The organism is Paenarthrobacter sp. NPDC090522 (assembly GCF_044769225.1).
In the GTDB taxonomy this organism is placed as follows: Bacteria; Actinomycetota; Actinomycetes; order Actinomycetales; family Micrococcaceae; genus Arthrobacter.
The window spans coordinates 1-161,726 of record NZ_JBIVXL010000010.1 but is presented as its reverse complement, the minus strand read 5'-3'; the positions used below and the strand labels follow the sequence as shown (position 1 = coordinate 161,726).

The 161,726-nt window shown below is 63.5% G+C and carries 160 protein-coding genes; 93 read left to right on the top strand and 67 right to left on the bottom strand.

Annotated features, from left to right (window positions below; genetic code table 11):
- Window positions 1–424: 424 nt before the first annotated feature.
- A complete protein-coding gene (locus ACIQT2_RS15030; RefSeq protein WP_402947862.1) occupies window positions 425–1,201 on the top strand; it encodes a DUF5134 domain-containing protein in 777 nt (258 codons plus the stop codon).
- Window positions 1,202–1,281: 80 nt separating this feature from the next.
- Window positions 1,282–2,166 carry a phosphogluconate dehydrogenase (NAD(+)-dependent, decarboxylating) gene (gene gnd / locus ACIQT2_RS15025; protein ID WP_402947859.1) on the top strand — a complete coding sequence of 295 codons (885 nt, stop codon included), beginning with the start codon at window positions 1,282–1,284 and terminating at the stop codon, window positions 2,164–2,166.
- A 99-nt stretch (window positions 2,167–2,265) separates the two neighbouring features.
- Here the strand turns inward: gnd and ACIQT2_RS15020 are convergent, their stop codons facing one another.
- Window positions 2,266–3,540 carry a LuxR C-terminal-related transcriptional regulator gene (locus tag ACIQT2_RS15020; RefSeq protein WP_397326468.1) on the bottom strand — a complete coding sequence of 425 codons (1,275 nt, stop codon included), beginning with the start codon at window positions 3,538–3,540 and terminating at the stop codon, window positions 2,266–2,268.
- Between the two features lie 201 nt (window positions 3,541–3,741).
- Between ACIQT2_RS15020 and tkt the strand changes: the two genes are divergently transcribed.
- From tkt to ACIQT2_RS14965, 11 genes are all read left to right on the top strand, one after another.
- Window positions 3,742–5,904: a transketolase gene (tkt, locus tag ACIQT2_RS15015; RefSeq protein WP_402947856.1), complete on the top strand. Its 2,163-nt coding sequence runs from the start codon at window positions 3,742–3,744 to the stop codon at window positions 5,902–5,904.
- A gap of 93 nt (window positions 5,905–5,997) precedes the next feature.
- Complete coding sequence (gene tal / locus ACIQT2_RS15010) at window positions 5,998–7,119, top strand: transaldolase (protein WP_402947853.1); 1,122 nt, start codon at window positions 5,998–6,000, stop codon at window positions 7,117–7,119.
- Window positions 7,120–7,240: 121 nt separating this feature from the next.
- On the top strand, window positions 7,241–7,948 hold the full coding sequence (gene rpe, locus ACIQT2_RS15005) for a ribulose-phosphate 3-epimerase (protein ID WP_397326471.1): 708 nt from the start codon (window positions 7,241–7,243) through the stop codon (window positions 7,946–7,948).
- A gap of 9 nt (window positions 7,949–7,957) precedes the next feature.
- Window positions 7,958–8,431 carry a ribose-5-phosphate isomerase gene (locus tag ACIQT2_RS15000; RefSeq protein ID WP_402947850.1) on the top strand — a complete coding sequence of 158 codons (474 nt, stop codon included), beginning with the start codon at window positions 7,958–7,960 and terminating at the stop codon, window positions 8,429–8,431.
- A 33-nt stretch (window positions 8,432–8,464) separates the two neighbouring features.
- Window positions 8,465–9,487: a class II fructose-bisphosphate aldolase gene (fbaA, locus tag ACIQT2_RS14995; protein ID WP_402947847.1), complete on the top strand. Its 1,023-nt coding sequence runs from the start codon at window positions 8,465–8,467 to the stop codon at window positions 9,485–9,487.
- Window positions 9,488–9,638: 151 nt separating this feature from the next.
- Window positions 9,639–10,199, top strand: coding sequence for a hypothetical protein (locus ACIQT2_RS14990; RefSeq protein ID WP_402947844.1), 561 nt, complete (start codon window positions 9,639–9,641; stop codon window positions 10,197–10,199).
- 100 nt (window positions 10,200–10,299) lie between these two features.
- Window positions 10,300–11,031, top strand: a complete 732-nt coding sequence (locus ACIQT2_RS14985; RefSeq protein ID WP_402947841.1) for a YcnI family protein — start codon at window positions 10,300–10,302, stop codon at window positions 11,029–11,031.
- A 316-nt stretch (window positions 11,032–11,347) separates the two neighbouring features.
- The gene (locus ACIQT2_RS14980; protein WP_402947838.1) at window positions 11,348–12,811 is read left to right on the top strand and encodes a PepSY-associated TM helix domain-containing protein; all 1,464 of its coding nucleotides are present in this window, start codon (window positions 11,348–11,350) and stop codon (window positions 12,809–12,811) included.
- A gap of 106 nt (window positions 12,812–12,917) precedes the next feature.
- Entirely contained in the window at window positions 12,918–13,280 is a 363-nt protein-coding gene (locus ACIQT2_RS14975) for a cupin domain-containing protein (protein ID WP_387439283.1), read from the top strand.
- A 296-nt stretch (window positions 13,281–13,576) separates the two neighbouring features.
- A complete protein-coding gene (locus ACIQT2_RS14970) occupies window positions 13,577–14,104 on the top strand; it encodes an RNA polymerase sigma factor (RefSeq protein ID WP_402947835.1) in 528 nt (175 codons plus the stop codon).
- The gene (locus tag ACIQT2_RS14965) at window positions 14,101–14,793 is read left to right on the top strand and encodes a hypothetical protein (protein ID WP_402947832.1); all 693 of its coding nucleotides are present in this window, start codon (window positions 14,101–14,103) and stop codon (window positions 14,791–14,793) included. Before ACIQT2_RS14970 ends, ACIQT2_RS14965 begins: the two co-directional genes overlap by 4 nt.
- Before the next feature lie 135 nt (window positions 14,794–14,928).
- Here ACIQT2_RS14965 and treS read toward each other — a convergent pair whose 3' ends face one another.
- Complete coding sequence (gene treS / locus ACIQT2_RS14960; RefSeq protein ID WP_402947830.1) at window positions 14,929–17,262, bottom strand: maltose alpha-D-glucosyltransferase; 2,334 nt, start codon at window positions 17,260–17,262, stop codon at window positions 14,929–14,931.
- A 571-nt stretch (window positions 17,263–17,833) separates the two neighbouring features.
- Here treS and ACIQT2_RS14955 point away from each other — a divergent pair.
- From ACIQT2_RS14955 to ACIQT2_RS14945, 3 genes are all read left to right on the top strand, one after another.
- On the top strand, window positions 17,834–18,190 hold the full coding sequence (locus tag ACIQT2_RS14955) for a hypothetical protein (RefSeq protein WP_400332668.1): 357 nt from the start codon (window positions 17,834–17,836) through the stop codon (window positions 18,188–18,190).
- Window positions 18,191–18,281: 91 nt separating this feature from the next.
- The gene (locus tag ACIQT2_RS14950; RefSeq protein WP_402947826.1) at window positions 18,282–19,595 is read left to right on the top strand and encodes an LssY C-terminal domain-containing protein; all 1,314 of its coding nucleotides are present in this window, start codon (window positions 18,282–18,284) and stop codon (window positions 19,593–19,595) included.
- 59 nt (window positions 19,596–19,654) lie between these two features.
- The gene (locus ACIQT2_RS14945) at window positions 19,655–19,879 is read left to right on the top strand and encodes a hypothetical protein (protein ID WP_402947823.1); all 225 of its coding nucleotides are present in this window, start codon (window positions 19,655–19,657) and stop codon (window positions 19,877–19,879) included.
- Window positions 19,880–20,350: 471 nt separating this feature from the next.
- Here the strand turns inward: ACIQT2_RS14945 and ACIQT2_RS14940 are convergent, their stop codons facing one another.
- From ACIQT2_RS14940 to ACIQT2_RS14930, 3 genes are read right to left on the bottom strand one after another with little or no spacing between them, the layout of a single operon-like run.
- Window positions 20,351–20,755, bottom strand: coding sequence for a RidA family protein (locus ACIQT2_RS14940; RefSeq protein ID WP_402947820.1), 405 nt, complete (start codon window positions 20,753–20,755; stop codon window positions 20,351–20,353).
- Window positions 20,752–21,558: an IclR family transcriptional regulator gene (locus ACIQT2_RS14935; protein WP_402947818.1), complete on the bottom strand. Its 807-nt coding sequence runs from the start codon at window positions 21,556–21,558 to the stop codon at window positions 20,752–20,754. The genes ACIQT2_RS14940 and ACIQT2_RS14935 overlap by 4 nt, the downstream gene beginning before the upstream one ends.
- Window positions 21,518–22,525: a sugar kinase gene (locus ACIQT2_RS14930; RefSeq protein ID WP_402947816.1), complete on the bottom strand. Its 1,008-nt coding sequence runs from the start codon at window positions 22,523–22,525 to the stop codon at window positions 21,518–21,520. The genes ACIQT2_RS14935 and ACIQT2_RS14930 overlap by 41 nt, the downstream gene beginning before the upstream one ends.
- Window positions 22,526–22,770: 245 nt before the next feature.
- Here ACIQT2_RS14930 and ACIQT2_RS14925 point away from each other — a divergent pair, with 245 nt between their 5' ends.
- Genes ACIQT2_RS14925 through ACIQT2_RS14910 form a run of 4 tightly spaced genes read left to right on the top strand, consistent with a single transcriptional unit; the run spans window position 22,771 to window position 27,912 of the window.
- Complete coding sequence (locus ACIQT2_RS14925) at window positions 22,771–24,180, top strand: alanine racemase (protein WP_402947814.1); 1,410 nt, start codon at window positions 22,771–22,773, stop codon at window positions 24,178–24,180.
- Window positions 24,181–24,188: 8 nt separating this feature from the next.
- Window positions 24,189–25,865: an amidohydrolase family protein gene (locus ACIQT2_RS14920; protein ID WP_402947811.1), complete on the top strand. Its 1,677-nt coding sequence runs from the start codon at window positions 24,189–24,191 to the stop codon at window positions 25,863–25,865.
- Complete coding sequence (locus ACIQT2_RS14915; protein ID WP_402947809.1) at window positions 25,862–26,497, top strand: bifunctional 4-hydroxy-2-oxoglutarate aldolase/2-dehydro-3-deoxy-phosphogluconate aldolase; 636 nt, start codon at window positions 25,862–25,864, stop codon at window positions 26,495–26,497. The genes ACIQT2_RS14920 and ACIQT2_RS14915 overlap by 4 nt, the downstream gene beginning before the upstream one ends.
- A gap of 23 nt (window positions 26,498–26,520) precedes the next feature.
- Entirely contained in the window at window positions 26,521–27,912 is a 1,392-nt protein-coding gene (locus ACIQT2_RS14910) for a GntP family permease (protein ID WP_402947806.1), read from the top strand.
- Between the two features lie 375 nt (window positions 27,913–28,287).
- Here ACIQT2_RS14910 and ACIQT2_RS14905 read toward each other — a convergent pair whose 3' ends face one another.
- The 3 genes from ACIQT2_RS14905 to ACIQT2_RS14895 form a co-directional block, all read right to left on the bottom strand.
- Complete coding sequence (locus ACIQT2_RS14905) at window positions 28,288–28,794, bottom strand: universal stress protein (protein WP_402947804.1); 507 nt, start codon at window positions 28,792–28,794, stop codon at window positions 28,288–28,290.
- Window positions 28,795–28,912: 118 nt separating this feature from the next.
- On the bottom strand, window positions 28,913–29,275 hold the full coding sequence (locus tag ACIQT2_RS14900; protein ID WP_397325125.1) for a CU044_2847 family protein: 363 nt from the start codon (window positions 29,273–29,275) through the stop codon (window positions 28,913–28,915).
- Entirely contained in the window at window positions 29,272–32,043 is a 2,772-nt protein-coding gene (locus ACIQT2_RS14895) for a CHAT domain-containing protein (RefSeq protein ID WP_402947801.1), read from the bottom strand. Before ACIQT2_RS14895 ends, ACIQT2_RS14900 begins: the two co-directional genes overlap by 4 nt.
- A 153-nt stretch (window positions 32,044–32,196) precedes the next feature.
- Between ACIQT2_RS14895 and ACIQT2_RS14890 the strand changes: the two genes are divergently transcribed.
- Window positions 32,197–32,397: a hypothetical protein gene (locus ACIQT2_RS14890; protein ID WP_397325127.1), complete on the top strand. Its 201-nt coding sequence runs from the start codon at window positions 32,197–32,199 to the stop codon at window positions 32,395–32,397.
- Here ACIQT2_RS14890 and ACIQT2_RS14885 read toward each other — a convergent pair whose 3' ends face one another.
- A complete protein-coding gene (locus tag ACIQT2_RS14885; protein ID WP_402947798.1) occupies window positions 32,398–33,429 on the bottom strand; it encodes an LLM class flavin-dependent oxidoreductase in 1,032 nt (343 codons plus the stop codon).
- A 170-nt stretch (window positions 33,430–33,599) separates the two neighbouring features.
- Here ACIQT2_RS14885 and ACIQT2_RS14880 point away from each other — a divergent pair, with 170 nt between their 5' ends.
- Entirely contained in the window at window positions 33,600–33,950 is a 351-nt protein-coding gene (locus ACIQT2_RS14880) for a hypothetical protein (protein ID WP_402947795.1), read from the top strand.
- Window positions 33,951–34,065: 115 nt separating this feature from the next.
- Here ACIQT2_RS14880 and ACIQT2_RS14875 read toward each other — a convergent pair whose 3' ends face one another.
- Entirely contained in the window at window positions 34,066–34,662 is a 597-nt protein-coding gene (locus tag ACIQT2_RS14875) for a dihydrofolate reductase family protein (RefSeq protein WP_402947793.1), read from the bottom strand.
- A gap of 186 nt (window positions 34,663–34,848) precedes the next feature.
- Between ACIQT2_RS14875 and ACIQT2_RS14870 the strand changes: the two genes are divergently transcribed.
- Window positions 34,849–35,367 (top strand): hypothetical protein, encoded by a 519-nt coding sequence (locus ACIQT2_RS14870; RefSeq protein WP_402947790.1) that lies wholly within the window; start codon window positions 34,849–34,851, stop codon window positions 35,365–35,367.
- A 581-nt stretch (window positions 35,368–35,948) separates the two neighbouring features.
- On the opposite strand, the gene ACIQT2_RS14865 is transcribed toward ACIQT2_RS14870, so the two are convergent.
- The gene (locus ACIQT2_RS14865) at window positions 35,949–36,287 is read right to left on the bottom strand and encodes a hypothetical protein (protein WP_400332726.1); all 339 of its coding nucleotides are present in this window, start codon (window positions 36,285–36,287) and stop codon (window positions 35,949–35,951) included.
- Between the two features lie 152 nt (window positions 36,288–36,439).
- Between ACIQT2_RS14865 and ACIQT2_RS14860 the strand changes: the two genes are divergently transcribed.
- Entirely contained in the window at window positions 36,440–37,363 is a 924-nt protein-coding gene (locus ACIQT2_RS14860; protein WP_402947787.1) for a LysR family transcriptional regulator, read from the top strand.
- A gap of 66 nt (window positions 37,364–37,429) precedes the next feature.
- On the opposite strand, the gene ACIQT2_RS14855 is transcribed toward ACIQT2_RS14860, so the two are convergent.
- The 3 genes from ACIQT2_RS14855 to ACIQT2_RS14845 form a co-directional block, all read right to left on the bottom strand.
- Entirely contained in the window at window positions 37,430–38,209 is a 780-nt protein-coding gene (locus tag ACIQT2_RS14855) for an isocitrate lyase/phosphoenolpyruvate mutase family protein (RefSeq protein ID WP_402947784.1), read from the bottom strand.
- Window positions 38,210–38,304: 95 nt separating this feature from the next.
- A complete protein-coding gene (locus tag ACIQT2_RS14850; RefSeq protein WP_402947782.1) occupies window positions 38,305–40,785 on the bottom strand; it encodes a glycoside hydrolase family 3 C-terminal domain-containing protein in 2,481 nt (826 codons plus the stop codon).
- Window positions 40,786–40,964: 179 nt separating this feature from the next.
- Entirely contained in the window at window positions 40,965–42,227 is a 1,263-nt protein-coding gene (locus ACIQT2_RS14845) for an MFS transporter (protein WP_402947780.1), read from the bottom strand.
- A 129-nt stretch (window positions 42,228–42,356) separates the two neighbouring features.
- On the opposite strand from ACIQT2_RS14845, the gene ACIQT2_RS14840 reads away from it, so the two are divergent.
- Window positions 42,357–43,235, top strand: a complete 879-nt coding sequence (locus ACIQT2_RS14840; protein ID WP_402947778.1) for a helix-turn-helix transcriptional regulator — start codon at window positions 42,357–42,359, stop codon at window positions 43,233–43,235.
- 94 nt (window positions 43,236–43,329) lie between these two features.
- Window positions 43,330–44,484: a GGDEF domain-containing protein gene (locus ACIQT2_RS14835; protein ID WP_402947776.1), complete on the top strand. Its 1,155-nt coding sequence runs from the start codon at window positions 43,330–43,332 to the stop codon at window positions 44,482–44,484.
- Window positions 44,485–44,787: 303 nt separating this feature from the next.
- Here ACIQT2_RS14835 and galU read toward each other — a convergent pair whose 3' ends face one another.
- Genes galU through ACIQT2_RS14810 form a run of 5 tightly spaced genes read right to left on the bottom strand, consistent with a single transcriptional unit; the run spans window position 44,788 to window position 48,861 of the window.
- The gene (gene galU, locus ACIQT2_RS14830; protein ID WP_402947774.1) at window positions 44,788–45,669 is read right to left on the bottom strand and encodes a UTP--glucose-1-phosphate uridylyltransferase GalU; all 882 of its coding nucleotides are present in this window, start codon (window positions 45,667–45,669) and stop codon (window positions 44,788–44,790) included.
- Window positions 45,662–46,540 (bottom strand): hypothetical protein, encoded by an 879-nt coding sequence (locus tag ACIQT2_RS14825; RefSeq protein ID WP_402947772.1) that lies wholly within the window; start codon window positions 46,538–46,540, stop codon window positions 45,662–45,664. The genes galU and ACIQT2_RS14825 overlap by 8 nt, the downstream gene beginning before the upstream one ends.
- Window positions 46,512–47,501: an MsnO8 family LLM class oxidoreductase gene (locus tag ACIQT2_RS14820; RefSeq protein WP_402947770.1), complete on the bottom strand. Its 990-nt coding sequence runs from the start codon at window positions 47,499–47,501 to the stop codon at window positions 46,512–46,514. The genes ACIQT2_RS14825 and ACIQT2_RS14820 overlap by 29 nt, the downstream gene beginning before the upstream one ends.
- Complete coding sequence (locus ACIQT2_RS14815) at window positions 47,498–48,019, bottom strand: hypothetical protein (RefSeq protein ID WP_402947768.1); 522 nt, start codon at window positions 48,017–48,019, stop codon at window positions 47,498–47,500. The genes ACIQT2_RS14820 and ACIQT2_RS14815 overlap by 4 nt, the downstream gene beginning before the upstream one ends.
- Window positions 48,016–48,861 (bottom strand): alpha/beta hydrolase, encoded by an 846-nt coding sequence (locus tag ACIQT2_RS14810; RefSeq protein ID WP_402947766.1) that lies wholly within the window; start codon window positions 48,859–48,861, stop codon window positions 48,016–48,018. The genes ACIQT2_RS14815 and ACIQT2_RS14810 overlap by 4 nt, the downstream gene beginning before the upstream one ends.
- 203 nt (window positions 48,862–49,064) lie before the next feature.
- Between ACIQT2_RS14810 and ACIQT2_RS14805 the strand changes: the two genes are divergently transcribed.
- Genes ACIQT2_RS14805 through ACIQT2_RS14780 form a run of 6 tightly spaced genes read left to right on the top strand, consistent with a single transcriptional unit; the run spans window position 49,065 to window position 55,359 of the window.
- On the top strand, window positions 49,065–49,352 hold the full coding sequence (locus tag ACIQT2_RS14805; RefSeq protein ID WP_402947764.1) for a hypothetical protein: 288 nt from the start codon (window positions 49,065–49,067) through the stop codon (window positions 49,350–49,352).
- Complete coding sequence (locus ACIQT2_RS14800; protein ID WP_402947762.1) at window positions 49,349–49,987, top strand: UDP-N-acetylglucosamine 2-epimerase; 639 nt, start codon at window positions 49,349–49,351, stop codon at window positions 49,985–49,987. The genes ACIQT2_RS14805 and ACIQT2_RS14800 overlap by 4 nt, the downstream gene beginning before the upstream one ends.
- 5 nt (window positions 49,988–49,992) lie before the next feature.
- Entirely contained in the window at window positions 49,993–51,210 is a 1,218-nt protein-coding gene (locus ACIQT2_RS14795; protein ID WP_402947868.1) for an MFS transporter, read from the top strand.
- Window positions 51,207–52,481: an FG-GAP repeat domain-containing protein gene (locus ACIQT2_RS14790; protein WP_402947760.1), complete on the top strand. Its 1,275-nt coding sequence runs from the start codon at window positions 51,207–51,209 to the stop codon at window positions 52,479–52,481. Before ACIQT2_RS14795 ends, ACIQT2_RS14790 begins: the two co-directional genes overlap by 4 nt.
- Window positions 52,478–54,175 carry an FAD-dependent oxidoreductase gene (locus tag ACIQT2_RS14785; RefSeq protein WP_402947758.1) on the top strand — a complete coding sequence of 566 codons (1,698 nt, stop codon included), beginning with the start codon at window positions 52,478–52,480 and terminating at the stop codon, window positions 54,173–54,175. The genes ACIQT2_RS14790 and ACIQT2_RS14785 overlap by 4 nt, the downstream gene beginning before the upstream one ends.
- Window positions 54,172–55,359, top strand: coding sequence for an acyltransferase family protein (locus ACIQT2_RS14780; RefSeq protein WP_402947756.1), 1,188 nt, complete (start codon window positions 54,172–54,174; stop codon window positions 55,357–55,359). Before ACIQT2_RS14785 ends, ACIQT2_RS14780 begins: the two co-directional genes overlap by 4 nt.
- A gap of 52 nt (window positions 55,360–55,411) precedes the next feature.
- On the opposite strand, the gene ACIQT2_RS14775 is transcribed toward ACIQT2_RS14780, so the two are convergent.
- Both ACIQT2_RS14775 and ACIQT2_RS14770 read right to left on the bottom strand, forming a co-directional pair.
- Window positions 55,412–56,227, bottom strand: coding sequence for a hypothetical protein (locus ACIQT2_RS14775; protein ID WP_402947753.1), 816 nt, complete (start codon window positions 56,225–56,227; stop codon window positions 55,412–55,414).
- A gap of 149 nt (window positions 56,228–56,376) precedes the next feature.
- Window positions 56,377–57,258, bottom strand: coding sequence for a helix-turn-helix transcriptional regulator (locus ACIQT2_RS14770; protein ID WP_402947751.1), 882 nt, complete (start codon window positions 57,256–57,258; stop codon window positions 56,377–56,379).
- 325 nt (window positions 57,259–57,583) lie between these two features.
- Between ACIQT2_RS14770 and ACIQT2_RS14765 the strand changes: the two genes are divergently transcribed.
- Window positions 57,584–58,969, top strand: a complete 1,386-nt coding sequence (locus tag ACIQT2_RS14765; RefSeq protein WP_402947865.1) for an MFS transporter — start codon at window positions 57,584–57,586, stop codon at window positions 58,967–58,969.
- A gap of 758 nt (window positions 58,970–59,727) precedes the next feature.
- Here ACIQT2_RS14765 and ACIQT2_RS14760 read toward each other — a convergent pair.
- A complete protein-coding gene (locus ACIQT2_RS14760) occupies window positions 59,728–61,611 on the bottom strand; it encodes an FG-GAP-like repeat-containing protein (protein WP_402947748.1) in 1,884 nt (627 codons plus the stop codon).
- Between ACIQT2_RS14760 and ACIQT2_RS14755 the strand changes: the two genes are divergently transcribed.
- Both ACIQT2_RS14755 and ACIQT2_RS14750 read left to right on the top strand, forming a co-directional pair.
- Window positions 61,517–62,416 carry an HPP family protein gene (locus ACIQT2_RS14755; RefSeq protein ID WP_402947745.1) on the top strand — a complete coding sequence of 300 codons (900 nt, stop codon included), beginning with the start codon at window positions 61,517–61,519 and terminating at the stop codon, window positions 62,414–62,416. The two genes, ACIQT2_RS14760 and ACIQT2_RS14755, sit on opposite strands and share 95 nt — an antisense overlap.
- Before the next feature lie 60 nt (window positions 62,417–62,476).
- On the top strand, window positions 62,477–62,686 hold the full coding sequence (locus tag ACIQT2_RS14750; protein ID WP_402947743.1) for a molybdopterin-binding protein: 210 nt from the start codon (window positions 62,477–62,479) through the stop codon (window positions 62,684–62,686).
- A gap of 21 nt (window positions 62,687–62,707) precedes the next feature.
- Here the strand turns inward: ACIQT2_RS14750 and ACIQT2_RS14745 are convergent, their stop codons facing one another.
- Window positions 62,708–62,995, bottom strand: coding sequence for a TOBE domain-containing protein (locus ACIQT2_RS14745; protein WP_402947741.1), 288 nt, complete (start codon window positions 62,993–62,995; stop codon window positions 62,708–62,710).
- Between the two features lie 16 nt (window positions 62,996–63,011).
- Here ACIQT2_RS14745 and ACIQT2_RS14740 point away from each other — a divergent pair, with 16 nt between their 5' ends.
- The gene (locus tag ACIQT2_RS14740) at window positions 63,012–63,224 is read left to right on the top strand and encodes a diguanylate cyclase domain-containing protein (protein WP_402947739.1); all 213 of its coding nucleotides are present in this window, start codon (window positions 63,012–63,014) and stop codon (window positions 63,222–63,224) included.
- 160 nt (window positions 63,225–63,384) lie between these two features.
- On the opposite strand, the gene ACIQT2_RS14735 is transcribed toward ACIQT2_RS14740, so the two are convergent.
- Complete coding sequence (locus ACIQT2_RS14735) at window positions 63,385–63,801, bottom strand: hypothetical protein (RefSeq protein ID WP_402947736.1); 417 nt, start codon at window positions 63,799–63,801, stop codon at window positions 63,385–63,387.
- A gap of 757 nt (window positions 63,802–64,558) precedes the next feature.
- On the opposite strand from ACIQT2_RS14735, the gene ACIQT2_RS14730 reads away from it, so the two are divergent.
- Window positions 64,559–64,879 (top strand): hypothetical protein, encoded by a 321-nt coding sequence (locus ACIQT2_RS14730; protein ID WP_402947733.1) that lies wholly within the window; start codon window positions 64,559–64,561, stop codon window positions 64,877–64,879.
- Window positions 64,880–65,116: 237 nt separating this feature from the next.
- On the opposite strand, the gene ACIQT2_RS14725 is transcribed toward ACIQT2_RS14730, so the two are convergent.
- Entirely contained in the window at window positions 65,117–65,407 is a 291-nt protein-coding gene (locus ACIQT2_RS14725; RefSeq protein ID WP_402947730.1) for a DUF1540 domain-containing protein, read from the bottom strand.
- A gap of 394 nt (window positions 65,408–65,801) precedes the next feature.
- Between ACIQT2_RS14725 and ACIQT2_RS14720 the strand changes: the two genes are divergently transcribed.
- Complete coding sequence (locus ACIQT2_RS14720) at window positions 65,802–66,059, top strand: hypothetical protein (RefSeq protein WP_402947728.1); 258 nt, start codon at window positions 65,802–65,804, stop codon at window positions 66,057–66,059.
- The gene (locus ACIQT2_RS14715; RefSeq protein WP_402947726.1) at window positions 66,037–66,522 is read left to right on the top strand and encodes a hypothetical protein; all 486 of its coding nucleotides are present in this window, start codon (window positions 66,037–66,039) and stop codon (window positions 66,520–66,522) included. Before ACIQT2_RS14720 ends, ACIQT2_RS14715 begins: the two co-directional genes overlap by 23 nt.
- 62 nt (window positions 66,523–66,584) lie before the next feature.
- Here ACIQT2_RS14715 and ACIQT2_RS14710 read toward each other — a convergent pair whose 3' ends face one another.
- Window positions 66,585–68,927 carry a glycosyltransferase family 2 protein gene (locus ACIQT2_RS14710; protein ID WP_402947723.1) on the bottom strand — a complete coding sequence of 781 codons (2,343 nt, stop codon included), beginning with the start codon at window positions 68,925–68,927 and terminating at the stop codon, window positions 66,585–66,587.
- A 258-nt stretch (window positions 68,928–69,185) separates the two neighbouring features.
- Between ACIQT2_RS14710 and ACIQT2_RS14705 the strand changes: the two genes are divergently transcribed.
- Window positions 69,186–70,712 (top strand): chitinase, encoded by a 1,527-nt coding sequence (locus tag ACIQT2_RS14705; protein ID WP_402947720.1) that lies wholly within the window; start codon window positions 69,186–69,188, stop codon window positions 70,710–70,712.
- 95 nt (window positions 70,713–70,807) lie between these two features.
- On the opposite strand, the gene ACIQT2_RS14700 is transcribed toward ACIQT2_RS14705, so the two are convergent.
- From ACIQT2_RS14700 to ACIQT2_RS14685, 4 genes are all read right to left on the bottom strand, one after another.
- Window positions 70,808–71,200 carry an Hpt domain-containing protein gene (locus tag ACIQT2_RS14700; RefSeq protein ID WP_402947717.1) on the bottom strand — a complete coding sequence of 131 codons (393 nt, stop codon included), beginning with the start codon at window positions 71,198–71,200 and terminating at the stop codon, window positions 70,808–70,810.
- Window positions 71,193–71,963: a signal peptidase I gene (locus ACIQT2_RS14695; RefSeq protein ID WP_402947714.1), complete on the bottom strand. Its 771-nt coding sequence runs from the start codon at window positions 71,961–71,963 to the stop codon at window positions 71,193–71,195. Before ACIQT2_RS14695 ends, ACIQT2_RS14700 begins: the two co-directional genes overlap by 8 nt.
- Before the next feature lie 167 nt (window positions 71,964–72,130).
- Window positions 72,131–72,625, bottom strand: coding sequence for a hypothetical protein (locus ACIQT2_RS14690; protein WP_402947711.1), 495 nt, complete (start codon window positions 72,623–72,625; stop codon window positions 72,131–72,133).
- 164 nt (window positions 72,626–72,789) lie between these two features.
- Complete coding sequence (locus ACIQT2_RS14685; protein ID WP_402947709.1) at window positions 72,790–73,395, bottom strand: TasA family protein; 606 nt, start codon at window positions 73,393–73,395, stop codon at window positions 72,790–72,792.
- A gap of 509 nt (window positions 73,396–73,904) precedes the next feature.
- Here ACIQT2_RS14685 and ACIQT2_RS14680 point away from each other — a divergent pair.
- Window positions 73,905–74,246 carry a hypothetical protein gene (locus ACIQT2_RS14680; protein WP_402947706.1) on the top strand — a complete coding sequence of 114 codons (342 nt, stop codon included), beginning with the start codon at window positions 73,905–73,907 and terminating at the stop codon, window positions 74,244–74,246.
- A 52-nt stretch (window positions 74,247–74,298) separates the two neighbouring features.
- Here the strand turns inward: ACIQT2_RS14680 and ACIQT2_RS14675 are convergent, their stop codons facing one another.
- Window positions 74,299–74,802, bottom strand: a complete 504-nt coding sequence (locus ACIQT2_RS14675; RefSeq protein WP_402947703.1) for a MarR family winged helix-turn-helix transcriptional regulator — start codon at window positions 74,800–74,802, stop codon at window positions 74,299–74,301.
- A 524-nt stretch (window positions 74,803–75,326) separates the two neighbouring features.
- Here ACIQT2_RS14675 and ACIQT2_RS14670 point away from each other — a divergent pair.
- Window positions 75,327–75,452: a hypothetical protein gene (locus ACIQT2_RS14670; RefSeq protein WP_402947700.1), complete on the top strand. Its 126-nt coding sequence runs from the start codon at window positions 75,327–75,329 to the stop codon at window positions 75,450–75,452.
- Window positions 75,453–76,079: 627 nt separating this feature from the next.
- Window positions 76,080–76,718, top strand: coding sequence for a sigma-70 family RNA polymerase sigma factor (locus ACIQT2_RS14665; RefSeq protein WP_402947697.1), 639 nt, complete (start codon window positions 76,080–76,082; stop codon window positions 76,716–76,718).
- Window positions 76,719–77,202: 484 nt separating this feature from the next.
- Here the strand turns inward: ACIQT2_RS14665 and ACIQT2_RS14660 are convergent, their stop codons facing one another.
- Window positions 77,203–78,369, bottom strand: coding sequence for a GGDEF domain-containing protein (locus ACIQT2_RS14660; RefSeq protein WP_402947695.1), 1,167 nt, complete (start codon window positions 78,367–78,369; stop codon window positions 77,203–77,205).
- A gap of 581 nt (window positions 78,370–78,950) precedes the next feature.
- Here ACIQT2_RS14660 and ACIQT2_RS14655 point away from each other — a divergent pair.
- The 7 genes from ACIQT2_RS14655 to ACIQT2_RS14625 all read left to right on the top strand — a co-directional run bounded on the left by ACIQT2_RS14655 (window position 78,951) and on the right by ACIQT2_RS14625 (window position 86,471).
- Window positions 78,951–80,336 carry an MFS transporter gene (locus ACIQT2_RS14655; RefSeq protein ID WP_402947692.1) on the top strand — a complete coding sequence of 462 codons (1,386 nt, stop codon included), beginning with the start codon at window positions 78,951–78,953 and terminating at the stop codon, window positions 80,334–80,336.
- 240 nt (window positions 80,337–80,576) lie between these two features.
- Window positions 80,577–80,867, top strand: a complete 291-nt coding sequence (locus ACIQT2_RS14650) for a DUF1540 domain-containing protein (protein ID WP_402947689.1) — start codon at window positions 80,577–80,579, stop codon at window positions 80,865–80,867.
- A gap of 616 nt (window positions 80,868–81,483) precedes the next feature.
- Window positions 81,484–82,224 (top strand): helix-turn-helix domain-containing protein, encoded by a 741-nt coding sequence (locus ACIQT2_RS14645; protein ID WP_402947686.1) that lies wholly within the window; start codon window positions 81,484–81,486, stop codon window positions 82,222–82,224.
- 196 nt (window positions 82,225–82,420) lie between these two features.
- Window positions 82,421–83,467 (top strand): FecCD family ABC transporter permease, encoded by a 1,047-nt coding sequence (locus ACIQT2_RS14640; protein ID WP_402947684.1) that lies wholly within the window; start codon window positions 82,421–82,423, stop codon window positions 83,465–83,467.
- Window positions 83,464–84,528, top strand: a complete 1,065-nt coding sequence (locus tag ACIQT2_RS14635) for a FecCD family ABC transporter permease (RefSeq protein WP_402947682.1) — start codon at window positions 83,464–83,466, stop codon at window positions 84,526–84,528. The genes ACIQT2_RS14640 and ACIQT2_RS14635 overlap by 4 nt, the downstream gene beginning before the upstream one ends.
- On the top strand, window positions 84,525–85,430 hold the full coding sequence (locus ACIQT2_RS14630; RefSeq protein WP_402947679.1) for an ABC transporter ATP-binding protein: 906 nt from the start codon (window positions 84,525–84,527) through the stop codon (window positions 85,428–85,430). Before ACIQT2_RS14635 ends, ACIQT2_RS14630 begins: the two co-directional genes overlap by 4 nt.
- 15 nt (window positions 85,431–85,445) lie before the next feature.
- Window positions 85,446–86,471 carry an ABC transporter substrate-binding protein gene (locus tag ACIQT2_RS14625; protein WP_402947677.1) on the top strand — a complete coding sequence of 342 codons (1,026 nt, stop codon included), beginning with the start codon at window positions 85,446–85,448 and terminating at the stop codon, window positions 86,469–86,471.
- A gap of 294 nt (window positions 86,472–86,765) precedes the next feature.
- Here ACIQT2_RS14625 and ACIQT2_RS14620 read toward each other — a convergent pair whose 3' ends face one another.
- The 3 genes from ACIQT2_RS14620 to ACIQT2_RS14610 all read right to left on the bottom strand — a co-directional run bounded on the left by ACIQT2_RS14620 (window position 86,766) and on the right by ACIQT2_RS14610 (window position 89,792).
- A complete protein-coding gene (locus tag ACIQT2_RS14620) occupies window positions 86,766–87,500 on the bottom strand; it encodes an ANTAR domain-containing protein (protein ID WP_402947674.1) in 735 nt (244 codons plus the stop codon).
- A gap of 187 nt (window positions 87,501–87,687) precedes the next feature.
- Window positions 87,688–88,344, bottom strand: a complete 657-nt coding sequence (locus ACIQT2_RS14615) for a flavin reductase family protein (RefSeq protein ID WP_402947672.1) — start codon at window positions 88,342–88,344, stop codon at window positions 87,688–87,690.
- A complete protein-coding gene (locus ACIQT2_RS14610; RefSeq protein ID WP_402947670.1) occupies window positions 88,341–89,792 on the bottom strand; it encodes a purine-cytosine permease family protein in 1,452 nt (483 codons plus the stop codon). Before ACIQT2_RS14610 ends, ACIQT2_RS14615 begins: the two co-directional genes overlap by 4 nt.
- Before the next feature lie 104 nt (window positions 89,793–89,896).
- On the opposite strand from ACIQT2_RS14610, the gene ACIQT2_RS14605 reads away from it, so the two are divergent.
- Both ACIQT2_RS14605 and ACIQT2_RS14600 read left to right on the top strand, forming a co-directional pair.
- On the top strand, window positions 89,897–90,550 hold the full coding sequence (locus tag ACIQT2_RS14605) for a GntR family transcriptional regulator (protein WP_402947667.1): 654 nt from the start codon (window positions 89,897–89,899) through the stop codon (window positions 90,548–90,550).
- Between the two features lie 586 nt (window positions 90,551–91,136).
- Entirely contained in the window at window positions 91,137–91,631 is a 495-nt protein-coding gene (locus ACIQT2_RS14600; RefSeq protein ID WP_402947664.1) for a hypothetical protein, read from the top strand.
- Window positions 91,632–92,112: 481 nt separating this feature from the next.
- On the opposite strand, the gene ACIQT2_RS14595 is transcribed toward ACIQT2_RS14600, so the two are convergent.
- Window positions 92,113–92,403, bottom strand: coding sequence for a hypothetical protein (locus ACIQT2_RS14595; RefSeq protein ID WP_402947662.1), 291 nt, complete (start codon window positions 92,401–92,403; stop codon window positions 92,113–92,115).
- Window positions 92,404–92,736: 333 nt separating this feature from the next.
- On the opposite strand from ACIQT2_RS14595, the gene ACIQT2_RS14590 reads away from it, so the two are divergent.
- The 4 genes from ACIQT2_RS14590 to ACIQT2_RS14575 all read left to right on the top strand — a co-directional run bounded on the left by ACIQT2_RS14590 (window position 92,737) and on the right by ACIQT2_RS14575 (window position 94,591).
- A complete protein-coding gene (locus ACIQT2_RS14590; protein ID WP_402947659.1) occupies window positions 92,737–93,153 on the top strand; it encodes a hypothetical protein in 417 nt (138 codons plus the stop codon).
- An 8-nt stretch (window positions 93,154–93,161) separates the two neighbouring features.
- Window positions 93,162–93,467, top strand: coding sequence for a tyrosine-type recombinase/integrase (locus ACIQT2_RS14585; RefSeq protein WP_402947657.1), 306 nt, complete (start codon window positions 93,162–93,164; stop codon window positions 93,465–93,467).
- Window positions 93,468–93,536: 69 nt separating this feature from the next.
- Window positions 93,537–93,752, top strand: coding sequence for a type II toxin-antitoxin system HicB family antitoxin (locus tag ACIQT2_RS14580; RefSeq protein ID WP_402947655.1), 216 nt, complete (start codon window positions 93,537–93,539; stop codon window positions 93,750–93,752).
- A 122-nt stretch (window positions 93,753–93,874) separates the two neighbouring features.
- On the top strand, window positions 93,875–94,591 hold the full coding sequence (locus tag ACIQT2_RS14575) for a hypothetical protein (protein ID WP_402947653.1): 717 nt from the start codon (window positions 93,875–93,877) through the stop codon (window positions 94,589–94,591).
- A 476-nt stretch (window positions 94,592–95,067) separates the two neighbouring features.
- On the opposite strand, the gene ACIQT2_RS14570 is transcribed toward ACIQT2_RS14575, so the two are convergent.
- Window positions 95,068–95,709 carry a hypothetical protein gene (locus ACIQT2_RS14570; protein WP_402947650.1) on the bottom strand — a complete coding sequence of 214 codons (642 nt, stop codon included), beginning with the start codon at window positions 95,707–95,709 and terminating at the stop codon, window positions 95,068–95,070.
- A 514-nt stretch (window positions 95,710–96,223) separates the two neighbouring features.
- Window positions 96,224–96,922, bottom strand: a complete 699-nt coding sequence (locus ACIQT2_RS14565) for a hypothetical protein (protein ID WP_402947648.1) — start codon at window positions 96,920–96,922, stop codon at window positions 96,224–96,226.
- Between the two features lie 171 nt (window positions 96,923–97,093).
- Between ACIQT2_RS14565 and ACIQT2_RS14560 the strand changes: the two genes are divergently transcribed.
- Window positions 97,094–97,399 (top strand): hypothetical protein, encoded by a 306-nt coding sequence (locus tag ACIQT2_RS14560; RefSeq protein WP_402947645.1) that lies wholly within the window; start codon window positions 97,094–97,096, stop codon window positions 97,397–97,399.
- 144 nt (window positions 97,400–97,543) lie between these two features.
- Here the strand turns inward: ACIQT2_RS14560 and ACIQT2_RS14555 are convergent, their stop codons facing one another.
- The 8 genes from ACIQT2_RS14555 to ACIQT2_RS14520 form a co-directional block, all read right to left on the bottom strand.
- Window positions 97,544–97,762 carry a hypothetical protein gene (locus tag ACIQT2_RS14555; RefSeq protein WP_402947642.1) on the bottom strand — a complete coding sequence of 73 codons (219 nt, stop codon included), beginning with the start codon at window positions 97,760–97,762 and terminating at the stop codon, window positions 97,544–97,546.
- A gap of 94 nt (window positions 97,763–97,856) precedes the next feature.
- On the bottom strand, window positions 97,857–98,699 hold the full coding sequence (locus ACIQT2_RS14550; RefSeq protein WP_402947640.1) for an MFS transporter: 843 nt from the start codon (window positions 98,697–98,699) through the stop codon (window positions 97,857–97,859).
- Complete coding sequence (locus tag ACIQT2_RS14545) at window positions 98,636–99,130, bottom strand: MFS transporter (protein ID WP_402947638.1); 495 nt, start codon at window positions 99,128–99,130, stop codon at window positions 98,636–98,638. The genes ACIQT2_RS14550 and ACIQT2_RS14545 overlap by 64 nt, the downstream gene beginning before the upstream one ends.
- Window positions 99,127–100,707 (bottom strand): ATP-binding cassette domain-containing protein, encoded by a 1,581-nt coding sequence (locus ACIQT2_RS14540; protein WP_402947635.1) that lies wholly within the window; start codon window positions 100,705–100,707, stop codon window positions 99,127–99,129. Before ACIQT2_RS14540 ends, ACIQT2_RS14545 begins: the two co-directional genes overlap by 4 nt.
- Complete coding sequence (locus ACIQT2_RS14535; RefSeq protein WP_402947633.1) at window positions 100,700–101,548, bottom strand: ABC transporter permease; 849 nt, start codon at window positions 101,546–101,548, stop codon at window positions 100,700–100,702. The genes ACIQT2_RS14540 and ACIQT2_RS14535 overlap by 8 nt, the downstream gene beginning before the upstream one ends.
- Window positions 101,541–102,482 (bottom strand): ABC transporter permease, encoded by a 942-nt coding sequence (locus ACIQT2_RS14530; protein WP_400332758.1) that lies wholly within the window; start codon window positions 102,480–102,482, stop codon window positions 101,541–101,543. The genes ACIQT2_RS14535 and ACIQT2_RS14530 overlap by 8 nt, the downstream gene beginning before the upstream one ends.
- A gap of 37 nt (window positions 102,483–102,519) precedes the next feature.
- Complete coding sequence (locus tag ACIQT2_RS14525) at window positions 102,520–104,070, bottom strand: ABC transporter substrate-binding protein (protein WP_402947629.1); 1,551 nt, start codon at window positions 104,068–104,070, stop codon at window positions 102,520–102,522.
- 176 nt (window positions 104,071–104,246) lie between these two features.
- Window positions 104,247–105,359 (bottom strand): ABC transporter permease, encoded by a 1,113-nt coding sequence (locus tag ACIQT2_RS14520; RefSeq protein ID WP_402947627.1) that lies wholly within the window; start codon window positions 105,357–105,359, stop codon window positions 104,247–104,249.
- Window positions 105,360–105,469: 110 nt separating this feature from the next.
- Between ACIQT2_RS14520 and ACIQT2_RS14515 the strand changes: the two genes are divergently transcribed.
- Together ACIQT2_RS14515 and ACIQT2_RS14510 are read left to right on the top strand one after the other, a co-directional pair.
- Window positions 105,470–106,060 carry a TetR/AcrR family transcriptional regulator gene (locus ACIQT2_RS14515; RefSeq protein ID WP_402947625.1) on the top strand — a complete coding sequence of 197 codons (591 nt, stop codon included), beginning with the start codon at window positions 105,470–105,472 and terminating at the stop codon, window positions 106,058–106,060.
- A gap of 113 nt (window positions 106,061–106,173) precedes the next feature.
- Window positions 106,174–106,554 (top strand): nuclear transport factor 2 family protein, encoded by a 381-nt coding sequence (locus tag ACIQT2_RS14510; RefSeq protein WP_402947622.1) that lies wholly within the window; start codon window positions 106,174–106,176, stop codon window positions 106,552–106,554.
- Between the two features lie 3 nt (window positions 106,555–106,557).
- Here the strand turns inward: ACIQT2_RS14510 and ACIQT2_RS14505 are convergent, their stop codons facing one another.
- The 3 genes from ACIQT2_RS14505 to ACIQT2_RS14495 form a co-directional block, all read right to left on the bottom strand.
- Window positions 106,558–107,928 (bottom strand): L-serine ammonia-lyase, encoded by a 1,371-nt coding sequence (locus ACIQT2_RS14505; protein WP_402947619.1) that lies wholly within the window; start codon window positions 107,926–107,928, stop codon window positions 106,558–106,560.
- Window positions 107,929–108,038: 110 nt separating this feature from the next.
- A complete protein-coding gene (locus ACIQT2_RS14500) occupies window positions 108,039–108,941 on the bottom strand; it encodes a LysR family transcriptional regulator (protein ID WP_402947616.1) in 903 nt (300 codons plus the stop codon).
- A gap of 42 nt (window positions 108,942–108,983) precedes the next feature.
- Window positions 108,984–110,000, bottom strand: coding sequence for an Lrp/AsnC family transcriptional regulator (locus ACIQT2_RS14495; RefSeq protein ID WP_402947613.1), 1,017 nt, complete (start codon window positions 109,998–110,000; stop codon window positions 108,984–108,986).
- An 84-nt stretch (window positions 110,001–110,084) separates the two neighbouring features.
- Between ACIQT2_RS14495 and ACIQT2_RS14490 the strand changes: the two genes are divergently transcribed.
- Together ACIQT2_RS14490 and ACIQT2_RS14485 are read left to right on the top strand one after the other, a co-directional pair.
- Window positions 110,085–111,551 (top strand): MFS transporter, encoded by a 1,467-nt coding sequence (locus ACIQT2_RS14490; protein ID WP_402947610.1) that lies wholly within the window; start codon window positions 110,085–110,087, stop codon window positions 111,549–111,551.
- Window positions 111,552–111,576: 25 nt separating this feature from the next.
- On the top strand, window positions 111,577–112,806 hold the full coding sequence (locus ACIQT2_RS14485) for an amidohydrolase (protein WP_402947608.1): 1,230 nt from the start codon (window positions 111,577–111,579) through the stop codon (window positions 112,804–112,806).
- A 32-nt stretch (window positions 112,807–112,838) separates the two neighbouring features.
- On the opposite strand, the gene ACIQT2_RS14480 is transcribed toward ACIQT2_RS14485, so the two are convergent.
- From ACIQT2_RS14480 to ACIQT2_RS14470, 3 genes are all read right to left on the bottom strand, one after another.
- The gene (locus ACIQT2_RS14480; protein WP_400332808.1) at window positions 112,839–113,078 is read right to left on the bottom strand and encodes a hypothetical protein; all 240 of its coding nucleotides are present in this window, start codon (window positions 113,076–113,078) and stop codon (window positions 112,839–112,841) included.
- A gap of 70 nt (window positions 113,079–113,148) precedes the next feature.
- Window positions 113,149–114,543, bottom strand: coding sequence for an NAD(P)-binding domain-containing protein (locus ACIQT2_RS14475; protein ID WP_402947605.1), 1,395 nt, complete (start codon window positions 114,541–114,543; stop codon window positions 113,149–113,151).
- Between the two features lie 39 nt (window positions 114,544–114,582).
- The gene (locus tag ACIQT2_RS14470; RefSeq protein WP_400332813.1) at window positions 114,583–114,960 is read right to left on the bottom strand and encodes a cupin domain-containing protein; all 378 of its coding nucleotides are present in this window, start codon (window positions 114,958–114,960) and stop codon (window positions 114,583–114,585) included.
- A 355-nt stretch (window positions 114,961–115,315) separates the two neighbouring features.
- On the opposite strand from ACIQT2_RS14470, the gene ACIQT2_RS14465 reads away from it, so the two are divergent.
- Both ACIQT2_RS14465 and ACIQT2_RS14460 read left to right on the top strand, forming a co-directional pair.
- Window positions 115,316–115,729, top strand: a complete 414-nt coding sequence (locus ACIQT2_RS14465; protein ID WP_400332815.1) for a cupin domain-containing protein — start codon at window positions 115,316–115,318, stop codon at window positions 115,727–115,729.
- A 197-nt stretch (window positions 115,730–115,926) separates the two neighbouring features.
- Window positions 115,927–117,438: an APC family permease gene (locus ACIQT2_RS14460; RefSeq protein ID WP_402947601.1), complete on the top strand. Its 1,512-nt coding sequence runs from the start codon at window positions 115,927–115,929 to the stop codon at window positions 117,436–117,438.
- Window positions 117,439–117,444: 6 nt separating this feature from the next.
- Here the strand turns inward: ACIQT2_RS14460 and ACIQT2_RS14455 are convergent, their stop codons facing one another.
- The 8 genes from ACIQT2_RS14455 to ACIQT2_RS14420 all read right to left on the bottom strand — a co-directional run bounded on the left by ACIQT2_RS14455 (window position 117,445) and on the right by ACIQT2_RS14420 (window position 124,752).
- Window positions 117,445–118,032, bottom strand: coding sequence for a TetR/AcrR family transcriptional regulator (locus ACIQT2_RS14455; RefSeq protein WP_402947598.1), 588 nt, complete (start codon window positions 118,030–118,032; stop codon window positions 117,445–117,447).
- 144 nt (window positions 118,033–118,176) lie between these two features.
- On the bottom strand, window positions 118,177–118,572 hold the full coding sequence (locus ACIQT2_RS14450) for a cupin domain-containing protein (RefSeq protein ID WP_400332824.1): 396 nt from the start codon (window positions 118,570–118,572) through the stop codon (window positions 118,177–118,179).
- 45 nt (window positions 118,573–118,617) lie between these two features.
- Window positions 118,618–119,634, bottom strand: a complete 1,017-nt coding sequence (locus tag ACIQT2_RS14445; RefSeq protein WP_402947595.1) for a zinc-dependent alcohol dehydrogenase family protein — start codon at window positions 119,632–119,634, stop codon at window positions 118,618–118,620.
- 140 nt (window positions 119,635–119,774) lie between these two features.
- Window positions 119,775–121,259 (bottom strand): NAD-dependent succinate-semialdehyde dehydrogenase, encoded by a 1,485-nt coding sequence (locus ACIQT2_RS14440; RefSeq protein ID WP_402947592.1) that lies wholly within the window; start codon window positions 121,257–121,259, stop codon window positions 119,775–119,777.
- A gap of 27 nt (window positions 121,260–121,286) precedes the next feature.
- Entirely contained in the window at window positions 121,287–121,745 is a 459-nt protein-coding gene (locus ACIQT2_RS14435; RefSeq protein ID WP_402947589.1) for an NUDIX domain-containing protein, read from the bottom strand.
- Window positions 121,745–122,281, bottom strand: a complete 537-nt coding sequence (locus tag ACIQT2_RS14430) for a cysteine hydrolase family protein (protein ID WP_402947586.1) — start codon at window positions 122,279–122,281, stop codon at window positions 121,745–121,747. Before ACIQT2_RS14430 ends, ACIQT2_RS14435 begins: the two co-directional genes overlap by 1 nt.
- Window positions 122,278–123,708, bottom strand: a complete 1,431-nt coding sequence (locus ACIQT2_RS14425) for a purine-cytosine permease family protein (protein ID WP_400332842.1) — start codon at window positions 123,706–123,708, stop codon at window positions 122,278–122,280. The genes ACIQT2_RS14430 and ACIQT2_RS14425 overlap by 4 nt, the downstream gene beginning before the upstream one ends.
- Before the next feature lie 105 nt (window positions 123,709–123,813).
- Window positions 123,814–124,752 carry a flavin reductase gene (locus tag ACIQT2_RS14420; RefSeq protein ID WP_402947583.1) on the bottom strand — a complete coding sequence of 313 codons (939 nt, stop codon included), beginning with the start codon at window positions 124,750–124,752 and terminating at the stop codon, window positions 123,814–123,816.
- A 140-nt stretch (window positions 124,753–124,892) separates the two neighbouring features.
- Here ACIQT2_RS14420 and ACIQT2_RS14415 point away from each other — a divergent pair, with 140 nt between their 5' ends.
- The 7 genes from ACIQT2_RS14415 to ACIQT2_RS14385 all read left to right on the top strand — a co-directional run bounded on the left by ACIQT2_RS14415 (window position 124,893) and on the right by ACIQT2_RS14385 (window position 130,356).
- Window positions 124,893–125,576 (top strand): GntR family transcriptional regulator, encoded by a 684-nt coding sequence (locus ACIQT2_RS14415; protein WP_400332847.1) that lies wholly within the window; start codon window positions 124,893–124,895, stop codon window positions 125,574–125,576.
- Window positions 125,577–125,639: 63 nt separating this feature from the next.
- Window positions 125,640–126,242, top strand: coding sequence for an amino acid synthesis family protein (locus ACIQT2_RS14410; RefSeq protein ID WP_402947580.1), 603 nt, complete (start codon window positions 125,640–125,642; stop codon window positions 126,240–126,242).
- On the top strand, window positions 126,239–126,793 hold the full coding sequence (locus ACIQT2_RS14405; protein ID WP_274258137.1) for an amino acid synthesis family protein: 555 nt from the start codon (window positions 126,239–126,241) through the stop codon (window positions 126,791–126,793). Before ACIQT2_RS14410 ends, ACIQT2_RS14405 begins: the two co-directional genes overlap by 4 nt.
- 12 nt (window positions 126,794–126,805) lie before the next feature.
- Complete coding sequence (locus ACIQT2_RS14400; RefSeq protein ID WP_402947576.1) at window positions 126,806–127,543, top strand: alpha/beta fold hydrolase; 738 nt, start codon at window positions 126,806–126,808, stop codon at window positions 127,541–127,543.
- The gene (locus ACIQT2_RS14395; RefSeq protein WP_402947573.1) at window positions 127,533–129,020 is read left to right on the top strand and encodes an aldehyde dehydrogenase; all 1,488 of its coding nucleotides are present in this window, start codon (window positions 127,533–127,535) and stop codon (window positions 129,018–129,020) included. Before ACIQT2_RS14400 ends, ACIQT2_RS14395 begins: the two co-directional genes overlap by 11 nt.
- A gap of 11 nt (window positions 129,021–129,031) precedes the next feature.
- Entirely contained in the window at window positions 129,032–129,235 is a 204-nt protein-coding gene (locus ACIQT2_RS14390) for a 4-oxalocrotonate tautomerase family protein (protein ID WP_402947570.1), read from the top strand.
- A 53-nt stretch (window positions 129,236–129,288) separates the two neighbouring features.
- Window positions 129,289–130,356 (top strand): LLM class flavin-dependent oxidoreductase, encoded by a 1,068-nt coding sequence (locus ACIQT2_RS14385; protein WP_402947567.1) that lies wholly within the window; start codon window positions 129,289–129,291, stop codon window positions 130,354–130,356.
- Between the two features lie 56 nt (window positions 130,357–130,412).
- On the opposite strand, the gene ACIQT2_RS14380 is transcribed toward ACIQT2_RS14385, so the two are convergent.
- The 3 genes from ACIQT2_RS14380 to ACIQT2_RS14370 all read right to left on the bottom strand — a co-directional run bounded on the left by ACIQT2_RS14380 (window position 130,413) and on the right by ACIQT2_RS14370 (window position 133,218).
- Complete coding sequence (locus ACIQT2_RS14380) at window positions 130,413–130,928, bottom strand: flavin reductase family protein (protein ID WP_402947564.1); 516 nt, start codon at window positions 130,926–130,928, stop codon at window positions 130,413–130,415.
- Between the two features lie 156 nt (window positions 130,929–131,084).
- Entirely contained in the window at window positions 131,085–132,413 is a 1,329-nt protein-coding gene (locus ACIQT2_RS14375; RefSeq protein ID WP_402947562.1) for an MFS transporter, read from the bottom strand.
- Between the two features lie 58 nt (window positions 132,414–132,471).
- Window positions 132,472–133,218, bottom strand: a complete 747-nt coding sequence (locus ACIQT2_RS14370; RefSeq protein ID WP_402947559.1) for an aspartate dehydrogenase domain-containing protein — start codon at window positions 133,216–133,218, stop codon at window positions 132,472–132,474.
- A gap of 130 nt (window positions 133,219–133,348) precedes the next feature.
- Between ACIQT2_RS14370 and ACIQT2_RS14365 the strand changes: the two genes are divergently transcribed.
- The 3 genes from ACIQT2_RS14365 (at window position 133,349) to ACIQT2_RS14355 (ending at window position 135,739) form a co-directional block, all read left to right on the top strand.
- Window positions 133,349–134,116, top strand: coding sequence for an IclR family transcriptional regulator (locus ACIQT2_RS14365; protein WP_402947555.1), 768 nt, complete (start codon window positions 133,349–133,351; stop codon window positions 134,114–134,116).
- Window positions 134,117–134,199: 83 nt separating this feature from the next.
- On the top strand, window positions 134,200–135,444 hold the full coding sequence (locus ACIQT2_RS14360; protein ID WP_402947552.1) for a WD40/YVTN/BNR-like repeat-containing protein: 1,245 nt from the start codon (window positions 134,200–134,202) through the stop codon (window positions 135,442–135,444).
- A gap of 7 nt (window positions 135,445–135,451) precedes the next feature.
- Window positions 135,452–135,739 (top strand): MoaD/ThiS family protein, encoded by a 288-nt coding sequence (locus tag ACIQT2_RS14355; RefSeq protein WP_397325185.1) that lies wholly within the window; start codon window positions 135,452–135,454, stop codon window positions 135,737–135,739.
- Window positions 135,740–135,786: 47 nt separating this feature from the next.
- Here the strand turns inward: ACIQT2_RS14355 and ACIQT2_RS14350 are convergent, their stop codons facing one another.
- Window positions 135,787–136,023: a hypothetical protein gene (locus ACIQT2_RS14350; RefSeq protein ID WP_400332887.1), complete on the bottom strand. Its 237-nt coding sequence runs from the start codon at window positions 136,021–136,023 to the stop codon at window positions 135,787–135,789.
- Between the two features lie 271 nt (window positions 136,024–136,294).
- On the opposite strand from ACIQT2_RS14350, the gene ACIQT2_RS14345 reads away from it, so the two are divergent.
- On the top strand, window positions 136,295–139,033 hold the full coding sequence (locus ACIQT2_RS14345; RefSeq protein ID WP_402947548.1) for an FG-GAP-like repeat-containing protein: 2,739 nt from the start codon (window positions 136,295–136,297) through the stop codon (window positions 139,031–139,033).
- Window positions 139,034–139,199: 166 nt separating this feature from the next.
- Here the strand turns inward: ACIQT2_RS14345 and ACIQT2_RS14340 are convergent, their stop codons facing one another.
- Window positions 139,200–140,522: an MFS transporter gene (locus tag ACIQT2_RS14340; protein WP_397325189.1), complete on the bottom strand. Its 1,323-nt coding sequence runs from the start codon at window positions 140,520–140,522 to the stop codon at window positions 139,200–139,202.
- A gap of 204 nt (window positions 140,523–140,726) precedes the next feature.
- Here ACIQT2_RS14340 and ACIQT2_RS14335 point away from each other — a divergent pair, with 204 nt between their 5' ends.
- From ACIQT2_RS14335 to ACIQT2_RS14280, 12 genes are all read left to right on the top strand, one after another.
- Window positions 140,727–141,497: an IclR family transcriptional regulator gene (locus ACIQT2_RS14335; protein ID WP_402947544.1), complete on the top strand. Its 771-nt coding sequence runs from the start codon at window positions 140,727–140,729 to the stop codon at window positions 141,495–141,497.
- A gap of 201 nt (window positions 141,498–141,698) precedes the next feature.
- A complete protein-coding gene (locus ACIQT2_RS14330; RefSeq protein WP_402947541.1) occupies window positions 141,699–142,601 on the top strand; it encodes a shikimate dehydrogenase in 903 nt (300 codons plus the stop codon).
- Window positions 142,601–144,472 carry a bifunctional sugar phosphate isomerase/epimerase/4-hydroxyphenylpyruvate dioxygenase family protein gene (locus tag ACIQT2_RS14325; protein WP_402947538.1) on the top strand — a complete coding sequence of 624 codons (1,872 nt, stop codon included), beginning with the start codon at window positions 142,601–142,603 and terminating at the stop codon, window positions 144,470–144,472. Before ACIQT2_RS14330 ends, ACIQT2_RS14325 begins: the two co-directional genes overlap by 1 nt.
- A 41-nt stretch (window positions 144,473–144,513) precedes the next feature.
- On the top strand, window positions 144,514–145,383 hold the full coding sequence (gene pcaH, locus ACIQT2_RS14320) for a protocatechuate 3,4-dioxygenase subunit beta (RefSeq protein WP_402947535.1): 870 nt from the start codon (window positions 144,514–144,516) through the stop codon (window positions 145,381–145,383).
- Between the two features lie 4 nt (window positions 145,384–145,387).
- Complete coding sequence (gene pcaG, locus ACIQT2_RS14315) at window positions 145,388–145,975, top strand: protocatechuate 3,4-dioxygenase subunit alpha (protein WP_402947532.1); 588 nt, start codon at window positions 145,388–145,390, stop codon at window positions 145,973–145,975.
- Window positions 145,972–147,480, top strand: a complete 1,509-nt coding sequence (locus ACIQT2_RS14310) for an adenylosuccinate lyase family protein (RefSeq protein ID WP_402947530.1) — start codon at window positions 145,972–145,974, stop codon at window positions 147,478–147,480. Before pcaG ends, ACIQT2_RS14310 begins: the two co-directional genes overlap by 4 nt.
- Complete coding sequence (locus ACIQT2_RS14305) at window positions 147,473–148,276, top strand: alpha/beta fold hydrolase (RefSeq protein ID WP_402947527.1); 804 nt, start codon at window positions 147,473–147,475, stop codon at window positions 148,274–148,276. The genes ACIQT2_RS14310 and ACIQT2_RS14305 overlap by 8 nt, the downstream gene beginning before the upstream one ends.
- On the top strand, window positions 148,273–148,743 hold the full coding sequence (pcaC, locus tag ACIQT2_RS14300; protein WP_402947524.1) for a 4-carboxymuconolactone decarboxylase: 471 nt from the start codon (window positions 148,273–148,275) through the stop codon (window positions 148,741–148,743). Before ACIQT2_RS14305 ends, pcaC begins: the two co-directional genes overlap by 4 nt.
- A 99-nt stretch (window positions 148,744–148,842) precedes the next feature.
- Window positions 148,843–150,057: a thiolase family protein gene (locus ACIQT2_RS14295; protein WP_402947522.1), complete on the top strand. Its 1,215-nt coding sequence runs from the start codon at window positions 148,843–148,845 to the stop codon at window positions 150,055–150,057.
- A gap of 5 nt (window positions 150,058–150,062) precedes the next feature.
- The gene (locus ACIQT2_RS14290; RefSeq protein ID WP_402947519.1) at window positions 150,063–150,749 is read left to right on the top strand and encodes a 3-oxoacid CoA-transferase subunit A; all 687 of its coding nucleotides are present in this window, start codon (window positions 150,063–150,065) and stop codon (window positions 150,747–150,749) included.
- A gap of 2 nt (window positions 150,750–150,751) precedes the next feature.
- Window positions 150,752–151,420, top strand: coding sequence for a 3-oxoacid CoA-transferase subunit B (locus ACIQT2_RS14285; RefSeq protein WP_402947516.1), 669 nt, complete (start codon window positions 150,752–150,754; stop codon window positions 151,418–151,420).
- Window positions 151,421–151,552: 132 nt separating this feature from the next.
- Complete coding sequence (locus tag ACIQT2_RS14280) at window positions 151,553–152,350, top strand: IclR family transcriptional regulator C-terminal domain-containing protein (RefSeq protein WP_402947514.1); 798 nt, start codon at window positions 151,553–151,555, stop codon at window positions 152,348–152,350.
- Window positions 152,351–152,428: 78 nt separating this feature from the next.
- Here ACIQT2_RS14280 and ACIQT2_RS14275 read toward each other — a convergent pair whose 3' ends face one another.
- Both ACIQT2_RS14275 and ACIQT2_RS14270 read right to left on the bottom strand, forming a co-directional pair.
- Window positions 152,429–152,773: an iron chaperone gene (locus tag ACIQT2_RS14275; protein ID WP_402947512.1), complete on the bottom strand. Its 345-nt coding sequence runs from the start codon at window positions 152,771–152,773 to the stop codon at window positions 152,429–152,431.
- 41 nt (window positions 152,774–152,814) lie between these two features.
- Entirely contained in the window at window positions 152,815–153,213 is a 399-nt protein-coding gene (locus ACIQT2_RS14270; protein ID WP_402947510.1) for a RidA family protein, read from the bottom strand.
- Window positions 153,214–153,350: 137 nt separating this feature from the next.
- Here ACIQT2_RS14270 and ACIQT2_RS14265 point away from each other — a divergent pair, with 137 nt between their 5' ends.
- The 7 genes from ACIQT2_RS14265 to ACIQT2_RS14235 are packed head-to-tail and all read left to right on the top strand — an operon-like array spanning window position 153,351 to window position 161,556.
- Window positions 153,351–154,202, top strand: a complete 852-nt coding sequence (locus tag ACIQT2_RS14265) for a fumarylacetoacetate hydrolase family protein (RefSeq protein WP_402947508.1) — start codon at window positions 153,351–153,353, stop codon at window positions 154,200–154,202.
- Between the two features lie 35 nt (window positions 154,203–154,237).
- Complete coding sequence (locus ACIQT2_RS14260; RefSeq protein WP_397325220.1) at window positions 154,238–154,720, top strand: cupin domain-containing protein; 483 nt, start codon at window positions 154,238–154,240, stop codon at window positions 154,718–154,720.
- A 3-nt stretch (window positions 154,721–154,723) separates the two neighbouring features.
- Complete coding sequence (locus ACIQT2_RS14255) at window positions 154,724–155,590, top strand: acyl-CoA thioesterase (RefSeq protein WP_402947505.1); 867 nt, start codon at window positions 154,724–154,726, stop codon at window positions 155,588–155,590.
- A gap of 46 nt (window positions 155,591–155,636) precedes the next feature.
- Complete coding sequence (locus tag ACIQT2_RS14250) at window positions 155,637–157,304, top strand: AMP-binding protein (protein WP_402947502.1); 1,668 nt, start codon at window positions 155,637–155,639, stop codon at window positions 157,302–157,304.
- A 13-nt stretch (window positions 157,305–157,317) separates the two neighbouring features.
- Window positions 157,318–159,708: a bifunctional salicylyl-CoA 5-hydroxylase/oxidoreductase gene (locus tag ACIQT2_RS14245; protein ID WP_402947500.1), complete on the top strand. Its 2,391-nt coding sequence runs from the start codon at window positions 157,318–157,320 to the stop codon at window positions 159,706–159,708.
- Window positions 159,709–159,710: 2 nt separating this feature from the next.
- Complete coding sequence (locus ACIQT2_RS14240; protein ID WP_402947498.1) at window positions 159,711–161,081, top strand: MFS transporter; 1,371 nt, start codon at window positions 159,711–159,713, stop codon at window positions 161,079–161,081.
- Between the two features lie 7 nt (window positions 161,082–161,088).
- Window positions 161,089–161,556, top strand: coding sequence for an acyl-CoA thioesterase (locus ACIQT2_RS14235; protein ID WP_402947495.1), 468 nt, complete (start codon window positions 161,089–161,091; stop codon window positions 161,554–161,556).
- Window positions 161,557–161,726: the final 170 nt, after the last annotated feature.

Below are 161,726 nucleotides of genomic sequence, written 5' to 3'. Positions count from 1 at the left end.
CCCGCCAAAACATCGGCTTCATGCTCGAACCCCACGGCTTCTTCAACCAAAACCCCACCCTCAACCTCCCCACCACCACCAGCACCACCCAAACAGGTGACAGCTGCTGCAAGACCGGAGAGTAAAGGGTCCCCGAAGGAGCCAACCGACTGGCAGCCGCCAAGCAACTGACCGTCACCGAACGAGACCCGCGGGAGCACCACAACAACGGTGCTCCCGCGGCCTCACCCCACAAACTTTTTTCAGGTCCGCGGGCCGGACTGGACTCACCAGGAATCCGCCCGCAGGAACCGCAGCCGCGCCACATCAGGCGAAACCCATTCAAGACTTCGGTCCCCGGTGTTGGCACCAACCGTGCTGTTGGTAGCCGTGCCGGGGACCGGATCCAACTCCGTATTCCTTATATATATGTATTGAGAGCGTGATGAGTGTGTTCGCTATCCCTGCCATGACCTGGGCGTTGACCGTGGTGCTGCTGGCCAGCGGAACCTGGCACACCATCCAAACCCTCCGCCCCGCCCACACCCTCCGCCCCGCCCACACCCGCCGCCCCGGCCGAGCGGGCCGCCCCGGCCGAGGCACCCAACTGGGTCGCATTAGTGCGCGTTATCAGCACTCAAAACGCGCACAACTGCGACCCAGTTGGGCCGACCGGACCAACCAGGGCCTGCACGCCCTCATGCACCTGCTCATGGCAGCCATGCTCTGGAACGCCGCCCCCGCAACCACCCTCGCCCAAATCCTCATCCTGGCCGCCGCCGCGCTCTGGTTCACCATCCAAGCCGTCGCCCGCCCCCACTACCGCACCTTCTGCTCAGGCACCACCGGCCGGCTCAAATGCACCTACCACGCCGCCACCATGGCAGCAGCAGCCATCATGATCGCCATGATGACCAACCACACCACCACCAACACCCAGGCAACAACGGGCAGCACCCCCGCAACAGCAGCCCACACCCACCACGCCACCACGGGAACCGGCACCGGCACCGCGTCGATCTTCCACAACACCCCCGCCCTGGCCACCCTCCTCACCATCGCCTTCGCCGCAGCAGCCACCACCTTCCTCATCCTCCTCCTACGCCACCGCACCCAAACCACCCACACCCACCACCACCCCACAAACACCCGCACCGAACACGGCCTCGAAGCCGCCGGCGCCACCACCATGGCCCTCATGTTCGCCACCATGACCACCTAAACCACCACCACCACCCAGAACCACCGGCCGGCACCAGACCAGCCCAATCGCCACCCCAAACGCACGAGAAGAGCCGCACCATGCACATCGGACTAATAGGCCTTGGAAAAATGGGTTTCAACATGCGCGAACGCCTCCGCAAAGGCGGCGTGACGGTCACGGGCTTCGACCCGAACCCCGACGTCACCGATGTGCAATCACTGGACGAGCTGCTGCAAACGGTCCCTGCACCGCAGATCATCTGGGTGATGGTCCCGGCCGGCGCCGCCACGGAGGCCGTGATCGGTGAACTGGGTGAAAAGCTCAGCTCCGGAGATTTGGTGATCGACGGTGGCAACTCGCGGTTCACGGAAGACCAGAAACACAGCGAACTGCTCGCCGCACGCGGCATACGCTTCGCGGACTGTGGTGTTTCCGGCGGTGTGTGGGGCCTGGAGAACGGGTATGGCCTCATGGTTGGGGGAGACACCGAGGACGTTCAGCGCGCAATGCCCGTCTTCGATGCCCTGCGGCCGGAAGGCGAACGTGCAGACAGTTTTGTCCACGTGGGCGGGGTGGGGGCGGGCCACTATTCCAAGATGGTTCACAACGGGATCGAGTACGGCCTCATGCAGGCATACGCCGAGGGATACCAGTTGCTGGAGGCCAAGGACATCATCACTGACTTGCCCGGGACCTTCCGCGCCTGGCAAAAGGGAACGGTGGTGCGTTCCTGGCTGCTGGACCTGATGGTCAAGGCGCTGGACGAGGATCCCGGCCTGCGCACTATCGGTGACTATGTGGAGGACTCCGGGGAAGGCCGGTGGACCGTTGAGGAAGCGATCGCCAACGCTGTCCCCACCCCTGTCATTACCGCGGCCCTGTTTGCCCGTTTCGCTTCGCGCGAGGACAGCTCTCCTGCCATGAAAATGGTCTCCGCCCTGCGGCACCAGTTTGGGGGTCACGCGACCCGGCCGGCCGCATAGCTACCTACTCCTTAGTATAGTTTTTCGCCCTGAGGCCCAAAACAGAAGAAGCGGGACGACCGACGTCGTCCCGCTTCTTCCCGTGCCCGGATCCGGGTACTAGGACTGCCGCATGCCGTGGCTGTGGGCCAGTGCGATCGCCTCGGTGCGCGATCCGACGTCGAGCTTCTTGAAAAGGTTCCGCACGTGGAACTTGACCGTGTTCTCGCTGATGCCCATGGACGACGCGATGGTGCGGTTGCGGTGGCCGGAGGCGAGGTGCTGGAGCACTTCAAGTTCGCGGGCCGCGAGGTTCCAGCCGGTCACGTCGCCGGCCGGGCGGGCCGGGAGGTCCAGGGGCAGGGAGACGAAAACGTCGGCACCCCAGCCCGCCATGACGTCCATCCGGAGCTGTCCGGTGAGCGCCTGCACCCGCCGGTCAAGGCGGCTGATGTTCGGATCCTCGGTGGTCAGGGCACCGCCGCCGTCGTCGCGGACGTTGATCAGCAGGTTCTCGCCGTCGCAGTCCCAGTGCGTGCGGATGCGGCTGACCTCGGGCTGTTCCATCATGGCCAAAACCAGGCCGCGGACAATGGCGCGCGCGGCGTGCGCCACCTCGCCGGGCAGGTCCCTGCCGTTGAGCGGCGGTTCGATGAACTGGACCTCGATGCCGCTGAAACCCGTCAGCGGACGAAGGTCATCGCGCAGGCGCTCGAAGGCCTTGGCCACCGGCTCCTTCACCAATTCCGTGGTGCGGTCGCTGTGCGTACGCAGGCCAACCAGGGCTTTGGCGGCGAGATCCGTAACCGTGGTGCGGGCCGTGGCGTGGTCCATGGAAGAGGACCGCAGCGCGGCCAGGAGCGTTTCCAGCGTGGTGGAGTGCAGGTCCGTCAGTTCGGCGGTGACGCGCAGGCGCTCGGCTGACGCCGCCCGCGATTCAATGAGGTACGACGGCGGTGCATCCGCGACTTTTTCCTGGATGCGCCGGGCCGTGATGTTCCACAGGTACGTCAGCATTTCCAGCCCGGCGTCGCTGTCCGGGTCCACCAGGCGGGGATCCGTGAGCACCAGGAGGGCGTTGCTGGGGGCGTGCTTGAGGGCCAACGCCTGCCGGGGCTTGCCGGCCAGTTCGGCTTCGCCTCGCCAGGGCCCGTCGTCGGGCAGCTCTGCGCGGAGGTTATCCAGCTCTTCGATGGAGACGCGGGAGATGATCTCTTCCGCGCCCGCCTTCTTCTGCGGCCGGCCGGTACAGTCCTCCGTGAAGATGACCAGCGCAGTGCTGCCGACGGAGGGGAGCGTTGCTTCGCGGAGCCGCTCGGCGATTTGGGACAGGGGGGCATCGGCCAAGGCTGCCACGGAATGCAACAGCGGCCATGGGGGGTTCGACAGGGTCATGGCTAATTCCTTGTTGTGCTCTCTGGCTGCTGTGCTCCGGTGCGCAACTGCCCGGGCAAAAAAATCCGCCCTGTCCGAAAGTATAGTCAAAAACTGTCAGAAAACAGTGTTTTACCTACCCCTTTGTTTCGGAAGGATGGAAACCAACCAAAGCATGCATTCGGCCATGGCGGCCGAACCACACATCAAAGGGGATCAATCGTGAATCCAACAGCAAGCGCGGTTCTTACATTCAGCGACGCAGATCCTGAAACCGCAACCCTCGACTGGACCGCTGAGGACCAGCGCGCCGTTGACACCGCCCGTGTGTTGGCTGCCGACGCCGTGGAGAAGGTGGGCAACGGACACCCCGGTACGGCCATGAGCCTGGCTCCGGCGGCGTACCTGCTGTTCCAGAAGCTGATGCGCCACGATCCGCGTGATGCCGACTGGATCGGCCGCGACCGTTTCATCCTCTCCCCGGGCCACTCCTCCCTGACCTTGTACATCCAGCTGTTCCTCTCCGGTTACGGCCTGGAACTGAAGGACCTCGAGGCCCTCCGCACCTGGGACTCCCTGACCCCGGGCCACCCGGAGTACAAGCACACCAAGGGCGTGGAAATCACCACCGGCCCGCTGGGCCAGGGCCTGGCGTCCTCGGTTGGGTTCGCTTACTCCCAGCGCCGCCAGCGCGGCCTGTTCGACGCCGATGCTCCCGCCGGCGAATCGCCGTTCGACCACACCATCTGGGTCATCGCTTCCGACGGCGACATCCAGGAAGGCGTCACCTCAGAGGCTTCCTCCCTCGCCGGCCACCAGGAACTGGGCAACCTCGTTGTTGTCTACGATGAGAACCACATCTCGATCGAAGATGACACGGACATTGCGTTCACCGAAGACGTCCTGAAGCGTTACGAATCCTACGGCTGGCACACCCAGCGCGTGGACTGGACGCGCACGGGTGAGTACGTGGAAGACGTCCAGGAGCTCTACACCGCGCTGCTCAAGGCCAAGGCCGAGACCACCCGCCCGTCCATCATTTCGCTGCGCACCATCATCGGCTACCCGGCCCCGAAGAAGCAGAACACCGGCAAGATCCACGGTTCGGCACTGGGCGGCGAGGAAGTCGCAGCACTCAAGGAAGTCCTGGGCTTCAACCCGGAGAAGTCCTTCGAAGTGGACCAGGCCATCCTGGCCCACGCCCGGAAGGTGGTGGACCGCGGCGCGGCTGCCCGCGAGCAGTGGGACACTTCCTTCAACGCCTGGCAGTCCGCGAACCCCGAGGGCGCAGCACTGCTGGAACGTATCGAGTCCAAGCAGCTCCCTGCAGGAATCGACGAGCTCTTGCCCGTGTTCGAAGCCGGCAAGGATGTTTCCACCCGCGCCGCTTCCGGCAAGGTCCTGAACGCCATTGGCCCGGCACTGCCCGAGCTGTGGGGCGGTTCCTGCGACCTGGCCGAGTCCAACAACACCACCATCGAGGGCTCGCCGTCCTTCATCCCGGCCTCCCGCTCCACGGACGCCTGGAAGGGCAACCCCTACGGACGCGTGCTGCACTTCGGTATCCGCGAGCACGCTGCTGCCTCGATCGTGAACGGCATCTCGCTCCACGGCCGGACCCGCGCGTTCTCCGGTACGTTCCTGATCTTCTCCGACTACCAGAAGCCGGCCATCCGCCTGGGCGCACTGATGGGTGTCCCGTCCATCTACGTGTGGTCGCACGACTCGATTGGCCTGGGCGAAGACGGTCCGACCCACCAGCCCGTGGAGCAGCTCGCCACCCTGCGCGCCATCCCCGGCCTGGACGTTGTCCGCCCGGCCGACGCCAACGAGGTGGGCATCGCCTGGAAGACCATCCTGGAGAACCACCAGAACCCGGCAGGCATTGTCCTGACCCGCCAGAACGTCCCGGTCTTCGCCCGTGGCACCGGCGAGGCAAGCGGCGACACCTTCGCATCGCCGGCTGGTGTTGCCAAGGGTGGCTACGTGCTGGCCGAGGCTTCCAAGGGCGGCAAGACCGTTGACGCGCAGGTCATCCTGATCGCCACCGGTTCGGAAGTCAGCCTGGCCGTCGAAGCCCGCCAGGCCCTCCAGTCCGAGGGCATCGCCACCCGCGTTGTGTCCATGCCTTCCGTTGAGTGGTTCAAGAAGCAGGATGAGGCCTACCGCGAATCCGTGCTCCCGTCCTCGGTCAAGGCCCGCGTTTCCGTTGAGGCCGGCCTGTCCCTGGGCTGGCGCGAGTTTGTTGGCGACGCCGGCCGCTCCATCAGCCTCGAGCACTTCGGCGCTTCGGCTGACTACAAGCGTCTCTTTACCGAGTTCGGCATCACCGCCGAAGCCGTCACCGCGGCCGCCATGGACTCCCTGGCCGCCGTCGCCAACTAACCCCTGAACCGCAGGTGCGACCGGCGGCGCGGGACGAAGCGCATACGTCCCGTGCCGCCGTCGTAACTGCCACCCGTTTGGAAGGAAGAACTTATGACCAACGCAACTCCCACCGCACAGCTTTCCGAAGCCGGTCTTTCCATCTGGCTCGACGACCTTTCCCGCAACCGCCTCGAGACGGGCAGCCTGCGGAAGCTCATCGAGGAGAAGAACGTGGTTGGCGTGACCACCAACCCGTCCATCTTCCAGGCCGCGATCACCTCGGGCTCCGACTATGACAACGCCATCGCCCAACAGGCCGCCGCCGGTTCCAGTGTGGAAGAGACCATCTTCGAGCTCACCACCACGGACGTCGCAGCCGCTTGCGATCTGTTCGCCCCCATTGCCGCATCCACCAACGGTGTTGACGGCAGGGTGTCCATCGAAGTCGACCCGCGCCTGGCCTGGGACACCGCAGGCACCATCGCGGAGGCGAAGGAACTGTACAAGAAGGTCAACAAGGACAACGTCCTGATCAAGATTCCTGCCACCCTTGAAGGACTCGAGGCCATCACCGCGGTCCTGGCTGAGGGCATCAGCGTCAACGTGACCCTGATCTTCTCCCTGGACCGCTACCGCGCAGTGATCAATGCGTTCCAGGCAGGCATCAAGCAGGCCAAGGACAACGGCCACGACCTCTCCACGATCCACTCCGTTGCCTCGTTCTTCGTTTCCCGCGTGGACACCGAGATCGACAAGCGCCTCGACGCCATCGGAACCGATGCAGCCAAGGCCCTCAAGGGTCAGGCCGGTGTTGCCAACGCACGCCTTGCCTACCAGGTCTTCGAGGAACTGTTCTCCACCGAGCGCTGGAACGTCCTGGCCCAGGCCGGCGCCCGTGCCCAGCGTCCGTTGTGGGCTTCCACCGGTGTGAAAGACCCGGCGTACCCGGACACCCTCTACGTGACCGAACTGGTTGCCGCCGGCGTGGTGAACACGATGCCGGAGAAGACCCTGGATGCCACCTTCGACCACGGCGTGGCCAAGGGTGACACCCTCACGGGCACCTACCAGGAAGCCGCGAAGGTCCTCGACGCCCTCGAGAACATCGGTGTTTCCTACGACGACGTCGTTGCCCTCCTTGAGTCCGAAGGACTCGAGAAGTTCGTGGCCAGCTGGAAGGAACTGCTGGCCGACGTCGAAGGCGCACTTGCCGCCGCCCGCAAGGCCGCCTGACCCTCGCAAGCCCTCCTCCCTGGGCGCCCCTGCATCTGGCGCCCCGCGTGGAGACCCCCTGTTCCGGGGGTCTCCACGCCCTTTACTTCCCGCTCTGACCGTTCCCGAAAGGCAGGACATCATGTCCACCTCCCCACTGACGTGCTGCATCAACCCCAGCATCCTCTCGGCCGACTTCGTCAACCTCGAAGCCGAGCTGGCCCGCATCAGCAACGCCGACGCCGTGCACGTGGATGTCATGGACAACCACTTCGTGCCGAACCTGACCATTGGCCTGCCGGTTGTGGAACGGATTCAGAAAGTCAGCCCCGTGCCGCTGGACGCCCACTTGATGATCGCCGACGCCGACCGCTGGGCTCCGCTGTACGCCGACGCCGGCCTGGACTCGGTGACCTTCCACGTGGAAGCTGCGATGGCCCCCATCAAGCTCGCCCGCGAACTCCGCGCACGCGGCTCCAAAGCCGGCATGGCCTTGCGCCCCGCGACTCCCGTGGAGCCGTACCTGGACATGCTCCCCGAGCTGGACATGCTGCTCCTGATGACCGTGGAACCCGGCTTTGGTGGCCAGGCGTTCCTGGACGTTGTCCTTCCCAAGATCCGCCGCGCCCGCGAAGCCGTGGACGGATCCGGCGTGAACGTTGCCATCCAGGTGGACGGCGGCATCACCGAGGAAACCATCATCCGCGCCGCCGAGGCCGGTGCCAACATCTTCGTGGCCGGCTCGGCCGTCTACGGCAAGCCGTCGCCCGCGGACGCGATCGATTCGCTGCGCACCAACGGACAGCTCGCCTTTGCGCCGACGTCCACCCCCGAACTCCAGAAAGCCTAAGGACCACCCATGCGCGTTCACATCGCAACCGACCACGCCGGGCTTGAACTCAGCTCGCACCTCATCACCGCCCTCACAGAGAGCGGCTACGAAATGGTGGACCACGGACCCACCTCTTACGATCCGGAGGACGATTACCCCTCCTTCTGCATTAACGCCGCAACCGCCGTCGTCAATGACCAGGCCGCAGGGGTTGACGCCCTGGGCATCGTCCTGCGAGGTTCCGGCAATGGGGAACAGATTGCCGCGAACAAGGTCAAGGGCGTGCGCGCGGCGTTGGCCTGGAACCTGGACACCGCCGTGCTGGCACGCCAGCACAACGATGCCAACGTGGTTGCTGTTGGCGGACGCCAGCACTCTGTGGAGGAAGCCACGGAGCTGATCAAGGCGTTCCTTGCGGAGCCGTTCACCAATGCCGAACGCCACGAACGCCGGATCGGCAAGATTGCCACCTACGAGACCACTGGCGTCGTAGCCAACTAACCCGCTTAGCCCAAGCCCAGCCTAGGAGCCACCTTGCCCATTGCAACCCCAGAGATTTACTCGGAGATGATCGACCGCGCGAAGACGTCAGGGTTCGCCTACCCTGCGGTCAACGTGACGTCGTCGCAGACCTTGAATGCTGCGATCCGCGGTTTCGCCGAGGCCGAATCCGATGGCATCATCCAGGTTTCCACCGGTGGTGCGGCGTACTGGTCCGGTGCGTCGGTGAAGGACATGGTGGCGGGCTCGTTGGGCTTCGCGGCGTTCGCCCGCGAGGTTGCCAGGAACTACAACGTCAACATCGCCCTGCACACGGACCACTGCCCGCAGGACAAGCTGTCAGGCTTCGTGTTGCCGCTGCTGGCCGCATCCGAGGAAGCCGTGAAGGCCGGCAAGGACCCCATCTTCAACTCCCACATGTGGGACGGCTCGCACGAGACGCTGTCGGATAACCTGCGCATCGGCCGCGAACTACTGGAACGCGCGGCTGCCGCCAAGATCATCCTCGAAGTCGAGATTGGCACCGTGGGTGGCGAGGAAGACGGCGTGGAGAACGAGATCAACGAGAAGCTCTACACCACCACTGAAGATGCCTTGGCAGCCATTGAGGCCCTGGGCGCCGGCGAGAACGGCCGTTACCTGACCGCTCTGACCTTCGGCAACGTGCACGGCGTGTACAAGCCGGGCAACGTCCAGCTCCGCCCGGAACTGCTCCAGCAGATCCAGGCCGAGGTGGGCGCGAAGATCGGCAAGGACAAGCCGTTCGACCTGGTGTTCCACGGCGGATCCGGTTCCTCCGAGCAGGAGATCGCCGAGGCCGTGTCCCATGGCGTGATCAAGATGAACATCGACACAGACGTGCAGTACGCGTTCACCCGCCCGGTGGCCGGCCATATGATCGCCAATTACGACGGCGTGCTGAAGGTCGACGGCGGTTTGGGCAACAAGAAGACCTACGATCCCCGCGTCTGGGGTGCTTCGGCTGAAGCCGGCATGGCGGCGCGCATTGTCGAGGCCGCCCAGCAACTCGGATCGGCGGGAAAGACCTTCGCGTAACTTTTGCAGCAAACGGAGCTACCCCCGCGTACGCCCGTAAAATTGTGATCCATTGGACTGCGGTTTTTGGTCAGCTGAAACGTAGTCCCTGAGCAACCGGAAAGGAGCGCCGATGGCTAGTCGTGCTTCTTTCCGGTTGTTGCGTACCGGGATGATTTCTTCGCTCATCATCGGCCTGGCGTCCGGGGGACACCTCGCTGGCGGGGGAGTCCTTCCCGAGCCTGCGATTCTCCTGGGTTTGTGTGCCTTGACGGTGTTGCCGGTATCCATTCTCACCACGTTCCGCTTGTCGTTCCCCGTTTTGGTCGGTGTCCTTGGCGCCGGGCAGGCGTGGTTGCACTGGGCTTTCCACTCGCTCTCCGCGGCTGCCTCCGGCGGGCCGATGCCAAGCGGCCACGCCCACCACGCGTCCGGGATGGCCGTTGACGCTGTTGGTGTTTCCGGCGCGGTCCAGGCGTCCAGCGACGGGCAAATGTTTGCCGCCCACGCGGTAGCCACCGTGGTGACAGCCGTGGTGCTGGCCCGTGGCGAGCAGGCGCTCTGGGCGTTGTCGGCGTGGCTCCGGCCCCTGATCACGCTCCTTGAACCTTTCGTGATTGTCCCCGCACGGGTCCCCGGACCTGTCGCGGCACCGATCGTCCTCCCGCGGCACCAGCTGGTCCGCCGCATGCCCGCACGGCGGGGACCGCCGGCGATGATGCCCGCCGTCTGAGACCCTCGCACGTTCAGTTCGCAGGACACAGGCGGCACAGTTACCGGCCCGGCCAATCCGGGACCCGGACTCCCACCTTTTCTGTGAAAGGCATCAAGCCATGAAGACCTCCATTCGCCGTACCCTGAAGTCCGTTTCCGTTGCTTCCCTCGCCGCAGGGATGCTCGCCGCCGGCGCCGCCACGGCCTCCGCGCACGTCCACGTGGACCCGGAAAGCACCACAGCGGGCGGCTACACCCACCTGACGTTCAGCGTCCCCAACGAATCCGCCACGGCCAAGACCAACAAGCTCGAAGTTGCGCTGCCCACGGACACTCCGTTCAACTCCGTCTCCGTGAAGCCCGTGGAGGGCTGGACCGCACAGGTGGTCACTGCCGACCTGCCCAAGCCCGTCACGGTCAACGGCGCAACGGTCACCAAGGCTCCGGGTTCCGTGGTGTGGACCGCCGACGACGCCCACCAGATCGGCCAGAACGAGTACCAGACCTTCTCCATCTCCGTTGGTGTGCTGCCCGACGCCGGCACCACCATCACGTTGCCCGCCAAGCAGAGCTACACGGACGGCACGGTTGTTGCCTGGGACGAGAAGACGGTTGAAGGACAGGACGAGCCGAAACACCCGGCGCCCTCCTTCGTGACCACGGCCAAGACCGCCGGTTCGGATGACCACCACGCCGCGGCTACCGCTTCTGCGACGCCGGCGCCGGCTTCCGCGACGACGCCCGCCTCTGATGGAGGTTCGACGGCGGGATGGTTTGGTCTTGCTGCGGGATTGGTGGGACTTGCCGCGGGAGTGACTGCCCTGGCCCGTACCCGCCCCGCGAAGCGCTAACCCGCTACCCTCTACCGGGCACCCTCCACTCCACCCCGCGCCGCGCGCCCACCCAACCCCGCGCCCACCCAACTGAGTCGCAGTTAAGCGCGTTTTGAACCCTCAAAACGCGCACAAATGCGACCCAGTTGGGTAAACCACGCGCCCGAGTCGCGCCGCCCCGCCGTCGTGCTTTCAAGTGCGGCTGTCACGCGCTTTTGCAGCACCCTCGGCGCCGCTGGCTCGCTTCCGGATTCCGGGTGCTTGCCGCGCGCCCGAGTCGCTCCACGCCGCCGTCGTGCGTTGACGCGCCACCATCTTCCTTAAGGAAAATCCCATGACTCTTCTCGCCAAGCCCCCAGTCGGGGCCTCCAACACGCCATCCCCAAATCCTGAGCACACGCCGCCCCAAAGCGGTTGGTTCCGGGCCTTCCTGCTCCGGCTCCATTTCTACGCCGGGATCCTCGCCGGGCCGTTCCTCTTGGTTGCGGCGCTGAGCGGCGGTCTGTACGCCATGGCACCGCAATTGGAGCCGGTCCTTTATGCCAAGGAGTTGCGCGTCCCGGCTGTTGCAAACCCATTGCCGCTGTCCACCCAGGTCAAAGCCGCCATGGACGTGGCCGGCGGCGCGGTTCCCGTCACCGTGCGCCCGGCGCCGGGGCCGGAAGACACCACCCGGGTGTTGTTTGCTGACCCGACCTTGGCAGAATCGACGTACCGGACCGTCTTCGTTGACCCCGGTACAGCCGAAATCCGTGGCGACCTGCCTACCTACGGCAGCAGCGGTTCGATGCCCATCCGGACGTGGATCTCCAACCTTCACCGTTCGTTGAACCTGGGCGAGCCCGGGCGGATCTACAGTGAGCTCGCGGCGTCGTGGCTGTGGGTGATTGCCCTGGGCGGACTGCTGCTGTGGATCGAGCGCATCCGCCGCAAACGCCAGGGTGCACCGCGAAAGCGGACCGGCCGAGCCCGTACCGTGTGGCTGCACGGCACCACGGGAACCGTGATGCTCCTGGCCTTCCTGTTCCTCTCGGCCACTGGCCTGACGTGGTCCGCGAACGCAGGAGCCAACGTAGGTACGCTGCGGACAGCCCTCGACTGGACCACCCCGAGCCTCAAGACGTCGCTGACAGGGGAAGAAACGACGGCGGGTGGCGACCACTCGGGCCACGGAACCGCTGGCGCTGGTGGCAGTACGAGTGCGGTTCAGCAAACCTTCAATCCAGCCTTATTTGATTCCGTGACCAGTGCTGCCCGCGCAGACATCGTGAAGGCACCGATGGTCGACATCAAGCCCTCCACCAAGCCGGGAACGGCGTGGTCGGTGACTGAGGCAGGGAGGGAGTGGCCGGCGTCGGCCAGTGCCGTGGCCGTCGATCCGTCCACCGGGCAGGTCACCAACCGCCTGGACTTCAACGACTTCAATCTCGCCGCGAAGCTCACCCGTTGGGGGATCGCAGCGCATATGGGGCTGTTGTTCGGGCTCGCGAACCAGTTGCTGCTTTTGGCTGTGGCACTGGGCTTGGCGGCCATGGTGGTGTGGGGCTACGTGATGTGGTGGAGGCGGCGTCCCACCCGCGGCGGCTCTTTGGCAGTGGGCCGGGCTGCTCCCCGTGGTGCGTTCCTGCGGGGGCATTGGGTGGGCGTCCTTGCCGCTATCACGGTGATGGTGGCCGTGGGATTCTTCCTGCCCTTGCTGGGCTGGAGCTTGCTGGTGTTCGTTGTTGTGGACGCCGTGGTGGGCGAACTCCGACGCCGGGAGAGGCCTGCCCGAAGGAATAGCGTAAAACAGTCCTGATTGAGGGTTTTAGCTTCGATGGATACCGCGCAGGATGGATAGCAACCCGCGGAATCCATCCACCAGCAGCCGCACAGAAGCGGTGCCAGCAGAAAGGCAGAGCCACATGGCCACTACATTCCAGCCCAAGGAACTCTTCGAGACGGACCTCGAGAAGTCCCTCCTTGGCCAGCCGTTCGCCGAAGTCCTGGGCGACGACATCGCGGTGCGCATGGCAGTCCCCTTCGCCAGCGACGATTCCCGCATCCTCTCCGGCGTGTGGGAAGCAGCCCCGGGGCTGTCCCGCTGGGAGTTCCTGGAGCGCGGCGAAGTGATCCACGTCCTTGAAGGCCGCATGGTTGTCACCGAAGACGGCAAGGAGCCCGTCACCGTTGAGGCCGGCAATGCAGCCTTCTTCCCCATTGGTTGGCAGGGCACGTGGGACATCAAGGAGCGCATCCGTAAGTTCTTCGTGATCTTCAACTCCTGATCACCTCTTCATCGCAGCACACCCTCACAACGCGAACGACGGCGGGAGCCTCCCGCCGTCGTTCGCTGTGCTTGGGTGCGGGTCGCGTGGGCGTGCCGCCACCACTGACTTTGCTTGGGTGCGGGTCGCGTGGGCGTGCCGCCACCACCCACTTTGGCTTCCACCCGGGCCGACACGCCGCTAAACCACGGCGTTCCGCCGGGGTGGGCACCCAAAGTAGGTGGGGACGGTACGGGGCTCGCCCAAACTTCCGCAAAGTTGGTTACATTCTTCTGACTGCCGGACATTAACCGGCTATGAGCGTGAAGACGGATCAAGGAGATCGTGTGGAGTCGGCCAGGGAGAAGCATTTCCTGGCAGCACACGCGGCCTGCCACGACAAGGTCTATAAGTATTTCCGCCGCCGGACAGAGGGGGCGTCCACAGCCGAGGATCTCTGCGCGGAGGTGTTCAGGATCGCGTGGGAGAAGACCCGCCAGGACCAGGAGCTTTCCGTGCTGGTGGTCTTCGGCATCGCCAGGAACGTCCTCCGCAACCACCACCGTTCGGACCTGCGTTCCCGAAACCTCACACAGCACTTGGAGCTGCAGCGGACGCACATGCTGGGCTCCGACGATGAGGGGGTCCGGGAAGCGCTGGACCGGCTCAAACCGGACGAGCGCGAGGTGCTTCTCTTGACGTACTGGGACGGATTCACCTCCGCCGAAGTCGCAGAGCTGCTCCAGCTGACCGCGACGGCGGTCCGGATGCGGTTGCACCGGGCCCGGAAAGAACTCAGCCGGCTGCTTCAGGCCGACCATGCCGCAGAGGAAGTCAACGAATGAGCGCCAAGCAAGCCCTCGAGCGACTGGCTGCAGCCGATCCCGCCTTGGCGGCGACGGAAGAAGAGCTGGCCCTGAGCCGGGAGAGGAGCCTCGCCGTCAGGTTCGCCGACGCGGAGCAACTCACCGTGGCCGGCTCAGTTGAACAGTTCCACAAGCAGTCCTCCACACGCAGGATCCGAAGGGCGGCGGGGGTTGGCCTGGTGGCCGCGACGGTTGCCGTGGTTGCCGGCGTTGCGGTGTCCGGGGTGTTTGCCCCGCAGACGGGGCAGCCCCAACCTGCTGCCACCTCACCCGTGGCCACCTCGACGCCCGACCCAAACGAGCTTCCGCCCCTGCCCGAACTCACGGGCCGGATGCCAACGTTCGACCATCACATCGTCACGGGCGGCAATGGCAACAAAGCTGCCGTCGCCAACAACCCGGAAGCAGACTTCCACATGGATGCGCTCAACGGAGGAACACTGGGCCTGAACAGTGCTGGATGCCTCGTCAGCGAAAGCAGCGAGGATGGGCTCATCTTTCCCCGGGGGACAAAGATCACTGAAACCGGAGTGGTGTTTCCCAATGGGACGATTCTGAATATCGGCGAAAAATTCGCTTTCGGCGGCGGCGGCAATCAAGTCGATCCGGGACCATGCGCTCCGAGCGGTTGGGCCTTCCTGGTCCAGAGCTGGGACCCGGTCCGGTAATCACCCCGCCGCTTCACAGGCGACCAACAGCAGAGCCCGACGTCGGCACCCACCCAGGTGCCGACGTCGTGCGCGTCCCCAACTGGGTGGCAATTGAGACCGTTATGACCGGCTCAAAACGGCTTTAACTGCGACTCAGTTGGGTGTCCCGGCGGCCGGTTCCTCCTCTACGGGTTCCGGTTCCCGCAGCACCAAAGCCGTGCCCTGGTAAGGGCCGAGCTCGAGGAAGAAGCTGTGCAGGTCGTCCACCTGGCCTACGTCCGAGCTGCTGAACAGGTCGTGGACAGTGGCCCCCGGAACCAGGTGCGGGGATTGGATGCTGCCCGCGATGTCCTGGTCAGAGAAGTTCAGCACCGTGACTTCCAGGTTCCCGTCACCGAGCTGGTTGACCAGCACCAGCAACGCGCGGTTGGAAACGTCCGGCACGTCCAACAGCGTGCTCGTGGCGATACCGGACGTTTCGCGGACGCGAAGGATTTCCTGCAAACGGCGCGCGTAGGAACCGGAGTCCTTGAGTTGCTCCGGCAATGAACCGTAAAGGCTGCGTGCCCGGGGCATCCCTGCCGCGGACCTCACGGCGTCCGGTCGGGTGCCCATGAGGTCATGTGCGCCACGGTTGATCCAGCGGGTATCGCCCTGCGCGGTCAGTTCGCCCACCACGTCGCGGGGAAGGGCGATGATGCCGGTGAGGTCCCACCCGGAGAGGGCGAACACGCCCGGCTGCAGCGCGTTGTACATGGACAAGAGCACATGGACATTGCGGATTTGGGTCTCTTGTTCGGCCGTAACAGAGTCCGGATCCTGGATGCCGATCGCAGCCATGATGAAGCTCGCCGTGGTGCAGGCAATGCCGTTGGTGGTGAACAGGGCGTTGTAGGGGCCGCTCTCGCCGGTCAGGCGCTCGCGGAGGGTTTGCTGGACCTTTTCCGCAACCTCGGCGCCCGTCAGTTCCTCGCCCCCTAGCTCGAACACGTCATCACGGTGTCCAGCGGCGAAGTGCAGGAGTTCGTAGGTGAGCTCGTCGTGGTTTTGCAGGGCGTGGACCAAGGACGCCTGGTCCACGCCGATCTCCATGGCCAGGCGAAGGGTCAGCCGCAGGAACTCGGTATCGCCCGTGACCAGGGAGTAGTGGTACGCGGGGCGGGTGATGAAGTCGTAGGAAAGGTCCGCGCCGGCCTCGGACTGGGCCTTGATGTCGTCGATGGTCAGGTTGAGTTCCTGGAAGGAGAACCCACCCACCTTGCGGATCATGGAGCCGATCAGCTGGTTGGCGGCCTCGGACAGGGGGTGGCCTTCGGACCAACCGGGCTGTTCCTCGGCACTCTTCTCCACGCCGAGGAACCCGTTGGCGTCCAGGCGAAGGGCGCCCGTGCCGAGGTCCAGCAGCGAGTGCAGGGCATCGCCCACCACCAGGCGCATTCCGGCAAAGGTTGGATCCAGCCAGTTGATGGACGGCTGCCCGGCCTTGAAGTAGTGCAGATACACCCAGCGGCGGACCTGGCCCGTGGTGTCCGCGACGGGACGGGTGGCACTCCAGTTGGTTTCCTTCACCCCGGGTTCGTAGAAGATCACGCGCTGGAGCCGGCCGATGATGTACCCGGCCTGCTGCAGGGCCTGCTCAGCCTCCGGGCTGATGTTCACCGAATCCTTGCCCTCGGGTACGTCAGGAAGCAGGTGCCAGTCCTCCTCGGGAATATCCACCATGTGATAAATGCCGGGGTAGTCGCGGAAGTTCATCTCGGCGAGCCGGAAGTCGGCGCCCTTGCCCGTGTGTCCGGGGACAATGTCGTCGATCACCGTGCCATCGTGCTCCGCGGCGATCTCGCACATCTGGCGGAACTCTTCCTCCGTGCCGAACGCGGAGTCGATCGCCATGCTGATCCGGTCGAAGTGCCCGTCGACGCTCGGAGTCTGGGACCAGCCGCTGATGCCGCCGGCCAGTTTCACGGGGCCTGTGTGGAGACCGCGGATACCGATCTCCCGGAAGGCCTTCCACAGTTCCGGATCTCCGAGGGCGGCCAGGAACGACTGGTTCTCCCGGGTGATGAAGGACAGCGGATAGGCCGTGAACCACACGGGTGCCTTCTCCACGGCCGCCCTCGGGTTGGGCCGGGCGTATGCGTTCTGCCACATGCTCGCCTGGCCGGACAGCTGCCGCGCCATGGTGTTCGCGTCCCCCAGCATGGACTGGTTCCGGAGCCAGTCCACGTACGTTTTGTTAAGGCCGTCAAACTCCAATGAGGGCCGGGCGGCAAAGAATTGACGACGGCGGGCAATCGGCCTGAGTGCCTTGGGGCGTGCGGGGTAGAACTGCTCGTCGAAGGTGATCTCGGCGGCCTGGGTCTCCTCGGTTGCTTCCTCGGCCGCTGATTCCGCCGATGGATCCGGTGCCTGTACAGGTTCCACGGGCGCCTCCGCCGGTCCCTCGCTGGTTTCCGACACACTCTCGCTGACTACAGGCTCCCGCACAGCTTTCTCCTTTACGTGGCCGCCGCGTCAACGGCGACCGTCCGAGGGGTCGTTCAAGAGGTCACGTACCCGGTGTGGCCGGGCGTCTTCATGCTAAGCATCCTTGGCAGCTGTTTGTCGACCTTGGGGAGAAGTGAGTCTTCACGCAAGCGGACGCAGCCATGTAGCCAGTCGTTGATGGTGCGGGCGCGAACTCGAACACTGGACGGGTTATCCACATAGCGGTCCACGCGCCAGCTGAGACCGGCCGGTCGTCCATAGAATGCTGCTACAATTAATGGCTACAAAATAGTAGGATGGGTAATGGCACCCAGCTGGGAACCATCGAGCGAGAAGCATGGAGTTTCGCGCCAAGACCAGATCTACGCGATCTTGAACGCGAGCTTCGTGCATGAATTGGACGAGCCCGTTAGAGAGGGAAGGATAGTTCTCTACGTCGGTCCGGAGCACGCCCAAACGGGCCGGGAGATTGAGATTCTGGTTCATGAGTTCGGCGATGGCAGAGAGTCTTCCATCTTTCACGCAATGCAATTAGGACCAAAGTTCAGTCGATTCCGAGAGGAGCACCCAGATGGCTGGAGATGAAATGGACTACGAGGCACTGGCGCAGCGTCTGAGCGATCCCGATACGGAGGTCCAAGGGATCGGTACTGCCCTTCATGGCGCGGATGCGGCCGCGGCTGGCAGGTCCTTCCTCTTGCGCGAGTTCGGGAGTGAAGAGGCCATTGAGGCCGCACTGCGTCCAGGGCGTCCGAAAGTGGGCCAGCGGCAGTCCGCTGGCCCTTCTCCGACGGTACGTGGACGGATTTCCGAGCAGGAGTACCAAGCGTTCAACGACCTGATCAGGGAAACGGGGAAGGGTCAAAGCGCGTTGGTCCGGGAGGCTGTTCACCTTCTGCTGCAACGCCATCACAAAATCGCCAGCTGAGTCTGGCCGGTCAATTGGCTGCGTCAGCGATCGCCATGTACAACCCCAGCCGCAACGGCGAAGCTTAAGGAACGCAACCGGGGGAGCTTTCATGTACAAGGCGCCGAGCAAGGAGGCCACAGACACGTGGCTGGACCGCGGGTTCTTCGTCCTCGGCGGTGTCGGGGCGGTGTGGCTTGCTTTCCTCTTGGTAGGTGAGAGTTTCCAGCTCGGCTGGGGCCAGCTCTGGTCATGGCTCGTGTTCTGGGCGTTCCTGGCCTACCTGCTCCTGCCACGCCTGCACCGGATACTGACCACCATCTACGTGCCCGGCTATTTCATCGGCCGTGCCCGTACCAGCGATGGCCTGCTCGGCGATCCGGTTAACGTGGCGCTCCTCGGTAAGGAACGCCAGGTCCACGCCATCATGCGCCGCGCAGGCTGGACCATCGCGGACGACGTCACGTTCGCCAGCAGCCGCCGCATCATCAGTTCCACCATCCTGCGGCAAAGCTATGAACAGGCCCCGGTCAGCCCCCTGTATCTCTTCGACCGGCAACAGGACTTCGCTTACCAACAGGAAGTGGACAACAACCCGGGCAAACGGCACCACGTCCGCTTCTGGCGATGCCCCGACGGCTGGATGTTGCCGGGTGGACACAAGGTGGACTGGCTGGCCGCCGGAACCTATGACCGCAGCGTCGGATTCTCCCTCTTCACGCTCCAGATCACCCACAAGATCGAGCAGAACACCGACGTGGAACGCGACCACATTGTCCGGACGGTCTCTGAGGGCGAGGCCTCTGTCCGCGTTCAAGTGATCAAGGACTTCTCCACGGGTTACCACTCGCGCAATGGAGGCGGCGATTCCATTTCCACCGATGGTGACCTTCCCGTCGTCGACGCCCGGCTTGTCTCCGTCCCGTCGTCGCAGGAGCCCAAATCGACGGACAGCCGCGACCGCCGCCCAGCCCCCACCACCATGGGCGCCGTCCTGGTGGTGGTCAGGGCTTTGGCGGCACTCGCGCTCGCCGTCACGCTTTTCACCTCGTCCGATGTCTTCGCCGATCTCACCCTCGGCGACGCTCCCGCCGATCCGGAAACCACGACGGCGGCAGTCACCATTGTGGGGATAGTTGTGTTGGTGTTCGGGCTGGGGGAGGTGTTCCTGGCCTGGAGGATCTTCCTCGGGAGCAACGGTGCACGCGTGATTGCGATGGGTTTGAGCTCGGTCTCCATCCTGGTCCAGGCGATCGACGCTTCCACCGGGACTACCAGCATCACCCTCGAGGCCGGACTAGCGGGCTTGGCCACGGACATTTTGGTGCTGTTGGCCCTATCCAGCCAACGTGCGCGGATCTTCGCGAAGCGCCAGCGGGTCCCGGCCGTCCCGGCCCTTCCCATGAAAACGTCGCAGCCCCGCTAGTCCGGGGTTGCCCAACAGCGGGGCCGCAACGGAATAGGGTTTGAGGTAGCCTCACAAAGGTGAATGGGGACACGAACACCACGTCAGGGCCGTCGGCCAAGAAGAACAATTCCGGAGACAAGGCATTCCTGCCCCTTGGCATCGTCTTTGCCATCCTGGGAGTCACTTTGATGATCCTCGGCAACCCTGGATGGATAGCCTTCGCAGCCATGGGCGCGACTTTCCTGATCCTTGGATTGACCCGTCGAGGGACCAAGCAGCCTCCTGAAACCCCTCGGGACTAGCCCAAACTCCTGAATGGGCGTACCGCCGCCACCCACTTTGAAGCCGTGTGCATGCGAGTTCGTCGGAAGGGGCGGCGTGTTGGCCGTCTTTGGCCTTCAAAGTGGGTCGTAGTGGCACGCCTCCCGCCGCCAGCCACTCCTTATACCCCGACGGCGGCACTCAAGTCGAGTGCCGCCGTCGGCCGGGCCTTCGCCACCCACTTTGAAGCCGTGTACACCCGAGGTCGCTGAAAAGTGCGGCGTGTTGGCCGTTATTGGCTTTCAATGTGGGTCGTGGCGGCACGCCGCCCGCAGCCATCCGCCCCTTGAACCCCCGACGGCGGCACTGAAGTCGAGTGCCGCCGTCGGCCGCTATCTCAGCAGGTGAGAGAGCGTCCCGCGGGAAGGAGTGTTTGGTGAGAGAGCGTCCCGCGGGAAGGGGTATTTGGTGAGAGAGCGTCCCGCGGGGAGGGGGTGTTTGGTGAGAGAGGGTCAGGCGGTGACGGCGAGGGCGTCGATTTCCACCAGCATGACCTCGTGCGGGAGGTCGACGAACACCGTGGTGCGGCTCGGGAGCAGGCCGCTGGGGACGTTTTCGCGGATGAACTCGCCGTAGACCTCGTTCATGGCGGCGAAGTCGTCGCGGGTGGTGAGGTACACGCGGAACATCAGCACGTCTTCAACGGAGGATCCGCCGGCTTCGAGGATGGCCTTGACGTTCTCCAGGGTGCGGCGGGTCTGCACTCGGACGTCGCCGTCGCCGATGTACTGGTTGGTGGTGGGATCCATGGGGCCCTGGCCGGAGACCTGGAACATGCCGCCCTTCTTGATTCCCTGGGAGAACACGTGTGCCGGGGCGGGGGCGTTTTCGGTGAGTACTACGGTCTTTTTACTCATGCTGAGTTCCTTTCATGGCTGATCCAGCCGAGGTCGTTGGAGATGGCCTCGGTGCTGGCTTTGAGGTCGGGCAGCAGCTCAAGCAAGCCTTCATAGCTGAGCATTACTACCGGTACCGAACAAGAGGCTGCGGCAACCACGGCACCGCTGGCATCGCGGATGGGGGCCGCGATGCAGTGCACGAAGGCCTCGTGCTCGGCGTTGTCGTGGGCCCAGCCTTGTTCCTTGACCAGTTCCAGCTCCGCCAGGAGGGCGGAGGGGGAGGTCAGGGTGTTTTCGGTGACTTTGACGTAATCCAACCCCGCGGCGATCTTTTCCTGCCGGCTGCGCGGCATGTCCGCGAGGAGGACTTTGGACACAGCGGCCGAGTGCAGCGATGCAGTGAGGCCGATGCGCGAGTACATGCGGACGGGGTGGTGCGATTCGAACTTGTCGATGTACACCACCTCGTTCCCTTCGAACGCCGCGAGGTGCACGGTGTGCCCGGTGCGGCCATTCAAATCCGCCAGGTGAGGGTGGGCCACCTTGCGGATGTCCCGCTGCTCCAGGGCAAGGGACGAGAGTTCAAAGAGTTTTGAGCCGAGCATGAACTTCTGGTCGTCGTCGCGAACCACGAGCCGTTTTTCCTCGAGGGCATGGAGGAGCCGCATCACGGTGGTCTTGTGCACGGAGGCCTTGGACGAGAGCTCGTCCAGTGTTGCTGGTTTCGCGGCGAGTTCGCCAAGCAGGTCGATGGCCCGCATCAGGCTCTGGCTCAAGGTGTCACGCTCCGGTTCTGGTGTTGAATTGTCCGCCTTCAACATGGATAGCAGCCCATTCGCTATCCGAAGAATCGAGGATTGCCGAGAGCTGCTCTGCGGGCGGCAATGGTCCGCGGTCGCCGTGGACAGTCAGGGTGCAGGCGGCGGCTACGTGGCCGCGCCGAAGGCTTTCCTTTTGGCCGAGTCCGTAGAGCAGGCCGCTGAGGTAGCCGGCCGCGAACGAGTCGCCGGCACCAACAGGCTCGACGACGGACACGGACAGCGCGGGCACTTCCTCCCGGGTGCCGCTCCGGTCGAGCGAAATGGCGCTGATCGCCTCGTTTTTGATGACCAGCACCTTCGGGTCCGGCAGGAGGCGGCGGAGTTCGGCTTCGTCGTTGGTGCCGAAGGCCGGTTCGGCTTCGTCTTTCCCAACAAGCACGACGTCGGCCAGGTTCGCCAGCCGCTGCAGGACGCCGCGGTCCTGTCCGGCCCACAGGGCAGCCCGCCAATTGACGTCAAAGCTGATGGTCCGACCGTTCCGGGGCGCGCTGAGCAGTGCTTCGAGCAGGCCAAGGCACTCGGGGGAGAGCGCGGCGGTGATGCCGCTCAGGTGGATAAGCGAGGCGTTTTCCAGCAGGGAAGCCACGGCGGGATTCTCCAGGAAGGACCGTCCCATGGCGGAGGCCGCGGACCCTTGACGGTAGTACAGGACTGAACTGCCGCCGTCGGGGTCTGATTCCTGGGCCGGGACTTTCACGTACACGCCGGTGGGCCGCGCGGAGTCGACTTCGACACCCGTGACGCCTACCCCGTGGTCCCGCAAGTCGTCCAGGATGCGCGTGCCGAAGCCGTCGTGGCCCACCCGGCTCACCCAGTGCGTGTCCAGGCCCATGGCCGCGAAGCCCATGGCGACGTTGGATTCCGCACCACCGATTCCGCAGTGAAGTTCTGTAGCCAGGTGCAAGGGGACCGCCTGGACAGGGGTCAGCATGGCCATGGTCTCGCCAACACAAACAGCAGACAGCATGTAACTCCCGTACCCGATCAGTGCGTTTTCAGCGTTGTTTTCGCCGCGGGACAAGTCGATCCGCGGGGGTTTGAGGGGCCCTGCGGAGCATGCCGCGGCCTTGACTCTCAATCCGGCACCATGTTAGACATATCACCAGCAGCTTTGCAACCAGCGTTGCAAAATACGCAACGCAATCACAATCGCAGCAGCGAACACACAACCCCGCCGCCCCAAAGACGCAGCACCGCGAAGGGAATCAACGCGTGAACACTTCCGAAGCAATCTCGGCCTCCGCCGTGGCAGCCTTGGCCAACCGCCAGCTCGATTTTCGGCACAAAGCCGTGCCCGCAACGGCCAACGGGACCACGCACGCGGAGTTCCTCGCCGACAAGCACACGCTGGCCGATCTCCAAACCCCGTTGCTCACGCTCGACGCCCGCGCCCTCGAAGCCAATGCGGACCGGCTCGCGGCCTGGTGTGCGGAGCGCGGCGTCCTGCTGGCACCCCACGGGAAAACCACCATGTCCCCGCAGCTCTGGGACAAACAGCTCAGCCGCGGAGCCTGGGGGATCACGCTGGCGAACTTCGCGCAGCTCCGCGTGGCCCGCGAGTTCGGGGTGCAGAACCTTCAGCTCGCCAACAGCCTCACAGACCCGCACGCGATCCAGTGGGTCGCGGCCCAGGAATCCACCATCCTGTCCTGGGTGGACTCGGTAGAGACGGTTGCCCTGATCGAAGGCACGCTCGCGGGCACAGACTCAGTGCTGGATGTCCTGGTGGAACTCGGAGCCCACGGTGGCAGGACCGGTGCCCGTGGTGTGGAAGCCGCTATGGACGTCGCCCGGGCAGTGGCCGCGTCGGAGCACCTCCGCCTGGTGGGCGTCAGCGGGTACGAAGGCTCGCTCGCGCACACAGCGGACGACGCCGGCCTGGCCGCCGTCCGCGGCTACCTCGCCGACATGCGGCTGCTTCACGAGCAGCTACTCGCGGCCGGGTTGTACGGCTCCGGGTCAGTGATCATCACTGCAGGTGGCAGCGCCTACTTCGATGACGTGGTCACGGTCCTCTCACCCTGCATCAGCACAGGGGCCGAAACCGGGGGTCCATCAGTTGACCTCATGATCCGCAGCGGTGCCTACATCATCCACGACGACGGCTTCTACCGCGGCATCTCCCCGTTCTCCCGCGAAGGCGAGCAGCCCTTCACAGCCGGGATGCGCGGGTGGGCGAGGGTGGTTTCCCAGACCGAACCGGGCCTGGCCATCCTCGACGCCGGCAAACGCGACCTCCCCTTCGACGAAGGACTTCCCGAGCCGCAGTTCATCGGCCCGGTCCTCGGCGGGCCCATGGAAACCCTGGTCGGCGCGGAGATCACGTCCGTCAACGACCAGCACTCCTTCATGACCTTCGATCCCGAAACCACCACGGTCCGCCCCGGCGACGTCGTCCGGCTGGGCCTGTCCCACCCGTGCACGGCCTTCGACAAGTGGACCGTCATCCCCGTGCTGGCCAGCAGCGAGCCCGGCGGCACGGGCACGGCTGAGTACGCGGGCACTACCGGCGACGCTGTCACTCCCGGCGGGGTCGCCGCCAAGGGCGACGCAGTGACCACGGGCGGGGTCGCCACCGCAGGTGACCAAACCGTCGTCGACCTCATCCATACCTTCTTCTAGGACCCACCATGAAGACCCTCATCAGCAACGCCACCTTGGTGGACGGAACCGGAGCGGACCGCCGCCCCGCGGACGTCCTGCTCGACGGTGCGGTAATTGCCGTGATCGCCGACGCCGGCAGCCTCACCAAAGCGGGAACAGACGCAGACCGCACCATCGATGCCGCGGGCCTGGTCCTGAGCCCGGGGTTCATCGACATGCACGCCCACTCTGACCTGCAACTGCTGGTCAACCGCGACCACTACGCCAAGCTCAGCCAAGGCGTCACGACGGAATTGCTGGGCCAGGACGGGCTCTCCTACGCGCCCGTTGACGACGCCACACTCGCTGGAGTCCGGGAGAAGATCGCAGGCTGGAACGACAACCCAGCGGACTTCGACTGGGATTGGCGGACCGTGGGCGAGTACCTGGACCGGCTGGATGCGCCGGAAGCCAACGCGGACGGCAGCACCGGGCGCATTGCCACCAACGCCGCCTACCTCGTCCCGCAGGGGACCGTCCGGGCCATGGTGATGGGCTTCGCGGAGGGCGATCCCACCCCGGAACAGCAGCAGCAGATGCAGGACGTCATCCGCACGGCGATGGAGGAAGGCGCCGTGGGCATGAGCTCCGGCCTGACCTACACGCCCGGAATGTACGCGCAGACTGAAGAACTCGCAGGCCTGTGCCGTGTTGTTGGTGAACTGGGCGGGTTCTACGCTCCGCACCACCGTTCCTACGGCAAGGGCGCACTCGATGCCTACGCAGAGATGATCGGGCTCAGCCGTGAGACGGGATGCGCCCTCCACTTGTCCCACGCCACCATGAACTTCGCTGAAAACAAGGGCCGTGCAGGGGAACTCCTGGACCTCATCGATGAAGCGCTGGAGCAAGGCGTGGACATCACCCTGGACACCTACCCCTACCTCCCGGGTGCCACCACGCTGAGTGCGATCCTGCCGAGTTGGGCGTCGTCCGGCGGAACGGAGGCCACCCTGGGCCGCCTGGCCGACCCCGAAACCAGGGCACGCATCCGCGAAGCCGTGGAGATCTACGGTTCCGATGGCTGCCACGGCGTGGTCGCAGAGTGGGACACCCTGGAGATCAGCGGTGTCCAGAATCCTGCGCTCGCAGGCCACGTGGGCAAGACCATCAAGGACATCGCCGCGGAGACCGGGGAAGAACCGTTCGACGTGTTCGCCCGGATCCTCACCGAGGACCGCCTGGGCACCGGCATCCTGCAGCACGTGGGCCACGAGGAAAACGTGCAGGCCATCATGAAACACCGCACGCATACAGGCGGCAGCGATGGATTGTTGGTCGGTGCCAAGCCGCACCCGCGCGCGTGGGGTACGTTCCCGCGCTACCTCGGCCACTACTCCCGGGACCTCGGATTGCTCAGCCTCGAAGAGACTGTCCACCACCTCAGTGGCCGGCCTGCCGCACGACTCAAGCTCCACAACAGGGGACTGGTCCGCGAAGGGTTCGCCGCCGACGTCGTACTTTTCGATCCGGAAACCATCCGCGACACCGCCACTTTCGAGAATCCTCGCCAAGCCGCCAGCGGCATCGAGTATGTGTTCGTCAACGGCACGGCAGCGATCGACGGCGGCAAACCCACCGGCGCGCGCGCCGGCCGCGCCCTCCGCAGGCAGGGTGACGGCCTCACCAGGGAAGCCGCTACCAACCAGGAAAGAAGCCAATGACCCCCGAAGAATTCGTCCAGCAGCTCGAAGTCGACCGCACCCTCGCGGTGGTCCGGGCACCCTCCATCACGGACGCTGCGGACCTGTGCCGGGCATTGGCCCAGGGCGGCATCCGCAGCGTCGAACTGACCTTCACCACGCCGGACGCGCTCAAGCACGTCCAGCGCGCGGCCGAAACCGCAGCGGACCACGGCGCCGCCGTCGGAATCGGTACGGTCATGACAGGCGACCAGGCCCGTGCGGCCATCGACGCCGGGGCGCAATTCCTGGTGACCCCCGGACTCCGGCCCGAGGTCGCTGCCGTTGCCACGGCGGCGGGAATCCCGTTCAGCCTCGGCGCCATGACCCCCACAGAGGTGGCGCAGGCGCTGGACCTCGGCTCCGCCGCCGTCAAGATTTTCCCCGCCCGGCAGCTCGGCCCGGCGTACTTGAAGGATCTGCAGGGGCCCTACCCGGGCATCCGCCTGCTTCCTTCCGGAGGCATCGACGCCTCCAACGCCAAGAGCTACCTCGACGCCGGTGCTGCCGCAGTCTGCTGCGGCACCAGCGTGGTCCCGCCCGCAGCAGTTGCTGCCGGCGACTGGGCAGACATCGCGGCACGTGCCGCCGCCTTCACCGGCACCCTCAAGTAGGACCCACCTAGAAAGTAACGTCCATGAATGAATTCCTCGACTGGCTGCGGCACGATACCGTTGGCCTGCTCCTCCTGGCAGGCGCGGGCATCGCGTTGCTGCTGTTCCTGATCATCAAGGTCAAGCTCGAACCGTTCATCGCCCTGGTGGGAACGGGCGTGCTGGTGGCCCTGGTGGGCGGGATCTCGGTGGAAGCCTTGGTGGGATCGGCCACCAAGAGCAGCGACGCCCTCATTGAGAAGGGCTTCGCGGGCATCCTCGGCCACATCACCGTGATCATCGGCCTTGGTACCGTGCTCGGCGCGATCCTGGAACGGTCCGGCGGCGCAGAGGTGCTGCTCAGCAGGCTGGTGAAGATCTTCGGCGAGAAGGGTACGCCGCTTGCCATGGGTATCACCGGCTTCGTGCTGGGTATCCCGGTGTTCTTCGATATCGGCATCTTCGTGCTGGCGCCGCTGGTGTACGTCGCTGCGATCCGTGGTGGCAAGTCCCTGGCCCTGTACGCGCTTCCGCTGCTGGCCGGCCTGTCCGTGACCCACGCCTTCCTGCCCCCGCACCCCGGACCCGTCGCTGCCGCCGGTTTGTTCCACGTGGACCTCGGCTGGATCATCCTCATGGGCCTCATCTGCGGCATCCCTGCTTGGTTCGCTTCCGGTATTTTGTGGGGCACGTGGATCGGCAAGCGGGTCATGGTCAACGTTCCCGAGGACCGGATTGTTGCCGAGGCCGAGGAAGCCAAGGGCCACGAACCGTCCATCGGCCTGGTACTCCTGGCCATCGGCCTGCCGATGATCCTCATTCTCGGTGGCACTTTCGGCAACATCTTTGCTCCCGCAGGCCCGTTCCGCGACGCCCTCCAGTTCTTCGGCAACCCGGCCATCGCGCTGACGGTCGCTGTGCTCCTGGCCATGTGGCTCCTGGGTATCCGCCGTGGCATGACCGCAGCCGAGCTCAGCGAAATCACCGGCTCCTCGCTGCGTCCCGTGGGCATGATCCTGCTGGTCGTCGGTGCGGGTGCGTTTTTCGGCGCCGTGCTGTCAGCGACCGGTGTTGGCAAGGCCGTGGCTGACTCGCTGTCCCAGGCAGGCCTGCCGATCATCCTGTCCGCGTTCGTGATCAGTGCCGGCATGCGCATCGCGCAGGGCTCGGCCACCGTGGCGATCGTGACCACGGGTGGCATCCTCGCCCCGAGCCTGGCAACCGGGTACTCCCAGCCGCAGTTGGCTCTGATCGTGGTGGCCATTTCCTCCGGCTCGATCATTGCCAGCCACGTCAATGACGGCGGTTTCTGGATCATCTCCAAGTACTTCAACATGTCCGTGAAGGACACCCTGAAGACGTGGACCGTGCTCGAGACCGTCCTGTCCTTGGTGGGCTTCGGAATGGCGGCCCTGCTGTACACGTTCGTGAGGTGACGCTGCTCCGCTGAGGTGAGTACCGCCGTCGTGCCCTTTTGCCAAGTGGGGAGGCTGCCGCGCCCGAGGTGGATTCCCGCCGTCGTACCTTTTTGACGCCGCGCGTGCCGCCACCACCCACTTTGACTGCCAAACGGCCCCGACATGCCTGTCTATGGGCGTGTCGGGGCCGTTTTCGCGTCAAAGAAGGTCGTAGCGGCACAGGCCAGAGCAGAATGCGGGTGCCAGGCGAGGTTAAACAAAAGCTCCGGAGTGCGTTATTGGGGGATACGCACTCCGGAGCAGCCTTTGAGGCAGGGGCTTTCGCTCACCTGCAGTAAATACTCTACGACGCGTTGGCCTCCATTGCCACCGTGTCGAATTAGTACTTTCGCTTTAGTTTTTCGAAGCGCTTACCGGGCGTTTTTTCTGCGGCACAATCAGCACCGGACGACGTTGGTGATGGCTCAGCCATGCCGCCACCGAACCGTTCAAAGCCTCGGAAATCCGGTGCCCCAGGCCGGGTTCCGGCGTGCCGACGATGATCATCGACGCCTTGATGTCCTCGGCGAGCCGCCCAAGGGCCCGGGCAGGATCGCCCGCCAACAACCGCAACGTCCAATCGGCCGAACCTCCGTCCATGGCGTCGGCGATGGCCTTCCCCAGATCGTCCCGGACGGCTGCCACATCCTCGTCGTCCTTGTCCGGATGCAGGGACATCCGGTGGGTCTCGCGGGAGGGATCCCACTCCACGAGGTAGCTGGCCTCGTCCACGTACGCGCACACCAAGGGCACCCCGAGTTGTTCTGCGAGGTTCCGGGCGGTCTGCAGGACCTCCACATGCTGGTCCGGTAAAACGCCGACCACCAAGGGAATGCGCCCGCTGAAATTTTCCGCAGCCATACCTTATTGTTGCGCCGGGCGTGGGGCTTGAACAGGCTGTTTGGTCCCCCAACTGGGTCGCAGTTAAGCGCGTTTTGAGGGCTCTAAACGCGCACTACTGCGACTTACTTGGGTGGGGCTAGGCGGATGAGGTGGGGTTGGTTGAGGGACTCGGCTTGTTCCACGTGAGGCGCACCGTGAAGTTGGATCCGGTGCTGGCCGCGGCGATGAATGCACCCGCTTCCGCATGCAGGTCGATGCCGAATTCCACGCTGAGTTCGTCGGGCCGGTTCTCCAGGCTCAGCAACTCATCGATCACGCCCTGCACCGCCGGCCGGACGTGTTCCAGCGCGCGTTGGAACGTCTGTTGGGCCCTGGCGAACACCCCCGAATGCTCCGCGGAGTGGTCGCCACCCCGTGTGACCAGGCTCCCGGCCGAGCTCGCCACCTCCACAACCACGGTGCCGCCGTCGTCCGTTGCAAACTCAACCAAGCGCGTCATGGTGCTGTCCTCTCCGACGATGCTGCCCGCAGGCGGCGTGCTGTCACCAGGTATCCGATGCCCACCGTTGCCAGAATGACCAGTTGAACGAGGACAAAGTAGGCGTGCGTCCGGTACCACGCCTCCATGAAGACCCCTTTGTCCTGGAACCACACGAGCGGAATGGACACGGTAGCGAGCAGCAACAGCCAGCCGAGGACACGATCCCGTTGCGAACGCAGCGCCAGGACTCCTGCCCAGAGTCCCAACACGGCCACCGCGAGGCTTCCGATGACGGTGGTGGCTTCCACGGTGTAGTTCAGGCCGGACAAGCCAAAGACTCCGTGCGCCGCCACCAGGCAAGCCATGACCGTACGGCCCAGGACGGAGCGGTCGGGCAAGCCTGCCACCGCGAGCATCAGGTACCCAAACGGCGCGATCAGTCCGTACACCACCCGCAGTAAACCTTCGCCGCCGGCTTCGTACGAGTAGGTTTCGTCGATCCAGATGAAGTTGATGGCATAACCCGCCCCCACGACGCCAGCCACCAGCAGCGACGCCGCGCCCCAGGCCAGCGGGATCCAGTCGGGCGGTTTGGCGTTGCCTGCCGTGGCTTGGGTTTGCGCTTTGCTTGCGTTGGGTGCAGCGTACGACGGCGGTGCCTGGCTTGGTTGCTCGCGGCGGCTGGTGGGTGTGGCCGGGTTGCTTGGGGCCGTGTTTGGACCGGCTTGGGTGCGTTGGCGCTGCGGCTGCTCGACTGCTGGGGGCTGCGTTTGTTCGGCCGCTTGGTGCGTCCGTTGGCCGACGAGGGGGATGGGGCTGCTGGTGACGCGCGGCTGCGCTGGCTCCGCGCCGGGAACTGTGCCTGAAGCCGGGGCGTTCTGGGCGCTTGCGTCGCTGGCCCGGCGCTCTCCGGCTGGTCGTTCGCTGCCTGGCTGCCGGGTGGGTTCCGGCGGAGGGTCGAAGGCCGTGTAGGACCCGTGGTGTTCCTCAGCTTGGTCCGACTGCGGGGGATCGACCGGTGTGGGCTCGGGTGGCTTCGCCTTCTCGATCTCTTCCCTGGCAGCCGAGGCCAGGCCATCGGGGTCCGCCTGGTCCGGGTCAAGCGTGGCCAGTTCCCGCGAGACGTCCAGCACTGTTTCCCACGAGCCCAACGACGAGTGATAACGGAGCTCACCCTGCAGGTCGGCGATGCGCTGGCGTCGCTCGCAATCCTTCTTCCGGGCGGTGGCGTCAGGGTAGGCGGGATCGTCCTGCACGCGGGCAAAACCGTCCGCCGCGGCCAACCAGTCGCCGGCTTCCTCGGCCGCAACGGCGTCACGGTAGGCGCGGGACATGTCCAAACGCTCCTGGGCTGCGCTCCGAAGCATGGGTGCGTCCCGGTATCCAGGCTCCAGCGTCAGGAGGTCGGTGAACAGCTCAATGGCCTGCTCATACCGCCGCGCCCGCAGCTCGGCCGATGCCTGGACATAGAGTGCCCGGAGCTGCGCGCGCTTCATGGCCAGCTCCGCGTTGCCTTGCGCCGCGCGGGCGGTGCCTGTGTCGCTGGCCGGCCCCACGGCATAGGCGGCTTGCCCGCCCTGGGCGACAACCGCCGTCGTGCTTTGATCGCGCGGTGTGCCCGAACCGCTGAAGGTGCGTCCCGGCGTCGTGGTCTCCTGCTTGACCGCCGCGCGCGGTGGGCCCTTCAGCGTGAACAGTTGCGTGGACCCGCCCCGGACGTAGAGGGCGGGGGTGACCCATTCGAGGGTGCCGTCCGGGCTGGCCATGACCGAGATGCGGCCGACGCGCGCGGCCTCGTCCACGGTACGGCCGTTGGCGATGGCTGCGTAGAAGCCGTGCGCGAAGGCGATGGCCGCGGCGTCGCTGATGGCGAACTGCATGGCGGCAACCGCGCCGATCCCGCTCCTGACCAGGGCCGATGCGGTACCGGAGAAGAGATCGGCTTGGCCCATTTCGCCAGACGAGCACGAGTTGAGGACCACCAGCCGTGGGCGGGGCGAGGCGACGCTCAGGAGGGCCATGAGCCGGACGGCGCGGACCATGGCGGCCCGGCCGTCGGGGCCTACCAAGGCGATGCGGCCTTCGTCGGTGCGGGAGTCGTAGTCGCCGTGCCCCACGAAATGGACTACGTGCCACGGACCGGCGAGGAGCATCGACTGGACGTCGTCCCACGTGCCCGTTTTCGACCAGACCAGCTCCACGCGGCCTTCATCAACGGGCCCTGCCAGTGCCCGGCTCAGGTGGTCCTTCTCGGTTTGGATGTCCAGGGCCGGAAGGTCGCGTGGGGAGGCGACGATGCCGAGGATCCGCAGCGGGGGTGCGACGTCGAGAGGGTTGAGGTTGTAGTCGGGAGCGGGGACGTGCCGCAGCAGGGGCTCGGTCTGGCAGAGGTAGGTCTCGGTTTCGGGATCGAAGAGGGTCTCCCACGGCATCATCGCGAGCTCGGGTGCCGAGAGCCTCAGCACTACGCGGAGCTGTTGGCCAGCGTGCTGCGCGGCGCCGAGGCTGGCCCGATAGGTGCCGTAGACCTCGCGGGTGAAGAGTGCCTGGAAGAGTTCCTGGCCCACCTCGCGGACGGCGACCTCAGCCACCGGGAGGGTTCGCCTGGCCGCGACGGCCGAGGCAAGGACGGTGGCTTCGAGCTGCGGGAGCCGGTCCTGGATGCTGTCCACGTCCAGGGTGAAGGTGCCGGACGCGTGTCCTCCCGCCGGCGCACGGACCACGTGCACCGTATATTCTCCGCGTGCAGAGCCGGTAACGATCTCCAGCTCGATGTCACAGTCCATCGCGGGATCCCTCTGTGGTTCTTACGTACAGATTGGCCCTTGTTCCGGGTCCCTTACAAGGGGTTGTTCTCTCTGCTCTTGAAGGGGAATCTGCCTCGGCCTACGGTTAATCCGTGGCCTCGGGGCCTCTCATCCGAAGGAAGGCGGCGTGCGATGGAAATCTTCATGTGGTGGCTCGATCTTCATCTGGACAGCAAGGAATGGCTGCGCGAAAACCTGCGCTCCGAGGAACTGCCGCTCCAGGTCCTGCAGCACATCGCGGAGGCCGGCGGACCGCATCAGGACGACCTCAGCGGTGGGCTGACCGAGGCAGACTGGGACTTCATCGAGACGCAGTCGGAGTTCGTGGACTGACTATTCCCTGTGCGCTGACCAACCCAGCGCCGGGCCCAGCTTCTCAGCGATATCCGTGAGAATCTGCACGTAGTCACCGTGCTCGAAGCTGAACGGAAGAGCGAACGCCACCTCGTCCACTTCCTGGAACCCCTTGTGCGCGTACAGTTGCTCGGCAATCTGATCGCTGGTGCCGATGAGGTCTTGGGCGAACATCACCCGCTTGGGGCCTTGTGGAGTCTTGGTGCGGGGCGTGCGTTCGTCGACGTAGCGCTGGTACTTTTCCCGCTGTGCGTTAGACGCGGAATCGGTGGGGATCACCACCAGGCCCTGCGAAACCCTCGCCGCTTGCCCGGCCGGTGCCGCCTCGCGGAAAGCCATGATCTGGCTTTGCTGGATCTGGGCGAAGTCCGGGTCCTGGCCTTCCTCCGGAAAAATGACACTGCTGGAGAGCAGGTTGAAGCCGTTCGTCCCCGCCCAGACGGCCGACTTGAGGCTGGCGGCGCCATACCAAAGGCGATCCCGGAGGCCGGGGGAGTGTGGTTCCACGCGGTTGGAGAACTCCTCCACCACACCCTGCTTGCCGGAGAACTCGCGCACCTTTTCGCCCGCTACCAGCCGGGCGAGGCGTTCCACGCGGGCGTAGCTGAAGTCCTCAGCGTCGGCAGAATCCGGGTACAACTCGTGCTTCACGGTGTCGTAATTCATGGGTTCACCGACACTCAGCCCCGGGTTGATTCGTCCACCGGAGAGAACATCAACTGTGGCAAGATCCTCGGCCAGGCGCAGCGGGTTCTCCCAGCCGAGCGGCGTGACAGCCGTCCCGAGTTCGATCCTCGACGTACGCTGGCTTGCGGCGGCCATCACGGCGATCGGGGAAGAGATCCCAAACTGCAGGTGACGGTGGCGGAGCCAGGCACTGTCGAAGCCGAGTTTCTCGCCGAGTTCGATGATCTCCAGCGTGGACCGGTGCCCCGCCGCCGGATCCGCGGGATCGAACAGGCCGATGGTGAGGAAGCCAAGCTTGCGGAGCGGGCGGTCGGGGTTGGGCATGCGGGTTCCTTCACGGTGGGGCGGCGGCTACTGCCCAGAATAGGCGCCCGTTTAGATCACGACGGCGGGAGGTTACCTTTTGTGATGAGCCGCCGTTCGCGCGGCCGGTGGCTGTGGAGGGCGGAACCCCTCGTGCCAACTGCGTTGCAACAACTGGCACCATTAGAACCGTGGTTACCTTGATCCGGCGAACGCGCGTCGCTCTCGTGGTGATCGTCGCCGTGGTCCTTTTGGTGGGAGCTTTTGCCGCCATCCGGCTTTGGAGCGTCCACCAAGAGACTTCGGACTGGGTATTCGCGCCGAAAGAGGTGCCATCGAAAGTTCAATTTGCCGGGAGGGAGTACAACTGCGGTCCTGATCCGAGGCCCACGAAGTACGACATCGGATTGTTGTCTTTGCAGGGCCTGACAGCCAGAGGTGGAGTGATCTTCGCGCAGGAGCCGTCGTCGAGTGCCAGGGTGTTTATCGTCGTGCGAACGAGCGAGGGTGCGTTCGGTTGCGATCTCATGGGCGGTCCGTAGCCGACCTGGGCGCTTGTTCCTCGGCACGCAAGAGATCGCACCCAGGGGCGCTTGATTGTTGATCCTGATGAAGCAGATGACGCACCGTCGGTGCACGACAAGGCAGGCGCATGCGTCAGGCGTACTCGGGGCGTCCGCCCACCCGGTAGGTGAGTCCCACGATTCCGCTCCCAAAAACGCGAGAGTCCGTCAGTTGGAGCCTGAAATCGAGCCCGCTGTGGGGGAAGACGCGTTCGCCTTCGCCGACGATAACGGGAAACTGGACCAGATTCAGTTCGTCGACCAGTTCGTTCTCGAGCAGCCATCGTGCGAGCGAGACGCTGCCAACCACGAGAAGCTCGCCGCCGGGCCGGGCCTTGAGTTCTTTCAACCGGCTGGGAAGGTCGTCGGGGATCACAGTCGTCTGCTCCCAGCTTGGTTCAGCCAGAGTGGTCGAGACGACGTATTTGGGCTTTGAGCTGATTGCCTCACCAAAGCCGCCGTCGTCGTTGCGCGCACCCCAGTACGTTTCGAACAGTCCGTAGGTCTTCCGTCCGAGGAGGAACGCGTCCGGGCGCCTCCAGGTGTCGAGGATGTACTGAACGGCTTCAGCATCGTTGAGGGGAATTGCCCAGCCGCCGCGAGTGAATCCGGGATCCATTTCCTCATTGTTGCCGCCGTTGGCTTGGGCGACACAGTCGAGGGTGACCTGCAGGCTGACGGTAAGCTTCATGACCCGTTCCTCTCTGGCGACAAGATGGTCACAAAGTAGCAGCGAGGGCAGACATGCGGAACCCCGAGCACTCGGCAGCTTTCGCCAGCAAAAGGGCGGTGGCGTGCTCACGTCTGCTGAATAGGACAACGCCCGCTTGTGCGCGCCGGCATAGTCCAGTGGTCGGAACCTAAATAGATTTGAGCCATGACATTGCCTCTCGTCGGAGATGAAGTTGTTCACCTTGATTCCGGCACCTTTATGTGGGTCCAGTTGACGCGTTTCCTCATCGACCCGGATCAGGACGACCAATCTATTCTCGAGAGCCTGATCAAGAGCCCCGGGTACCAGCACGACTATGCCTCCCCCTTTCCCTCGGCGACGGAAGTCCGAGCATGGGGAATTCATGGTCGGTGGATGATTGATGCCATTCATCCGGGTCTGTTCGAGCCATGGACGGCCGAAGCGGCGAAGGCCGAGATCGCCATCTGGGCCAATGACCAAGAATGGACGGACCCGGAATACTCCCAGCCCCACGAAGTTATTCAAAGGCTGGAAACCATCTACACCCTGATGGGCTCGGGCACTGTGCTGAAGCTACGCAATCCCCCACGGGAATGCGAACATGACTACGGCTTCGTCACCGGAAACCTGGGCTTCCACGAGTTCATCGTCATTGATCGGATCCTCCGCACGCTTCACGTCATTGTGGCTTCAGATGACTGAAATGAGGCCGACCATAAGCCCTCCTGCACAAAGCCGGACCGATACACAGACATGGGCGCGGGGCACGCGGTGAGTGACACTCGGGCATGCGTTTCCTGTAGCCGACCAACTTGTGCCCGGTAGTGGGCACTCCTGCCCATCGCGGCGCCAAGTCCGCGCTGGTAGTTTGGCCCTATTCGTTCAGGCCTATTTGGGGAGAGACTATGAAGCGTAGAAACACCATTGCCAGTATTACTGCAGCTATCGCGGTTGCCGTCGGAGGCCTCGCGGTTGCGGCGCCAGCGGAGGCTGCGGGCTACTCCTACCTTTATCCGACAGATTTCAGCACCCAGTCCGCGTGTAACACGAAGCGCCTGACGATGAACTCCTCCTGGACCCGTGCGAGTCAGTGCTTCATCATGACCGATACCGGGAAAGTCGTGTGGAAATTCTCTGTCACTGTGCGCGGATAGCTTCACGCTCCATTCGCTGGCAGCGCCTCGCGCCAGGACCAAGACAAGGCAGAGTGCCCCCATCCAAAGGATGGGGGCACTCTGCCTTGTCTTGGTCCTTAAGCCAACAAACCGCCGGGCGTGAGCCGCCTACGCGCACTTGGCCACCGGGACCACCACATGGGTGCCGGTGTCCGTCGTCGTGAATTCCCTGACCTCCGCGGTGGGCGCGACGGTTTCCGCCACCGCCCGCTGCTTGGCGCGCATGCGGAGAATCGCGATGCTGGAGATCAGGAACCAGGCAATGTTGGTGACAACTGAGGGCCACGCGCCATGAAGCAAGCCGTTAAGAATGAACGCGCAGGCGCCGAACAGGTTCACGGCCTGGAAGCTGATTCCCGGCTTCAGCCAACCCATGGAAACTGACATGAAAGCGCCAAGCATCGCCGCCGCACCGGTCCATCCAACAACTTCCCACAGCATTTCCATTTCAGTCCTTTCACGAGTTGGCGCCAGCCGAGCGGCAAGCGGATTTTTGGTGTGGTGTGGGCCCGCAGAAGTGGCCCTGAGATAGATCTTGCTGGAGATATTTGTTTAGTTCAATTGCATTTATCTGAAGCCGGTATGTAGGATCTCTTAACATGGAAATGGACCCGCGCCGAATCCTCGTTTTGCTTGCCGTCGCCCGCACAGGAGGGGTCCTCGCGGCGGCCGACGAACTGCGGATTACGCCCTCGGCCGTGTCCCAGCAGCTGAGCAAACTCGAGAGCGAAGCAGGCCAAGCTCTCCTGGTACGGACGCCGAAAGGATCAGTGCTCACGCCCGCGGGTCTCGCCATGGCCGAAGCCGGCGAAGAGATTGAAAGGGCGTTGAATGTTGCCCGGACCCGTATGGAAGGCGAGGCCCAGGTGGCCGGTGTTGTCCGGCTGGGTGGCTTCACCAGCTTCATGCGGACAGTAGTGATACCGCGGATCCCCGAATGGCGCAGCATGTACCCGCAGTTGAAGATCGAAATCGTCGAGGACAGCTTCCCGCCCTTGATGCGGTTGTTCCGGCAACGCCAACTCGACGCCGTGGTGGTGGAAAAGGACTCGACGGCGGCAGAGCAGCAGCCGCTGGCATCGGGAATGGTGGAGGAACCCCTGCTTGACGAACCCTGGAAACTGGTGGTTCCGGCAGGGTCGTTGCTGGCCACGGAAAGCATCGACCTTAGCCGGTTGCCGTTGCCCTGGCTGGGAGTCGAGCCGTCTGCGGCGAACATCGCGGTGCTCGGCCGGCTGCGTCATTCAACAGGCGTCCGCATAGAGACGGTCCACCAATACGCAGATACGCTGACGGCGCTCGCCTTGGTCGCAGCCGGAGAAGGTGTGGCCATTGTGCCTACGCTCGCGCTGACCGGCGTGATCCAGGACCAGGTGGATGTCCTGGATGTTCCCGGCCTGGGGACCAGACATATCGCCTTGCGGCGGTTTGAGCGGCGAAGGCCCACGAGCTTGCCCGTCGACACGCTCGCCCGGCTTCTGAGGGAATCGGCGGCGGCGTTCGATACGCGATCCGGCTCATGAATAGGTCCGGCTCATGAAAATGGTCCCGCCACTGTGACAGCGACGGGACCACCTCAGGGCTGGAAGTTAGTTCAGCGCAGGAGTGTCCGTGGGGATGACGCCGGAGCCGTAGAGGTCGGAGGCCAGGTCCTGCAAGGCACGGAGGGCAACCCGCTGCGTGAACGGACCATAGGAAACCCGGGCCACGCCGAGTTCCTGGAGCTCGGCTGCGGGCAGGGCTCCGGGGGCGCCGATGACCGAGAGCTTGCCGTGTCCGAGGCCGGTAACCAACGGCTCGATGACCTCGCGAGTCAGCGCGCCAGGCACGAAAACCAGCGAAGCGCCGGCGTCGAGGAAGGCGCGGCCACGCGCAATGGCGTCTTCGATGCTCTCCTGGATCGGGCGGTCGCCACCCTTGGCGATCGCGTCGGTGCGGGCGTTCAGCTGGAAGGCGATGCCTTCGTCTTCGGCGGCCTTGATGATGGCCTGCACGCGGGCTACTGCCTCGTCGAAAGGCCGCAAGCGGTCCTCGACGTTGGCTCCCACGACTCCGATGCCGATCGCCCGGCGGATGGTTTCGGCAGGGTCTTCGTAGCCGTCGTCGAGGTCTGCCGTGACCGGAAGGTCCACTGCCTTGACGATCCGCTCCACTCCGCTGAGCGCCACGTCCAGGGGCATGGTTCCGTCGGCGTAACCGTAGGCCGCTGCGATGGAGTGGCCAGCCGTAGCGATTGCCTTGGTTTCGGGCAGGGCTGCAACCGTGGTGGCGCTGACGGCGTCCCACACATTGACGACACTCAGGATTTCGGGTGCCTCGTGCAGGGCCTTCAGCTGTTGCGCGAGTGCGGTGGTGTTTGCTTCGGTCATGGTTTTCCTCCGTCGTTTGATGTTGTGGAGTGAATCGCACCTTCCAAACCACAGCCTAGGCGCAGCAGCCCAGCCGAACCCAAAGCCGGCCAGTCTTACAACGCCACGTCCATCGCCAACGGCAGGTCAGCACTGGACGGTCCGGCATGTATCCGGAACGTACCGGGCTCAAGGCGCCACGATCCGGAGTCCTCGTCCCAGTGCTCGAACAGGCGGCGCGGAACAGGCACGGTCACGGTCTCCTCCGCTCCAGGCCCCTGCTCGGAGACTGCCGCACCTGCGAACCAGAGGGCAGGCCGGACGACGCCGGTCGTCTCCCGCGAGACGTACACCTGGACAACCTGGCGGGATTCCCGGCCGCCAACGTTGCCCAGCGTTACTGCCACGTCCACCCCCACGGCGTGCTTCTCTATGGACATCGCCGAAAGGTCCCAGGCGCTGTAACCCAGGCCGTGGCCAAACGGATACGCCGGCGCGGTTCCAACTCGGGCGTGGGCACGGTAACCGATGTCCAGCCCTTCGCCGTAGACAACGTCGCCATCGTGAGGCCGCGGTGACGGCAGGTTCTGTTCATCGGCCGGGAAAGTGACCGGCAACCTGCCCCCGGGCTCGGCTGCACCAGTGAGGACGTCGGCCAACGCCCACCCCATCTCCTGGCCACCGAACCATGAAAGGAGCACCGCATCCACGTGCGTCCGCCACGGCAGGAGGACCGGCGCGCCGGAACTGACCACCACCACTGTCTGAGGGGCGACGGCGGCAACGGCGGCCACGAGGTCGTCTTGCCGACCAGGCAGTGCAAGGGTGGACCGATCGAAACCTTCAGCTTCGTCTTCGGAGCTGGTGCCGACGAAAACCAAGGCCACGTCAGCGTCGCGGGCAACCTCAACGGCCTCCCTGATCAGCGCATCGGGATCCGGGGCTGCCGTTTCGAAGCCCAGCCGGAGGGAAGCCACGGTCTTCTGTGCCGGCGTGTACGTGAAGACGATATCCAGCGGTCGTTCCGGGGTCATCGAAAGCTGGATAAGGCCCTGGGGCGGCAGGGACATTCCCACCACGGCGTCGGAATTGATGGGGACCAATTCGTCGTCCAAGCGCGTGACTCCGTCAACGGTCACATGGGCGTAGCCGGATCCGGCCGCCGCGAACACGTAATCGCCCGCTGCGTCCACGCTGAGGCGGGTACTGGCGCGGATGGCCGTGACGGCAGCTTCGGGGACACCCTCCGGATAGCCCATGCCATACGTCAGGGTGTCGCAGCGGTGACGGCGTTCGCTTCCCAGGACCGCACTTTCAGCGTCGAGGAAATCGATCAGAACAACTCCAGGGCCACCGGGTGCGCTGCCGTTCGCGGCTGAGAGCGTTTTCACGAGTGTGTAAGGACGAACCCCTTCGGCGTACCGGATTTCCGTGTTTGGGAGAGCGGCTTTCAATGCTTCCAGCGGCGGGACTGCGGCGGGCGCAACCACAGCCGCGCTTCCTCCGCCGTTGGTTCGTGGTGTCACGGCGCCGGGGCCGATCACGGCGATCTTTCCTACACTCGGCGGCAACGGCAGGACTCCTCCCTCATTCCGCAGGAGGACCATGCCCTTGCTCCCGGCATCCCGCAGCTTCCGGCCAACGCCGCGTGCTTCCGCGAGCGGAGGAGTGGGCAGGGTTTCGCGGTTCACCAGGGGAGCGATGCCCCGGAGCCCGCCCACCCGCGCGGCCAGCCGCAGGAGACGGAGCACTTTGCCGTCGACGATCCGTTCCGGGACGCGCCCTTCACGGACAGCATCCAGAAGACCATCGGCCCACGCCGTCCTGGGGCCGGGCATGGCCAGGTCGGTGCCGCCGCGCGCGCTGGATGCGGCATCCACGTTCCGGATTGCTCCCCAATCCGAGACCACCAGGCCGTCGAAGCCCCACTCCCGTTCCAGGACCGCAGTGATCAGCTCCGACTGGATGGCCGGTGTTCCGTTCACCTTGTTGTAGGAGGACATGACGCCCAGGCCGCCGGCCTCCACAATCGCTTCGAAGGTCCTCAGATACGCCTCGCGAAGCACCTGTTCGGAGACGACGGAGTTGGAGTTCATGCGGTCGGTTTCGGCCTCGTTGGCTATGAAGTGCTTGGCCGTGGTGGCTGCCCCCTCAGCCTGGATGCCTGCCACCATGGCCGCCCCCATGCTGGCCGTGAGCTGGGGGTCCTCGCTGAAGGCTTCGAAGTGGCGGCCGCCGTAGGGTGTGCGCTGCAGATTGACTACCGGCCCCAGGACAACGTCCACACCTTTTCGCCGGGCCTCAGCACCGATGACGGATCCCATGGAACGGGCAAGTTCGGGATCGAAACTGGCGGCAATGGCCGTTGCTGAGGGGATGTTGATGGAGGTCCCGGCCTCGGTCCACCGGACGCCCCGGATTCCGACGGTTCCATCGGACAGGATCAGGGAGCGGAGCCCGATCGATTCCTCGGCGTACGTGCTCCAGTGGTCCTTGCCGGACAGCAACCTGACTTTGGCTTCCAGATCCAGGGAAGCCAGTCGCTTGCGGAGTTCGTCCTCAAGACGTTCAGGGACCGACGAGGGAATTGCAGACATGCGGTGAGCCTTTCGCAATATGCCGCCGACTACCTGCCCGATAACCCATCAGGTGGTGCCGGCTGCATCGAGATCGGTGGGGTTCGCGATGCCTTGACCGCTGCGAGCAGGCCCACCGAACGGATTGCGTCTGCCTACGTTCGTCCCGCAAATTTACAACAACTGCCGGCAAAGGCCAACTACGGTCCGGTGGTCACGCGCTTGGTTTGCCAGGCAAGGAACCCGGCCAGCACCAGCACACCGGCGCTGGCCAGGAACGTGCTTTCAAAGCCGAACGAGTCAAACAAAACACCGCCGAGCGTGGACCCGAGCGCGATGCACGTCTGCACCACGGCCACCATGAGCCCGCCGCCCTGCTCTGCGTTGTGGGGCATGGCTTGCGCCACCCAACTCCACCAACCCACGGGCGCCGACGTTCCGAGCAGCCCCCACACGCCTAAGAGAACCACGACGACGGCGAACACCGCACCGAACGGGATCAGGGCCGCCGCAATGAGTGCCATGACGGCCGGAATCACCATAAGGGTCCGGTACAGCCAGGCACCCAGGAAACGGCCAATGAGCGCGGTGCCTGCGAAGCCGGACACCCCAAGGACGAGGAGGACCAGCGATACGGATGTCACGTCCGCCCCTGTCACGGTTTCCAGGAAGGGCCGGACGTAGGTGAAAAGGATGAACTGACCCATGAAGAAGGCGCCGCAGGCGGCCATTCCCCAGGCAACGGCGGGCTGGCGGAACGCGGTGAAGATGGCGAAGATGCTGCGCACCTTTGGTGCCCGCGACGAAAACCCAGGGTCCGACGTCGGGCCTGTTGCCGCCGTCGGACTGGTCGCCGACGGTGCCGCTAAGGACGGCAGCGAAAACCAGAGCCACGCCAGGCACACGACGGACACCGGAACCAGGCAGAAAAAGGCGCCGCGCCAGCCGATCAGTGAGCCAAGGTAACTGCCCAGCGGTGCCGCCAGCACGGTGGCCAAAGCGTTGCCGCCGTTGACGATGGCCAGGGCACGGGGAACCCGGGGTGCGGGAACCAGACGGATGGCGGTGGCCGCGGACATGGACCAAAAGCCGCCGATCACGACGCCGATGAAGGCGCGACCCACCATGAACGGCAGGTATCCCGGCGCCAGGGCGATCAGGGCCCCTGAAACACCCATCAACGCGGTCAAAGCGAGCAGCAACGTCCGCCGGTTCATGGTTCCGGTCAGCGTGGAAATGGACAAGCTGGTGAGGACGGCGAACAGTCCCGATATTGCGATGCCCTGGCCCACCAAGCCTTCCGAGACCTGAAGGTCCTGGGCCATGGGGGTGAGCAGGCTGACGGGCATGAACTCGGACGCCACCAGGGCAAAGGCCCCGAAGGACATGGCGTACACCCCGGCCCAGTGGGCAACGGGATGGGCGTCGACCTCGCGGTGCGTGGCAGCAACAGTCTCTGGCATGGATTGGCCTCCCTAACGAACAACTGGGAGTTATCCGATCACGAGCGGAACGCCTGGTGGGAGGCCCGGTCTATACGGGTTCCAGCAGAACCTCTCACAACAAACGCGCGGGGTCGTAACGTGTTGACCATGGACAATCGATCGGAGGTGCGGGAATTCCTGATGTCCCGCCGCGCACGAATCACCCCTGAGCAGGCAGGCATCGAGTCGTTCGGTGCCCGTCGCCGTGTTTCCGGCCTGCGCCGCGACGAGGTGGCACGCGTGGCCGGAGTGAGCGTGGACTACTACACACGCTTGGAGCGGGGAAACCTGTCCGGAGTATCTGACAGCGTGCTGGACGCAATCGCCGGGGCGCTCCAGTTGGACCGTGCCGAACAGGACCACCTGTACGATCTTGCCCGCACAGCCAACCGAGGCAACCGGACCAAGGCCAAGAAGGCGGGCCCCACCCTGGACCCCGCGTTGCAGTACTTCCTGGACGCCATCACCGGTGCACCGGCCCTCATCGCGAACAACCGGATGGACGTGGTGGCGGCGAATGCCCTGGGCTACGCCATGTATTACGATCTCTTCCGCAGCACGGCCGGGCCGGCGAACCACTCCCGGTTCATTTTCCTGGATCCGCGCGGACAGGACTTCTACCCCGATTGGGAACGGGCCAAGAACACCAACGTGGAGATCCTGCGCCGCCAGGCCGGACGTTTCCCGCACGACAAGGGCATTGCCGAATTGGTGGGTGAGCTGTCCATGCGGAGCGACGAGTTCCGTACGCTCTGGGCAGCGCACAACGTTCGGCGGCACCGCTCGGGCATGAAGAATTTCCATCATTCGGTGGTGGGGGCTTTGGAGCTCACCTACCAACAGCTGGAGCTCGACGAAGACACAGGCCTGCACGTCACCGTGTACCCAGCCGTTCCCGGAAGTTCCAGCGAAGAGGCGTTGAAGCTCCTGGCGTCCTGGGCGGCGACAGAAAACGTGGTTGAGAAGGTGACTGCGGGCGCTCGCTGAGGCCTGCTGCACGCAGCCCGCCGCGTCATGTTCGGCCCATCCGAGGGAAGGCTTTAAGCTGGTCCGTTGGATGGGGGCGTTGATGCTGGATCTGGTGAGTTTGAAGTTGGCGTTGGCAATCGTGACGTTGACGTTGTGCGTACTGTTTTTGGGGTCCTATCGGCGGACCCGATCCCTGTACAGCGCCTGCTGGTGCGTTGCGCTGGGCTGCTGGCTGGTGGGCAACGCCGCCTACTGGTTGAAAGGCACTGACTGGACCTGGGCGGCGAATCCTTTCGGAAATGCGCTGTTGGTAGCGGGCGCTTTCGGTGTGTGGGCAGGGTTCCGTTCCCTTCGGGGGTTGAGGGCTCCGTTATGGCCCTTCTTTGTCGCGCCAGGGGCCACGGCCTTTGCTTCGTTCCTGGAAACAAGCACGGACGGAGTCTGGCCCGGCGGCCTGGTCTACTTCGTTTCGATGGCAGTGGGGATGGCCCTGGCCGTCCGGGAACTGGCGATGCTGAAATCTCCGGCGTCGCAGGCGCACCGGCCGTTGTTGGTTGTCGCAGCCATCCTGGTGGGCTATTTCGGATGCCGGGCCGTGGTGTACCTGGTGGATGGGGCCACCAGCGAAATACTCAGCTCGTTCTTCAGCCCGGCCATCACGTGCATGCTGCTGCTCATGTTGCTGGTGTTGGTCTCCTTCAGCATGACCGTGCTCAGCAACGACCAACTCATCACCGCACTCAACGAACGGGCCAGCCGGGACGGTATGACCGGGCTCCTGAACCGAGAGGCGTTCATGGAGTTGGCAGGACGCGAGCTTGCTGCCGCGCAGCGGACAGGTGCGGTGGCCGCCGTCGTTCTGGCCGACCTCGACCACTTCAAGACCATCAATGACACGCACGGCCATACCGCCGGTGACGCCGCAATCCGGGCGTTTGCCGCGGCCTGCGAAGGGTCAGTGCGCCGGACGGATCTGGTGGCCAGATACGGCGGCGAAGAATTCGTGGTCCTGCTGCCGGGTGCCGACGAGATTGCGGCGGGAGCCATCACCGCGGAAATCAGCCGCCGCCTGGCCGCTGCTCCGGCGCCGGACGGACTGAGCTTTCCTACGGTCAGCTACGGCATCGCGTCGACCCCCTGTTCCGGGCCGTCGCTGGAGGACTTGATCCAGACGGCGGACGAGGCCCTCTACCAGGCCAAGGCGGCGGGGCGGAACCGGGCGTTCAATGTGGCTGGTCAGGTGGCGGCGGGGGTGGTGCGCGGGTGAATGCGCTTCGCGTGGGCGCTTCGGGTGGGCCGGCGGGGAAGTGTCAGGTTTGGGTCTAAGACTGTCTGGGACCCGTGTCCGGGAATTGGCTTTCTGGCCCTAACCTGACGGGTTCTCAGGGGTTAGCTGACGTCAGGTTGGGGTGTGCTTCTATCTGAGATGCCATTCTGGGGAAATCTCTTTCCTCAAGAGCACGCCGCGCTATCGATCGGTCGGTGGCACCTGCTGCAGGACCTGGTTCCTGAGGTCCGATTGGGCTGTCCAATTTGAAGCCGGCCCCGGGACAGGAGTTGCGGGGACGACTCAGGACACTGGTGCCATGACCTGTTCGAGCCAATCCCGGAGCCCGGGGCCTGTGTCCTCGCGTTCCAAAGCGACCGTCATGACAGCTTTGAGGTAGCTCAGTTTGTCGCCGGTGTCGAAGCGGCGGCCTCTGAAGATCACGCCGTACACGCCGGAGCCCTCACCTTCGGAGACTGCCAGGGTCTGCAGGGCGTCCGTTAGCTGAATTTCCCCTCCACGCCCGGGCAGGGTTTGCTCGAGGACCTCGAAGATGCGGGGGTGCAGGACGTATCGGCCGATGATGGCAAGATTCGAGGGGGCTCGGATAGGGTCGGGTTTTTCAACGAGGCCACGGATCCTTAGAGACCCGTCGACCTCGGTGGAGGAAACATCGGCGCACCCGTAGGCGCTGATCTGTTCCGGATCGACCTCCATCAATGCCACCACGGAGCCTCCGGTGAGTTCCTGGACTCGTGCCATGTCATCGAGGATGCTGTCTTGCTCGTCGATGAGGTCATCCCCGAGGAGTACTGCGAAAGGTTCATTGCCGACGTGAGCCCGGGCCCGCAGGACGGCATGCCCGAGGCCTTTCGGGTCGCCTTGGCGTAGGTAGTGCAGGTCTGCCAGTGACGAGGATTCTTGGACGGCGGCAAGCTTTGCACGATCTCCCTTGGCTTCGAGGGTTTGTTCAAGGAAGGGCTCACGGTCGAAGTGATCTTCCAGTGCCCGTTTGTTACGGCCGGTGATCATGACGACGTCGGTCAGTCCTGCCCTGACGGCTTCTTCTACGACGTATTGGATGGCGGGTTTGTCCACGACCGGGAGCATTTCTTTCGGCATGGCTTTGGTTGCTGGAAGGAAGCGTGTTCCGAGGCCGGCTGCAGGGATGACTGCTTTACGCATGAGGGTCCTTAAAGTTGTGGTTGGTACCGTCGACGAAGTCCGCCGGCGAGTGATCGGACATGTCCTCAACAACGGTTGAGGGGTCCCAGCGGTGGAAGATGGCGCACGGGAAGGCGTTCGCAAGTGTGGTACGGGATTGGTGGTCGAAGGTATCGATGACGATGACGTCGCGGAACTGTGCGAACACGGCACAGGGGGATTCGCTTAGCCGTTCAGGAAGAGACGGGTGAGCGATGAGCAGATCCGCTTCGGTCTCGCCGAGGTGCTGCAGCAGACAATCGCGGGGCAGTGTTTCGTGATCGTTGAGGAGGTCTACTGTTCCGCCGGCGGCCAGGACCGCCCACAGGTCAAGCATCGAGCCGGGCTGCGTTATGTCTGTTAGTCCAAGAACGGTGCGCGAGGAGAGGCTGAACCTCTTTTCAGCCCCTTCCAACACGTCGCTGAAGTGATGGTGCCCCATGACTGTAGCCCGGGCACCAACGCCGTCGTGTAGCCACAAAGAAGGAGGGAAGGGTGGTTCCCGTCCGGACGCGGCGGATTTGACGTAATCTCCTTCGGGGTGCATGAAGCCGGTGACGCCCGACGAGATCGCGTGGGCAGGTAAAGGCCCCTCAGAGGCTGACTGGATGGGAAATACTGAGGCCCCAAGCGTCCAGAGAGCTGCCATTATGGCGACGGTTTCCGGGCCCGGAGTGGCTTCGTAGGCTACGAGTTCTCCAGCCCGTACGCCTTTGAGCTGCATCGCCAGGGCGCGGGTGTTGATCTGTCCGTCCACTGCCGCGTACGGGAAGTCGTTGCATTTCCACCGCAGGGCAGCTTTGCCGGGGTTGTGCCTGGCACCATCATGAATGGCTGAAACGAGGAGATGCACTTCCTGCCCCTTCCACTCCGCCGGAAGCGCTCCCGTCGGTCGGTGACAGCCGGGCCACGGCGCGGGCGAGGAGCCGGTTGGACTTGATGCGGTCCTCCAGCCGGGGCGCTGGGGTACTGATCATCAGTTCATCGATACCCAGATCATCAGCCAAGGCTGCGAGCTGGAGTGCGACGGTGTCCGGGGCCCCCACCATCAGACGGGTTTCGTTGTTTTCACTGCGCCGGATTTCCTCGGGGGACCAATTCGCAATGTTGGTGTTGACCGGGAAGGGCTCGTCCCGGCCCAGGTCTTTTCTCGCCCTCCAGAGCCGGACCGGGTTGGCGAGGTCTTGTGCTTCAGCGTCGGTGGCGGCGGCAATGACGCGAATAGCGAGTAGGGATTCGGGTTTGCGCCGCACCGCACCGGGCTGAAAATTCTCCTGGTAGTGGGCGAGTGCGGTCCTGGCGCTTTCGGTGTTGAGGAAGTGGGCGTGGGCATAGCCCGAGCCGGTGGCGGCGGCCAAAGGTGCTGAACCGGTACCGGCTCCCAGCAACCACATATCCAGGTCGTCCCGTCCTTTCGATCCGGGCATCAGGCCGAGCCGGGCGTGCAGGTCGATGATCTTTTCATTGAAAGTGCCGGTTCCGCCACTGCCTGCCCGGCCGACGCCGAGGTTCACCCGGCCGGGATGGAGGGCCGCAAGGATCTCGAAGGCTTCGGCAACCTGCCAGGGCTCATGCAGGCCCAGCAAGACCCCACCTGAGCCGACGGTGATTCGGGTGGTTACCTCCAAAACGGCCAGTGCCATCAACGACGGGGTAGTGCCGGCGAACCCGGGGGAGTCGTGGTGTTCGGCGAGCCAGAAACGGTGGTAGCCGTCTTCCTCGGCCGCGCGGGCCAGAGCGATGGTTTCGCGCAAGGCCTCGGCTTTACTTTTGCCCGCAGCGATCGGGGACTGGTCAAGGACTGAGAGCCTCATCGCGTCGAGGTGGTGGTGCCGGGCTTGGATGAGGGAACGATGGTGAAGTCGGCCAGGAACACGAGGTTGTGGATCTCGGCTGAAGCGATGGCTCGAAGGATGGGCAACTCCTCGGCTGCTTGTTCGGGGGTGAAAACGTTCAGCGGCCATTCCTTGACCGTCCCGCCACGAAGGTGTGGGTGGTGGAAACCACGCCCGTAGTAGGCATGAATGGTGATGGGAGGGATGCCTGCAGCGCGCTGCTCGGCCCACCCGAGCGTCCAGGAGCAGATCAGGCCGGTGTCAGGCGAGCGGCCAACCCCGGATGATTCCACAGTTCCTTGGCCCAGCATGAGTACGTCGTTGACTTCGGTGAGGGCTTTGCGCGCGTGCGGGTCCAACAGGTCAACTGCGGTACGGAACAGGGCTTCTTTGTCCTGTCGGCTCACGGCTTCTCCGTGCGTACCGTCGCGCAGGTCGGCGAAGTGCCGCAGCAACGCCTTGGTGTAGGCAGCGTCCTGGCTGGTTGTCGTGCTCATTTCGTTTCTCCATCTGTCATAGCGAGTGGTTGGTTCGGATTGCCCAAGCGGGTGTGGATCCAGCGGTGGACCGGGTTCGTCGGCGAGCTGTCCAGAAAGTGTCCGTGGGCGACAGAGGGGCTTACCTGCAGGTCGACAGGAACCGAAGATGCTGCCAGACGCTTCCCGAACTGCTCGACGTCGTCGCGCACCGGGTCAGTGGAGCCAACAATGAGCGAGACGGGACAGAGCCCGGAGAGTTTGCCAGCATGCAGTGGTGAAAGGTACAGCCGTCCGCGAAGCTCCTTGTCTGAGCCGGCGTACTCGCCCCACGCATCGAGTAGCAGTGAACGGGGCGGGAAGGACTTGGATTCGCGGTAGGAGTCTGCGGTGCATTCGGGATCCAGCGGAGGGTAGGCAAGGATTTGCCCGTCCAGGTCGAGCCCGTTGTCCCGGAACCAGAGGGAAACACCGGCGGCCAGGGTTCCACCGGCGCTGTCACCGCCGATGAAGACCGGGTGAGAGTAGTTCTTTTGGGCCCAAAGGGTTGCTGCAGCGATGTCCATGACGGCGGTCGGGTGCAGCCACTGGGGCGCGAGCCGGTAGCCCACGCTGAGGATCCGGGCAGTACCGAGGGAGGCCAATGCAGCACACGCTTCATGCCAGCCTTCGATCGAACCTCTGGTCCAGCTGCCGCCGTGCGCCCACACCAATGTTACGGGCGGGCGGGCCACGGGTTCATAAACGCGCACCCGGATGCCCGTCCCGTCCGCACCCTGCACAAACGTGTCCGTCCAAGGGACAACGGGCCGTTTTTCGCGGAGGTACGCGGCCCCCGGCCGAGCAGAAGTATCTGAAGTCATGCCTTCATCCTCCCGGCCAGCACCGATCGGCGCCTGTCCCTGCTTTGCCTATCACTGACAGGGGGTGGATAACGGTGCCTGTCACTGCCAATACTTACTCCAGTGGGACAGTGTTGTGGCCTCGCGAAGGTTTCGCACCGTCCCACTTCTTTGTGCCGATCCGTAAGCGCACGGAGATTGAGTGATGAACCTTGGGGGTAATTGTGGAAACTGTCTTATTGGAAGAACTGTCCTTCAGCAGCGAACTGGCTCATGCCCTCGTGTTGCGGGATGTGCAGCAATACGAGGTTGCAGGACCAGTCGTCGTAGTGAACCTGGCAGGTAGCGACGCGTTGGTCGGTCACGGACAGTCATCGGCATTGCCGGCCTTCAGCTCCACTGTCCTTTACGGCGGCACCATTACGGGAGCGCTGCTCGCGGTACTTTCCATGGAGACGATCCCGAACGCAGAAGAAATCGCCAGGGGCCTTGGCTGGGTCAATGGGGGATGAACAACCTTCGCGGCTACGGGGAACCGTCGTTGGCGGATCTCGATGAGGATCCGCGGAAGGTCATCCTGTCCACCACGCACCGGCGTGAAAGCCACGGCCGCCCCATGCGGGAGATCGCCGCTGCCTTGGCGGACATTGCCCGGCGCCGCGAGGATGTGCGCATCGTGGTCCCGCTCCATCTGAACCCGAAAGTGCGCGAAGTCATGGTTCCGGTCCTGGCCGGCATTCCCAACGTGGATATGGTGGACCCGCTCCCGTACCTGAGCTTCTGCAGACTCCTGCAGCGCAGTGACCTCATCCTTTCGGACAGCTCAGGTGCCGAAGAGGAGGGCCCTGCCTTGGGCAAGCCGACCCTGGTGTTGCGTGAAATCACCGAGCGCAGCGAATCGCTCCTGACCGGAAGTTCGCGCCTGGTCAGCCGAAACCGGGGCCAGATAGTCCACGAAGTCGAACGTCTCCTTGACGATCCGGATGCTTACATGGAGATGGCCACCGCGATTAATCCATATGGCGATGGCAAAGCCACTGAACGAACCCTTGCTGCCGTGGCCCACTACTTCAAGTTGGGTCCGGCCGCCATGCCGTTCGTCCCGGGCGCGGACTTCCTACCGGCACCGACTCGAACTGCGGCATGACCAGGATGCCGTTGGGCCTGTTGGCCCTCGCCGTCGGCGGGTTCGGGATCGGCCTCACCGAGTTCGTCATCTTGGGACTTTTGCCCGAAGTAGCCGCAGATTTCTCCGTCAGCATTCCGGTCGCCGGGCACCTCGTTTCCGGCTACGCCCTCAGCGTCGCCGTCGGAGGGGTGCTGGTGACCGCACTGACCGCCGCCCTTCGCCCCAAGACAGTCCTGTGCTCCTTGATGGTGCTCTTCGTCCTGGGAAACCTGATCTCAGCGGTGGCCGGGGACTATGCCACCATGTTTGCCGGCCGGGTCGTGGCGGCGCTGTGCCACGGAGCGTTCTTCGGGATCGGCGCCGTCCTTGCATCAAAGCTGGTCACCCCCGACCGTAAGGCCCGGGCCATCTCCATCATGTTCGCCGGGCTGACCATCGCAAACGTCCTCGGCGTTCCGATGGGCACATTCCTCGGCCAACAGCTCGGCTGGAGGTCCACTTTCTGGGCCATCACGATTGTGGGGGTGATCGCCCTGGTCGGGCTGATCGCCTACGTTCCGGCCCAAGACGCCGTCGAACGGGAATCAGGGCAACTGCGCCGTGAGCTCGGGGCATTCACCTCCGGACAAGTGTGGCTGTCCATCCTGATCACCGTCTTCGGATTCGGGGCCATGTTCGGGGCCTTCACTTACATCGCACCGATGCTCACCGACCTGTCCGGCATGCCCGCAGGGGCGGTGCCGTGGATGCTTGTCATCTTCGGTGCCGGGCTGTTCACCGGGAACATCATCGGCGGCAAAGCCGCCGACGGGAATCTGGAGAAGTCCTTGCTGGTTCTCTTGTCCGCCCTCGCCGTTGTCCTGCTGGTCTTCACCATCACCGTTCATCACGCCTGGGCAGCAGCAGTGACCCTGTTCCTCCTCGGCACTGTCGGATTCGCCACCGTTCCCGGCATGCAAACCCGCGTGCTGTTGTTCGCCTACCGGGCGCCCACCCTGGCTTCCGGAGTCAATATCTCCGCGTTCAACCTCGGCAACGCCATCGGCGCCTACCTCGGCGGAACAACCATCGCCGCCGGGCTGGGACTGTCATCACCCATCTGGGTCGGGGCAGGGCTCGCCCTCATCGCGGTAGCGCTCATGGCGACAGCGGCACTGATGCTGCGCGGAACCAACACTTCCCCCTCCGGTACACCGGAAAGCACACCACCACCGTCACTTACACGAAAGGTACTCTCATGACCTCACCCACTGTCGGCAGGACCATACCCACCCTGGACGTCACCGAACCGGCCTTCGGAACCGAGACAGTCACCGACTTCCTGCGCGACGGCTACTGGCTCGAAGCGGCAGACATCGACGGTGACGGGAAACCGGACCTCGTCGGCTACGGACTGAAAGTCGGTGAAATCTACTGGTACAAGAACCCCACCTGGGAAAAGAAACTGGTGCTCGACAAGATCAAAGAACCCGTAGGCATGGACTTCGGCGACATCACCGGTGACGGCACCACCGACCTGGTCGTCTGCTACCAGCTCTACGGTCCCGGCGGAACCATCCATCACGCCGACCCCGAAGGCGGCAAGATCGACTGGCTGGAAAACCCCGGCAACCCAACCGAAGCGACCGAAAACTGGAAACGCCACTACGTTGGGCGCGCTATCGGCATGCACCGCCTCCGCGTTGGTCACTTTACGCGCACTGACAAGATCCAGATCATCGGATTCCCCATTGTCGCCGTCGAAGACGTCCACGCCGTTCTTCCCGTGGTGCTGTTCACCCCAACCGATGACCCGCACGCCGAATGGGACAAGGAAATCATCAGTGATTCGGACTTCCGCATGATCCACGGTGTCGCCAAGAAAGGCGGGCTGATTCCCGGCTCACCGCTGGACTCGATCCTCATGGCATCCGACGAGGGCGTCACATGGCTCTACTACGACCAGGACAACAGCACGTGGGCTTGGGAGCACATTGGCGACGGCGAGGAAAGCCAGTTCGAGAAGACCACCTTCAAAGGCAGTGGTGACGTTGACGGCGGACGCATCGGCGATGACCCTCTTGCCTACGTCGCGGCCATCGAACCCTTCCACGGGAACACCGTCGCCGTGTACGTCCGCAGCGGGGGAGACGCTGAAGCTGCAGGCTGGACCCGGCACCTGCTGGACATTTACGGAGATCCGAACGAAAACGGCGAAGGCCCCGGCCACACGGTCATGTGCCGCGACTTCGACGGTGACGGCGACGACGAATTTCTCATCGGCCTGCGCGGTCCCGAGCCCTGGCAGGGCGCCTACTACTACAAGGCCGTGGACCTGGCCAAGGGCCTGTTCCTGAAGTGGAAAGTTTCCGGGGAATCCATCGCCCGGATCGTCGCCGGTGACTTCACCGGACGAGGCGTGGAAGATTTCGCCACCATTTCCTACTCCGTCCAGCACTACTTCGTTGCCCCCAAAGCCGAAATCACCCTGCACCCGAATAACACCGTCCAACGTGAAGGAACCAGCCGATGACCACCACCGAAAAACCCGGAATCGGACGCCGCTTCTTCATGGCCGGCTCAGCCGGGACCATCGCAGCAGCCTCCCTGGCCGCCCTGGGAACAGCCAACGCCCCCCAGGCGCAAGCGGCCAACGGCACCGCAACAGTACCAGACGGGTCCGTCATCAAATCCGGAGACTCCCGCTACGCGGGCCTGATGACGGGCAACAATCAACGGTTCGTTTCGAATCCCGACTATGTCCGGCTCATCATCAGCACCAAAGACGCCGAGGACGCCGTCCGCGAGGCGGTACGCACCGGCAAGAAAGTCTCGGTACGAAGCGGTGGGCACTGCTTCGCTGATTTTGTCTGCAACCCCTCCATCCAGGTCATCCTTGACGTGTCCCCGATGAACGCGGTCTATTACGACAAAAAGATGGGCGCCTTCGCAGTGGAACCCGGGGCGAGACTGATGAACGTCTACGAAACCCTTTACAAGAACTGGGGCGTCACCATTCCCGGCGGCATCTGCTACAGCGTCGGTGCCGGCGGTCACATCGCCGGCGGGGGCTACGGCCTGCTCTCACGCTCCCACGGCCTCGTTGTGGACCACCTCTACGCCGTTGAAGTCGTGACCGTGGACGGCCGCCGTAAGGTCCGTACCGTCACGGCAACACGCCACGACAAAGGTGAACTCGGTGACCTGTGGTGGGCCCACACCGGCGGGGGAGGGGGCAACTGGGGCATCGTCACCAAATACTGGTTCCGGTCCCCGGGCACGAAAGAAAAGAGCCCTTCAGAACAACTCGTCAAAGCCCCGTCCACCGTGTTGGTGAGCGCAATCTCCCTCCCCTGGGACCAACTGGACGAAACAAAGTTCCGACGCCTCATCACCAACTTCGGAGCATGGCACGAAAAGTACCGCCAACCCGGCACACCCGAATCGCACCTGAGCAGCCTCTTCAACGTCAGCTCGAAGGCGCACGGCAGCCTGGGAATGTTCACCCAGATCGACGCAGCAGCACCGGACGCCAAGGGCGTCATGGAACGTTACGTTACGGCCATCCTTGAGGGGGTCGCCATCACCGCCAAACCCGTGGAGAAGCCCAACGGGGAAATCCCGGCCATGCCGGAGTTTTTCAAGACCCGGGAAATCCCCTGGCTGCAAGCAACCCGCCTTGTCGGGACGGACAACCCGGTCATCACCAACCCCACCAGCCGCGGCGCCCACAAATCCGCCTATCTGAACCAGAAGTTCACCGATGACCAGATCGCGGTGCTCTACCGGCAGATGAGCCGCCCGGACTTCACCAACCCGAACACCATGCTGGTGCTCTTCTCCTTCGGCGGGCAAGTCAACGCCGTCGCACCCGATGCCACAGCCAACGCCCAACGCCAATCAGCCTTCAAATTCTGCCTCCAAACATTCTGGCCCGAAGCCGCCGACGACGACTTCTACCTTCGTTGGGAGCGGGAAACCTACGAAGGCATGTTCAAAACCACCGGCGGCGTACCCGTCCCCGGTGACCAACTCGATGGGTGCTACATCAACTACCCTGACGTCGATGTAGCCAGCACCGATCACAACAGCTCGGGCGTTGGCTGGCAGACCCTTTATTTCAAGGGCAACTACCCCAGGCTCCAACGCGCCAAGGCAAGCTGGGACCCCACCAACTACTTCACCCACAGCCTCGGCATTGAACTCCCGACAGGAGCCGCCTCGTGACCGCCCCGGCCCCGGAAGCCGCCACCGCTCGCCCCCGGCTCAGCAAACTGCCATCCCTGACCGGGCTGCGGTTCTTCGCAGCGCTGCTGGTGTTCTTTTTCCACATCACCTTGTCCAACTCACCCATCCCGCCCAACGACCCAATCAACCCGTTCGCCGATACGGAGCTCGGATCCACCCTGGAATGGCTGGTCAGCAAAGCAGGGTACGTTGGAGTGTCGTTCTTCTTCGTCCTGAGCGGCTTCCTGCTGGCCTGGGCATCCAAACCCGGCGAGCCGAAGCGACAATTCTGGCGCCGCCGGCTACTGAAGATCTTCCCCAACCACCTGGTCATGTGGGTGCTGTCGATGATTTTGTTCGCAGCCGCCATAAACCCGCCGCTCGGCTGGATCAGCAACCTCTTCCTGGTGAATTCGTTTATCCCTGATGCCTCCGTCTACGTGGCGGTGAACCCGCCCTCGTGGACACTGAACAGCGAACTGCTCTTCTACATGCTGTTCCCGTTGTTGATGGTCCCGGTCAGAAAGATCCCCGGCAACCGTCTCTGGGCTTGGGCGTGGATCACGGTCGCCGCGATGATCGCTGTTCAGCTGGTCACCACGTACCTGATCCCTGCAACGCCTGTTTCTGCCCTGACACCGGTTTCCGAGGCGCAGTTCTGGTTCGGGTATATTTTCCCGCCCGCCCGGCTGTTCGAGTTCATTTTGGGCTCCATCCTGGCCCGCATCGTCCTGTCCGGGCGTTGGGTTCCTTTGAAGATGTGGCACACCCTCGTCCTCTGCGTCGCCGGATACGCTGCGGCCATGGTTGTCCCGTTTGTGTACTCCTTCAGCGTGGCCACCATCATCCCTGTCGCGGCGATCATCTGCACCGTGGCGGCCGGAGACATTGCCGGACGAACCGGTTTCCTCGGTTCCAAGCCCATGGTCTGGCTGGGAAATATCTCCTTCGGGTTCTACCTGTGCCAGGGCGTGGTGATCTTCTACGGTCGTATCCTGCTAGGTAACGAGGTGTACCCGACACCTGTGGCTTGGTTGGTGGTCGCCGGGTTCTTCGTCGCTACGCTGTTGGGCGGGTGGGCCCTGTACGCCCTCGTGGAGAAGCCTGTCATGGACCGGTGGGCCCGACCCCGACCCAAACCAGTTCAGCCAGAACCAGCTCAGGCCACCCTAACAGTGAGCTAGGAAAGCCAAAAAGGAGGCTCGATCCATACGGGTCGGGCCTTCTCTTTTGCTGTCAGTATTGGGGCCGTGAACGGGTCGAAAACAAAGCCACCGCCTCCATCAACATGGTGTAGGAGAGCTGCGCCATGACAGCGATGTCGCTCATTCCGGCCGTGAGCCGGACCTCCGAGACGCCCTTGGCGACTTCCCTCAAGAACTGCCGATGCAACACATCCAAGGTTGCCCATTCCCGCCCGTGAGCCAGTCCACTGCACATCCGCCAGCCGAGCTCGCCGATATTGTCGCCCTCACACCAGATTTCCTTGTCTACGGTCTTGGCGATGGAACTAAACGAAGGAATCCCTCCCAGAACCCTGGACCGGTCGAGTCCACACTGGACAATAAGCGATTCCATCCAATCACCCCGAGGCTCTGCCGGGGGTTCATCGACGGCCGAGGCCATGGTGTTCTGATCACGGTCATCGGCCCGGCACGCCAGCACATGACGGGTGATCCGTTCATTGCGTTGTTCGGGTTTCAGCAACCAGAGGGCATTGATCGCGCCTTCGAGGCTGCCCCGCAGCAAGGTGAAGGGGGCATAGGTATGCAGCGCATTGGCGAGTTGGAGGGATGCCCGGAGGGAGTGGAGGTGGTCAATGGAGACCAGGAGGTTACGCGACACGGCTTGCGAGAGAGGGAAGGGAACGGTCTTTTTGTCGTCGCCTCCCAACGAGGAACGCTCTTCCACACCCCGTAGCTTGATGGCTCCGTCAACGTAGAACTCGTTGACCGAGGCGAAGATTTTGGACAGTTCGGCTCCCGCGCGACGCACGTCATCAGGGGTTTCACTTCGCCCCTCGGACCCTGCCTCCTGATCTGTAGCGATCATATCTGTCCCTCCTATGAAGGCGGCTAAGGAGCCATCCTGATACAGGGGAACACACAAACTGCCCGCCGACCCAATTGGTTGGCGGGCAGTTTGACTCCGAAGCTCTCTTTCTAACGCAGAGGCTGCAAGGGGGCGGCGGAGTGTCTCTGCTACTTGGCGGCGAGGTGGTGGGGTTCGCTGACCATACCTGCGCCGCTGGACGTGAGCAGTTGCAGTGCTTCGGCCGCGGGCGTCCCGGGGTCAGCGGTGTACATGAGGATCCGGTGGCCGGATTCGTCGGGAGGGGTCAGGACTTCGAAGTTCAGCTCCAGATCGCCCACCTCGGGGTGGTGCATGTACTTCAGCCCCGACATGCAGTTCTCAACTGGGTGCCGTGCCCACAGGTTCGCGAATTCTTCGCTGTTCATCGTCAGTTCACCGACCAGCGAGGCCAGTTCCGGGTCGTCGGTGGCGCGGCCTGCCACCAGCCGTAGCGAGGACACTGCGCGTGTGGCTTCCTCAAGCCACCGGCTGTACAGCTCACGTGTGTGACGGTCGAGAAATAACAGCCGGGTCATGTTCGGCCGCGTCGACGGCGTTTCGGGTGCGTTGAAGTCCAGATGACCGGCCACAAGCCGGTGACCAATCCGGTTCCAGGCCAATACTTCGCTGCGCCGCCCCAGGACGACGGCAGGTGTGTTGGACATCGATTGGATCAGCCGCAACGTGCCCGGCCTGGCCTTGTCCGGCTTGGTCAACGTCCGTCGTTTGGTCGTGCCGGGCCGGGCAAGGTTGAACAGGTGCGCGCGTTCGTCGGTGTTCAGGTTCAGTGCCCGGGCGATGGCATCGATGACCGCTTCGGAGGCGTTGTTGCTTTGGCCCTGCTCCAGTCGGGTGTAGTAGGTGTTGCTGACGCCGGCAAGCATGGCGAGTTCTTCCCGGCGCAGGCCGGGTACCCGGCGGATGCCGTAATTCAGCAGGCCAACGTCCTCTGGCTGTAAGGCAGCTCTTCGGACGCGAAGGAACTCCCCAAGTTCACTTAGATTACTCATGCGCCCAATTCTGCCGGTCTTCTCCGTCCTTGTCCTGTCCCTGCCAGTGACACCCTAAACGTCAAGACGCATACGCACATGTGACAAGACAACGGCACCGAAGCAGAGTAGACAGCATTCCGCCTGTCACTCTCAGGGGTAGGCAAGAGGGGGTGTGGTTGATCCCCGGACATTCCGTGACTGTAGAGGGTGTGAAGATGCCGCCAACGCGCGGCCACCCCTCCAGAGAAGGATCACCGACATGACAACGCCACCGGATGTCACCACAGGACCCGGCATCCCGCCCTCGATTGAAGCCGCACCGACAACTGCGCCCGTGGGACGCATGACCGGCCGGCAGCGGCTGGCACTGATCGTCCTGCTCGCGGCAAGCTTTACCCTCGCCGTTGACTTCTCCATCCTTAACGTAGCCCTCCCAGCCATCGGCACAGACGTCGGCTTCAGCCTGGAGAACCTCCAGTGGATCGCGACGTCATTCGCACTTTGCGCCGCGGGCCTGACGTTGCTGTTCGGACGTGTCGCCGATATTGCCGGGCGCCGCAAGATGTTCATCATCGGCATGGCCCTGCTCGGGGCAGCATCGCTAGCCGGCGGCCTGGCTGCGGATCCGGCGATGTTGCTTATCGCCCGCGTCGGCCAAGGAATTGCTACGGCCATCGTTGTTCCTGCCGCCCTGTCGCTACTGCTGGCGTCCTTCCCGGAAGGCCCGTTGCGCGACAGGGCATTGGGGCTCAACGGGTCACTGATGGCTGCGGGTTTCACGACAGGCGCAATCCTTGGTGGGCTCCTGACTGACCTGCTGAGCTGGCGGTGGGCGTTTTTCATCAACGTACCCGTAGCCGTCGCAGTGCTCATCATCGCCCCCATCGTTCTGGCCGAGGGCAAACCCGCCACTAAGTTGAAGCTGGACATCCCAGGCGCTGTTACCGTTACCCTCGGCCTTCTGGCACTTGTCTTTGGTTTGACGAACGCTGCCGAGCATTCTTGGACCGACCCGCTGACCTTGGGCTCCCTTGCGGCAGCCCTTGTGCTTTTTGTGGCTTTCGTCGCCGTTGAACGCCGGGCAACTGCACCGCTGGTGCCCCTGGAAGTTCTGAAGCGCTCCACCGTTGCGTGGGGCAACGTCGCCGGCATCCTCGCCTTCGTTACAGAAACATCTCTGGTGTTCCTGCTGACCTTGTACCTGCAGCAGGTACTCGGCTACACCCCGCTGGGCGCCGGTCTCGCTTTCGCGGTCCTTGGCTTAGGCACCGTACTCGGTGGCATCCTAGGCCCCAAAGTCATCGGAAAGATCGGTAACAAGAAAGCGATCGTCTACGGATTCATTGTCCAGGCGATCGCCACCGGAGCCCTTGTCTTGCTCAGCGCCGACCCCGCGTCCATCGGCCTGCTGCTGGTCGCCACCTTCATTGGCGGTGTAGCCAACCTTGTCGTCATCGTCGGATTCATGGTCACCGCCACCTCCGGCTTGCCCGAAGACGAACAAGGCCTGGCCACAGGACTTGCCACCATGAGCCAGCAGATCGGTATCACAATGGGCATTCCGATCATGAGCGCCATCTTCACAGCCCAGATCCTCGCCATCGGGAACAACGAAGCCACGGCTGTCCTCAGCGGTGTCACCACTGCTATCTGGGTCAACGCTGGCTTGTGCCTGCTCACCGCACTGGTGGTAGCCCTGTTCCTACGGAAGCCCGTACAGGCCTCCTGACGGGAGAAATCCACCACAAGTACTACCTGAGATGATCCCAGCCGGTCCGGTGAACACACTCCGGACTGGCTGGGACTCTTCGTTGGCCTGATGAATCACGCCTCAGTCGCAAGGACCTCAGCGACAGTGCTGCGGGGCGGTGACCGGCCACGATCCTTCCGAGCCTTCAGCGTCTCTACCCATACGCGGGCACCGCATCACGGATACTAAAACGTGTCGGCCCGATGTGTCACACCGCCGCAGTGGACCGGCAGAATGAACCGCTCCGCCGGAGACATCAAATCAGCCCACTCTGAGGATCTGCGTGGCGCTCCAGCCGCCTACTGATCAAGTCGTCCTGGTTCGATGCAGGCCGGTACTCAGCCGCTCGGATACCTTCGTGTAGAGGCATCGTTGATGCCGGCCCAGCCAGATCCATGTCGTTCATCTGACCAGCCAACCATCGTCTAAGCGCGGTTCTCTCGTCTAGTGACGTCTTTTCCTAACGCCGATAACCGTGATTCCGTAAAGTAGTCATACCAAGTACAAGCCGCGGTTCCTTGCCCAGTGTGCCGGGGTTCCTTCAAGCGCAGGGTGTTGTTGAGTCTTATACATCGGCAGTTGGTCGCCATAGGGCGGCCCTTTTTGATGGTTCAGCAAGACGACAATCCGGATGGCCGATGCAGATCCTCCGTCAGCTATTGCACTGGGCTACTCAACGCAAACCTACCTGGATGAGCACGGGGTGCTATCAGCCGGAATCAAAGAACGACGATGGATTAGAACAGGGAAGCGAATGAGCCCCATCCTGGGCCGACCCAGTAGCGTTCCTGCCAGACTCCTGCTTTTTGTGGGTATATGTACAGGTTCCCGCTTGAGTCCACGCCCGCGAGGTCGTTCCACCCGTCGAGGTAGTTGTCTCCGAAGCTTCCTACGTACTTGAAGGATGACCATCCTTGTCCAATGATTTTGGGGCTTAGCCAGTTCCCTCGCCCGTCGCTCGGGTAGAGGTGCAGCCGTCCGCTGGGGTCTGTGGCGAGCAGGTCGGGTCGAAAATCGCCGTTGAAGTCACCTGGCGAAAATACCCTGTTGAAGACGTTCCATCCTTGACCGACTTGTCGCGGGGTTCCCCAGCCGCCTTTGCCGTTCCCTGGGTACAGAATCAGTCTCCCCTCGCGGTCCTTGGCCAGTACGTCATCGTGGCCATCTGCGTCAAAATCACCGGGGGAGATCAGTTCGGTCATTCCCTGCCATCCGGTACCGATGACCCGCGCTGGTTTCCACCAGGCTTGACCGTTGGCGGGATAGAGCCACAGCTGTCCCGATGGGGTTCTTGCTAAAACGTCGGGGAAACCGTCTTCATCGAAATCTCCTGGCGAAAAAACCAGGTCGAACTTGTTCCACCCGAAGCCGACAGTGCGCGGGCTGTTCTGCCACCCGAGGGTGTATTCCAGCAGTCGGCCGTCCGGCGTGCGCGCCATGATGTTGTTGTCCGGGATTTCTGTCTCGTACTTCCGGAGGGGAGCGGGGTAGGAGATTCGCGGCGTAAATTGACCCTGGACACGGCCAACAACTTTGCCGTCAACTGTGATGACTGCCGTAGGTCTCACTGATTGACCGCCATCGGCGGCCTTGACCACGTAGTCTCCCGTTCGAGTCTGTTCGGGTCCGCCGTCGAATAGCGCGGTTCTGAACCATTCGTAGGTGATTTCGGGCTTCCCACCGGGAGGTAGGCCTTGGATCGAGGCAATGTCCAGGTTGGCACGGATTGTGGAACCAATCCAGGGGTCGCCAGTCAGAGTGACCGGGTCTGTTTTGACGAAGTAGTACGTTTCAGACTCGGCCGTCACAGACTTGTACCCCGGCGTGATCGTCGCGACCCGGGCCTTCAGAGGCCTGCCGTGGAAGTATGTCGGGACGGAGGTCTTCCACGGTCCGATCCCGATGTAGAGCCCAACAACCCAACTTTGTTCGGGGTCGACCCATCGGAAGTTCAACTTTGTTATTCCTGGGGTCCACCGGCCGGGGTTCAGTGTTCCGTCGAGATCCAAGTTCCAAGGACCTGTCTCAGGTACGTAGTTGGGCAGTTCCAGTGCCTTCGGTATTAGCAACGGATGCGACGGATTCGTGACGTGAAAGTCCAAGGACTGCAGAAGCGGATTTCCCGCACCGTCAACGTTGAGCGCGTCGTAGTTACTGTTCCGATACTGCCGCGCGTAATCTTCGTAGACGCCTGCCTCATTACGTGCTTGGTAAGAAATCACCATCTCGTACAGGCGATGTTGACCGTGATAGGTGTCTGTGGCGCCAATCGACGCAGTCGCTTCAGCGGTGAAGCTGCCTGCCCCAGGGTTTCCCGTCCATGTCAGTGTGCGCCCACCGGCATTCGACTCATCAAGGTAGGTAAAGGTGACCTTCTGGGCCGGCTCGCTCAAGGTAAAGCGGATAGTAGCTGCCTGGCCCGGCCGCAAGTCCGGACCGGAGGTCAGACTCGCAGACAACAATTTCGGTTCCTGTTTAGCCGTCGTCGCTGCTGTGGCAGGGCTGATCGGTGCCAACAACACAACCATGAGGAGAGCCAGAGCCGCAGCCAGGCATCGCAGTACAACGATCACGCCCAGCAGGCTCTTCTTCGAACTTCCATCAAGCAGACGCGAGCCCACTTTGCCCCCAATATTTTGTTCTGGATGTGACGGCGACCATATGTCTCGCTTGAGGATACCTAGAACCCACGAGAAGTACACGCTGAAGCCGTACAAGCCTGGGCCATCAAGGCTGACGACGGAGCTGCCACCCAAGACTGCTGGCCCGAGAGATGCATCCGAAACACCATGGGACAGGAGTTCTCGCAGCTACTTCAACTCCCGTACTTTAAACGCGGATAACCGGCGTTCCGTCAAACCAGGGCTGGTCCGCCGGTGTGGAAGCAGCCCTGGTCGCTTGCCTTGGCCGATGGTCCTCTTGGCCGGAACGCTGACAATTTTCCTGTTATCGCTTCTCGGCGATGCCACGGGTGCGCCGGTCCTGATCGCGGTTTTTGGATCGTCGTCCTTCTTGGGTGTTCTCCTGCCCGAATCGGTCTTGTCGCGGCCCGTCAACATCGTCGGCGGGCACGCCGTGTCGGCGGCCTGCGGAATCCTCCTGCAGATATTAGTGCCGAGCTCGTGGTGGGCCCTTGGCCTTGCGGTCGGGGCGGCCATGGTGGCGATGGCGGCATTGCGGGTCATCTTCCACTGGCTGGCGGTACGCCCATCGCGGTCCTCGTGGCTCATGACGGATGGGGCTACCTCCTTACGCCAGTGCTCACCGGCTCACTCACCCTCGCAGCGTGTTCCATCCTGTACCGTGCGCTTCTCCCGGCGGTCACGACAGGGAGGATACACGGAAGTCCTTGTCTGTAGCGGGCGGGCAAGGGTAAGGTCGGGCTCTCCATCAACACATCGCTCGGGTGCCTCGCCTCTGACCTGATCCGGGGCGAGAACACGGGGCGAAGCAGCCACTGCCGATGCTTGAACCTGGAGGGTTTCAATGAAGATCAGCGCCCGCAACCGCCTCAAAGGCAGCATTGTGGAGATCACCAAAGGGGCAACGACCGCTCACGTCCGCATCCAGATTGAAGGTTCGGTGATCACCGCCTCGATCACCAACGAGGCCGTCGATGAGCTCGGATTGTCGGTGGGAGGGGAAGCCTACGCCGTGGTCAAGGCATCGGACGTGATGATCGCGATCGACGACTAAGACCCGGTCAAGCACCAGACCTTAGGCAGGGTAGATCATGATGGCTGTTGCTTTGATGACGAAATAGACGACGCTTCCCGGGGCGAGGCCGAGGTCGGCCAACGCTGCCGGGGTGATGTCTGCTGAGAGGTTCCCTGCCCGGACCCGGATCAGGTCACCGTGCGGTTCCAGATCGGTGATGGTGACCTGGAACGTGTTCCGGGGGCTGCCGTGTTCTGCATTCGTGTAGATCGAGACGGCCGACGGTGGGAAGGTCGCGGCACCGGCACTGCCTGGGTGCGCGTCCTCTTCGAGGCGGTCGGCGATCATCGGCCCTTGCTTCGTTGTGGGGCCGCTATCGGTGATCTCCCCTGTGAGGAGGTTCAGCCGTCACACCGCCCGAAGAGGTGGATTTCCGACCTCTAGCTACGGGATCTGCTCAGCCCAAGGCACGGAAGCAAAGCTCACGACGATGATCATCCGGGCCGACGAGGCCTTCTATCAGGCAAAAGACCATGGTCGGAACCGGGCAGTCAACATCAACGCGGCAGTCACATAACGGAGTAGGGATCAAACCCGCTTGGGGCTGGGGTCACGAAAACGGGCGCCCGTATCCGGGCAAACTGCCCTGCCTGCGTACAGGCAGGGCTTTGTCGCCCAATCAGCGTATCGTGCGCTGAGAAGCGGTATCACCCGCCTCGGGGCAGAACGAGCGTCGTCTAGCGCTTCGTCCGTGGGTGTTTGCGGTCCAGGATGAGTGCGGCAGCGATGCCGACCATCCATATGTCCTTGGCCAGCGGCGTGCCCTTTGCGCTGGGGCGGACGCCGTCTTCCAGGGTCATTTCCGGTGATTTCAAGTACATGGTGATCATCGACCCGGAAAAGATTCCGAGTCCCAGACCGGCCACACGGCTGGGAATGAAGGGAGCCAGCAGGGCAGCGCCCAAGGACAGCTCAGCGAAACTCAGAAGTTTGCCGAAGCGTCCGGGATCGAGCTCAGCCACTGACGGTATGACCCGGGCAGCCATGGACTGCAATCCGGCCGCGCTGTCTTTACCCAGGTCGCGTTTGCCCCAGCCCGAATTAAGAATGAACGCCCCCGTCACTAAACGTAGAGGTATATGGCTTATCCGCATGTTCGATCCCTCCATGGTCAGTTCTCTTGTTGGTTCCTGGCTCCGCAGCCAGGCTCACAGATGCCCGGACGGCGCTGGGATGCCGACCCGCCGCCTGGCATGAGCGGGCCGGTACCCCGGGTCAGGCGGACAGCGGCGACCGCCTGACCGGCAGAGCCACCGAGTTCCCTCCGAGAAAGGCGCGGATGAAACCCGCCGGCAATCAAAGCCAAGCATGCTTAGTATTGATCGCGCAAGGATCATGTCCGCGCGTCCTCAGCCCATCCTCACAACCTTCTGAAGTCCTCGACACCGCACTGGCGCATCGAACGGGAAGAGAGCCGCCGGCATCGTTGAAGGAACTGCTCAGGCAATCTGCCGTCTCCTTGTGTGCCGGCAATGCAGGAGTATGTTTAGGGATGGGGCATGGTGGGTGTATGCAGCCTTCCCCGGCTAAGCCCGCCGCCCCTGTTCGTACAGCCTTGCAGTTTCGGTTCGCTCGGCAGAGCATCTGCAGGAGGAGCTCAGCGGCTCCGTCCGCGGCGAGCAACGTGAAGAGATAGTCCTCCGGGTTGTTTGCCGCGGGTAGAGGCGGTGGTCAGGGACGTTCACGGGCGTGTCCGCTTCTCGCTCAGCCCCGTAGATACTTGTAGAATCTCGGCAAGCCAGGGCGTGCCCCAGCGTGCAGGGGGTTCGTCCGGTGTGCGGAGGCCATTGCAAGGGGCGTGCGCGGGAAGATCCGACTCGGCCGGGCAGCTGAAGGAGAAGAGGCGCGATCATGAGTGAATCCGATGAAGACGTCAGCCGGGCCGTGGCCTCGCACACGCATCTATTCCCTGGCGCAGTACTGCGGACGGATCTGCAGAGCCTTCGAGAGACGTCTAGGTTGGCCATCGTTTTCTCAGATGGATCGTTGTCCCATGCTGAAATTGTGAGTACCACGAGCGGCTCGAGGGCGGAGATTGCGCTGGCCGTCGATTCCTATCGCACGGCGGCAGGGGCGATCATTCCGCAAAAGCTGTGGTCCATCGACGAGCAGCTCACCGATAAAGAGGAAGAAGGCATATTGCGGGTCAGCGCAGCTCTGCCCTTCACGTGAGTTGTGTTTCCCACTCTGCCGGCAGCGGACTTCCGCCTCGCGGGACGATGTCTGGCCCGTGGCGGCGGGGAACGTGGATGGTACGAGGTGCGCTGGGTTGGGTCTGCCAGGGCAACACGTGATGTGGGCCCTGGTACCACGAATTCTGAGGCGAACCCGCAGTGAAGGTGTTTAACGACGAAAGGGGCGGGTCCTGTACCCACTCGGACAGGACCCGCCCCTGGATGGTTGCTTGTGTTAGGCGTGCTCGTAGGTGAGGCAGTCCGCGGATTCGGCGCCGGGGCCGACTTTCACGTCGTGTGCTTCGCACATCAGGTTGTTGTTGTGGACGCACTCGGATCGTTGGCAGGCACCAACGTGCGCGAGGACCTTGGGCAGTCCGCCCATGGTGTTCGTGTCGATGAACGTGGCGCAGGATGCGTGGTCCTGGGTGCCGCCGATGGTGATGCCAAAGGCGGTGCAGCCGTTGTGGTTGAAGCCGCAGCTGCCAACGCTACAGGCGGAGACTTCGGCAACGTGTTCGGTCATGGTTCCTCCTGGTGTGGGCCAAGGGGCGCGTACCCCGGATGTACTACCCAAACTACGCCCGTTTGCCGTGTTTTGACCGTTGTGATTAGCGCATTTGTCTGTCAGCTATTTAGGGTTCGGCATCGCATCTGATCTGAACTCCGCTTACGTGGTTGCCGGGGCGGGGTGTCGGTGGTGGGTGTCCGTGGCGTGGGCCGACGTGACGGAAGCCCGCCTAGGGGTGGTTCGGCGGGCTTCCTGTGAACACACTGCACGGATCGCTCCGCATCAGAAAAGTACCCAGTGTGGGCCTCTTCAAACCGCGGCTTGTGGCGTACCGGCGGATGCGCGGGCGGGATGTTCCCGCCGGAAGGGTGTCTCGACTTTGAGCGTGTGCCGGGTCTAGCGTTGGCTCATGAGTGTGACACCAGCCAACAGCGAAGATCCGGAACGGCAAACACCTCGCCCTGCGTCTGAAGTGCCGGTCGAGGAACCGGACGACCCTTCACTGTCTGAGCTGATCAGTGCTGAGGATCCCCTGGGGCCCGACGCCGAGGAAGAAGATCCTGCAGGTGACGATTCTTCCGGCACGGATCCGGCAAGCCCGGGTTCCGCCACCGTAGACCCGGACGGCGATGATGGTGCAGGCCGTGACGATGAAACCACCGGCTGACTGGTTGCCCGGACTGGTTGCAGGTAACCATTTCGCGGTCAACGGGGCGGTTTGCACCCTGAATTATGCCGAGGTGTATCCCGAAGGCGTGACAGCCTCCATCAGCATCCGTTTCCGGGGCCGGGTCAGTGATTCCGAGGACGGCGCGGCCAGGCATCAGATTGACGCGGCGGCCAAAGGCTCGCCGGTATCAGGCCCGCGGCTGGTGTTGAAGCAGGCTGGTGCCCTCAACGCTTACGGCACACTGATCAGCGTTGAGGGCGAGCCCGGTTTCTGGACGTTGCGGTACTGGTTTATCCATGGAACCCTCCCGGTGGAGTGCCGGTTTCACCTGGTGTGGTCGGAGGCGGGCATCGACGCCACATTCATTCTTTCCGAAGGACCCATGGCTGCTGCCCTGGATGCGATGGAGGACCTCACCGCTTGGCCTTTCCCCATCGAGAACAAAGACTTCGAACCGTAGGAGCCCGGTCCGTCGCCGCGGGCGAGGAGCTACCTCGCCGACGCAACACCGCTTGGGGTGGTTCAGCGCAGTGAGATTCGACGGCGGCGGTCGGTTCCGCCGCGCAGGTCACGGTTGAGCCTGCGGTCACCGTGGTACAGGATCGACTTCCAGTCCACTTCCTCCGCGGTCTTGGGAACCACGAGGGACACCTGCGGCGCCTTGGTCTTGGGCGTGACGTAGAGCCAGTTGACGGCGCCCAGGGCGATGTCCACCACGGAGTTCCAAATGCCGATGTAGGCCTGGATGCAGCTCATGGCCAGCACGGCATTCAGGGTGGCGAAGGCTACGTTGCCCCAGTTCTGCTGCTGCACGTCCCGCCAGATGGTGAGAACGGAGAACGCGACGATCAGGTACGGAATCAGCACATAGATGGCCGGCGCGGCGGTCCGGTCCTTGACCTTGGGGGTGCGGACGAACGGAATCTTGTCACCGGTCAGGCCCTGCTGGAGGGACTTGAGGACGCCGGCCAGGTTCACCGGAAGGAGGATGAGGTTGAAGCCGTAGATCCGGAAAATGTCACTGAACCGGTGGCCGCAATCCCGAAGGTCCGAACCCATGCACAGGAAGTAAGGCAAGGCCGCGATGAACACAGCCGGGCTCAGGAGCCTGCTGTCGTAGGGGTAGGCCAGCAGGAACAAAAGTCCGAAGCTGGCCCAGGTGATGGAGGCCATGTAGTTCACGCGCAGGAGCACCTCGCGGATGAGGATCCGTTGGCGCTGCATGCGTCGCTGGGACAACTGGTTCCACAACTTGGGCAGGATCAAGAGGCCACCGTTGGCCCACCGCCGCCGCTGCACCACCAACGAACCGAAATCCGGTGGGGTGGCGCTGTAGCTCAGGCGTTCGGGGTAGTTCACCAAGGTCCAGCCATGGGTTCCCAGGTCGATGCTGGACTCGGTGTCCTCAATGACTGTCCGGTCCTGGATGTAGGTCCGGACTTCGAACCCGCCCACGGTTTCCACTTCAACGATGTCTTCCAAGGCACACTTGCGGATGATCGCGTTGGCTCCCACCCAGAAAGTGGCTCCGTAGTAGGACATGCCCTGGTGCAGGATGTGCTGGATGTCCGTGGTGGCTCCGGCGATGCGTTCGATGCGGGTGGGGGCACCGCGGAAGGAGGAGTACGGGGTCTGGGTAACCGCTACGCGCTCGTTGCCGGCCGATTCCAGGAAGTACACCAGGCGCAGGCAGTAGTCGCGGAGTAGGAGCGAATCGGCGTCGAGGGTCAGCAGGTAGGTGCTGTCGGGGACGAGGAGGTCATTTTCGTGGGGTTGGAGTGAGGGGCGCAGGATTGTTTGTCCTGCGGTTTCTTCACGGTGCCAGCGTTTGCCCATGAGGGAGATGTACGCGTTGAGGTTCATGGCCTTGTTGGCCTCGTGGGACAGGCTGGCGTAGGCCTTGCGCTCGAAGGTTTCGGTACGGACGTTGAAGATCCAGGTAAGGCGCAGGTACAACTGCTCCATGCGCTCCGGGCTCGGCGCCGTCTTTTGGGCCTTCGCCGCCTCCAGTGCCAGCAACACGAGCCGGAGTTCCCGGGCCAGGCCCATGATCACCAGGTCAACGAAGAATTCGTCCACGTGGTCGGTGACCAGTTCGGCTTCGGCCATGGCTTCGAGCCATTCGACGGCTGCTTCGTATTCGGTGATGAGGGGTTTTAGTTGTGCCGGGTCGCCGGGGCGGGCCGTGTCTTTGCTTGCCCGGAAGGTAGTCAGTGCATTTAGGGCGCGGGTGGAGGGTGCTGCCATGGCGTCGGCGATTTGTCCGGCCAGGGCACGGGTTTCTTGCAGTCGTGCGGCGATGGCGGGGTCGGTGGGGTGGGGCGGGTCGTCCAGGAGCAGGACGACACGCAGGTCGGGGAATTCCTGGAGCGCGGCGGACCAGAGTGTGGCGCGGACGACTTGTGGTTCTTCGGCGTAGGAGGGGACGAGCACGGTGACGGCGTCGTTGTAGTGCGCGAAGTGTTGGTCGAGTTCCCCGCGGGGTACGCGGCGGTGTTCTTTGAACCGGTACAGGGCGCCCTGCCGGGCCATGAGGTACATCATCGCCGAGAACGTCAAGAACGTGACAACGACAAGGTAGGAGACGGACTCGATGCCGAAACGGAATCCTGAATTGGGGTTGTCGACGAACTGTCGGATGATGGTCGAGACGACGTAGTAGGTCCACGCCCCGACGGTGACAAGCATCGCTATGCGGCCCCAGATGATCTTCTTCGAGGATGGGGTGGGATGGACGATGGGCAGGGGTTCGGATCGTTTCTCGGAGCCCCATTGCCGTCTGCGTCCTTGCGGTTGGAGCTTCGCCGTGATGGTGTCGTTGCCGGCTTGTGCGACATCGGATGCGTCAACCAATTGATCTGTCATTTTCCCCCGCCTGACAGTGGACCGGCCGCCAAGGGACCCGGTATCACGTTGCCCGGGCCACCGCTTGACCGGTTGGCCCGTTGATTGCCCTTATAGTAATCCACGACAGTGAAGAATTGACCGGGCCCCGTCAGGGTCGGGTCGGTGGTTTGTTTGGCTGATTCGACAGCGTAATCCCGGTGGCACGTCCACGCAGGGTTTCAGATGTCATTGGGGGGTCATGTGTCACAGCATTTTCCGGGCCGCAGGTTGTCGTATGTGCGCTTGAGCATTCTGTTTGCCGTGCTTGTACTGGTGGTTGGCGCTGGTGTCGTGGCGTGGCGGTCCGCCGCCGATGCGCGCAGTGCCGCGGCCTCACCGTCGCTGTTCAGCGGATATGTGGATGTGACGGCCACGCCCAGGTACGCCTTCGAACAACCCGTCGGTGACGATGCGAAGTCCGTGGTGCTCTCGTTCGTCGTCGCTGACAACAAAGACGGGTGCGCACCGTCCTGGGGGACCTTCTACAGCCTGGACACGGCGGCGTCGGGCCTTGACCTTGACCGCAGGATCGCGCGTCTACGTCAACTCGGCGGGGACGTGAGCGTCTCCTTCGGCGGCCAGTCCAACCGGGAACTTGCCACTTCCTGCACCGACTCGATCAAGCTGCAGGCCGCTTACTCCTCCGTGGTGGACCGTTACGACCTTGCCACGATCGACCTGGATGTGGAGGGGACCGCCCTGTCCGATCAAGAGGGGACTAAACGCCGGGCAGCTGCCATCGCTGCCATCCAAAAACAGCGCAGGGATGCCGGGAAACCTCTGGCGGTCTGGCTCACCCTGCCCGTCGCACCGACCGGATTGACCGCCGACGGGACCGCCGCGGTGACGCACATGCTCGGCGCCGGGGTCGACTTGGCCGGGGTGAACATCATGACCATGGATTACGGGACCAGCCGCGTGCCCGGCCAATCGATGCTCGAAGCGACGACCGCCGCGGCCGAAGCCACCCACGAACAACTGGGGCGGGTGTACGGGGCTGCCGGTCAGGACCTGGGAAACCAGACCCTCTGGCGGAAGATCGGCCTGACTCCCATGATCGGCCAAAACGATGTAGTGGCCGATGTGTTCACCGTGGCCGACGCCCAGTCCCTGAGCAGTTTCGCGCAGGACAAAGGTGTGGGCAGGCTATCGATGTGGTCTTTGAACCGGGACGCCGAATGCGGACCCAATTATCCCAACCTCACCGTGGTCTCGGACGCCTGCAGCGGCGTGGACCAAGGACAGTCGCGCTTCTCGAAGATCCTCAGCGGAGGCCTGGCCTCCACGACAGCGGCACCGACACAGCCTTCAACAGAGGATCCGACTTCCACAGCCAGGCCCGTGGTCGATGACCCGGCGACGAGCCCGTACCAGATCTGGTCAGCGGAGGCGACCTACGTTCAAGGAGACAGGACCGTCTGGCAGGGAAGCGTTTACGAAGCCAAATGGTGGACCAAGAACAACGTGCCCAATGACCCGGTCAGCGAAGGATCCCAGACACCCTGGAAACTCATCGGCCCCGTGCTCCCGGGCGATAGACCTGTGCCTGAGGTGACCGTGCCCGTAGGGACCTACCCGGCTTGGGTGGCCGGGACCGTGTACCGCAAGGGCGACCGGGTCATGCTCGACGGTCACGTTTTCGAAGCGAAATGGTGGGTTCAGGGCGACAGCCCGGCAGCAGCCCTGCAAGGATCTTCAGGGTCGGCATGGATGAAGCTCAGCAACGAGGAAATCACCAAACTCCTGCAGAGCCCGCCGGCCTGATAAACGAAACCCGCACACCACCGGGACCCCGGGCTCTTCCGCCGCTGATCCGCCCCGGGCGGACAGGCCCGAACGGGCTCGCCCGAACACAGGGGTTAGGTGGTGCGGGTGAGTTCTTCGGCCTCGCGCAGCAACCGTTCTTCCCTGCCCCTGAACCGGTCCACCGTGCGCTGCAACCGCGGCCCCTGGTGTGCTGCGGCAGGCCAGGACCCCGAGTGGACCATGTCCTGAAGGGTCCGGCACTGCTCTTCGATCTCGAGGGCCCCGACCATGGCCGAGGAGATCCTCAGGCTCAGCACAGCGTCCATCGCCTGCGCCGTGTCCCGCTGCTCCAGGGCATGGAGGATTCGTTCTGTCCTGCCGGGAAGCATCCGGAAGTAGCGGAGGAGGAAGCGAAGGAACGCCACGGCGTCGTTCAACTCCTCTGCCAGCACCGTCAGGGTCACCTGGTCCAGGACCGGGACGACGCCGTCCGATTCCTCACTCACCGCTGGCCGCCTGCACTGCTGCCGATTCCCCGGACGAGGCCTTGGCGGAGTCCTTGGTCCAGATGGAGGCGAGCATTCCGATGACCAGGATGGCCGGGGCGCCGTACATGAGGATGTTCGCCACGACCGGTTCGCGCAGGGCACGGATGGCGTTGCCGACGTAGGGGATGGTGGCGACTTGCTTGTCCACGGTTTGGCCCTGCAGGGTGGCGATCCAGGGGTCGATCCCGTTGTTCGCGTCGCCCTTGGTCTGCACGGCTACGCCGCCATCGGCGGTGGTGGTGATCTCGGTGATGCGGTGCGTTTCCACGCGCTGGTCCTCAACCGGGATGTGGTAGGTGATGATGTCGCCCACCTTGATGTCCTTGACCAGCATCGGGACGGTCACGACGACGTCGCCCGGGTTGATCAGCGGGGCCATGGAACCGGTGAGCATAGTGGAGGTCTGGTAGCCCAGGATGCGCGGCCCGATCGCGAGGAAAACGAACGCCAGCGCAGCGAGCACCAGCATGCCGGCGCCGACGACTTTGAACGTCTTGCCCGCGATGCGGCCAAACGCACCGGGAGCTGCTTTCGTGGAAACCCCGACGGCGTCCGGTGGGGTTGCTGCTGTGGGCTTCAGTACCGCCGCGGACTGCTTCACGGCGGTGGTCGTGGGGGCGCCGGACTCGGCGGGCTGCATCGGCTTGGCGGGCTGCACCGGCTTGGCGGCGGAACGCCGGCCATGGAGGGCGGGGGTGTTGATGCTGGTCAGTGCGCTCATGATCCTGGCGTTCCTCGTTAGTGGTTCTCTTGCTGTTCCGGTTACGAGTCTGAAGGGCCTGGCTCAGGCATTCGTACTGGTTAGCCTCAAGATTCGCTCAGAAATCTCCTGGAACAGGAAAAGGATGAAGGGGACACGGCGGGAGTGACGTTGGTAGGGGTCGTGGTTCAGAGGCTCCGGAGGTGGTGGCTGTGCAGTAGTTCGACGGAGTCGTCGGGGACCTGGGCCGGTTTGCTCACGGGGGATTGGGTGTCATCGAGGAACACCCGGTAGTACATGCCTTTGCGGTGGGGTTCCACCCGGTAGACGTGCGCCATCCATTGATGACCCAGGATTGCCTCGACCCAGGCTTCGCATTCCTTTGGGACCAGTGTTGTCAAGGTGCCGGTTTGGCGGCGGTGTCCGGCCATGCCGATGGTGACGCAGCAGCCCGTCACTTCGCGAGAGGAGCTGAACCGGTACAGGTCTTCAAGGTCCGCGACGACGGTGAGGTAAGTTCCGGTGTGGGTGACCGAGGGAACCGGGCCGATGCGGCCGAGCCTCCGGTCGATGTGGATCCCGGTCGGCCCCGGCGCGCAGAAGCTCAGTTCCCGCATGAGCTCATCCAGTGCCGGTCCGTGCGCGGCCCGGATGCGGTGGCTAAGTTCTGAAGTGCCGTTCACGGCCCCTCCTTCGGGGGAACTGTTCCTTGTGCGTTCACCCTGTTCCGTGAGGATCAAGACAGGGTGCTGAACTTCCTCAAGACTTGCTCAAGAAATGGTCCGGAGGCCCGGCCGAAGGGCAAACAGGCCGGACCTCCGGGGCGTGAAGCCCGGAATCGCCCTGGTTACTTGACGGTTTCGGTGCGTTGGGTGCCGGTGAAGGAGAAGGCGATGGTGGAGGTGGCGCCTTGGAAGGTGTTGTCTGCGGTGGTGGGGAACGCGGTGGTGACTTTGAGGTTGTCGGTCTTGGCCGAGGTCAGGGAGGTCAGGTTGTTCAGGACCTTGTTCGCGCCGATCACCGGGGCCGAGGCCAGCACGGTGGTTTTGGTCCCTGCGCAGGTGTACGGGGCAGCGGACCCGGTCCACGGCACGGAGCAGTTCTCGATGGTCAGCTGCAAACCATTGGTCGTGTCGGTGGTCAGCAAGGAAGAAGTGGCGCCGGCGGAGGTGGTGAGGGTGACGTTGTTCAGGTCCGAGTTGCCGGTGTTGGCCAGGGTGACGAGCTTTTCGACCTTGTCGCCGGGCAGCAGGCCCGCGACCGGGACGTTCAGGGTGTTTGATGCCCCGGCGCCCAGGGCGATGGTCACGGTCCCGGCGGTCACGGCCTGGGAGGCGGAGGTGGAGGAAGTGAACGCACCATAGGTGCCCATCCTGGCGACGGCGGCCGCGGTGCCGACCAGCGCGACGGAGGCGAGGATCTTGCCGGAAGTGGTCTTGAGGCTGATGGCCATGTGAATCAGTGTCCTTTTCAACGTGGCCACCGTTTCCCCGGACGGCCGTTTCCTTGTTTCCAGCCTTACTGGCTGACAAGAAATACTCTGACGGGCACGGATCAAGACAGAATCCTGCAAAGCTGCAGGACTGCGTCAGGAAAACCTCAAGAAACCCGCAGCCACCTTGCTTTAGGTGCTCAAGTGGACGGTTTCGGCTCGAGCAGACGGGCTTGCCCGGGCGGCCTGTGTGTCTGTGCAACGGTTGCGGTCCGGGACCGAACGATGTTCTGCCGTGGATGGACAACGGGGACCGGGGGCGATTGCCGGACCGGCCGGGCCGCCCGGTCAGTGGTCGATATCTCAGGCCGACACGCAACGGAGAAGTCCGACCGAATCGGGACGGTTCGCACTGCTGGTCCAGGAAGGTCCGGCTGAATTTGAAGCGGGGCAGCCTATAGTGAGGGGGTGAGGGCACTCGCTGATGCAGACCGGCCGCCCGGTGCCCACTGCAGATTAAGGCCCCTTAAATGACCAAAACCCACATCAGCAGCTTCCTGGCCGATTCCGTGTACTTCGAAGAAGACACTGAGGAAGGGCTCGATAGTGACGCGCTCTATGGCTTGTACATCAGTTGGTGCAGGCTCGGAAACAAGATACCGGCCCCGGATTCCGTCTTCGCAGCCGACGTGCAGACCGCAGGACTGACTGTTCTGGACCGCGACGGGATACGTGTCTATCCCGGCCTGCGAATGGTTGGACCCGCCGCCCGCGACTACGTCATGAACAGCTTTCCTCTGCTGGAGGACCCGGACCTGGTGGCTCCGATTCGACAGGATGTGGACGACGGGCCGGCTTCACATACCGCCTGATCTCCGGGCAACCGACACGATGCCGCGCGTCAATTGCAATGAACCAGGCAAGTTATTGTGCTCGGTGTTGTTCCTCCGGCAGGGTCCAAAATTTCATCTGTGGTGCCGCTCCAGGGGGAAGCGCCGGTTGACCTATCCCGCGCACGATCCCTTCGAGGTCATCCCGAAACTTGAGGGAGTCAGCGCACAGTCCAGACAGTAACGCTCGTTCGATACCCCGGGCCTTTTCCAACAGCGCGACTCCGGCGCCCGTAATGGTCACCTCGTGCCTGGACCTGCCGTGTCCGCTGTCGATGATGCTGACGTGCCCCATGGATGCAAGCAGATGCAGCGTCGGTCCCAGTGATTGGGGTTGGATACGTATACTTCTGGCCAGGGCGGCCTGGGTCGTCGTGCCTTTGACGGCCAGAGCGTCCAGCGCCGTCACCGAAGCCACGCTCAGTCCAAGACCTTGGAGTTCGTCGTTCCAGCGGCGCCCCAAGAGCCTGGCGGCCGCCGACAGCAGGCTGCTTGTGGGCCATAGGGATTCTTCGGACTGTTCAGCGTGGACGGTCATGATCGAACCCCATGCATCCGTGGCGGCGCGAAGCATGGGAGCGAAAGCCTACGATCGGAGGCGCTGGTGCATGCCGCACCCGAGGCGTTGGAACGTTGACCATGTGTCGTATCCATCCCTAGCCTCCGCCCTTGATAATCAGGGTCCTTACTATCTGACGCTACAGGTATTAGGGACGCGACGCAAAGGGCCGCTCAAGCGGGGCCGCCACACCGGTGGAAGAATGGGGCCGGGCGGCCTGTCCCACATGGTGTTTGGTGGTCGGGGGCGCCCAAGCTTGTCGGTGCTGTGAATTGTCAGCGGGAGGATCGTGTCCCGGAGCGGGCGTGTCCCGCCTGATGGGGGACCAGACGGGACACACACTGACTGTACTACTAAGTAGTCTGATGATTTGAATCCGGACGTTGGGGACTTATGTGGCTCGGTGCGCGGGTAAACGGGATCTGGACGGTATGGGTTCTGATGGAGTCGTGGAACCGACAGCGACCGACTGGGCATGGATCCGAACAGCAAGGCGGTGGTAGATGAGGCGGGAAGTTCTTCGTGATTGCGTCGTCCATTGGGAGGAAGGCGAGGTGATCCATGATCGGCTGCTGATGGGTCGCTCACCGGGCAACCCGAAGGGCCGCAGCCGGGAGTTCGAACACTGATGACGATCCAGGTCCAAGGTTCGCCCTCGGCATTCCACCGCCCACCAGGGGTAGCCGCAAGCAGTCTGTGGACGGATCAGGTTTGACTGTGACAGGTCCGGATGGCCTGACAGCCAATCCAAAGAATTGGCTGTCAGTGTGGCAATCCCGGCATGTCGCCGCAGAAGCCCAACGGGGTGGAAGGGCCACGGCTTCTGAGCGCATCGGGGTTGGGCCTTCCTGGATTGTGAGACCAGCCTCGCGAAAGCCGGTGACCGAGGCCCGACTCATGGGCTGACAAATGGTCGTTGCTAACGGCCATCTGCTGACCATCGAGCAACTTGTCGTTGACTTATCGCGTGAGGAAAACATGGCTCCCGAAAAACGCTACTGATCAGAAATTGACTTTAAATCTAGTTAGATAGTCTAGCTATATGTATGCTTGCTAATGTTCCTGCAGTTGCTTACCTACGGAGTCGTGAGTGTCTTGACTGGTTTCACCGAAGTTTCGCGGACTGGGTGCTGCGATGCCGCGGGCGAACGCACCGACTTCCCTGAGAGCCTTACGGACCCAATCGGGTCCGCCCTGGACGGCACCGCCGCGCCGCAGGGTGGACTACCGGTCCGGGATGTTATCCGGGGCAGTTCATGACGCCGGTCAAAAGCGTGGAAGCTGCGGGGCAGAGCTTTGTATCCGCTGATGCTGGTGGCTCTGAGTTCTCCCCTCCCGCACCCGATGACACTGCGACGTGCCTCATGGGGTTGCTTCGGGAGACTGGGCAGGGATGTCAAGAGGCTTTCACCCAGTTTTACCGGCGCACTTCGCGCCGGGTGTTCGGGTTGGTTCGCCGCGTGGTGATCGATCCGCACCTCAGCGAGGAGGTCATCCAGGAAGTCTTCATGGTGGTGTGGCGGGACGCAGCAAAATACGACCCTGAACTGGGAAGCCCAACCGCGTGGTTGATGACGATCGCTCACCGCAAAGCTGTGGACAAGGTCCGCTCACATCAAAGCAGTGCCGACCGAAACTCACGATGGGCCGCCGCTTCCTGGACCCGCCCCTACGACGAGGTAGCAACCGTCTTCATGGACCGGCTGGAAGCGCTGCAACTCATGGACTCACTCGCGGCACTATCACCGCTGCAGCGCGAAGCGATTGTCCTTGCGTACTTCGGCCCCCTCACCTACCGGGAGGTCGCCGAAAAACTATCAAAACCGCTCCCCACCATAAAAACCAGGATTCGGGATGGTCTGAAACAACTCCGAGAGCAACTCATTACTCCCTAAAGGCTCCTCCCCCCAAACGAGATCTGTTGACGTGGTTCTCAAGGTGGGTCTTCGACGTAGCCGCGGCGAATCAGCTTGCCTCCGGGTTTCCGGAAGTCCGCGTCACACCTTCCCAGGTGCGGGCCCATGCTACCGGGTCCACAACGCCCGAACTATTTGATTGTGGGAGCTTTACTCTCTCTGCGGCGCCGGGTTATTCCTGACACGTGAGCCCGCCGGCCATCCCAGATCCTTCAGTTCCGGGACGGTCCATCCGCCGTGAGCCGTACGTGTTCTGTCTCTGTAAAATGCTGGCGATTCACGATCAGGGCTGTAAGCGATTCAACGCGCGCCACAAGGTGCCCGGGTCTTTCAAAGAGTTCTCATTACGGGCAGTGTCACGAACCGAAGATACCGAAATCAAGCACCTGCGCATCCCGGGAGAGGACACTGTCGGGGCGTAGTGTGGGCTGACTCGTCGAAAGCTCCATCCGTTAGCTGGGTCTCAATTGTGTTCTGCTCCCGGCGCCTTTGCCGGAGGTGCTGTAACCGCCTGGTTTCGTCCTGCTGCCTTGGCCCGGTATAAAGCATCGTCAGCTGCCAGTGTCAAAGCCTCGAGGTCTGGGCCGTGTTCTGCGGTGGAGGCAATCCCGTAACTGGCGGTCGGGGGGTTCCCGTGTGCCATCACAGCGTCGGCGAGCCGGCGGCTGATGTCTCCGGTAACGGCCAAGGCCCTGTCAATTGTGGTGCCTGGGAGCAGGAGAATGAACTCTTCACCGCCGTAGCGCCCGACGAGATCCGCCCGCCGCACCGAGGCCACAGAGGCAGCGGCAAAGGCCTTGATCACGGCGTCCCCGGCGGAATGACCATGGGTGTCATTCACGGACTTGAAGTGATCCAGATCGGCCAGGATCAGCACGGCCTGCCCGCCGGCGTCGGCGGTCCGACTGAGCTCTTCAACGGCTTGATGGTTGAACGTTCCCCGGTTCAGCAGGCCCGTCATGCCATCACGTGAGGCGAGTTCGCGCCAGGTACTGGCCATGTTGTCGTTATTGAGCGCTTTCATGCTGAAGGAAACCAACAAAAGCAGCACCAACAACAATAGACACGTCACTGAGGGGCCAAAGAAGGTGACGAATAATTCGCTGGCCGGGCCAGCGACCACATATACGACCGTTCGGCTGACGAAATAGACCACCATGACCGCCGCGGCAGCTAGGACGGGCCGGTGCGCAGTGGAACCGGCCGCATCGAGCAGCACAAGCTCCCGTACTGCCAGCGCCATCCCGGCACTCATTAACCCCAGATAAACCAGGCCCACGGTCCATAAACCATCCCCGGGGCGTTCCGCTGCTGACCCGACCGCAGCCATCAGCGCCGCCACCCAGACTGCCCAGCGCCGCGCCCGGGCAAACCTCAGCGAACGAAACGCCCCCCACATACTGAATGCCCCAGCGACCATCAACGCATCACCCAACGGCGCGGCCAAGCCGGACCAAACGGTGCCCTTCAGCAAGTACACCGCGTTGCCCGCCGCCAACCATGCCCCCAGGGCAACGCACCACCAGCCGCTGTAGGCCGAACGCCGCTTCAAAAAAGAATCCCAAAACAAGACACACAGCGTGGCCGTCACCACGGTCAATACCAACTTCAACGTCAGTTGATCCAGCACCCTTGCCCCCAATCCAAGAAACCCAGCCTAGAAGCAAACCACTGTTTACCCACCATTAGGACATGCCGACCAACGAAGAAACGATCGGAACCTGCGCGGACAGGCCAGTGCTCGTTGTCTCTAGTGAGGGGCTGCTGCTCATCCGCTCGTCGAATTCCGCTATGAGACCCCGTGACCAGGTGATATTTCCCAGAGATGCCATCTGAGTCATGCCACCTACATCAAACCCGAATAGAGCGTCCCTCACCACGCCGTCGTTTTTCAGGAGTCCGGCGCTTCCTTTAGAGGAGTGGGAATTTGGTTTCAGACAATGATGACGTCAGGCGCTGGACCTGGGGCCAGGATGATCCTTATTTTAAGCCGATACGCCTTTCCTGAATGGTGCTGGTTGGCCGGCGGGCTGACAACGGTTCTGCAGGCATGCGTTAGTGACACGCCTCAACGCTCACCATTAATTCCGCATTGTGGATTTTATTTTCTCTATTGCGGAATATGTTGTTGGGAGCGTAGAGTTCTGAGGCACCCTCTCCCGAGCAGGTGCCCAGACTCAACTCGATGACGAGCAAGAGAGGTCTTCTCCCATGTCTTCCGTTCAAGATGCCACCGAACCATCCCCCGGTCAGAAGGATCTGGCCCCACCCACCGGACCAGATGCCCAAAAGCACAAGAAGGTTGGCCGCGTCCGCTGGATGGTTGGCATCCTGTTGTTCTTCGCGGTGCTGATCAACTACATCGATCGCAGCTCCATGTCCATCGCAGAACACGACATGCGGATGGAATTCGGCCTCACCGAGGGTCAGATCGGCATCATTCTGGGTAGCTTCGGCTGGTCGTATGCGCTCATGCAGATCCCCATGGGAATGCTGCTGGACAAGATCGGCATCAAGTGGGTCATGCGGGCTGCAACGTTCCTGTGGGCCATCTCGTGCTTCCTCACCGCCATGATCAGCGGCATGGGCCTGCTTCTCATCGCCCGGCTGATCCTCGGTCTCGCCGAGGCGCCGATCTTTCCGGGAGCCATGAAGACCACAAGCTACTGGTTCCCGCGCAGTGAGCGTGGAATGGCCACCGTGATCTTCGACAGTGGCCAGCGCCTGTCCAACGTCATCGGCTTCCCGCTTGTTGGCGCCGCGGTCGCCCTGTTCGGGTGGCGCGGTGCGTTCATCACCATCGGCGTCCTTAGCCTTATCTACTTCCTGGTGTTCTTCGTTTTCTACCGCGACCCAAAGGCGATGAACCGCAAGGGCAGGCTGGGCGACAGCGAACTGCGCCATATCCTCGACGGTGGAGCGCAGCATGAAGATGCCCCCACCCCCAACCCTCTGGCTAACCTCGGCTACATCCTGCGCCAGCGCAAAGTATGGGGCATGTCGCTCGGACTAGGCTGCGCCGGCTACGTACAGTGGATGCTACTCACCTGGCTGCCAGGTTTCCTGCAATCCCAAATGCACATGGACGTCGCAAAATCGGGGCTATTTACCGCCATTCCCTGGTTGTTCGCCGTCATCGTGCAGTATCTACTTCCCGGCTACCTGCTGGACCGCATGATTCGTAACGGGAAGTCCAGCACGGCTGTTCGACGGATATTCATCATCGGCGGAATGATGCTTGCCACCACGATCATCGGAACGGCGTTCACCACCGACCTCCTCTGGTCCCTCACCTGGATCACCCTGGGAATCACAGGCATCACCATCACGTTCAGCGTCACGAACTCGCTCCCGGCCCTTATCGCCCCCGAAGGCGCGGTGGGCGCAACAGGTGCGGTCATGAACACGGTAAACAACCTCATCGGCACGACCGCTCCCATCGTCACCGGGTTCATCGTGCAGTTCACCGGCAGCTTCGCCTGGGCGTTCATCGTCGCCGGAATCATGCTGGTCATCGGCATCATCTTCTACACGGTGGTGCTGGGCCGGATCGAGCAGATCCCGACAGCCGAAGAACGCGCCGCAGTAAAGGCCTGACCCGGTTCCGGGCTTCGCCGCCTAGAAACGGGACGGCACATGGGAGCCACCAACGGGACCACCCTCAAAGCCCGTGACCGGTCAACAGCTCGTATTCTTGCCTGCGATCACCTTTCGCGTCCCGACGTATGGGAAATAGCGCATGAACGCGTACGGTATTCGACCGGGTCAGAAGGCTGGTTTTGGGCGTATCTTGAAGAGTATGCCGGGGTGTCCATCCCCGTCGGACCAGGAGGAACCATGACAGAACATGTTGCCGAAGTATCCGCCTGCAGCGTTGGCTCGTGCGGGTTCAACCACAATGGATGCACAGCCTTTGGAATCACCATCGGCGGAACCCAGGACCACGCGTCCTGCGCCACATTCATTGACACCACCGCCATGGGAGGACTTCCCAAGGTCCTCGCACACGTCGGTGCTTGTCAGCGCACGGAATGTGTCCACAACAACAACCTCATGTGTGAGGCCCACGACGTGAAGGTCGGCCCGGGCGCTGAAGCCGCCGACTGCCTGACCTACGAACACGCCTGAGCCCACCAGCATCCGCCACGAAGCGGGCACGTACTCGGAACGTGCCCGCTTCAGCGCGTGGTCATCGAAATGCGGAGCGCGTCCATGTCAGGTATCTGGGACGCCCTCACGGAACGATTCCCCGGCCGTCGGCAGCCTGGACACCGGCCGAAGCGCGGCACAGACGGATGGATCCCGGGGGAGCGGGCCGAAGCAGTGGTTCCCTCCCGGAACAGGGACCGGAAGGGAACCCGGTGACCGGCGTCGTGGCGCGGCGGCATGGGCACCCTGCAGATATCCGCGGTGGGGGATTCTCCAGGACGCGCGATGGCGCGTTTCTCGTCCCCGGGGATGTCCCTCCGCATCGGATACTGAACCATACTCCGCTCGGTAACCAATGCGCAGAATCCTTCGGAGATTGTCGGAACATTTCTTCTGTGCTCATCTTGACCGTCCCCGGTGGCAATGAGGTCAAGCCGGTCGAGGGCGCGTTCAAGTGACCCGTCTACTTCTTGGGGCTTCGTTCGAGGTTCTCGGACAGGGCGCGGGGTTACACTCGATGGGGCTGGTCGACGGCCAACGGTCCAATCGGTCCCGCATCTTTCATCGGTCAGGTACTGCTCGGGAGGAATCGACGATGGCGGGCAGTGTCATAGATCTTGAGCGTTTTCAGATGGATCGGGGGCAGAAGTTTCATCGTCATATGCATGATGAGCATCAGCTGGTTTGGGCCAGCAGCGGAGTGCTGATGGTGGACGTCGATGAGCGATACTGGGTACTTCCCTCGACGCTCGCGCTGTGGATACCTGCGGGGGTATGGCACGGATCGATGGCGCTGCGAGATTCCGTCATGGAAGGTATCTACCTTGAACCCTCCCAAACCACGGTGGCTTGGTCGGAACCCACTATCGTCGCGGTCTCACCTCTGGCAAGCCACTTGATTCATTATCTGGCAGAGGAAATGGAACCTTCAGCGCGAACGCACGCTGAGAACGTTCTGTTGAATGTGCTGAAACCGGCGAACAAGGCAGCCATCGAATTGCGCCAACCCCGTGACAATCGGGCCAGGGACATAGCGGACCTACTCACGGCCAATCCCGCGGACAAACGGGGGATCGAGGAACTTGCGCGGGTGGTAGGTTCCAGCCCTCGCACCCTGCTGAGACTGTTCGTGGCCGAAACAGGGATGACATTCGCCCAGTGGCGGCTGCACGCCAGGCTGCAGGCCGCTATGGGGTTCCTGGCTGAGGGACATTCAGTGGCAGGTGCCGCGTATCGGGTAGGGTACGCCAATCCGAGCGCCTTCGTGGCGGCTTTTCATCGTTCCACGGGGCACACACCTGCAGCGTATTTCGGCGGCGACCAGCTGTCTTTATGACAGCTCCCTCCATAGCGGATGGTTTGCCCGGGATGTTGTCGGCTCCAGCCGCCACCGGTTTGGCGGGTACGCGCTACACGTTGGCGGGCACCCTCCTTGCTCGCCGCGTCCCAGGCAGCTTAGCCTTACTTAGGCAAGGCTAAGCTTATGAATCGCGTTCCTTGTTTCATCGAAGAAGGCAAGGAGCGACATAGGCGTGGTCATCGCTGACATAGTCCGGCCTGCGGGCACGCAGCGGAGGCATCGGATAATTGAGCTTCGGGTCGCCGGGCTCGTCCTTTGTGCGGCGTCGCTGTTAGGTGTGGTTGTTATCAGCGTCGCAGTTGGTGCCAAACCTATACCCTTGGGGGACGTCGTCCAGGCTCTGGTTCCCGGTAGTGGTGCCGGTGAACGGGCCGTGATTGCGGAATTGAGGCTGCCCCGGACAGTTCTGGGGGTGGCGGTGGGGTCGGCACTTGCGGTCGCGGGTGTGTTGATGCAGGCCCTGACCAGAAATCCGCTGGCTGATCCCGGCATTCTTGGAATCAACATGGGCGCCTCAGCCGCGGTGGTTGCTGCTGTGTGGCTCTGGCATTTCACGAGCTTGGAATCGTATGTCTGGTTCGCGTTCGTCGGTGCTGGCCTGGTGTCCGTGTTGGTGTACCTGCTGGGTTCGCGGGGCAGGAGCGGCGCGACTCCTGTCCGTCTGGCCCTTGCCGGGACCGCTGTCAGCGCTGTGCTCGGGTCCGCGGTATCGGCAGTGACGCTGCTGAATCCGGGGGTATTTGACGAATTCAGGTTCTGGGGTGTGGGATCGCTATCGGGCGTGCAGATGCCAACAGTCAGCCAGGTTCTGCCGTTCCTGGCCGCAGGATTGGCCTTGGCATTGGGTCTTTCGGGGGCGCTGAATGCTCTGGGACTGGGCGATGAGAGCGCTGTTGCCCTTGGCAGCAATGTCGCCCGGACACGACGCCTGGGTGCTGTTGCCATCACGCTTTTGTGCGGTGCTGCAACCGCCGTTGCAGGTCCCATTGGTTTCATTGGTCTGGTCATACCCCATGCTGTCCGGGCCGTGGCAGGGACGGATCACCGGTGGGTGTTGCCCTACGCGCTCCTTCTCGGTCCGGTCCTGTTACTCGCGGCCGATGTGGTGGGCAGGATCATCACGGGCCAGGGGGAGGTGCAAGTCGGCATCGTCACCGCTTTTGTGGGGGCGCCGGTCTTCATCTTCCTGACTCGCCGGCGCAGGATTCCTGAGTTATGAGCGGTCTGGCACCTGATCGATCCGTGCTCCGCGGGCGCACTTTTCGTACGCCAGGTGAGCGGTTCTCGGTCCGTTGGCAGCCCCGTGCTGTGGCGGTTTGTGCTGTTCTGGCTGCAGGCCTCGTGATCGTGGCTGTTCTCAGCCTGACGACGGGGGACTATTCTCTGTCCCTGACTGCAGTCGTGGACAGTTTGTTCGGACACGGAACGGGATTGGAGTCATTCGTGGTGTCCACGCTGCGTTTACCCAGGGTGGTGACGGCGGTACTGGTCGGTGCCGCTCTTGGCCTGAGCGGGGCTGTTTTCCAGAGTCTGTCACGGAATCCGCTCGGAAGCCCCGATGTGGTCGGGTTCACCAGCGGCGCGGCCGCCGCGGCAGTGTTGGAAATACTGGTGTTTGGCGGCGGACCGGTCCAGATCGCTGGGGCTTCAATCGTTGGTGGACTTGGCACTGCTTTGGTCGTCTATCTGATTTCTTTCCGGCGTGGTGCAACAGCCGGTTACCGGTTGATCCTGGTGGGCATCGGAATCAGCGCAATGCTCGGCTCTGTCACCGCCTACTTGCTGGTCCGCGCGAATCTGTACGAGGCACAAAGCGCGCAGGTTTGGCTGATAGGCAGCCTGAACGGTGCGGGCTGGGGTGTCGCGACACCATTGGCCGTGGCCCTGGCGCTCTTGGTTCCATTGACTCTTACTGCAGGCCGCAGCTTGGCCCTGCTGGAAATGGGCGATCAGGCGGCCACGGCCTTGGGAATTGCGGTGGAACGCACCAGGTTTCGGCTGGTCATAGTGGCTTCGGCGCTCACGGCCGCGGCAGTAGCGGCCGCGGGCCCAATCGCCTTCGTGGCCCTCGCCGCACCACAACTGAGCCGGCGGTTGACAGGAAACAGCGGTGTTCCGCTGGTTCCTTCAGCCTTCATGGGAGCACTGCTTCTTTCAACCAGCGACTTCGGAGCCCAACGCGCCTTCCCCCTACAACTGCCCGTGGGCCTGGTGACCGGTCTGATCGGTGGCATGTACCTCTGCTGGCTGCTGGTAAAGGAATGGAAAAACGGAAAATGAACGCACCCCACGAACCCGGCCCTGCCGCGCGCCTGCATGCCAGTGGCCTCACGCTCAGCTACGACCGGCGTGTGATCAGCTCCGGACTTAACGTCGTCATCCCGGACCAATCATTCACCGTGATCGTCGGCGCCAACGCCTGCGGGAAGTCAACACTTCTCAGCGCTTTGGCGCGAACCCTCAAACCGGCCGAAGGCACCGCTTACCTCGATGGAAAGTCCATCACGTCCATGCCCTCCAAGGAAGTTGCACGCAAGCTGGGGTTGCTGCCACAGACCCCCACCGCGCCAACAGGAATGACCGTGGCCGACCTGGTCGCGCGCGGACGCTTCCCACACCAGCGCCTCCTGCGTCAGTGGTCCCGCGACGACGAACGGATCGTGACCGACGCCATGGAGGCCACGGGCATCAGGGATTTGGCCGATCGCTTCGTCGATGAGCTCTCGGGCGGACAACGTCAGCGCGCATGGATCACAATGGCACTGGCCCAACAAACCAAAATCCTGCTCCTGGACGAACCCACCACCTTCCTGGACATCGCCTATCAGACGGATGTGCTGGACCTCTGCGCCGACCTCCACGAATTCCAGGACTACACCTTGGTAGCCGTACTTCACGACCTCAATCAGGCCTGCCGCTACGCCACACACCTCATCGCCATGCGGGAGGGGCGCATCATCGCCCAGGGACCGCCCAGCACAATCGTTACCGCCGACCTCGTCAAAGACGTCTTCGGTCTGGCCTGCGAAGTCATTGACGATCCTCAGACAGGCACCCCACTGGTGATTCCCATCCACCGGCGCCATAGGAAGCGCCCGGATCCCAGTAAGCCACTACTAAACCCGCCTTCTCTGAGGCCACGCACCGAACCACCCCACCCGCAGCCAGTTCCGGCTGGATAACAGAAAGAATAAACAATGACCCCCACCGCTTCTCACCACCCCATCAGCCGCCTTGGGCAGACCCCACCGACACGGCGGAACCTCCTCACCGCAGGCATCGGAGCCGCGGCGTTACTGGCCCTGACCGCCTGTGCCGAGAACACGACAGCAAACCCCGCACCGACGACCCACAACATCCAAACCACCGCCGGGTCCTTCACCGTTCCCATCAACCCATCCCACATCGTCTGCGTCGACTACTTCACCGCCATCTTCGTGATCGAGCTTGGCCTTGAACCGGCAGGGGGCATCGACTATTCCTGGGTCGACGCGAGCACGATGTACCCGGACTACCTGAACCAGCTCAAAAACCTGCCTAACATCGGCGAAATTACCTCAACAAACTTTGAGAAAGTCGCCAACCTGCACGCTGACCTGATCCTCGGACCCACTCCTGGCAGCCGGTATGACAACTCCAAAGGTGCGCTGAGCACCCTCACTGCCGTAGCACCCGTGGCCTCAGTCGACTTCGGACAATCAGGGGACTGGCGCGGACCCTTTGAACAGACAGCTGCCCTGGTCAACCGCAAGGACAAGCTGCAGACTCTGATCGACTCGTACACGGCAACCGCCAACCGGGCCAAAGCAGACTACCAAGACCTGCTTTCCACCACGGTCGTATCCGTCGTCGACTACAGCCAGACCGGAAACTTCGCCCTCGACCTTCCCAAATCCGCGGGCGGCGTAGTCCTCGGCGACCTCGGCGTACGGTTCGGCACCGCCAGCATAGACGACGGTACCAATACCCGGGAACTGTCACTGGAACGCCTCGAAGAACTCTCTGACTCCGACATCATCCTCTACCGCGCAGGCGCTGACGGCCAGCCCGGCAACGGCCTGACTGACGTCGTAACGCTTGAGGGCTGGAAAAACCTCCCCGCCGTCAGAGCAGGACACGCGTACCCCATCGGCTGGGCTGACCTTTGCACCTATCGCTGGGCGGAATCGGCAATCGCAGACTTCACCGCCGTCCTGGACAAATACCGTCAGACACCGTCCTGAAAGAAATCGTCAACGCGCCCAAACCATCTTCACCCCAACGCACGGCGGCACAAACACGCATCCATGCTCCCATTCAAAGGACGCGACAAATAATCGGACGGCCGGATCGACGAGAGATCACGTCAGGCCTGTCCATGTCAGTGCTCGTTTCGAATCCGGTGCTCCGGATGTCGTGGTGGCGTCAGGGCTGGGTTTCATACCCCTGACTCCTTTTGCCTGCGTCGGAGGTCCCCGGAACGACGGTTCCGCAGCCAGTAGGCAGGGGCAATGGGTTGTGTGGACCGGGCTGGTTTGTCAGGGATCGAAATGGGTAAGGGGTCGGTCGCGGTTGACGGTGGCGACGATGTCGCTGGCGATGTCATGGAGTTTCCGGTTTTGGTGGCTGGAGGCCGTGCGGAGTATTTCGAAGGCCTCGTCGTGGGTGCAGCGGTTTTGAGCCATGATGATGCCGCAGGCCACGTCGATACTCGTGCGGCTTTCCATGGCCGCCCGCAGATTTTCTGCCAACTGGTCCGCTTGGGTCAGACGCACGGAGATTTCCAGGGTACGGCGGGCCATGTCCGCGAAGACTTCAGCTGCGCTGATAACGGAGTTGGTGAACACGCCGGGCCTTGGTGCGAAAAGGTTCAGCACGGCTGCCGCATCACCGTCCAGCTCCAACGGCACTCCCAGGACACTGGCGCAGCCTGCCGCAGCGAGCGTGGCCGAGTAGGCGGGCCACCGCTGATCGACAGCAACATCTGTCAGGAGTACCGGGCGCCCTATGCGCATCGCCTCGACGCACGGACCATCATCCAAGGACTGTTCGATTGCATCCAACGTCACAGCTTCCTGGCTGCTGCCCGCGATGGTAGTCCGGGTCTTACGTCGGCGCAGGGTGACCGCGCATTGGATATTCTCATTGGTGGCTTTGGTCATCGCGGCCGACGCGAAGATGGCCAGTCCGTCCAAGAAGCCCTTGACGTCTTTGGTGCTGGTTATCAGCTCATGGAGTTGCTCAAAACCACCGGAAGCATCCTCGGAGTCCATGGCGACCAATGTAGGCCGACGCCGCACTCACCACAACCATCCAAGTTCTACCCTCAGGGCCGAGGCGTTCTTCATCGTTTACCTGATCCTCCCAGCCAAACGAGTTCTGGGCGAAACCCTACGGCTAGCCTCTGTGCCGTTGGCGGCCTCTGCCCGGTGTCGAGCAGAGGCCGCGTGCCGGGGTTGTTCAGGCAGGTTGGCCGGCCAGGCCGTAGGCTTCGTCCTCGGAGGCGTGGGGGATCTTCATCTCGAATGTCTCGGTGATGGAGGTGTAGTCGTGGTACCCCATCCTGGCGAGCGGCCTGATTTTTTGTATGTTGAGTCGGCCGTCGGGGGTCAGGACTTGATCGTTGATGTGGATGCGTTCGACCTGGGCGAAGACGATGTCGATGGTGCCGACGTTGGAGTTCCCGGTCATGCGGTGGGTCGAAAGGTAGCGGCATTCGAAGTGGACCGGGCTTTCGGCCACCATAGGCGTGGGGGAGAGCTCCGCGTAGCGCTTGGTGATGCCGGCACGGTCGAATTCGTTTTCCTCAAACGGCAGAGCCATGGCGCTGATGTTGACGGCCTCGCGGAGGTCGTAGGTGGCCATGTTCCACACGAACCACCCTGTCTGCTCAGCGTTCAGGACAGTGTCTTTTCTGCGACCGTCCGGGTACTGGTTGGCGGAGAACATCACCATGGGCGGGTCGAAGGTCAGGTTCTGCCACTGGCTGTAGGGGGCGAGGTTCTCCACCCCGTCGGGGCTGATGCTAGAGAGCCAACCGATGGGACGCGGAACGGTGCAGCTCTTGAAGGGGGAGTAGGGCAGTGGGCTGCGTTCTTGCGCGGGATCGTACTTCATGAGGTTTCCTTCGTACTGGTGCTGGTGTTTGCTGTTGCCGGGACGGTGGTCTCGGCCTGCGCGAATTCGGGCGTTGGTGAGGATGATCCCGGTCGGTTCCGGGTGGTGCGGGAGGTCGCGTAGTAGAGGCCGCCGGCGACGACGAGGCCGATGAGCCAGGCGATCTCGGCGCCGCCGAGCCAGTTGGCTATGGGGCCGACGTAGAGGGTGCTGTTCATGAAGGGAATCTGGATCAGCACGCCAATGGCGTAGGCCATGAAGGCTCCCCTGTTGAAGCGGCCGTATTCACCGTCGCGGAGGAAGAGTTGGGCGATGTTGTAGCGCTCTTTTCTGACCCAGTAGTAGTCCACGAGATTGATGGCCGACCATGGGGTCATGAAGTAGAGCAGGAACAGCAGGAAGTTGGTGAAGTTGTTTAGGAAGTTGTCAGTAGCGGCCAGGGCGATCGCCAATGAGACCGCCGAGATTGCCACAACGTAGAGCGATCGTTGGCGTGGGCTGACCCTGTCTTGCCGCGTGAGGCTCGTGATGATGGTGGCCAGGGACATATAGCCGCCGTAGGAGCTGAGCGTATTGCCGGTGAGCTTGCCGCAGATGACCGCGAGCAGGACCAGCGGCCAGATCGCGCCGCCCAGTCCGGCGAGGTAACCCACTTGATCGTGGCCGAAGCCCTCGCCGCCGAGTGCCGCGGCGAGGGCACCGAGGATCATGGCGAGTGAACCGCCCAGGACGCTGCCAAGGAAGGTCCAGCCGATCGTGGCCCGCTTGGGTGTGTTCTCGGGCAGGTAGCGTGAGTAGTCGGCAATGTATGGCCCAAACGTAAGCTGCCATGATGCTGACAGCGAGACCCCCAAGACAAACGCCGCGCCATCGAAGGCATTCGTTTCGGTCACGGTTCCGATGTTTCCGTCGGCCATGATGCGGATGAGAAGAATCACGAACACCACGGCGCTCAGGACAGCGGCGATGTGGGAGAACTTATGGATGTAGCGGTAGCCGATGATCGCCAGGGTCGTCGACATCAGCGCGAAGACCATGGCGCCCACCTCCGCGGGGACATGGAGTAGAGTGCCGATCGCCTGACCGCCAAGGACCAGCCCGGTGGCGTAGAAACCGACGTAGATCATCAGAGCCAGAACGAGGGGCAGGATGGCCCCGAAGTATCCGAACTGGGCCCTGCTCTGAATCATTTGCGGAACACCGAGCCTGGGGCCCTGCGCCGAGTGGAGGGCGGTGAAGAACCCGCCAACAGCGTTGCCCAGGATGATCGCCGGAATGGACCACAGCGCGCTGTTGCCGAGGATGACGAACAACGCCCCGGTCACCACCGCCGTAATGGAAGTGTTCGCGGCGAACCACACGAACAAGAGGCTCCTCGGTTTCCCATGCCGTTCTTCGGGTGGGATGAAGTCAATGGAGCGCCGCTCAACGGTAACGGTCTTCGCCATTGCAGACCTCGAATCTGTAGGAAGTTGGAAAGATTTGCGGTGCGCGCTTGACCAGTATGCGACCAATATATCGGTTGTGCAAGGGGTTCCGATAGAGTGGTGCCATGATGCAGCAGGGAAAGGCCGCCCAGGCCTACGACGAGATCGAACGCCTTATCGTCTTCCAGGAACTGGCGCCGGGCTCGCTCGTCTCGGAGGCCGTCCTGATGGAGAAGACCGGCCTCGGGCGGACCCCTGTCAGGGAAGCGCTGCAGCAGTTGGCACGGAACCGATTGGTGGAGATCCACCCGAACAAGGGTGTGCTGGTTCCGCCGGCTTCCGTCGAGGCCCAGTTGCGCATGCTTGAACTGCGCAGGGTGCTTGAATCGCTAGCCGTCCAGCTGGCTTGCCCGGCTGCTACCGATACCGAACGCAAGGCGATGCAGGACATGGTCGGGCTGCTGGAAGCGGATCAGTTCACCCTTCGGCAGTACCTTGAAACGGTCAAGGAAACCCACCTTATGATCGTGGCTGCGAGCCACAACGAATATCTCGCCGATGCCATGGCGCCACTTCAGGGGCTCTCCCGCCGATTCTGGATCACCCACGTGAGAGACGAGCAAGTAGAAATCAGCCAGGGATCAGAACTTCATGCCAGCATTCTCCGGTGCATTCTGGAGCGGGACGCCGAGAAAGCCGAAAAGGCCAGCCACGCCCTGAACGACTACCTCGTGGAATTCGCCTACCGCACGGTCCGCCCTCGCATCGGAAGTGTCTAGCAACGATCCACCTCGCGAGCGTCGGCCGGTGGGCCGAAGTGGAGATGGCCAAGCGACCGTGAGGGCCCAGCGGCATGGAGCGCCGTCAACCAACCACATGCTTCCTTTTGCTAAAAGGGCGCCAATACCCGACGGCATCCCGTGGATGTGGAATCAAGGACACTGTCGAGCGCTGGTCAGCGGAAACGCTTGGATCCGTTGATGGACGGGAGTTCTGGCAACTGCTTCTACTCCCGCTAGTTGAACGCCGATAACCGGCCTTATGTCAAGCTGTACTCTGCGTATCTCATCAGATGAATCAATCCGCCCTATTCCCTGACCCTGCCGGGATCTGCCGAATCGCCGTGTGATTCCGCGGAATCTCGGCGACCAGTTGGCCTCGCCGGGAGATCCTGCTGATGCGCTGGTGATGCTTTGCGCGTGGATGACGTCGTAAGAAGCGCCCCTGAACTGCAGTTTTGCCGTGATGATGCATCCGATGAATCATTGATTCAAATCTTTGGCGGGTTTCTACGTCAACCGACGAACCAAAGCCCGAACCGCGCTTAAACGTCGACGCGGTCACGCCCTCTGCGAAACTCGTCCTATGACGCATACAAACGATCTCCGCGTGCTTGCCATCCGGGAAGCCCTCTACGAGGAAATTGTGGGCGCCGACGTGTTGATTGCAACAGCTCTCAGCGCACTGTTGGATGGCGTAGATTCTCCATCTCTGCCACTCCTTGCTGGTCTTACGCGGCGGGAGGAAGGCGAGGCACATGATCTGTTCAACGCAGTTGTGAATGAATTGAACATTGCACCGCCGACACCCGCAAAGACCACGCCAGAACGCTGGAACTTGGTCCGATGGCTCTGCCAGGCGCTGGTAGACGGGGACCTGAAACCCGAGTACGCGGCTCGCATCATCTGGTGGGAGGGGTGGAACGAACTTGGATATCCCGACGCGCTCCGGCCCTTCCTAGGCCTAATGAGCGAGTGGGAAGAATGGACGCCGTCTTGGAACATCAGCCGAAACGATATCGGTCAGCTAATCGTCGATGAAGCGAGGCAGCTCCTCGACGGGCCATGGCCACCGAAGTAACTGAACGACCCTCTTCATAGCGAGGAATACGCCCACCTTCAATCCGCAGAGACGCCACTACGGCTTGGCGCCTCTTCCGCACACCACGTATTCCCTATACCGGAGCATCCCCGACTGCTTCGTCTGGGGTAAGTTCTAGTTCTTTGCTGTGCTTATAGTGGCGGTCTGGGCTATCAGGGTCAATTACAGGTACGTCAAATCGCTCATATGGTACGGGGGGCTCCCCCTCAACACTGGCGTGAGTCAACGCTGGTCGGCCCAAAGCATGGGGAAGGCCTCCGCCATCAGGCCACCGCACGGCAAAATGCTGGGATCGAAGGAACTTGTAGACCTTCGCCACCTGGGGAGCGCCACCGACAGTGGGGAATTCGTTGGACCTGATCATGTCGCGGAGAACCTCGAAGGGTTCCATGTCGAATCCTCTATCCCGGAGCTTCCCGCGCTCTCTTAGTACGGTTATGAGCCGGCTCTTAGCTTCGACTTACACGTCGCCTGTGAATGCGATGGCTTTCCTTGAGTTACCCTTTGCCCATTTGTGGACAGGACGAAAAGTGTACCTATCAATTGAGGCATCATAGTGGAGTTGCCAGATAAGAAAATCTTGCTGGCGCCACGAATAACCGCCGAACAGAAAACCAGCCTCGGGGTCGCCAGCGCTTGAGACGCCGTGAGGAAAGTCGTGAATCAAAGAACGCATCTGGTTGAAGACTTCGAGTGCATGCCGCTTAGCGACAGTAATATCTGTTCTCCGGTCGCTGGAGGGCGTGTACATGTCTATAGCTTGGACCATTTGTAGCATGAGCGGGTAAGCGTATTGCGTATCCCCCGCGAACGAGATGAGACAGTCCGACCGGGGTAGGGACATTATCTTGGGGCAACAGTCCCACGCTTGCCCGTTTCGAAGCCGGCTATCTGAGGCAAAAACGAGTTCCTCAACGTCTCCCACGCTTCGAATCCAGGCGATTGACAGTGTCATGATTAAGACTCCGAAACGGCGACCCGCTGGAGTGCGGATGCATCAGTAAGTCAACAGGAGTTGCCTATTCTATAGGTGGCTCGAAGCGGTCCTAAGCATGACATTCTGTATTCAGCATCACCAATTGGCGTGCCAGCACTTGCAAATGCCGCCGGCGCCGCACCGAAAAGCATCCACAACATGCACGGCCTGCTCTCCTCGGCCATGACCACCGCCGTGCGGCTCGGCTACATCGACCGGAACCCCTGCCAGCGCATCCCCCTGCCTGCCGTGGAACGGATTGACGACGCGGCCCTGTTCCTCACTCACGCCGAATACAAGCTGCTGCTTGACAACATGGACCAGCCCTTTAGAGCCTTCACACAGTTCCTTGTCATGACCGGAATCAGATTCGGTGAAGCGAGCACCCTCACCGTCGCTGATATCAACCTGCTATCAAATCCGCCGACGGCCCGCATCAACAAAGCCTGGAAACGCGACGGACAGTCCAGCTATGACATCGGTCCAACACCCTCGGACTTAACCCCGCCTTGGTCGAGGTGGTAATACCGGCGATGGGCACACCCCGCGGTCAACGCATCGCCCACAGTCCGTTCTGGCAGGACTACTGGGTGCTGGCCGTCCTCAAAGGCCAGGCCCTGGGTTTGGCCAAGACACCCCGGATCCATGACCTCAGGCATACTCACGCTTCGTGGCTGATCCAGAGTGCCATGTCGCTCTTCGCGCTCTCCTGTCGGCTCGGCCACGCCTCCGTAAGGAGCACCGAAGAGGTCTATGGGCACCTCATGCCCCAATCCTTGCAAGACGGTGCTGATGCCACCGAACGCGCCATCGCGGGACTCCTCGAGAGCACGCGATGACACCGGCTCGTGCGGGCAGCAGCAACCCGGCACAACGCCGTAATGGCCCCACAGACGTAGAATCCGGCCATGGATATCACGGCACAATGCCACCGCGGCGGAAAATGGTGGGTCATCGAGGTTCCCGAAATCGACGGGCTCCATACCCAGGCCCGGAAGCTCAGCGAGGTCAAAGCGATGGTGCTGGACGCGGCAAGTGCTCTGACCGGCCGCCCCGAGGGCGACTTCTATGTCCGAATCTTCCGGCGCGGACCAAAACCACCCACGGGACCAGTCTCCGGCTGAACCAGTCCGGGGATTGGCGGGCAAGGTGACTGACCCGCGTCGCCCCCGATTGTTGGATGGCTACGTTCCGGTCGCTCAATCGACATCAAACCGGGTCCGGGGTGGACGGTAGCATCAGGGGCATGGACACGGACGGCAGCGCGGCTGCGGAACTGTATGAGGACGCGGACCGCCTCAAAGGGCTGACCCTGCGGGACCTCGGGGATGTGCCTCATCCGGACAGCCTCTCCAAGGAGGAGCGTGCCGAACTGGACGCCGAGACACTCGAGTGGATGGCCGGGCTACCCAAGCAGGAACGGCACCTCGGGCTGGACCGTGCCCGCAAGCTCGCCGGAGCGCTCTGGCAAGCCTCCATCATCCTCATCGACGAGATCTTCGAGGACTTCATCGCCCTTTACGGCCAAAACCAGATCACGCACGATGACATCGAGGAAACACAGGTTCTGTGGAGCCTTCCGCCCCAATACGCCACCAAGTACACCGGGCTCTTCGCCCGCCGTTTCCTCCTCGTCGCCGCTGATCTAACGACCAAACTCGCAGGTGAATGGACCATGCCCAGCTGCGTTGCCCAGGAACTCGCCGTTCGGTGCCTCCTCGACAAAGTCGAACTCATCGTAGATAGCCTCGACCTTAGCCTGGAACCGGATTGGCGGGGCAGGCTAACCGACAGGATGCTCGAGGACACCGACAGCGAGATGCTCTACGACCCCAGCCTGGATGGCTTCCAGCACGATGCGCAACTCACCCAAGCGTTCCGGCTTGCACCCATGGCCTTCGAGCACTGGTTTGAGCCTTTCGGTGAAGAAAGACATGTCGCACCGTTCGCCCGATCCACCTAAGACCAACGTCATTCACCCACCAGTAACCGTCCCGCGCAAAAGTGCAGTAGCAGGCGGACGCCGTATTGCCGATCCCGGAAGCTCCATCCCGATGGGCTGCCCCCACTGAGCAAGAGTCGAGCGATTTGATCGATCCCCTCGAGGCCACAGATCGACCGTGTGCGGCCCAGCCGGTGTCCGTCTCACTGAATGCAACACTGGCATGGCCGTCCCGCAGCGGCCGGCTTGATTGAGTCCAACTACTGTGTCCACGCGCCCCCACTTGTTTCCCTGACCGTCGCACGAGGAAGATGCACCCACGACGGCGAGAGTCCGGCGGTGCTGGATAAGGTAAGCCAGTGTTCTGGCGTGTCGGGGCAACCAATCTAGAATGCCGATGCCTGAAACGTATCGGTTGCGGATCCCGCCGAAAGCACTTGCGTCCCGGCAAACTATCGCGCTACAAGGCCTCTAGCTGTTGGGATCGAACGAGCCATCTATCGAAGAATGAGCCGGTAGAAGTCAGCCGGTTTGTTACTCACCTCAAAGCGGCGAAAAAGTCCGAATTGTTTATAAAGCAAGACCGTGGGAGCAGGAACTTTCTTCTTATCGAGCTGTTCAATCTTTCGCAGCATCAGGGCGACGTCGCGGTCGGTCGTTGACTTCAGTTTGAAGAACGCGTTTATTGAGCCGATTCTCCCTCGGCGAAGGGCTCGAAGAGAGAAATCGTGGGTAGGGACCTCAGCCGCGAGAGCCGCATGCAACCCAGGAAGCAGCGATACAACGACGGGGAAGGCTTCACGATCTTCATCACTCGCATCCTCATCGAGGATGCCGGTACGAGGAGATACGGTGACCACAATCGCGGGGCGATAGGGATCTATGACTCCGTCCGTCAGGCGTTGTCGCTCTCGGGCAACTAATCGCTTGACCTTGTAAACGGCCCCTGAAAGAGCCGCCACCACCCCGGTGAGAATCTCCCAATTTTCTCGAACCCAGTTGAGCATTTCGATCAGCCAGTCACCGGCTGTAGCGCCCAGGCCGCCCACAAAGCAGGGGCGGGCAAGAATGTTCCGCTCTTCAAAGAATTCCGAAATAGCCCTCTCAACTGCGGCCTCAAGCCGAGAGTGATCAAACACTCCCGGTCTCCGAATTTCGACAGTGAAGTCAACTCCTACAAACGCGTCACGCGGGGTGCTTCCATCCTTTGGCCACATCCAACGATCGTACCGGCGCGCCATCCTAGAAGATGCTTTCGAGAAAAATCTGCTGGGGGCGGCTTCAAGACCGCGTCGGTGGACTCCCCCATCGCCAACCTCATGCTTTCGGTCATAGGTTCCTTCGCGCCGAGTTTGAATGGTCCCTCATCAGAGAACGCCAGCGCGAGGGCGCCTGGGTGCCCAGGGTGCGCAGCACTGGTTCGCCCACAAACCTCCAAGTGGCATGCAGTCAGCTGGCGGCTGCTGAGGACGCGGGCACAATGCCCCGCCAGTCATTTGCTCCGGCAGGTGTTGCCTGGTTGCTCAACCGAAACTAGCAAATCCACCGGAATGCACACTGAAGGCGCAATCGCGGTTCGGCCCGCGATTGCTCTACAGGCCCTGTTCCGTTTCCAGTTCTCCCCTCGGGGTTAAGCGGCTGTTTCTCGCTGGCTCAAACCTTCGAAGCTGACGCGACGACCCTAGGAAAAGCAAACCAACCCTCACAATGGAACAAGGTGAGAGACGCGGCATCTCGGTCGAGGTGCTTAAGCATCTGCAGGACGTGGCTATCAGTCACGGACAAGCCATTGCCCGCGCGGAGCAGGACGTACGGGATCTTCCGGCCGCGAGCGTAGAACTTGTATCGGAAATTACAACCGGGAAACGCCGACTCTAAATCCTTCTGAAGGTCCGGGAGGATGAGTAACAAAAGACGAGCCATGTCCTGCCACTCGCTGGGGCCCGTCCTGCATGGCTCGATGTGATCGGCGACTAGCGTGACGACCATCTGAGGTAGGAGCTTGCGACGCTCCAGCGCTGCAAGCCGGTCGCGCCAACCCAAGAGAAACTTCACTACCTGAATAGCAATGCCAATTGGCTTCATGAACCACGAGAGTGCATCCATCGTGCCCATCCCGGGGCCACCGGCGGACGCGCCCAGTCCCAGTGGAACCGCCGTCTGGCAGGCGATCCCAGCACGCCGCAAGAACTCCTGGACATGGTCCGATATGGCATCTTCATCCGGCCGGGCGAATGGGTTGGCCCTTACCGACCTTGCGCTTGCATCAACGCCCACCGTTTTGTTCGGCAGTTCCATGTAGGTCGGGCGCCACTGCATATCCATTCGCGTTTGCTCGCTGTAGCTCACCACGGTCGTTGCCCTTCGCTAATGGAGTCACCTGTAAGCGGGGACAGTGTCACGCTACAGGGAGAAAACACTTCTGATCGACTTCATAGATGGTGAAGCTATCGAGCAAGCTCAGCAGCGGGATGTCCACGAAGTGAACAGCGCATGGGAAGACTTCAACCGTGGCGAGACCCGGTGAGAAATTTCCGCCACCGGCGGCGATCAGCGTGTGAGGCCGCAGCACACTTCCTGACCGCAGTATCGGAAGTCGCCGCGCTGGAGGCACTGCGTGCGAACGCCAAAGCCGTCGAGCTACTCACGGGCAGGCGCTGGTACGTCATGAAATCAGCCCGGGAAGCCGGCGACGTGGACCAGATCGGCGAAGCGCTTGGCATCACCACGCAGGCCGCCCACGACTTCTACGACGCGGATCGACGAAGAAGAGAAATACTGCCCGACCTCCACGCCGCAGCAGCGGTACGAGCGGTCCTCCGAGACTGACACGCCCAGGACCCCACGCCAACCGGAGGTCCCCACACCAGCGCAGACCCACGCCACTGTCCAGCTTTACGGAATATCCGTTATCGGCGTTTGGATGAGACGTCATTGGACACGAAAATCGCGCAATAACCCGTAGTTAGCTGGTCAGATGAACGACATGGGTGTGGCTGATGCCTCGTCAAGGCGGTCGCCGCTTACTGGACCGGAGATGTCCGTATTCTCGGCGCATGGCAGGCTGGACCAGCCGCCTGCGTTGTGCACCAAGAACGCGACCCGGACCGCGTCCTTGACCACAAGTTTGCGTTCACTGCGGACTGTGGAGGCAGCAGGAAGGAAGTCCAAAGTACTTGGCGCATCGTCCACGGCCAAAATCCCCCGTCAGCCGTGAGTCACAGCTTGGGGGCCACCCCGACCTGACGCCCCGCAACCCCTCGGCACCCACGCCGCCCCGCTGTGTTCAAGAGGCCTTGTCACCAACCGGCACAGCCACAGACTGCGTCCGCACTGGAAGCACCCTGGGCAGGAGGACCGCCGGAAGCACCGCAGCGCCGATGAGGAGTATCCACGGCGCTCCTGCCCACCCGCCGTTCTCCGCCCAGTGCCGGAGTTGGCCGATGGCAGCGTTGCCCAGCAGCACAGCGATGCCGCCGCAGCTGGCGGCGAGCCCGTAGTAGGCGCCCCGTCCCGCTGTATCTCCAGGAGCCAGGAATCCAGGGATGGCCGCAAGGATGGTTGGCCTGAGGGTCATGTGGCCAAGAATCAGGAGGACCACTACCACTACGAGGGGAATCGCCGAAGACGCGGCTACCTGCCCGTAGCATGCGGCAGCGAAAGCGGCGGCCAGCAGCAGGAAACCCACCGGCATGGCCCGTGACTCACCGATGCGGCGCACGGCGGCGGAAACGGGCAGTTGCAAGACGATCGTGAGCGCAGACGCAATGAGGAAGAGTACGGCGAGCCACGAACTATCCAGTCCTTGCCGGTCCAATTCCAACGGTATGAGGAAGTACAGCTGGTTGTAGGCGAGCATGTTGACGCTGGCCAGTGCACAGAACGCGACGAACCGGCGGTTGCGCAGGCAGCCGAGGGGGTGGTTCCGGCCGTGGCTGTTCGCAGCGGATCCAGGTGTGCGGGCTGCGTTGGCTGGAATGGACGGCAAGCGGATCCAGAGGACCACGGTGAACACGGCAAACACGGCGATGCCGAGTCCGAGCGTGGCACCGAAGCCCCAGCCCATCAGGGCCGCGCCGAGCAGCGGTCCCAGGACCGCACCGATTTCTCCGGTGATGGCCAGCCACACGAAAACCGAACGTCGCCGGGTTTGCCCCGGGGCCAGGTTCCCGCCGACCTCCAGATCGGCCCGGGAGAGGTGTGATTCGAGGGCCGGGAAAACATTGCGCCGCCGGCGCCGGTGAGGATGGCGCCCACCAGGAACAAGGGAAAATCAGTAGCTGCTGCCAGCGTGGCATAGCCGCTGATCCGGACCAGGCACCCCAGGAGCATGGCGCGTTTGGTTCCCCACCGGTCGGCCAGGAGTCCGCCCACCAGGAACATGCCTTGCTGACTGAAGGTCCTTGCTCCAAGGACAAGCCCGATAGCGGCCGCCTGCATCCCAAAGTCATCGCGCATGGCCACGGCAAGGAAGGGGACTACAGCGTAGAAACCGATGTTGAACACCAGCTGGGCGGCCAATAACGTCCGGGTGTCCTTGGTGCGGGGCACGGATCTCATGCGCCGGCAGATGGAGCGTTTTGCGGCGTGGCCCCGGGGCGAGGCGAGGTCGCGGCGAGCAGTTGTTTGCTGTGCTCGTGTTGGGGCCTGGCGAAGAAGTCCGTGGTGGAGGAAACCTCTACGAGCCGGCCTTGGTGGAGGATGGCCACCCGGTGGCTCATGTAGCGGATCACGTTCAGGTCGTGGGAAATGACCATCAGGGTCATGTCCTTGTCCCGGTGGAGCCGGATCAGCAAGTCCAGGATCTTCTTCTGGGTGACGGTGTCCAGCGCGGAAGTAGCTTCGTCGCAGATCAGCACACTGGGCTTCGTCAGGAGGGCGCGGGCGATGGTGAGCCGTTGCAGCTGGCCGCCGGAGCATTGGCCGGGGTACCTGTCGAGGATCTCCGGGTGGAGCTCCACGTCCCTGACTGCCTGTTCCACCTCAGCCGTGCAATCACCGCCGGAGAGTCCCCGGCGGTTCAGCAGCGGTGCTTCAAGGCTTCGGCGAAGGGTCAGCCTTGGGTCGAAGACGTCGTGGGGTTCCTGGAAGACCAGCTGGATGCCGCCGTCGCTGGTGTCGCTGATGGTCCCGGCGTCCGGTGTGCCGAGTTGGACGAGCAGGCGGGCGATGGTGCTCTTCCCGGACCCGGACTGGCCAAGCACTCCAAGAATTTCGCCTTGGCGCAACTGCAGGGACACATCGTCCAATGCCGGGGAGGCCTTCCGGCGAAAGCGTTTGGTGACGCCTTGAAGGTCCAGTACCACGCGATGCTCGACTGCGGTTGCGGCGCCTTCCGCGCGCACGAGGGCAGAGGCGGCCACCAGGGCCTTACTGGTGTCGGTCCGGGGTGTGTTGAGGACTTGCTGGGCGGTCCCGGTTTCCACGATCCTGCCACGGTCCATGACGATCAGCCGATCCGCGAAGGCAGCAGCGGTGGAGAGATCGTGGGTGATGTACAGGACGCCGAGGCCACGGTTGTGGCGCTGGCGGTCGATGAGTTGCAGGATCTGCCGTTCCAGGACTTTGTCCAGGGCAGAGGTCGGTTCGTCGGCGAGCAGCAGGCCGGGCTGGCCAGCCAACGCAACGGCCATCATGGCACGTTGGGCCATGCCTCCGGAAAGCTCGTGCGGGAATGCTGCGGCGATGGCGGCCGGATCGTCGAACCCAACTTCGGCCAGCAGTTCAAGGATGGTTTTCTTGGCCTCGCCGCGGCGTATGCCGCGATGGAGCTTCAGCGGCTCAGCCACATGGCGGCCGATCCGCAAGCGGGGGTTGAACATCCGCTTGGGCTGTTGGTGGAGCATCACGATCCGACCACCACGAACCTTGTTGAGTTCGGTTTCACTGGCGTTCACAAGGTCGGTTCCGCCCAGCGTGATGGCTCCGCTGTCAACGCGGACTTGGTGGGGGAGCAGGCCCATCACCGCCCGGGCGGTCATCGTCTTCCCACTGCCCGAGGCGCCGACGATCGCGACGAATTCACCCGGTGCCACAGTCAGGTCGACCGAGCGGAGGATCGGGTCCGCTGTTCCGTCACGCGCGCCTGGGCGGTGGTGGCTCACGCTGAGATTCTCGACGACGAGTGGTTCAGGCATGCGATGGCTCCCGTTCCGGTGCCGTGGGCCGCGATGGCGCGCGACGCGTGGAGGACCGGAGCACGTGTTGGCCGATGAGGGTGACGGACAGGGCCACGGCAAAAATGACGAGCCCAGGTGCCAGGATGGTCATGGGTGCCCTCAGCGCGTAGGGTTGGGCTGCCGCCAGCATGGACCCCCAGTCAGACTGCGGGGGCTGCACTCCCAGCCCAAGGTAGGACAGGGCTCCGACGTTGATCAGGAACTGTCCGAACCGGAGCGTGGCCTGCCCGAGCAAGGGCCCGGCGAGGTGCGGAAGGATGTGGCGCCGGACGATGAAGGCAGGGGAGCAGCGCAGCACCTGGGCGGCCTCGATGAAACCGCGGGCTGAAACGTCCAAGGTGAGCGCACGGGCCAGCCGGGCGAAGGGGGTCCAGCCGGTCAGCGTCAAGGCCAGCAACAGTGAGTGGTAGCCGGTGCCGAGGGCAGCGACCAGGAACAAAGCGATGACCATCTCGGGCAAGGCGAGCAGCACGTCGTTGGTTCGGGTGAAGAACTCATCGATCCATCCGCGCCGACGGGCGCTGAGCACGCCGACGGCGGTACCGATCACCGCCGTCGTTATGGTGGCGAGAGCGGCGAGCGTCAGGGAAAACCGGCCTCCGTCCAGCAGCCTGCTGAGGACGTCGCGCCCCAGATGGTCCGTGCCTAACCAATGGATTGCACTGGGAGGGGCCAGTCTGGCAGATAGGTTCTGGGCCTCGGGAGCGTAGGGCATGATCCACGGGGCGAGGAGGACGGCCAGGACAATAAGAGCCGGCAGGGATGAGGCGATCCACAACCTTTTGGGGAGTTTAGGCAAGGGAGTGCCTCATTCGGGGATTGAGGATGGTGTGGACGAGGTCCGCCGCTGTGGTCAGGGTGACGGCCAGGGCCACGATCAGGACCACGGCACCCTGGGCCACGGGGATATCGCTGTTGACCACGGCGTCAAACAGCAGCCTTCCCATGCCGGGTATCGCGAACATGACCTCCACGATCACGGAGCCACCCAGCAAGCCGGCGAACCACACGGCAACCAACGTGGTCAGCGGCAGCAGGCTGTTGGGGATCACGTGCCGCCACATGGTTTGTGCCGCGGTTACCCCTCGGCTGCGTGCCGCGCCGACATGTTCGGCCTGCATCGCCTCCAACACTCCTTCTCGAACGGCGGAGGTGAAGTAACTGGTGGGCCGCAGGGCAAGGACCGCCACTGGAAGGATCGCCGAGGCAGGGCCGGCCCAACCTGCAGACGGCACCAACGAGAGCTGCAGCGCGAACACCAGCACAAGGACTGGCGCCAGCCAGTATTCGGGGATGGCGATGAAAGCCTGGGTCAAAGCCGTGATCACCCGGTCGGCGGTCCGCCCGTGACGGATCGCGGACACGACGCCAAGCACGAGGGCAAGCACTGCTGCCGTTCCCAGGGCCAGGATGACCAGCGTGAGCGTGATGCCGAAAGCCGGGAAGACCTGATCCGCTACCGGTGTCCGGCTGGTATAGGACAGCCCCATGTCCCCGGTAACCAGGCGTCCCAGCCAACGCAGGTACTGGGTCCAGAGCGGATCGTTCAACCCGAGTTCGGCGGCCAGCGCGGTGACGGCGGAGTCGTCAATGATTTCCCCGGAGACGCGTGAGCGAATGATCTTTCGTACCGGATCGCCGGGGGTTACGTACGGGATCAGGAATACGGCGAAGGAGGACAAGAGGACAGCGGCTGCCAGAGCGGCCGTCCTCTTGCCGACGAATGCCATCATGGGCGCCACAACCAGGGGACGGGTAGTGCCACAGCGGTCAGGAAGCGGGTTTGGCTGTGCTGCTGCGGACGACGTAACGGGCCAACGGGTCCTGGGTGTGGCCCTGCACATCGGCACGGACGGCGTCGATGGCTTGTTCGTTCACCAGCCAGACGTTTACTGCCTGGTCGCGCAGAATCGTTCCGGCTTCCGAGTAGAGCTTGTAACGCTCTTGCGCATCAGTGGTCTTTGCCGCCTTGGCGATAACGGCGTCGTATTCCTTGTTGCAGAAGTGGCTAAGGTTGTAGGTTCCCTCGCAGGTGTAGTCGGCCGTGAGGAACCCGATGGGATCGGCAATGTCGATCAGCCGGTTGCGCTGGCTCAAGACCATGTCGTACTTCCCGGCGAGCAGATCCGGTTCGACGGCGGCATATTCCTTGGTCACGATGCTGACCGGAACACCCACGGCCTTCAGGTTGTCCTGGATGACGGTGGCGACATCGGCAAACTCCGCGCGTTCAACAATGGCAATGACCTCGAGCGGGCGGTCGGCCGTGTAGCCGGCCTCGGTGAGCAGCTTCCGGGCGTTCTCCACATCGAACTTCGGAGCACCCGAGGCCTCGGTTGCCCACGGTTCGGACTGGGCGAACGGTCCGGTGGACGCGACTGCCGCACCCTCATAAACGCTGGCTGCCAGGGATTCAAGGTCAAGTGCCGACGTGATGGCCTTGCGGAAGTTGACGTTGTCGAACGGCGCCTTGGCGTTGTTCATGTAGAGCGTCGCCGTCCGCGGAGAGTCAGCTTTGAGGACCTTGACGTTCGGGTCCGTTTCCAAGGAGGACAGCGCGGAGACCGGAATCGACATCGAGATGTCGGCTTCGCCCGTCCTCACCTGGGTGGCGCGGGTGGCGCCGTCGGTCACGAACCTGACCTCCGCCCCTGCCAACTGGACTTCCCCACCCCAGTACGAGTCGTTGCGGTCCAGCGTCAAAGACTGCTTGGCCTTCTCCGAAACGGGAGTGAAGGGTCCCGTGCAGTGACCGAACGGGTCAACTCCCTGTCCGGTGAAGGCTGCAGGGGAGAGGACTCCCGTGTTGACGCTGGCCAAGCGATAGGGAACCAGCGGGCTTTCGGTGGGGGTGGTGATCCGCACGGTGCGCTGGTCAACGGCCTTGACCGAACTGACCACCTTGGGGTTGAAGGCGCGGGCCGGAACCGCGGCCTTCAGGACCTTGTCCAGCGACCCGACCACCGTGTCAGCCGTCAAGGCAGTCCCGTCCTGGAATTTCACTCCTTCGCGGACGGTGAAGTCCCACTCCAGCGGCGAAACCTGCTTCCAATCAGTAGCCAGGGAAGGCACGATCTTGCCCTGCGACTCGTCGTACCGGGTCAGTGTTTCCAAGCAGCCGGAGAGCGAGAGGATGTAGGCAGCGTCACTTTCGAGGGCCCAATTCGCTACCGGGGCGCGGAAGTTGTCGACGACGATGCGCTGGTTCTTGTCCACGGTGGGCGCTGACCCGGACGACGCGGTCCCCGTAAAGCCGCAGCCGGACAACGACAGGACCGCCACAAGCCCTGCGGACAGGGCAGACGGAAACGAAAAACGCATGAGACCACCTAAGGTACGGGGAGCCTGCGAACGGGGGGCAGGCGAAGTTGGGGCAGCCCGGGTGCGCAGGGCCAGAACTAAGTGTAGGCTGCCCTAACTTTCAGACCAAAGAAGTGGTCAACCAACTTCCTTCATAAACGAACGCCAATGAGATGAGCCCCACAGTTCTCCCGCCGCTACGCCTCCGCCACCGCAGGGGCGTTCCGGAAGTGGCCGACGGCGATGAGTACGGCCCCGGCGACGGCCCAGCAGGCCAGCACCAGCCATGGGAACGCTGCCGATGCATCCGGGAAGTAGGAGAGGTCCCGCAGCAATGTTCCCGACGCGCCGGGCACCATCCATTGGCCCACGTCGCCCCAAGGCGCGGGGAGGAATTCCTTGGGCTGCGTCAGCGACGAGAGGGGGTTGCCCACGAACAGGGTGATGACCGCTCCTACCGCGATGCCCGCCCTTCCGATCAGTGCGTTGAGCCCCACGATGATCGCCGCCGTCGCAACGACGCCGAGGCCGATCGCGCCGGCGTTCGCCCAGTAGCTTCCTTGGAGGGTATGGAACCAGCCCTGCAGGATGCCGGCGAGTCCCAGGCCCGCGATGACGCCGTACGCCAGGATCGCACCCAGCCGGCGCCAGGTCCCGGAGACGAGCAGCGAGATCAGGACGCCGCCGATCATGCCGCCCATGGCGAGGGGCAGGCCGGCGACGGCAAGGCCCGTGCCGCGTGGGTCGTCGGACGAAAGAGGCACGACGTCGGTGACGGCCACCTGGGGGACTGCTGCGGGCGGCGTGCCCTGCCCGGACTGGGGCGGGGTGCCGGTTGCCGCACCCTGGGCCGCCTGGGCCAGGGCGGCCTGAAGCTTGGCGATCACTTGGGCCTGGATCTGCGACTGCATCTGGGCGCCCATTTGCGTCAGTGCTTGGGAGGCGACCGGGCTGCCTGCGCTGGCCACGAGGATCTCCGGAGAAGCGCCGAGGACGATCGCGCCATACACCTGGCGTTGCTTGATGAGGTTCACGGCGTCGTCGCGGCTGGAGGCCGTGCGCACATCGAGGGCGCCTGCTGGTGCCTGTGAGGTGATCTGGGCGATCTGCTCTGCGCTGCCGACGGCGGCAACGGGCAGGTTCTGGACCTTGGCGGTGACGCTTGGCCAGGCAAAGGCCAGCAGGACCGTGCAGACGGCGACGGCGGCGAGCAGGGCGGTGCGGAGTGCGTGGGGCCACGGGGTATGGGTGCCCGTTGGCGGCTCCTGGCGGTGCTCCGGGGCTGCCGTGCGTTCGGTGGTGGCGGACATGGTGCGTCCTCTCGGGATCGTACAAAAAGAATGTTCGTTCTTCATTTTTGACCCTCACCATCGAAACGTCAAGAATGATCATTCGTTTTCTTTTCCGGTACGGTGGACCCATGCCGAAAGTCAGCGAGGAACACCGTGCCGCAATGCGGGAGCGCATCCAGCGGGCCGCGCTCGCCTGCGTTGCCGAGAAGGGATTCTCGAACGTGGCCATGGGGGACATTATCGCCAAGGCCGGGCTCTCCGCCGGAGCCGTCTATGTTTACTACCGCAGCAAAGAGGAACTGATTGTCGACGCCGGCAGGCGGGTCTTCGAGGAACGCATGGCGGCACTCGAGCGCCTCAGCGCACACCAACCGGTCCCGCCGCCCCAAGAGGCCGTGGTGGCGCTCATGTCCGGCCTGATGGCCATGGACTTCTTCCCGGATGTCGCCGTGCAAGTGTGGGGCGAGGCCGTCCGGAATGACCAGCTTGGAGAGGTGGCCCAGAACATCCTCGTCCAAATCCGCGGGCACCTTGAGAACTACCTGGAGGCGTGGATCCGCGCATCGCGGCCGGACGAGGACGCCGAGGCCACGGCCCGGTGCCTGGCCCCGGCCGTCATGGGGCTGATCCAGGGCTTCGCCATCCAGTCCGCCCTTGGCAAGGAAGGCACCGGCCCGGACTACCTCAAGTCCGCCCGGGCCATCCTCGCAAGCCTCTAAGCCCTCGTCCGGTGCGGAAAACGAACCTCAACGCAGCGCACCAAAGCCTCTCCCCTTGGCGCCCCCGGAATCCTATGATCCGTGTATCTAACTCACAAACCTGAGGGGTGCACGTGACTGAAGCAACGCCCAACGAACAAGTGGTGCAGCGGCTGATCGACTGCATCAATGCCCGCGACATCGCCGTCATGGACGAACTCTTCCACGACGACGCGATCATGCACTGGCCCCAATCCGGCGAGGTGGTGCGTGGGGCCGGGAACCGACGGGGAATCTACAACGCGTTCCCGCAACTGCCCACCATCACCCCGCGAAGGATGACCAGCGGAGGGGACCTGGTGGTTGCCGAGGCGCTGCTGGACTATGCCGGCCCGCAGTACCAGACGGTGTTCATCTTCGAATTCCGGGACGGCAAGATCGCCAAGGAAACGGCCTATTGGAGCGAAGCCTTCGAAGCACCGGAGTGGCGGTCAGCGTGGGTCGAAACGGAGTAGCCCTCAGCACGCCACGACATTGACGGCTAGGCCGCCGCGCGAGGTTTCCTTGTACTTGCTCTTCATGTCCGCGCCGGTCTCGCGCATGGTCTTGATGGCGGTGTCCAGGGACACGTGGTGGATGCCGTCCCCGCGCAGGCTGATCCGCGCCGCATTGATGGCCTTGTTGCTGGCCATCGCGTTGCGTTCGATGCACGGGATCTGCACCAGGCCACCCACGGGATCGCATGTCAGGCCGAGGTTGTGTTCGATGCCGATCTCGGCCGCGTTCTCCACCTGCAGCGGGGTGCCGCCGAGGATTTCGCACAGGGCACCGGCGGCCATGGAACAGGCAGAACCAACCTCGCCCTGGCAGCCCACCTCCGCACCCGAAATGGACGCGTTGGTCTTGAACAGCACGCCGATGGCCGCAGCGGTCAGAAGGAACCGGACTACGTGGTCTTCAGAGGCGCCCGGAACGAACTTCATGTAGTAGTGCAAAACGGCGGGAATGATTCCGGCGGCACCATTGGTGGGTGCGGTGACCACGCGGCCACCGGTGGCGTTCTCTTCGTTCACGGCCAAGGCAAACAGGTTCACCCAGTCCACGGCGCGCAGGGGATCGGTGGCGTCGTCTTTGGTCTGCAGGTCGGCAAAGAGACGCGGCGCACGACGGCGGACCATCAGGTTTCCGGGCAGGTGCTCTTCCGTACGGCTACAGCCGCGCGAAACACACTCCTTCATGGTTTCCCAGATGCGCAGAAGCTCGGCACGGGTATCTTCTTCGCTTCGCCAGGCGCTTTCATTGGCCAGCATGACGTCGCTGATGGACATGCCTTCGCGCTCGCAGTGGTCCAGCAGTTCCTGTCCGTTGCTGAAGGGGAAACGCAACGCCACGGCGTCCTGCTGCGTCTGCCCTACGGCGTCCTCGTCCACCACGAAACCGCCGCCGACAGAGTAGAACACCCGCTCGGAGACAAGGTTTCCCTGGCCGTCGAAGGCCTGGAAGCGCATGCCGTTGGGGTGGGCCGGCAGGGACTGGCGCATATGCAGCACCACGTCCTTTGCCCGGTTGAAGGAGACCATCCGGCGTCCGGCCAGGAGGATCTTTTTCGCTTCCGTAGCCTCGGCCACCATGCGGTCCGCGGCCATGGGGTCAACCGTTTCCGGGAGTTTGCCCATGAAACCGAGGATCACGGCCTTGTCCGAGCCGTGTCCCTTTCCGGTAGCCCCCAGCGAACCAAACAATCCGGCGTGAACCCGATCAACGGCGTCGAGCTTTCCGTCCTGTTCCAAGGCGCCGACGAAGGTGCGGGCCGCGCGCATCGGACCCACCGTGTGGGACGACGACGGGCCGATGCCGATCGAGAACAGGTCGAGGGCGCTCAATGCCATGGGATCCTCCAAGGGAGCAATAGGGGCTGGGTTCCCTTTCAACTGTGGAGGGTGGCGGCACGCGCGTCCATCGGGAATTAGTGAAACAACCGTCAAGCTGAGCTTAACGATCAGGCTGTGGGCCGGGCCTCGGTGGCGATCCGGAGTTCCTCGATGACGGCGGCTATGGCGGGAGCGGCCTTGCCCGCGGCCCGGTACAGGATGATGATGTTGCGGCCGCAGCTCGGATCGACGCGGCGGACCTGGAGATCCTGGGTCTCGCGGCCAAGATTCAACTCGCTCATCAGGGCCACCCCGAGCCCGCCACGGACCAGGCCCAGCGTAGCCATCAGGTTCCGGCAATTGGCGATGACTTTGGGAGTGAAGCCGGCTTCGCGGCACGTCTGCAGCACGAATCGTTCAAAGACGCTGCCTTCCTGGTCCAAAACCCAGCTTTCATGGGCGTAGTCGGGGAGCCTGACGGGAGTGCCGCTGTCCGGCACGGGCCGGTCCCCGGGCAGGACCAGGATGATCTCGTCTCGGGCCAAAACGGTCTTTACCAGGCCCTCGTCCTGGATTTCGCTGAGGTCGTCCACCACGGCAATATCAATGTTTCCGGCGCGGAGTTGGGCCACGCTCTCGGACGGTTCGAGGTCGGAGATGGTGACGTCCAGCCTCGGGTAGGCCGCCTGCAGGGACATGACAGCCGAGGGAAGCACGGTGCTGCAGAAACTCGGGAACGCGCTGATGGCCAGGCGGCCGCGGACGTCGGTCTGGAATTTCTTCAGGGTGGCTTCGGCGGCTTCCACTTCCGAGGCGATCCGGCCAAAGTGCTCCACCAGCAAGGCGCCCGCCTCGGTCAGCCGGACTTTCCTGCCGGTCCGGACCAGCAGTGCCAGCCCGGCCTCCTTCTCCAGGACCGCCAACTGCTGGCTCACGGCCGACGTTGTCATGTGCAGCTTGGCAGCGGCGGCGGTCATGGTGCCCTCAAGCTCAAGGGTCTTGAGGATATGCAGGCGTCGGATATCCAGCACTGACGCTCCCTTCGGTTTAGCTCTACTTAACCGCACTCCTTGCTACGGAGTGAAGGGGTGGACGAACCCGAGCGTGGCCCTTCCCTGGTCGTCGATGACGTGCCCCAGGTGCTTGCTCATCCGGAAGACCACGCTCCTGTCCACGATCCGTGCGCTCGGAACCGCCGCCTCAAGGGCCGCCTCGAAGCGCATCACGTCGGTCATTTCCCGCAGCCAGACGGCCACCACCAGGTTGTATTGGCTGGCCACGGCCAAGGCCGTGCGGGCCTCCGGAATCTGGGCCATGAGCCCGCGCATTTGCTGGATGTGCTTGGCTGCGGTCCGCACGAAGTACCAGGCGTAGACGGGCCAGCCGGTGACACTGCGGGCTACATCCGTGCGCAGCCGCAGCCGTCCGTCGGCCCGCAGCCGGGCCAGTCCGTCCGCGACGCGTTGTTCGCTGAGCCCGTGTTCAGCGGCGATGCGGCTCACGGGACGGCGCCCGTCCTCCAGCAGGCAGTGCCGGAGGGCGTATTCGACGTCGGGATGTACAGTCCGCGGGGCCCTGGCGCGCGGGGGCTTGGGCTTGGCCACCTTGCCCGCCTCTGCGGGCGTGAGCGCACGCAACCTCCAGGCCGAGGCTTCCATGATCATTTCGGTGACCAGGTGCGTCTGCGTGTTCCGGACGCCATCCAGGGCGCCGATTTGGTTGGTCACCACGTCCCAGATCGCCAGAGGATTCTCCCCGAGGCACGTGGCCAGCAGGTCCCGGCCACCCGAGGTGTGGTCCAGGGTCATCACAGCCGGAATCTTTATCAGCTCCTGCGCCACCTTCGCTGTGTGTTGGGGCATGCAGGTGATGTCCACCAGGGCACTGGCCCCTTCGGTGAAGATCCCCGTCACCCAGGCAAGTCCTCTTTCCCGGAGGGATTCCCAGCGCCGCGAAAGTGTCACAGCGTCCACGCCGAGGAGGGGCGAAAGCTCGGCCCACGAGGCCCGGCCTTCGATCTGCAAGGCATGGATGATGCGCTCTTCAAGGGGATCGAGCATGTATTCCTGCATATCAGCAAGATAATCCATGGAAAGCTTCAATTTCATCCATCGGAAACACGGCGCTTCCATCATGGTGTGATCCCGTTCACTTCTCATCACATCGGAGCGCATATGCGTACAACTGCGCAGAAATCCACCGCTGCCGGAGCCGTCGGCTTCCTGGTTGTCATGGAGCTTGGCAGCGGCATCCTGCAAGGCTGGTTGAGTCCCTTGTTTTCATCGATCGGAGAGCACCACGGTGTCTCGGCCGCCTCGCTGAACTGGATCAGTGCCGCCTACTTGCTGGCGACGGTCCTGGTTGTTCCACTCCTGTCCAAGCTCGGCGACATCCACGGACACAAGCGCGTCCTCATGATCGCCACGGCGATCGTCGCAGCCGCGTCCGTCCTGGTCGCGTTCGCGCCGAACTACGAACTGTTCCTGGTGGGCCGCGCCATCCAGGCACCCCTCGCTGTGTTCCTGCCCCTGGAATTCGCCATTGTCCACCAGCGTGACTCGGAACGGTCGGGCCGAAGCATCGGCCGGCTCGTCGCTGCGCTGACTCTCGGTGCCACGATCGGCGGCTTCTTGTCCGGCATCGTCCTTGACGCCGTCGGCAGCCTGTCCCTGACATTGCTGTTCCCGGCGATCTTCATGGCCCTGTGCATCCCCGGCATCGCCATCTTCGTCAAGGAAACCCCGCTTCGCAGCCAAGGCAAAGTGGATTACCTCGGCGCTGTCCTCCTGGGTGGCGGACTGGTGGCCGTCCTGGGCGGTGCGTCCAACCTGGCCACCTGGCCCCCGTTGACTGTAGGCATCGCCATGATCGTCGGCGTGGCACTGCTCGCGGGCTGGGTAGTGTCCGCCCGTCGCATCAAACACCCGCTGGTTGACCTGAACATGCTGCTTCGAGGCGGCATCGGACTGCCGATCGTGGTGGCCTTCCTGTTCGGTGCACAGCTGTTCGGAGCCCAGGCCCCGATCTCGGTCTACCTGCGTTCCGATCCCGCGACGCTCGGATTCGGTTTCGGTGCTGCCGCGTCCGCAGCCGGAATCCTGCTCAGCATCATGGCGTTGGCGGCATTCCTCGGAGCAACCTTCGCGGACCGCGTCTCCCGCTTCCTGGGCGGCACACGAACCGTTGCCCTCGGTGGACTCCTCGGAGCCGTGGCCTACCTGCTCATGATCCTGGCCCCCGGAACGCTGGTCACCTTCACGGTGTGGCTGGTGGTGGCCGGCCTCGGCACGGGCATCGTCAGTGGAACTCTTCCCACGCTGGTGGTGCAGCGCGCCGCCGCCGATTCCGTGGGCATCGCGTCCGGCTTGTACAACACGGCCCGAACGGCTGCCGGCGGCGTAGCCGGCGCGCTCTTCGCGCTGCTCATGTCCGCCCTCACTGCTCCCTCCGCGGCGGGAGCACGCGTAGCCACGCAGTTCTCCTTCCACGCCGTCTGGTGGATCTGCGCCGGACTGTGTGTCCTCTTCGCCGTCGCCGTGCTCTTCATCCGCCAGGCCAAGGCGGCGTCCGAAACCGCTGCGCCCCGGACATCCGGGCAGCAGGACTCCACCACGGACCAGGCCCTCGAACCAGCCAACTGAACCTCAACAGAGAAGGAAAGAAACAATGACCGTTTCGATTGACATCACCTCCAAGGAAACCCTGCGCGACGCCGTACGCGAGGCCGCGACCGCCGTCGTACCTTCCATCCTGGAACTCAGCCACACAGTGCACGCGTTGGCCGAAGTCTCGTGGGAAGAACATGAGTCGGCGGCGGCCGTGGCCGCGGTGCTGCGTGAGGGCGGCTTCGACGTCGCCGAACGTGCGTATGGAATTCCGACGGCGGTTGAGGCCACCTATGGTGTGGGCGAACTGACGGTAGTGATCTGCGCAGAATACGACGCCCTGCCCGAGGTGGGCCACGCGTGCGGCCACAACATCATCGCGGCGGCGGGCGTCGGTGCCGCTTTGGCGCTCAAGCCCGTAGCCGACGCCGCCGGACTGCGCATCAAGGTTCTGGGCACTCCCGCCGAAGAGCACGGCGGCGGCAAGGTGTCGCTCCTGCAGGCCGGCGCCTGGGAGGACGCCGCGTTTTCGCTCATGGTGCACGGCATGACGGGGGTGGAGCGCAGCGCCACGGCCTTCAGCATGGCTGCCGTGGAACGCTTCGAGGTGCAGTTCAAGGGCAGCGAAGCCCACGCGGCCGGTGCCCCTGACAAGGCCATCAATGCCGGTGCGGCAGCGAGCCTGGCCCTGATGAACATGGCAGTGTTGCGCCAGCACCTGCCGGAAAACGCGAACACCAATGCCTTCATCTCGCACGGCGGCGGCGCCACCAACGTGATCGCCGGGGAATCCACGGTACAGGTGGAGGTGCGCGCGGGGGACGTTGACGTGTGGCGGGACCTCAAGTGCCGCGTGCTCGCTTGCTTCGAAGGTGCGGCCATCGCCACCGGATGTACCTGGACCCACCGACAGACCGAACACCCCTACGCGCCGATCGACACGCATGCCGGGTTGGGCGAACTGTGGGATGCCAACATGGAAGGCATCGGCCGTCCGGTGGACCACACGCCGATCTTCGGCGGCGGGTCCTCGGACATGGGGAACGTATCCCAGGTTCTTCCCTCAGTGCATGGCATGGTGGTGGTCCGCAACAGCACCGCCGTTCCGCACCACCCGGACTTCACGGCAGACGCCATCACGCCCGAGGCCGACGACGCCGTAGTGGACGGGGCTACCGTCCTGGCGCTGACCGTGCTGGATGCGGCGCTTGATCCGGCGTTGCGGTCCGAGCTGTTGAAGCTGCAGGCAGCCCGCGAGCCGGGCGCGACGACGAGCACGCTGGAGGCGTAGGCGCCTCGCGGCAGCCTACTCCTCGCGGCAGCCTATTGGAGATACCTGAAGACACCCCACGCCGGGTGGTTGATGAGGAGGCAGGCCGGCGAATGCCTGGCCGCAAACATGGCGGGCCGACGTGCGGACGCGCTGCGGAACAACGCCTTGCCGCCGCAGGCAAGGCACCGCAGGTCATGCCTCAATTCGTACCGGACGGTCCTGCTGAGGGAGGCGAAGAGTTCCGCTTCCCACTCCTCCCGGTCCGCCAGGCAATAGGCTCTTCTCACCACGATTCTCCACGTTGTTCCATGGTTGGCCCTTCGCCGGTATCTCCAGCCGGCGAAGGGCCAACCGCGTGCGTCAGGCGCGTTCGTCAGCCAGGACTTTGGGCGACCCGCTGGCCAGCTCCTGGGAGGGGCCGTTGAGGTACCGGTCCAGGGAGTCATCCATGGCGTTGATCCACCGGGTGTGGTGCTTGGTTGCCATGGTGCCGGTAACCACTGAGCGGTGCACCGCGTCGCGGTAGCCCAGGATGTCGGTGTGCTTGTTGTGCATCCAGTCCTTGAACAGCTGGGAGACGGCGTCGAGGTCGAAGGGCGGGTAGTCCGTGGCGTCGATGAGCTCGCGCAGGTAATCGGACTGGAAATCGGCTTCGGCATCATGGTCCTGGAGGGCCGCCTGGCGCTCCAGCCAAAGCGCGATGTCCGCCTCGCGGTCGGCCAGGGACGGCAGATCGACGACGCCGGTCATGACGTCGCGGGCAAACCAGGCCTGGGCGTCGAACATGTTGAAGGTGTAGTACTGGTCCTGCGCGCCCAGATAGAACAGATTGGTGTTCTGCTGCCACACCACGCCCTTGTAGAGGTTCCCCGGGTAGAGCACGTTCGGGGATTTCAGCGAGAGTTCGCCGGGCAGGAACGGATACTTGTGCTGGTAGCCGGTGCAAAGCACCACGGCATCAAAGTCGTCATGGGTGCCATCGCTGAAGTAGGCCGTCCGGCCCTCGAAGTGCGTGACGAGCGGGCGCTCCACCGTGTTCCATGGCCAGTGGTAGCCCATGGGGTTGCTCCGGTAGCTCATGGTGATGGAGGCGGCGCCCATTTTGTGGGCCTGCATCCCGATGTCCTCGGCGGAGTAGCTGCTGCCAATCATCAGCAGCCTCTTTCCCACAAAACGCTCGGCTCCACGGAAGTCGTGGGCGTGCAGGACCTCGCCGGGGAATGACTTGATGCCCTTGAACTCGGGTACGGCAGGAACGTGGAAGTGGCCGGTGGCCACCACCAGCTTGTCGAACACGTGGGTCTCGGTGAGGTTGGTCCGCAGGTCCTCCACGGTCACCGTGAATTCCTGGGTCTCGTCGTTGTAGGTGGTGTGGCGCGCCACGGTGTTGAACTTGACGTACTTGCGCACATCCGACTTTTCCACCCGGCCCTTGATGTAGTCGAAGAGCACCTCGCGGGGCGGGAAGGAGGAAATGGGCCGTCCAAAATGCTCATCGAACGAGTAGTCCGAGAACTCCAGGCACTCTTTGGGGCCGTTCGACCACAGGTGCCGGTACATGCTGGAGTGGACCGGTTCACCGCTGGCGTCCAAGCCGATGCGCCAGCTGTTGTTCCACTGGCCACCCCAGTCGTCCTGCTTCTCGAAGCACTTGATGTCCGGGATGTCGATGCCTTTTTGGCGCGCTGATTCGAACGCGCGCAGTTGGGCCAGGCCGCTGGGTCCTGCGCCAATGATTCCGACTCGAAGTGTCATGCTGCTTACCTCTTTCAGATGGTGTGAAGGTGCCGGAACCTAGGCAGCGAAGTCGCGGTCGCCGGCGAAGAACCCGAGGGCGTAGTCGGGGGTTTCGAACTTGACGGTTGTCCCCTTGGGGAAGAACAGGACATCCCGCTCCTTGGCGTGGGTGACTTCGCCCGTTGCCTGGTCGGTGAGGATGAATTCGCCGGCCACTACAACCTTCATCTCGTCGTAGGTGTAGGTGTAGACGAGCGGCTTGGACGCCTTCAGTTCAAAGAATCCGGCACACATGACCGAGCCGGCCGGGTTGGAGAGCGAGTCGCCGATGGCTGCGTCGCAACCCTCCTCGTTCATCGATGGAAGGTTGAGGAAACCGCCCTCAACCTTGTGGATGGATCCAGCCTTGCTCAGGGTTCCGTTAAGCGTTTCCATGATTTTCTCCTTAGGGATCTGGTGGGATTTTCGGCAGAGCTGCGCCAAGGGACTGGTTGGTAATTTTCATCGCCCATTGACCGCCGGACGAGTCGGCTCGAAGGCCTTGGATCTGTGATACGAGTCACTTCCCTTGCCTGAATTACGTTGACATGAACGCCTGTACAAGTCAACCGTTCATGAAAAATTAATCGGATCTCCTGCCTAAGGAATTCTTCTTCTTGAACCGTTGACTTGAACATCTGTTCCTGTCACAGTTGACCTCGCTGTGACCCGCATCATATTGGCGCGATGTGCCACGAATTCCCTTTGATTCCGCGGGGCAGTCGGCCACGCCTACGAAAGGGTGAGAACTATGACCACAACCCCCGCGCTGCAGTCCTGGACCCCAATGACGGGGGAGGTACTGGACCTCTGGCCAGCTGAACCCATGACGCCCATGAAAGCGGAATGGCCACGGTTGCGGTGCCGATTCATCAACTCCAAGCCTGTTGGCCGCTGGGCGGACTTCATTCTGTCCGAGTGGGAGTTGGAAGCGTGTGGCTGGGAGGATTTCCACCCCCATACCGAGACCAACGTGCTTCTTGCGGGTGAACTTTACGTTGAGAGTGAAGGCAAAACCGTCATCCTGAAACCAGGCGACGTTGCCCGGGTCAACCCCGGCCAACTCGGCCGCTACTGGGCGCCGGTTTACGCCCATATGGTCACCATCTACGGCCCCAACCCTGAAGGCCTGGAGTCGGATTCATTCCGTTACTTCGAAATCTAAACCGCTCCGTATCCGGAGTACGCGGCGAACAGCTGCGTCCACATCAAACGCCATTTCCCGCATTCATGGACGCGATGCTGCGCAAGTAACTGCATTCTGATCATCAATTGGAACAACTCCATTCGGCATGCAGTGACATTGTCCTGCCTGTAAACATCCCGGTTTGCAGATTCCATTGCCATTCAAAGGAGAAATCAATGAGTCAAGACAGTTTGAACGGAGCGGACCACCTTAAACGGTCAATCGATTGGAAACAGGGGCTGGCCATTTCGCTGGGCGTGCCGCTGCTGATCCTTCCTTCCCTGGGCTACCTGCCCATGTACGTTTCTGCAGCGGCAATTCTTATCTGGGGATTGTCGGTGGTTCAAGGCTTCTTCCAGAACACGGCCTATGCGGAACTGGCCACCACTTTTCCCAAGGCGTCCGGTCTTCCTGGATTTGCCCAGCACGTCTTCCGTACCGAAAACCACAAGGGCCGGTTCAACAAAGGACAGCTAATCGGCGGATTCAGTGCGTGGAGCTACTGGTTCGCCTGGAATCCGGTGCTGGCCATCTTCGCCATGCTGGTAGGAGGTTACCTGCATGGTTTGTTTCCGGCCCTGGCTGAAGCCTTCACCGAGTACCAGCTCTCCCTGATCGCAGGCCTGGCCATCTTTGTGGTCCTGTCCATCGTCAACTGGTTCGGCCTGAAGGACGGCGCCATTCTGGGGTACATCCTTGCCGCCGTCTCTTTGATCCCCCTGGTCGTCCTGACCGTTGCCCCGTTTGCGACCGGGCATGTGGACTTCGCGCACATCAGCGGAAACTGGGCGCCCGCCGATTGGTCATGGGATATGCACCACGTCCTCATTCTTTTCGGTATCTTTGCCATCGCCCAATGGAGTGCCTGCGGCTGGGAAACGGCAGCCATCTACGGTCCGGAGTACAAGAAGCCAGGAAAAGACGTACCCAAGGCACTGTTCTCCTGCGGCATCATCTGCTTCTTCTCCTACGTGCTTGTCCAAGCAGCCGTCATCGGTGTCCTTGGTGTTGACGGTGTGCTGGCAGAACCGATTTCGCCCTTGATTCCCGTGGCACAAGCCGTCTTTGGCGGTGTTGGATCGGTGGTCACCATCATCATGCTGATAGCCGCCATGGTCCTGATCATCCAGACGGCCTACCTTGGTTCATCACGGGCCATGCACTCGATGTCGGTGGAAGGAAACCTTCCCAAGGTGTTCGGAAGGACCAACCGCCACGGAACTCCCTGGGTTGCCATGTTCTTCACGGCTGCCTTCAACGTGGCCCTGATCTCCCTGGGATCCATTCCGGCAATCCTTGCGGCCGCAGCCATCGGTTACACATGTGCCAACGGGATCAGCCTGTTTGCCTACGTCAAGGCCAAGAAACACCCGTCCTTCCGCCGCTTGGACCGGCCCTTCCGCGCACCCCGGGGGTGGACAAAGGTGGCGCTGTTCTTTGGCCTGTTCAATCTGCCCCTCTGCGTGGTGGGCGTCGTCTACCTGAACAGCCTGGAGATCGGTTGGGCCCCTACGTGGCTCGGGTTCATTGCGCTGGCTCTTTACGTTCCCATTTGGTTCTTCACGCAATACGAGCAAGCGCGCCACAAGAGGGCGGCTGCTGCCAAAGGATCCGAGTCAGGCGCTGTACCCGACGCGGACAACGAACCCCAACGGGATGGCGATTCCACGCTGGTCTCCCGGTCCTAGTGCCGCTCAGAGCCCTGCCTTGATCAATAGCGCGTCGATCATCATGAAGTAGTTGGCACGGTGATCGACTGCCTCGGGATCGGTGATGTATTGAATGGAGGCCCCATCAAAAATCATCAGGAACGCGCGTACCAAGGTATCGATGTCCATCCGGCACACCTCGGAATCATAACTGGCGGCTTCAGAGAGCAATTTTCCCAGTTCGACGACGTACGCCGGGTAAATCTTCGCCGCAACCTGGCTTGAACCGATGTTGCGGGTTGCCCAGAGGATGAGCTCGAATTCTGCGAGCAAACTCGCGGGTTCTTCTTCCAGGGACCGCCAGTATCCTTCCGCTACCTGTTCCAGTGTCTTGCGCAACCCCAAATGCAGTGGCAGGTCACGGGAAAAACGGCCCAGGTTTTTCAGCCAAGCGCCAGCGGCGGCCTCCATGAGAACGTCTTTGTTGTCAAAGCAATAATGTGCCGTAGCCAACGGGGCATTGGCTTCCTTGGCTATGGCACGCATGGTTACCGATTGAACTCCCTCACGCTTCATCAATTCCACGGTGGCGGCTATGAGTTGTTCTTTTCGTTCCTCTGAGGGGATTCGCACGGTTTCCTCCCTGCACACGGTGCGTCATTTCCTACAAGAGTATTCCGGAAACCACCCGTGGGCATCGACGGGGGACATGAGCAGCGGAAAGCACAGGAGTGCCCGGGGAACCGCTAAAGGTTCTCCGGGCACTGCTGTGTTCAACTACAGTCCGTACTCCTCATCGCTCACGTGCTCCAGCCAGGTCACCACTTGCCCGTTTCCGTCCGCTTCCTGAAGGGCGATGTGGGCCATGAACCTGTCCTGCGTGGCTCCGTGCCAGTGTTCCTCGCCCGGTTCGATGTAGACCACATCGCCGGGGCGGATCTCCTGGATTTCTCCTCCTCGGCGGGCAACCCACCCGATGCCGTCGGTCACGTACAGCGTCTGGCCCTTGGGGTGGTGGTGCCAGGCGGTGCGGGCACCGGGGGCGAACCGGACGTGGGCGCAGCCGATGGCCGTTTGGTCATCGGGGGTACGGATCGTGTCAATCTGCACCGTGCCCGTGAACCACTCCGCAGGTCCGGCTCCGGTTTGGCCGCCGCTTTGTGTGTATTTCATTGAATTCCTCCTCGCAGGGAACGTAGATCTCGCAGGGCACGTAAATTACGGCCGCAGCAACACCTTGATGGCCCGGCGCTCGTCCATGGCCTTGTAGGCCTCGGGGGCCTCCTCCAGCGGAAGCTCCAGGTCGAAGACCTTTCCGGGGTTGATCTCGCCCTTGAAGATCAAATCGATCAGTTCGGGCAGGTAGTCGCGCACGGGCGCCGGTCCGCCGTGGAGGTGGACGTGGGAAGAAAACAATTCCCGGCCGGGGAGTTCCACGTCGTGGGAAACCCCTACATAACCGACGTGTCCGCCCCGGCGTGTGGACCTGATGGCCTGCATCATGGATTCCTGCGTGCCAACAGCTTCGATCACCGAATGTGCACCCAGGCCGTCCGTGAGTTCCTTGATCTTCCCGACGCCCTCGTCGCCGCGTTCTTCAACAATGTCCGTGGCGCCGAATTCGCGGGCAAGGGCCTGGCGCGAGGCGTGGCGGGACATGGCGATGATGCGTTCGGCGCCCATGTGCTTGGCGGCCAGGACGGCAAGAAGCCCGACGGCGCCGTCCCCCACCACCGCGACGGTCTTGCCGGGGCCCACTTCGGCGGCTTTGGCGCCGAACCAGCCGGTCCCCAGGACGTCGGACGCGGCCAGCAGCGAGGCGACCTTGCCGGCGTCGGGCATTTCCGGGGTGGCAACCAGGGTGCCGTCCGCGAGGGGCACACGCAGATACTCGGCCTGGGCGCTGCCCACGCCTTCGCGATGGATACAGCCCGACTGGTAACCGGACAAGCAGATGTCGCAGGTGTTGTCCGAGGCGTAGAAAGAGCCCACCACGAACTGTCCAACCTGCACATTGCCTACCGAACGGCCAACCTCCTCCACGATCCCCACGTACTCGTGGCCCATCGGCCGGGGTTCCTCGATGGTGTCGGCGCCACGGTATGGCCACAGGTCCGAACCGCACACGCAAGCAGCCACCAGTTTGATGACCGCATCAGTGGGCTCCTGGATGGTGGGCTTTTCCCGTTCCTCCACCCGGACATCGCCGGGTGCATGGATGATTGTTGCGCGCATCAGCACGTCTCCTTTCCCTAGGTTCCTCTACTAAACCCCGTGCAGCGAAAGTTAGCGAGGGTACGGCGGGTACGGGTTATGGCAGTACCTCCCATCGGCAGTCGGCTGCACCAGGCAGATCGATTAACCCACGTGTGCCATCAACGGCCGTAGGGGTCTGCGAGGCCGATGTATTGGGTGGTGGTGTATTCGTTGATGCCTTCGGTTCCGCCTTCGCGGCCGAGGCCGGAGGGTTTGACGCCGCCGAAGGGGGCTGCGGCGTTGGAGATGACTCCGGCGTTGAAGCCGACCATGCCGAATTCGATCTGTTCGGCCACGCGCAGGAGCCGGTTGATGTCGCGGCTGTAGAGGTAGGACGCGAGCCCGTATTCGGAGGCGTTGGCGAGCTTGATGGCGTGGGCCTCGTCCGTGAAGGTGGTGACGGGGGCGACGGGTCCAAAGATTTCCTGGGACAGTATTTCGGCGTCGTTGGGGACGTTGGCCAGGACGGTGGGTGGGTAGAAGTAGCCCGGGCCGGCCGCGGGCTGCCCGCCGGTGAGGGCGGTAGCGCCGGCGTCGACGGCGGCAGCCACCAAGGCATGGACGTCGTCGCGGGCGCCGGCGTCGATAAGGGGCCCTACCTGGGTTGCGGGTTCGGTGCCGCGGCCGGTGGTCAGGGCGCCCATCGCGGCGGCGAATTTGGCGGTGAATTCGGTGGCGACGGATTCGTGGACGAGGAAGCGGTTCGCGGCGGTGCAGGCTTCGCCCATGTTCCGCATTTTCGCGGCCATGGCCCCTTCGACGGCGGCGTCGAGGTCCGCGTCTTCGAACACGATGAAGGGGGCGTTCCCGCCGAGCTCCATGGAGGTGCGGAGCACGTTCTGGGCGGCGTCTGCCATGAGGCGCTTGCCCACGGGGGTCGAACCGGTGAAGGAGACTTTCCGCAGGCGCGGGTCGGCGAGCAAAGGCCCGGAAATCCCGGACGCTGAGGCGGAGGAGACGACGTTGAGGACTCCGGGTGGGAGGCCGGCGTCGAGCATGGTTTGGGCGAAGTACTGTGCCGTGAGGGGTGTGAGTTTGGCGGGTTTGAGGACCATGGTGCAGCCGGCTGTGACGGCGGGGGCTACTTTGCGGGTGGCCATGGCGAGGGGGAAGTTCCAGGGGGTGATGAGCAGGCAGGGGCCGACGGGTTTGTGCTGGACGAGGATTTTGTTCTTGCCCTCGGGGGTGGTGAGGTATCGGCCGTAGTCGCGGACGGTTTCTTCGGAGAACCAGCGCAGGAACTCGGCGCCATAAGTGACTTCGCCGCGGGCTTCGGCCAAGGGCTTGCCCATCTCCAGGGTCATGAGCAGCGCGAAGTCCTCCGCCCGCTCAACCACCAGGTCAAAAGCCCTGCGGAGGATCTCGGCCCGCACCCGCGGTGCGGTCCTGGCCCAGGAGGCCTGCGCGGCGTCAGCCGCATCCAGTGCCGCAATCGCGTCCTCGCTCGTGGCTGAAGCGAGCGTGGCGAGTACCTCCCCGGTGGCGGGGTCGTGCACATCGAACGTCCCGCCGTCGGACGCGTCCCGCCACTGACCGTTAATCAACAGCCCGGTCGGGACGGAGGCAAGCAGGGACATTTCACGGTCAATCGTCAAAGTGGTCATGTGATTCCTAGGAGATAGGCGGCCGGTTCACTTGCCCGCGGCCTGGATGACGGTGTCCAGCCAGGGAACGCGGTTGCAGAAACGGCTGATCTTGGATGGAAGGGTCCATCGGTACGCATCGTGTTCGTCGTTGAGGGTGAGTCGTCGCTGCGTGCTGACGGCCGTAAACGTGTGGACCAGCCACGGGTTGCCCTCCGCATCCGGGATGAGGAGTTGCTCTCCGCGGTGGAAGGCGGTGAGATCCGCGCGGGTAAGCCCCGCTTCTTCGCGGAGTTCCGTGAGGGCCTGCTGCTCGGGGGACATGCCCGCTTCGAGGTAACCGGTGATGCAGTGCCACAGGCCCCGCTCGTGTCCCACGCTCTGGCTGCGTTTGAAGAGGGCCAGCCGTCCGCGCCAGTGCACGACGGCGGCAACAACTTCGCGGGGCGGCCCGGCAGACGCTTCGGTCATTTCCGGGGCCGCCCCCTGGAGGGTTGGGGCATCCATCAGGCGTTCCGGTAGAGGAATTGCTTGCTGGTCAGGACTTCGCAGAGGGGTGAGAGCAGTTTCAGGAGCGCGAGGGTCTGTTCCTGGGCTGCGTCGCTGACGGCGGCGCAGGCGTCCGATACAACGGTGACAAACCTGCCTGCGTCCACTGCGCCAAGCGCGGTAGAGAGGACGCAACAGTCCGTGGCGACTCCGGTGAGCACCATTTCCGAACCCGCGGGCACCAAGGCCGCGAGCTCCGGACCCCATTTGGAGAAGGTGGGCGCGTCCACCACCGTTGCCGTGCCTGGGACATCCATGGTGATGTCCCAGGCCGCGGCCTCTGGCGGAAACCGCATCTGGTCCCAGCGCTGGTAGTAGGCGGACCAGGCTCCGTTTTCCTGCTGGTCCCGGACGAACCGGGTGAACACCGTGGTGGGGCCGATGTTCTCCTGCAGGCGGCTGATGACCGGCACAATCTCCTCATACCGGGGGACCTGCCATTGCCCTGAGTCGCGGAAAGCCCGTTGCATGTCCACCACTACCAAGCGCGTCACAGGGTTTGTGCCTCCGGACGGCGGTCCAGCATCTCCAGCCCGGACAGGCGCTTGCGGCGATGGGTGGCGAAGTAGACGCCAGCTGCGACAGCACCACCCACGTAGTAGGAGAGGTCACCGATGCCGGGGAAGGCTGCAGCGATGGGGCCGGTGTAGATGGATGACATCCAGAACGGCGAGGAGAGCACCACGCCGGCTGCCCAGGCTACGAAGCCCCACTCGAACTTCCGGGTCTTGTCGAACAGTTCGCGCAGGCCCCTCTCTGTGCGGCGGCCGCCCCGAAGGTAGTCGCACACCAGGACGGCGACGTAAGGGGCGATGCAGTAGGCGGTGAGGTTGAGGAAGGCGGTGAAGCCCTCGTTGAAGCCCGTTTGGCCCCACTGTGCCACCAGGTAGGAGGCCACGCAGATGACGATCACGGCAATGTGGCGCTTGACCGGTACCCCCATGGTCTGGATGGAGATGGCTCCGCCGTACACGTTGAGGAAGTTCTGCGTGAAGGAAGACAGTGCGACGACGCACAGGCCCACAGCGGCCCACGGACCCATGACTTCCTTCAAGGCGCCGATGCTGTCCGTCGCGGTGGTGGTAGAGCCGAGCAGGGTGCCCAGGATGCCCATCCATACAAGGGTGATGAAGTTGCCCAGCATGGTTGCCCAACCGGCACCGCGGCGGTTGGCGGCGGTGTTGGGCAGGTAGCGGGAGTAATCGGAAGCGAAAGGCATCCAGGCGACGATGAAGGAGAAGAACCAGCCGAAGAAGATGATCCAGCCGCCCACGCCGTCAAAGCCGGGAGCCGACTCGTTGGCCACGTTGACCACCTTGCCGTTGGCGGCGGCGACGATGGTGATAAAGACAAAACCGATCACCAGGACGAAGGACAGGATGCGCTGGAGGAAGTGGATGAGGTTGTAGCCGATCACGGCAACGCCCAGCTGGATTCCCATGAGGATCAGGGACGAGACCCAAAAAGGAATGTCCGTGAGGAGGGCGATCGCTTGTCCGCCCAGGATGACGGTTACGGCCGCCCAGCCGATGCCGGCGAAGACGTTCACGTACGCCACGGGGAACAAGTTCCCCACGAAGCCCAGCGGACCACGGCCTTGCATCTGCTGTGGAATGCCCAGCCGGACACCCATGGCGGACAGGTAACCCATGCCGGCCGAGGAGATGACGCCTGCCAGGATGATGGCCAGGACAGCCGCCCAGAACGGAAGCCCAAAGTACGTGGCACTGAAGCCGAGGACCACAATGGGGAAGTTCATGCCGGCGGCGAACCAGAGGAAGAACTGCGAACGTGGCTTGCCGTGGCGCTCGACGTCCGGAATATGTTCGATGCCGTAGGGCTCGATCTTGGTGAGGCTGTCGCGGTAGCCGCGATCTTCGGCGACGCTGTCTTCGGCGGCGCGCATGGTTTCAGGGCTCATGATTGTGTCCTAATGTGGGAAGCGCACCTAGGTGCACTGCTTACGAGCAGACAGGCTGGCGTGGCTGTTTTCCTTTGTCCGAGGTTGGGCAGCCGCGCCGGCTCTTTAGAGTTCGGCCAGGGCGTCGCCGTCGAAGAATCGACCGGCTTTGTAGACCATGGGTGCCGAGCCGCCGGTTTCCGCATGGCGGACCCGGCAGATGAAGACCGTGTGGGTCTTGGCTTGGAAACGTTCCTGGATTTCTGCCTCAAGCGAGGCAGCGGAGCCGTCCAGGAGCGGGCTGCCGTTGGGTCCGTCGTGCCAGGGAAGTTCTGCGAACTTGTCCGCGGCTTTGGAGGCGAAAGTACGGACGGTTTCGCGCTGGTCCGTACCCAGGATGTTGATGCCGAGGTGGCTTGAGGAAAAGAGTGCCGAGTAGGTGCTGGACGTCTTCTGGACGCAGACGAGCACCAGCGGCGGTTCGAGGGAGACGGAGCAGTAGGAGTTCGCTGCCAGCCCCTTGGGAGTGTCGCCTTCCTTGGTGGTAACTACCGTGACGCCGGTGATGAACTGGCGGTTGAACGCCTTCATCAGGTCCGGGTCCAACTCGGGCAGGTCGGCAACGTCCGGCACTACGGGTGCAGCAATGCCGCGGAGCGGACGGATGCCCAGGCCTGCGAGCAATTCGCTGCCATCCCAGGTCACGGATTCACGGATGATCTTCCCGTTGTCCAGGGTCAGGATGTTCGAGCCCCGGGTCTGGACGGTCAGCCCAGTGGGCGGAACGCCCAGGTACTCGTGGGTGTGCGTGCCGGTGGAAGTCCAGAACACGGCCACAGTGCCGTCTCCTTCAACCACGTCGTCAACGGTAGTGCTCAGATCGGGGAAAGCCTCCCGGACCGCAGCGATTTCCGCCTTGAGGCCGGCAAGATCGACGGTTGCTCCTGTCGCCTTGCTGGTGCGTATGTAGCCGGCCGCCATGAGGGCGTCGAGAGCGTCGAGGTCTCCCTTGTCCCAAGCTGCCAACCATGCTGATGTGATGAGCGGTTCCAACGTCTGTTGCATACCAATGACAGTAAGCCAGCTCACAAGGAAAGGTCAATACTCTGCTGATATTCAGGCAAGTTCCTTGCAATTGCTGGGATTTCGGAAAAGTTGGAGCCCAACTGTTGACGCCCTGATGCATGCAACATACGCTGTGATGTATGCAAGACGAACTCGTAGTTATGAGCGAATCCGCTGAGCAGGACGGCCTCCTCGGCAAGATCCGGCGACTGGTCCTCGGGGGACAATTCCCTCCGGGCGCGGTCCTCCCGGAGGCCTTCCTGGCGCAGGAGTTCGACGTGAGCCGCACTCCTATCCGGGAAGCGCTCAAGCAGCTTCAGCATGAGGGCCTGGTGGAGATCCGGCCCAAGGTGGGCACCTTTGTCCGCGAACCTACGCGCAGGGAGATCATCGAGCTCTTCCAGCTCAAGGAATCGTTGGAAGGCCTCGCCGCGTCGCTCCTGGCCCGTCGGGGCGAAGTTCCGGAACTGGACGTGCTGCGCCGGAACCTCGAGGCCTCCGAAATGGCCGGCCTCACCCACGATCCTGACGCGTACGCCCGGCTGGTCCACGAGTTCCACTGGACCATCGTCCGGGGTTCGGACAACCGCAAACTTGTTGAGCACTACGAACGGCTCATGAACCAGTTGGCTTACCAGCGGCTGGTCCTGCAGACCGTGGAGCACCCGGGGCGCATCGAAGCCTCCACCCGGGAACACCGTGCCGTCCTGGAAATGATTGAACACAAAGACCCCTTCGGTGCCGAAGCCGCCATGCGGAACCACGTCCACGCTTCCTCGCGTGAAGCCCTCATGCCGGGTCCGGACGCCGATCACAAGCACTGACCCCATAAACCGAAAGGAAGCCATGCGCTTCTTCAGCCTGCCTGACCACCCCGGAACCAAACCATGACCGGGCCCAGCATCCGCAAAATCGTCTATTACAGCGAAGAAATCCTGCTCGAAAACGACGCTGCCCCGGCAGTCCCTGCTGTCCGGGCCACGGTTGCCGCGGTCATCGCGAACCCGTGGCTTGAGGGAACAGCAACTGATGACCTCAGTCCGGAGGTCATCCAGGTAGCTCCCGTCCTGGCCCGCCAACTCACCGACATCCTCGCTGCCAACCTGGGCGGCGTGGACGCGATCGAAGCCTTCGGCAAAGCCGCCGTGGTGGGTACCGACGGTGAAATCGAACACGGAGCGGCCCTCATCCACACCCCGTTCTTCGGAAACCTGGTCCGCGAATACTTCGAAGGCGAATCGATCATCTGCTTCGCCGACGACAGGGCCGACGCAGGCGCCTCCCTCGTCGTGCCGCTGTGGCACAAGAATGCCGCCGCCACCCGCACCCATTACCAAACCGCAACCACACGCATCGGTGACGCTCCGCGTCCTGGCGAGATCGTCGTCGTCCTCGCCGCGTCCACTGGCCCGCGGCCGCACTCAAGGATCGGCGACCGCCTCACCGATCCGATCGTCAAAGCAGAAACACTAGGAGAACTTGTCTCATGAGCATCCGAAAAATTGTTACCTTCACCGAAGACGTCCTCCTGGAAGGGGGCCGGGAAGTCAGCCCGGCAGCCCGCGTCGCCGTTGTCGCGGCGATCGTGAAGAACCCGTGGGCCGGCCAGGGCTTCGTCGAAGACCTCACACCCGGTATCGATGAGAATGCCTCGGACATTGGAGCCCTGCTGGCACCCCGTGTCCTGGAGGCCCTTGGTGCTCCGGCAGAAGCCTACGGAAAGGCCGCGATCGTGGGCCTCAACGGCGAAATCGAACACGGTTCGGGCCTGATCCACACGTTGGCTTTCGGGAACCACTTCCGCGACGCCGCCAACGCCACCACGCTCCTGCCGGCTGTCGAGAAGCGTGGTCCCGCAGGTGTGCTGTTCGACATCCCGCTCAAGCACATCACGGACGCCACCATCCGCTCGCACCACCAGACCATCGAGGTCCGGATCAACGATGCCCCGCATGCCGACGAGATCGTGATCGCCCTCGCAGCCGCAGCACAGGGACGTCCGCAGCAGCGCCTGGCAGCGTTCTCCACCGAATCGAAGTAGGTGCCTTCCGCCGTGAGCCGCCAGCGCATAGCCCTGATCCACGGAGTGGGACTGGACGGATCCATGTGGGCGCCACTGCGCGAATTCCTTGAGCCGGAGTATGAGGTCCAGGTCCTGGAACTCCTGGGCCATGGACGCCGGGCGAAGGCCCCTGACGGTGTGACGCTCGGGGAGCTCTCGGCGGACATCGCAGGGCAACTCCAGCCGGGAACGCACCTGGTGGGTTTCTCGCTGGGAGCCCTGGTGGCCCAGCACCTGGCCAGGTTCAGGCCCGATCTCGTGTCCACGCTGGTATCCGTCGCCTCGGTCTGCGCCCGCACGTCCGAGGAACACGCTGCGGTCATGGTCCGCCTCGCGTCGGCGGCCTCGGACTTCCCGGCAACAGTGGAAGCCTCCATCCGGCGATGGTTCCCGGAGGGGTCCGGTGTTCCGGACCAGGTCATCGAGGAAACGCGGGCGGTCCTGCAAAGGAACGATCCCGAGTCGTTCCTGGCCTGCTACCGGGTCTTCGCCACTGCTGACGCGGAGATCGCCCCGGAATTGCCGCGCATCACCGTTCCGGCCCATGCCGTGACGGGCGAGCTGGATCCCGGTTCCACCCCGGACATGAGCGCCAGGCTCGCTGCGGCCATTCCCGGCAGCACGTATTCCGTCATCCAAGGAACGCGCCACATGATGCCCGTGGAACGCCCCCAGGAACTCGCCACCACCATCACAGCTTTCATCAAGGAGCATTCACATGTCCGGTGAACGTCGCTACGACCACTTCATCAACGGAGGATGGGTCCCGCCCACCAGCGGTGACTACTTCGACAGCACCAATCCGGCAACCCTCGAGGTGCTGTACCAGGCAGCGCGGGGCGACGAGGCCGACGTCGACCGTGCCGTTTCTGCCGCGAGTGCGGCTTTCGCGAATCCCGCCTGGCAGGACCTGAGCCAGACCAAGCGTGGCCACCTCCTGCGGAAGCTGGGCGACCTGATCGGCGAGAACGCCGAAGAACTCGCCCAGCTGGAAACCCTGGACAACGGCAAGCTCCTGCGCGAAATGCGCGGGCAGCTGGCCTCGCTCCCGGAGTACCTCTACTACTACGCAGGTCTCGCGGACAAGGTGCAGGGCAGCCAGATCCCCACGAACTCCGTGACCATGCTGAATTACACGCAGCGTGAGCCGCTGGGCGTGGTTGGCGCCATCACCCCGTGGAACTCCCCGCTGACCCTGACCACGTCCAAGCTGGCCCCCGCGTTGGCGGCCGGAAACACCCTGGTGATCAAGCCCAGCGAGTACACGTCCCGGACCATTCTCCGCGTGGCCGAACTCGCCAGCCAGGCCGGGTTCCCGGACGGCGTGGTCAACGTGGTCACGGGATTCGGCCAGGAAGCCGGTGCTGCCTTGGTGAGCCACCGCAAGCTCGCCAAGATCTCCTTCACCGGGTCCACTCAAACCGGGGCGCGCATAGCCTCCGAAACAGCGTCACGCTTCATCGGCTCCACCTTGGAACTGGGCGGCAAGAGCCCCAACATCGTGTTCGAGGACGCTGATGTGTCCAACGCCGCCATGGGCGTCATCGCAGGAATCTTCGCTGCTGCGGGGCAGACCTGCATTGCGGGCAGCCGGGTGTTCGCCCACCGCAGCGTCTACGACGAACTGGTGGAACGCGTTGCAGAGCGTGCCTCCTCGATCATCATCGGAGACCCGCTCCTCGCCTCAACCGAACTTGGACCGCTCGCGTTCGGAGCCCAGCTGGACAAGGTGAGCTCCTACGTGGACATCGGGGTCCGTGAGGGCGCAACGATACGCACCGGCGGGAAGCGGCCGGACATCGATCTTCCCGGCTACTTCTTTTCGCCCACCGTTCTCACCGACGTGGACAACACGATGCAAGTGGTCAGGGAGGAGATCTTTGGTCCGGTGGCAGCGATCATGCCGTTCGACACCGAGGACCAGGTAGTAGGCCTGGCCAACGACACCGAGTACGGACTCGCTGCCGGCATCTGGACCCAAAACCTGGCCCGTGCCCACCGCATGGCCCGCAGGCTTGAAGCCGGAACGGTCTGGGTGAACACCTACCGCGCCATGTCTCCCATGTCCCCTCGGCAGGGGTTCAAGAATTCCGGCGTGGGCATTGAGCACGGACTCGAGTCCATGCACGAGTACACGCGCCTCAAGAGCGTGTGGATCAACACCGATGAGGGTCCGGTATCCGATCCCTTCGTCCTGCGCAGCTAAAGGAGTCCCACATGCCACTTATCGAAGTCTCCATCGCCAAAGGCCGTTCGCCCGAGCAACTCCGCTCGCTCATCACCGAACTGCACCGCGCCGCCGAAAGGGCAGTGGGTGCGGTCCCGGAAAACACCACGGTCATCATCCGCGAAATCGAGCACGAACACTGGTCCCGCGGCAACCAAACCATCGCCGAGCGCAACGCGGCAGCATCCCAGTAGCCGCAGCCACCCACAGCGGCGGTACGCCTCGCCGTGAACCAAAGGAGTTACCAATGCGTTTTTCCCTTTTTGTCCACATGGAACGCTGGGACGAGTCCGTCTCGCACCAGGAATGCTTCGAAAACCTGACCGAGCTTGCCCTCCTTGCCGAGGCCGGCGGGTTCAGCACAGTGTGGATCGGTGAACACCACTCCATGGAATACACCATCTCCCCGAGCCCCATGCCGCAGCTGGCCTACCTGGCGGCCAAGACCTCGCGCATCCGCCTCGGCGCCGGCACCATCATCGCGCCGTTCTGGAACCCCCTCCGTGTAGCCGGTGAGTGCGCCCTCCTGGACGTCATCAGCAACGGCCGCGCAGAAGTGGGCCTGGCCCGCGGCGCGTACCAGTTTGAGTTCGACCGCCTCATGGGCGGTATGTCAGCAGTCGACGGCGGCAAGCACCTCCGCGAGCTTGTCCCGGCCGTCCGGAAGCTGTGGGAAGGCGACTACGCCCACGACGGCGAAGTGTGGCAATTCCCCACCTCCACCAGTGTCCCCAAACCCCTCCAGAAGCCCACCCCGCCCATGTGGATTGCAGCGCGGGACATCTCCTCCCACGAGTTCGCGGTGGAAAACGGCTGCAACGTCATGGTGACGCCGCTGATGAAGGGCGACGAGGAAGTGGAGGACCTCGCCCGGAAGTTCGATTCCGCCGTGGAAAAGAACCCGGACGTTCCCCGCCCGGACCTCATGGTCCTCCGGCACACCCACGTCCACTCCGCCGACGAACCCGAAGGCTGGCGCCGCCCCGCCGAAGGCATCAATAAGTTCTACCGGACGTTCGACGCGTGGTTCGGCAACAAGACCACGCCCGTCAACGGATTCCTCGAGCCCAGCCCCGAGGAGAAATTCGCCGAGCGCCCCGAGTTCACGCCCGAAGCACTCCACAAGACGGCCATGATCGGCACGCCCGACGAGATCATCGAACGGCTCCGCCACTACGAATCCTTGGGCGTCACCGAGTTCAGCGTCTGGTCCGACAACAGCCTCACCCACGAAGAAAAGAAGCGCTCCCTTGAGCTCTTCATCGAGCACGTGGTGCCCGCCTTCCAGGAGCAGCCCGCCGCTGTTTCCAACTGAGGCACAAACAACGACGGCGGATGGTCGCCTTGGTGACCATCCGCCGTCGGGCGTTCCTAGCCGATGCGGGACGCGTCTGTGAGCCGGTGGAACGATCGGTCGTGGTAGACCAGCGGCTCAGCGGTACCCGGCGCGCCGTGGATCTCCAGGACCTCTGCCGCCAACAGGATGGATGTACCCACCGGAACCCGGTGCGTGATCCGGCAACGCAAGGCCCATGGTGCTGCCCGAAGCAACGGCTCACCCGTGGGCAGCGTGACCCAGTCCATGCCGGCGGTGAAGCGCTCAGTGCCGGGGCGGGAGAAGGTCTTCGCCAGTTCCAATTGGCCCGCATCCATCATGTGGACCACCACTGTTTCGGCCTGGATGAGCTGTTCCGCCGATCTGCTGCCGGACAGGGAGAAAGAGAGCGCCGGAGGATCGGCGGACACCGAGGCCACGGAGGAGGCGGTGAGCCCCACGGGACCCCGTTCGCCGGCCGCGGTCACCACGGCCACACCGGCGGGATGGGTGCGGAAAGCGCTGCGGAAAAGGTGGTGTGTTGTGTCGGCCGGGGCGCTGGAGAGGGGCATAACCTGTGCTTTCGTTGCTGGCCCTGGGATTCCGGAGCCTCTCCTACCCTAAAACCTCAACATTAGTTGAAGTCCAATCCGTGCGGGGCAGGGGCTGCCACGGCCGTACGTGGCTAACGACGGCGGGTGGTTGCGGACACGGCGCCGGCCTGGGAATCAGGCTTCAAGGTCCAGGGATCCCTTCCGGCCTGTGTTGGGCAGGGCCAGCAGGCAAAGAATGCTCACCGCGGCGGTCGCGGCCAGGTAAATGGCGACTGGATCCGTGCTTTTCCCGCTCGTTGCGAAGAGGGCTGTGGCAATGACCGGCGCCAGGCCTCCACCCAAAACATTGCCGAGCTGGTAGCCCAGGGAGATGCCGCTGTAGCGGACGCCAGTCCCGAAGAGTTCGGCGAAGAACGCCGCCATGGGTGCGTGGATGGCTGCGGAGCCGCTGTACGCAACGACTACGGCCGCCAGGATGACACCTGTGTTGCCGGTCCGGACCAGCGGAAACAATGCAAAGGCAAAGACCACCAGGAAGGCCCCGCCGAGAAGCATCACTGGCTTCCGGCCGATCCGGTCGGAGAGTGCTGCCCAGGCTGGAACGGTGACGACCTGCAGCAGAAGACCCAGCATCGAGGCGTTGAGCAGCAACGTGCGGGGAAGTGCCAGTTCCTGCGTGCCGTAGCTGAGGAGGAACGTGAAGACGACGTAGACGAACGTCGAATAGCCCACCAGCGCTCCCGTGGACAACAGGATGGCCTTGGGTTGCTTGCGGATAACCTCCACCAACGGGAGCCTCGCCGGCTTGGACGCGTCTTGGTTCTTGAGGAACGCCGGTGTTTCGTCGATGCCAAACCGGACCAAGAGTCCGACCGCGCCAATGACGATGCTGGCAAGGAAGGGCAGCCGCCAGCCCCAGGCAGCAAAGTCGTCTTTGGGCAGCGCACCCAGCAAGGAGAACGCTCCGGTTGCCAGCAGTGCGCCGATGGACACGCCCAGGATGGTCCAGCTTCCGTAGAACCCCCGCTTGTTGGCTGGAGCATGTTCGATGGCGATCAGCGCGGCCCCGGCAAACTCGCCACCCGCGGCGAATCCCTGGATAAGCCGCAGGAGGACCAGGATGATGGGCGCCCAGATCCCTATTTGGGCGTAGCCGGGAAGCACGCCGATAAGAACTGTGCCGCCACCCATGCAAACAAGGGTCAGGAGCAGCATTCTCTTGCGCCCGAGCCGGTCCCCAAAGTGCCCGATGATGATTCCGCCCAGAGGCCTGGCGAGAAAACCTGTGGCGAAGGTGGCCAAGGACAACAGTGTGCCGATTGCCGGGTCCGTGGCCGGGAAGAACACGGCGTTGAAAACCGTTGACGCTGCGATCGCGTAGGCCAGGAAGTCGTAGTACTCGATCGCCGTGCCGGCGCAGGACGCCACGGCAAGTTTGCTGAGTGATGGACGGGATTCCGGATTCTGGTTCGAGACAGTCTCGGGTGAGATCGTTTCCTTCACAGTTCACCTCGTTTGTTTGTATGCGCAGGCGTCATTGCCCGGGCGCAGGGGGGAGTGATCAGCCGAAAACCAGGCCCGGCCGCTGTTCCATGGCTTGTTGCAGACTTCCGAGAACGGAAGCGGCCATTTCCGTGCCGGAGACGCCTTTCATGGGCTGCTCCTTGACGACGTGAAGGCGCGACCCGTCGGCTCCTGCCGCGCTTGTTTCCAGGCGTCCCACGGGTGCGTCGGGGTCACTGACCAGCCGCGCGCGGCAATGATCCAGACCGACCGTTGCCAGCGCGTACGTCACCATGGCGTTGACGTTCCGTGGGTACAGCGCGGCGATTCCCCGCACGGGTCCGTCGTAGAGGACCATCCGTCTGTCCGTGTGCTTGGGTGCCGGCTCAAGGCTGGACGGGGACTTCACAAATTCGATGGTCGCCGACTTCCATTGCTGGGGCAGGTAGCTTTCGACGCCCACCAGGGCTCCGTGCGGCAGGATCAGCCGAGTCCCATGCTTTGTTGCGGTTTCAGCCAGAGCATTCCGGACGGCGTCGTCCACCACGGCGCCGCACGAAAGGACCATAAGGTCCGATGTCCTCAGGATCCGCGCGCCGTGTTCCTTGACTACATCGGGATGGGCCGCCTCAACCACAAGATCGGTTTCGCGAAGTTCGTCATCAGTGGCCAAGGTGGTAGTGGCAATCCCAGCGCCCAGGGAGCGTCCCTGGACGAAGGTCAACTGGTGGCTCGCCGCCTGCAGAACGTACGACGCAATACTTGTTGCAATTCCGCCGCCGCCAATTACGCCGATTCCCGCCACAACCGCTCCTGATCTCTGCTGAAAGTCGCCGCTCGTTCAACGGCAGATGTTTAAATCTAGCTTTGGTCTCCGCATGACGGAATAGATTGGTCTAGTATTCCTCTATGCGGAATTTGATGGTGATGAACCCGTGAGTGACACCCTGCAATCAGTTCAACAGGCCCTTCGAATCCTCGACTCCCTGCAAACCAGGTCCGAGCTCGGAATTACTGACGTAGCCAAGGAACTCGGGTGTGCCATGTCCACAGCGCACCGGCTGATCTCCACGTTGGCCGAGGCCGGTTACGTGCAGAGAGTCACCACCGGCAAAAAATACCGACTCGGTCCGGCCATGTTGGGTGCCAACGACGCATCGGCCATCGAGCACTGCATCGAAAAGGCGCAGCCACATATGGAGAGCCTGCGTGATGTATCCGGTGAGACCGTCCAACTGGCCGTTCTGCACAAGGCGTCGATCCGCTTCGTTGCCGGCGTCGAGTCCCGAAACATCATGCGCGTGACAAGCCGCGTGGGGACGTTGATGCCTGCCAACGCCACGGCCTCTGGAAAGCTGCTCCTGTCCCTTCGGGACGAGGCCGAGTTGGCCAGTCTCTATGCGGACGGCCTGCCCGCTGCCCTGACGACGGCGGGCACGACGTCGATGGAGCGGTTCGTGGCGGAGGTACGCCGGGTCCGCGAGCAGGGCTTCGGGCAGAGCATCAACGAGGTGGAACCTGGAGTAGCTGCGCTCGCGGTTGCGGTGAAGCGTCCGAAGGGCAGGACTCTTTGCGCACTCACCGTCAGCGGTCCGTCGTCGCGCTTCGGGGCGGATGAACGCCCCGGAAACCCATATGGCCAGACACATCTCGAGGAGCTCCGGGCCCACGCGGACAGGATCTCCGCTGAGCTGACCTTCTGACGCCTTGGTAGGCGCATGTTGGGGGCACCGGCCTATCCACATAAGCCGCATACCCATTGCCCTCCCCGCCCCACGATGGTTCGATGGGACTCATGGCAACCCCACGTACCGCACAGAGTTATGTCTTGGCGATCGGTACCAAAAAGGGTCTGTGGCTGGCAACCAGCCCTGACCGCAAGGATTGGTCCCTCTCCGGCCCCCACTTCCTGATGAACGAGATACCGAGCATCGGGATTGATACGCGGGCCGGCAAAACACGCATCATGGTAGGTGTCCGTTCGGAACATTGGGGCCCCACCGTGGCACATTCGGATGACTTTGGTGCCACGTGGACCGAGCCTGACAACGGTGCCATCACGTTCCCCGAAGGCACCGATGCCGCCCTGGAACGCATTTGGCAGATCTACCCCGACGCCGAATCCCGCCCCGGCGTCGTCTGGGCCGGTTGCGAACCGATCTCGGTGTGGAAGTCCACCGACGGCGGTGAGCACTTCGAGCTGAACCGCGGACTGTGGGACCACCCGCATCGCAGCGAGTGGGGCGCCGGTTACGGTGGCGCGGCCGCACACTCGATCGTCGTGGACCCCTCCGGCGAGCAGGTCCACATAGCCATGAGCACGGGTGGCGTCTACAGATCGCTCGACGGCGGTACCTCCTGGGAGCCTCGGAACAAGGGCATCTCGGCCTACTTCATGCCCGATCCCAACCCGGAGTTCGGCCAGTGCGTCCACAAGATCGCGGCCGACGCCACGGTAGCGGGCCGCCTGTACGCCCAGAACCACCACGGCGTGTACCGCACGGATGACAACGGGGAGAACTGGAACTCGATCGCCGAAGGACTTCCCGCAGACTTCGGATTCGTGATGCTGACCCACCCGCGCCGCGAAGGCACGGCGTGGGTGATCCCGTTGAAGGCCGACGGCGAACGCATCCCGCCGGACAGCAAGTTGAGCGTCCACCGCACCGAGGACGCCGGCAACACCTGGACGGAGTTGCACACGGGACTTCCGGACCACGAGTACAACGCGGTGCTGCGTGACGCCGCCGCCGTGGACACTGGAGACCCCGTCGGCGTGTACTTCGGAACCCGCGGCGGCTCCGTCTATGCCAGCGCCGACGAAGGCGGGACCTTTACCGAAGTAGCCTCACACCTGCCGGACGTGCTGTGCGTGCGGGCCGCCGTCGTGGTGGGAAACCCGGCGGGCGTGGAAGCGCCACTGGCGGCCGCCGAAGAGACGGTACTGGCGGAGGCGGCCGAGATCGTGGAGACAGCCGCGAAAGCAGCCGGGGCGCCCGAAGATCCTACCGGCGCCCCGGCACCCGCTTAGGTCCGTTGTGGCTGACATAACGGTCCTGCTGCCTGGTGTCCTGCAGCCACTCGTCGGCGGACAGTCCTATCTGACTGCGTCCGCCGACGGGGCTGTAACCGTTGGACAGTTGCTGGACACTGTGACCGGTGAATATCCGGTCCTGGCCCGGCGCTTGCGTGACGAAACCGGTGCGCTCCGCCGTTTCGTGAATATTTACGTGAACGGTGACGAGGTCCGGCGACTCAAAGGGCTGGATACGGAAGTTTCTGGCGGCCAGGAGGTCTTGATTATCCAGTCCGTGGCCGGCGGCTGAGCGGGTGCCTGGGTTGGGCCCGTGCCCAAAACTCGGAGGGTAGTGGTTCAGGCGACGCGCCAAACGCTGCACTCGTCGGTATTGATGGCTTTCCTCATCCCGGAGACGCGGTCCATGATCCAGACAACGCCGATTCCCGGCGCTGTTTCCTGGACGAGTCCGCGACGGATCACAACATCGTCGTAGGCCGGTCCCACGGACATGCGGGCCTCGATTTCGTCTCCGCGGTGGAGTTGGCTGATCGCGCGTATACGTGTTATTCGAGTTTTGACTTCCTTCAGCATGGTGTCCTCCTGGCTGGAGCTGGTGCCTGCACTTGCCGGCTATTCCAGTGTGGCGGGGCATTGTTGCCGGGGTATTTCGGCATGGTTAGGGTCCGGTTAGCATTGGGCGCTGCCGGAGTTTCAGGAAATGCCCGACGCCGGAACGCGCCACCGGCGGGGTGACGCGCCGACGCTTGACCCGAACGTCCGCCGCAGTCAGCTGGGCCGGTTGTAGCCTGATGTCGGTTCTTGGGACTCACGGGAACCGAAGGCTCGGTCTCTGGGAGATTCCATGGGTTTGCTGCGGCGTGCAATTGCGGTTTCCACGGGCTTGGTGGTTTGTGCCACCGGTCTGTTTTTTGTCCAGGCCCCGGCAACGGCCGTGCCGCTGCCCAGCCCCGATAGTCCGAACGTCAGATTCGTCGAGGGCACACCGCACTCGGATCACGTCTTCGAGACGCCGCCCACTGTTGCGCCGCAACCCTCCCAAGGATCCACCGACGTCGAACGCCGCCTCAGCGACGGCGTGGCCGCGACGGGTCCCAACGGTGACATCCGGATCCGGCTCGTCACCGCGAAGCTGGCCGACAATACCAACACGGTGTCCATGAGCGGAGCCGAGCAGGCAGTGGCAGCCACCAGTGGCTACTGGAAGGCGATGACGGCGGGCCGGCTGTCCATGACTGTGGACTCCCGGGTGGCCGGATTCCAGTCGAGCGCCCGCTCCACGGACAGCTACGGCACCATCATCTCCACCATCACCAGCGAGTTGAAATGGTCGGCGAGCCCCTACACGGCGTTGGTCATCTTCATCCCGAGCTCTACCTTGTCCGGCAACGCACTGGGTGCCGGTTACAGCAGCGGAAGTTACAACGGCCGGGTGCTGATGCCGCAGCTCAGCAGCTTCTCCAGCAATGTGATGACCCACGAGTTCGGACACGTGATCGGCCTGATGCACGCTGACGCCCTGCAGTGCGGAAGCGGTGTGACGGACGTCGGGACGGACAGCAGCGGCAGGTTCACGGACCCCTCCTGCTACATCCGCGAGTACGGTGACACCACGGACATCATGGGTGCGGCGCAATATGCGCAGCCCGTAGTGAGTTCGTCGTTCTGGGACTATGCGGGCTTCGGGCGGGGAGACGAGATCCGGGACGTGGGGGTTGCCGGCGGAGTCAAGAGCTACACCCTCAAACCGTGGGGCGGAACCGACGCGCAGCGGGCCATCAAGTTCACGGACCCTGTGAGCAAGGAGGTCTACTACCTCGAGCTCCGCCAGCCGGTGGGCTACGACAGCTACCTCTCCGCGGCGGGCCGTGAGGGCAACCGCGGCGTGAAGATCGTCCAACGTGGGGGCGCGACCATCGCATCGTCGCTGATCCTCATGCCGTCCACCATCCCGTTCACCGAACCCTGGTACGCCAAGAACCACGCGTGGCAGGCCGGCAGCACGTTCACGACGTACACCGGCACCCAGGTCACCATCAACGCGGTCTCCAGCACGTCCGCCACGGTCACCATCAATGCCGATCCGAAACTCAAGAGCCGCATGCGCTTCTCGGCAGGGGATTTCGACGGCGACAAGCTCCCCGACGTGATCTCCCGCGAGGCTGATGGCTCGCTCCTTCTCTTCGGCGGCCAGTCCGGGAACCGGCTGAAAGATCCGGTGCAGATCGGATCGGGCTGGGGCATCTTCAACGCGGTCCTCGGCACGGCCGACTTCAACGGTGATGGCTTCGCGGACATCATCGCGCGGGCCAGCGACGGCGGACTGTGGCTCTACCCCGGCAACGGCAAGGGAGGGTTCCTGGCCCGGAGCCAAGTGGGCTTCGGCTGGCAGGGTTTCCCGCAGATTGTGGCCGTGGGGGATTTCGATGGCGACTCGCGCAACGACCTCCTTGCCGCCGGTAACGATGGACGCTTGTGGCTCTATCCGGGCAACGGCTCGGGTGGCTTCCTGGCCGCGACGCAGATCGGCCAAGGCTGGGATGTCTTCAACACTCTCGCGCCGGCGGGTTCCTTCGGCGGCGGAACTGCCGGACTCCTCGCCCGGGCCAGTGACGGGACCCTCTATGTCTACCCCGGCGACGGTGAGGGCGGCTTCAAGCCGCGTGCCGCCGTCGGAAGTGGTTGGAACGGTGCCGGCGACCTCATCGGCGGCCCGGACCTGACGGGTGACAAGTCAGCGGATGTCCTGGCGGCCGCGCCGGGCGGCGGCATGACCCTGTACCCGGGCGACGGCAGCGGTTTCGCTGACCGTCTTGCCATCGGTGCCGGCTGGACCGCTTTCAGCCAGGTCTGGGAGGCCGGCGATTTCGACGGCGACGGCGTGGCTGACGTCCTGGCGCGTGGCAAGGACGGCGTTCTGTGGCTTTACCCGGGAAACGGTTCGGGGGGCTTCCTGCCGCGCAAGCAGATCGGGACGGGGTGGAACATGTTCACCACGGTGCTCAGCGCCGGCGATTTCGACGGCGATTCACGTCCCGACCTCGTGGCGCGGGCGACCGATGGGACGCTGTGGCTTTACCCGACGGACGGCAAGGGGCAGTTCCTGGCCCGGAAGCAGATTGGTACGGGGTGGCAGTGGTTCACGCAAATGCTGGCCCCCGGCGATTTCACCGGTGACGGAAAGCCGGACATCGTGGCGGCGTCCTCGGATGGAACGTTGTGGGCCTATCCCGGGAATGGCAGCGGCGGGTTCCTGGCCCGGAAACAGATCGGCTCCGGCTGGGACATGTTCAACCTGGTGCTGCAGGCCGGCGACTTCAATGGCGATGGCCGGGAGGACATCCTGGGCCGGAGCAGCGATGGTGGATTGTGGCTTTACCCGGGCGACGGATCCGGTGGCTTCCTGTCGCGTTCCTACCTCGGGTCCGGATGGAACATGTTCTCCGGCATCGCGGCGTTGGGCAACGGATTTACCGGGACTGGCGACCCCTCAGTGGTGGGGGTAGCCGGGGATGGCTCGTTGCTGCTGTACTCCGGGACCGGCGCAGCCAAGTTCAAGCCGGTGGCCCTGAATCCGCGGTAGTCCCGCCAGCATTCCTTCGCCTACTCGCGCTGCGTGCTCCGCAATCAGGTTGCGCGGGACGCTGAAATGCCCGGCATGTTGGGGAACATGCCGGGCATTTCTGTGTGTCGTCACTGGTGGGCGCTCCCAGGAGCCGGGAAGGAGCGCTCCTCCGCTACAGGCTGGACTACTTGTGCAGGCCGAGTTGGGCCGTCGGGACCTTTGCGGATTCACGGGCCGTCAGGGCGGAGACGGCGGCGATCACGCAGATGATGCCGCTGAAGATGGAGATCTGGACCCATCCGCCGGCCTTGGTTCCGCCCATGGCCGTAACGATTGCCGGAGCGAAGCCTGCCATGAGGAAGCCGAGCTGCGTGCCGATGGCCAGGCCGGAGAAACGGACCTTGGTGCTGAACATTTCTCCATAGAACGACGGCCAGACGGCGTTGGCTGCGGCATAACCGAACGAGAAGAACACGATCGAGACCAGGAACATCAGCGGCACATTGCCGCCTTCGAGGGTCAGGAGGAAGACCGGTGTCATGATGGCGCTGGCCAGGGCTCCGTAGACGAACACGGGCTTGCGGCCGATCTTGTCCGCCAGCATGCCGAACAGGGGCTGGGTGCCAAGTGCCACGATGTTGGCCGCAACCACCAGCCACAGCGTAATGGTGCTGTTCACGTGGGCTACGTCCTGGGCGTACTTGATGGCCAGGGTTCCGAACACCGTGCTGACGGCGGCGATGAAGGCGCAGCACACCACGCGGAGGACGTCGCGCCAGTGCAGCTTCAGGAGGTCGGCGATGGGCAGTTTTGCGATTTGGTTGTTCTTCTTGGCCTCGGCAAATGCGGGCGGCTCGTGCAGGGTGCGGCGGATGAAGTAGGCCACCATCACCACCACGGCACTGAGCCAGAACGGGATGCGCCAGCCGATGCCGTACTTGATCTCGTCGGGAAGTGCCACGACCGGGATGAAGACGAGCGCTGCCAGGATCTGTCCACCCTGCGTTCCGGTGAGGGTCCAGGAAGTGAAGAACGAACGGCGGTTGTCCGGAGCGTGCTCCAGCGTCATGGAGGAGGCGCCGGCCTGCTCGCCGGCGGCGGAGAGACCCTGGGCCAGGCGGGCCAGCACCAGCAGTACGGGTGCCCACCAGCCGATGGTCTTGAAGTCCGGCAGGCAGCCGATCACAAAGGTTGCCGCACCCATAAGGACCAGCGTGAACATCAGGACCTTCTGGCGGCCGATCCGGTCACCGAAGTGGCCCAGGATAATGGCGCCCACCGGGCGAGCGACGTAGGCGAAGCCAAAGGTCGCGAAGGACATGATGGCGGCGTTGGCGTCCGCATCCGGGAAGAAAACGTGCGGGAAGATCAGCGCGGCGGCCGATCCGAAGATGAAGAAGTCGTAGTACTCAACGGCGCTGCCGAGGAAGCTGGCGAGTGCGGCTTTCTTGGGCGTTCCCTTGGTTGTTTCTGTGCCTGGCGTCGCTGACGGCATTGTTTGGCTCATGGGGGTGTTCCTTCTGTGACGACGATGTCGCGGATAAAGCTGTGCGGAGATCCCGGGCGAGGTGCGGCCTGAGCTTCCCGATAAGTAACCACATGGTGAGAGCTACTTGTGTAATACAGCAATAGTGGCTGTGAGTGCGGTCACTTGTCAAGAGAAGTAATCACCATCTAGAAATAGCTCTCACAATGTGAGAGCATTTCTCCTATGAGTGTGAAAGAGGACACAAAGACCGACATGGTCGGCAAGGCCTTGAGCCTTTTGGTACTGCTGGGCAACGAGCCGAAGGGGGCAAGTGCTGCGGATCTTGCCAGGAGTGCGAGCCTGCCGTTCAGTACCACCTATCGCCTGCTGGGCTCGCTGACGAGGGACGGCTTTGTGGACTACGAGCCGGACGGCCGCCGGTACCATCTGGGCCTCCGCGTGTTCCAGCTCGGCCAGCGCGTTTCCAATCATCACGGTTTTGCGGCAACTGCACTGCCTGTACTGCAACGGGTTACCGAACGCACCCATGAGGCCACCATCCTCTCCGTTCGCGACGGCGACCATCACCTCACGGTGAACAAGGTGGACGGACCCAAGTCCTTCCGGGTCACGAGCGACCCCGGACACCTCGGCGCCTTGCACACCACGTCCGTGGGCAAGGCGATCGTTGCGTTCGAGACGGAGATCGAGCGCAAGCGGCTGCTCGAAGAACTTCCCCTTGAGGCCCTGACTGAGCACTCCATCACCGACCGGGACAAGTTCCGCGAGGAAATCGGGCAGGTCCGCCGCCAGGGCTATGCCGTGATGGATGAGGAGAACGAGATCGGCATGCGTGCCGTGGCCGTGCCGATTCTCAACTCGCAGGGCAACGCTTTTGCGTCGATCGCCGTCGCTGTTCCAGTGTTCCGCCTGACCATGGAGGAGCTCGTGGCGCACGTCCCCACCCTGCAGGAGGCCGCGGCAGAACTCGCGGCCCGCCTCCCGCAGCGCTGACCCAACTGGGTCGCATTTGTGCGCGTTTTGACCGCTCTAAACGCGCTTAATTGCGACCCAGTTGGGTGCAGGTGCAACCGAAATGTTCGCGATAAGAACAAGCGTGCGGAATATGAACAACTGTAGTAACCTGAGTCATACGTCCGGTCGGGACCGCGTTGATACGCACCGGCGGTACGTGAAAGTAAAAGGAGCTTGAGGATGAGCAACCGAGCCGAATCCGTTCTGGTGGGCCTGATTGGCGAAGGCGTGATGCCCTCGCTCACTCCGCCCATGCATGAACGCGAGGCCGATGTGCAGGGCCTTCGCTTGCTGTACCGCCCCATCGACCTGCTGGAGCTCGCACTGCCGGCTACCGCCGTCGGGGGTCTGCTCGAAGCGGCCCGGCAGATGGGCTTCAACGGCCTCAACATCACGCATCCGTGCAAGCAGCTGGTGCTGGAGCACCTGGACGAAATTTCCGACGACGCCCGTCGCCTGGGCGCCGTCAATACGGTCTTGATCCACGACAGCCGGTTCATCGGCCACAACACGGACTACTCCGGTTTCGGTTCGGCGCTCGCCGACGGGCTTCCGGAGGCCAAGCTCGATCGCGTCGTCCAGTTGGGCGCGGGGGGTGCCGGATCCGCCGTCGCGTACGCCTTGCTCAAGGCAGGCGCCAGGCAGCTGGATCTCGTGGACATGGACCCTGAGCGTGCCGCGGAACGGGCAGCCGAACTCAGCGAACTCTTCCCCGCCGCGACAGTCACCCCGCGGAGCATCGCCGAACTGGGACAGGTCATGCCCCTCGCCGACGGCCTGGTGCACTGCACCCCCATCGGCATGGCCGCGCACCCGGGCCTGCCGCTGGACATCGAGCTCCTGGAAGCCCGCCACTGGGTGGCGGACATCGTCTACCGCCCCATCGAAACGCAGCTGGTCCGCGAAGCGCGCGCCAAAGGCTGCGAAGTGCTCGACGGCGGCCGCATGGCAGTTGGGCAGGCGGCGGACGCCTTCAAGATCTTTACCGGAAAGGACGCTGACCGCGACCGCATGCGTGAACATTTCCTTGAACTCATCGCTTCCGAAGAGCAAGCACCCGCACTGGCAAAGGCGGCCCACTGATGCGCACCGGAATCGCAACCGTCTGCCTCTCCGGGACGCTGAAGGAGAAGATGCAGGCCTGCGCCATCGCGGGCTTCGACGGCATTGAAATCTTCGAGCAGGACCTCGTCACGTCCTCGCTCAGCCCGGAGGATGTCCGGAAGATGGCGGCAGACCTGGGCCTGGGCCTTGACCTGTACCAGCCGTTCCGCGATTTCGACGGCGTCACTCCGGACCTGCTGAAGGCCAACCTCAAGCGGGCCGAGGCGAAGTTCAACCTGATGGAACGCCTGGGCATGGACACCATCCTGGTGTGCTCCAACGTGGCTACGGCAACCATCGACAATGACGAACTGCGGGCCGAACAGCTCCGCGAACTCGCCGAACTGGCGGGGGGCCACGGCGTCAAGGTGGCGTACGAGGCACTCGCGTGGGGCAAGTACGTCAATGACTACGAGCACGCCTACCGCCTGGTGGAGATGGTGGACCACCCCAACCTGGGCACCTGCCTGGACTCGTTCCACATTCTTTCGCGCGACTGGGACACTGCCCCGATCGAGGACATCAACGCGGAGAAGATCTTCTTCGTCCAGGTGGCCGATGCTCCCAAGCTCTCCATGGATGTGCTGTCCTGGAGCCGTCACTACCGTGTTTTCCCCGGGGAGGGACAGTTCGAGCTCGCCAAGTTCATGGGCCACGTGGTCCGGGCGGGCTACACCGGTCCGGTGTCCCTCGAAGTTTTCAACGATGTGTTCCGGCAGTCGGACGTTGAGCGGACGGCCGTGGATGCCATGCGCTCGCTCATCTGGCTCGAGGAACAGAGCGCCAAGTGGCTGGCGGGCACGTCCAGTCAAACCGCAGCCGGCAACGGCAGTCCCGGCCGCCGTCGTTATCCCATGGAACTGGCCACGCTGCCCAAGGTGAACGAGCCGGCAGGCTTCAACTTCGCCGAGGTCAAGGCGGACGACACCGCCCAACTGGAGAAGCTCCTTGGCCAGCTCGGCTTCGAATTCGAGGGCCGCCACCGCACCAAGGATGTCCAGCTGTGGACCATGGGCCAGGCCCGCGTGATCATCAACGAGCAGGCACCCTCGCACACCGAACCGGCTATTGCCGCGTTGGGGTTCGACGTCGACTCTCCCGTGATTGCCTCCGCCCGCGCCCAGCAACTCAAGGCGCCGGTGGTGGCCCGGAAGGTCCAGGCGGACGAGGAAGTGTTCCAAGGCATCGCCGCGCCGGACTCCACCGAGATCTTCCTGTGCCAAGGCAGCCCTGACGGCACGGCCGCCTGGACGCACGAGTTCGGCGAGGGGCTGGAACACCCGGCTACACATCAAAACGCCGTCATTGACCATGTGAACCTCGCCCAGCCGTGGCAGCACTTCGACGAAGCCGTCCTCTTCTACACCAGCGCATTGGCTCTCGAGCCGCAGCCGTTCGCCGAAGTACCCAGCCCCAGCGGTTTGGTGCGTTCGCAGGTCATGCAGACCACCGACGGCGCGGTACGGCTGGTGCTGAACCTGGCCCCGGCGCAGCAGGCCGACAAAGCACGCAAAACTTACCAGGAACATATCGCGTTCGCCGTGGACGACCTCGTGGCAACTGCCCGGTCCGCCCGGGAGCGCGGCCTTGAGTTCCTGCAGATTCCGGCCAACTACTACGAGGACCTGGACGCCCGGTTCGATCTTGAACCCGGCTTCCGGGACACGCTCCAGGAGCTCAACCTCCTGTATGACCGGGACGCCAACGGCGAATTCCTTCACTTCTACACGGCCACTGTGGGCAGCGTGTTCTTCGAGATGGTGGAACGCCGCGGCAGCTACGACGGCTACGGAGCGCCCAACGCCCCTGTGCGCCATGCCGTCCAATACGACTCGCTCCACCGGGCATAGCCGCCCGAACCCGACAAAGAATCCATAGAAAGGAGCCGGCTGTGCCGCAAGACAACACCGCACAAGCTCTCGAATCCGAGGACCTCGTGCCGCCAGCTGAGCCACACGCCGCGCACGATTCCAAGAAGGTGGAAACGCAGGCAGACCTCAGTGCCGAGATCAACGGCATCAAGGAGCGCTACGCGGAGTCGCTGAAGAACGGCAAGGCTCCCGAGACCATGCCGCGCTTGGACTACGCGCCCTACCGCAGCTCCATCCTGCGCCACCCCACCAAGAGCCTGCACCACGCGGACCCGGAGACCATTGAGCTCTACTCGCCGGCGTTCGGTCACCAGGACGTGCACGCGCTGGAGTCGGACCTGACCATCCAGCACAACGGCGAACCGCAGGGTGAGCGCATCATCGTTGCCGGCCGCGTCCTGGATGGCGACGGCCGCCCGGTTGCCGGCCAGCTCGTGGAAATCTGGCAGGCCAACGCCGCCGGCCGTTACATCCACAAGCGCGACCAGCACCCCGCCCCGCTCGACCCGAACTTCACCGGCGTCGGACGTTGCATCACCGGCGAGGACGGCTCCTACTCCTTCACCACCATCAAGCCCGGCGCCTACCCGTGGAAGAACCACCTGAACGCCTGGCGTCCGGCGCACATCCACTTCTCCATGTTCGGCTCGGAGTTCACCCAGCGCATCGTCACCCAGATGTACTTCCCGGGCGACCAGCTCTTCCCGCTGGACCCCATCTACCAGTCGATCGTTGACCAGGATGCCCGCGACCGGCTCGTAGCCCAGTACGACCACGAGCTCACCAGCCCCGAATGGGCCCTCGGCTACAAGTGGGACATTATCCTGACCGGTTCCAAGCGGACCTGGACCGAAAACGAAGCATACGGCGACGCCGGGGACGAGGAGTAAGCACATGAGCAAGCTGACACCCACACCGGGCCAGACCGTTGGCCCCTTCTACGGCTACGCCCTCCCCTTCACCAAGGACAACGAACTCCTGGCCCCCGGCAGCCCCGGCAGCATCCGCCTTCAGGGCACCGTGTACGACGGCGCGGGCAACACCATCCCGGATGCCATCCTTGAGATCTGGCAGCCGGATTCCGAAGGCAACATCGTCCAGCGCACCGGCTCGCTGGTCCGCGACGGCTACACCTTCACCGGCTGGGGCCGCGGTTCGGTGGGCAACTCGGGCGTTTACACGTTCACCACGGTCAACCCCGGTCCGACCAAGCCTGGCGCGGCGCCGTTCATTTCGGTGGCCGTCTTTGCCCGAGGCCTCATGAACCGCCTCTTCACCCGCGTGTACCTCCCGGAAAACGAGGAAGCGCTGGCCAACGATCCCCTGCTGAGCTCCCTCGATCCCGAGCGCCGCAAGACCCTCATCGCGCACCGCGACGCCGATGGTGGACTCACCTGGGACATCCGCCTCCAGGGCGGCGACGAGACCGTGTTCCTGGACTTCCAGCAGGACGGTTCGCTGGATCTTTCGGAACAGCCATGATCGACGGCGACTTCGGCCTCCTCAGCCCCGTCACCGCCTCACCTGCCGTGACGGCGTTGACGGGCGACCGTGCCGTGATCGCGGCAATCCTCGACGTCGAGTCCGCTTGGGCGGCCGTCCTTGAGGATGCCGGGCTCGCCCCGGAAGGGTCCGCCGCTGTGGTGGCCGAAGCCGCCGACCCCCGGCACTACGACCTCGCCCTCCTTGCCGAACGCGCTCAGGGCGGCGCCAACCCGGTGATCCCGCTCCTCGGCGAACTCCGCACGCGGGTCCGCGAACTGGACGCTGACGGCATCGGGGCAGCTTCCGCTGTGCATACCTCTCTCACCAGCCAGGACGTGCTCGATTCCGCCCTCATGCTCCTGGCCGGCCGCACCGTTTCGGCGCTGCTCGCCGAGGTGCACGGAACGACGACGGCGCTCGCCGCCTTGACGGAGCAGCACGCGGACACGCTGTGCGTGGGCCGGAGCCTGACGCAGCATGCGCTCCCGTACACCTTTGGGCTCAGGTCCGCGCAGTGGTTCCAGAGTGTGGCGGCCGCTGCATCGCGGCTCACTTCCTTGGAGTTGCCCGTGCAGTTCGGCGGCGCGGGCGGAACGTTGGCCTCCGGTACCAAGCTGACCGGCGGTTCTGGCTCGGCTGCCGGCTCAAGCCTGGCGGTTAGCCCGGGTTCGGGCGCAGCCTACGCGGTTAGCCCGGGTTCGGGCCCAGCCTCCGGCTCGGGCTCAACCCCGTTCACGCTGGCCGATTCCTTGGCTTCCAAGCTCGGGCTCTCGCCGGCAGTTGCCCCGTGGCACACCCACCGTTTGGCCGTCACGGGACTCGGGGACTCGTTGGCCGCACTCGTGGATTCCTTCGGCAAGATCGCCGCCGACCTGCTGTTCCTGAGCCGCCCGGAGGTGGCCGAACTCGGCGAACCCCTGGCTGCCGGCCGCGGTGTTTCCTCGGCCATGCCGCAGAAGCAGAACCCCGTGTTGTCCGTGCTGGTCCGCAGTGCGGCACTCCAGGCGCCGGGCCTCGCATCACAGCTGCACTTGGCTGCAGCGACCTTCAATGATGAGCGCCCCGACGGCGCGTGGCACACGGAATGGCCGGCCCTGCGGCGCCTTCTCGCGCTCACCATCGGGGCTGCCATCCAGCTCCGCGAACTCACTGAGGGCCTCCGGGTATTCCCCGACGCGATGCGCCGGAACCTGGAGATCTCGGGTCCGCTGCTCGTCAGCGAAGGTGTGTCGGCCGCCGTCGCACCTCGCCTGGGCGATGACGGAAAGCAGAAGCTGCAGGCCGTCGTCGACGAAACGCTCACGGCACCGGCATCCGAGCAGTCGGATACCTACCGCAAGCTCCTGCGCGAAGCGGTACCCGCGGACAAGCTCCCGGACGATGAGCTCGACGCCCTCCTGGATCCCGCTAGCTACCTGGGCGAGGCCACGGAAATCAGCCGTCGCATCCTCGCCGCCTACCCCGATTTCACTTCTTCAACGAAGGGAGCCCCACGTGGCTAAGCCAACCGTCAAGGCTGTGCTGCTGTCCCCGCAGCGCGAACTGGGAGCCAAGCCGCTCCTGGTGGTCGGCCCGTCGCTGGGCACGTCCACCATTCTGTGGTCCGAGACCGCTGCCCTGCTCGGCGACGAATACGACGTCATCGGCTGGGACCTGCCGGGCCACGGCATTTCGCCGACCGCCTCGGAAGGCTTCGATGTAGCGGAACTGGCTGACGCCGTCGTCGATCTTGTCGACTCTGTAGTCCCGGGCGCGAGGTTCCACTACGCTGGCGTCTCGCTGGGCGGGGCCACCGGACTGCAGCTCGGCATCAAGCACGGCGACCGGCTGCGCAGCCTTTCTGTCCAGTGCAGCGGGGCGAAGCTCGGCACGCCCGAAGGCTGGCTGGAGCGCGCGGAGACCGTCCGCTCGCTCGGCACGCCGGTGATGATCCAGGGTTCGGCGGAACGTTGGTTCGCCAAGGGATTTATGGACCGCCAGCCGGACATCAGCAGCCGCCTGCTCCACGCTCTTCGCGACGCCGACCGCTTCAGCTACTCGTTCTGCTGCGAGGCCCTCGCAGCGTTCGACGTCCGCGAGCAACTCGGCAGCATCACCGTCCCCACGCAGGCGATTGCCGGCGTCGAGGATTCAGTAGCGCCGCCGTCGATGGCTGAGGAGACTGCCGCCGGCATTCGCGCCGGGGGCGGTACTGCCGTTGCTGAAGCGCTCGACGGCGTGGGGCACCTTGCGCCGGCCGAGGCGCCTTCAGTCGTGGCTGGTTTGATGCGGAACTTCATGAAGGAGAACGGGCTGTGAACACAGTAAACCCCCAGCGGAGCGGCGATCCGTCGCGCTACGGAGCCGTGCAGCCCGAGGCCACCGGCCAGGAGATCTACGACGCCGGCATGGTGGTTCGCCGCGAAGTGCTCGGCAACGCGCACGTGGACCGGGCGAACGCCAACACGGATTCCTTCACCGAGGACTACCAGGACATGATCACCAGGATCGCCTGGGGTGGGATCTGGACGCGGCCCGGCCTAGGCCGGCAAATGCGGTCGGCGGTCACCCTCACGGCGTTGGTGGCGCACGGTCACTGGGAGGAGCTTGCCATGCACGTCCGGGCGGCCCTCAACAACGGCCTGAGCAGGGACGAGATCAAGGAAATCCTGCTGCAGACCGCCATCTATTGCAGTGTTCCGTCGGCCAACTCGGCGTTCAAGACGGCCCAGAAAGTATTCCAGGACATCGACGCTGCTTCTGAAGCGTCCCCCACCCCCAACTAACTCCCACCCACCCAACTAGGTCGCATTAGTGCGCGTTTTGACGGTTCATAACGCGCACAACTGCGACCCAGTTGGGTACGTAGAAACGAAGGAACTCTTATGAACCAGGCTTTTGTGTACGATGCCGTGCGCACGCCGTTTGGCAAGTTCGGCTCGGGGCTGGCTGCTGTCCGTCCCGATGATTTGGCCGCGCATGTGGTCCGTGAATCCGTTCGCCGGGCTCCCGGGCTTGATCCTGAGCGGATCGATGAGGTGGTGTTCGGTAACGCGAACGGCGCGGGCGAGGAAAACCGCAACGTGGCCCGCATGGCTACGCTGCTCGCCGGTCTGCCGGTCTCGATTCCGGGCACGACGGTGAACCGTCTCTGCGGCTCATCCCTGGATGCGGCGATCATCGCGTCGCGGCAGATCAATGCTGGTGACGCCGACGTGGTGCTGGTGGGCGGCGCGGAGTCGATGTCGCGTGCGCCGTGGGTGTTGCCCAAGACGTCCAAGCCGTACCCGGCAGGGGACATGACCCTGGCGTCCACCACGTTGGGTTGGCGTTTGGTGAACCCGGCCATGAACAAGGACTGGACCATCTCACTGGGCGAAGCCACCGAACGGCTGCGCGAGAAGTACGGGATAACCCGCGAGCGGCAGGATGCGTTCGCGGCGGACTCGCACAACCTGGCTGATGCTGCGTGGAACGAAGGCTTCTACGACAACCTTGTTTCGCAGGTTCCGGGCACTGACCTGGTCCGTGACGAGGGGATCCGTGCTGGGTCTTCCGCGGAGAAGCTGGCCGGGTTGAAGACGGTGTTCCGTCCCGAAGGTTCAGGGCCCGACGGCGGCACGGTCACCGCCGGGAATGCCTCGCCTTTGTCTGATGGTGCTTCGGCGGCGTGGATCGGGTCCGAGGCTGCTTCGTCGATCCTCGGCCTGGAACCCCTTGGACGCATCGCCGGGCGCGGCGCGCACGGGAACGATCCCCAGTTCTTTGGGTTCGCCCCGGTGGAGGCCGCGAACAAGGCCCTCGCGAAGGCGGGCATCGGCTGGGACCAGGTTGGCGCCGTCGAACTTAACGAGGCGTTTGCCGCGCAGTCCCTGGCGTGCGTGGACGCGTGGGGGATCGATCCGTCCATCGTGAACCGTCACGGCGGCGCGATTGCCATGGGCCACCCGCTGGGGGCCTCCGGTACCCGCATCCTGGGCACGCTGGCACGATCGTTGCAGGCTTCCGGGCAGCGATGGGGCGTCGCGGCGATCTGCATCGGCGTGGGGCAGGGGCTGGCCGTGGTGCTGGAAAACGTTAATTCTTCGGTGAAGGGCTAGGGGTCATGCTGAATTTCATTGACACTGTTGGAGAGGCCGTGGCCGGGATCAAGGACGGTTCCACGGTGATGATCGGCGGGTTCGGCAACGCCGGGCAGCCGTTCGAACTGATCGACGCGCTGATGGACTGCGGCGCCAAAGACCTGACCGTGGTGAACAACAACGCTGGCCAGGGCGACCAGGGCCTGGCGTTGCTGATCAAGGAAGGCCGCGTGAAGAAGATGATCTGTTCCTTCCCGCGGCAGTCCGATTCGTGGCATTTCGACGCGAAGTTCCATGCCGGGGAGATCGAACTGGAACTTGTGCCGCAGGGTAACCTGGCCGAACGCATCCGCGCGGCGGGGGCCGGTATCGGCGGGTTCTTCACCCCCACCGGGTATGGCACCACGTTGGCTGAGGGCAAGGAAACGCGCTTCCTGGATGGCAAGTGGCAGGTGTTCGAGACCCCGATCCACGCCGACGTTGCACTGATCAAGGCGTTGAAGGCTGACGGGAAGGGCAACCTCGTGTACCGCAAGACCGCCAGGAACTTCGGCCCGATCATGGCCGCCGCGGCGAAGCACACCATCGTTCAGGTCTCCGAGATCGTGCCGACCGGTTCGCTGGATCCGGAGAACGTGGTGACACCGGGGATCTACGTCAACGCCGTGGTGCGGGTTGATTCCGCAGCTGCTATCGGAAAGGTGGCCTGAGCATGGGCACGCAGACAAGCATCCAAACCTCTGAGAAGCCCCTGGGACGTGACGAGTTGGCCCAGCTGGTGGCCCGGGACATCGCCCCGGGCTCATTCGTGAACCTGGGCATCGGCCAGCCGACCCTGGTGTCGAACTACCTGACCGAGGAACAGAACATCACGCTCCACACGGAGAACGGAATGCTCGGCATGGGCCCGGCGGCTGAAGGGGATGCCATTGATGGTGACTTGATTAACGCTGGCAAGATCCCCGTCACCGAACTCCCCGGAGCCTCGTACTTCCACCACGCCGACTCGTTCGCGATCATGCGCGGCGGGCACCTGGACATCTGCGTGCTCGGCGCGTTCCAGGTCTCGGCAACCGGTGACCTCGCCAACTGGCACACCGGCGCCCCGGACGCGATTCCCGCCGTCGGTGGAGCGATGGACTTGGCCACCGGCGCCAAGGACGTGTTCGTGATGATGACCCTGCTGACCCGCGAGGGTGCCTCAAAGCTCGTGGAGGCTTGCACGTATCCTCTGACTGGCGTCGGCTGCGTCACCCGCGTGTACACGGACAAGGCCGTGTTCCTCACCGGCCCCGACGGCGTCACCGTCCGCGAAACCTTCGGCTGCACCTTCGAAGAAATCCAGGAACTCGTACCCCTGCCTCTGAAGGCCGGAGCCTAGGTCTCCCGTTGTGGGGCCTGCTCTGCATCCCGACCTCTTCCCTAAGCTCGATCAGGGACCCCGGGCGTCGTGGGCGCTGTTATGGACCAGCCCGCAGAGCAGGCCCCGCAACGCACTTTAGGATTGGTAACCATGACCGACTCCGCAGTGACCCCGCAAGCCAGCGACCAGTATGTGCAGTCGTTGGCCCGGGGCCTTGCTGTGATCCGGGCCTTCGATGCGAACAACCCGGTGATGACGCTCAGCGAGGTCGCCGCCCGCACGGACCTGACGAGGGCCACAGCCCGCCGGTTCCTGCACACCCTGGTTGAACTCGGCTACGTCCGCACCGACGGCAAGACGTTCGCGCTCACAGCCAAGGTGCTGCAGTTGGGGTACTCGTACCTTTCAGCTCTGTCCCTGCCGCAGCTCGCCCAACCCCACCTTGAAGAACTCAGCCTGAAGCTGGGGGAGTCCACGTCGGCTGCGGTCCTGGACGGGCAGGACATCTTCTACGTTGCCCGAGTCGCTACCAAGCGGATCATGAACGTGGGAATCACCGTGGGCACCCGCTTCCCCGCATATGCGACGTCGATGGGCCGGGTGCTGCTCGCCGGCCTGCCGCCGGCCAAGCTCGACGCCTACCTGGAGAAGGCCGAACTCACGCCCCTCACCCCGCGAACCGTAGCCAACGCGACCGACTTGAGGGCCGCCGTCGAGCGCGTCCGAACGCAAGGCTGGTGCCTGCTGGACCAGGAGCTGGAGCTCGGCCTCATGTCCATTGCGGCGCCCGTGCACAACCGCAACAACGGCGACACTGTCGCGGCCATCAACGTGTCCCTGCAGGCCCAAGCCGTCGCGGCCCAGCCGGAAGGCTACCTCGATTCGGTCCGCGCGGAAGTCGTGGCAACTGCGGACGCGATCTCCCAGGACGTTTCCGCCAAGCACTGACCCAAGTAGGTCGCAGTTAAGCGCGTTTTCAGCGGTCAAAACGCGCTTAATTGCGACCCAGTTGGGCGCGGGGAGGGCTTACTTGCGGATCGCCGCCAGACGGGTCTCGAGGATCCGCCGCACCATGGAATCGGGCACGGGATTGTCCACGGAAAACCGCAGCGTCCCCGGCGACCACGAGTACCCACCCAGCTCCTCGGACATCTCAGGCAGGATCTGCCCGCTGAACGGATACAGCGCCAAGTGCTTCTTGGTTTCGAGGACGCTCACGAATCCCTTACCCCCAACCATGAGAGCAGGCATGCCGTAGCTGGTGCCTTCCTCGGCGTCCGGCGCAAGCTCGCGCGCAATGGCAACAATCCTGTCCAACGCCGGACGGTTGGCAGCACTGACGTTTTCCAAGTACTCGGTGACGGTTCCCATACGGCTATGCTGCCGCACGCCCAAGAGCCAAGGCCAGAGGCTTACCGCTCAGGAATGACGGCGATGCCCTGGATCTCGATCAGGGCTTCCTTTTGCCACAGACGCGTGACGCCGATGCCCGCCATCGCCGGGTACTGCGAGCCGGCCATCTCGCGCCAGATGCGCCCGATCTCGCGCCCGTTCGCCATGTAGTCGTCCACGTCGGTGAGGTAGATGGTCACGTTGACCAGGTCCTCGGGCTGTCCGCCGGCTTCCCGGAGTGTTGTCAGGACGTTTGAGAACGCCTGCGTGAACTGTTCCACGATGCCGCCCGGCACGATGTTCATGTCCTTATCAAGAGCTGTCTGCCCGCCCAGGAACACGGTATTTCCGGCGAGCATGCCGTGGGCGAAACCGGATGGCTTGGGCAGTGATTCCGGGTTGATGGTCTTGTGGCTCATGGTGGTCCTCCTCGGTTGTGGCAGTTGCGAAAAGTTTTGAAAAGCCCCTATGCAGATCATTCCCGCCCTGCTACGTTGAGCATATGTGACGATCGTAAAAAAGTCGACACATCAAAAAATCGAAGGGAAACCAACCGATGAAACTTGCCACTCTGCGCACCGCAGACGGACGTACGACGGCGGCACTCGCCGCTGGCGATGGCACATACCTCGCGCTCCCGGCCAGTGACGTTGGCGCGCTCCTGGCCCAGGAAAACTGGCGGACAGTGGCTGAAAAGACCGTGGCCGAAGCAGCGGGCGGGGAAGTCCTGACCAACCCCGATTTCGCGCCCCTCGTGCCCAGCGCGGGCAAGGTGATCTGCTGCGGTTTGAACTACGGGGACCACATCCAGGAGATGGGCCGCGACCTTCCCGAGTACCCCACGTTGTTCGCCAAGTACGCGGACACCCTGGTGGGCGCTCACGACGCCGTGGAAATCCAGGGGAGTGCCCGCGTCGACTGGGAAGCCGAGTTGGCCGTCATCGTGGGCTCGGAGCTGTACCAGGCTGATGAGGATCAGGCCCGGGACGCCATTGCCGGGTACACCGTGGCCAACGATGTCTCCATGCGGGATTGGCAGAACCGGACGCTGCAGTGGTTCCAGGGCAAGGCCTGGGACCGGACAGCGCCCGTGGGGCCCGTCATGGTCACGGCAGATGAAGCCGGAGAGCACTTCCAGGTCCGCGGATATGTCAACGGAGAACTCGTGCAGGACGGGAACACCAAGACGCTCGTCTTCGGCCCCGCCCAGTTGCTGTCCTACATCTCGCAGTTCACGGTCCTTCGCCCGGGCGATCTGGTCCTGACGGGAACGCCCGGGGGAGTCGGCATGGGCATGACCCCGCCGCGCTTCCTGAACGACGGCGACATCCTCACCACCGAAATCGACGGAATCGGCCGGCTGGAGAACCAGTTCCGCATCCACGCACCCGTAACCACTTCAGCGTAAGAGACATTCAGCGTAAGAGACACAAGGAGAAACCCATGAGCCAGACCACCACCGAGTACCGCCTCGAAGGCGACAACTCCATCTACGCCCAGCCAGATGGCAAGGTTGTCCCCGTCGTCACCCGCGCTGGCGAGGAGGACACCAACACGATGCAGTCCGGTGACTGTGTCCGCGTCTCCGGCGTGAGCATCCAGCACACCCCGGCAACCAAGATCTGGTTCGGGCAAGTGTCCAACACTCCCGGCTACCGTTCCCTTCCGCACCACCACGGCGAAGCTGAAACGGGTGGCTACGTCCTTCGGGGCCACGGCCGGATCTACTTCGGTGAGAACTACAGCGAGTTCATCGACATGAAGGCGGGCGACTGGGTCTTCGTCCCGCCGTTCATGCCGCACGTCGAAGCCAATATGTCCGTGACGGAGGAGCTCGTCTGGCTGACCGCCCGGACCCCCGAGAACCTCGTGGTCAACCTCGAGGACGTCCCGGACGAAACCCTCGCCGACTACCGCCGGGCCTAAGCCATGATCACGGGAACCCTGACGTCGGAGACCTTCCTCCGGGCTGTCGAGCTCACGGAAACCGAGGCGCAGGTCTTCGACGAGGCCTACGAAGCGACCACCCAGTACGTTCCGTGGCCCAAGGCTTACGGTGGAGACATGGTGGCCCAGGCCGCAGCGGCGATGATGCGCTCGGTGGATGCTGACCGGCAGCTTCACTCGATGCACAGCTACTTCATGCGCCCGGTGGATATCGGCTCCACGGTCCGTTACGAAGTGGAGCGGCTGCGTGACGGCCGGGGCTATTCCACCCGCACGGTGCGGGGTTTCCAGAACGGCAAGCCCGTGTATGCCGCGATGGGTTCCTTCCAGGTTCCCGAGGACGGCCCGGACTTCCAGCCCCAGGCGCCTGCCGCCGTCGAACCTGAATCCCTGCGTTCGGCAGCCGAAGTGCTGGCCGGGACTGAAGGAAGCGCTGCCGATTACTGGGGAACCGGCCGCAGTTTCGACATGAGGCATATTCCCGGACCGGTATATGTCGAGCTTGAGGGCGGAACCGCGCCGCAGCAGGCCATCTGGGTCAAGGCGTTCGACTCACTCCCGGACAGCAAAGACCTCCAGCGCACCGCCCTCGCGTACGTGTGCGATTACACCATCCTTGAACCGCTTCTCCGGGTCAACGGCCTGAACTGGTCAAGCCCCGGACTCGCTACCGCCAGCCTGGACCACTCCATGTGGTTCCACCGCGACGGCCGCGTGGACGACTGGGTCCTATATGCCCAGGAAGCCATCTCCGGCCAAAGCAACCGCGGCCTGGCCATGGGCCGCTTCTTCGACCGGCAAGGAAGGCTCCTGGCCACCGTCGCCCAAGAAGGCATGATTCGCGCTTGACTCACCCATCCCCAGCCCCAACGACGCACCACTGAAAGGAACGGCCATGAGCATGTTGCCATCGGCCCATGTGGACACGTTCACCCGCCACCACTTGCCGCCCGCCGAAACCTGGCCGGCGTTCGAATTCACCCTCCCCGAACTCAACTACCCGGACCGGCTCAACGCCGCCTCAGTGCTGATCGACGACGCTGTCGCCCGGCACGGTGCCGACCGCCCGGCACTCCGTACCCCGGACGGCGAAGTCTGGACCTACGGCGAGCTCCAGCTCCATTCCAACCAGGTGGCCCAGGTCCTCACAGAAGACCTCGGAATCGTCCCCGGCAACCGTGTCCTGCTCCGCGGCCCGAACAACCCGTGGATCGTCGCGGCGTGGCTCGGCGTGATCAAGGCCGGAGCCGTGGTGGTGACCACCATGCCGATGCTGCGCTCCACTGAGGTTTCCACCATCATCCAGCTGACCAAGCCCGTGGTCGCCATCTCGGACCACCGCTTCGTGGACGAACTCGCTGTCGCTGCCGGGGATGACGTTGCCGTCCTCAGCTATGGAGCGCACGACGACGGCGACCTCACCGCCCGCTGCTCGCGCAAGAGCGGGGAGTTCACGGCGGTGGACACGTCCTCGGACGATGTTGCCCTGCTGGGCCCGACGTCCGGAACTACGGGTGTGCCCAAGGTGACCATGCATTTCCACCGGGACATCCTGGCGAACGCGGATACCTTTGCCCGGTACATCCTGGAGCCCACCGCGTCCGACGTTTTTGCCGGTTCCCCTCCGCTGGCCTTCACGTTTGGGCTGGGTGGACTGGTGGTCTTCCCGCTGCGGTTCGGGGCGTCCTCGCTCCTGACCGAGAAGGCCGGTCCGGTGGAGTTGGCCGAACGCGCTGCCGAGGCGGGAGCCACCATCTTGTTCACGGCTCCGACAGCGTACCGGGCCATCCTCAAGGAGAACCGCGGCGAGCTGTTGAGCCGTCTTCGGATTGCCGTTTCCGCCGGGGAGCACTTGTCCAAGGAAACGTGGGAGGCCGTCCATGAAGCCACAGGGCTGAGCCTTGTGAATGGGATCGGTGCCACGGAAATGCTCCATGTCTTCATATCTGCCGCAGGGGATGACATCCGCCCCGGGACGACGGGCAAGGCGGTGCCGGGCTATCGCGCCACGATCCTCGATCCCGAGGGCAAGGAACTCGGCCCGGGACAGTCCGGACGCCTCGCGATCATCGGGCCCACGGGTTGCCGGTACCTCGACGATCCCCGGCAGTTGAACTACGTCGTGAACGGCTGGAACGTCACCGGAGATACCTTCTCCATGGATGAGGACGGCTACTTCACCTACCAGGCCCGTTCGGACAACATGATTGTCTCCTCCGGCTACAACATCGGCGGCCCCGAGGTTGAGGCCGCTATCGACCAGCACCCGGACGTGGTGGAGAACGCTGTCATCGGCATCCCGGACGAGCAGCGCGGCAGCATCGTGTGCGCGTTCGTGGTCCTGCGCGAAGGAGTCATTGGCGACCCCGCGAAGCGCAAGGAAATCCAGGACTTCGTGAAGCAGACCATCGCCCCGTACAAGTATCCGCGGGATATCCGCTTCGTCACCGAACTGCCGCGCAACCCCAGCGGCAAGCTGCAGCACTTCAAGCTGCGCGACCGTGTCCTCGCAGAGGAAACAGCAACCCACGAACTTACCCCCACCGGCCAGGGCCAGGCGTAGAAGGAGCACCACCATGAAAATCGCAATCGTCGGAGGCGGCCCGGGTGGCCTGTACTTCGCAGCACTGATGAAGCAGTTGGACCCGTCCCACGACATCACCCTCTGGGAACGGAACGCCGCGAGCGACACGTTCGGTTTCGGCGTCGTGTTTTCCGATGAGACCCTCGGTGGCATCGGCAACGCCGATCCCGTGGTGGCCGAATACATGAGCCGGCGCTTCGCCCGCTGGTCGGACATCGACATCCACTTCCGCGGCGAAATGATCACTGTCGGCGGCCAGGGCTTCGCCGCGATGAGCCGCAAGGAACTCCTGGAACTCCTGCAGCGCCGGTGCATCGAACTCGGCGTCGACGTCCGGTTCAGCACCATGGCCCCGGCCATCGAGGAACTCGAAGCCGGCTACGATCTGGTCCTTGCCGCGGACGGCGTGAACTCGCAGATCCGCGCCAAGTACGCTGACGCGTTCGGCCCGGACCTGGACCCGCGCACCAACAAGTACATGTGGCTCGGCACAGACCAGGTGTTCGAGGCCTTCAAGTTCTTCGTGAAGGAAACCGAGTGGGGCGTCATGCAGATCCACGGTTACCCGTACTCGGATGAAGGCTCCACGTTCATTGTCGAAATGCACCAGGACGTCTGGCACGCGGCCGGCTTCGACGAGACCGCCGACGAGGTCTTCGCACCCGGTGTCTCCGACGAGAAGGCCATCGCCAAGATCCGCGAGATCTTCGCCGAGGAACTGGCCGGCTACGAGGTCCTGTCCAACAACTCCAAGTGGCTGAACTTCAACACTGTCCGCAACCAGAGCTGGCGCAAGGGCAACGTGGTCCTGCTGGGCGACGCCGCGCACACGGCCCACTTCTCCATCGGCTCGGGCACCAAGCTGGCCATGGAAGACTCCCTCGCACTGGCTGCCTGCCTGCACGAGCACCCCACGGTCGCAGAGGCACTGGAAGCCTACGAAGCCGAGCGCCGCCCGGTGGTTGCGTCCACCCAGCGTGCCGCGCAAGCGTCGTTGGAGTGGTTCGAACGGATCGGCCAGTACAAGGACCAGGACCCCACACAGTTCGCGTTCAACCTGCTCACCCGAAGCCGCCGCATCACCCAGGAGAACCTGCGCCTGCGCGACCCCGAATTCGCGGAGGCAGTGGACCGGAACTTCGCTTCTTCGCAGGGCCTCAGCCAGGTGGCACCGGCCATGTTCCAGCCCTTCAGCATCGGCGAACTCGAGCTGAAGAACAGGATCATTGTTTCCCCGATGGACATGTATTCCGCGACGGACGGCGTCCCCGGCGACTTCCACAAGGTCCACCTCGGCTCCAAGGCCTTGGGCGGTGCAGGGCTGGTCATAACCGAAATGGTCTGCGTCTCCGAATCCGGCCGCATCACCCCAGGCTGCAGCGGCCTCTACACCGACGAACAGCGCGAGAGCTGGAAGGAAATCGTCGACTTCGTGCACACCCGCTCCACCGCGAAAATCGGTGCCCAGCTGGGACACTCCGGCCGCAAGGGCTCCACCAAGCTCATGTGGGAAGGCATCGACCAGCCGCTCGACTCCGGCAACTGGACCGCCGTCGGACCTTCCGCCTTGCCGTACGGCCCCGAAAACCAGACCCCGCTGGAACTGGACCGCGCCGGGATGGACGCCATCAAGGCCGAGTTCGTCGCCGCGACGCAGCGCGCCGAGGCGGCCGGCTTCGACCTCCTGGAGATCCACGCAGCCCACGGCTACCTGCTCTCCTCCTTCCTGTCTCCCGTTTCCAACCAGCGCACGGACGAATACGGCGGCAGCCTGGAGAACCGGCTGCGGTTCCCGCTGGAAGTGTTCGACGCCGTCCGGGCAGTTTGGCCGTCCAGCAAGCCGGTGACGGTGCGCATCTCCGCGACGGACTGGATCGACGGCGGCAATACCTCCGACGACTCGCTGCAGATCGCGAAGGCCTTTGTTGAACACGGCGCAGCCGGGCTCGACGTCTCCACGGGCCAGATTGCCAAGGAAGAGAAGCCCGCTTTCGGACGCAGCTACCAGACCCCGTTCGCAGACAGGATCCGCCAGGAAGTTGCCGCCCCGGCAGGAGTGGCGGTGATCGCCGTCGGAGCCATCTCCAGCTACGACGACGTGAACTCGATCCTCCTCGCAGGCCGTGCCGACCTTATCGCCTTGGGCCGAACGCACCTCTACGACCCCCAATGGACCCTGCACGCAGCCGCCGAGCAGGAATACCACGGCCCTGGCGCGCAGTGGATCCCGCAGTTCCGCGCCGGCCGCCGCAAGCCACCGAGCTCGCGCACGGACGCCGTCCGTCCGCGGTTGTCCCTGCTCAAGGAACCGGACGCCGAGGAAGCCATCACGCACCTGCGCTGGACCCCTGCGGCCGCCGCGGCATCGGTCCTGGTGAAGTAGCCGTGGCCGCCGCACCTTTGAACACCTGGAACGTGCCTAAGCGCACCACAGGTGTTGTGCTCCTCTGCTGCTGGCTGGCGATTCTCGCCGAAGGCTACGACGTCGGCGTCCTCGGCGCCGTGCTCCCGGCCCTCGCCGAGTACAAAGAGTGGAATCTCTCGCCGCTGGCTCTGGGCGGCTTGGGGTCATATGCCCTGATCGGCATGCTTATCGGTGCCTTGTTCATCGGCACCCTCAGCGACCTTGTGGGCCGGAAGAAGATGCTGCTCGCGTCCATGATCATCTTCACTGTCACACAAGCCGGTGCTGCGTGGGCCCCGACGCCCGAACTCTTCGGCCTCTTCCGCCTGATCGGTGGGCTCGGCATGGGCGGCGTGATCCCCGTGGCAGCGGCGCTGACCATCGAGTACTCCGCTCCGAACAAGCGCTCTTATAACTATGGACTCATGTATTCCGGGTACTCGCTGGGGATTGTCGCGGCCGCGCTGGCAGCCCTGTTCGTCCTTCCGCTGGGTGGATGGCGGGCGGTGATCGCGATCGGCGCAGCCCCCGTGATCCTGCTGCCGGTCATCTGGAAGTTCTTGCCGGAATCCCTTGAGTACCTAGAGTCGAAGGGCCGCAGTTCAGAGGCAAAGACGTTGGCTGCCAGGCTCGGAATCACTGACTACCGCCCGGTGGTGGCCGCCAAGCCCATCAGCAACCAAGCCGCAGACCCGTGGTGGAAGACCATCACCACCATGTTCTCCCTGCAGTACCTCCGCTCGACCGTCTTCTTCTGGATCTCGCTGTTCTGCGGCCTGCTCCTGGTCTACGGACTGAACACCTGGCTTCCGAGCATCATGAAGAAGGCCGGCTACGACCTCGGTTCATCCCTGACGTTCCTCCTGGTCTTCAGCCTCGCCTCGGCGATCGGTGGCCTGCTTCTGGGCCGGGCGGCAGACAAATACGGCAAGAAACTCATCCTGGTGGTGTTCTACATCCTCGGCGGCCTGGGCATCATGCTCCTGGTCTTCCCGAACACCATGGTGGTCAACCTGCTGCTCGTGGCCTTCGCCGGCGTTGGTTCCATCTCCACGTCGCTGGTCCTCACGGGGTACATCGCCGACTACTACCCGGCAAAGGTCCGCGGCACGGCGACGGGCTGGGCACTCAGCTTCGCCCGGCTTGGCGCTATCTCCGGGCCGTTGATCGGAGGGTGGATCGCAGGTTCCAAGCTCCCGTTTGAGGCGAACTTCGGAATCTTCGCCGGTATCGCGGTCCTGGCCGCTGCCGCCGTCGCACTTATCCCGAAGCCGCAGCAGGAAGCGCGGGTGACCGAAGGGAAAGCAACCGCTGACCCCGACGAGCAAGACGCGGCGGTCAGCGTCGGCTAGGAGAACCATGCCGGAAGCAAGCGTCCAGCGGACGGTGGAGTGGGTGGACACCGACGCCTCCGGCCACCAGCACAACTCGGCGATCCTGCGCTGGGTGGAGGCCGCCGAGGCCGAGCTGTTCCGCTCGCTGGAGCTGCCCGACTACTTCCCCAGCGCGCCCCGCGTCCAGCAGGTCATCAACTACAAAGCGAAGCTGTGGTTCGGCCAGCGCATCACCGCGTCGGTGCGGGTACAAGCGCTCGGCCGGACCTCGCTCACTCTGGAATTCGAGGTACTCGGCCACCCGCTGCCGGCCTCGGCAGGAACCCCCGACGCCGGCAGCCCGGCAGCCGGCAGCCCGGCAGCCGCCGTCGTGGCCTCTTACGGAACGGTCACGACGGCGCACGTCCCCGCCGGGTACGCGACAGCGCAGCCTTGGCCCCCGCACTTCGTCCAAGCCCTCACCCCCGACGCTCTCTCACCAAACAGCCCATAAAGCCCGACGCTCTCTCACCAAACAGCCCTTAAAACCCGACGCTCTCTCACTTCCCACGGGTCCGGCCGCGGAAGTGGGACTGTCTGAATAACGGTGTGTGGGGTCTGGCCTGATCTGAAGGAGACGGCCGTGTCTGAATCCACGACTGGGATGGCAGGGATGATGATCGA

Excerpts from the sequence above, each read along its gene's own strand:
- ACIQT2_RS15030 (WP_402947862.1), top strand. The coding sequence starts at position 425 with ATGAGTGTGTTCGCTATCCCTGCCATGACCTGGGCGTTGACCGTGGTG.
- gnd (WP_402947859.1), top strand. The coding sequence starts at position 1,282 with ATGCACATCGGACTAATAGGCCTTGGAAAAATGGGTTTCAACATGCGC.
- ACIQT2_RS15020 (WP_397326468.1), bottom strand. The coding sequence starts at position 3,540 with ATGACCCTGTCGAACCCCCCATGGCCGCTGTTGCATTCCGTGGCAGCC.
- tal (WP_402947853.1), top strand. The coding sequence starts at position 5,998 with ATGACCAACGCAACTCCCACCGCACAGCTTTCCGAAGCCGGTCTTTCC.
- rpe (WP_397326471.1), top strand. The coding sequence starts at position 7,241 with ATGTCCACCTCCCCACTGACGTGCTGCATCAACCCCAGCATCCTCTCG.
- ACIQT2_RS15000 (WP_402947850.1), top strand. The coding sequence starts at position 7,958 with ATGCGCGTTCACATCGCAACCGACCACGCCGGGCTTGAACTCAGCTCG.
- ACIQT2_RS14990 (WP_402947844.1), top strand. The coding sequence starts at position 9,639 with ATGATTTCTTCGCTCATCATCGGCCTGGCGTCCGGGGGACACCTCGCT.
- ACIQT2_RS14985 (WP_402947841.1), top strand. The coding sequence starts at position 10,300 with ATGAAGACCTCCATTCGCCGTACCCTGAAGTCCGTTTCCGTTGCTTCC.
- ACIQT2_RS14980 (WP_402947838.1), top strand. The coding sequence starts at position 11,348 with ATGACTCTTCTCGCCAAGCCCCCAGTCGGGGCCTCCAACACGCCATCC.
- ACIQT2_RS14975 (WP_387439283.1), top strand. The coding sequence starts at position 12,918 with ATGGCCACTACATTCCAGCCCAAGGAACTCTTCGAGACGGACCTCGAG.
- ACIQT2_RS14970 (WP_402947835.1), top strand. The coding sequence starts at position 13,577 with ATGAGCGTGAAGACGGATCAAGGAGATCGTGTGGAGTCGGCCAGGGAG.
- ACIQT2_RS14965 (WP_402947832.1), top strand. The coding sequence starts at position 14,101 with ATGAGCGCCAAGCAAGCCCTCGAGCGACTGGCTGCAGCCGATCCCGCC.
- ACIQT2_RS14955 (WP_400332668.1), top strand. The coding sequence starts at position 17,834 with ATGGCTGGAGATGAAATGGACTACGAGGCACTGGCGCAGCGTCTGAGC.
- ACIQT2_RS14950 (WP_402947826.1), top strand. The coding sequence starts at position 18,282 with ATGTACAAGGCGCCGAGCAAGGAGGCCACAGACACGTGGCTGGACCGC.
- ACIQT2_RS14940 (WP_402947820.1), bottom strand. The coding sequence starts at position 20,755 with ATGAGTAAAAAGACCGTAGTACTCACCGAAAACGCCCCCGCCCCGGCA.
- ACIQT2_RS14935 (WP_402947818.1), bottom strand. The coding sequence starts at position 21,558 with ATGTTGAAGGCGGACAATTCAACACCAGAACCGGAGCGTGACACCTTG.
- ACIQT2_RS14930 (WP_402947816.1), bottom strand. The coding sequence starts at position 22,525 with ATGCTGTCTGCTGTTTGTGTTGGCGAGACCATGGCCATGCTGACCCCT.
- ACIQT2_RS14920 (WP_402947811.1), top strand. The coding sequence starts at position 24,189 with ATGAAGACCCTCATCAGCAACGCCACCTTGGTGGACGGAACCGGAGCG.
- ACIQT2_RS14915 (WP_402947809.1), top strand. The coding sequence starts at position 25,862 with ATGACCCCCGAAGAATTCGTCCAGCAGCTCGAAGTCGACCGCACCCTC.
- ACIQT2_RS14910 (WP_402947806.1), top strand. The coding sequence starts at position 26,521 with ATGAATGAATTCCTCGACTGGCTGCGGCACGATACCGTTGGCCTGCTC.
- ACIQT2_RS14905 (WP_402947804.1), bottom strand. The coding sequence starts at position 28,794 with ATGGCTGCGGAAAATTTCAGCGGGCGCATTCCCTTGGTGGTCGGCGTT.
- ACIQT2_RS14900 (WP_397325125.1), bottom strand. The coding sequence starts at position 29,275 with ATGACGCGCTTGGTTGAGTTTGCAACGGACGACGGCGGCACCGTGGTT.
- ACIQT2_RS14895 (WP_402947801.1), bottom strand. The coding sequence starts at position 32,043 with ATGGACTGTGACATCGAGCTGGAGATCGTTACCGGCTCTGCACGCGGA.
- ACIQT2_RS14890 (WP_397325127.1), top strand. The coding sequence starts at position 32,197 with ATGGAAATCTTCATGTGGTGGCTCGATCTTCATCTGGACAGCAAGGAA.
- ACIQT2_RS14885 (WP_402947798.1), bottom strand. The coding sequence starts at position 33,429 with ATGCCCAACCCCGACCGCCCGCTCCGCAAGCTTGGCTTCCTCACCATC.
- ACIQT2_RS14875 (WP_402947793.1), bottom strand. The coding sequence starts at position 34,662 with ATGAAGCTTACCGTCAGCCTGCAGGTCACCCTCGACTGTGTCGCCCAA.
- ACIQT2_RS14870 (WP_402947790.1), top strand. The coding sequence starts at position 34,849 with ATGACATTGCCTCTCGTCGGAGATGAAGTTGTTCACCTTGATTCCGGC.
- ACIQT2_RS14865 (WP_400332726.1), bottom strand. The coding sequence starts at position 36,287 with ATGGAAATGCTGTGGGAAGTTGTTGGATGGACCGGTGCGGCGGCGATG.
- ACIQT2_RS14860 (WP_402947787.1), top strand. The coding sequence starts at position 36,440 with ATGGAAATGGACCCGCGCCGAATCCTCGTTTTGCTTGCCGTCGCCCGC.
- ACIQT2_RS14855 (WP_402947784.1), bottom strand. The coding sequence starts at position 38,209 with ATGACCGAAGCAAACACCACCGCACTCGCGCAACAGCTGAAGGCCCTG.
- ACIQT2_RS14850 (WP_402947782.1), bottom strand. The coding sequence starts at position 40,785 with ATGTCTGCAATTCCCTCGTCGGTCCCTGAACGTCTTGAGGACGAACTC.
- ACIQT2_RS14845 (WP_402947780.1), bottom strand. The coding sequence starts at position 42,227 with ATGCCAGAGACTGTTGCTGCCACGCACCGCGAGGTCGACGCCCATCCC.
- ACIQT2_RS14840 (WP_402947778.1), top strand. The coding sequence starts at position 42,357 with ATGGACAATCGATCGGAGGTGCGGGAATTCCTGATGTCCCGCCGCGCA.
- galU (WP_402947774.1), bottom strand. The coding sequence starts at position 45,669 with ATGCGTAAAGCAGTCATCCCTGCAGCCGGCCTCGGAACACGCTTCCTT.
- ACIQT2_RS14820 (WP_402947770.1), bottom strand. The coding sequence starts at position 47,501 with ATGAGGCTCTCAGTCCTTGACCAGTCCCCGATCGCTGCGGGCAAAAGT.
- ACIQT2_RS14815 (WP_402947768.1), bottom strand. The coding sequence starts at position 48,019 with ATGAGCACGACAACCAGCCAGGACGCTGCCTACACCAAGGCGTTGCTG.
- ACIQT2_RS14810 (WP_402947766.1), bottom strand. The coding sequence starts at position 48,861 with ATGACTTCAGATACTTCTGCTCGGCCGGGGGCCGCGTACCTCCGCGAA.
- ACIQT2_RS14800 (WP_402947762.1), top strand. The coding sequence starts at position 49,349 with ATGAACAACCTTCGCGGCTACGGGGAACCGTCGTTGGCGGATCTCGAT.
- ACIQT2_RS14795 (WP_402947868.1), top strand. The coding sequence starts at position 49,993 with ATGCCGTTGGGCCTGTTGGCCCTCGCCGTCGGCGGGTTCGGGATCGGC.
- ACIQT2_RS14790 (WP_402947760.1), top strand. The coding sequence starts at position 51,207 with ATGACCTCACCCACTGTCGGCAGGACCATACCCACCCTGGACGTCACC.
- ACIQT2_RS14785 (WP_402947758.1), top strand. The coding sequence starts at position 52,478 with ATGACCACCACCGAAAAACCCGGAATCGGACGCCGCTTCTTCATGGCC.
- ACIQT2_RS14775 (WP_402947753.1), bottom strand. The coding sequence starts at position 56,227 with ATGATCGCTACAGATCAGGAGGCAGGGTCCGAGGGGCGAAGTGAAACC.
- ACIQT2_RS14770 (WP_402947751.1), bottom strand. The coding sequence starts at position 57,258 with ATGAGTAATCTAAGTGAACTTGGGGAGTTCCTTCGCGTCCGAAGAGCT.
- ACIQT2_RS14765 (WP_402947865.1), top strand. The coding sequence starts at position 57,584 with ATGACCGGCCGGCAGCGGCTGGCACTGATCGTCCTGCTCGCGGCAAGC.
- ACIQT2_RS14755 (WP_402947745.1), top strand. The coding sequence starts at position 61,517 with ATGAGGAGAGCCAGAGCCGCAGCCAGGCATCGCAGTACAACGATCACG.
- ACIQT2_RS14750 (WP_402947743.1), top strand. The coding sequence starts at position 62,477 with ATGAAGATCAGCGCCCGCAACCGCCTCAAAGGCAGCATTGTGGAGATC.
- ACIQT2_RS14745 (WP_402947741.1), bottom strand. The coding sequence starts at position 62,995 with ATGATCGCCGACCGCCTCGAAGAGGACGCGCACCCAGGCAGTGCCGGT.
- ACIQT2_RS14735 (WP_402947736.1), bottom strand. The coding sequence starts at position 63,801 with ATGCGGATAAGCCATATACCTCTACGTTTAGTGACGGGGGCGTTCATT.
- ACIQT2_RS14730 (WP_402947733.1), top strand. The coding sequence starts at position 64,559 with ATGAGTGAATCCGATGAAGACGTCAGCCGGGCCGTGGCCTCGCACACG.
- ACIQT2_RS14725 (WP_402947730.1), bottom strand. The coding sequence starts at position 65,407 with ATGACCGAACACGTTGCCGAAGTCTCCGCCTGTAGCGTTGGCAGCTGC.
- ACIQT2_RS14720 (WP_402947728.1), top strand. The coding sequence starts at position 65,802 with ATGAGTGTGACACCAGCCAACAGCGAAGATCCGGAACGGCAAACACCT.
- ACIQT2_RS14710 (WP_402947723.1), bottom strand. The coding sequence starts at position 68,927 with ATGACAGATCAATTGGTTGACGCATCCGATGTCGCACAAGCCGGCAAC.
- ACIQT2_RS14695 (WP_402947714.1), bottom strand. The coding sequence starts at position 71,963 with ATGAGCGCACTGACCAGCATCAACACCCCCGCCCTCCATGGCCGGCGT.
- ACIQT2_RS14685 (WP_402947709.1), bottom strand. The coding sequence starts at position 73,395 with ATGGCCATCAGCCTCAAGACCACTTCCGGCAAGATCCTCGCCTCCGTC.
- ACIQT2_RS14680 (WP_402947706.1), top strand. The coding sequence starts at position 73,905 with ATGACCAAAACCCACATCAGCAGCTTCCTGGCCGATTCCGTGTACTTC.
- ACIQT2_RS14675 (WP_402947703.1), bottom strand. The coding sequence starts at position 74,802 with ATGACCGTCCACGCTGAACAGTCCGAAGAATCCCTATGGCCCACAAGC.
- ACIQT2_RS14670 (WP_402947700.1), top strand. The coding sequence starts at position 75,327 with ATGAGGCGGGAAGTTCTTCGTGATTGCGTCGTCCATTGGGAGGAAGGC.
- ACIQT2_RS14665 (WP_402947697.1), top strand. The coding sequence starts at position 76,080 with ATGACGCCGGTCAAAAGCGTGGAAGCTGCGGGGCAGAGCTTTGTATCC.
- ACIQT2_RS14655 (WP_402947692.1), top strand. The coding sequence starts at position 78,951 with ATGTCTTCCGTTCAAGATGCCACCGAACCATCCCCCGGTCAGAAGGAT.
- ACIQT2_RS14650 (WP_402947689.1), top strand. The coding sequence starts at position 80,577 with ATGACAGAACATGTTGCCGAAGTATCCGCCTGCAGCGTTGGCTCGTGC.
- ACIQT2_RS14645 (WP_402947686.1), top strand. The coding sequence starts at position 81,484 with ATGGCGGGCAGTGTCATAGATCTTGAGCGTTTTCAGATGGATCGGGGG.
- ACIQT2_RS14635 (WP_402947682.1), top strand. The coding sequence starts at position 83,464 with ATGAGCGGTCTGGCACCTGATCGATCCGTGCTCCGCGGGCGCACTTTT.
- ACIQT2_RS14630 (WP_402947679.1), top strand. The coding sequence starts at position 84,525 with ATGAACGCACCCCACGAACCCGGCCCTGCCGCGCGCCTGCATGCCAGT.
- ACIQT2_RS14625 (WP_402947677.1), top strand. The coding sequence starts at position 85,446 with ATGACCCCCACCGCTTCTCACCACCCCATCAGCCGCCTTGGGCAGACC.
- ACIQT2_RS14620 (WP_402947674.1), bottom strand. The coding sequence starts at position 87,500 with ATGGACTCCGAGGATGCTTCCGGTGGTTTTGAGCAACTCCATGAGCTG.
- ACIQT2_RS14615 (WP_402947672.1), bottom strand. The coding sequence starts at position 88,344 with ATGAAGTACGATCCCGCGCAAGAACGCAGCCCACTGCCCTACTCCCCC.
- ACIQT2_RS14610 (WP_402947670.1), bottom strand. The coding sequence starts at position 89,792 with ATGGCGAAGACCGTTACCGTTGAGCGGCGCTCCATTGACTTCATCCCA.
- ACIQT2_RS14605 (WP_402947667.1), top strand. The coding sequence starts at position 89,897 with ATGATGCAGCAGGGAAAGGCCGCCCAGGCCTACGACGAGATCGAACGC.
- ACIQT2_RS14600 (WP_402947664.1), top strand. The coding sequence starts at position 91,137 with ATGACGCATACAAACGATCTCCGCGTGCTTGCCATCCGGGAAGCCCTC.
- ACIQT2_RS14595 (WP_402947662.1), bottom strand. The coding sequence starts at position 92,403 with ATGTACACGCCCTCCAGCGACCGGAGAACAGATATTACTGTCGCTAAG.
- ACIQT2_RS14585 (WP_402947657.1), top strand. The coding sequence starts at position 93,162 with ATGGGCACACCCCGCGGTCAACGCATCGCCCACAGTCCGTTCTGGCAG.
- ACIQT2_RS14580 (WP_402947655.1), top strand. The coding sequence starts at position 93,537 with ATGGATATCACGGCACAATGCCACCGCGGCGGAAAATGGTGGGTCATC.
- ACIQT2_RS14575 (WP_402947653.1), top strand. The coding sequence starts at position 93,875 with ATGGACACGGACGGCAGCGCGGCTGCGGAACTGTATGAGGACGCGGAC.
- ACIQT2_RS14545 (WP_402947638.1), bottom strand. The coding sequence starts at position 99,130 with ATGAGATCCGTGCCCCGCACCAAGGACACCCGGACGTTATTGGCCGCC.
- ACIQT2_RS14540 (WP_402947635.1), bottom strand. The coding sequence starts at position 100,707 with ATGCCTGAACCACTCGTCGTCGAGAATCTCAGCGTGAGCCACCACCGC.
- ACIQT2_RS14530 (WP_400332758.1), bottom strand. The coding sequence starts at position 102,482 with ATGATGGCATTCGTCGGCAAGAGGACGGCCGCTCTGGCAGCCGCTGTC.
- ACIQT2_RS14525 (WP_402947629.1), bottom strand. The coding sequence starts at position 104,070 with ATGCGTTTTTCGTTTCCGTCTGCCCTGTCCGCAGGGCTTGTGGCGGTC.
- ACIQT2_RS14520 (WP_402947627.1), bottom strand. The coding sequence starts at position 105,359 with ATGTCCGCCACCACCGAACGCACGGCAGCCCCGGAGCACCGCCAGGAG.
- ACIQT2_RS14515 (WP_402947625.1), top strand. The coding sequence starts at position 105,470 with ATGCCGAAAGTCAGCGAGGAACACCGTGCCGCAATGCGGGAGCGCATC.
- ACIQT2_RS14505 (WP_402947619.1), bottom strand. The coding sequence starts at position 107,928 with ATGGCATTGAGCGCCCTCGACCTGTTCTCGATCGGCATCGGCCCGTCG.
- ACIQT2_RS14495 (WP_402947613.1), bottom strand. The coding sequence starts at position 110,000 with ATGGATTATCTTGCTGATATGCAGGAATACATGCTCGATCCCCTTGAA.
- ACIQT2_RS14490 (WP_402947610.1), top strand. The coding sequence starts at position 110,085 with ATGCGTACAACTGCGCAGAAATCCACCGCTGCCGGAGCCGTCGGCTTC.
- ACIQT2_RS14485 (WP_402947608.1), top strand. The coding sequence starts at position 111,577 with ATGACCGTTTCGATTGACATCACCTCCAAGGAAACCCTGCGCGACGCC.
- ACIQT2_RS14475 (WP_402947605.1), bottom strand. The coding sequence starts at position 114,543 with ATGACACTTCGAGTCGGAATCATTGGCGCAGGACCCAGCGGCCTGGCC.
- ACIQT2_RS14470 (WP_400332813.1), bottom strand. The coding sequence starts at position 114,960 with ATGGAAACGCTTAACGGAACCCTGAGCAAGGCTGGATCCATCCACAAG.
- ACIQT2_RS14465 (WP_400332815.1), top strand. The coding sequence starts at position 115,316 with ATGACCACAACCCCCGCGCTGCAGTCCTGGACCCCAATGACGGGGGAG.
- ACIQT2_RS14460 (WP_402947601.1), top strand. The coding sequence starts at position 115,927 with ATGAGTCAAGACAGTTTGAACGGAGCGGACCACCTTAAACGGTCAATC.
- ACIQT2_RS14450 (WP_400332824.1), bottom strand. The coding sequence starts at position 118,572 with ATGAAATACACACAAAGCGGCGGCCAAACCGGAGCCGGACCTGCGGAG.
- ACIQT2_RS14445 (WP_402947595.1), bottom strand. The coding sequence starts at position 119,634 with ATGCGCGCAACAATCATCCATGCACCCGGCGATGTCCGGGTGGAGGAA.
- ACIQT2_RS14440 (WP_402947592.1), bottom strand. The coding sequence starts at position 121,259 with ATGACCACTTTGACGATTGACCGTGAAATGTCCCTGCTTGCCTCCGTC.
- ACIQT2_RS14435 (WP_402947589.1), bottom strand. The coding sequence starts at position 121,745 with ATGGATGCCCCAACCCTCCAGGGGGCGGCCCCGGAAATGACCGAAGCG.
- ACIQT2_RS14425 (WP_400332842.1), bottom strand. The coding sequence starts at position 123,708 with ATGAGCCCTGAAACCATGCGCGCCGCCGAAGACAGCGTCGCCGAAGAT.
- ACIQT2_RS14420 (WP_402947583.1), bottom strand. The coding sequence starts at position 124,752 with ATGCAACAGACGTTGGAACCGCTCATCACATCAGCATGGTTGGCAGCT.
- ACIQT2_RS14415 (WP_400332847.1), top strand. The coding sequence starts at position 124,893 with ATGCAAGACGAACTCGTAGTTATGAGCGAATCCGCTGAGCAGGACGGC.
- ACIQT2_RS14410 (WP_402947580.1), top strand. The coding sequence starts at position 125,640 with ATGACCGGGCCCAGCATCCGCAAAATCGTCTATTACAGCGAAGAAATC.
- ACIQT2_RS14405 (WP_274258137.1), top strand. The coding sequence starts at position 126,239 with ATGAGCATCCGAAAAATTGTTACCTTCACCGAAGACGTCCTCCTGGAA.
- ACIQT2_RS14395 (WP_402947573.1), top strand. The coding sequence starts at position 127,533 with ATGTCCGGTGAACGTCGCTACGACCACTTCATCAACGGAGGATGGGTC.
- ACIQT2_RS14390 (WP_402947570.1), top strand. The coding sequence starts at position 129,032 with ATGCCACTTATCGAAGTCTCCATCGCCAAAGGCCGTTCGCCCGAGCAA.
- ACIQT2_RS14385 (WP_402947567.1), top strand. The coding sequence starts at position 129,289 with ATGCGTTTTTCCCTTTTTGTCCACATGGAACGCTGGGACGAGTCCGTC.
- ACIQT2_RS14380 (WP_402947564.1), bottom strand. The coding sequence starts at position 130,928 with ATGCCCCTCTCCAGCGCCCCGGCCGACACAACACACCACCTTTTCCGC.
- ACIQT2_RS14360 (WP_402947552.1), top strand. The coding sequence starts at position 134,200 with ATGGGACTCATGGCAACCCCACGTACCGCACAGAGTTATGTCTTGGCG.
- ACIQT2_RS14350 (WP_400332887.1), bottom strand. The coding sequence starts at position 136,023 with ATGCTGAAGGAAGTCAAAACTCGAATAACACGTATACGCGCGATCAGC.
- ACIQT2_RS14345 (WP_402947548.1), top strand. The coding sequence starts at position 136,295 with ATGGGTTTGCTGCGGCGTGCAATTGCGGTTTCCACGGGCTTGGTGGTT.
- ACIQT2_RS14340 (WP_397325189.1), bottom strand. The coding sequence starts at position 140,522 with ATGAGCCAAACAATGCCGTCAGCGACGCCAGGCACAGAAACAACCAAG.
- ACIQT2_RS14335 (WP_402947544.1), top strand. The coding sequence starts at position 140,727 with ATGAGTGTGAAAGAGGACACAAAGACCGACATGGTCGGCAAGGCCTTG.
- ACIQT2_RS14330 (WP_402947541.1), top strand. The coding sequence starts at position 141,699 with ATGAGCAACCGAGCCGAATCCGTTCTGGTGGGCCTGATTGGCGAAGGC.
- ACIQT2_RS14325 (WP_402947538.1), top strand. The coding sequence starts at position 142,601 with ATGCGCACCGGAATCGCAACCGTCTGCCTCTCCGGGACGCTGAAGGAG.
- pcaG (WP_402947532.1), top strand. The coding sequence starts at position 145,388 with ATGAGCAAGCTGACACCCACACCGGGCCAGACCGTTGGCCCCTTCTAC.
- ACIQT2_RS14310 (WP_402947530.1), top strand. The coding sequence starts at position 145,972 with ATGATCGACGGCGACTTCGGCCTCCTCAGCCCCGTCACCGCCTCACCT.
- ACIQT2_RS14295 (WP_402947522.1), top strand. The coding sequence starts at position 148,843 with ATGAACCAGGCTTTTGTGTACGATGCCGTGCGCACGCCGTTTGGCAAG.
- ACIQT2_RS14290 (WP_402947519.1), top strand. The coding sequence starts at position 150,063 with ATGCTGAATTTCATTGACACTGTTGGAGAGGCCGTGGCCGGGATCAAG.
- ACIQT2_RS14285 (WP_402947516.1), top strand. The coding sequence starts at position 150,752 with ATGGGCACGCAGACAAGCATCCAAACCTCTGAGAAGCCCCTGGGACGT.
- ACIQT2_RS14280 (WP_402947514.1), top strand. The coding sequence starts at position 151,553 with ATGACCGACTCCGCAGTGACCCCGCAAGCCAGCGACCAGTATGTGCAG.
- ACIQT2_RS14275 (WP_402947512.1), bottom strand. The coding sequence starts at position 152,773 with ATGGGAACCGTCACCGAGTACTTGGAAAACGTCAGTGCTGCCAACCGT.
- ACIQT2_RS14270 (WP_402947510.1), bottom strand. The coding sequence starts at position 153,213 with ATGAGCCACAAGACCATCAACCCGGAATCACTGCCCAAGCCATCCGGT.
- ACIQT2_RS14265 (WP_402947508.1), top strand. The coding sequence starts at position 153,351 with ATGAAACTTGCCACTCTGCGCACCGCAGACGGACGTACGACGGCGGCA.
- ACIQT2_RS14260 (WP_397325220.1), top strand. The coding sequence starts at position 154,238 with ATGAGCCAGACCACCACCGAGTACCGCCTCGAAGGCGACAACTCCATC.
- ACIQT2_RS14255 (WP_402947505.1), top strand. The coding sequence starts at position 154,724 with ATGATCACGGGAACCCTGACGTCGGAGACCTTCCTCCGGGCTGTCGAG.
- ACIQT2_RS14250 (WP_402947502.1), top strand. The coding sequence starts at position 155,637 with ATGAGCATGTTGCCATCGGCCCATGTGGACACGTTCACCCGCCACCAC.
- ACIQT2_RS14245 (WP_402947500.1), top strand. The coding sequence starts at position 157,318 with ATGAAAATCGCAATCGTCGGAGGCGGCCCGGGTGGCCTGTACTTCGCA.
- ACIQT2_RS14235 (WP_402947495.1), top strand. The coding sequence starts at position 161,089 with ATGCCGGAAGCAAGCGTCCAGCGGACGGTGGAGTGGGTGGACACCGAC.